This is a genomic window from Streptomyces sp. GQ60 (assembly GCF_059758875.1).
In genome coordinates, this window is sequence record NZ_JCAXEG010000014.1 from 1 (window position 1) to 185,481 (window position 185,481).

Sequence of the window (185,481 nt, forward strand, 5' to 3'; positions counted from 1 at the left end):
CCGTGCCGCGGCTGAGCCGCAGGGGTGGGCGGGCTCCGTCGGGGTTCGGTGGTGGCGGTGGCGTGCGTGCGGCACGGAGTATTGCGGAAGCGTGACCGCCGCCACAAGGGCAAGAGGGTTCTCGGTCGGGTCTGACCCCTCCTGAGCCCTGATTTAGATGGTTACACGTGATCAAACTCGACTTCGTGTGCGGGTCACGATCCGTACTGAGGCTCGCTCTAACCCTTGGCGAGAGCGGCGATCGAGTGCTACACAGTGTCCAAGCACTGCAAGTGACACGTGTAACAACATCGTGTGAACCGCACAGCGTCACGCAGCACCCCGCCGTGCCGCACCGCACCGCACCGAATCCCCGACGCACCGCAACGCGCCCCACCGCACCCCCACCACGCCGCACCGCAGGCACCGCACGCACCGCACCGCACGAGCAGTCGCACCGCGTCAGCCGCCTCGCGCTCGGCGCGGCGTTCCCCCGGCGACGCCCTCGTGCGCGACAGCACCCTCGGCGTCTCCGTCCTCCCCGCGCACCGCACCGGCGGTCCCCCCGCGCCACCTCCCCGCTCCGTCCCCCGAGGAGTCGTCATGGCTACGAACGAGATCATCGACCCGCCCGCCGTCCCGGCGGACCCCGAACCCTCCCGCGGACGCGGGCTCCTGCTCCTCCTGCTGGTCGCGAACTCCGCGATGATGGCCGTCTACATGGGCGTCGGCTCCGTCCTCCTGCCCACCCAGATCGCCGCGATCGCCGGCGACGACAAGGTGGCCGTCCTGGGTCTGATCGGCGGTATCAGCGCGATCTTCGCCACCGCCTTCAACCCGATCGCAGGCGCGCTCTCCGACCGCAGCGGCCGCCGCAACCCCTGGGTCCTCGGCGGGGCGCTCGGCTCGCTCGCGGGGCTCGCCGTCCTCGGCAGCGTCAGTACGGCCCTGCTCGTCGGGATCGGCTGGTGCCTGGTCCAGGCGACCATGAACGTCTACCAGGCCGCCGTCACCGCGATCGTGCCCGACCGCGTGCCCGCCGCCCGGCGCGGCACCGCGTCCGCGCTGGTGGGACTGGGCCTGCCCATCGGCGGCACGGTCGGCGTACTGATCGCCTCCCAGACCTCGGAGCACCTGCGCACCGGCTACCTCGTCTTCGGCGGGGTCATCGCCGGAGCCGCGCTGCTGCTCACCACCTTCTGCCGGGACGTACCGCGCTCCGAGCCCGCCGCGGACGCGCCCGCCGCCCCCAAGGGGGCGCAGATCAAGGCCTTCCTTTCGGCCCTCGCCAACCACGACTTCCGATGGGCCTTCATCGGGCGCGCCCTGATGGTCCTCGGGTACTTCTCGGTGGTCGGCTACCAGCTCTACATCCTCGGCGACCACATCACGCTCCCCGAGGGGATGACGCCGCCCGCCGCGATGGCGGTGCTCACCCCCGTGTCGATGGTCGCCATGGCCGTCTCCACGGTGGTCGGAGGGCTGCTGTCCGACCGCTGGAACCGCCGCAAAGTGTTCGTCGGCGTCTCGGCGGCCCTCGCCGGGCTGGTCATGGTGGTCCCGGTCGTCAGTCCGACGTGGACGGGCATGCTCGTCTTCAGCGCGCTCAACGGCCTGGCCTTCGGATGCTTCATGGCCGTCGACACCGCGCTCGTCACCCTGGTGCTGCCCCGGGCCGAGGACGCCGCCCGCGACATGGGCGTACTGAACATCGCGAACGCCGGGCCGCAGATCATCGCCCCGTTCGTCGCCTCCGCCGTGGTCACCACCCTGGGCGGGTACACGCCGCTGTTCCTGGTCGGTGGCGCCCTCTCGCTGATCGGCGCACTGGCGATCCTCCCCATCCGCAGCGTGCGCTGATCCCCGCCAGGCCCCGTGGCGCCGAAAAGCCTCCGGCCCCCGGCCTCCGGCCTCGAGGTCCCGGGGTCCCGGGGTCCCGGGGTCCCGGGGTCCCCGCAGCCTCCGGGCCGCCCCTCGAGGGCGGCGGCCCGGACCGCACTCCGGCGGGCTCGCGCCGAGGGTCGCGAGTCCGCCGGGCACCACCCTGCCGACCCTCACCCCGTCCCTGTTTCCCCTCCCTCTCCCAAGGAGCGTTCTTCCGTGCAACGCAAGCGAGTTCTGCCGTTGGCCGCCCTGCTGCTCTGCGCGCCGGCCCTCGCCGGTACGGTGCCCGCCGCAGCGGCCGCACCGCAGGCCGGGCCGGTGCCCGCACCGGTGCCCACGGGCCCGCTGCGGATCCTGCTCACCAACGACGACGGCTACAACGCGCCCGGCATCCGCCTGGCCTTCGCGCGGCTGACCGCCGCCGGGCACGACGTCACCATCGTGGCCCCGCTGACCAACCAGAGCGGCGCCGGCACGAAGACGTCCAACTCCCCCTCCCTCGCGGTCCGCCACCCGGAGCCGAAGGTGTGGGCGGTCGACGGAACCCCCGGTGACTCGGTGAACTTCGGGCTCTCCGAGGTGTTCGAAGGGCGAGCACCCGATCTCGTCGTGTCGGGCACCAACTACGGCCCGAACGTGGCCGCGCTCGCCAGCCACTCCGGCACGGTCGGCGGCGCCGTCGCCGCACTCGACGCGGGCGTACCCGCCATCGCCCTGAGCACCGGCGGCCTCGTCGCTCCCGACCCCGTGACCACGGTCAATGCGATGGGTCCGACGCTCGACTTCGCCGTCAAGCTGATCGACCGGCTGCGCTCGCGGGCCCGCTCGGGCCCCCTGCTGCCCGAGGGCGTCGGCCTCAACGTGAACCACCCCGTCGTCGGCGCCGACGGCAAGGGCACCCCGGCCGGGGTGGCCACCACCTTCCAGGACGCGCAAGCGCTCCTGAAGGCCGACTTCACCGACGCCGGCGACGGCACCTGGAAGGTCGGCGTGACGGTGGACCTGAAGACGCCGGCCCGGGGCAGTGACGTCGAGGCCGTGAGCGCCGGGAAGATCGCCGTCAGTCCGATGAACGCGGACTGGAACACCGGACCGGCCGACTTCGCCGTCACCGCCGCCCTGCTCACCGGACTCCGCCCGTAGGTAGGGCGCACTCGCAGGCGAGGCCTCGGCCTCAGGCCGGTCCTCGCCCTCCGGCTGGTCCTCGCCCTCCGGCTGGTACTCGACCCTAGGCCGGGCCCGGCCCTCGGGCCAGGACCCGCCGACCACACCCGCAGGCCTTCCGGAGGCGGGGCGGGCGTCCCCCGCCCCGTCCCGCCCCGGACGGCCCGACCCCAGGAGTACGGATGCAGCGGCTCTCGCGCCGGATCACCCGGCTTTCCACGGCAAGACCCTTACTCGGCACGGCGCTGGCCCTCACCGCGCTGATCGCCACCGCACTCCCCGCGGCCGCCTCTCCCGACGGCCTCCCCGGCGGAGTCACAGGCGGCCCACCGGCCGGGTCGCCCCGCCCGGTGGTGTCCGTCGAACAGGGCGCGCTGCGCGGCCGCGCCCACGGCGGGGCGCAGGAGTTCCTCGGTGTGCCCTACGCCGCCGCGCCGGTCGGGGAGAACCGGCTGCGCGCCCCGCAGGCGCCCCGGCACTGGAACGGAGCGCGCGAAGCCGCCGAACAGGCCCCCGCCTGCCTGCAGTTCTCGCCGTTCGGGCTGCGCGATCCCTCGGCCGTCAGCGAGGACTGCCTGTACCTGGACGTGTACCGGCCCGGCCGGACCCGCGCGGGGGCCCGGCTGCCGGTGATCCTCTGGATGCACGGGGGCGCGTACAGCCAGGGCACCGGCACCCAGTTCGGCGGCCGCACGATGGCGGAACTCACCGGCTCCGTCGTGATCAGCATCAACTACCGCCTCGGCCAGCTGGGTTACCTGGGCCTCCCCGAACTGGGCCGGGAGAACGCGCTGCGCTCCGGCTCCTTCGGCCTGATGGACCAGATCCAGGCGCTGCGCTGGACGAGGGAGAACATCGCGGCCTTCGGCGGGGACCCGGGCAACGTCACGGTCTCCGGCCAGTCCGCGGGCAGCGGTTCGGTGTGCGGGCTGCTCGCCGCCCCGCCGGCGGCCGGACTGTTCCACCGGGCCGTGCTGCAGAGCGGGCCGTGCACGCTGCTGCGCACCCCCGACGGCGCGCGCGCCGAGTCCGAGGCGCGTGCCTTCGCCGCGAGCGCGGGCTGCCCCGATCCGGCCGGAGTCGTCGCGTGCCTGCGCGCCGCTTCCGGACGGTCGCTGGTGGACGCGGCCCGTACGCGTGCCACTTCGGGTCCCGCGTCGGGCGACGGGCTGCTCCCGCGGGACCCGGCCGCCGCGATCTCGGCCGGGTCATGGAACAAGGTCCCGGTCCTGATCGGGAGCACCCGCTCCGAGGCACGCCTCTTCGTCGCGCTGACCCAGCCCGGCCTGACGGCCGGGCAGTACGCGGAGCAGGTCCTCGCGAGCTACGGGGCGGCCGGACCGGAGGTCCTCGCCCGCTATCCGGTCGCCGCGCACGGATCCCCGTACCTGGCGCTGTCGACGGTCATGACCGATGCGACGTTCGCCTGTGAAACCGCCTGGACGGCGCAACTGTTCGCACGCCAGGTGCCCACCTTCGCCTACGAGTTCGACGACCCCGAGTCGCCGACCCTGGCGGGCGCGCAGGTTCCGGGCCTGGACCAGTCGAACGCGCACAGCGCCGAACTCGCCTACCTGCACGACTTCACCATGGGCGAGCGGCCCCTGACCTCCGTCCAAGTCGCCCTGGCGACGCGGATGAAGCGCTACTGGGGTGCCTTCGCCCGCCACGGGGTTCCCGCGGTCGCGGGCCAGAGCCCCTGGCCGGTGGCCGGACCGGGCGGCACGGTGCTGACCCTGGCGCCCGCGGGGGACCGACTCGACCGGGCGTTCGCAGCCGAGCACCAATGCGGCTTCTGGCGCGGCCGGCCCTCCCGGCCGCTCTGACGGGAGACGAGACCCGGTGGTCCGTACGGGGGATGATCCGCGCTCGCCTCAACGCGCGAGCGCGGGGCTCATCCTCTGGTGGTCACCGAACCGACGGCGGCCCGGGGGGTGCCGCCACGCCGCCGGATGCCCCGAGGGCCACGGTCCCCAGGGGCATCCGGCGGTTCCCCGCGTCCACGGCGCGGGCCGTACCGACCGCCGACCCGCCGCGGCGGCTCCCGAGTCCGTGGGCTGGGCCCTCGGTACGGCCGTGTCCTGTGCCCGGGCGCTGATCAGCCCGTCGGGGCTCGGCTGCGGTGTAAACGACGGACTGGCCGGGGAACTGGCCCGGTTCGCGGGGAGCGTGACGATCGGCGCGGCCGCCTCCGACCACCCAACCTGGACGCGCCGCTCGCCGAACCGCTCGCTGACGGGCATCCCCGGGGACGGCCGGGCCCGGCGGGTCCGCCGGGCCCGGCCGGTGCTAGCGGGAGCCCGCCGAGGCGTGAACCGGCGGGCCGGAAGCCCCGGCCGCCGACGACATGGCGTGCACGGCGTCGAGCTGGGTCTCCATGTCGTCGAGCGCGCTGCGCACCGCCGCGATGCGCAGCAGGAGCTCGTCGGCGGCGTCCGGCGGCGACTGCTTCGCCAGGAGCAGGGACCGCTTCTCCTCCTTCTCGGCCTCGTCCTCCATCTCCCGCGCCTCCTCGAGTGCGTTGAGGACCACGCCGATCAAGACGTTGACCAGCACGAAGGAGCCGAAGAGCACGTAGGAGGCGTAGTAGAGGAGGCTCAGTGGGGAGATGGCCAGCCCCGCGTGGACGGCGTCCCCCAGCCCTTCGAGCGTCATCAGCAGGAACAGGGTCAGCGCGGCCCGGCCGATGGACCCGTAGTGCTGCGGGTCGTGGTCGGCGAAGCAGATCCAGCCGATCATCGCGTACACGTAGACGATCAGCGCGCCCACGAACAGGAAGCTGACGGTACCGGGCAGGCTGCGGCCCACCGCGACCAGCAGGACCCGCAGCTGGGGCATGAACCGGGCGGTCCGCAGGACCCGCGCCAGCCGCAGCAGCCGCAGGAGCGTGGTGTTCTCCCGGAGGAACGGGATGAAGGCCGAGGAGACGACCACCAAGTCGAAGATGTTCCAAGGGTCCTGGAAGAAAGCTTTCGGCCGGTCGGCGTGCGCGCCGAGGCGGATCAGCATCTCCAGGGTGAAGGCGATCACGCAGAAGCGCTCGGTCGCCGCAAGGAGACCGCTGTACTCGGCGGAGAAGCCGCTGTAGGTCTCGGCCCCCAGAAGCGCGGCGTTGAAGAGGATCACCGCGAAAACGGTGAGCGAGAACGCGGGCGCCTCGCACACGTCACGGCAAGGCGCGGCAAGCCTTCCACGCCAGGTGTCCACCGCGGTCGGGTCGGTCATCGTGCTCCCTCGTACGGGCCACCGGCCGCCACCGGCCCCGCACGCGCCGGCTGTGCCGCGACGGAAGACGAGGCAGCCGAGGCGATGTTCATGTTCCGGGTCGTGTAACGCCGTACGGGCGAATTCGAGACGCCCTGGAGCGCTACATCGCCCGATCGGGGCCCCGGCCCGCCCCGCGTGGGCCGAGGAGCGGCGGGCAGGATGGCCGCATGACGAGTCGTGACGGCGGGACCGGACGGGCATGGGCAGCGTTGGGCGGTCCCGAAGGGCTGGCGGGGCAGGTGGGCTACCGGGGCCCGAGTGGTCTGGGGGACGGGCCGCTGCCCGTGAGGGAGCTCGCGCGGGCCACGGTGGGCGTGTGCGCGCTGGCCGCCGCGGAGCTGGCCGCCGTACGGGCCGGGGGCGGGGCGGACGACGTGTCTCCACTGCTGGTCGACGAAGGGGCCGTGGCCACGGCGTTCGTCAGCGAGCGCCACCTGCTGGTGGACGGCCGGGCGCCCGTGTCGTTCGCGCCGCTGTCCGGCTTCTGGCGGGCCGACGACGGGTGGGTGCGTACGCACGCCAACTATCCGCACCACGAAGCCGCGTTGGTGAGCGTCCTGGGGGCCGGGACCCGGGAGGGCGTGGCCGGGGCGATCGCCCGGCGGCGGGCGGTGGACGTCCAGGAGGAGGTCTACGCGGCCGGCGGGCTGGCGGTGGCCGTGCTGACGGAGGGCTACGGCGCGCCGCACCCCCTGGTGGAACGGACGGAGTCGGGCGTGGGCGGGCGGCCCCTCGGCAGGGTCGCGGCGGGCACCGCGCTGCCGATGGCGGGGGTACGGGTGCTCGACCTGACCCGGGTCATCGCGGGGCCGGTGGCCACCAGGACGCTCGGACTGCTCGGTGCGGACGTCCTGCGGATCGACTCCCCGGCCCTCCCCGAGGCGGACGACGCCTACGCGGACACCGGCTTCGGGAAGCGCTCCGCCCTCCTCGACCTGGGAGCGCCGGAGGGCAGGGCGGTGTTCGACGGCCTGCTGGCCGGAGCGGACGTGGTGGTGACGGGATACCGGCCGGGAGCACTGGAGCGGTACGGGCTGGGCGCGCAGGAACTGCTCGCGCGGCGCCCGGGTCTGGTCGTGGCCGAGCTGTGCGCGTGGGGGTGGCGCGGCCCCTGGGCGCGGCGCAGGGGGTTCGACTCGCTCGTGCAGGCGGGGTACGGGATCGCCGCCGCCTGCGGTGACGAGGACGGCCCCGGGGTGCTGCCGGCGCAGGCACTGGACCACGGGACGGGGTACCTGGCGGCCGCCGGGGTGCTACGGGCGCTCGCGGAGGGCGGTGGCCGAACCCTGCGGTTCTCCCTGGCGGGGACGGCGTCGTGGCTGGTCCGCGAAGTCCCGCGGGCCGGCGCCGCCGTACCGGGATACAGCCCGGAACCGTGGCTGCGGGAGACGGGCTCGGGGTACGGCCCCCTGCGGTACGCGGCCTCGCCGCTCGGCGGCCGCGATGGGGAGCGGGGCCCCTCCCGCTGGGGGACGGACCGGCCCGCCTGGCTCTGAGCCGTCGGCCGGGGCCCCGCGGGGAGGTGCCGACCGCCTCCGGGGTCTGGAGGCGGTCGGCACCGGGCGGAACGGGTGAGGAGACTTGTCAGGGTCAGGGTCAGGGTCAGGATCAGGGTCAGGATCAGGTGCTCACGCGCTCTGGAACCGGACTAGAAGTACTAGAAGTAGACGTTCCAGGTGACGCCGACCGAGGAGGACTTGCCCGCCGCGTCGGTCACGGTCAGGGTGCTGCCACCGAAGCCCCAGGTGGTGGGGGAGCCGGTGATGACGCCCGTGGCGGCGTTCATGCTCAGGCCGGCCGGCAGGCCCGTGGCCTTGAAGGCGTACGGCGTGGTGCCGCCGGTGGCCTGGAGGGCGAGTGTGACGGGCTTGCCGATGTAGACGGTCTGGTTGCCCGGGTTCGTCAGGACCGGGCTGGTGCCCGTGACGGTGCTGACCGTCCAGGAGAACGTCGCGGAGGCGGCCTTGCCCGCGTTGTCCGTGGCGGTGACGGTCACGGTGGAGGTACCGGCCGTGGTGGCGGTGCCCGTGATCGTGCCGGTCGCGGAGCCGATGCCCAGGCCGGCGGGCAGACCCGTCGCGGACCAGGCGTAGGGCGCGGTGCCACCGGTGGCCTTGACCGTCAGGCTGGCCGCGGCGCCGACGGCGGAGCTCTGGCTGCCGGGGTTGGTCACGGACGGCGCCGTACCCGCGGTCGTGATCGTCCACGAGAAGGAGGCGGAGCCGGTCTTGCCGGCGTTGTCGGTGGCGGTGACGGTCACGTGGGAGGTTCCGGCCGTGGTGGGGGTGCCCGTGATGGTTCCGGTCGAGGAGGCGATGGCCAGCCCGGCGGGCAAGCCCGTCGCGGACCAGGCGTAGGGGGCCGTGCCGCCCTCGGCGCTGTTGCGCAGCTCGGGTATCCGGGCGCCGACGACGCCGTTCTGGGCCGAGACCGCGGCCACGGTGACGTTGCCAGGCTGCGGCGTGGTGACGGCCAGGGTCACCTTGAACTTGGCCAGGGCCTCGACCACGGGCTGGAAGATGGTGAACTTCTCGCCGCTGCCCGAGGTACAGGTGGCACTGCCGCCGCCGGAGTGCAGGCCGACACCCTTGCCGCCGGTCGCGGTGACGTACGCGCCGCCCGAATCTCCGCCCGCGGAACAGGCGTTGGAGTACGACAGGCCGTCGATGACCACGCTGCCGTAGTCCACGCTCTGGTTGACCTTGGTGACCTCGCCGCACCGCATGCCCGTGGTCTGCCCGGAGCGGCAGACCGCGGTGCCGACCACGGCGTCGGCCGAGCCGGTGACGGCGACGGGGGTGTGGGTCGCGTCGCCCGCGACGTAGGGGGAGAGGTTCCACCCCGACTGGTCCACGTCGACGACGCCCATGTCGCCTTCCCGGGCGTTGACGCTGCCCTGCCCGTCCTTGTTGGACGTGCCCACGCGGGTCCCGTCCTTGCCGTAGGCGGGCTGGTTGACGTCGTTGGTGCAGTGGCCGGCCGTCAGGAAGGTCTTGGCGCCCCCGGTGACCCGGGTGGCGGCGAAGCCGATGGAGCACGGGCTCTCGCTGCCGGGCACCCACTTCTCGCCGCCGGTCACGTCGGCCTGCTGCCGCGGGCTGTCGGAGGTTTCCGTGACGTGGACGATGCCGCCCAGGGCGGTGAGGCGGGTCACGAAGGCGTCCGTGGACGCGTTGCGCGCAGTCCGGTCCACAGTGACGTCGATCCGGTTGTTCCGGACGTCGGGGCCCCACGACACCACACCCGCGATCCCGGACCCGATGTCGCGCGTCACGGTCCGGGCGGCGGCGGCCAGTTCGGCCCGGCTGTACCGGGCCTGCTGGGCGACGGCGCCCGCGTCCCGTACCAGTGCCGCGTCCGCCGCGTCGGAGACGGCCGCGTTCAGCCGTCCCGTGGAGGAGTCGAACCACAGGCCGGCCACCCGGTCGCCGACCCGGCCCCGGACGAGGGTGGCCGCCTCGTAGGCCGCCGCTTCGTCGGCGATGCGGTCGCGGACCTGTGCGGCGGAGAGGTGGAGATCGCGCTGCATGGCGTCGAGGACCTGCGGGGACGCGGACGGTCCGGGCCGCGCGGCCTCGGTGGCCCGTGCGGGCAGGACGCCCAGGCCGCCGAGCGCGACGACGGCCGTGACGGAAGCGGCCGTAAGGGAGGCCCACTTGGACCTTTCTGACAGATTTCGCACGGAAATCCCTTCATGGGGGGCGGACCGGAGGGGTAGGCCGGTACGGATGCGCGTCCCGTGGGGGAGCGCGGGACGCTTCACGTCCCCGGAGCCCGGATTTCGTGGAGCCGCTTCTGCGGACTCCGGGTGGCCAACAGAGTTATCCCGGGCCGGTGCCGGGAGCATCGGAGGAATCCCTTGCTGCCCACCACGGGGGCCAGCGGCTCAACCCGCCGCGCTCCGGCCCGCGTTGCCCTCACGCGCCGACCGGGCGGGCCTCCCGTGACGACCGGAAGGGCCTCACGCGCGCGGCGCGGGCCGCAGCCCGCGCCGGGCGCGCGTACTGCGTGCCGGGCCCGTCGCGCCGGGCCCGGCACGCAGTACGGCGAGCCGTCCAGACCACGCCCCCGCTCCTCCCGTGGAGGGCAGCGGTGCTCCGGGTCTGCGCCCGCACCCGGAGTGTGGACGGCCCGCCAGGGGGCCCGTCGTCTTCCCGTCCGCCCGCGGGCGACGACGGGAAGGCGACGACAGGCCCCGGCACCACCATCGCCGGGAGCGGCACCCCTTGGCATCAGGGGAAACCCTTGATCCCCCGGCCCGGCGGCCCCCGGCGTTGTCACGGGAACCGCCGCCGCCTACGGTGCCACCTCGTGACGCCAGACAGTGACGTGGAGAACTCCGCCCACCCCGCTCACCCCGCCAACCCCGCGTCGGCCGCAGGGGTCCGGCGCGCGGTCCCCGGGGCGGCCGCGCGCGCGGCCGGAGTGCTGGAGCGCGAGGGGCGGGTGGCGCTCGCCGGCCCCTGGGGCGCGGGCAAGACCACCGTCCTGGAGGACGTGCTGCGCGCTCCACACGCCGGCCCGGGCGCAGGCTCCGGCGCCGCGCGAACGGTGCTGCGCGTCACGACGGTCGAAGAGGACCGCGACCACGTCTTCGGCGCGCTCGCCCAGATGCTGTCCCACTGCGGAGCGGCCCAGCTCGCGGCGCTCTCCGGCAGGCAGAACGAGGTGGTCGACCGGATCCTGCACCGGGGCGCGGACGAACCGCTCGCGGCCTCCGAGCAGTTGCCCGCCCGCCTCGCGGTGACCGCGCTGCTGGCGTCGGGCCGCTGGATCCTGGCCGTCGACGGGGCCCAATGGCTCGACCCGGCCAGCGCCGACGTCCTCGGCTACGCCCTGCGCACCCTCGCCGCACCCGGTCTCACCGCGATCGTCACCGAACGCGTCCACGGCCGGGCACAGGCCGCCGCCCGGCTGCTCGGCGGGCACCCCGCCCAGATCGACGTGGACCCGCTCGACGCCGAGGAGACGGCCGCCCTGCTCGACGCGCACGGCCTGCCCACCCGCTGGGCGGGCCCCCTGCAGAGCCACTGCGGCGGCCACCCCCTGCTGACCTCCGTGTCCTGTACGGCGCTCGCGCGGCCGCCCGCCTCACAGCGGCACCGGCCCGCCATGGCCGAGCAGTCGGTCGACGCGGCCGGGGCCTGGCTGCGCGCCACGCTCGGCGAACCGGCCCGGCGCACCCTGATGCTCGCCGCCCTCACGAGCCGGCCCTCGCTGCCGCTCCTCCTGAGGGCCGGCTGCTCCGACGCGGAGGAACACCTGGCCCAGGCACAGGCCGCCGGGGTGCTGAGCGTGGACCCGGCGAGCGCCGTCCACTTCACCGCGGCGGCCCTGGCCCGGGCCGCCGCCCGCTCCGGGGCCAGGCCCCTTCGCGCGGCCGCCCACCTGACGCTCGCCCGGGCCGTCGGCGACCCCGTTCACGAGGTACGCCACCGGGCCCTGGCCGCGGACCTGCCCGACCAGGGACTGGCCGAGGACACCGAGACCGCCGCGGCCACCGCCCGCGAGGCGGGCGAACGGGCCCTGGCCGCCGAGCTGTTCCTCCTCGCTGCGGAGATCACCCCGCCGGCCCGGTCCGCCGTGCGCGTCCGCAGGCTCTCGTACGCGGCCCAGGAGGCGGCCTGCGCCGGCTCCGTCGACACCGCCCGGCAGGCGGCCGACGCCCTGACCGCCAGCAGGGCCGAGCCCACCGACCAGGTCACCGCGCTGCTCGCCGTCGTCGACGCCCACGGCCAGGCCGTCTCCGACCTGGAACCGCTGCTGGCACGCTGCCGGGAACTGGCGGCCGGCCACCCCGGCCTCCTCGCCGCCGTCGAGCTCCGCGCGGCCATCGCCGCCAACGTCGCGCACTCGGCCCCGGAGCGGGCCCTGCGTGCGGCCGGCCGGGCCGCCGAACTCGCCGCCGCCGGCGGCCACCGCCCCCTGCAGGCGGCAGCCCTGACCATGCGCGCCCGGATGGAACGGGTCCTGGGCACCGCCGACGCGCCGGGCACCCTCGCCGAAGCACTCGCCCTGGGGGTCCCGGCCCAGCACTCCGGCATCCGCAACAGCGCCCAGTACCTCGCCGCCCGGCACGCCGTCTTCGACGACCGGCTGGCCGAAGCGCGCGATCGGCTCCTGGAGCTGCTCGCGCTCGCCGAGCACGAGGGCGACTCCGAGGACCTGGTCGACATCTGGCGCAGCCTCGCCGAGGTCGACACCCGCCTCGGCGCCTGCGCCCCGGCGCTCGCCTGGGCCGATCAGGCCGTACGGCTGTCCACCACGGCGGGGCTGTCCATGGGACCCGCCTGGTACACCGCCGCGCTGACGCAGAGCGCCGCCGGATCCTTCGCGGCCGCCCTGCGCACCGCCTCCTGCGGGGCCCGCGCCTCGCAGGAGGAGGGCGACGGACTGTACGTGTCCCGGAGCCTCTGGGTCATGGGCGCGGTCCAGCTCCACACCGGGGACGTGGCCGACGCCGTGGCCTCGCTCACGGCCGTCGCCGAGGCCGAGCGGCACGTCCCGTCGGCCGACCCGGGCATGTTCCGCTGGCAGCCGGACGCCGTGGAGGCCTTCACCTGCGCGGGCCGGCTCGACCTGGCCCGCGCACTGCTGGAGCGCGCACGGCCCGCGCCGGGCCTGGCCGGCGCGGCCTCGGGACCGGGGGCGGCGCTGGACCGCGCACACGGGATCCTGCTGGCCCGCGGCGGCGCCGTGGAGGAGGCGAGCGGCCTGCTCCACCGCACGGCGGCCGCCTTCGAACGGCTGGGGCTGCCGCTGGAGCAGGCCCGTACGCTCCTCGCCCTGGGCAGGGTCGAACGGGCCCGCAGGCGCCAGGCCGCCGCCCGCGCGGCATGGGAGGCGGCCCGGGCCGTCTTCGACGACACCGGCGCCCGACCCTGGCAGGAGCTCACCCGGGAGCTGCTCGACCGGGCGGGCGGCTCGGCTCCGGCAGCGGGCCCGGCGCCGGGCGCGAGCAGGCTGACCGAGTCCGAGTCGCGCCTGGCGGACCTCATCTGCCAGGGGGCCACCAACCAGCAGGCGGCCCAGCACATGTTCATCTCGGTCAAGACCGTCGAGGGCATGCTGAGCCGCGTCTACCGCAAGCTCGGCGTCCGCTCGCGCACCCAGCTCGCGGCGGCCCGCGCCGCCGCGGCCCCGGGCATGGACGGCCGAACGCCCCCCGGGTGACCTGGGGTCACCCGGGGGGCGTTCGGCACGTCCGGTCCTGCGGGGCCCTGAGGCTCAGGCCGCCGGCGCCGGGTAGGTCGGGTACTCGACCCCGGAGACGTACTGGACGACCCGGACGACCTGGCAGGAGTAGCCGAACTCGTTGTCGTACCAGAGGTAGAGGATCGCGTTGTCCCCGTCGACCTTGGTGGCGCCCGCGTCGACGATCGAGGCGTGACGCGAGCCGATGAAGTCGCTGGAGACGGCGTCGGGCGCCGTGGTGAAGTCGATCTGGCGCTTCAGCGGCGAGGTCAGCGACACGTCGCGGAGGTAGTCGAGCACCTCGTCGCGGGTGGTCTCGCGGCCGAGGCGCAGGCTGAGGATCGCGATCGAGACGTCCGGGACGGGGACGCGGATCGAGCTGCCGCTGATCGGGGCCTTGAGGTCGGGCAGCGCCTTGGCGACGGCCGAGGCCGCGCCGGTCTCCGTCATGACCATGTTGAGCGGCGCGGAGCGGCCGCGACGGTCGGCGCTGTGGTAGTTGTCCAGCAGGTTCTGGTCGTTGGTGAACGAGTGGACGGTCTCCACGTGGCCGCGCAGGACGCCGTACTCGTCCGCCATCGCCTTCAGCGGCGGGACGATCGCGTTGGTGGTGCAGGAGGCGCAGGACAGGATCTGCTCGTCGGGCTTGATCGTGTCGTGGTTGACCCCGTGCACGATGTTGGGGACGTCGCCCTTGCCCGGAGCCGTCAGGACGACCTTGTCGATACCGGGGCGCAGGTGCTTGGACAGCCCCTCGCGGTCGCGCCACTTGCCGGTGTTGTCGATCAGGATGGCGTCCTTGATGCCGTACGCCGTGTAATCGACCTCGGACGGGTCGTTGGCGTAGATCACCTTGATCTCGTTGCCGTTGGCGATGATGGTGCTGGTCGCCTCGTCCACGGTGATCGTGCCCTGGAACTGGCCGTGGATCGAGTCGCGGCGCAGCAGCGAGGCGCGCTTGACGAGGTCCGCCTCACCGCCGCCGCGGACGACGATGGCGCGCAGGCGCAGGCCGTTGCCGGAACCGGTCTTCTCGATGAGCAGGCGGGCGACGAGGCGGCCGATGCGGCCGAAGCCGTAGAGGACCACGTCGCGGCCCTCGCGGCGCTCGATCTTGTCGGCACCCGTGGCGCCGGCGACGGCGCCGGCGGTGAACTCCTCCACCGACAGACCGCGATCGTCCGCCGCGTACGACGCGGCGAGCATGCCGAGGTCGATCTGCGAGGGACCGAGGTCGAGGGTGGTGAGCGCCTGGAGGAACGGCAGGGTCTCGGTGACCGAGAGCTCCTCACCGTCGATCTGGCGGGCGAACCGGTGGGTCTTGAGAATGCTCACCACGGACTTGTTCACCAAGGAGCGGCTGTGCAGCAGGATCGTGACGTCCCGCTCCCGGTGCAGCTTTCCGATGATCGGAATCATCGACTCCGCGATCTTCTCGCGGTTCTTCCAATTGGTGAACGAGTCGTCATTGACAGTCACAGAATTATCTTTCGAGCTAGGCGGCGCTCATATGCTAACCCGCGCGCGGACCGCTCTTTCAGGCACCCCCTGAGCCGACGGTCAGCCCTCGGCGCGCTGGGTCACGGGAGCGGTGCTCTCGTCGCCCAGGAACTCGTACCAGCGGCGCTGGAGGCACAGGTAGCGGGTGTCCGCCTCGGCGAGCGCGAGGAAGGAATCGACCGTGTCGGCCAGCCGCTCGCGCAGGCCCGGATCGGTCAGCTCGCCGTCCTCGCCGAAGGCCGAGTGCGCCATGGCGAGACTGAACATGTCGGGGTACACCCGGGCCCCGAGGTGTTCGAGCGGGACCCGCAGCGCCCAGAGCCCGCGGTTCCCGCCGATCATCGACGGGGAGGCGGACACCAGCAGGGTCTGCTTGTCCTTGAAGGGCTGCGGCCGGAACCGGGACACCCAGTCCACCGCGTTCTTCACGACGCCGGGCACGGACGCGTTGTACTCGGGCGAGGCGATCACCAGGGCCTGCGCCGCCAGCAGCCGCTCGCGCAGGGCGGCCGACCCCGGGGGCTGGCCGTCGGCCTGCTCGGCGTCGCCGTCGTACGTGGGCATCACGAAGTCCCCGATCCGGGCGAGGTCCGCGACGGCGCCCGAGCGCTCGACCTGACCGGCGACGAGCGCGGCCAGCCGGACGTTCACGGAGCCCTCGCGGGAGGACCCCGCGAGGACGAGGACCCGTAGCGCGTCGGGTCCGGTGGTGACGCTCAGGGGAGCCGGGGCGGCCGGGTCCGTCGGGAACTTCGGGCTCTGGGACTGGTTCGCATCGGTCACGTGCGGGACCGTACGGGACCCGCCGGGGGTCCCCGCGGCGCGGCGCACGGGCTGTCACCCGGACGGGGTCAGTTGGCGCCCCAGCCGCCGTCCAGGGGGAGCGAGGAGCCCGTCACGTAGCCGGTGTGCGGACCGCACAGCCACAGGGCGGCCGCCGCGACCTCCTCGGGCTCGATGAGCCGCTTGATCGGCGACCGGGTCAGCAGGACCTCGGAGACGACGTCCCGGGCGTCGATGCCGTGGGCCGCGGCCTGGTCCAGGATCTGCCCCTCGACCAGGGGGGTGCGGACGTAGCCGGGGCTGATGCAGTTGCTGGTCACGCCGTACGGGGCCCCCTCGATGGCGGTGACCTTGCTCAGCCCCTCCAGCGCGTGCTTGGCCGCCACGTAGGCCGATTTGTACGCGCTGGCGCGCAGCCCGTGCACGCTGGAGATGTTGACCACCCGGCCCCAGCGGGCCGCGTACATGTGCGGCAGCACGTGGCGCAGCAGCAGGAAGGGCGCTGTGACCATCACCTGCTGGATCAGGGCGAAGCGCTCGGGCGGGAACTCGGTGATCGGGGCGACGTGCTGGAGCCCGGCGCTGTTGACCAGGATGTCGACGGCGGCGGGCAGCCCCCCGATCGCGCCGGGGTCGGCCAGGTCGACGACGTGGGCGTGGCCGCCGACGAGGCCGGCGACGGCCTCGGCCGCCGCCGCGTCGATATCGGCCACGTGCACGACGGCCCCGGCCTCGGCCAGGGCCACCGCGCACGCCCGGCCGATGCCGCTGCCGCCGCCCGTCACCAGGGCGACACGCCCCCGCGGACCCGAGGGGGAAGGAAGTTCGCTCGTCATGTCCGGAAGCGTAGGGAGGGCCGCGGGCGGCGCCCACGGTGCCGCACCCCATACCCGGACCCGCCCGTATGGAGGCGGGCGCCATGCGGTCACCCATGCGGTCACCATGCGGGCGCCATGCGGCCGACGGCGTACGCGGCCGGGGGCGCCGCGTCCTCAGGCGTCGAGCGGGCAACTGGTCAGAAGGGCCGCCGGGGTGGCCGACGGGTCCCGGGGGACGGTGCGGCCGAGCGGCGGCCGCACTCCCCGGCCGATCCAGTCCTCCAGGGCGGTGAAGGCGGCGCGATGGCAGGGGGTGAGGGGGCGCAGCCGGTCGGGGAAGGCGTCGACGAGCGAGTCCACGTGGGTGCCGCCCTCGATGCGGTAGTAGCGCAGCAAGCCGCCGCGGCCGGCCCGGCGGACCATCTCGGCGTAGACGTCGGAGTCCCGGGAGATGGGGAGCAGGACGTCGAGGGTGCCGTGCAGGGTGATCAGCGGTTTGCCGATCCGGCCGGTGAGCGCGATCCGCTCGACGGCGCGGCGGACCTCCGCGGGCCGGTCGGCGTACGCGTAGTCGGCGTCACAGGCCGGGGTGCCGGGCGCGCAGAAGGGGGTTCCGGCCTCGGCCGGACCGTCGAAGCCCGGGTCGAACTCCTCGCGGTAGATCCGCTGGGTGAGGTCCCAGTAGTAGGTGTGGTGGAAGGGCCACAAGAACTCCGAGCCGGCCGGGAAGCCGGCGGCGAGCATCGCCTCGTGCGCCTGCCCGGCCCGCGGGCCGCCGGCCGCGTACACGGGGTAGGCGGCCAGTGCCGGGGGCAGGAAGGTGAGGAGACCGGGGCCGTCGGCCCGCCACAGGGTGCCCTCCCAGTCCACCCCGCCGTCGTACAGCTCCGGATGGTTCTCCAGCTGCCAGCGCACCAGGTAGCCGCCGTTGGACATGCCGGTGGCGAGGGTGCGGTCCGGTGCCCGGTGGTAGCGCTGCGCGACGACCGCGCGGGCGGCCCGGGTCAGCTCGGTGACCCGGGTGTTCCACTCGGCGACGGCGTCGCCCGGCGCCCGCCCGTCGCGGTGGAAGGCGGCCCCCGTGTTGCCCTTGTCGGTGGCGGCGAAGGCGTAGCCGCGCGAGAGCACCCAGTCTCCGATGGCCCGGTCGTTGGCGTACTGCTCGCGCACGCCGGGGGAGCCGGCGACGACGAGTCCGCCGTTCCAGCGGTCGGGCAGCCGGATGACGAACTGCGCGTCGTGGTTCCAGCCGTGGTTCGTGTTGGGGACGGCGGCCGGGGCGGCGGTGTCGGGGAAGTAGCCGTCGATCTGGATGCCCGGCACACCCGTCGGGACGGCCAGGTCCCTGGGGGTGAGACCGGCCCAGTCGGCCGGATCGGTGTGCCCGGAGGCCACGGTGCCGGCCGTCGTCAACTCTTCGAGGCAGTCGGCCTTTTGGTGCTCGGCTCCCGGTACGTGAAGGCGTGCGCGGCGGGCGCAGTGCGCGTCGGTCCCGGCGGCGGCCGGGGGAGCGGGGAGCGCCGGCAGGACCGAGGCCAGCAGGGCGACGGCCGCGGCGGCGGTCAGAGTGACGGAACGGATGGACGGTGGCATGGGGAGGCTCCAGGGGGCGCGTCGGGACGGGCAGGGCGGGACAGGGGGGCAGGGGGGCAGGGGGGGGGCAGGGGGGTCAGGGGCAGCCGGCGTCGGCGATGACGAAGTAGCCGGCGGGTGCCTCTTTGAGGGTGTGGGTGACGTAGAGGTTGTAGAGGCCGAGGTTCTGCCCCGAGCCCTTGGCGTACGCGTAGCTCCCGTCGGTCGTGGCCCGGCCCGCCCGTACCTGCTGGTAGTTGCTCGCCTTCCAGCAGGAGGCGGGCGCGCCGGTCGTGCTCGCCGTGAGCGGTGCGGAGCGGGCCCCGGCCGCCCCCGCCGCGTCGCGGGCCGTCACGGTCCAGGTGTGACCCGTACCGGGGGCGAGGCCGCCGTCCGTGTGCGGGGGGCCGGCCGGGGTGGCGATCAGGATCCCGTCCCGGTGGACGGCGTAGTCGGCGGCGCCCTGCACCGGGTCCCAGGTGAGGGTGACGCTGGTGTCCCCGACGGCGGAGGCGGCCAGGCCGGAGGGCGCGGGCAGGGTGCCGGGGGCGGGGCCGGTCGTGCCGTCCAGACCGAAGAACTCCGAGATCCAGTGGGCGGAGCAGATGGAGGCGAGGAAGTACGCAGCCCCCGTGTGCCCGCACTGCCCGGAACCCGGGCCCGGATCGACCGGGGTGCCGTGCCCGATGCCGGGGACCCGGTCCACCTCGACGGCCACCGTGCCGTCGGCGGTCCGGTACTCCTCCTGGCGGGTCGCGTTCGGACCGATGACGGAGGTGCGGTCAGGGGTCTGCGGGAGACCGTGCAACGCCGTCCACTGGTCGCGCAGTTCATCGGCATTGCGGGGCACGACGGTGGTGTCCGCGTCCCCCTGCCAGATCGCGACCCGGGGCCAGGGGCCGGGCCACGCCGGATACGCGTCACGGACCAACTGGGCCCAGGCGGCGGGGGATTTGTCCACCCCGGGGTTCATGCACGTGTAGGGGCTGCTCCCCTTGGCGCAGTCGTAGGGCAGGCCGGCGATCACCGCCCCGGCCGCGAACACGTCCGGGTAGGCCGCGAGCATCACGGACGTCATGGCGCCGCCGGCCGACAGGCCCGTGACGAAGGTGCGGGCGGGGTCGGCGGAGTAGGCGGAGGCGGCGTGAGCGGCCATCTGCCGGACGGACGCGGCCTCGCCCTGGCCGCGCCGGTTGTCCGCGGACTGGAACCAGTTGAAGCACTTGTTGAGGTTGTTCGCGGAGGTCGTCTCCGCGAAGACCACCAGGAACCCGTCGCGGTCGGCGAGTTCGGGCAGCCCGGAGTTGTCCGCGTAGGTCTGGGCGTTCTGCGTGCAGCCGTGCAGGGCGATCACCACGGCCGGGTCTGCCGGGAGGGAGGCCGGCCGGTACACGTACATGGCGAGCTGTCCCGGATTGGCCCCGAACTCCGTGACCCGCTGGAGCGTGACGGCCGCGCGAGCGGGGGAGACGGGCCCGGCCACCACCCCGCCCACGGCCAGCAGCACCAGCGCGAGCAGCCGCGCGAGGGCCCGGCGCTTTTGCCCGTACGTCTGCCCGTACGTCTGCCGGTACGACCGGCCGGGCGGACGTCGTCGGCCGGTGGTCCGGGTCTCGGATGATCTGCTGCGCAAGGGCATGGCGGCTCCCTGAGGGGGGCGGGCAGGGCGCGGGCCCGTCGTCCGGGCCCGCGGTGCCCGCCACCGTAAGAGCGGCTCCGCCCGCTGCGGCATGGCGCGGAGCGCCATATTCGGGCCACCGCTTGACCGCTCCGCGAGGGTTGCGGGGGCTCGCGCCCGCTGCTACCGGGTCGCCGCGGTCGCCGTCCCGGGCGGCCACGCCGCAGTAGCGGGGCACGCCGTAGCCGCCGTCACCGCCACCGCCAGCTCCGCGTCCGTCGCCGTGCGCACCTCGTCGAGCGAGACCCCGGGAGCCAGTTCGCGGAGCAGGAATCCCTCGGGGGCGATGTCGAGGACCGCGAGGTCGGTGATCACCCGGTGGACCACGCCCCGCCCGGTCAGCGGCAGCTCGCACCGCTCCACGAGCTTCGGCGTGCCGTCCTTGGCGGTGTGCTCCATGAGCACGATCACCCTGGCCGCGCCGTGCACCAGGTCCATCGCGCCGCCCATCCCCTTGACCATCTTCCCGGGGATCATCCAGTTGGCCAGGTCGCCCGAGGCCGACACCTGCATGGCCCCCAGCACGGCCGTGTCCACGTGCCCGCCGCGGATCATGCCGAAGGACAGCGCGGAATCGAAGAACGAAGCCCCCGGCCGGACCGTGACCGTCTCCTTGCCCGCGTTGATCAGGTCCGGGTCCACGTCCTCGGCCACCGGGTACGGGCCCACGCCCAGGATGCCGTTCTCCGACTGGAGCACCACCTCGACCCCCGGTGGCAGGTGGCCGGGGATGAGGGTCGGCAACCCGATCCCCAGGTTCACGTACGTACCGTCCGCCAGCTCGCGGGCGGCGCGGGCCGCCATCTGCTCACGCGTCAGAGCCATGTCACACGCCGCCTTGCTCGTCGAGGAGGAGGCCCGTCCGGACCGTGCGGCGTTCGACGCGCCGCTCCGCCGCCGGATCGCCGGGATGTACGGGGACCACCCGCTGCACGAAGATGCCCGGCAGGTGGACGCTGTCCGGATCCAGCGCTCCCGGTTCCACCAGCTCCTCCACCTCGGCGATGGTGATGCGCCCCGCCATGGCGGCGAGGGGGTTGAAATTGCGGGCCGAGGAATGGAAGACGAGATTGCCGTGCCGGTCCCCGGCCGCGGCCCGGACCAGGGCGAAATCGGTGGTGATGGCCTCCTCCAGGAGGTACTCCCGGCCGCCCCAGCTGCGCAGCTCCTTGGGCGGCGAGGCCACGGCGACGCCCCCGTCGGGGCGGTAGCGCCAGGGCAGGCCGCCCGCAGCGACCTGCGTACCGGCACCGGCCGGGGTGTAGAACGCCGGGATGCCCGCGCCACCGGCCCGCATCCGCTCGGCGAGGGTGCCCTGCGGGACCAGCTCCACCTCCAGTTCGCCGCTCAGGTACTGCCGGGCGAACTCCTTGTTCTCGCCCACGTACGAGCTGGTCATCCGGGCGATCCTGCCCTCGCGCAGCAGCAGGCCCAGACCCCAGTCGTCCACCCCGCAGTTGTTCGACACCACCTCCAGGCCGCGCACCTCCGGGCGCTCCAGCAGCGCGCCGATCAGCACGCCCGGCACCCCGCACAAGCCGAAGCCGCCCACCGCGAGCGAGGCCCCGGCGGGGATGTCCGCCACCGCCCCGGCCGCGCTCGCGACCTCCTTGTCCAGCCCCATCGCACACCCTCCTCCGCCCGGCCCGGGCCGCCGTCCACCCCGAACGGGCGGCGCGCGGCCGGGCCGGCCCGACCGACCCTAGGAACCGCCGGCCCGCCCTGGCCATGGCGGCCGGGCACACACCGGACCGCCCCTCTGTGGTGCCCCCGGCCGGGCGCCGGGCTTGGTCAGGCGCTCGCGGTCAGGGCCCCGGCCAGGGCTGCCGCGTAGGGGTGGGGACGGCGCCGTCGTGGCGACAGCACCCCGACGTGCCGTGCGGGGGAAGGGGGTTCTACCGGTACGACGGTCACGCGGTCGGCATCCCCGTCGCGACCCCCGACCCCCGGCGGCAGCGCGACCCGGGGGATCAGCGCGACGCCGACGCCCGCCTCGACGAGGGAGCGCGCGAAGAAGTAGTCCGTGGTGGAAGCCGCCACCCGGAGGCCGAAGCCGGCCCGGTCCGCGTACCGGCGCACGTACGCCTCGGTCTTGAGGCAGCCCAGCACCCAGCGGTCGGAGGCGAGTTCGCGGAGAGCGACCGATGCGCGCCCCGCGAGCCGGTGCCCCGGCGGCAGGACCAGCGCCAGCGGATCCTCCATCAGCGGCAGCCAGTCGAGCGCCGCCCCGGGGGGCAGCGGCAGCGGCCCGTCGAAGTGGTAGGTCAGCGCCAGATCGGCGGCGCCCGAACGGACCATGGGTACCGCCTCCTCCGGCTCGGCCTCCAGGACCGTCAGCTCCACCTCCGGATGCGCGGCGACGAACGCGGCGAGCGCGCCCGGCAGCAGCCTCCGGCCGCCGCTCACGAAGGTGGCGACCGTCAGCCGAGGCCGCTCGGCGGTGACCCGGCCGATTTCGTGGCGCACCCGGTCGAGCTCGGCCGACACCGCCTCCGCCGCCTCCACCAGCAGGCGGCCCGGCTCGGTGAGGGTGATCCCGCGGGTACTGCGCACGGCGACGGGGTGACCGACGGCGCGCTCCAGCGCCGCGATGTGCTGGGAGACGGCGGACGGCGTCAGACGCAGCGCCCCGGCGGCCTTGTTGAAGCTGCCGTGCTCGGCCACGGCGCGCAGGATGCGCAGCCGCTGCACATCGATCATCAGTTTCCCTTACGACGCGATCAGCATTCCGGTAGTTCCGCTGGGGACGGTACAGCGGCAGAGTCCCGGACATGAAGAAGATCCTTGTCATCGGCGGCAGCCGCTACTTCGGAAAGCACCTGGTCGCCCTGGAGCGGGACGCCGGGAACGAGGTGACCGTCCTGAACCGGGGCTCCGCGGCCCCGCCCCGGGGCGTCGGCCACCTGACCGCCGACCGGGAGGACGAAACGGGACTGCGGGCGGCACTGGGGGAGCGCACCTTCGACGTGGTCTTCGACCAGGTCTGCTACACGCCGCGGCAGGCGGAGATCGCCCGCCGCGTCTTCGCCGGCCGCACCGGGCGGTACGTGATGACCTCGACGATGGAGGTCCACGACCCCGCGCCGCCCACGCCCGAGGCGCGCGCCTACGCCGAGGGCAAGCGGCGGGCCGAGGCGGTGCTGGGGGCGGAGCCCGCCTTCGGCCACGTGGCGGTCCGCACCGCGCACGTACTCGGCGGCGGCCGGGCGGAGTTCACCGGCCGCCTCGCGCACTACGTGGAGCGGATCGGCGCCGGGATCCCGGTGGCCGTGCACGAAGCCCCGTACCCCACCTCCTTCATCCACCACCACGAGATCGCCCGCTTCCTGCACTGGGCCGGGCAGCGGGAATTCACCGGGCCGGTGAACGCCTCCTCGCACGGGGAGCTCGACGTGCTCGGGCTGTCCCGGGCCGTCGCCGAGCGGGTCGGGCGGGCGCCGCGCCTGCGCACCGTCGCGGCCGGCTCCGAGGCCTCGCCGTTCTCCTTCGACCGGGCCTACGCGATGGACAACGGCCCGGCCGCCGCGCTCGGCTTCCGCTTCGGGAGGCTCACGGACTGGCTCCCGGAGGCCATCGGGGAGAGTGCCGCCGCACTCCGGGCGTAGGGACACCGGCCGTCCTGCGGCCCTTCGAGGCTGTCCCGCGACGACCGCATGCACGTGAGATGTCTCTCATGCCGGCGCCGAAGGCCCTGCCGGTGCCGGGGCGGCGAAAAGGTTGGTGCGCGGCGCCGAGAGGACCGGGTAACGTCTTTGTCATGTTCTTCCAGACGCCGATTTACGAGTGAGAGCGTGACGGGCCCCCGCTGACGTCCTTCGACGTCGCCGCCCGTCCCCCACCGACGCATCCGTAGATCACTCCACATCATTACCGGGAGAACCCGTGACCGTGAGCAAGAACATCAACAACCCCGTGGGCCAGGGCGGCGGCCAGCGCAAGCGGCAGTCCCGCGCCGAGCGGCAGAACAACGGCCCCCACCGCAACCTCGACCGCCAGGGCGCGGCCGACCAGAAGGCGGAGCTGTTGCGCAAGATGCGCGAGAAGGCGGCCGCGGCCGAGGGCGCCGGGCAGACGGGCGACGACACCGCACAGAACTGACGCACCGCCGCCGCAAGGCGGCACCGCACGGGGCAGGGCCCGGACCGCGACGCGCGGTCCGGGCCCTGCTGCCGTCCCGGGCACCACCAGGGCCGTCCCGTGCGCAGCCCCGGCGATACCGCGGCTAACGGTCACCGGCTCGGCGCTCCAGCGGAGTTGCTACCGCCGAGTTGTTCACACTGAAGGTGACGCTCCCCGCCCGGTATCGGTCGTCGGACCACTCGATGGGGCGGCCCGTCCGGGTCGCGGAGACGTGCCGCTGGCGCAGCAGCGGGCTGCCGCGGCGGATTTCCAGCAGCCGGGCGTCCTCGCTGCCGGCGGGAAGCGCGTCGATGAGGTGCTCGCCGTAATGGGCGACGATGCCGGAGCCGTCGGCCAGCCCGTCCATCACCGAGCGGCAGTCTTCGGGCATCGCCTCCACCGCCGCCGCGACCCAGTCGGCGTAGGCCGTCCGTTCGACCATCGTCGGCTCACCGTCGAGCAGCCGGAGCCGCAGCACGGCGAGGATCTCCGTGCCGTCCGGCAGGGCCAGCCGGTCCGCCTCCTCGGCGGTGGCCGGGCGGCGGGTGCGCGACAGGAACCGGCTCGCGGCCTGGTGGCCGACCCCCTCGGCCCACTGGGCGAAGCTGTTCAGCTCGCCGAAGCTGTGCTTGCGCTCGTGGCGCAGGACGATCCTGCGGGCCCCCTGCCGGGAGCCGATCAGCCCTTCGGCGGCGAGCATCGCCACGGCCTGGCGGACGGTGCCGCGGGAGGCCGACCAGCGCGCCGCCAGATCGCTCTCCGAGGGCAGTTGGGCGCCCACCGGGTACTGGCCGGAGAGGATCGACCGGCGCAGCGCCTCGGCGATCTCCAGATACCGCACCGTAGCCATGCTGTCCTGTTCCCCCTTGCGTTGATGTGTGTACCGGTCCTGAAGATCATCTTGAGGGCTGTCCGGCACGGTTGTGCCCGGCCGGTCTCCGGTCTTCGTCGAGACGTGCTCCACGGGACAGCCGCCGTTCACCGCCCGTACAGCGACCCAGGGCGAACTGGAGCCAACTTGTTCAGACAAGTGAACACCCTCCACGCGTTCTTCATGCGTTTTCGTCTCCGGGAGAGACCGTGCTCAGATCCTCCGCCCGTCGCGGTGCGGCCGTTCTGCTCAGTGCCGCCGTGCTCACCACGCTCAGCGCGTGCGGCGCCGCACCCGACCAGTCCGCCGGCTCCGCCGGTGGCGACGGCAAGAACAAGATCCAGCCCGGCGCCGCCACCTCGGTCGCCGATTTCGGCGGCCTGGAGGGCCTCGTCGCGGCCGCCGAGAAGGAGGGCGAGCTCAACGTCATCGCGCTGCCCGCCGACTGGGCGAACTACGGCGAGATCCAGAAGGCGTTCCAGGCGAAGTACCCCAAGGTCAAGATCAACGCCGAGAACCCGGACGCCTCCAGCGCCGACGAGATCGCCGCCGTGAAGTCCCGCAAGGGCCAGACCCGCGCCCCCGACGTCCTGGACCTCGGCATCGCCTTCGCCCGCAGCGGCGCCGCCGAGAACCTCTTCGCCCCGTACAAGGTCACCGCCTGGGACCAGATCCCCGCCGCCCAGAAGGACGCGGACGCCCGCTGGTACAACGACTACGGCGGCTACGTCTCGATCGGCTGCGACGCGGCCCGCATCCCGAACTGCCCGAAGTCCTTCGCCGACCTGGCCAAGCCCGAGTACAAGGGCAAGGTCGCCCTCAACGGCAACCCGACCAAGTCCGGCTCCGCCTTCGGCGGCGTCTACGCGGCGGCCCTCGCGAACAAGGGCTCCTTCGCGGACATCCAGCCCGGCATCGACTTCTTCGGCCAGCTGAAGAAGAGCGGCAACTTCATCCCCGTCGAATCCACCCCGGCCACCGTCGAGAAGGGCGAGACCCCCATCTCGATCGACTGGGACTACCTGAACGCCGGCTACGCCGAGCAGTTCAAGGGCAAGGGCGTCGACTGGAAGGTGGCCATCCCCACCGACGGCGTCTACGCCCAGTTCTACTCGCAGGCCATCAACAAGGACGCCCCGCACCCGGCGGCCTCCCGCCTGTGGATGGAGTTCCTGTACAGCACCGAGGGCCAGAACCTGTGGCTGAAGGGCTACGCCCGCCCCGTGCTGCTGCCCGCCATGACCCAGGCCGGCACCGTCGACAAGGAAGCCGTCACCAAGCTCCCGCAGGTCCAGGGCACCCCGACCTTCCCGGCTTCCACCGAGCTGGACAAGGCCAAGGCCACCCTCTCCGAGAAGTGGGACAAGGCCCTCAGCTGATGTCCGCCTCCACCACCACCTCCCACGCGAAGGGGACCGCCGGCGGCCTTGCCACCCGCCGCCGGCGGCGCGGCCCGCGCACCTGGCTCGCCGCCCTCCCGCTCCTCGCCTTCACCGGGCTGTGCTTCGGCGTCCCGCTGGGCGCCATCGCCTTCGGCGCGGTCACCCGTACGGACCCGGTGAGCGGGGCCACCGAAGCGACCGGCGAGCACCTGGCCCGCTCGCTCCAGGGGCCCTACCTCGGCTCGCTCGTCGGCAGCGTCCAGCTCTCCGCCCTCACCGCACTCGTGGCCGGGGTGCTCGGCGTCCTCATCGCACAGGCCGTCGTCACCTCTCCCTCCCGCGCCCTGCGCGGAGCGACGCTGACCGCCTCGGGCGTCCTCGCCAACTTCGGCGGGGTCCCGCTCGCCTTCGCGTTCATCGCCACCGTCGGGATCTCCGGGGTCGTCACCCAGCTCGCCGACCTGACCGGCCTCGGCTGGAACCTGTACTCCTTCACCGGCCTCACCGTGGTCTACCTCTACTTCCTGACCCCGCTCATGGTGCTGGTGACCGTCCCCGCGCTGGACGGACTGCGCCCGCAGTGGCGCGAGGCCGCCCAGAACAACGGGGCGAGCGCCTGGCAATTCTGGCGCCACGTCGGCCTGCCCGTCCTCGCACCCTCCCTGCTCGGCGGGTTCGTGCTGCTCTTCGGCACGGCCTTCGCCGCGCACGCCACGGCCGCCGCGCTCGTCGGCGGCTCCGTCCCGCTGGTCACGCTGAAGATCGCGGACGCCCTGTCCGGGAACGTGCTGACCGGCCAGGAGAACGTGGCCCTGGCCCTCGGCCTCGACATGATCGTGATCGCCGGCCTGGTCATGGCGGTCTACCTGCCCCTCCAGCGACGGAGCGCCCGATGGCTGCGATGACCCCGACGCCCGCCCCGAACGACGGGGCCGCCCCGGCGGCTTCGAGCGAGACGGCGGCCACGACGGCCACGACGGCTGTGAACGCCACCGCCGCTGCGGCTCCCGGGACGGCCGGTCCGGCCGCCGCCGGCCCGGCCGGGCAGCTGGACCGGCGGGAACCCCCGGCCCGTGCGCCGCGCCGGTTCCGCCCCCGCTCCCGGCCCCGGGTGTGGCGCGGAGCCGTGCTCGCGCTCGCGGGTGCGTACTTCGTCCTCCCGCTCCTCGCCTCCTTCGTGTTCACCGTGCACGTCCCCGGCCAGGGCGTCAGCTTCGAGGCGTACACCCAGCTGCTCTCCGCCGAAGGGTTCACCGAGAGCCTGCTGCTCTCGCTGGGCCTCGCCGCCGCGACCATCGCCGCGTCGCTGCTCCTCGCCGTGCCCGCGCTGGTCGCCGTACGCATCGGCTCCCCGCGCCTGCGCCCGGTCGTGGAGGTGATGTGCATGATGCCGCTGGTCGTACCGCCGATCGCGCTGGTCACCGGGATCACCACGGTGCTGCGCTGGGGTCCCGAACACCTCTCCAGGACCCCGCTCTACCAGACCTTCCTCGCGGTCCAGAACCCGGACTTCCCCCTCGTCCTGGTCCTCGCGTACACCGTGCTCGCCCTGCCCTTCGTCTACCGCTCCCTGGACGCGGGACTGCGCGCCGTCGACGTCCCGACACTGGTCGAAGCCGCACGGAGCTGTGGCGCGAGCTGGCCGTACGTGGTCCTGCGCGTGATCCTGCCGAACCTGAGGGCCGCCCTCGCCGGAGCCGGCTTCCTCACGCTGGCCCTGGTCCTCGGAGAGTTCACGATCGCCTCGCTGCTCGGCTTCCAGCCCTTCGCCGTGTGGATCGTGTCGATCTCGGGAGCGCACGCCCGCATGTCGGTGGCCGTCTCCGTCCTCAGCCTCCTCATCACCTGGTTGTTGCTGCTCCTCCTCTCCCGGGCCGGTACCACCCCCGCTACCGTGTCTCCCGGCCCCTCGCGAAACGCCCGCACCTCCCGCACCTCCCGCACCTCCGGCAAGGAGTCCTGACCCGCATGTCCCTCACCCTTCCCGAGGCCAGGAAGCCCGCGGAAAGCGAAGCGTCCCCCGGCGGAGCCCGAGTCGAATTCCGTGGCCTGCGCCGTGCGTTCGGCTCCACCATCGCCCTCGACGGACTCGACCTCACCATCGAGCCCGGCGAACTCGTCGCCCTGCTCGGCCCGTCGGGCTGCGGAAAGACGACCGCGCTGCGCGTAGTCGCCGGCTTCGAACACCCCGACTCCGGCGAAGTGCTCCTCGACGGACAGGACATCACGCGGATCCCGGCCAACCGCCGTGACGCCGGCATGGTGTTCCAGTCGTACAGCCTCTTCCCGAACCTCAACGCCCGCGACAACGTCTCCTTCGGCCTGCGCGTCCGCAAGGTCGGCGCGGCCGCGCGCCGCGAGCGCGCCGCCGAACTCCTCGACCTGGTCGGCCTGCCCGACCACGGGGACCGCTACCCGCACCAGATGTCCGGCGGCCAGCAGCAGCGCGTCGCGCTCGCCCGCGCCCTCGCCCTGCGCCCCCGGGTCCTGCTCCTCGACGAGCCGCTCTCCGCGCTCGACGCGAAGGTACGGGTCAGCCTGCGCGAGGAGATCCGCCGGCTCCAGCTCTCCTTGGGCATCACCACCGTGTTCGTCACGCACGACCAGGAGGAGGCCCTGTCCATGGCCGACCGGGTCGCCGTCCTCAACGCGGGCCGCCTGGAGCAGTGCGCCGCCCCCGCCGAGCTGTACGAACGGCCCGCGACCCCCTTCGTCGCCGAGTTCGTCGGCACCATGAACCGCCTCCCCGGACGCCTGGCCGGCTCCGGCACGGTCGAGGTGGCGGGCTCCCGGCTGCCCGTGGACGGTCCGGTGCCTTCGACCTCCGATGTCGAGGTCCTCGTACGCCCCGAGAACATCACGGTGACGGCGGCCGCGGAGGGCGCCGAGGGTGCGGCCACCGTCGTATCGGCCTCGTTCTTCGGCTCGGTGACCCGGCTGCACCTGGATCTGCCCGACGGCACCCGGATCAAGGCCGACCTGCCCTCGCGCGAGGCCGGAGCCCTCGCACCGGGCGCGCGGGCGGCCGTGGGCCTGGCCGAACGCCCCGTACTCGTCGTCGCCACCGCGACCGCGACCGCATCGGCATCAACCTCAGGGGACGCCTCATGACCGGACTCGCCGCCGTTCTCTTCGACATGGACGGAACCCTCGTCGACACCGAGGTCCTGTGGTGGCAGACCACCGTGGAGATCGCCGCGGACCTGGGGTACGCGCTGACCGACGCCGACGCCCCCGAGGTGGTCGGCCGGGCGGTGGAGGACACCGCCGCACACCTCGTACGGGTCGCCCGCGCGGGGGATGCGGACGAGGTGGCGCGGGCCCTGACCGACAGCTTCTTCGGCCGGGTCGAGGAAGGCGCGCCGATGCGGCCCGGCGCGCAGCGGCTGCTGACCGCCCTGGAAGCGGAAGGCCTGCCGTTCGCCCTGGTCAGCGCCTCGCCCCGGGTGGTGGTGGACTCGGTGGTGGGCGGCTCGCTGGCCCATGTGCCCTTCGCCTTCACCCTGTCCGCCGACGACACGTCCCTGACGAAGCCGCACCCGGACCCCTACCGGGCCGCAGCCGCGCGGCTCGGCGCGGAGCCGTGGCAGTGCGTGGCGGTCGAGGACTCCCCGGACGGCGCCGCCTCGGCGGAGGCGGCCGGCTGCGCAGTCCTGGTGGTCCCGTCCCTGCTGGAGGTCCCGGCGTCGCCGGTACGCACCTTCGCGCCCTCCCTCTCCGAGGTCACCCCGGCCACCCTGCGGGCCTGCCTGGTCGCTCCGCTGGGGGTGTGAAGCCTAGGCCGTCAGGTCGAGCAGGTTCAGGATTCCGTCCGCGTAGGCGGCCGATTCGGAACCCGGGTACCGGGACGCCGTGGCGCGCAGCCCCGGCAGGCCGGAGCGGATGTGCGCGGCACACTGGCCGTAGAGGCCGGCCTCGTGCGAGGAGCCGTCGTCCTCGGCGCCCAGGAGGCGCAGCAGTGCCCACAGCAGGGCCTCGCGCGTCGACTGCCGGGGCGGGCCGGCGGACCAGACCGCCATCAGGACCCCGCACACGGCCGGTGCGGGCGGCCGCAGCACCCCGGTGTGGAAGGCGTGGCCCTCCAAGGCGCGGAACGCGGCCGGGTGCCCCTCGGCCGCGTCCCACAGGGTGTCCGGGAGGTGACCGAGGTGACCGGCCGGACGGCCACAGCCGCATTCGATGGCGTTCCAGTCGTGCCGGGCGATCTCCCCGGCCACCGCGTCGGGCACCAGCGGGCTGGTGCGGGGCTGCTTTTCCGTCGTTCTCACGGGAGAAGTATGGGATCAAGCCGGTGGCCCGTCCAGAGCGGCCCGCCCGAAGCGGAACGCGTGGTCAGCCGCCGTGCCCCTGGCAGCCGCAGCCCTTCGCCGCGGCGCGCGGCAGCCCCTCCGTGAACTCGCTCTGCGAGAACACCGCCAGGACCGTCGCCGGCTCGGTGCCGTGGTTGGCCAGGGTGATCTCCTTGCCGGCCGGCAGCATCGCGAACGCACCCGCGGCCACCGTCTTGGCCCCGCACCCGCACGAGGCCTCCACCGTCCCGGCGACTCCCGTGAGCAGCAGTTCGGACGCCCCGTGCGCGTGGGCCGGGATCGTTCCCCCGGCCGGCACCTGGATCCGGACGGCCGCGAGCGCGCGGAAGGGGCCGCCCTCGGGGTCGAGGCGGAGCACCGGCCCGCCGGTGGTCGCGTCGGGGGCGGTGTCGATGGTCATGCCGAACATGGTGGGTTCCTCTGCGCGTTGGTGTGCGGCTCCCGCCGCGAGGGCCGGGCCACGGCCACCGGTCCTTCCGGTCACGGTTCGAATTTAGGCGATGGACATCGTCTCAATACCGGGCGAAACGTCCCGACCTCCCGGGCCCTTCGCCCCGCCCCCGCCCTGCCCCGCCCCGCCCGCCCCGCCCGGCCTGCCCCGCCGACCGCCCGGCCGGCCCCGCCCCCGGCCATGACAGGCTGGCCCCGTGAACGAGGCACCGCGCGACCCGGCCCCCAGGACCCCGCTCTACCTGAAGGTCGCCGGGGACCTGCGGACCGCCATCACCGCGGGCGAGTACGGCTCCGGCGCGCGACTGCCCGCCGAGGACGAGCTCGCCCGCCGCTACGCAGTCTCCAGGGGTACGGTGCGCCAAGCCCTCGCCGCCCTGCGCACCGACGGGCTGATCACCTCGCGGCGCGGCACCCGCCGGGTCGTCCTCGGCGGCGGCGCGGGGGAGGCCGGGGGAGTCGCGGAGCTCCGCAGCTTCACCCGGTGGGCCCGCTCGCTCGGTCAGGAGCCCGGGGGGCGGACCGTGGCAGTGGACCGGGGCGAGGCCGACGCCGAGGAGGCGGAGCAGCTGCGGATCGACGCGGGCGCCGCCGTGTACCGCGTGCTGAGGCTGCGCACCCTGTCCCGGGCCCCCGTGATGGTGGAGCGCACGACGTACCCCGAGCCGGTCGGCGTCCTGGTCGCGGACATGCCGCCGGACACGGTCTCGTACTCCGAGCAACTCGCCCGGCACGGAGTCCTCTTCGCCGACGCCCACCACACCATCGACATCGCGGCGGCCGACGCCGACGACGCGCGGCTGCTGGGCTGCCGGGAGGGCGAGGCCCTGCTGCGCGAACGGCGCCGCTCCACCGACCCGGCGGGGACCCCGGTGGAGTGGTCGCAGGACCGCTACCTGCCGGGCACGGTGGCCTTCACCGTGCACACCACCGCCGTCAGCGCGCTGGGCCGCCTGCTCGGCCCCTGATCAGGCGTTCTCGATCAGCAGGGCCTCCAGCAGGGGCCGGAAGTGGCCGAAGTCCGGGGTGGCCTGCCCGGGGTCCTTGGCCTGCTCGTCCCAGCGCCGCACGGCCACCGCGTCGGCCGCCCCCGGCAGCGCCTCGAACGCCCGCGCCTCCTCAACGGTCATCGGGCCGCCCTGGACGCGCAGGGTGTGGACGGAGGCCTCCGAGAGCAGGTCGAAGTAGCCCGGCTCGGCCGTGCACAGGTAGCGCTTGGCGGCCACGTGCAGCCGGACCGGCTCGGTCACCTCCGGCCCGAACCACCGGGCCAGCCAGTCGGCCCCGGTGTGGCTGTGCCGGTTGTCCCGCCCGCCCTCCATCAGGTCGCGGCCGGTCACGGTTCCGTGGAAGTGCCCGATGTCGTGCAGCAGCGCGGCCGCCACCAGGTGGGCGGGGGCACCGGCGGCCTCGGCGAGGGCTCCCGCCTGGAGCATGTGCCCGGCCTGGGTGACGGCTTCGCCGAAGTACTCGGCGCTGCCCTCGCCCTCGAAGAGGCGGGTCAGCGCGTCGACGGCGCCGGCCGGGCCGGTGGTGTCGTGGGGGCTCACGCGGAGGCCCCTTCGCGGCGCAGGACGGCAAGGGTGGAGAGCAGCCCGTCGAGATCGGCGTACGTCCCCTGGAGGTGGCGTCCCCCCGATTCGGTGAAGGCGGTACGGGCGTGCAGCAGGCGGGTGTTGTCGAAGACCACGCAGTCGCCGGGCGCGAGCCGGAAGTCGAGCCGGAGCTCCGGCCGCTCCAGCAGCTCGCCGAAGAGCCGGTAGGCCGCGTAGAACTCCTCCAGCACGGTCGCCGGCCGGTGCAGCGTGGAGATGGATCGGTTGTTGAAGCGGACCTCGCGGATCCGCCCCAGCGGGTCCACGTCGATCAGCGGCCGGTGGGCCCGCAGTTCGCAGTGCGCGTCGGCGAAGGCGAACTCCACCGGCACGCGGGTCAGCACCTCGAAGGCCTCCGGTTCCCGCGCGCGCAGCAGCGCGGCCGCGTGGAAGCCGTCGACCAGCCCCGAGTCGCCGCCCCGGGCCTCGTTGCGCAGGCAGTGCAGCAGTTGGAGGGTCGGTACGGGATCCCGGTAGGGGTTGTCGGTGTGCGGGGTGATCAGCGCGCCGGTGAAGGCCAGGTTGTTCGGGGCGGCCTCCACGCGGACCTCGAAGAGCTCCCCGTAGTTCGTCTCGCGGACGAAGCCGAAGGTGCGGGCCACGTCCAGCACCATCCGGTCCCGGCACGGAACCTCCCGCAGGAGCGCGAAGCCGAGCCGGACCACGCTGTCGAGGACCTGCTCGCGGACCTCGCGGGAGCTGATGTACGCGTCCCAGCCGGCCTGCGGGATCCGCCCGTCGAGGTCCCCAGCCGCCCACAGCTCCTTGTCCGCCTCGGTCCGCCCGTCCCCGGCCGCGCGGTACGCCGAACCGTCCGGGCCGTGGGCTTCGAGCCACCAGGCCGGGTACACGGAGCGGTGGCCGTCCGGCTGCCACACCACCTCCCAGCCGGGCCCGCCGTCGGCGGCGGGCACTTCGCGCACGGAGCCGACGGCCAGGCCGGCGGGCAGCTCGGTGATCTGGAACAGCTTCTGCCCGGTGCGCGGGTCACGGCACTCGGCGCACGGGCAGTTGTCGCGCAGCCAGGGCGCGGGCGGGCGGGTGATCGCCGGTACGGGCATCGTGGCTCCTGCCATGTCGGAAAGTTGTATATACAACTCCGGGGGCTCGCAGCGTGCCAGGGGCAGGTGACCGGCAGGTGGCGCACAGGTGGCCGGAACCGGATCGCGGCGCGGGCCGTCTGAGACCGGGGCGAACGCCCCGGTTGGGCGGGCCCGACGGGCCCGCCGGCGAACGGGCCCGCGGGCGGTCGAGCGAGGGGTGTGGGGGAGACGGTGCGGACGGCACGGGTGGTGTGGACGCCGGCGGCGCGGACGGCGAGCGTGGTGTGGACGCCGCTGGCGCGGACGGCGCGGTGGATCAGGGGAAGGGCCGGACTCCTGCTGTTCGCGCTGCTCGCGACCCAGTTGGGGTCCCTCGTCAGCCCGGCCCACGCCTGCGGATGCGGGGCCATGGTCCCCGACGGCGGCTCCCGGATCGGAGTCTCGCGGGAGGCCTCCGTGGTCCGCTGGGACGGCAGGACCGAGCAGGTGGCGATGCGGTTCACGGTCCGGGGCGATGCCAAGCGGGCCGCCTGGATCATGCCGGTGCCGGGCCGGGCCACGGTGCGGCTCGGTGACGCGGGCCTGTTCTCGCAGCTGGCCGACCTGACCCGGCCCGAGCGCCGCACCCGCGGCTACTTCTGGCCCCGTCAGGGGGACTGGCCCTTCGCCTCCGGCCGGGGGGACGCGGCCGGAGCGGCGCCCCCCGGCAGCGGCGAGGCGCGGGTCGGCGTCATCGGCCGGGAGCGGCTCGGGGATTTCTACGTTGCCCGCCTGACGGCGACCGACCCCGAGGCGCTGGGCGACTGGCTCGACGCCAACGGTTTCGTGCTCCCCGACCGCCTCTCCGCCGAGCTGGAGCCGTACGTGGACCAGCGCTGGGAGTACGTCGCCGTACGGCTCGCCCCCCGGGAGCAGGGCGCCACCCTGCGCGGCACCCTGGACCCGCTCCTGATCAGCTTCGAGAGCGACCGGCTCGTCTACCCGATGAGGCTGTCGCGACTGGCCTCGACCGCTCAGTCCCTGGGCCTGTACGTCCTGGCGGAGCACCGCATGGAACCCGTCTCCGCGATCGGCGGCGACGCCCCCGAGGTGACCTTCGCGGGGCGGATCACCCCGACGGGTCCGGTCGCCGAATTCGCGGGCGCGGAGCCGTTGTTCCTGACGGCGATCGACCAGGGCTTCCCGGACCCGTCCCGGATCGACGGAGACCACGAACTGCGCGCCGCCGCCGGGGACGCCCCGTACCGACGGGTCGAGTACTCCGACGCACTGCTCACGGTCGGCGGCGTCCCGGTCTGGCTCCTCACGCTCGGGGGCCTGCTGGTGGCTGCCCCGGCGGCCGCCCTGACCGCGCTGCGGCTGCGCCGCGGCCGGAGGGCCGTGCCGGAGGGGCCGCACGTGTAACCGTGCGGCCCCTCCCCTGCCGTCAGTGGGCGGGGGATTCCGCTCCGGGTGACCGTCGGTGGGTGGGGGTGTGCTGCGCGTCCCGCCCGGCCTCCCGGGCCAGGGCCGGAGCGCAGAGCCACCAGGCGACCAGACCGGCACCCGCACCGGCCATCGCCCCGGCGGCGGTGTCGCTGAGCCAGTGCGCGTGCAGCCAGGTGCGGCTCCACATCATCGCCAGCGTGAACACCGCGCCGCCGATCCACCACGCCCGCCGCCGGGCGGCCGGGACGAGGAGTACGCCGACGATGACGACCAGGAGCGCCGCGCCGGCCGCGTGGCCGGAGGGGAAGGAGCCGTGGTCGACCCGGACCAGCGGATTCTCCGGGCGCGGCCGGTCCACCACGTTCTTGAGGCCCTGGATGACGAGCATGTTTCCGGCCATGTAGACGGCGAAGAGGAACCCGGCCGACACCCAGCGCCGCCGGACGCTCAGGAAGGCCAGCAGCGCGAGCGGGACGACGGCGCCCACCGGCCCCCCGAACCAGTTCAGCAGCGTGGCGACCACGGAGGGGATCCCCTCGTGCGGTCCGCCCATCCAGGACAGCCAGCGGTCGTCGAGCCCTTGGAAGGGTGGCTGTGCGACGTCCCCGCGCACGACGAGCGCGAGCCCGGCGGCGGCTCCGAGCAGTGCGATTCCCAACGTGAGAGTGCCGGTGCGACGGCTGCCGCGGTCCGGTGCGGACGCGGGTGCGCCGGCTTCGAGGGGTGGGTCGACGGGGATCGTGGACATGGCTGTGCTGCCTCTCGCGGCGGGGGAAAGGAGGGGTGACGAGGGGGACGGAGAGTGCGGGTGAAGGGGCGATGGGAGCAGGGTGTGTGGCTGATTGCGGTGTGGCCACATCTCGTGCTTACACGTGTAATCAAGGAATGTAGCCATGCCTTTCCCGCACCACAAGCCCCGCGTGTCCGGCAGTCCGGTAGTCCAGCAGCCCGGTCGCCGGGGTCAGTTCCCCGCGTCGGCCCCCGGCCGGATGATCGTGATTCCGGATCCCGGCGCCGTGCCCATCGCCGCGAGCGCGGCCGGCGCCCCGTCGAGCGGGATCGTGGAGGTGACCAGCAGATCGGGCCGCAGCGCCCCGGAGCGGACCATTTCCATCATCGGCGGGTACGCGTGCGCCGCCATCCCGTGGCTGCCGAGGATCTCCAGCTCCCACCCGATGACCCGCTCCATCGGCAGTGCCACGGCCCCCCGCGCCGCGGGCAGCAGCCCGACCTGTACGTGCCGTCCGCGCCGGCGCAGCCCGGCCACCGACGCCGCCGCCGTGGCCGCGGAGCCCAGTGCGTCGAGCGACAGGTGCGCACCGCCGCGGGTCAACTCCCGTACGGCTTCGGCCGCGTCGACCCGCCGCGGATCCACACAGTGCGCGGCCCCGAAGGTCCGGGCCAGCTCCAGCGCCGCCGGCGCGGTGTCCACGGCCACCACCCGGGCTCCCGCCGCCACCGCGATCATCACGGCCGACAGCCCCACGCCGCCACAGCCGTGCACGGAGACCCATTCGCCCGGCGCCGCCCGGCCCTGCGCGACGACGGCCCGGAAGGCCGTCGCGAACCGGCAGCCCAGCCCGGCCGCGGTGTCGTACGAGAGCTCCTCGGGCACGGCCACCAGATTGACGTCGGCGTGCTCCAGCGCCACGTACTCGGCGAAGGACCCCCAGTGGGTGAATCCCGGCTGTGTCTGACGGGCGCACACCTGGTGCTGCCCCTCGGCGCATTCGGCGCAGCTTCCGCAGGCGCAGACGAACGGCACCGTCACCCGGTCCCCGGTGCGCCAGTTGGCGACTCCCCGGCCCACCGCCTCGACCACACCGGCCAGTTCGTGGCCGGGGACGTGCGGCAGCGTGATGTCCGGATCGTGCCCCATCCATCCGTGCCAGTCGCTGCGGCACAGACCCGTCGCCTCGACCCGTACGACCACCCCACCGGCGGCCGGCACCGGATCGGCCACGTCCCGCACCTCGCCGGGCTCCCCGTACCGCTCGAACACCACCGCGCGCACGCCGACCGCCTCCACTCGCCTGCTTCGTCCGATAGCCCGCCCGTCTCCCGGGCGCCCTTCGTACACTGGCGGGATGGTAAGCCGCATCAGTGAGCTGGTCATCGACTGCGCCGACCCCGAGCGCCTCGCCGCGTTCTGGAGCGAGGCCCTCGGCTACGTGGAACTCTCCCGGGAAGGCGACGGAAGCATCGAGATCGGCCCGCCCGGCGCCGGCTTCGGAGGTCCGCAGCCCACCCTCGTCCTCAGTCCGAGCAGCGACCCGCGGGCCGGCAAGCTCCGCCTGCACATCGACGTCAACCCCGTCGACCGCGACCAGGACGCCGAGCTGGAGCGCCTGCTCGCCCTCGGCGCCCGTCCGGCCGACGTCGGCCAGACCGGCGCCGAGAGCTGGCACACCCTGGCCGACCCGGAAGGCAACGAGTTCTGCCTCCTGCGCAGGCGCCTGAATCCCCTCTGACCTAGGCCGTCTCTTCATGTCGAGGGCGACGGCAGTGGTGCAGGACTTGTCCTTGGCCGGGGAGGCGGCGCCGTCCCCGTCGTGGACGAGTACCAGGACCGAGCGTGCGGTGTCGGCCGTGGCGTGGCAGAGGTGACCGACGAGCGTCCGGGCGGCACGTACTCCCAGCTCCGCTCGCCGGTCGCGGCGTCGAAGCCGGTCACCGCGTCGAAGGGCCGGGGACCGGCGTGTCGCCGGAGAGCCAGGCCCCCGATCCCCTGGAGTTCGGCCTTGCGGTCCGCCGGGGTGTCCCAGACGACACTCGCGGTCTCGTTCTCCGACCCCAAGAGGCCGCATCCGGTGGTGAGCCAGCAGAGGGCAACCAGGGCTGCCCCCGTAGGGAGCCGTCGGCCCGACCAGAACGCGCACCCGCTGCCGGCCGAGGATGCGCACAGCCGTGGGCCGTACCGCCTGATCTGGGCGGTCTTGTCGTACCGGGCGCCACTGCTTCAGGCGGTCGGAGCAGCGTTCCGTGGGCGCGGACGATCGTGGAATCCACGGACACCAGCCACACGATCCCGTTGAGGACCCTGGGTCGTCCAGCCGCTTCCGCCCCCGCAACGACGCGGGCAACAGCGGCCGGACCAACTACCACTCGGCATCCGACAGTTCACGGCGACGTGTCACGACACCGTGATCTACCGGCGCTGAGCACGTGAGGACACTGTCTAGGACGGCTTGACGGAGGACCAGGCGGTGACGGTCACCTTGTCGTCGCAGAAGGCGAACACGCCGTCGTCCAGGGCGATCTGGTGCTTCCCGGCGCCGAGTACGCCGATGACCACCGTCGGGTAGCCGGCCGGGGTCGCGCCGGACTCGCAGTATCCGTCCGCCTCGCCCTGGACCTGGACGAACGTGAGCTTCGTCCAGGCCCGGGCGCCCGGGGCCAGGATCACGTTGGCGGCGTCGGGGCCGGTGTGCGTGGTGGGCAGCGGCTTGTTCTTCTCCGGCGAGCCGCTGCCCGCCGCCGCGACCGTCGGGTAGCCGTACACCTTGCACGGGGAGGTGGAGGTGTTGGTGACGGAGACAACGGCGGCTCCGGTTCCCGTGCCCGGTGGGCGGAGGTCGGCCTGGCGCGCCTCGGAGACCTCGATGTCGGCGATCGTGCAGGGCTTCTTCGTCACGCCGCCGGTGCCGCCGGAGGAGGAGCCGGCCGAGGGCGACGCGCCGCCCGTGGATCCTCCGCTCCCGCCGCCGCTGGTCGTTCCGCCCTTGTCGCCGCCGGTGGGTGTGGGCCCGGCCGACCGCGAGGCCGCGGCCGGCGCCGACGGGTCGACGGCCGCGCCGCCGTCGCCGGTCGGCGTGCAGCCCGTCATCAGAGCCGCGGCCGCCAGGGCCGTCGCCAGAGCCGCCGCGCTCCGGCCGATGCCTGCTGTGTACTGCATTGGGTGCTCCCCGAGGTTCACGACCGGTCCCGCACCGGCACTCGCGTGCAGGTACACGGTCTCCCGACCCGAGTAGGTTCCCGCCGCACGCGCCTGTGGCGGTTCCGTGACGCGCCCATGACCAGAGGCCGTCACACCGGCGCCGTACACCGGTCACCTCCCCGTCCAGACGTCCGGCACCGCACGACGCGGCCCCGACCCGCAAGATCCGGAAGGGACGGTCTAGCCCTTGGCCCGGCGCAGGGTCAGTTCTGCCAGGGCTTCGGGGGCGCCCGGCTGGTCGCGGACGCCCGGGAAGGCGTTGACGTCCACGATCAGGGGCGAGCCGTCGGCCGTGGCGATGATGTCCACGCCGTAGACGTCCAGGGAGTAGACCTCGCCGGCCCGGCGGGTCAGGTCGGCCCATCCCTCCGGGAGCCGGGGCAGCGGCACGGTCGGGCCGCGGCCTTCCGGGGAGAGTTCCGAACGGCGCAGGGCTCCGAAGACCCGGTCTCCGATCGCCCAGAGCTTGTGGTCCCAGCCGCTGTTCGGGGCGAAGTCCTGTACCACCACCGGCTCGTCCGGCCAGTCGTGTGCCAACTCCGCGAGGTGCGCGGTGTCGTCGACCCGGGCCACGAGGTCCGCGCGGCGGCTGTGACGGCTCTTGACGACGAGCGGGGAGCCCAGCGAGACCCCGGCCGCCCACGGCGCGAGCGCGCCCACGGTACGGGTTCCCGCGAACGGCAGCCGGGCCCGGACCGCCAGCTCCGCCATCAGGGTGCGGTCCTGGCAGAGCGTGGTGGCCGCGGCGGAGTTCACCACGGGCGCCCCGAGCCGCTCCAGGCCACGGGCCAGTTCCAGGCCGCGCGGGGTGTGCGCCTTGAGGAGGTACACGTCGGCCGGCGCCCCGGCGGCCGCGTCCGGCGAGCCGGGATCCAGCAGCTCCACCCGGTGTCCGGCCGCCCGCAGGAGTCCCGCCGCTGCCGAGAGCAGCGGATGCCCGGGGTTGTCCGTGATCAGGCCGACCCTCATACGGGCTCTCCCGCGGGCGCGGCCGGGGCGACGGCCACGGCCGTGGCCGCCGTGGCCTGGAGCGGGATCGACAGCGCGGGCCCGGGCGGGCGGGGGAGGGCGGACGCGGCTCCCGCTCCGGTGCCCGGTCCCGAACGGGCGCCCCGCGCGAGGCCCAGTACCGCGCGGGCCACCCGGGCGGCCGCGTCGGGGACCTGGCGGAAGCTGGGGAAGTCGTTCACGTCCACGACCACCGGCCCGTCGGGCCCCAGCAGCACGTCCACGCCGTACAGGTCGAGCCCGTACACCTCCCCGACCCGCGCGCCGATCTCCGCGATCTCGGCGGACAGCGGGACGAGGCGCTCCGGGACGGAGGTGTCCGGATGCAGGGGGGAGCTGCGCTCGGTGGCGAAGAGCTCCCCACCGACCGCGTACACCTTGAGGTCGGTGCCCGAGTTCGGTACGTACGGCTGGGCGACGAGCATTCCCTCGCCGGCCAGTTCGGGCAGCATCGCGGCCAGCCGTTCCGGCGAGGGGACCAGGTGTACGGCCCGTCCGGAGCTGCCGTCGGCGGGTTTGACGACCAGCGGGTAGTCCGACGCCGGGATCTGCTCCAGCAGTTCCGGCCGGGCCGCCGCGTACGTCGGCGGCAGCGGCAGCCCCCGGCCGCGCCCGATGGCCGCGGCCAGCGCCTTGTCCCGTACGCCCCGGATGGAGCGGGCGTCGTTGACGGTGGTCGCCCCGGCCGCGGCGGCGGCTTCGAGCAGGGTCAGCCCCGGCCCGCCGGACACCGTCTTGAGGACCCAGGCGTCATGGGCGCCGGCGTCCACCGCCTCGCTCATCCGCAGCAGCGAGCCACCGGGCCGCATGACCTCCACCCGGTGGCCCCAGGCCTTCAGCTGCCGGACCACCTCGTTCGGCATGCCGTCGTGGCGGTAGTGCTCCTCCACCAGGAAGCAGAGCCTCATGGACCTTCCCCATATTCCCCGGACGTCCGCCGATCCCGTCCGGCGAGTTGTGACGTCACAGGATGTCATGGCCCGCAATGTGATGATCGGTCCGCCTCCGTGGGGCGCCCCCGGGCCCGTGGCGTGACGGGTGTTCCGCCGTTCCGCGGCCCTCCGCCGCGATCCGGGGCGGGGGGTGGCGAGGGGTCCGCGACTTCCCTTCGCTCAAATAAGCCGCCAAAGGGCCCTTACCGGCCGAGGTTAAGTGGAAAACTTGTCAGAGACTGCCCAAAACGATCAACAACTCTCCTATAGTGATGCCTCGTTGCCAGGAACCTTCTCCTCCATTTACGCCCGGTATGAGGCTTTCATTGATGACGGCGTCGCCCTCCCCCCTTCGCCCCTCCGCGCTGGCCCTGCTGATCACCGCAGTCGCCGGCGGCGCGCTCACCACGGCGGCGGTGGCCGCGGCCCCGTCGTCCATCGCCACCGCCCTCGGCTGGTTCGCCGGCGCGGGCGTCCTGCTGCTCGCGGTCGCGGCCTTCACCGTGACCTGGTGCGCGCGCACCTCCCGGATCCAGCGCGCCCGGATCACCGGGCTCACCGCCGAACTGGCCGCCCGTGACGGGCACATCGCCCGGCTGATCGCCGACGCGACCCGTGACGCCGCCGCGCGCACCGCCGAACGCTCCCGCCTCGCCGGCGAACACGCCGCCGTGCTGGAACAGCTGACGGGCGACCACGCCGCCGTGCTGGAACACCTGGCGGGCGTGCACGCCGCCGAACTCGACGGACTGGCCGCCGCCCAGAACGCCTCGCGCGAGCGGCTCGGCGGAGAGCTGCGCCGAGCCGAGTCGGGCCGGGCCGCCGCCATGGCCGCGGCAGCGAACGCCGCCGGCCGGATGCAGGCCCTGGCCACGGGGATGCTCGCCGACCTGCGCGACATGGAGGACCGGCACGCCGACGAGGACGTCCTCGGCGACCTGCTCCACCTCGACCACCGCACCGCCCAGGCCGGCCGCCTCGCCGACTCCATCGCCGTGCTGACCGGGGCCCGTTCGGGTCGCCGCTGGGCGAAGCCGATCGTCATGGAGTCGATCCTGCGCGGCGCGATGGGCCGCATCGGCGGATACCAGCGCGTCAGGCTGCACTCCACCAGCGACGCCGCCGTCGCCGGGCACGCGGCCGAGGGCGTCATGCACGCACTCGCCGAACTCCTCGACAACGCGGCCAACTTCTCCCCGCCGACCGCCGAGGTCCACGTCTACGTGGAGGAGGTGCCGTCCGGGATCGTCATCACCGTCGAGGACAGCGGCCTCGTCATGAGCGAGGTCCAACTGCGCCGCGCCGAACAGGCCGTGACCGCCGCCTCCCTGGACCTGGCCGGACTGTCCGGGACCCGGCTCGGCCTCGCCGTCGTCGGCCGGCTCGCCCGCAAGCACGGACTGACCGTCTCCTTCCGGCCCTCCGCCCGCGGCGGTACGGGCGCGCTGATGATGCTCCCGCAGGAGCTCATCAGCCGCACGCCCGCCGAAGCCCCGGCCGCGCCGCTCGCCATCCCTGCGCAGCCGTCCGCCCGGGTCGCGCCGCAGGCTCCCCCGGCGCCCGCGGCTCCCGCCCCGTCCGAGCCCGAGCCCGAGGCCGTGCACGACACCGCCGCCGGCCGGGACGACGCCGTCCGCGCGCAGGACCGTACGACGAAGGACCGCGAGACCGGAGCAACCGTCGAAGCGGGCCCCGGTTCCGGCTCCGACCGCGGCTCCAACACCGGTTCCGCCTCCGACACCGGCTCCGAGTCCGAATCCACCGGCGGGCACCCGCACTTCGGCGACAGCGGCCTGCCTCAGCGCCGCCGTGGCCGGACCCTGGCGGCGGCTCACCCCGAGGGCACGGACGGCGCGGGCACCGAGACCCGTACGGGTTCCGCCACGGCCTCCGCGCCCGGTGGGGCCTCCCGGTCGGCCGCGCGGTTCGGCAGCTTCCGCCAGGCCGTCCGCGGCGCCGCGGCCCCGGGCGAAGCAGCCTCCGGCGGCTCCGGCGGCCCCGGCGACGAGCAGCAGCCCGCGCACACCCCAGACCCGGAAGGCAACACGCGATCATGACCGGCTTCACCACCGACGAGACGCTCAACTGGCTCCTGGAAGGCCTCCTGGAGCGCACACCGGGCGCCCGCCACGCCCTGGTGCTCTCCCGCGACGGCCTCAAACTGTGCCGCACGCCCGAGCTCTCCGTCGACCAGGCCGACCAGCTCGCCGCGATCGCCGCCGGCATCCAGAGCCTGTCCCACGGGGCGTCCGTCGAGTTCGGCGACGGAACCGGCGGAGTCCGCTCGGCCATGGCCGAGTTCTACGGCGGGATCCTGTTCATCGTCGAGGCCGGCGAGGGGGCGCACCTCGCGCTCGTCGCCAACGAGGAGGCCGACGCCGGGCTCGTCGGCCACAACATGTCCGAACTGGTCGAGCAGCTCGGCGAACACCTCATCGCCAGGCCCCGGGGATGAGCCGGACCCGGCCGGGCCGGGACGATTCGCCGGACCGGCTCTACACCCTCACCGGTGGCCGCAGCCGCTCCGGCTCGGACGTCTTCGACCTGGTCACCCTGGTCGTCGCCGAAAGCGATCCGGTGCCCGGCATGCAGTCCGAGCACGCGGCGATCCTGCGGATGTGCCAGTTCCCGACGGCCGTGGTGGAGATCGCGGCCGATCTCGGACTGCCGGTGTCGATCGTACGGATCTTGCTGGCCGACCTGCTCGCCACCGGACGGATCCGCGCCCGGCACCCGCGTACGGCGAACTCCGCGTACAGCTTTACCGACCCCGACATCCTGGAGCAGGTGCTCGTTGGACTCCGCAATCTCTGACGCGACGATCCCCGAAGCCGCGTCTCCGGCGAGCACGGCGCGCGACGCCGCCGAACCGCTACGGCCCCGCCAGGCACTGCGCAGCACCGCCGACAACGGACTGAAGATCGTCATCGTGGGCGGTTTCGGCGTCGGCAAGACCACGATGGTCCGCTCGGTCAGCGAGATCCGCCCGCTGAACACCGAAGAGACCATGACCAAGGCCGGCGAGAGCGTCGACGATGTCGACGGGATCGCGGGGACCGCCGGGAAGAGCGCCACCACCGTGGCCTTCGACTTCGGGCGCATCACCCTCGACGCCCGCAACGTGCTCTACCTGTTCGGCGCCCCCGGCCAGGAGCGGTTCTGGTTCCTGTGGGACCGGCTCTTCTCCGGCACCCTCGGCGCCGTCGTCCTCGTCGACACCCGGCGCCTGGCGGACTCCTGGTACGCCATCGACCGGCTCGAACACCACGGCACGCCCTTCGTCGTGGCCTGCAACGACTTCGGCGGCCCCGAGCACACCACGGAGCAGATCCGCGCCGCCCTCGACCTGCCGGACGGCATCCCGCTGGTGTTCTGCGACGCCCGCTCCCGGGAGTCCAGCAAGCAGGTCCTGATCTCCCTCGTCCAGCACCTCCAGACGGCCGCCCTGTCGAGCACCCGGCCGAGCCTCCAGCCGAGCCCCCTGTCCCAGACCCCGGAGCCCACCCCGTGACCTGCCCCGCCGCCCCCGAGCACCAGCCCGTCTACCTCGGCGGCCCCCGGTTCCAGAGCGACCCCGTCGAGCTGTACCGCGAGATGCGCCGCGACCACGGCGCCGTCGCCCCGGTCGTCCTCGACGGAGACGTACCGGCCTGGCTGGTCCTCGGCTACCGCGAACTGCACCAGGTCACCAGCGACCCGGTGCTCTTCTCCCGGGACTCCGAGCTGTGGAACCAGTGGGACCGCATTCCCGCCGACTGGCCGCTGCTCCCGATGATCGGCCGCCGCCAGCCGTCGATCCTCTACACCGTCGGCGAACGCCACCGCGAGCGGGCCGGCGTCATCTCCGACGCCCTCGAGGCCGTCGACCCCTTCGAACTCAAGGGCCACGCCGAGCGGTACGCCGACGAGCTGATCGACGAACTGTGCGGCAAGGGCTCCTGCGACATCGTCGGCGAGTACGCCATGCTGCTGCCCCTGCGCGTCCTCGCCCGCCTCTACGGGTTCTCCGACGCACAGGGCCCCGGCCTCGTCCACGCCATGAACGACATGATCAACGGGCGGGAGGGCGCCCTGGAAGGACAGCGCCACCTCGCCGAGTCGATGTTCGCGCTGCTCTCCGCCAAACTCGCCGACCCCGGATCCGACGTGGTCTCCCGGATGCTCGCCAACCGGTCCGGCTTCACGGTGGAGGAGGTCGCACAGGACCTCATGGTCATGATGGCCGCGGGCCACCAGCCCACCGCCGACTGGATCGGCAACTCCCTGCGCCTCATGCTCACCGACGACCGCTTCGCCGCCTCCCTCGCGGGCGGCCGGCACAGCGTCGGCGAGGCCATGAACGAGGTGCTGTGGGAGGACACCCCCACCCAGAACGTGGCCGGCCGCTGGACCTCCCGCGACACCAACCTGGGCGGCCGGCGCATCGGCCGCGGCGACCTCGTCCTGCTCGGGATCGGCGCAGCCAACACCGACCCGCACGTGCGCACCGACGCCGGAGCGCTGACCGGCGGCAACAACGCCTTCTTCTCCTTCGGGCACGGCGAACACCGCTGCCCCTTCCCCGCCCAGGAGGTCGCCGAGGTCATCGCGCGCACCGGCATCGAGGTGCTCCTCGACCGGCTGCCCGACGTGGACCTCGCCGGACCCGCCGGGGACCTGGCCCGTCGCCCCTCGCCCTGGCTGCGCGGCCTCACCGCCCTTCCCGTGACCTACACCCCGACCCCCGCCCTTGGAGCCACCCGATGACGTGCCCGATCGACCACTCCGGCCCCGCGGCCATCGTCCTGGACCCCTTCGTCGCCGACCTCGACGCCGAGAGCGCCGCGCTGCGCGCCGCAGGTCCCCTGGTCCAGGTGGTCCTCCCCGGTGACGTCGCCGTCTACGCCGTCACGCACCACTCCGAGGCCCGCAAGCTGCTCACCGATCCCCGGATCGTCAAGGACATCAACGTCTGGGGCGCCTGGCAGCGCGGCGAGATCCCCGTGGACTGGCCGCTGATCGGCCTCGCCAACCCCGGCCGCTCGATGCTCACCGTGGACGGCGAGGACCACCGCCGGCTGCGCACCCTGGTCGCGCAGGCGCTGACCGTACGCCGGGTGGAGAAGCTGCGCGCCGGCATCGAGGCGCTGACCACCGGCATGCTGGACAAGCTGGCCGGGCTGCCGGCCGGCGAGACGGTGGACCTCAAGGCGCAGTTCGCGTACCCGCTGCCGATGAACGTCATCAGCGACCTGATGGGCGTCGACGCCGAGGAACACCCGCGCCTGAAGGCCCTGTTCGAGAAGTTCTTCTCCACGCAGACCCTGCCCGAGGAGGTCCCGCAGATGATGGCGGACCTCGGCGCGCTGTTCTCCCGCATCGTCGAGTCCAAGCGGGAGAACCCGGGCGACGACCTCACCAGCGCCCTCATCGAGGCCTCGGAGGACGGCGACCACCTCACCACGGAGGAGATCACCAACACCCTCCAGCTGATCGTCGCCGCCGGCCACGAGACCACCATCAGCCTGATCGTCAACGCGGTCGTCGCCCTGGAGACCCACCCCGAGCAGCGCGACCTCGTCCTCAAGGGCGAGGTCCCCTGGGAGAACGTCATCGAGGAGACCCTGCGCTGGTCCAGCCCCACCTCGCACGTCCTGATTCGCTTCGCCACCGAGGACGTGGAGGTCGGCGACCGGATCCTGCCCAAGGGCGCGGGCCTGATCGTCTCCTTCGGCGCGCTCGGCCGCGACGAGGCCCAGTTCGGCGAGACGGCGGGCGAGTTCGATGCCACCCGCACCCCGAACCGGCACATCTCCTTCGGCCACGGCCCCCACGTCTGCCCCGGCGCGGCCCTGTCCCGTCTGGAGGCCCTGGTCGCCCTCCCGGCCCTCTACGCCCGCTTCCCGGACCTCACCCTGGCCGTCCCCCCGGCCGACCTCCGCAACAAGCCGATCCTCACCCAGAACGACCTCTTCGACCTCCCGGTCCGCCTGGCCTGAACCGCAGAAGAGACTGAGCCCCTGCGGGTGGCAGGGGTTTGGTTCCACCCTCGCCTTCACAGACGTGGCGCTATCGTTTCGTCCGTGAAGGTCGTGACGCAGGTGAAGCTCGTGCCGTCTCCCGAGGTGGAGGCAGCACTGCATGCCACCCTGCGTGCTGCCAATGACGCGGCCAACTGGCTTTCTGTGCACGCCCAGAGCAAGGAAGAGGGACGTGCCCGTTCCCGGGCTGCAAGCGGCGGGTTATCAGGAGCTGAAGGCACGCGGTCTGTCGGCCCAGCCCGCGCTGCACGTGATCCGCAAGGTCGCAGATGCCTACACGTCCCGGGCGGCGAACATGAAGGCCGGGAACTACGGCCGGAAGGACTCCGAGCGGTACCGGCGCATCGCGCACACCCCGGTCAGGTTCCGGCCCACCCGGCGGCCCAGGCGTACGACGACCGGTGCCTGTCCTGGCAGTACGACGCCCGGACCGTCAGCATCCTGACCAGTGCCGGGCGTATCCGGGGCGTCCCCTTCGTTTGCTCGCAGCAGGCCCTGAAGACTCTGGACGAACACCGGCGCGGAGAATCCCGCTTGGTGCACCGAGACCGTGCCTGGTTCCTGATCGCGTACTGCGAGATCCCGGTCAAACCGCTCAATACGGAGCCGGAAGGCTTCCTCGGCGTCGATCTCGGTATCGCCAACATCGCAACGACCTCCGACGCGGGTGAGCACTTCACCGGGAAGGAACTGAACAAGTACCGCCGTCGGCAGGTCCGCATCCGCGCGGAACTCCAGGCGCGGGGCACCAAGTCTGCCAAGCGAAAGCTGAAGCAGCGGTCCCGCCGCGAACATCGCCACGCAGCCAACACCAACCACATCATCGCCAAGCGCATCGTGACCGAGGCTGAACGCACCGGGCGCGGGATCGGTCTGGAAGACCTGACCGGAATCCGTGAACGGGTACGGCTTCGCAAGCCCCAACGGGTCGCGCTGCACTCCTGGGCGTTCGCCCAGCTCGCCGCCTTCATCATCTACAAGGCCGCGCGCCGGGGTTCCCGTCGTCCAGGTCGATCCCGCCCACACGAGCCAGATGTGCTCATGGTGCGGACACACGGAGAAGGCCAACCGGCAGACACAGGAGGTTTTCGCCTGCCGGTCATGCGGCGTCGTTGCGCACGCAGACTGGAACGCGGCCCGAAACATCGCAGACCGCGCCCTTATCGTCTGGGCTGAAGTCAACCAGCCCCATGCGGCGGACCCCCCTGGGGATCCAGCTGCGAGCCCGCCTCTGCCGAGCCGGGTGGATGACAGGCAGAACACGTCGATCTCAAGATGACCCGCGGTTCTTAAACGCCGCCGGTGTGCGCAAATGGGTGGCGAGCTGGAGCCCGGGAGCTGGACATGCTCCCGGGCTCCGTCACGTTTCGCGACCTCCGCCGTGCGGCGCCGCGCCGGGCCGACTACCTGGGCACCGGTACCGAGACGAACGCCGTGCCCGACTCGTTCTCCACCAGAACCGCCCGCACGTCCGCCGGGTCCACCGCCGCCGAGCCGTCCAGCGCCGCGCCCTTGCCCTCGCCGTGCTCCGCGGTGCCCACCACCCAGCCGCCCGCCGTGGTGCGCGTACCGTCCCGGGAGACCACGACGATCCGGCAGCGCTCGCCCGGCGGGATCCCCGTCACCGCGGCGTGCACCCGTACCCACTTGGCCGCGGGCGTCACCTGTACGGTCATCCGCGCGCCCGTGCCCGCATCCGTCGCGGAAGCCACCTTGGTCCCCTCCGGCGGCGCGGACGGCTCGGCCGAGACCGTCGGCCGCGGCCTGGCCTCGGCGCCGGTGCTCCCGCCGCCCAGCTGCGTACCGGCCCAGAAGACGGCGGTCAGCGAGGCCGCCACGGCCAGCCCCGTGAACACGGTCCGGCGCCGGCGCGCCCCGTCGAGCTCCTGGCGCATCTGGCGCAGGGTGCGCTGGAGCAGCAGGTCCCCGCCCCGCGGCGGACCGTCGAGGAACGCCTCGGGGGGCACTTCGCCCAGCGCCGCCTCCATCTCGCGCAAGGCCGTCACCTCCTGACGGCACTGCACGCAGCCGTCCACGTGTTCCTCGACCCGGCGGACCTCCGCATCGTCCAGGACGCCGAGAACGTACGGGCCGAGCAGTTCCTCCTCGTGCCGCTGCCCGTTCATGCCACCACCTCCTGCAGTCCGCCGGGCCGCGGAGACGGGCCGCCCGTGCGTGAGCTTTCCCTGAAGACTTCTCTGAGCGCCTTGAGCGCGTAGTGCGAGCGCGATTTCACCGTGCCGGCCGGGATACCGAGGGCGTCCGCCGCCTCGGCGACGCTCTGCTGGCGGTAGTACAACTCCGTCAGCACGTCCCGGTGTTCCGGTGACAGCCGATCCAGGGCGCCCAGTACGGTCATGGTGTCCACCACCGCGTCGGCGTGGTCCGCCTCCACCGGCGGACGGGCCGGGGATCCGGACACCTCCGGAGGGCGGGCGGCCTTGGCCCGGTACCGGTCGGTGATGATGTTGCGGGCCACCGTGAGCAGCCAGCCGCGTACGGAACCCTTCCCGTTCACCAGGACCTCGGAGTGGCGCCAGGCCCGGATCAGGGTCTCCTGGACGATGTCCTCGGCCGCGGCCCGGTCCCCGGTCAGCCGGGTCGCGTACGCGAGCAGGGCGTGACCGTGCTCCTCGTACACGGACTTGATCAGTGCCTCGTCGGTCGAGCCCCGCCGAGTGCGGGGCCACAGTGGTCCGGCCATCTCACCCTCTCCGTCTCCCTCGCTTACCTGGTGCGGTCACAACACGCGACGCACGGGCACCGGGTTCACGTGACCTGCGTCACCCGGGAGCTCGCGGCGTACGGCGCGCGGCTCGCGGTACCGCTCAGGTCCGGCAGGTGCGGCCCTGGTTGAGGCAGTCCACGACGTCGTCCATCCGGGGGCCGGTCATCACGTTCACGAACATCCCGTGGTCCGTCTTGGGGCTGTGCCGCTGCTCGGGGAACGAGTCGAGGGAGATCGGCGCCCCCGCGGGCACGTCGTAGGCGAGGGAGATCCGCAACCGCGGCACGGGGAACGTGCCCTGCGGGCAGACCCCGTTCGCGGCCGGGAAGCGCAGGTGCGAGCGGTGCCCGGGGCTGGTGGTGTCCAGACCGTTCCAACAGCTCGGGAAGGTGAGGGTACGGGTGAGGCGCTCGCCCTGCGGACAGCGCGGGTAGCGGGTGGTGGACCGGTCGGGGGAACCCGAACAGCCCCAACGGGCCCGCACGTCCTGGTCGGAGTCCGCTGTGAAGGCCACCGCGTCGCCGGTCATCGCGTTCAGGAACCGGGGCATCGCCACCACCTTGCTCACCGGACTGCCGAGGAACTCCACCGACACCTCCGACTCGGGCAGGATCGCACCCGCGTTGCCGTGGCCCGCGGATCCCTCGTGCGGCCGGCCGGCCGGCCGGTCCGTGCGGCGCAGCACCGGCCAGAAGTACGTGGAACGGTCCCCGCCCGCGCAGCTGGTGGCGGCCGCGTCCAGGGAGGCGTCGGTGGAGGATGCGTCCGTGGACAGGTTTCCCACGTAGCCGTGCGTGTGGTGGGCGCCGGAGCGCAGCCCCGGTGAGACGACGAGGTTGTCCTCGTTGTAGTGGCCCTCCTCGTTGCGGCCGCAATCCGCCGACACCCGGCCGGCGGAGGCCTGCGGACCGGCCGCGAGGGGCTCGGCGGGCCCCGGCGGGACCTCCCGGATGTCCACGTAGTCGGCGGGCACGGGACCGGCCGCACCCGCCGCCGGGTGCGGCCCGCCCGCGCGCGCGGCCCCCAGCACGGCGGCGGTCAGCCCGGTGCCCAGGACCAGACAGATCAGGAGCGTGAGCAGTCGGCGTTCGTTCCCCATGCGGGTCACGGTTGCCGCCCAACCCCGCCTGCGTCAACCGGGCGTCCGCGGGGCGGTCACCTCCCGGCCGCGGCGCCGGAACACGTCGAAGGTGTCGCACGCGCGGGCGGCGCCGTGCCGGAGAACACGCCGCGGACGGGCGGCCCGGAGTCCGAGCCCATGCCGGCCGGGCACCCGCTCCGTGCCACACGGAACTGCGCCGGGCCGCCGAGAACTTCTTCACCGGCCAGGTCGACGCCCTGGGCGGGGACACCACCGCGCCGGTACTCCTCGCGTACCTCCAGAGCGCCTTCCGTACGGCCCTCACCGCCACCGGGGACGAAGGCTCCCTCTCCGGCCCCGGAGGTCGGCCACGCGGCGCGCACGGTGCTGCTCCTGGCCCGCGGTTACACCGACCAGTGCTCCTTCGCCGAGGCGCCGCGGACGCTGAGCCGGGCCATCGCCCTGCGCATGCTCAGCCAGGACGCCCTCGACCGGAAGCAGCCGTCCGTCGCGCTCTCCTACGTACGCCAGGCGCTGGAGATCGCGCCGAACGCCCCCGGCGCCGTACGGGCCTGCGTGGCGGCCCAGGCGGCCCAGGTGCACGCCGCCCTGGGGCACCGCGCGGAGGCCCTCGCCTGGCTGGACGCCGCCGACCGGGTGCACGGCGCTCCCGCGGGCGAGCCGGATCCCTTCCACACCTGCCGCCCGGCCGCCCTGGAGTTCAAGCGCGCGGTGGTGCGCGGCCTGCTCGGAGACCACCCCGCGGCCCACGCGGCCCTGGACGCCTCGCCGGCCCCCCGTCCCGCCCAGCAGGAGCGCGCGATCATGCTCGCCCATGTGGAACGGGCCAGGCTGTACCGGCTCGGCGGCCCAAACCTTCCGCCGAGCCCGGATCAGGCCAGCGGGCCGGCGTCGAGCTCGATCACCTCCGCGGGGCCCGCACGGAACGCGGGGCTCGCCGCGTCCGCCGCGATCATGTGCGGGGTGACGTCGTGCGCGGAGAGGGCCGCCCGCGAGGACCACTCCTCGATGAGGGCGAACCGGTCAGGATCGCCGCTCACCGCGTGCATGTCGTAGCGGACGCAACCCTCCTCGGCCCGCACGACGGGCGCGAGGCGCTCGTAGGCGTCGATCTGCTCCCGGCCGCGGGCCGGGAGGGTGGAGATGAGGATCAGGAGTCGAACCGTCGAGGGCATGGGCCGAAGACTAGATCGACGGGAGGCGGCGGCGGAAAGGACTTTCCACCCACCGGCCCCTGCCCGCCCGGACGTTCCGCCCGCCCCGCCCCGCCCCGCATGGCCGGTCCGGTCCTTGCCCGGTCCGCGCCGACCGCGCAGAGTGGCCCGGTATGACACCCGAAGACCTCCTGCAGGCCCTCGCCCGTACCCGCGCCTCCCTCGACGGAACCGAGGTCACCTTCTGGTGGACGGGCGACGTCCACGGCTGGGCCCCCGGGGAGCCCTACCGGCGCCTCTTCGGATTCGAAGGCTTCAACGTGGCCCGGCTGGTGGAGGACGAGGCGCCGGGGACCTACCAGCTCCTCACCCGCGAGGCCGCGTTCTACCTGGACCCGCTGACCCGCGAGATCCTGGAGACATGGGAGGACAAGCCCGTGGTCCACGTCTGGAACGACCCCGCGAACCAGAAGTGGCGTCCCTTCCCGGTCCCCATGACCGAACTGGGCGACCAGGTGTGCTTCAGCCTGGAGATCCCGCTCGCCTACCCCTCCCCGCTGCCCGTCGCGCAGTACCCGGCGAACTCGGCCGACGACACCTACCGGGCCCTGGAGCTCTTCCAGTTCTTCGCCCCCGCCTCGGTCCTCGCCACCGACGCGCCCGGCGTCCCGTCCACCATGTCCTGGACCCGGATGTCCCCCTGGCTCCCCTGGATGGAACAGGGGCCGCGCCCCGGCGGGCTAGCCTTCCACTGCCGGGGCCGCAAACTCGCCTCCTACGCGGAGGTCCCGGAGCGGACCCGCGCGTACGTCGCCGCCCGCCACCCGGAGTTCGCCCACGCCCCCGAGAAGTGGACGGAGCCGAACGAGACCAGTTGGACGTACTTCCGCGGGCTCAACCCGCCGTCGGCCCCGCCCGGCTCCTGAGCCGGGGGGTGCGCCCGGTCCAGGACGTCGCTGGGCCGCCCCGCCCGAGGACGCTCAGCCGCCGGCCGCGAAGCGGTCGATGGCACCGAGCACGTGGTCGAGGGTGGTCGGGCCGCCCGTGTGGCCCGCCTCCTCCACCACGGTCAACTCCGCGCCGGGCCAGGCGCGGGACAGTTCCCAGGCCGTGTCGAGGGGGCTGCCCATGTCGAGCCGGCCGTGGATCAGGGCGCCCGGGATCCCGGCCAGCCGGTGGGCCCCGCGCAGAAGCTCACCCTCCTCCAGCCACGCACCGTGCGAGAAGTAGTGCGAGCAGATGCGGACGAGGGCGACCCGGGCCGCCGGAGGCCGCCCGCTGTACGGCGGGGAGGCACCCTTGCTCTCGCCGGACAGCACCGCGTCCTCCCAGGCGCACCAGTCCGCCGTGGCCTTCGCCCGTACCTCTTCGTCCGGGTCGGCGGCCAGGCGCGCGTAGGCCCCGACGAGGTCGCCGTCGCGCGGAGTGCCGCCCGATCCGGCGACGAAGCGCTCCCACTGCTCGGGGAAGTACCGGCCGACGCCGCGGTACAGCCAGTCGATCTCCGAGCGCCGGGTGGTGGTGACGGCCGCGATGACGATCTCGGAGACCCGCTCGGGGTGCCGCTCGGCGTAGGCCAGGATCAGCGTGGAGCCCCACGAGCCTCCGTACAGAAGCCAGCGGCCGATGCCGAGGTGCTCGCGCAGCCGTTCCATGTCGGCGAGCAGGTGGCCGGTGGTGTTGTGCCGCATGTCGGTCGCGGGATCGCTCGCGTGCGGGGTGCTGCGGCCGCAGCCGCGCTGGTCGAACAGGACGATCCGGTAGCGGGCCGGATCGAAGAGCCGTCGGGCGTGCTCGGTGCAGCCCGATCCCGGCCCGCCGTGGACGACGAGTGCGGGCTTTCCGTCAGGATTGCCGCATACCTCCCAGTAGACGGCGTTTCTGTCACCGACGTCGAGCATCCCCTTGTCGTAGGGCTCGACCGGCGGGTAGCACTCTCGCACGTCCCCGACCTCCTCATTTCCCCGTCCCGGACGGCTTTTGCCGTCGATCCGCCGTCGATCCGCCGCCGATCCGCCGGCGTCCGTCGGCTTCCGGCCACCCTACGGCGCCCTCCCCAGGGTGCGGACAAGGGTTTTCCCCGTATCGCGTTCATCCCCGCTTTGCCTACTGTCTGCCCACCGGCGATCTTCCCCGTCCGAACAGCCCCCGCGCCAACCCCACATGGCGTGAAGCTCTGGGTCGGTCTTCGCCGGTGCCACCGTTGCCCAGCCCCGACGCTGCGGCGGGCGACGACGTGGTGTGCAGCAGCGGTGACCGGGCGGGCTTGACCAGCCTGTTCCGGTCCCGCGGCCGCCGGTCAACCTCCCACACTGCACCAACCGGCCGTCCCGGCTCGTTCTGTGGCGGCCCGCGAAAGGGAACACCGTGCACGCATCCAGTCGACGCAGGCTCATATCCGTGGTGGCGATGTCCGTCACCCTGCTCGCCGGCACCGCCACCACCTCCCTGGCGCTGTCCGCGGCGGATCCCGCCCCCGGCTCGCAGACCCTCCCGGCCGCTGGCGCCCCCGCTGCCGCCGCCCCCGTCGAGAACCTCATCGTCGGATACAAGTCTTCGGCCGCCGAGGCGGGCTCGAACACCGCCGCCGCCGCCGATGTGCAGGCCAAGGGCAAGAAGGCCGCGAAGAAGGCCACCTTCGAGCGCCGCCTCGGAACCGGAGCCGCCCTCGTCAACCTCGGTGCCCCGGCCGACGCGGCCGCCGTCATGGCACAGTTCCGCGCCGACCCCGACGTCGCCTACGTCGAGGTCGACTCCCGTGCGTACGCACTCGCCGTCACCCCCAACGACACCGAGTACGCCAAGCAGTGGGACCTCTTCGAGCCCACCGCCGGCATGAACGTTCCGGCTGCCTGGGACAAGACCACCGGTTCCGGCGTCACGGTCGCCGTGATCGACACCGGCTACGTCGCCCACTCCGACCTGGCCGCCAACGTGGTCGCGGGCTACGACTTCATCGCCAGCTCCACCGCTGCCCGTGACGGCAACGGCCGCGACAACAACCCCGCCGACCAGGGTGACTGGAGCGCGGCCGGCGAGTGCGGCACCGGCTCCAAGGCCAGTGACTCCTCCTGGCACGGCACCCACGTCGCCGGCACCATCGCCGCCGCCACGAGCAACTCCAAGGGCATCGCCGGCATCGCGTACGGCGCGAAGATCCAGCCCATCCGCGTGCTCGGCAAGTGCGGCGGTGCCACCTCGGACATCGTCGACGCCATCACCTGGGCCTCCGGCGGCACCGTCTCGGGCATCCCGGCGAACGCCACCCCCGCCAAGGTGATCAACATGTCGCTCGGCGGCTCGGGCGCCTGCACCGCCACGTACCAGAACGCGATCAACGCCGCCGTCGGCCGTGGCACGACCGTCGTCGTCGCCGCCGGCAACAGCAACTCCGACGCGGCCGGCTTCTCGCCCGCCAGCTGCAACAACGTGATCAACGTCGCCGCCAGCAACCGCACCGGCGACCGCTCCTTCTACTCGAACTACGGCGCGATCATCGACGTCGCCGCCCCGGGCGGTGAGACCCGTCGCGCCACCGACACGCCCGGCACCATCACCACGCCCGAGAACGGCATCTGGTCCACCCTGAACACCGGCGCCACCACCCCCGGCGCCGAGAACTACGAGCCCTACCAGGGCACCAGCATGGCCGCCCCGCACGTCGCGGGCCTCGCCGCCCTGCTGAAGTCGGCGAACTCCGCGCTGACCCCGGCCCAGATCGAGTCCGCGATCAAGACGAACGCCCGCCCGCTGGCCGGCACCTGCACCGGCGGCTGCGGCACCGGCCTCGCCGACGCCAGTGCGGCCGTGGCCGCCGTGACCTCGACCCCGACCACCCCGGGCTTCGAGAACACGACGGACTTCGCGATCGGTGACAACACCACCGTGGAGAGCCCGGTCACCGTCACCGGCGTCACCGGCAACGCCCCGGCCACCCTCAAGGTCGGCGTGAACATCGTCCACACCTACATCGGTGACCTGAAGGTCGACCTGGTCGCCCCCGACGGCACCGTCTACACGGTGCACAACCGGACCGGCGGCAGCGCCGACAACATCAACCAGGTCTACACCGTCAACGCCTCCTCCGAGGTCGCGAACGGCACCTGGAAGCTGCGCGTCAACGACAACGCCGGCGGCGACACCGGAAAGATCGACTCCTGGAGCCTGACCTTCTGAGTCCGGCCCCCTGAGCCCGGCCTCCCGAGCCGGATCCCTGCCGCGAGCCAACTCGGCCTGACGGGGCGATAGTACGGACCAACAACCCGTCCGACCTGCCGATACACCGCGTATCGGCAGGCCGGGCGGGTTTTCCTGTCACGTGACTGAATTCTGCGTCACAATCCGGGCCCGCCGGGCATCCGACCTCGTATTGTCGCGTCTCACAGGAAGGCCACAGGGACGGGCAAGCGGAAGGCTGGTGGCTGTGCGTGGTGGTGGCGACGGGGCACGACGACACGACCGTCGGACACGGTGAACTGATCAAGGCGGTCGACCGCGCGCTGACCACGCACGGACGCGCCCTGCTCACGGGGCCCGCCGGCTCGGGCAAGACCGAGGTGCTGCGCGCCCTCACCGAGGCCGCCGCACTGCGCCACGAGACCGTGCTCCGTCTCGCCCCCGGAGCCGCGGACCGGTGGATACCCGAAGCGGCCGCCGCCGCCCTCCTCGCCTCCGTCCCGGCCGCCGCGCTGGAATGCCTCTCCGGACCGCAGCGCACCGCCATCGCCCTCCTGCGGCGGGAAACCGACGCACCCCGCGTCGGCCGCGACCACGTCGCCCTGCGCCTCGCCGTCGTCGAGGTGCTGCGCACCCTCGCCGCCCGCGGTCCCGTCCTGCTCGCGCTCGACAACGCCCAGTGGCTCGACGCGGAGAGCACCGACCTGCTCCGCTTCGCCCTGCGCCTGACCCCGCCGCAGGTACGGGTCCTCGCCGCCGAATGCGTCCAGGGCGGAACCCCGCTCTCCGAACCCCTCTGCGGACCGGACACCCCCCAGATACGGGTGCCGCCGCTCGGCACCGACGAGATCGCCGAGCTGCTGGTGCGCCGGGGCATCCCGGCCCGCCTCGCCGGCCGGATCCACCAGGCCAGCGGAGGCAACCCGCGCCTCGCCCTCGCCCTCGGCCATTCCCTCGCCGAAGCCGCCGGGTCCCGCGAGGGCGGCGCCCACCACGCCGATCCGCTGCCCGTCTCCGGCCAGGCCCGCGAGGTGGCCCGTCGGCTCCTCGGAGTCGTGCCCGCCCAGGCCCGGCGCACCCTGCTCTACGCCGCCCTCGCCGCGCGCCCCACCACCGCGCTGCTGCGCCGGGCCGGCCGCCTGGACGCGGAGGCCGAGCTCGCCGTGGCCGAGCGGGCCGCGCTGGTCACCGTAGAAGAGGACGGCACGATCCGGTTCATGGCCGGCGCCCTGCCGACCGCGCTGGCCGCCGACGCGGGCTGGCCCGAGCGCGCCGCCGGACACGCCGCGCTGGCCGCCGCCGTCGACGATCCCGTCCAGGCCGTACGCCACCGGGCGCTGGCCGTGGACGCCCCCGACCAGGCGCTCGCCGCCGAGGTCACCGAGGCCGCCGCGTCCTGCAGGCGCCGTGGCCAGCGGGCGCTGGCCGCCGAACTGGGCCTGCTCGCGGCCGACCGGACCCCCTGCCACCTGCCCGGCGAGGAGCTCGCCCGGCTGGTCGCCGCCGCCGAGGACGCGGGCTGGGCCGGCCGCGCCGACCTCGCCCGCCGCGCCACCCGCGCCGTACTCGCCCGGGACGCCTCGCCCGGCGACCGGGTGCGGGCCCGCCTCGCCGTCATCGACGCCGCCGGCCAGGCCCTCGGGGCACTCGACGAGACCTTCGCCTACGCCACGGCCGACGCCGAGGGCGACCCCGCCCTCCAGGCCGCCGTCCGGCTGCGGACCGCCTGGAAGCACAACCTCAGCGACGGCGACCCCGTCCGCTCCCGCGACGCCGCCGCGCAGGCCGGCGTCCTGGCCCGCAGCGGCGGCGACCAGGTCGCCGAAGCCATGGCGCTGACCGTACGGGCCCGCATGGGCCGCATCCTCGGGGACCCGGACGCCGAGGAGATCCTCGCCGAGGCCCTGGCCCTGCCCGCCCCCGACGTACCCCTCGGCATGCGCAACGCCCCGCAGTACCTCGCCGTCCGGCACGCCCTCTTCGACGACCGGAACGCCGACGCCCGGCGCCAGCTGCTCGTACTGCTGCCCGCCGTACGGCGCACGGGCTCCGCCGAGGACGTCTTCGAGGTGCTGCGCAGCCTCACCGAGGTGGAACTGCGCCGGGGCAGGTGCGCGGCTGCCACCGCGCACGCGCGCGACGCCCTGGAACTGACCGTCGAGGCGGGGCTCTCGCCCGGCCCCGCCTGGTACCTGACCGCGCTGGCCGAGGCCATGGGCGGAGGCTTCTCACGCGCCGCCGGATACGCCCGCCGCGGCATCCAGGCCTCCGAAGAGGAGCACGACCAGGTCTTCCTCTCCCGCGGCCTGTACGTGCTCGGCCTGGTCGAGCTGGCCACGGGCGAGGCCGCGAAGGCAGTGGTCACCCTGCGCCGCGTAGCCGAGCTGGAAGCCGCCCAGCAGGTGGTCGACCCCTCGATCCTTCGCTGGCACGGAGAACTGGCCGAAGCCCTGGTCGCCGCCGACGCGCCCGACGAGGCCGCCGAGCTGCAGGCCAGGGTCCGTACGACGGCCCTCGCGCTCGGCCGCACCAGCGTGATCGCGGCCCTCGACCGGGCCCGCGGGCTGTGCCTGTCCGCGCACGGCGACGCCGAGGCGGCCGTCGCCCTGCTGGAGGACACCGCCGAGTGCTTCGCACGTCTCGAACTGCCGGTGGAGCGGGCCCGTACGCTGCTCGCCCTGGCCCGGGTGGAACGCCGACGCCGCCGGCGCGCACCCGCCCGGGCGGCGCTGGCGGCGGCGGCCGAGGCCTTCGCCCGGGCCGGCGCGACCCCGTGGGTGGAGCTCGCGCGGGAGCCGTCGCCGTCCCCGTCCGGGAGCGAGGGCGGCGGCGGGGCCCGGCCCCTGGCCGCGCTCACGGAGGCGGAGGCCCGCCTCGCGGTGCTGGTGGCCCAGGGCGCCAGCAACCAGGAGGCGGCGGCGAAGCTCTTCGTCAGCGTGAAGACCGTGGAGGCCCGGCTGACGCGGATCTACCAGAAGCTCGACGTCCGGTCCCGGGCTCAGCTGGCCACCACGCTGCGGCTGAGCTGACCGAGGACGTGCGGGCCCGGCTCAGCAGCTCAGGTTGTTCCCCGGGGTCACGCCCAGGAGCTGGGTGAAGCTCTGGTACTTGTTGATCCGGCTCTGCACCTGCGCCGGGTTTCCGCCGTTGCACTCCAGGGCGCCGTTGATGGAGCGGATGGTCTCGCCGAAGCCGGCGCCGTTCACCATGGCGGCGTGGGCGGTCATCGTGCCGGGGCCGTTCTGCGTGTTCCAGTACCAGAGCGCCGTCTTCATCGCGACGGCCGGGTCCTGCTCCACCAGGTAGGGGTTGGCCAGGAGGTTGATGCCCAGGGCGTCGCCGGCCGCCTTGTAGTTGAAGTTCCAGCTCAACTGGATCGGTCCGCGCCCGTAGTAGGCGGCCTGCCCGGCGGGACAGCCGTAGGGCCGGCTGGAGTCGCAGTAGTGGGGGTAGTTGGCGGTGTTCTGCTCGACGATGTGCACCAGCCCGCCCGTCTCGTGCGAGACGTTGGCCAGGAAGGCCGCCGCTTCGCGCCGCTTGACGGTGTCGTCACCGGTGGTGGCGAAGCCGGGGTAGGCCGAGAGGGCCGCGACCAGGCCGTTGTAGGTGTAGAAGGGGTTCCGGTTCGGGAACATCTGGTTGAACTGGGCCTCGCTGACCACGAATCCGGAGGGGTTGGGGGTGGTCGGATCCGGGGTGGGGGTCGTTCCGCCTCCGCAGACGCCCTGGTCCGACCAGACGCCCCACTGGCCGGTGGTGCCGGGGGTCTCGCCCTGGGTCCACCACTTGGCCTGCCAGTTGTGGCCGCCGTACGAGGCGTTCGTGCCGCCGGTGTAGACGGCAGAGCTCGCCCACGCGCCGGCGCAGGCGGGCGCCGCGGCGGCGGGGGAGGAGGGGAGGGCGATCGCGAGGCCGAGGGTGACGGCCGCGGCGGCGGCCAGGGAGAGGGCGCGGCGGCGCAGGGTGGTGCGTATCACGGAAGTGCTCCTTCAGTGGGGGGAGTTGCCGTGGGGGGCAACGGACAACGGACGACTGAGCCCACTGAAGCGAGGATGGTCTGGACCTGTCAAGGTCTAGACCAAAACGAAGCGCCGGTGCGGCGCCCCGAAGGGCAGTGCACCGGCGCTTCGTTCTTGGGGTCAGCTACCGGCGGAGAGGTTGCCGGAGAGGACCGGGATGTTGTCCAGGATGTGCGAGGCGGTCTCGTCGCCCTTGGCCTGGGTGGAGTTCTCGGCGCACTGCTGGTTCTGCGGGTTGGACGCGATCGGGATGTCCTGGACGCCGACGTTGACCAGGGCCAGGACCGACTGGACGTTGACCTTGGCGGGCAGGCCGACACAGAGCTTGTTCAGGGAGCCCTGGATGGCGGACATCTGCGGGCTCATGGCGCCGGCGGTCTCCTGGTTGCCGTAGAGCTGCGAGGAGTTGTTGCCGTTGACCGTGTTGACACCGTTGTCGTTGCCGATCGCCATCGCCGGGGAGGCTACGGCGGCACCGGCACCCAGAACGGCGGCGGTGGCGGCTGCGGTGGCCATGAACTTCTTGAGCATGTGGGGGATCCTTCTTCTGTCGCACTGTCGCATGAGATAGCTGCCCTCGGCGGGACGAGCTGCTCAACTGCCGTGGACACGTGGGGTTATCACCCATCACCCGAGTGGCCCAACCTTGCACTCCACCGGTGCGGTCCGGCGTCGGCCGATTGACCCAACGCCCACCGGCGGGCGGATCCCGGTGCCCGAGTGCGCGCGTGCGCGTGCGCCCCGGGTTCGCGCCCCGTGCGGGCGCCTCAAGGAGCCCGGGGCGCCGGAGGGCGCCGACCTCGACCGGGATCCGGACCGTGTGCGGGTCCCGGATCCCGTCGAGGTCGGCTGGGGCGGTGTCGCGGCAACGCGACGCCGCCGGGGTCAGCCGGTCTTGCGGCGGACCTTCTTGTTCTTGCCCCCGGGGTTGCCGCCGGCGCCCTGGATCTTCGCCCGGCTCTGGTGCGCCTGCTGCGACTGGGCATTGGCGGCGTTCCGCTCCAGGGCCTCCTTGAACTTCCGCTTGGCCTCCTCGGCCGGCGATTCGTTCTGCGGGGTGTCTGATTCTTCTGCCATGCGTCCTCCTGGAATGTTCTGAAGCCGTTGCAGTCTGTCAGGTGGTGTTTCCCCTGGCCAACGCGTTCGGGCCATGCGGCTTCGGAGTGGTCTCAGGCGTCCTTCTCCAGGGTGGGGCGCAGTCGCTCCAGCAGGGTGTGGAGCGTCGCCCGCTCGGTGTCGTCCAGTGTGTCGAGGGCGCCGTGCGTGGCCTGCATCTCCTCGCGCACCCGTTGGATCACCGCGCGTCCCGCGTCCGTGGCCACGACGTTCTTCACCCGCCGGTCCGCGGGGTCGGGCTCGCGGCGCACCAGCTCGCGGGCCTCCAGCCGGTCCACGATGCCGGTCACGTTCGAGGCGTCGCACACCAGCAGGGTGGCGAGGCCGCGCATCGGGAGCGGGCCGTTGAGCTGGGCGAGGACCTTCGCCTGGGTGGAGGTGAGGCCGTGGTGCGCGGCGGCCGCCGCGAAATCGCGCCACTGGGCGGTGCCGATCGCGGCGAGCAGCTCCAGCAGCTCCAGCTTGGTCGGGACGGCGTGGGGGGTGGTGGCGCTCATGCTCGGAGCGTACTCAAGGTGTTTCACATTATCAACCTTTTACTTGACCACCTTAACTATTGAGGTCTACCGTCTGCTGGAGTCGAAGTACTTGATGACGTCAAACATCTGCGATCTGAAGCACTGAAAAGGTCCTCCCTGCCATGAGCCCCACCCCCTCCGCCACCACCCGGGCCGGCGGCCGGAACGAGACGGTCGTCGTCTTCGCCCTGAGCCTGGCCGCCATGGTCGTGTCGATGATGCAGACGCTGCCGGTCCCGATCCTGGGGCTGATCCGCAGCGACCTCGGCACCACCACCGCCAACGTCAGCTGGGTGACCACCGCCACCCTGCTGTCCGCCGCCGTCTTCACCCCGCTGCTGGGCCGCTTCGGCGACCAGCACGGCAAGAAGCCGACGCTCGTGGCCGTACTCGGGGTCATGGTCGCCGGATCCGTCATCGCCGCACTGGCGTCCTCGCTCCCGCTGCTGCTCCTCGGCCGGGTCCTGCAGGGCGCCGCGACCGCGATCTTCCCGCTCGCCCTCTCCGTGCTCCGCGAAGAGGTCCGCCCGCAGAAGCTCCCCGGAGCGATGGCCCTGGTCAGCGGCACCCTCGCCTTCGGCAGCGGCCTCGCGCTCGTCGCCACCGGCCTGCTGACCTCCGGCAGCGACGCCGACTACCGCAACGCCTTCTGGATGGCCACCGGCTTCGCCGTGCTCGCGCTGCTCGCCGTCGTCTTCCTGGTTCCGGCGACCCGGCACAAGACCGGCGGCCGTACGGACTTCCTCGGCGCCCTCACCCTGGGCATCGCCCTGCTGCTGCTCCTGCTGCCGATCTCCCAGGGTCACGAGTGGGGCTGGGCCTCCGGCCGCACGCTGGGCAGCTTCGCCGGCGCCGTCGTCATGACCGCCGTCTGGGTGCTCACCGAGCTCAAGGTCCGCGAGCCCCTCGTCGACATGCGGATGTTCGTCCACCGCCCGGTCCTGATGGCCAACCTGGCCGGCATCCTCGTCGGCTTCGGCATGTTCGCGAACTTCCTGGGCGTCTCCTACCTCGTCCAGATGCCCAAGGCCCTGACCGGCTACGGCTTCGACGCCTCCATCCTGCGCGCCTCCGTGGAGTTCCTGCTGCCCGGCGCGATCGTCTCGCTCCTCGCGTCGCCCGTCGGCGGGCAGCTCGTCCGCCACCGCGGGCCGCGCGCGGCCCTGACGGTGGCCGCGGCCCTCGGCGCCGCCGGCTTCGGCTGGCTGGCCCTGGACCACGGCCACAGCGCCTCGGTGATCGGCGCCGGCCTCATCGTCGGGGCGGCCGTCAGCTTCGGCTACGCGGCCATGCCGGCGGTGATCATGGCGAGCGTTCCGCACCACCAGAGCGGCATCGCCAACGGCATCAACTCGATCTCCCGCTCCACGGGCAGCGCGATCGGCAGCGCCATCGTGACCACCATCCTGGCCTCGAAGACCATCGAACACCTCCCGGCGGGAGTTCCGGCACTGCCGGCCGAATCCGGCTTCACCCTCACCTTCGCCATCGGCGCCGTGGCCTTCGGCCTGGTCGCGCTGATCAGCGGAATCGGCCTGCGCGGGGCCCACGGTCCGCGGACGGACGCCTCCGTGCCGGCTGCCGCGGGCGCCGCCGCCTTCCCGGACGCCCCGGCATCCGCCGCGAACGTGCCCGCCCGCCCGGCCGCGAAGGCCGACGCCTGACCCGCCCGTCCGCCCACCGACCCGACCCCGAGCCGCCCCCGGCCCACCGCACACCCGCGGCGGCCCGGGGGCGCTCGCGCGTGGTGTCAGCGGCCGGCTGGATAGGCTCGACCGGACCGGAGGCGCGCGTCACCGGCGCCGGAAGGGTGACATGACCAGCGAAGAAGCGATCCGGATCCTGCGGGCGGCCGAGCGACCGGCAGCCCGGTGGAAGAACGGCGGGGGAGTGACCCGCGAGATCGCCGCCGGACCCGAGGGCTCGGGGATGGACGATTTCGGCTGGCGGGTCAGCCTCGCGGAGGTCACCGCCGACGGGGCCTTCTCCGTGTTCCCCGGCGTCGACCGCACGCTCACCCTCGCGGAGGGCGCCGGCATGGACCTCGCGATCGGCGGCGTACGACGCCTGGTGGACCGGCGGTACGCGCCCCAGCGGTTCCCCGGTGACGAACCGACCGACTGCCGTCTGCTCGCCGGACCGGTGGTGAACTTCAACGTGATGTACCGCCGGGGCGTGGTGCGAGCCGACACCGCCGTCGTACGGGGCGACCTCGCGCTCGCGGTCCGCCCCGGCGAGAGCCTGCTGGTCGTCGCCCTGGAGGGGACGGCCGAGGTCGACGGATCCGCCGAACTGGGCCCGTACGACGCAGTCCTGATGACCGGAGCGTGCGAGGTCCTGCTACGGAGCTCCGGGCGCGTGGCGGTGGTCCGCCTCGGCCCGGCCCCGGCCCGGACGGAGCCCGGCCGAACCCAGTCGGCGTAGGAGGCCGTCCGCGGACTCGGACGCGGCGGGCCCGGCGCCGTCGAGTGCCCGCCCCGGCCGCGGTGACCGCCGAGGGCGGACGTGCGGCGAACTCCTGTCCGTGCGCGAAGCGTTGACAAAGTCGTCATCTGCTAGAAACCTGTGGCGCCATGGCCGCATAACTGCGATCAGATCACTCAAAAAATAAATAACGGCACGCAAGTTTGCGGCAGGCGCGGCTGCGCCGGGCCGGGTCCCCTCATGGAACAGAGGACAGCATGAGATGGAAGCAAGGCGGCCGGCTGATGGTGGCCGGCACGGTGGTCGCGGGGCTGATGTCGGTCGGACTCCTGCCCGTCACCCTCGCCGCCGCGGCGGGCGGACCCAACCTCGCCCTGGGCAAGGCGGTCACCGCGAGCGGTTCCCTCGGCGGGTACGGGGCCCCGGGAGTCAACGACGGCAACCAGGGCTCGTACTGGGAGGGCCCCTCGGGCGCCTTCCCGCAATGGGTTCAGGTGGACCTCGGCAGCAGCGTCGCCGTCGACCAGGTGGTGCTGAAGCTGCCCGCCCCGTGGGAGACGCGCACCGAGACGCTGACCGTGCAGGGCAGCACCGACGGGAACACCTTCACCACCCTGTCCGCCTCGGCGGGACGGGTGTTCAACCCCGCCCAGTCCAACGCGGTGACCATCGGGTTCAGCGCCGCGACGGTCCGCTACGTGCGGGTGGGCGTCACCGCGAACACGGGCTGGCAGGCCGCGCAGATATCCGAGCTGGAGGTGTACTCGGCCGACGGCAGCACAGACCCCGGTGATCCCGGCGACCCGGGCACACCGCCCCCCGTCGGCGTGAACCTCGCCAAGGGCAAGCCCATCGAGGCCTCCTCCACCACCCAGTCGTTCGTCGCGGCCAACGCCAACGACGACAGCGTCACCAGCTACTGGGAGGCGGGCGGCCAGCAGTCCACGCTGACCGTGAAGCTCGGCTCCAACGCCGACGTCACCGGCGTGGTCCTCAAGCTCAACCCCGACCCCGCCTGGGGCAACCGCACCCAGAGCTTCGAGGTCCTGGGCCGGGAGCAGTCGGCGAGCGGGTTCACCATCCTGAAGGCCCGCGCCGACTATGCGTTCAGCCCGGCCGGCAACCAGAACACCGTGACCGTTCCCGTCACCGGCCGCCTCGCCGAGGTCCAGCTGAAGTTTTCCGGCAACACCGGGGCCGGCGGCGGGCAGGCAGCCGAGTTCCAGGTCATCGGCGCCGCCGCCCCGAACCCCGACCTGACGGTCACGGACCTCGCCTGGTCCCCGGCCAACCCCTCCGAGAGCGACGCCGTCACGGTCAACGCGACCGTCCGCAACGCCGGTTCGGCCGCTTCCCCGGCCACCGCCGTCAACGTCAGCGTCGAAGGAGCCGTCGCGGGCAGCGCCCAGGTCGGCGCCCTCGCGGCCGGCGCCTCGGCCACCGTCCCGGTCGCCGTCGGCAAGCGGCCGATGGGCAGCTACACCGTCTCCGCCGTCGTCGACCCGGCCGGCAGCGTCCCCGAGCAGGACGACACCAACAACAGCCGTACGGCCGCCGCGAAGCTCGTCGTCGGCCAGGCGCCGGGCCCCGACCTGGAAGCCCTCTCCATCACCACCAACCCGGCCAACCCGGCCGTGGGAGCACCGGTCTCCTTCACCGTGGCCGTCCGCAACCGGGGCACCACCGCGGTGGCCGCGGGCAGCATCACCAGGCTGGTGGCCGGCTCCACCACCCTGAACGGCCCCACCCCGGCGATCGCCGCGGGCGCGACCGTCAACGTGCCGGTCAACGGGACCTGGACGGCGGTCAGCGGCGGAGCCACCCTCACCGCCACCGCCGACGGGACCGGCCTCGTCACCGAGACCAACGAGAACAACAACAGCCACTCGCGTGCCGTGGTCGTCGGCCGCGGGGCGGCGCTCCCGTACACCGAGTACGAGGCGGAGGCCGGCAGTTACACCGGCACCCTGCTGCAGAGCGACGCCGAGCGCACCTTCGGGCACACCAACTTCGCCACCGAGTCCTCGGGCCGCGAGTCCGTGCGCCTCTCCTCGACCGGCCAGTACGTGCAGTTCACCTCCACCAACCAGGCCAACTCCATCGTCGTGCGCAACTCCGTACCCGACGCCGCGAACGGCGGCGGCGCCGACGCGACGATCAGCCTGTACGTCAACGGCGGCTTCGCCCAGAAGCTGACCCTCTCCTCCAAGCACAGCTGGCTCTACGGCAGCACCGACAGCCCCGAGGGCCTGACCAACACCCCCGGCGGCGACGCCCGCAGGCTCTTCGACGAGTCCCACGCCCTGCTCGCGCAGAGCTACCCGCCCGGCACCACCTTCCGCCTCCAGCGCGACGCGGGAGACACGGCCTCGTACTACGTCATCGACCTGATCGACCTGGAGCAGGTGGCTCCGGCGGCGCCCAAGCCCGCCGAGTGCACCTCGATCACCGACTACGGCGCGATCCCGAACGACGGCATCGACGACACGCTCGCCCTCCAGAAGGCCGTGACGGCGGACCAGAACGGGCAGATCGCCTGCGTCTGGATCCCGCAGGGCCAGTGGCGCCAGGAGCAGAAGATCCTCACCGACGACCCGCTGAACCGGGGCCAGTTCAACCAGGTGGGCATCAGCAACGTCTCCATCCGCGGCGCGGGCATGTGGCACTCCCAGCTCCACACGCTGACCCAGCCGCAGGACGCCGGCGGCATCAACCACCCGCACGAGGGCAACTTCGGCTTCGAGATCGACGACAACACGCAAATTTCCGACATCGCCATCTTCGGATCCGGACGGATCCGCGGCGGTGACGGCAACGCCGAGGGCGGAGTGGGCCTCAACGGGCGCTTCGGCAAGAACACCAGAATCACCAACGTGTGGATCGAGCACGCCAACGTCGGCGTCTGGGTCGGCCGCGACTACGACAACATCCCGGCCCTCTGGGGTCCCGGCGACGGCATCGAGTTCAGCGGCATGCGGATCCGCGACACCTACGCGGACGGCATCAACTTCGCCAACGGCACCCGCAACTCCACCGTCTTCAACTCCTCCTTCCGCACGACCGGTGACGACGCCCTGGCGGTGTGGTCCAGCAAGTACGTGAAGGACCAGTCGGTGGACATCGGCCACGACAACCACTTCCGCAACAACACCATCCAGCTCCCGTGGCGGGCCAACGGCATTGCCCTGTACGGCGGGTACGGCAACACCATCGAGAACAACCTGATCTACGACACGATGAACTACCCCGGCATCATGCTGGCGACCGACCACGACCCGCTGCCCTTCTCCGGACAGACCCTGATCGCGGGCAACGGGCTCTTCCGTACCGGCGGCGCCTTCTGGAACGAGGACCAGGAGTTCGGCGCGATCACCCTGTTCCCGTCGAACCTGCCCATCCCGGGTGTCGTCATCCGCGACACCGACATCCACGACTCCACCTACGACGGGATCCAGTTCAAGACCGGCGGCGGGGTCATGCCCGACGTCGAGATCACGAACGTGACCATCGACAAGTCCAACAACGGGTCCGGGATCCTGGCCATGGGCGGGGCGCGCGGCAACGCCACCCTGACCAACGTCACCATCACCGGCTCCGCCCAGGGCAACATCCTGATCGAACCCGGATCGCAGTTCTTGATCAACGGCCGCTAGCGGCAGGCGGTTTCACCGCTTTCCGAGCTTGACCCACCTCGCCGTACCGGGGACACCCTTCGCGTCGAGGAGGAACAGCATGTAGTAACCGGGCGGGGCATCGGCCGAGGTGGCCGGCGCCCGCAGTCCGATCGTGCGGCCGCGGACACCGGTCATGCGCAGCTCCAGATGGCGCTGACTGGTGTTCACCGCGTGGGTGACGGTGGTCGGCGCCAGCAGGACGGCCCGCCGTACGCCGCCGGCCGTCGAGCTCTCCACCGAGAACTCCGCACCGTGGGCGATCTCGCCCGCCGGGACCCGGTCGAGTACGGGCCGGGCGCCCCGGTGCAGGTAGGCGGGCTCGTAGATCTCGATCGAGCCGTCCATGCCGTCCTTGATGTCCGGGTCGTTGGCGATCTGCTGGAGCTCGTCCCCGGTGACCATGACCCGGCCGTCCGGCAGCACCAGGGCGTTGGAGTGGTAGCCCCGCGGCAGCCGTTGGGCCGGCCCGAGCCTCCACCGCCCGTCCGCACCCCGCAGCTCGGTCTGGCGGAACTTCAGGTCGGCCTTCGGATTGAACGGCCCGAACCCGTAATCCCTGGTGTCCTTCGCACCGTTGACCGTGAGGAGCGTGCCGTCCGGCAGGATCAGCGTGTCGTCCTGGGTCCGGCCGAAGGCGCGCGGCCGGTCCGTGGTCCAGACGCCGCCTGAGAGCCGGTAGGTGTTCGGGTCGAGCGGGTCCCCGCCCAGCACCAGCACGGAGTCGGGTCCGTCGAACCCCGCCGGCAGCGGCACGGCGGAGCCGTACCCCCGGAAGTCGGCGGGCCGTCTGGGCAGGTCCGTACGGGTCTCCGCGCGCGGATCGAAGAGCCACTGCTGGTCCGCGTCCCGCCCCAGCCCGTAGATCATGCCGTCGCGCAGCGAGAACAGGTGCGGGTAGTCGTTGCGGAACGGCGCGTCGGAGCGCATCCGCTGCACGGACACGTCCAGCGGGATGTCGTACGGGCGCCAGGGCACCGGCAGCCCCAGCGCGGGGAACCGCTCCACCACCGGGGTGGGCGTCCCCGTGCCGCGCTCCGACTGGCCCGACATGATGATCTGGCGGCCGTCCGCGCCGGTGACCACCGACGGGTACCAACGGCCCACCGCCATGTCGCGGTTGCGGTACCAGCCCTCGGTCCAGGGGTCGAAGACGAAGGACAGCTTCGCTCCGCTGCCGCCCTTGCCGCCCGTGTTGCCGCCGAACACCCCCAGCATGCCGTTGGGCAGGAAGGAGTGCCCGGCGCAGAAGAACGGCGCCGGGCGCGGGGCATGCGTACCGTCGGGCATCAGCACGACGGGCGGGGTGACCTGCTTGAAGGCCCGCGCGCCGGTCCCCTTCGCCGGGTCCCACACGTAGGCGCGGCCCGCGTTCGCCGGGCCGGTCCTGTCCGTGGGCCCGGTCTCCTTGGTGGGATCGGTCTCCACCCGGGAGAAGGAGAAGAGCAGCACCTTGCCGGTGGGGAGCTGGGCGACGTGCACGCCGAAGTCGGGGGAGGGGAAGTACTCGGTGAAGCGTCCCGAAACGGCCTTCTCGAAAGCGGAGTTGGCCTCGCGCTGGGAGGCGGCGAGCGAGGACAGGCTCGTCGTGCGCCGGGACTGCGGGTACCCCACGGCCCCCTTGGCCGCCCGGCGCAGCTCCGCGTGGGCGCGGGCGTGGCCGGCGCCGATCACGGCGGCCTCGGCCGGGTCGGTCCCGGCTGCCGTGCCGGTCCCGCCTGCCGTGCCGGTTCCCCCGGCTCCGCCGTCGGTGTCGTGGCCCGGCGCCCCCCGCGCGGGCGTCCCGTGCCCGGGCACCCCGGCGGCGGCCGGTGGGGCCGCGAGGGCCAGGGCGCAGACGGCCGCGGTGGCGGAGAGCAGGGCGGACCGGTGCAGGCGGCGCATGGGGCTCCTCGGCGCGGGCGGTTCCGTAGGGCGCTCAGCATAGGAAGGAGCAGGAGGAATGGGCTGATATGACATGACCGGCACCCCGTCGATGAGCCGTTCGGCCCTCCCCGAGGCCCTGACCGAACGTTTCTGCGGTGAAAGGGCCCGGCCATCGGAGTGAGACCGCGCACCCGTTCACCGATCGGCCGGGTACGGACCGCTTCCATGGCCGGGTGATCAGAACACTGCGCACCGCGCTCGGCGCCGTCCTCGTGACCGGCGGCCTCCTTGCCCTCCTGCCCGCCTCCTCCGCCGGGGCGGCGGGCGGCTCGGCGGCCCCCGCCGCCCCGGAGGACCGGGTGACCGTCGACGTCGCCACGGTCAACGGCACGGGCTGCCGCCCGGGCAGCGCCACCGTCGCCGTGGCCGAGGACAACTCGGCCTTCACCGTCACCTACAGCGAGTACCTGGCCATTGCGGGCGGGAAGAGCGACGCGACCGACGGCCGCAAGAACTGTCTGCTCTCCCTGCTCGTACGCGTCCCGCAGGGGTACACCTACGCCGTCGCCCAGGTCGACTACCGGGGATTCGGCAGCCTCCAGCAGGGCGCGATCGGCACCCAGAAGGCCAGCTACTACTTCCAGGGCATGAAGCAGACCGACTCCCGCACGCACAAGTTCCACGGCAAGCTCGACGACAACTGGCAGGCCAGCGACACCACGGGCATCGAGGCTCTGGTCTTCGCCCCCTGTGGCGAACTGCGCAACTTCAACATCAACACCGAACTGCGCGCCGAGGTCGGCACCTCGGACCCGTCGACGACCAGCTACATGGCCCTCGACTCCACCGACGGCAGCATCAACAGCGTGTACCACTTCGCGTGGAAGAAGTGCTCATGAGGGGTGGCCCCCAGTGGGCGCGTCTCCTGAAAAAGGCGCCCCGGCCCGCCGAACCGGCCGCCACGCCGAAGCGGACCTGCTGAAGCGGACCTGCTGAAGAGGCCACGCCGAACCGGCCCGGCGCGCCCCGTACGGGCGGCCGCGCAGGGCTTTCGCCCGGGAGTCTTGCGCGGCCGCCCCGCGCTGCCGCTCGTTCGGGGGGACGGTGTGAGGCACCGCCCCGGCGATCCGGTCCGCCGGAAGCGGGACCCGTGCTCCGTCAGCCGGGGGCCCGCCACTCCTACGGCCCAATCACCGCGCGCGGCCCAAAACCCGGCGTCACCCGGTCGGCGCGGCTGCGACCTGGGCTTTCGCGCAACTGCCGGGCATGCCGGGCATGTCGCGCACCGCTAGCGTCGGCAACGTCCGGAGTCCTTGGATTCCGCGAGGGGGGTCCTGCTATCCGCCTGTGCGAGAGGCCGAGCCGATGCTGAAGGACGCTCCGATAGCTCAGATAGCCCCGATAGCCAGCCTGCTCCGTGTGGAGAAGGGCGTGGCCGCCCCCGAGGAACTCGCCGCGATCGCGGTGGTCGTCGCCTGTTTCGCCCGCCGCAACTCCGCCGGAGCGGCAACGGCCCCCGCCGGGGCCGCCCGGCGCCGGCGCCCCGCGCACCACGGCTCCGGCTGCTGGGCGGGCTGCTGGGCCTGCGGCTGAAGCGACCCGCACGGATCGGTGACACCCATGAACGCCCCTGCCCCCGGCCCGCTTACGGGCCGGCGGCAGGGGGACCACTCGGCGTACGGGCCGGTCAGGCCCTGCGCAGGACCGTGGACAGCGCCTCGGACAGTGCGGCCTCGGCATCGGCCACCGGCCCCTGCGAGCGCCACGCGACGAACCCGTCCGGCCGCACCAGCACGGCGCCCGCCTCGGACATGGCGTGCACCTCGCTCCAGTCGGAGCCCTCCTCCTGCACCAGATCCGTCCCGGCAGCGCCCGCGGACCCGATCGCAGCGGATCCGATTGAATACGTGTCCAGCTTCACCGACAGCCGCTCGGCCACCCGTTCGGCCGCCGCCCGCCACGGCGAGCCCGCGCCGCAGAGCAGCACGAAGGCGCGCTCGTACAGGTCCACCGTGGAGACCCGCTCGCCGTCGGCCCGCGTCAGCCACATGTGCGGGGCCCGCGTGCCGGGGTCGCCCGTCATGCGCATCCCCTCCGGGATGACGGGCCGGTCCGGGGCACCGCCGACGAAGGCGCCGCTCGGGTACGCGTAGGCCATCGCCGTCGTCAGGACCCCGCTGCCCGGTCCGCCGCCCATGGTGGGCGGCGGCGCGTACCCGGGGTGGCTGTGCTCCGCCGAACGCGCCGAGGCGCGCTGGGCGGTCGCCACGGCCACCGGGTGCCGCTCTGCCCCGTAGGTCTCCAGCAGTTCCATGCCCGCCGACCCGTTCAGGACCGCCGCGATCTTCCAGGCCAGGTTGTGCGCGTCCTGGATGCCGGTGTTGGAGCCGAACGCGCCGGTGGGGGACATCTCGTGGGCCGCGTCGCCGGCCAGGAACACCCGACCGGAGGAGTACCGCTCGGCGATCCGTTCCGCCGCGTGCCAGGGAGCCTTGCCGCCGATCTCCACGTCCAGGTCCGGTACGCCGATCGCGGCCCGGATCTGCTCCCTGCACCGCTCCTCGGTGAAGTCCTCCAGGGTTTCGCCCTGGTCCGGGTGCCACGGCAGGTGGAAGACCCACTGGGTGTCGTTGTCCACCGGCAGCAGCGCACCGTCCGCACCCGGCTTCATCAGGTAGCAGACGATGAACCGCAGGTCGCCGAGCACCTCGACGAGCTGCCGCGAGCGGAAGGTGACGCTGACGTTGTGGAACAGCTCGCCGCTGCCCGTCTGGGGGATGCGCAACTGCTCGCGCACGGGGCTGCGCGGGCCGTCCGCGGCGATCAGGAAGTCGGCGCGCACGGTGATGTGCTCACCGGTCTCCCGGTCCTTGACCAGCGCGTTCACCCCGGTCTCGTCCTGGTCGAAGCTCATCAGCTCGGTCGAGAACCGCACGTCGGCGCCCTGGGCGCGGCTCTGCGCGGCGAGGATCGGCTCGATGTTGTTCTGGCTGCACACGCACCAGCCGGTCGGGCTGAACTTGCTGAGCGCCCCGGCCGGGTCGATGGCCTTGACCAGCCACTTGTGGTCGCCGCCCAGCAGGGACTCCGTCTGCAGGATGCCCATGTTGTTCTCCAGCGCGGACGCCGCCTGCCGGATGGCGCCCTCCGCCCCGGCCACCCGGAACAACTCCATGGTCCGGGCGTTGATACCGCGCCCGCGCGGGTGGTCGGAGGTACCGGCGTGCTTCTCCACTACCAGGTGCCTGACGCCGTGACGGCTCAGGAACAGCGAGGTGGACAGACCCACGAGGGAGCCGCCCACGACGAGAACCGGTACGCGAACATCTGCCGTGTCTTCCATCAGCTGCGAGCTCCTGAATTCTGTGTGGGGGGAGTGCACTCTTTTATGCCCCCGATCGCCGGCCAAGCCCAGGAGATACGCCGGTTGTCACCCGCTTGATCCGGAGATGTAGCGGTACGTCCCCACCCGGATGACGATGAGCGACAGCGGTTCCCCCGAAGACACGCCGGCCTGCCGTCCCCGCGACGGCCGCCGGTCCGGGCGGCCACCACGATGACGGACGAGGGTCCGTACGCGATGAACATCCCCGCCCTCCCCCAGGGCCCTCACGAAGGAGTGAGCAGATGACGACCACCCTGTCCGAACGGGTGTCACAGTCCGCCTTCGACGGATCCATGCTCCGGGTCGTCCTGCTGATGGACCTCCACGAAGGAGCCCAGCAGCGGTTCTTCGAGGCGTACGAGCAACTGCGCCACGACATCGCGTCGGAGCCCGGCCACATCAGCGACCAGCTCTGCCAGTCCTTCGAGAACCCCTCGCAGTGGCTCATCACCAGCGAGTGGGAGAGCGCCCCGCAGTACCTCGCCTGGGTCAACAGCGAGCACCACGCCGAGCAGGTGCGACCGCTCGGCGCCTGCGCCCGCGCCATGCGCCCGCTCAAGTACACCGTCCTGCGCGAGACCGGCCGCGGCTACCAGGACGCGCAGCGGCCCACGGGCGCCCGGCTGCAGGAAGCGCCCCGGCTCGGCGCCGGCATCGTGCGCCACGCCCTGACCTTCACGGTCAAGCCCGGCAGCGAGAAGAACGTCGCCGAGATCCTCTCCAGCTACGCCTCGCCGGCGGCGAACGTCGACGGCCACACCCGGCTCCTGCGGACCTCGCTGTTCATGCACGGCAACCGGGTCGTGCGTACGGTGGAGGTCCGCGGCGACCTGATGGCAGCCCTGCGGCACGTCTCCGAGCAGCCCGAGGTGCGGGCCGTCGAAGAGGCCATCAACCCCTACCTGGAGCAGGACCGCGACCTCGGCGACCCCGAGTCCGCCCGGATGTTCTTCATGCGGGCCGCGCTCCCGGCCGTCCACCACGTCGCCGCGCGCGAAGCCGGCGGCGCCGACCGCTCCGACGTGCGACGCCACGCGCTGTACTACCCGGCCAAGCCCGGCTGCGGACCCGCGCTGGCCCGGTTCCTCGCCCGGCAGGACGAGGAAGCCGCCCACCGGTCCGGCGCCCCGACCGTGAGCAGCAGCATCTTCCAGCGCGACGACATCGTCGTACGCCTCATCGACGTGCGCAGCCCGCACGGCGACGGGCTGGAAACCGCCTTCGGCGTCCGGGGGCCGCGCAAGGCGGCCGTCCTCGCCCGCCTGATGGCCGGACCCGTCAGCGGGCCCGGCGGGGCCGCCGCGTCCGCGGTCCGCCACACCATGAGCCTGATCACCGACCGCCGGGCCCCCGCCGAACACTGACCGCAGCGGCATCCCGAACCCGGCCCGCCCGGCCCCGGACCCCACGTCCCCGGACCCCCCACCCACCAGCCCCGTCCAGGCTCCCCACCGCCAGGAGGAACCCCCGCCATGACCAGACAACGCCCACCGCACATCGTGGACCTCAGCGAGACGCAGCCCAACACGAGGCGCGGCGGCGACCTGAGGGCCGTCCTCACACCGACCTCGGTGGGCTGCACCAGCGGCTTCATGGGGCTGGCCGTCATGGCGCCGGGCGAGCACATCGCCGAGCACTACCACCCGTACTCGGAGGAGTTCGTGTTCGTGGTCGCCGGTGAGCTGGAGGTCGACCTCGACGGCGAGGCCCACCCGCTCCTCACCGACCAGGGCCTCCTCGTCCCCATGAACGTGCGCCACCGGTTCCGCAACGTCGGCGGCACCGAAGCCCGCATGGTCTTCCACCTCGGACCGCTCGCCCCGGACCCGAAGCTCGGGCACGTGGACACCGAGGAGGCCGTCCACCCGGAGGGGTCCGCCTGGGAGCGGCCCCCGGACCGCGCGGGAGCGGTCTCGTGACCCGCCGACGCGTGGCCGTCACCGGGGTCGGCGTCGTCGCCCCCGGTGGGATCGGCGCCTCCGCCTTCTGGGAGCTGCTCTCCAACGGGCGTACGGCGACCCGCGGCATCACCCTGTTCGACCCGACCGGCTTCCGCTCCCGGATAGCCGCGGAGGTCGACTTCGACCCCGCCGCACACGGCCTCGGCGCCGAGGAGGCGGCCCGCGCGGACCGGTACATCCAGTTCGCGCTGGTCGCCGCAGCCGAGGCGGTGCGCGACGCCGGACTCGACCTCACCACGGACGAAGCCTGGCGCACCGGAGTCTCCCTGGGCACGGCCGTGGGCGGCACCACCCGCCTGGAGAACGACTACGTGGCCGTCAGCCAGTCGGGCGACTGGTGGGACGTGGACCACCGGCTCGCCGGGGCCCACCTGCACCGCGCCTTCACCCCAGCCACCCTGGCCTCCGCCGTCGCGGAGAAGACGGGAGCACGCGGACCGGTCCAGACCGTCTCCACCGGCTGCACCTCCGGACTCGACGCCATCGGCTACGCCTTCCACTCCATCGCCGGGGGCAAGATGGACGTCTGCATCGCCGGCGCCTCCGACTCACCCGTCTCGCCGATCACCGTGGCCTGCTTCGACGCCATCAAGGCCACTTCGCCCAACAACGACGATCCCGCCCACGCCTCCCGGCCCTTCGACGCCGACCGTGACGGCTTCGTCCTCGGCGAAGGCGGCGCCGTCCTCGTCCTGGAAGAGCTGGAACACGCCCGCGCGCGCGGCGCGACCGTCTACTGCGAGATCGGCGGCTACGCCACCTTCGGCAACGCCCACCACATGACGGGGCTGACCACCGAAGGCCTGGAGATGGCCCGCGCCATCGAAACCGCCCTCGCCCAGGCCCGGACCGACGCCCGCGAGATCGACTACGTCAACGCGCACGGCTCCGGGACCAAGCAGAACGACCGCCACGAGACCGCCGCGGTCAAGAAGGTCCTCGGAGACCACGCCTACAAGACGCCGATGACCTCCATCAAGTCCATGGTGGGGCACTCGCTCGGCGCCATCGGGGCGATCGAACTGGCCGCCTGCGTCCTGGCGATGACCCACCAGGTCGTCCCGCCCACGGCCAACTACGAGACCCCCGACCCCGAATGCGACCTGGACTACGTCCCGCGGGTCGCCCGCGAGCGCACGCTGCGCAGCGTGCTCTCCGTCGGCAGCGGTTTCGGCGGCTTCCAGTCCGCGGTCGTCATGAACCGCCCCGACGAGCGCAAGGAGGAGGTGGTCTCGTGAGCGTCCGCACGGTCATCACGGGCATCGGCGTCGTCGCACCCAACGGCATCGGAGCCGAGGCCTTCTGGAAGGCGACCCAGTCGGGCGCCTCCGTCCTGGACCGCGTCACCCGCGAGGGCTGCGAACACCTCCCGCTGCGCGTGGCGGGCGAGGTACGGGGCTTCGACGCGGCCTCGATGGTCGAGGAGCGCTACCTCGTCCAGACCGACCGCTACACCCACCACGCCCTCGCCGCGGCCGACCTCGCCCTGGAGGACGGCCGGCTGGGCCGGGCCGACTACGAGGACGACCCCTTCTCGGTCGGCGTGGTCACCGCCGCCGGATCGGGCGGCGGCGAGTTCGGCCAGCGCGAGCTGCAGCACCTCTGGGGCCAGGGCCCGCGCTACGTCGGCCCGTACCAGTCGATCGCCTGGTTCTACGCGGCCAGCACCGGACAGATCTCCATCCGCCGGGGCCTCAAGGGCCCCTGCGGGGTGGTCGCCGCCGACGAGGCGGGCGGACTCGACGCCTTCGCGCACGCCGCCCGGGCCATCGGCCAGGGCAGCAAGGCCATGCTCGTCGGAGCCACCGAGGCGCCCCTGGCCCCGTACTCCATCGTCTGCCAGCTCGGCTACGAGGCACTGAGCACACACGAGGACCCGGAGCGCGCCTACCGGCCCTTCACCGAGAAGGCCTGCGGGTTCGTACCCGCAGAGGGCGGCGCGATGTTCCTGGTGGAGGAGGAGCAGGCGGCCCTGCGCCGCGGCGCCTCCGTCCGGGCCCTGCTGGCCGGGCACGCGGCGACCTTCACCGGCCCGCACCACCCCGAACGGGCCGACGCGTCCGCCGAGGGCCTCGCCCGCGCCATCAAGGGCGCCCTGCGGGACGCGGGCTGCGCCCCCGAGGAGGTCGACGTGGTCTTCGCCGACGCGCTCGGCACCCCGGAAGCAGACCGGGCCGAGGCGGCCGCGATCCACTCCGCCCTCGGCGGGCACGGGCGCAAGGTGCCGGTCACGGCGCCCAAGACCGGGACGGGCCGGGCCTACTGCGCGGCCCCCGCCCTGGACACCGCCGCCGCGGTCCTCGCCCTGGAGCACGGCATCGTCCCGCCCACGCCGAACGTCTTCGACGTGTGCCACGACCTCGACGTGGTGACCGGCAGCGCCCGCCCGGCGGAGCTGCGCACCGCGCTGGTGCTGAGCCGGGGCCTCATGGGCTCCAACGCCGCGCTCGTCATCCGAATCCCCTCCTAGAGACAGAAGGAGCCGCTCATGTCCGAACGACTGACCGTCGAGGAGCTGGCCGCCCTGATGAAGTCCGGGGCCGGCATCACCGTGGACCCGGCCGACATGAAGAACCGCCCGGACTCCCTGTTCGACGACTACGGCCTCGATTCACTGGGCCTGCTGGGCATCGTCGGGCTGCTGGAGAACCAGCGCGGCCGGGCCCTGCCCGCCGACGCGGACCGCTGCAAGACCCCCAAGGAGTTCCTCGAACTCGTCAACACCAGCCTCATGACCGGAGCTTGAAATGGCAGGACACACCGAGAACGAGATCGTCGTCAAGGCGCCCATCGACGCCGTCTGGGAGATGACCAACGACCTCCCGAGCTGGCCCGGGCTGTTCAGCGAGTACGCCTCGCTGGAGATCCTGGAGGAGGACGGGCCCACCACCCGCTTCCGCCTGACGATGCACCCCGACGAGAACGGCACCGTGTGGAGCTGGGTCTCCGAACGCACCCCCGACCCCGTCAGCCGCACCGTGCGCGCCCGCCGGGTCGAGACCGGCCCGTTCGAGCACATGGACATCCACTGGCAGTACTTCGAAGTCCCCGGCGGCACCCGGATGGTGTGGACCCAGGACTTCGCGATGAAGCCGCAGGCGCCCGTCGACGACGCCGGGATGACCCAGCGCATCAACCACAACTCCAAGATCCAGCTGGAACTGATCCGGGACAAGATCGAACAGCGCGAACGCGAGAGCCGCACGCCCGCGGCCAGCCGCGTCTGAAACGAAAGGCAGCACACCGGATGCACCGCGCACTCATCGTGGCCCGCATGGCGCCGCAGTCCGCCCCCGACATCGCCGAGCTCTTCGCGGCCTCGGACGCGGGCGAGCTGCCGCACCTCGTCGGGGTCACCCGCCGCAGCCTCTTCCAGTTCGGCGACGTGTACATGCACTTCATCGAGTCGGACCGGCCCCCCGGCCCGGCCATCGCCGAAGTGACCGGCCACCCCGAGTTCCGGGACCTCAGCGACCGGCTCACCGCCTACGTCAGCCCGCACAACCCGGAGACCTGGCGCAGCCCGAAGGACGCCATGGCCCAGGAGTTCTACCGCTGGGAGCGCCCGGCCGGCTCCCGTACGGGCTAGCCGTACGGAGCGACCCGCGCGACCGGCAGGCCTCGGGCCCCGCACCCACCTGGTGCGGGGCCCGCCACCGTGTCACCGTCCCCCGGGAGTCGGTGCCTCAGGCAGAGCCGCGCAGCACCAGCGAGGTCGGGGTGATCACGGAACCCGGCACCCGCTGCGATGCGTGTGCCGGGTCCAGGGACCGCAGCAGCAGGCGGACCATCAGGCGTCCCATGCCCTCGATGTCCTGGCGTACGGTCGTCAGCGGCGGATCGGCGCACTGCGCCACCAGCTCGGCGTCGTCGAAGCCGACCAGCGCCACGTCGCCCGGCACGGTCCGGCCCCGCTCGCGCAGCACGCCCAGCGCGCCCGTCGCCATCAGGTCGTTGGCGGCGAACACCGCGTCGAGGTCCGGGCAGCGATCCAGCAGTTCGGCCATCGCCCGGGCGCCGCCCGCCGTCGTGAAGTCGCCCTCGGCGACCAGCGCCGGGTCCGCGTCGAGGAGCACGTCCCGGTACCCGTCGAGGCGGTCGGTCGCCGACGTCTGGTCCAGCGGCCCGGCGATGTGCGCGATCTGTCGCCGCCCCCGGGACACCAGGTACCGTACGGCCTCGCGCGCACCGCCGCGGTTGTCGGCGTCGACGTAGGAGACCGGACCGCAGGGCCCGGACCCGCCGTGCTGTTCGGTCCAGTCGGGGCGCCCGCCGTAGACGGTGGGCATGCCGATGCGGCGCGTGATCGCGGGCAGCGGGTCGTCGGTGTGCAGCGAGAACGCGAGCGCGCCGTCGACGTGGCCGCCCGCCAGATACCGCTCGATCCGGTCGTAGTCCCCGCGGTGCTCCACCAGGAGCAGGACCAACTGCGTGTCGTGCGCGGTCAGCTCCCTGCTGATGCCGCGGACCTGGCGGGAGAAGAAGGGGTCGGAGAAGATCCGGATCTCCGGCTCGGCGATGATCACGGCGACCGCCCCGGTGCGCCGGGTGACGAGCGTGCGGGCCGCGTGGTTGGGCACGTAGCCGAGGTCCAGGACGGCCGCGCGGACCTTGTCCACGAGGTGCGGGCGGACGCCGTCGCCGCCGTTGACGACCCGGGACGCGGTGGCCCTGGACACTCCGGCGCGCGCGGCCACCGCCTCCAGGGTGGGCCGGCCGGCGGGGACCTGTTCGGCCACGGGCGCTCCTCGTGCGAGTCCGGGGGCGGCAGCCGGGGACCCGCGGGCCCCGGCCCTGTCGGAGAGCAGGGTAACCCGTACCGCCGGGGACGCTGAGAGCGCTCCCTCAACGGCCCCGGCCGCACGCGGCCGTGGTGAAACGCGTCGGGGCCCGCCCGGAAACCGGACGGGCCCCGACGCCGGGCCGTGTCAGCCCTTGGGGACCACGATGACGACGGTGTTGCACACCTTGTCGGCGAAGGTCTGCTTCTTGGCGTCCCACAGCGGCCACAGGTAGCCGATGTAGCAGGCGATGCCGTCGAGGAAGTGCGCCAGCTTGCGGACGAAGGCCATGCCGAAGCCGAGGACGCTGCCGTCGGCCTCGCGGCGCACGCTGATCCCGACGATCTTCTTGCCGATCGACTGGCCGGTCGTGCCTTCCTTGTAGAGGTTGAAGATGCCCATGCCGAAGGCGTAGAGCATGCCGATCATGAAGAAGACGCCCGGCCCGGAGGCGCCCGCGTCGTCGCTCATGGCGAGGTCGATGAAGCCGAGGGCGTACATCGGTCCCACGGTGATCAGACCGTCGAGGAGGGTCCCGCCGAAGCGCAGGCCCCAGTGCGCCAGCGGCGGCATCCCGGAACCCGGCATGGGCGGCATGCCGGCCGGCGGGTACGCGCCGTACGGCTGCTGCGGGGGGACGCCGCCCACGGGCTGCTGCGGGTATCCGTACTGCGGCGGGACACCCTGCGGAGCCTGCTGCGGGTAGCCGGGCTGGCCCTGGGGGTAGCCGGGCTGACCCTGCGGGGGCTGCTGCTGGCCGTAGGGGTTGTTCGGGTCGCCGAAGCTCATGGCGAAGTCTCTCCAGGGGTGTGACGGGGACGAGCGGCCCGGCGGAGGGACGTGAAACGAGCGGGTTTGCCCCCCTGCGCAGCCGCGAACTTGCGGGGCCATGGTGTTAGTAACATCGGCCACTTGTCCAATCCGTCGTCACGTGTGCCGCCCACGTGACGGACCGGTGAACACGGCATGGAGTCCCGGACCCTGAGGACGGGTCCGGGACTCCGGGGGCCACTTCGCTGACCGCTTCTACAACGAGCGGCGCCCCTGCGGGTCACCGCTTCGCGCCTCCGCTCCTACTGGGGCATCAGGACGGTGTCCACGATGTACACGGTGGCGTTCGCGGTCGGGACGTTGCCGCAGACCACGTTGGACGTGCCGTTGACCTTGTAGGACTCGCCCGAGCCGGTGGTGGTCACCTTCCCGGTCTCCAGCGTGGCGAAGGAGCCGTTCTCGAGCTGCTTCGGCGTCAGCTTCTCGCCGACCACGTGGTACGTGAGGATCTTGGTCAGCGTCGCCTTGTCGGCGAGGACCTTGTCGAGGTCGGCCTTCGGGATCTTGGCGAAGGCGTCGTTGGTCGGCGCGAACACCGTGATGTCCTTGGCGTTGTTGAGCGTGTCGACGAGCCCGGCCTGCTTGACGGCCGCCACCAGGGTGGACAGCGCCGGGTTGTTGGACGCGGCGGTCGCGACCGGGTCCTTGGCCATGCCGTCGAAGCTGCCCGCGCCCTCCTTCGGGACACCGGCGCACGCGGCACCGAAGGGTCCGTCCACCGGCATCGGCGCCGAGGCGTCGGCGGCGGGGGAGGAGGTGTCCGCGCTCGCTTCGGCGGCCGCACCCGCGGCCGCGTCCTTGCCGGATCCGGAGTCGGAGCAGGCGGCCAGGGCGAAGGGCAGTACGGCGGCCGTGGCGACGGCGAGGGCGGTACGGCGGAAACGAAGGGTGTTCATGGTGTTCTCCAGAAAAGGGGTGGGTGAATGCGGAATTCGAGACGGAATTCGGGAGAGAAGGAGAAAGTGTGTGAACTGGTGGGAAACCGGCGCCGCTTCGGTCAGTCGACCGTGACGAAGACGCCGTGCCGTCCGCTCGCGCCGTCCGGGACGGTGCGGGTCCGCAGCTCGGTCTGCACCTCGCCCCGGCCGTCCGTGGCGCGGACGGTCAACCGGTGGCCGCCCTGCGCGGCCTTCCAGGCGAAGGACCACTGGCGCCAGGTGTCGGTGGTGGCCTGCGCCGCGAGCGAGGCCTCCTGCCACGGCCCGTCGTCGATCTGGACCTCGACCCGCTCGATGCCTCGGTGCTGGGCCCACGCCACTCCGGCCACCGCCACGGTCCCGGCCGGGATCCGGGCGAAGGGCTTGGGGGTGTCGATCCGGGCCTGCGTCTTGACCGGAGCCCGGCGCGCCCAGCCGCGCTTGACCCAGTACGGGTCGTAGGAGTCGAAGGTGGTGAGCTCGATCTCCCGGATCCACTTGCAGGCGGAGACGTAGCCGTAGAGGCCGGGTACGACCATCCGGACCGGGAAGCCGTGCTCGAAGGGGAGCGGCTCGCCGTTCATGGCGACGGCCAGCATCGCGTCCCGGCCGTCCATGACCTCCTCGACCGGGGTGCCGAGCGTCATCGCGTCCACCGAGCGAGCGATCAGCTGGTCGGCCCGTCCGCCGCGCGAGGGTGCCCGGACGCCCGCCTCCCGCAACAGGTCCGACAGGCGTACGCCGAGCCAGCGTGCGGAGCCCGCGTAGGGTCCGCCGACCTCGTTCGATACGCAGGTGAGGGTGATGTCCCTTTCGATCAGCGGGCGTTGGAGGAGGTCGGCGAAGGAGTAGGAGCGCGGGCGGGAGACGCCCTTGCCGTGGATGCGCAGCCGCCAGGCGTCGGCGTCGATCTTGGGAACCACGAGGGCGGTGTCGACACGGTAGAACTCCTTGTTCGGTGTGGTGAAGGCGCTGACCCCGGGAATCCGCAGGGCCGCCCCGGCCGGGATCGGCGCGGCGGGCGAAGCGGGAGCGGGCAGGCGGACGGCGGCACGGGAGGCGGCGGCGCCCTCGCCGCGCCGGCCGGTCAGGGCCCGTCCGAGGACGCCCGCGCCGGTGGCGGCGATGGCGGTGACACCCGCCGCGAGGAGGAAGCCCCGCCGGTTCCAGGCGGCGGGCGCGATGGTGTCGGCGGCGGGCCGGGCGGCGGGTGCTCCCACCTTTCCCACCAGCAGGTACAGCAGCAGCGTTCCGGCCGCGGCCCCCACCAGCGAGGGCAGTGCGTCCCCCGCCCCGGCCGCGTCGGGCCGGCCGAGGGCCGCAGCGGCGCCGAGGACACCGAAGGCCATGACGCCGGCCGCCGCCGTGCGGCGGTGGCGCAGGGCGAACAGCCCCAGCAGGGCCGCCAGGAGGCCGACGGTGGCGAGGATGCCGGCCTGGAGGACCAGCTTGTCGTTCTCGCCGAAGGTGCGGATGGCGAAGTCCTTGAGCGCCGCCGGCGTGCGGTCGATGGCCGCCCCGCCGATCACCGTGACCGGTCCCGCCTGCGGCCGCACCAGGGACGCGGTCAACTCGGCGGCGGCCAGTGCCGCGTACCCCGCCAACAGGCCGCTCGCCGCGGCGAGGGCGCCGCGTTCGACTGTCCTTCGGTTGATGCTCACGACCCTCATTCGGCGCGGGCCCCCTCCCGGATGGGCCGGTCATCCGATCACGTGAAGATCCGTCGGCGTGTTGACCTTTGCGCGCGGCCCGTACGAGGTGATGCCGTACGGGCCGCGCAGGCGGGCGGCGGCGCCGACGGCCGCCGCCCGCGCGGGTCCTCCGGGACCGGCGGCGCTCAGGAGCGGCGACCCGCTCCCCGCCGGGCCGGAGGACCGCCGGCTCGTGCGACCCGTCAGGCGTTGACGCAGGTGTTGCCGAACGAGGGGTTGAGCAGCCCGATCACACTGACCGAGTTGCCGCACGCGTTGACCGGGATGTGGAGGGGGATCTGGATCAGGTTGCCCGAGCCGACCCCCGGGGAGTGGGCGGCGAGGCCCTGGGCTCCGGCGTCGGCCGAGGCCGCCGCGGCCCCGCCCACGAGAAGGGCCCCCGAAGCGAGGGCGAGTGCGGCAGTCTTGAGGACACGCGACACGACAGATCTCCTTGCTGGCTGTGCGGCGGCGGACTCCGGGGCCCAGCCCCGTCACCCGCCGCGCGGCGGCCCCTGGATCGGGCCCGCAGCCCTCCTTCGGCCAGGCCCCCCGGCGCGGTTTGGTCCCGGGGTGCCGGTTCCCCCGAACGGATGCCGTTTCGCGTGTATGCCGGCCAATCCGCGCGCGGACCGGCTCCGAAGACAGGGTGAGACAGCAAGGACCCGGCGCGCACCGCGACCTCGGCGGACGGGGAGCAGGTGCGCCTGCCACGAAGGATCGTTCATGCGATGGATGGACCGGCGAGACCCCCTCGCGTCCCCGGCGTGCCCGCCAGGGCCCGGCCGTACCCGGGGGCCGCTCAGGTGAACCCCGAGAAGCTGCGCTTCCCCGGACCGGGCCCGGGCGGCGGCACCGGACCCGGACCCGGCACCGGCACCGGACCCGGTTCGGCCGCGGCGGAACTCGCGGAGGTGATGGCGCGCGTCGCGCAGGGCGACCAGGACGCCTTCTCCGCGCTGTACGACGCCGTGGCCGGAACCGTCTTCGGCATCGCGGTCAAGGTGGTGCGCGACCGTGCCCAGTCGGAGGAGGTCGCCCAGGAGGTGATGATCGACGTGTGGCGCCAGGCCGCCCGTTTCCGCCCCGATCAGGGGAGCGTCATGGCCTGGGTGGCCACGATCGCCCACCGCCGGGCGGTCGACCGGGTCCGGTCCGCCCAGGCCTCGGCCACCCGCGAGCACGACGTGGGCGTACGCGGCCAAGAACGGCCCTTCGACGAAGTGAGCGAGCAGGTGGAGACCCGGCTCGAACGCGATCAGGTCAAACGCTGCCTGCGCCGGCTGACCGAGCTCCAGCGCCAGGCCGTCACCCTCGCCTACTACCAGGGGCTGACCTACCGTGAGGTCGCCGAGACCCTCCAGACTCCTCTTCCCACGATCAAGACCCGGATGCGCGACGGACTGATCCGCCTGCGCGACTGCATGGGGGTGACCACGTGAAGCACGACGAAGAACTGCACACCCTCACCGCGGCCTACGTACTGGACGCGCTCGGCCCGGGTGAACAGGAGGCCTTCTCCCGGCACTTGGCCCACTGCGCGCCGTGCTCCGGGGACGTCGCGGAGTTCTCCGCCACGGCCGGCCGACTGGCGGCCGCCGTGGCCCTCGTGCCTCCGCCGCAGTTGAAGGCGGAGGTCCTCGCCCGCATCGAGACCGTCCGCCAGGTTCCCCCGAGGGTCGGCGTCCGCCGGGCGGCCGGATTCCTGAACCGGCTCCCGCGCAAGGCCGGGGCCTTCGTCGTCGCCGCCTCCCTCGTCGGGGCGGCGCTGTTCGGCGGCGCCGCGCTCTACGAGAGCGGGCAGGCGGACCGGTTCCGGCAGGAGGCCCGGCAGGCCGAGGCGCGCGGCCAGGAGCTGCGGGCGGTGGTCACGGCCCCGGACGCCCGTACGGTTCACGGCCGCACCAGCGGCGGAGCCGCCGCGACGGTGATCACCTCCGCGGCCCGGGACCGGGCGGTGTTCCTCGCCGACCGGCTGCCGGCTGCCGGGGAGGGGCGCACGTACCAGCTCTGGCTCGCCGACGGCGGCACGATGCGCCCGGCCGGCTTCCTGACCGGCGACGGGGCGGCCGTGCTGGACGGCGGCCTCGGTACGGCCACGGCGGTCGGCCTGACCCTGGAGCCCGCCGGGGGATCGCCGCAGCCGACGACCAGCCCCCTGGTCCTGCTCACCCTCCCCGCGTAGGCGTAGGGCGTAGGACGCACCCGGCCCCCGGTCGGCGGGTGGCCCGGAGCAAGGGCTCCGGGCACCCGCCGACCGGGGGCCGGGGGGCGCGGGGGCGGCGGCAGGGGTCACGGGCCCGCCGGCTTTACGGGGCGGCCGGGCACGCGCGCCGGCAGAGCAGCCGCCGCCGCGTTCGTGTCGAGGATCGCGGCGGCCTCCCGCGGGGGCAGCCCCGACTCGGAGACGTAGGAGACCGCCGGTCCGCGCCGAACAAGGCCGGCGCGCGCCCCTGGCCGTGCGCGACGTTGTCGTACCAGAGCCGGCGGGCCGCCACCGAGGGCGGCTCGGGCGTCTCCGGGGACCCGAAGGCCAGGTGGTCGTCGAGGCGGCGCAGCGAGGTGGGAGGCCAGGATCGGCATCCGCAGGTAGCGCAGCGGCAGCCCCGTGGACGACGCGACGACGTGACGACGTGACGAGGCGCCCGGTGTCCCGTTCCGCCGCCGCGGCGGTACGGGACACCGGGCGTGCGCCCGTATCCGCTCAGCGGGCCGCCCCGACGCCCTTCCCCGCGACCGTGTTGCTCGTGACCGTGCCGTCGGCGCCGGCCAGGGTCACGACGTGCCGGACCCCGTCGGAGCCGAGGACCACCACGCGCCAGGCGCTCCCGCCACCCTCCTGGGCGATCGCGCGCAGTGCCTCGGCCTTGCCGCCGGGCACGGCGGCCTCCGCCTTCTGCAGGGCCTGCGCCGCCGGCAGCGCGGGCAGCGGTACGGGGGCCCGGTCGGGTCCGACCGGGACGCCCCCCTCGTCGCCGTCGGGCATCCCGGGCCGCACCGAGCCGTCCGGCGGGAAGACGCCCCGCTCGCCCTTCTGACCCCGCAGGCCGGGCTTCCCGGGCTCTCCGGGCTTCCCGGGGTGCGCCGGAAGCGGAGCCGTCATCTCGCCGCCCCCCTGCCGCTCTACGTCGAACCGGTCCCACATCCGCTCCGCGCGCGTGCGGCGGACGTCGTGGTCGTGGTCCGCCGCGGCCCCCACCGCGGCCCCCGCCCCGGCGGAGGCCACCACCACGAGACCGAGCGCCACCCAGCGCCCCCGCCCCTCACGGGCGAACCGGGTGAAGCGGGCGACCCGGGCGCCGCGCCCCGCCGCCTTGCCGGCCGGGTCGCCGCCACCCTCGACGGACACAGTGGCCGGGGGGTACTCGGGCGGCTGCGGACTGGACTGAGTCATCTGGATGCTCCTCGCGTTCTCCGGGCTACGTGCCCGACTCGGCCGATCCTGCGAGCAGGATGCTGAAGCCCCGCTGAAGCGAGCTGAAGAACCCTTCAGCAAGCCGGCGGCGCGACCTGAGAACCTTGCCCCATGCGCGTACTGGTGGTCGAGGACGAGCGGCGGCTTGCCGCCGCCCTGCAACGTGGTCTGCGGGCCGAGGGCTTCACCGTGGACACGGCACACGACGGCCCGCAAGGCCTGTGGATGGCCGGCGAGCACGACTACGACGCCATCGTGCTCGACATCATGCTGCCCGGCCTCAACGGCTACCGGGTCTGCGCCCGGCTGCGCGCGGCCGGCTGCGAGTCCGGCATCCTCATGCTCACCGCCAAGGACGGCGAGTACGACGAGGCCGAGGCCCTGGACACCGGGGCCGACGACTTCCTCTCCAAGCCCTTCTCCTACGTGGTCCTCGTGGCCCGCCTCCGGGCCCTGATCCGGCGGACCGGCCGCCGCAGCCCGCAGGTCATGGAGTTCGGCGACCTCCTCGTCGACCCGGCCCGGCAGCGCTGCACGCGCGGCGGCGTCGAAGCCCGGCTGACCGCGCGCGAGTTCGCCGTCCTGGTGCACCTGGCGCGCCGGGCCGGCGAGGTCGTACCCAAGCGGGACATCCTCGAGCACGTCTGGGACGCCGCCTACGAAGGGGACCTGAACGTCGTCGAGGTCCACGTCAGCGCCCTGCGCCGGAAGATAGACGCGCCCTTCGGCCGGGCCGCGGTGGAGACCGTCCGGGGTGCCGGCTACCGGCTGGCGGCCGACGGTGGCTGAGCCCGACCGGTTCCACGAGCCCTCCGACCTCTACGCGCCCCATGAGGACGGGGACCGCCCCCGCGAGGACGGGGACCGCCCCCGCGAGGCGGCGGACCGCGCGCGCCGGCTCGCGTACCGGCTGCGCCGGGCCGCGTCCCGGCTCCGTCCGCGGTCCGTCCGCGCCCAGGCCACCCTCGGGGCGTCCGCCGTGGTGGCCCTGGCCCTCGGCGTGGCCTCCTTCGCCCTGCTCGGGGCCCTGGAGACCAACCTGACCATGAGCGCCCAGCAGGATGCCGAACGGCAGGCCGTCAAGGTGTCCGCGCTGGCGGCCACCGGCCGGCTGGACTCCGTACCGCCCCCGGGCCGCGGGGCCGACTTCTTCCAGGTCGTCGACGCGCGGGGCCGGGTGCTCGCGGCCAGCCCCAACCTCAGCGGCCGGCCCGCCCTCGTCCCCGAGCCCCCCGTCGCGCCCGGCACGGTCCGCGACACCTGGAAGGGCGGCCGGGCCCGCCAGGAACACCGCCAGCGCGTGGTCCAGGTCACCACCGTCACCGCGAACGGCCTGGTCACCGTCTACGCCGGGACCTCGCTCCGGGACGCCGACACCGCCGACGCGACCATCATGGCGGTGCTGGCCGTCGTGGTCCCGCTGCTCGTCCTGGTCGTGGCCCTGATCACCTGGCGGGTCACCGGCTGGGCCCTGCGCCCCGTCGAGGCGATCCGCGCCGAGGTCGCCGAGATCGGCGACCGGGAACTGCACCGGCGGGTGCCCGTTCCGCCCACCCGCGACGAGGTGGCCCGGCTCGCCGTCACGATGAACGCCACCCTGGACCGGCTGGAGGCGGCCGGCATCCGCCAGCGTCGCTTCATCGCGGACGCCTCGCACGAACTGCGCAGCCCGATCACGGTGCTCCGCACCCAGTTGGAGGTCGCGCAGGCCCACCCGGATCCCGAACTGTGGGGCGAACTGGTCAGCGGCGCGCTGGAGGACACCGTACGGCTCCAGGACCTCGCGGCCGACCTGCTCCTCCTGGCCCGCCTCGACACCTCCGAGCCGCCGCCGGCCACCGCCGTCGACCTCACGGAGGTGGTCCGCGAAGCGGCCCGTACCCGCAGGGGCGAACGGGTGCCGGTACGGGCGGACATCGCCCCCGGGATCGCGGTCCGCGGCAGCACGATCTGGCTGTCGCGGCTCGTCACCAACCTGCTGGACAACGCGGGCCGCCACGCCGAGCAGCGGGTCACGCTCGTCCTGCGCGTGGACGAGTCCCGGGACGAGGCCGTCCTGGAGGTGACCGACGACGGAGCGGGCATCGCGCCCGCCGACCGCGAGCGGGTCTTCGAGCGCTTCACCCGGCTCGACGACGCGCGCGCCCGCGACGAGGGCGGCACCGGTCTGGGCCTGGCCATCGCCCGTGACATCGCCCTGCGCCTCGGCGGCACGCTCGCCGTCCGGGACTCCCCGAAGGGGGCCCGCCTGGTCGCCACGCTCCCGCTCGGACCCTGACGCCAGGGCCTCTGACGCCAGGGACCCCGACGCCCGGGCCTGACTCGGCCGGCTCAGCAGACCGGCCGGCGTCCCGCGTCCCGCGCGGCCTCCTCCTCCGCCGCGACGGGCGCGGGCAGCCCCGGTACCGGACGGGCGGGTCACCAGCAGGCCTGGTATTGGTGCGCCGGGCTCCGTACGGGCACCGGCCCGGCCCGTACGGAGCCCGGCGCACCGACCCGGCTACGAAGCGGCGTAGCGGGCCAGGAAGAGGTCGACTCCCGAGGTGACGACGCGGGTCAGCTCCGCCGGGCCGGCCTCGGTGCCGGGCGTGAAGGTGTGCACCAGTTGCGGGACGCCGACGGTGGCGGCGATGAGCTGCTGTACGGCGAGGACGGGGTCCGGGACGTCGAGCTCTCCGCGCCGCCCGAGTTCGGTGAAGGCCTCGACGAGGGGCTTGTTGTACATGTCGTACGTGACCCGGTACCAGAGTCGGCCGAGCTGCGGGAAACGGCCGATCTCCCCGATCACCAGACGGCGCAGCGCCATGATGTCGGGGCGCAGCAGGAGCGCGGCCCAGTCCCCGGTGAGGGAGATCAGGGCGGCGCGCAGATCGGCGGCGTCCGCGAGGTCGGAGCCGCCGGGTTCGTGGCCGGCGTAGGTTTCGCGGAGGATGCCGCCGATGGCGGCGAGGAACAGCCGCTCCTTGGTGCCGAAGTGCTTGTAGACCGTCGCCTTGGAGACCCCGGAGCGGCTGGTGACCGCGTCCATGGAGGCGGCCGCGTACCCCTCGGCGAGGAACTCCGCGGCGGCCGCGTCGATGATCGCCCGGCGCTTGCGCCGGACGGCGTCGGGGGCGGCGGGGATGACCGGGATGCCGTACTCGTCGGTGGCGTTCGCCGTCTCGGCTTCCATGGGGGAGTCCTTCGTGCCCGCGGGGTGGCACGGGGCGGTGCGTGCCGGGGCCATTGTACGAACCGATCCGTTCGGTACGAACCGACCGGCCGCCGCGCGGGCGTCAGCTCTGTGCGGCGCCGCCCTTCTTGACGGCCTCGGTGATGTCGGCCGTGTCGGCGGCCGACGGGACCGCGATGTCCTTCACGACGCCGAAGGACAGGAAGTCCACGTTGACGGTGACGTCCCCGACGGTCTGGTTCAGCCGCGAGGGCATCCCCTTGTCGTCGACCCAGACGTCCGAGACGAGCTCGGTCGCGGTGCCCGCGCCCACCGCTCCGAACATCGCCTTGGCGTCGCCCAGTTTGTCCATCGGAACCGTGGCGCGGTAGTGGACGGAGCTCTTCCCGTTGACGTCCTCCCGGCCGACCTCGGTGACGTTGCTGGCCCACTTGAGCGACTTCAGCCCGGCCGTCGGGTCGTTGTTGCCCGCGTTCATCCCGGCGGCGCCCTGCTCGCCGAGCACGGCCGAGGCCTCGACCTTCAGCCAGGTCTTGCCGGCGAACGGACCGCTCGGCGCCGGATCGACGCCGTAGTAGTACGCCCCCTGGACGAGCCGGTACGTGATCGTGCCGTCGGCGACCAGGTCCTCCATCCGGAGGTCCTCGGCCGGCATCTCCGCCTCCATCGCGAGGCCGTTGCCCCAGGAGTAGACGCCGTTCATCTGGACCGGCTTGCCGCCCGTGTCGGGCATCGTGACGCTCATCTCGACCTCGGCCGAGCCGGCCTTGGAGGCCTCGTCGGATACCTTCGTGAGCGTCGCGACCAGCGTCTCCGCCGAGTCCGCCGCTGTCCTGCCCACGGAGGCGCCGGCCGTGCAGCCGCTCAGGCCCGCCGTCACGATCACGGCCGCCGCGATGCCCGTGGTGACTGTTCCCGCCTTCATTCCCCACCCCTTGGTCGGTTGTCGCCCCTGTCCCCCGGACGGGACCGGACCGTCACACGCTCGCACAACTCCTTTGCCGAAACGGAGGATTTCGGCCCCCACCGCCCTGTCGCCGCGTCCCCGGGAGGTCCCCGAAAACTCGCGGGCGCCGCTCCGAGCAGCCCGTATATCCTGCCCGGCATGCTGCGACTCGAACGCCTGCGGGCCGATCACGAGGATGCCCTGCTGGCCTTCGAGCGGGACAACCGGGCGTACTTCGCCCGCTCCGTACCGGACCGCGGGGACGCCTACTTCGCGGAGTTCGCGGCCCGCCACCGAGCCCTGCTCGACGAACAGGACACGGGCGCGTGCCGGTTCCACCTGGTGATCGACGACGCCGCCGGAGAGCTGATCGGGCGCGTCAACCTGGTCGACCTGGCGGACGGCGCCGCCGACCTCGGCTACCGGATCGGCGAACGGGCGGCGGGGCGCGGCGCGGCCACCGCGGCCGTCCGGGAGGTCTGCCGGCTCGCCACCGCGGAGTACGGGCTCACCGTCCTCACCGCCTCTGCCGCCCTGGACAACGCGGCATCGGCGGCGGTGCTCCGACGGACCGGATTCACGGTGGTGGGGGAGACCGTCCTGGACGGCAGCCCCGCGCTGAGCTACCGGCGGGCGCTCACCGCCGAGGACTGACCGGGCTTCGCCGCGCCCGGCCCCGTCCCGTCCCGTCCTGTCGCACCGTCCACGACAGGACGGCGCGACAGACCCGGTCCTGGCGCCTACGGGTGACGACCCGACAGCGAAGCGTCACCCCATCGGTTGCCCCGGCGCGCGCGCACGGCGTTGATCACCGAGTGTGTGGATCACCGGCAGCGAGCGCTGCCCGTCGGCCCCCGCACCGAGGAGTCCCCGGCCCCATGGCTGTCGCCGCCGTCCTCTCCGTCTTATGCGCCGCCCTCATCGCGAGGGGCGCCGCACAACTCACCTCGGCCTTCCAGAGGGTGAGTTCGGCCCGGGAGCTTGCCGTCGCGCGCACGGGCAACTACGCCGACGCCGGTGCGCTCACGGACCCCTACCTCGCCGCCGACCGGCTGCCCGCGCCCGCCAAGGCCGAGGTGCGCGGCCACGCCGAGCGGTACGCCCCCGTGGTCACCGACCGGGAGCGGCCCCGGATGCGCGAGGGCTCCACGGACGAAAGGACACAGCCGAAGGCCGTCGGGCCCAGTGGATCAAGCTCGGCACCGGAGCGCCCGCCGCGCCCGTGCGGCGCTGAACCCCGCCGTTCTCCCCGTACGTGAATCCCCTCCCCGACCCCACCGCCACTAGGAGCAAGCCGATGGCCCCCGCCCCGTCGCCGCCCCCGGGCTGCCCCCACACCGGACCCGCCCGCAGGACCGTGGTCCAGGCGGCGGCCTTCGCCGCCGTCGGCGCCACCGCAGGCCTCGCGCCCACGGCGTGGGCCGCCGGGGCCCCGGCCCGCCCGTCCGCGGAGGCCGCGCGGCGGGACACCGATCCCGGCCCCCTCCCGCTGCGCACCGACCGCACCTCCCAGGGCGACATCCTCGCCGGGTTCCGCAAGGACCACGCCTGCTTCCTCTTCCTCCACTTCCGCGACGCCGACAAGGCCCGGACCTGGCTGACCGGCCTGCTGCCCTCGATCTCCACCACCGAGGAGGTGGCCCGCTTCAACCGGGCCTTCAGCAAGGCACGCCGACGCAGCGGCGGCATCGACCCCGACTCCATGGCCACCCTGTGGACCGGGCTGAGCCTGACCCATCCGGGGCTGCTCCTGTTCGCGGGCAAGGAGCCCTTCCCCGCCGCCCCGGCCGGATCCAGCGCCGAGGCCTTCACCCAGGGCTCCGCCGCCCGCGCGCAGCAGCTCGGCGACACCGGAACCAGCGCCCCGCAGACCTGGCTGTTCGGCTCCGAGGAGCCCGGCCGCGTGGTGCACGCCGTCCTCACGCTCGCCGCCGACCAGCCCGAACGCCTCGCCACCGCCGTCGCCCGACACCGCGAGGGCGCGGGCGCCGCCGGCGCGACGGTCCTGTTCCGGCAGGACGGGGCCACCCTCCCCGGCGAACTCCGCGGGCACGAGCACTTCGGCTTCCTCGACTGCATCAGCCAGCCCGGAGTACGGGGCTTCGACGAGCCCGACCCGGCAGACCCCGCCGGCGTGCTCGGCAAGCCCGGAACCCGGCTCATCCCCGCGGGCGAGTTCGTCGTCGGCCCCGAACGGGTGGGCAAGCGCCCCACGGGCCTGCCCGCCTGGGCCACCGGCGGCGCCTTCCAGGTGGTGCGCCGCCTCGCGCAGGACGTGCCCGGCTGGTGGACCCAGGTCGCCCAGCGCCTCGCCGAACTCCAGCGCGCCGGCGCCGCGCCCGCCGACGCCGGCCGGGAATGGCTCGGAGCCCGCCTGATGGGCCGCTGGCCGGGCGGGATGCCGGTCGCCCTGTGCCCGGCGGCGGAGCAACTGCCCGTGCCGGGCGAGCACCCCGACGCCAAGCTCGACTACAGCCAGGACCCGCAGGGCTGGCGGATGCCGTTGTTCGCGCACATCCGCAAGGGGAACCCGCGCGACGGCCTCGTCCTCACCCCGGGCCGTCCCCCCGTGGCCCAGGCGGAACTCGACGCACGGCGCCTGATGCGGCGCGGCATCCCGTACGGCCCCGTCTACCAGCCCGAACTGGGCGGGGAACACGGTCCGGAGACCTCGCGCGGACTGGTCTTCGTATGCCACCAGTCGGACCTGGTGGGGCAGTTCGAGCTGGTGATGCGCAAGTGGGTGAACGACCCGGACTTCCCGGCCGGCCGCAACCCGCGCACCGGCTGCGACCCGGTACTCGGCCCCGATTCGCCCATCGCCTTCGAGACCCCCTCGGCGGACGGCACCGGCAGCCGGGCCAACACCCTCCACTTCGGGCGGTTCGTGCGCACCGAGGGCTCGGTGTACGCCTTCAGCCCCTCCCTCCCCGTCCTGCGCGCCCTGGCCGAGGGGGAACTCGACGACTCCATCGAGTTCCACACCGGTTCCGTACTGCGCCGCGGCGAAACCCTCGACGCGGGAACGGTCCGGCTGTCCCTCGACGGCACCGGCGACCTCGCCCTGCTCGACGCCGACGGCCGCCGTACGTGGCACACCGGCACCGGAGGCTCCGGCCACGACGCCGTCCTCACCCAGGACGGTGAACTGCTGGTGCGCAAGGACGACGGCCGCCCCGCCTGGTCGAGCGGAACCACCGGCCACCCCGGTGCCCGCCTGCTGCTGCGCCCCACCGGAGAACTGGTGATCCTGGCGGGGGAGCAGGTTCTGTGGAAGGCCTCCTCCTCATAGGGTGACCGCATGGCGATCACGGCACCAGTGACAGGCGACACCCGGCTGATCTACGGCTGCATGGCTCTCGGCGGGAGCTGGCAGCCCGACCCGTACGGGGCCGAGGACATCGACACGGCCGAGGCGGCGATCGAGGCCGCCCTCGACAGCGGCATCACGATGTTCGATCACGCCGACATCTACCGGCACGGAAAGGCGGAAGCCGTCTTCGGCGAGGTGCTCGCCCGCACCCCCGGCCTGCGCGAGCGCGTCACGCTGCAGACCAAGTGCGGCATCCGCGTCGCCGAAGGCGACCGCCCCGGGATCTACGACCTGCGGGGCGCGAGCATCGTCCGCCGCGTCGAGGAGAGCCTCACGCGGCTGCGCACCGACGTCATCGACGTCCTGCTCCTGCACCGGCCCGACCCGCTGGCCGACCCGGCCGACATCGCCGAGGCGCTCACCTCCCTGCACCGCCAGGGGCTGGTGCGGGAGTTCGGCGTCTCCAACATGAACGCCGCACAATGCGCCCGGCTGCAAAGCCACCTCGACGTCCCGCTCGTCGCCAACCAGCTGGAAATGAGCCTGCACCGGCGGGACTGGCTGGAGGACGGGGTCCTCGTGAACACCCCGGCCGCGGCCGCCGTGGGCTTCCCGGCCGGCACCGTCGAGTACTGCACGGCCAACGGAGTCCGCCTCCAGGCCTACGGGGCGCTGGCCCAAGGCCGCTTCACCGGGCGGGAGTCGAGCGTGGGCGAGCACGCGACCGCCGATCACCTGCGGGCCCTGGCCAAGGCCAAGGACACGACACCGGAGACGATCCTGCTGTGGTGGCTGCAACGCCACCCGGCCCGGATCGCCCCCGTCATCGGCACCGGCCGCCCCGAACGCATCCGGGCCTGCCGCGACGCGGCCCTGCGCGCCCCGGACCTCGGCCACGAGGAGTGGTACTCCCTCTGGCTCACGGCCCGGGGCGGTCCGCTTCCCTAACCTCCCGACGGCCTAGCCGGGCGAGCCGACCGCGCACACCAGGATCGGGGTGGCGCGGCGCGGGTCGAGGGCGTTGCGGACCAGGTGCCAGACGTTGAGGTCGTAGGCCTCGCCGATGTGGCCCACCGGGTCGAAGGGGCAGAAGTCCTGCACGTACTGGTTCTTGACCCCCGGCTCGCGGACGAACGCCGTCTCGGTCGGGGTCACCAGCTCGTCGTAGCGCGAGGTGATGATCGTGTACGCGATCCCCGGCTGGGCCACCGGACCGTCGTTCAGGGCCAGGATCGCGGGACCGCCGGGCACCTCGTCGGCGAGCACCGGGATGCCGATGGTGGTCACGATCTCCTCCATGGCCGCCCGGCCGATCAGCTTGTCGCCCAGGTCCAGCAGCCCGGCGGCGTTCGTCCCGTGGGTCGGGGGAGCGATGGCCACGACCGCGTTGATGTGCGGCTGGATGCCCTGCATCTTGGCGAGGTAGAGGGCCTGGAGCCCGCCCTCGGAGTGCCCGACGACGGAGACCTTGGCGGCGCCGGTCGCGCCGCGCACCTTCTCGACGTACTCCTTGATCTCCAGGTTGGAGACGGCCACCGGCTTCAGACCTCCGACGAGCGGGAAGCCGTCGTACGCGCCGTAGGTCAGGGCGAAGGTGCAGTAGCCGCGGGCGGCGAGGTCGAGCTGGAGGAAGTTGAGGTCCTCGTACCAGGTGGCGAAGGTGCCGTGGAGCAGCACCACGGGCTCGGGGTGCGCGGCGCTCGGCCGGCAGGAGAAGTCGTTGACCCCGCCTCCCGTGACGCCCTCGGTGGCGGCCTGCGCCGGGAAGGCGGCGCCGAGCATGAGGGCCAGCGGCAGGGCGGCCCTGGCGAGCAGGGTGCGGGTGCGCGACGCACGGGTACGGGTACGGCGTGCCATACGACATCTCCTGACGGGGGGTCGTGCACTGGTCGGACTGCACAGAATGCTCCGGCGCGGCGCCCGTGTCCCCTGGCGGTACGCGCAGAATGCTTCCTCCCGCGTTTGTGCGCGGTGACAATGCCGGGATGGATGACGCGGGCGGGACGGCGGATGCGGCGCCGGGAGCGACGGCGGACGGGGCAGCGGACGAGACGGTGGAGGAGGCGGGGGACGAAGCGGAGTACGGAGCGGCGGACGGGCCGGCGGGCGGGGAGTTCGCGGCCGCGCCGGGGCTCGCCGCCGCGCTGTTGCCCCGGATACCGGAGATGGCGGCCGAGACCGTCGCCCGGCTGACCGCCGACATCCCCGCCTATCGGCTGCTGCCCGGCAGCGTCCTCGGCGGAGACCTCGTCGCGAACACCGAAGCCGTGCTCAAACTGTTCTTCACCACCGTCGCGGAGGGGCGGGCGCCCACCGAGGCCGAGTTGGCAGCCCCCGTGGCCTGGGGGGCCGAGCGGGCCCGCGACGGGGTCCCTCTGGAGGCGGTGCTACGGGTCTACCCGCTCGGCGCCCGCCGGGCCTGGGAGCTCGCCGCGGCCGGCCCCGAACCCGTGCCCGACCCGTACGCCCTGGTCACCGGACTGCTGGCATTCCTCGGCGAGGTCATGCCCAAGGTCGCCGAGGCCTACCTGCGCGAACAGGCGGACCTGGACTGGGAGCAGCGCGAACACGGCCGGGACCTCGCCGGGGTCCTGCTCGCCGGCCGCCCGGCCCGGCGCGCGGCCGAACGGTACGGGCGCACCCTCGCCGAACGGTACGAGGTGGTCGTCCTGCGGCTGCCCGAGGCGCCCGGCGGCGCGACCCACCGCATCCTGCGCGCCCTGCGCTCCGAACTGGACGGCAACCCCGAGGTGCTGGCCACCTTCAAGGGCGAGGGAGGCATCCTCCTCGTCCCGCTCGCCCCGGACGCCCCGGACGGCGCGACCCGGCGGCTGCTCGCCCGGCTCGACACGGCGGCCGAACTGCGGTGCACGGCGGCGGCCGCCGTCGCCGAGGATCACGGATCGATCCCGCGGGCCCAGGCCGAGGCATCCGAAGTGCTCTCCCTGGCCGAGGACCTGGGGCGCCCCCCGGGTCTCTACCGACTGGCCGACCTCGCCGTCGAGTACCAGCTCGTGCGGCCCGGCCCCGCCCGCGACGCCCTTGCCGAGGTCCTGGCACCCCTGGACGGCCAGCCCCATCTGATGGCCACGCTGCGGGAGTTCATCGCGGCCGGCTACCGGCGTGCCGAGGCCGCCGAAGCCCTCACCGTCCACCGCAACACCCTGACCTACCGGCTGGGCCGCATCCGGCTGCTCACCGGCCACGACGCCACCGACCCCACGGGCGCCCGCCACCTCGCGGCGGCCCTCACGGCGTACGGAGCGGCCCGCCGCACCGGGACCTGAGGCGCACCGGGACCTCAGGCGCACCGGCGGGCCGGTTCCTGCAAGGACGGGCGGGCAGGGACCGGATGCTGCCGGAGCCGCCGCGCCCACCCCGTGAGGAAGCCGCCGGGCCGGCTCAGGTGAGGGGGAGGAGCCGGGACGGTCCGTGCGCCGACGCGGGCGCGGAGGCGGGCGACGCGAGCGGGGAATCGGTGGCGCCGCCCAGCGCGCTGCCGGCCAGCCAGGCGTCCCAGCTGAGGTTCCAGTCCCCGATCCCGTTGGCGAACGGGGCCATCGGCTCACCGCCGCTGTTCACCACCGACACCACGTCCCCCACCCGCACCGTGTCGAAGAACCAGGCCGCGTCGGCCGTGCTCATGCCCGTACAGCCGTGGCTGACGTTCTGCTCGCCCTGCGCGTCGACCGACCAGGGCGCGGCGTGCACGTACTCCCCGCTCCACGTCACCCGGGTCGCGTAGGAGACGGGCAGGTCGTAGAACTCGCTCGTACCGCGCTTGATGCCCACGCTGTCCCCGCGCATCCGCACCTTGCGCTCCTTGCCGAGCACGACCTTGATGCCGCTGCGCGTCAGGAAACCCGCCTTCCCGGTGGTCACGGGGATGGTCCGGACGGTCCTGCCGTTGCGGCGCACGGTCATCTCGTGCGCGGCGGCGTCGGTGACCGCCTCGATGCGGTCCCCGATGGTGAACCGGAGGGACTGCGAAGGGCCGCCGTACTCCCGCTCCCCGACCTCGACCCCGTCGAGACCGCTGACCACCCGCACCTCGGCGTGGGCGGGCCAGTAGGTACGGGGCCGGTAGTGCAGGGTCGAGTCGTCGACCCAGTGCCAGGCCCCCTCGACGGCCGGCTCCGAGGTGACCTGCAGGGCCCGTTCCAGCCGGGCCCGCGCGGCCGGGTCGGCGGCGGGCACGGGACGGCTCAGGGTGGCCGTCACGATCTGCCCCGCCCCGTAGGTGCCGGGCCGGGGCCCGAACTCGGCGGTGAGCCGGTCGTCCCGTGCCGCGGTCGCGGTCCGGAACGCCATGGTCGCGCCGACCGGGGTGCCGGTCACGTCCTGGGCGCCGACCCGGACCGTGTAGGTCTCACCGGCCCGCAACGGCTCCGTGTTGGTCCAGTGGTGACCCCGGGCGCCCAGGACGCCGCCGACGTAGCGGCCGTGACCGTCGTGGACGGTGACGTAGGTGAGGACCCCCGGTCCGGCGAGGGCGATCTCCAAGGGGCCGGCGGCGTCGGTGGGCAGGACGACGGTGTGCGCCGCCGTCCGGGACGCGCCGCGGGACGGGGCGTCGCGCACCACGGACCCGGCTCCGCTGGCGGTGGCCCGTACCAGCTGCTGCTCCAGGCCGCCGCACAGTCCGGCCCGGAAGGCTTCCATCGCGCACCGCCGTCCCCCGTCGTCCAGCACCCGGCCGACCAGCAGGTCGACGGAGGCCGCCTGCTCGTCGCCGGCGGGCCGGCCGTCACCGGGGCGCGACGCGGACTGCGGCGCGGCGGCGACGACGAAGACCACCCCGGCCACTGCCCCGGCCACGCTCCACGTCCTGCCGCGTCGCCGGCTTCCTCCACGGTGTGTCGATGACAGCATGCGCGCCACGCAGCCCTCCCAGATCGCCTTCGGCCGGATGGCAGCATCAAAACGATTTCCGGGCGGCCCGATGATCATGAACTCGGTCTATGGGGCCGAACGGGCACCGAAGAGGGCTCGTACGGAGTAGCGGAGGGCGCTTCAGGCCGTGACGTCGGCGGAGGTCGTGGCGTTGGCGGCGGTCGTGACATGGGCGAAGAAGTTGGCGAGGTTCGTGACCGTCCGCTGGATCTTCTCCTCCAGCGTGAGCGACTCGTGGAGCCGTGCGCCCGGGCCCGCGTCCTTCTTGCCCCGGACGTAGAGCGAGCAGGCGAGGTCACCGCAGATGTAGGCACCCACGCTGTTGCCCTGCTGGCCGGCCTTGCCCGCCTTCGGCGCGACCATCAGCGCGACGCCTCCGGTGTGCGTGGTCAGGCACAGCGAGCACATGCTGCGCCGCGCCTGGGCGGGGGCGGCGGAGGTGCGCAGCGCGAGGGCGACCGGGCGGCCGTCCAGTTCGGTGGCGAGGTAGGCGCGTTCGGGGGCCTTGGGGTCCCACCAGCCGAGGAAGTCCAGGTCGTCCCAGGGCCGCTCGGCCAGATCGCGGGGCACGGACAGGCGCTTGGCCTCCCCCTTGGTGCAGTTCACGAATGCGGTACGGATCTCTTGCTCGGTCAGCGGCTTCATGAGCAGCAGGCTAATTTGCCTAAAACTTTTAGGCAAACGCATAATGGCTATCGCCGGCTAGGAGGCACATGATGGTTCGAGCAGGACTGACCGCGGAGCGGCTCACCCGGGCGGGCGCGGAGCTCGCCGACGAGGTCGGCTTCGGGCAGGTGACCGTCTCGGCGCTCGCCCGGCGGTTCGACGTCAAGGTGGCGAGCCTCTACTCGCACCTGAAGAGTTCCCAGGACCTCAAGACCCGGATCGCCCTGTTCGCGTTGGAGGAACTGGCCGACCGGGTCGCCGCCGCCCTCGCCGGGCGGGCCGGCAAGGACGCCCTCGCCGCCTTCGCGGAGGCCTACCGGGACTACGCCCGCCAGCACCCCGGCCGCTACGACGCCGCGCGGCTCCGGCTCGACCCTGAGACGGCGGCCGCGAGCGCGGGCGTGCGGCACGCCCAGATGACGCGGGCGATCCTGCGCGGCTACGACCTGACCGAGCCGGACCAGACGCACGCGGTCCGTATGCTCGGCAGCGTCTTCCACGGCTACGTCAGCCTGGAGCTGGGCGGCGGCTTCAGCCACACCGCGGTGGACCCGCAGGAGTCCTGGGACTGGATCGTGGACTCGCTCGACGCGATGCTGCGCAAGCCCGCGCCCCGGTGACCCGTGCCCGGTATCCCGGTGACCCCCGACCATCACGAGGCTGAGGCGATGACCCGCGACCACGACTGGATCACCACACCCGTCACCGAAGACCTCCTCCGCGGCGCCCTCGACGTGGAGCACACCGCGCACGGCCTGCTGCCCCACCGGCTGCCCGCACGGGCCCGCCGGCAGATCCCCGACGACCAACTGGCCACGGCCGAGGCCCGTCCGTCCGGCGTGCGGCTGGTCTTCCGTACCCGGGCCACCGTCATCGAACTGGACGCCCTGCCCATCAAGAGGGCCTACCGGGGCTTCCCGGCCTCGCCCGACGGCGCGTACGACCTCGTGATCGACGGCGTGCTCACGGCCCGGGCCACCGTGCCCGGAGGCAGGCTCCGCACCCTCGACCTGGCCACCCAGGCCGTAGAACTCGAAGAAGGGCCGCCCGGCACCGCACGCTTCGGGGATCTGCCCGCGCGGGACAAGGGCGTCGAGATCTGGCTCCCGCACACCGAGATCACCGAGCTGATCGCCCTGCGCACCGACGCCCCCGTCACGCCGGCGCCGCGGAGCGGGCTCAAGGTCTGGCTGCACCACGGCAGTTCCATCAGCCACGGCTCGAACGCGGTGCGGCCCACCGGCACCTGGCCGGCCCTGGCCGCGGCGCGCGGGGTGGTGGACCTGCTCAACATGGGCTTCTCCGGCAGCGCCCTCCTCGACCCCTTCACCGCCCGCGCGATGCGCGACACCCCCGCCGACCTGATCAGCGTCAAGATCGGCATCAACATCGTCAACCTCGACGTGATGCGGCTGCGCGCCTTCGCCCCCGCGGTCCACGGCTTCCTCGACACCCTCCGCGAGGGCCATCCCGCCACGCCGCTGCTGGTCGTGTCGCCCCTCCTGTGCCCGATCCAGGAGGACACCCCCGGCCCCCTCGCCACCGACTTCAGCACCGGGACCCTGCGCTTCAAGGCCCTGGGAGACCCGGCCGAGCGGGCCGCCGGGCGCCTGACGCTCACCGTCGTCCGCGAGGCGCTCGCCGGGATCGTCGCGCGGCGGGCGGCCGAGGACCCGCACCTGCACTACCTCGACGGCCGCGACCTCTACGGAGCCGCGGACCACGCCGAGCTGCCGCTGCCGGACGACCTCCACCCCGACCCCGCGGGCCACGTGCGCATCGCCGAGAACTTCGCGCGCCACGCCTTCGCCGCCGGGGGCCCGTTCGCCCTCGCGGCCGACTGAACCGCCTGCCGCGCCCGGCGACGCGGCCCCCTCGGTGCACCGCCGGACTCGCCGCCGACGCGGCCGCGCGTCACAATGACGGCGTGCCGCCGGTCGCCCGACATCTTCACCGGCCCGTCATTTTGCATGAACATGCATCATCGCGCATACTCATCCCATGTCAAAGGTTCTCACCTCCCTGCCCACCGGCGAGCGCGTCGGTATCGCCTTCTCCGGCGGCCTCGACACCTCCGTCGCCGTCGCCTGGATGCGCGACAAGGGTGCCGTCCCCTGCACCTACACCGCCGACATCGGCCAGTACGACGAGCCCGACATCGCGTCGGTGCCCACGCGGGCCACGGCGTACGGCGCCGAGATCGCGCGCCTCGTCGACTGCCGTGCGGCGCTCGTGGAGGAGGGCCTGGCGGCTCTCGCCTGCGGTGCGTTCCACATCCGCTCCGGCGGCCGCGCCTACTTCAACACGACGCCCCTCGGCCGCGCCGTGACCGGCACGCTGCTGGTCCGCGCGATGCTTGAGGACGACGTGCAGATCTGGGGCGACGGGTCGACCTTCAAGGGCAATGACATCGAGCGGTTCTACCGCTACGGCCTGCTCGCCAACCCGCACCTGCGCATCTACAAGCCGTGGCTCGACGCGGACTTCGTCAGCGAGCTCGGTGGCCGCAAGGAGATGTCGGAGTGGCTGCTCGCGCACGAGCTGCCCTACCGCGACAGCACCGAGAAGGCCTACTCCACCGACGCCAACATCTGGGGCGCCACCCACGAGGCGAAGACCCTGGAGCACCTCGACACCGGTGTCGAGACCGTCGACCCGATCATGGGCGTCCGGTTCTGGGACCCCGCGGTCGAGATCGCCACCGAGGACGTGGCCATCGGCTTCGAGCAGGGCCGCCCGGTCACGATCAACGGCAAGGAGTTCGCCTCCGCCGTCGATCTGGTCATGGAGGCGAACGCCATCGGCGGCCGCCACGGCCTCGGCATGTCGGACCAGATCGAGAACCGGATCATCGAGGCGAAGAGCCGCGGCATCTACGAGGCTCCGGGCCTGGCCCTGCTGCACGCCGCGTACGAGCGCCTCGTCAACGCGATCCACAACGAGGACACCGTCGCCCAATACCACAACGAGGGCCGGCGCCTCGGCCGCCTCATGTACGAGGGCCGCTGGCTGGACCCGCAGGCGCTGATGATCCGCGAGTCCCTGCAGCGCTGGGTGGGTACGGCGATCACCGGCGAGGTGACGCTGCGACTGCGGCGCGGCGAGGACTACTCGATCCTCAACACCACGGGCCCGGCGTTCAGCTACCACCCGGACAAGCTCTCCATGGAGCGCACCGAGGACTCGGCGTTCGGCCCGGTGGACCGCATCGGCCAGCTCACCATGCGCAACCTCGACATCGCCGACTCCCGCGCCAAGCTGGAGCAGTACGCCGGCCTCGGCATCGTCGGTACGACCCACCCCGCCCTGATCGGCGCCGTCGAGGCTCCGGGCTCCGGCCTGATCGGTGCCATGCCCGAGGGCGGCGCCGAGGCCATCGCCTCGCGTGGCGAGGTCTCCGGCGACGACGAGCTGCTGGACCGCGCCGCGATGGAGTTCGGCACCGACTAGTCGGTGCGCGGCAGGACGTGCAGCGCCGCCCGTGGTCCCGGAGGGACCGCGGGCGGCGTTCGTGCTGTCCACCTGGTGCAGAAGTGCGAGCCGCTCGTGCGGCTCAGGCGCCGGCAGTGGCGGCCGGCTCGCGACGGGCCGGTTCCGCGGCCGATTCCCCGGTGGGGGCCGGAGCGGGAGCCGCGGACGGCTGGGTGGTGTACACGGCCTCCGCCGGGAGGTGGCGCTCCAGTCGGAGCAGGGCGAGCGCGGCACCGAGCGCGGCGACGGTCAGGAAGGCCCAGGGCAGGCGGCCGTCGAGCGCGAGCAGTCCGGTGAAGAGGGACGGGGCCAGCGCGGTGGCCAGGGAGTACGACAACTGGTAGGTGGCGAGGTAGCGGCCGCGTACGGCCTCGGGCGCGGCCGACACCGAGAGGGCGCCGCCCGAAGGGCTGTGGATCAGTTCGCCGACCGTGTAGACCACCACGATGGCCAGCAGCGCGACCAGCATCGCGGTCTGCCCGGGCCGGACCGTGCCGAGCACGATCAGTCCCACGAAGGCCACGGCGAAGAGCAGTGACCCGAGCGCCGCGGAGCGGGTGCGGCGGGCTCCGGACCGGCGTACCCGGCTCGCGATCAGGACGCCGATCCCGGCGCAGAGCGCGGTGTTGACGGTGAAGGCCGCACCGGTGAGGGAGTCGGGGCCGTGCAGCCAGGTGGTGATGTAGAGCGGGAAGAGGACGGACAGGGCCGCGTAGCCGAGCGCGGTCAGGAAGTTGGCCGCGGTCAGGCCCAGGAAGGGCCGGTCGGCGAGCACCATCCGGTAGCCGGCGGGCGGACGCTTGGCCGAGGAGGGTGCGCCGGTCGAGCCGAGTGCGCCGCCCGTGCCGAGCTCGCCGTTCGCCTGGTCCCGTACCGGCTTCACGCGGGTGACGAGCAGTCCGGCGAGCGCGAAGGCGGCCGCGTTGCCCCAGGCGGTGTAGGTGAACCCGCCCGTGCCCCACAGGGCCAGTACTCCGGAGACGGCCAGGGCGCCGGCGCCCATGCCCGCGTTCTGCAGGGCGCGGATGGAGGCCTGGAGCCGGTCGCGGGCGCCGCCCCGGGCCACTTCTCCGATGAGCGACTGCTGCACGATGGGGAAGGACCGGTCGGCGAGGGCCGTGACCAGGGCGACGGCGGCGAACGAGGGGAGCGACTCGGCGAGCGGGTACAGGGCGAAGCCGACGGCCCGGACCCCGTAGAGCACCAGGTTGACCTTCCTGGCCCCGAACCGGTCGACGGCCGAGCCGGCGAGCGGCATGACCGCGAGTCCGGCCAGGCCCGTCGCCGTCAGCACGATGCCGACGAGGGCGAAGGAGAGGCCGGTCACGTGGTGGAAGAAGACGAGCGAGAACGGGATGTACATCCCGATCCCGATCGCGCTGATTCCCACTCCGAGCAGCAGCGATTTCTCGCCCGCCACCCGTTCCTCGCGCACGCCCTCGACCACGTCGATCTCCCCCCGAATTAGATTGCCGGGAAGTAGCTTAGTGGCGAGCTGCTTTGCGTCAAGATATATTCGTGCTGTCTTGAGCGGAGGACGACTGCCCGTCGATCTCCCCGCCGCCGAGGTTCCACGCCTCGAGGTCGCGGTAGTGGATCGGCCCCGGGCCGCGTCCGATGTTGCTGCCGACCAGGTGCAGACGCTCCGTCCGCCAGCGACGACCGGTGAATCCGGTGAGCCCGGCAGCCGCCTCGACGGCCGAGGAGGGATCGTTCCGGCGGGCGCGGGCCAGCGTCAGATGGGGGCGCAGCGGCCGGTCTTCGAAGGGGATGCCGCACTCCTTGACCACGGCGCGCACCTCGGCGGCGAGCCGGTGCAGCCCTTCGAGGTCCCCGTCGATCCCGCTCCAGAGCACCCGCTCGCCGAAGTGGCCGCCCCCGCGCAGGGCGAGGCGTACGGGACGGTGCGCCGCCGCGAGCTCCGCGAGCGGGGGGCGCAGGAGGGGAACGGTCTCGACCGGCAGCTCGCCGAGGAACGCCAGGGTGATGTGCCAGTCCTCGATGCGGTTCCACCGCATGTGCGGGTACGCGGCGTAGGAGGGGACCAGCTCGCGCGCGAGTTCCTCCTTCGCGTCGTCGGGCGGGGCCAGGGCGATGAACACACGAACGGTCGCGGGTCGGGTCGGTTCGTTCACAGGAGACTTCGTACCGTGCTTCGGGAGGTCCGGTCCTTCATCGTTATCAGGTGTAGTCCGCCGTGTTGCGCACATCGCCGAACCGGGGGAAGACCCGCTCCACGGCGAAGTCGTGCTCGTCCGCGGCGAAACCGGACATGGCGTCGGCCACGAACTCCACCTCGTAGCCGTGGTCGCTCGCGGCCCGCGCCGTGGACTCGACCCCCATCGTCGTGACCAGTCCCGCGAGCACCAGCGTGTCCACCCCGGAGCCGCGCAACCGCTCGTCCAGGCCGGTGCCGTGGAAGGCCCCGACGGTCTGCTTGACGATCAGGACGTCGCCCGGCCGCACCAGTCCGTCGGCGAAGCCGCTGCCCGGCGGCTGCTCCGCGACGCCCGGCCGGTCCACTCGGACCAGCACCACCGGCCGTCCGTTCGCCCTGAAGGCCTCGGCCAGTCGGAGGCCGCGGGCCAGTACCTCCTCGCCGGAGTGAGGGGCGAGCGGCAGGTCGATGATGCGGGGCATCAGGTCGATGAGGATCAGCGCGGAGGTCACGGGAACGATCATAAGACAGGGGCGCATCGACGCCGGGGCCCCGCGCTAAGGCGTGCTCGTGAACGAGCGGCGGTAGGAGCGGGGCGGAACGCCCCTGCGCCGCACGAACTGTTCGCGCAGGACCGCCGCGCTTCCGTAGCCGACCCGGCGGGCGATCTCCTCGACGGGCAGGTCCGTGCTCTCCAGGAGTTCCTCGGCGCTGCTCAGCCGCAGGTTCCGCAGCCAGGCGTGCGGGGTGGTACCGGTCGCCGCGGTGAAGCGGCGGGCGAAGGAGCGTTTGCTCATCACGGCGCGGCGGGCCAGCTCCGTGACCGGAAGCGGCTCGTGGAGGTGGTCGCGGGCCCAGGCGAGGACCTCGGAGAGCCGCTCGTCCCGGCAGTCCTCGGGGACGGGTGCGGCGAGGTACTGGGCCTGCCCGCCGTCGCGGTGCGAGGGGAGCACCATGTCCCGGGCGACGGCATTGGCCATCGCGGCACCGTGCTCCCGCCGCAGCAGGTGCAGGCACAGATCGAAGCCGGCGGCGGCTCCCGCGCCCGTGACGATCCTGCCCTCGTCGATGTACAGGGCGTCCGGTTCGACGGCGACGTCCGGATGCCGGTCGGCCAGCAGTGCGGCGAACCGCCAGTGCGTGGTGGCCCGTAGCCCGTCGAGCAGCCCGGCTTCGGCGAGCGCGAACGTGCCGACGCAGTGGGCCGCGAGCAGCGAGCCGCCCGCGTGCGCGGACACCAGCGCGTCGAGTACCGCCGGACCGGGCGGTGTGCGGAAGCCGGCCCCCGGCAGGGCGATCACCAGATCGGCGGCGGCCAGCCGGCCGAGGCCGTGCTCGATGGCGAGCGGCACGCCGATGTCGGTGGGGACCGGGCCGGGCCGCTCGGCGCACAGGGCGAAATCGAAGCCGGGCACGCCCTGGCCGTGCGGGCCGAAGACCTCGGTGACGATCCCGACGGCGAGCATGCCGACACCGGGCGGGACGTACGCGGCAACGGTCGTGAAAGGGGGCACGGGGGCAGTCTGCCACCCGTGGCACGAATCCTGCGATCACTGGCAGGTGTGCCACTCGTACGGCTCCGGCCGACGCGGAAGGATTGCAGCCATGACGAACACGACGACAGGCATCGCGGCCACCACGGCCAACACCACGGCCAACACCACGGCCAGCACGACGGCGGACATCGCGGCGGTCGCCACGGTCGCCGCGCAGGACCTCCGCACCGACGCGCCGCTCGGCCGCAGCGCCGTCTACAAGGTCCTGACCACCGGCTACGTCGGCTCCACCGGCCCCGGGGTGGCCGCCACCGTTTCCTACGTATCCGATGCCGGCCGGCACTTCGTCTTCGACCCGGGCATGGTGGCGAGCCACGCGGACATCCTCGGCCCGCTCGCCGAACTGGGGCTGGGTCCAGAGGACATCACCGACGTGGTGCTCAGCCACCACCACCCGGACAACACCATGAACGTGGGCCTGTTCGGCGGGGCCCGGGTGCACGACCACAAGGTCGAGTACCAGGGTGACCAGTGGACGAACCGGGACGCGGAGGGCTACGAACTCACCCCTTCCCTGCGCCTGATCCGTACGCCGGGACACAGTCACGAGGACATCACCCTGCTGGCCGGAACGGACTCGGGTGTGGTGGCGTTCGCCGGCGACCTGTGGTGGCACGCGGAGGGCCCCGCCGACGACCCGGTGGCTCCGGACCGCGAGGTGCTGCGCGCCTCCCGGCTGCGGGTGCTCGCCGCGGCGGACCTGATCGTCCCCGGCCACGGTGGCCCCTTCGCCGCCGACGGCGCCGTGCCGCTCTAGGCGCTCGCTCCCGGATCGCGCCGGTGGATGCGGTTTTGCGTCAACTCTCCTCTGGTTTAGGTGAGTTGCTACCACCCTGACCTATCTTCCATGGGGCATACCGGTTCGCCCCAGGAGGTCAGATTGCAGTCCAGGCGCTTCCTCGCCCTACCCCGTGCGCCACGCCGGTCCAGGCTGCTCATAGCCTTCGGTCTCGGCGCGCTCCTGATCGGCTCCACGCCGTGGCTCGGGGTCGCGAGCCCCACGCCGATCCCCGGGCCGGTCGGCGGGCGGGCGGCGCAGCAGTCGCCGCACCACGGCATCGCGCCGGCGAGCGCCATGGAGCCGACGGCGCCCGTACTCGACCGGACCGGATGGACGGCAGCGGCGAGCGACGAGGAGACGGCCGGCGAGAACGGCCGCGCCGCCAACGTCCTCGACGGTGACACCGGCACCCTCTGGCACAGCAAGTGGTCGGCTACTCCGGCCCCCTTGCCGCACACCATCACCATCGACATGCACCGTACGGCGGTCGTCTCGGCGCTCGTCTACACCCCCCGCACCAACGGGGCCAACGGGCGCGTCGGCGAGTACGCGCTCAGCGTCAGCGCGGACGGAGCGAGCTGGCCGGCCCCGGTCGCCAGTGGCACCCTCGCGGACGACGGCAGCGCCAAAACGCTCGGGTTCGCGCCACAGGGGGCCCGGTTCGTACGGCTGACGGCACTCACCGAGGCCGGCGGCCGCGGCCCGTGGACCTCGGTCGCCGAGATCAACCTGCTCGGCGACCCCGGCACCCCGGAAGCCACCGTGGACCTGCCCCGGACGGGATGGACGGCCGCGGCGAGCGACGAGGAAACGGTCCGCGAGAACGGCCGCGCCGCCAACGTCCTCGACGGTGACACCGGCACGCTCTGGCACAGCAGGTGGTCGGGCACTCCGGCGCCCCTCCCGCACAGCATCACCATCGACATGCACCGCACGGCCGCCGTCTCGGCGCTCGTCTACCACCCCCGCGTGAACGGCCCCAACGGCCGGGCCGGCGCGTACACCGTCACCACCAGCAGCGACGGAGCCGCCTTCGGCGCGCCGGTGGCCGCGGGCACCTGGCGTGACGACGACACCGTCAAGACCGCCACCTTCACCCGTACCGCGAACGCCCGGTACGTACGGCTGACCGTGACCACGGAGGCCGGGGCCCGCGGCCCGTGGACCTCCGCCGCCGAGATCCGCCTGAGCGGGCCGGCCGGCCCCGCCGTCCACGGATCCTGGGGACGGATCACCGGCTTCCCCCTGGTGCCCGTGGCCACCGCCGTCCTGCCGGGGGACCAACTGCTGGCCTGGTCCGCGTACGCGGTGGACCGCTTCGGCGGCAGCAACGGCTACACCCAGACCGCGATCCTCGACCTGAAGACGGGCAGGGTCACCCAGCGACGCATCGACAACACCGGACACGACATGTTCTGCCCCGGCATAGCCATGCTGGCCGACGGCCGCGTGCTGGTCACAGGGGGCAGCAACGCGGAGAAGGTCAGCATCTACGATCCCGCCACCGACGGCTGGTCCGCGGCAGGCAACATGAACATCCCCCGCGGCTACCAGTCCATGACCCTGCTCTCCACCGGAGAGGCCTTCGTCCTGGGCGGTTCCTGGAGCGGAACCGCGGGCGACAAGGCCGGTGAGGCCTGGTCACCGAAGACCGGCACCTGGCGCGGGCTCCCGGGCGTCCCCGCCCTCCAGGCGTCCACGGCCGACCCGGCCGGGCCCTACCGCGCCGACAACCACATGTGGCTGCACGCCACTTCGGGCGGCAAAGTCCTGCAACTGGGCCCGAGCAAGCAGATGAACTGGATCTCGACCACCGGCACGGGCGGCATCACCCCGGCGGGCACCCGGGCCGACAGTGCCGACGCGATGACGGGCAACGCGGTCTCCTACGACATCGGCAAACTGCTCACCCTGGGCGGCTCGCCCGCCTACCAGGACACTCCCGCCACCCGCCGCGCCTACACCGTGAGCATCGCGGGCAGCCAGGTCGAAACGGTCCGCACCGGAGACATGGAGTACGCCCGGGCCTTCGCCAACAGCGTGGTCCTGCCCGACGGCAAGGTGATCGTCTTCGGCGGACAGAGCCGGCCGGTCCCGTTCAGCGACGCGACCTCGGTCATGACCCCCGAACTGTGGGACCCTTCGACCGGCGCCTTCACCCCGCTCGCCACCATGGCCGTCCCGCGCAACTACCACAGCGTGGCCAACCTGTTGCCGGACGGGCGGGTCTTCTCCGGCGGCGGGGGCCTGTGCGGCGACTGCGCCACCAACCACGCCGACGGGGCCGTCTTCACACCGCCGTACCTCCTCAATCCGGACGGATCGCCGAAACCGCGTCCCGAGATCACGGGAGACGTCCCCTCCAGGACGGCCCCCGGCACTTCCCTGACACTCTCCACCTCCACCCCGGTGGCATCCTTCGTCCTGATGCGGGCCGCGGCCGCGACCCACTCCACCGACAACGACCAGCGACGGGTCCCCGTCGCGTCCACAGCCACGGGAACGGGCACGTACACCGTGTCCGTACCCGCCGACCCGGGCGTGGTCCTGCCGGGGACCTACATGCTCTTCGCCCTCGACACCCAGGGAGTACCGAGCGCCGCCCGGTTCCTCACCGTCTCCTGACTCCGCGACGGTCGTCGCGGACATGACGTCGGCTCATGGAGCCGAGGTGGCGGTCAGGGCCGTGGTGAGCCAGTCCGTGGTGGTGGGGAGCCAGTCGGGTTGGGCGTTGCCGAGGAGGTGGTCGCCCTGGGGGACCAGTAGGTAGGTGCCCTTGGGCGCTCGTCGGGCCAGCTCGGCTCCGTTGGTGACGCCGGGGACGAGGTCCTGGCCGCCGTCCACCACCAGGAGGGGGCATCCGATGCGTGGCGCGAGTGTCGACAAGTCGACCCGGCCGGTGAACTCGCGTGCCGCTTCGGTGCCTCCGGCGCGCCGGGCGATGAGGTCCCGCAGGGCCGGTGGCAGCGCCTCCCAGTCGATCCGGTGAGGGCCGCTCACCACCGCGGCGGCCGAGACGCGGGGTTCCAGGGCGGCGGTCCGCGCGACGTAGTAGCCGCCCAGGCTGAGGCCGATGAGGCCGACGCGGTCGCGGCCGAGGGCGTCGATGACCTGGCCGATCACCCGGTCGTAGTCGGAGCGGAGTGTCGTGGTGGCCGCGAGCGATCCCTGTCCCGGGCCGTCCATGGTGAAGACGGCCGAACCCCTGCGCAGCAAGGCCGCGGTGACCCGGTGGAACTCCTCCTTGCCGGAGTCGAGCCCCGGGACGACGATCACGGTGGCCGGTGCGTCGGCGGGGCCGCGCAGCCAGCCGGTGAAGGCGGGGCCCTCGATCCGGCGGGCGGTGGGATCCAGCAGGGCCAGCGCGCGGCCCATGGCGGCGTCCGCCTCCGCGGCGGCCTGCGCGGGGTGCGTGGATGTGGACGTGGATGTGGACGTGTTCGGAGACAGGGTGGCGAAGTGGAACCACCTCGCCGCCGCCTGCTCGTACTCGCCCGCCGAGACCGGCGATCCGGCGGCCGCCGCCTGCCGTGCGCGGGCGACGTACTGCCGGGCGGTACGGATCAGCGCCTCGCTCCAGTCGCCCGGGGTGGCGGCCCCGCCCGTGACGCGCAGGTAGGCGTGCGGATCGAGCCCGGCCCCGGTGGCCCGGGTCAGCTGCGCGGCGGCGAAGGCGGTGGCCAGGTCGGCGGCGGTACCCGTAGAGCTCATCGTGCCGCTCCGGTCGTCAGGACGGCCTTGCCGCGGATCCGGCGCTCCCGCAGGTCGACGAGGGTGCGGGCCGTCTGCGCCCAGTCGTCGACCCGGCCGATCTCCGGACGCAATCGGCCGCGGTCCACGAGGCGGACCAGGGTCGCCAGATCCTCGCCGTACGGCGCGCCGGCGTAGTGGAAGTGCCGGATCGAGGCGCCTTCCGGACCGGCGAAGAAGTCGAAGAAGTCGAGCGTCACCGGCGTCCGGCTCGCCTGGCCGAACCAGATCAGCGTGCCGCCGGCGGCCAGCAGGGCCAGCGCCTGCGGCAGAGCGGCGCCGCCGGTGGACTCCAGCACCAGGTCGAACGGCCCCCGGGCCTCCGCGACGTCCCGTACGACGGCGGTCGCGCCCCGTGCGAACAGGCCCTCGCCACGCGAGGGGGTGGCGGTCACGGCGGTGACGTCCGCGCCCGAGGCGGCGGCGAGTTCGGTGACGTAGTGGCCCACCCCGCCCGCCGCACCGGTCAGCAGGACGCGCCGGCCCGCCGCGCCGCCGGCCGCCCGCAGCAGCCGCAGTGCCGTGATCCCGGCCAGCGGCAGGGCCGCGGCCCGGACGGCGTCGATGCCGTCGGGGAGCACGGCCAACGAGTGCGTGGGCACGGCCGCGTACTCCGCCCATCCGCCCTGGGGCGGATGGCCCACGACGCGGGTGCCGACCGGCGGTCCGGACCCGTCGGCCGCCGCCTGCACCACGAGCCCCGCGACGTCCTTCCCCGGAACCAGCCCGGGCCGCGGGTCTTCCAGGAGGAAGGTCTCTCCGCGGTTGGGTGCGAACGCCTCCACCCTGATCAGGGCCTCGTCCGCGGCCGGGACGGGCTGGGCGTCGTCGGCGAACTCCACCGGACGTCCCGGATCACCTGTGGGAATCAGTCTCTGCATGCGGATCATGGAAGCGGCAGCGGCCGTGAGCCGTCCAACAACCCCCGGGACCAGGCGACAACCAGCGGTTGTCGCCTAAGGTGAGCGGCGTGGATCTGGACCTCGCGCAGGTGCGTGCCTTCGTACTGACCGCCCAGGAGCTGCACTTCGGACGCGCGGCCGGGACCCTCTCGATTTCCCAGCAGGCCCTGTCGAAGCGGATCGCCCGCCTGGAGTCCGGGCTGGGCGCCGAGCTGTTCCACCGGAGCGGGCACGGCGTACGGCTCACGGAGGTTGGCCGCCGCTTCCTGGAACCGGCCCGGCGGGCCCTGGACGCCGCCGACCGGGCCGTGGCCGCCGTACGGGACGAACGGCGGCCGCTACGGGTCGACGTATGGGGCCACCTGTACGCACCGATGCGGACCCTGGCCCGGGTGGCCGCGCGGACCCCCGAACCGGCTCTGGAACTGGGGCACGGCCGCGACCTGCCCGCCGTGGCCACCGCCCTGCTCCACGGAGACGTCGACGCGGCGTTCGGCCGGGTCCACCCGCCCCTGCCCGAAGGGCTGACGCACCGCCTCGTGCGGCTGGAGCCGGTCGACGTGGTGCTCGGCGCGGGCCATCCCCTCGCGGGAGAGGTCGCGCTCCGGCCCGGTCAACTGCGGGAGAGCGTGCTCTGGACCCCCGGGGCCCTCGACCGGCTCGACTTCCTGCACCGGTTCGCCGAGCACTTCGGCGTGCGCGAGCACGCCGAGAGCCCGAACCTGGGAGCCGACCACTTCCTGGCCGGCCTGTCAGGGGACGTACGCCGCTTCGCGCTGATGCCGGCCGACGTGCCGCTCCCGCGGACCCCGGGCATCAGGTCCGTTCCGCTGGTGGACCCCACACCCCTCTACGCCTGGTCGCTCCTGTGGCGCGGAGGCGACGGGCGCGGAGACGCCGGGCGCCCCCTGCTGGACACGCTGTTGGAAGCCTTCGCGGCGGAGGCCGGGCGCTCCCGCTGGCTGGAGTACGACCCGGCCCGCGACTGGCTGCCCGACCCGGGCTCCTCCGCCACACCGTGACACCGGTGGCCTGCCGGCCGCCCGCGCCGATCGCCCGGCCCCGGACTCAGCCCAGCGGCGCGCGCTGCTTCGCCCGGGGCGTGCGGGCGCGTCGGGGGAGCAGGAGCGGGGTCGTCATGGCCAGCAGGCCGGCGGCCGCGAGGGCGGTGCGGGGGTCGGTGAAAGCTGCCAGCAGGCCCCACAGGGCGGTCAGTGCGGCGATGGACGCCTTGCTGGTGACCGACCACGCGGACAGGACACGGGCGACCCGGTCCGGCGGGGTCCGGGTGAGCCGACGGGTGGCGAAGACCGGGTTGAACACGCCCATGCAGGTGATCAGCCCGAACTCGACGGCCATGACGAGCACGAGCCCGCCGGTCCCGGAGTGGACGAAGGCCAGCCAGGGCAGCCAGCACACCCGCAGCACCCCTGCGGTGATCATGACCCGGTGCCGCCCGAACCGCTCGACGAGCCGCGGAGCCAGCCGTGAGCCGAGCAGGCCGCCGGCGCAGGGCACGGCGAAGGCGAGTCCGTACTGCCAGGGCGTGAACCCGAGCGGGCCGAGCATGAGGACGGCGAGCAGCGGTGCGGTCGCCATGATCAGGCCGTTGACCAGGATCGTGTTGGCGAACAGCGGACGCAGCTCGGGGTCGGCCAGGATGAACCGCCAGCCCTCGAACAGGTCGCCGAAGCGCGGCCGCGCCGGAGTTCCGGAGGGCGGCGCGGGGCATGGCTCCCCACCGCCGATCGCGCGGATCCCCGCCGCCGAGAGCAGGTAGCTCACCGCGTTGCCCACCACCGTCATCACCGGCCCGAACACGGCGATCGCCACCCCGCCGAGCGGGGGCCCGAGCATGGTCGCGGTCCAGGTGGTGGACTCGAAGCGGCCGTTCGCGACGAGCAGGTCCTCCGGCCGGACCAGCGCCTTCAGGCAGGCGCCGCCGGCCGCCGTGAAGGCGATGTCCGCCGCGCCGACGACGACCGAGACGACCAGGAGCTGGATGATCCCGAGCACGCCGAGCGCGAAGGCCACGGGCACGCTCATCAGCGCCGCGAACCGGATCAGGTCCATCACGATCATCACCGGCCGTTTGCGGCGGAACTCCACCCACGGCCCGAGCGGCAGCGCCACCACCGCGGCGACCGCCGGCCCCGCGGCCGCGAGCGCCGACACCTCGGCCGGCCCGGCGTGCAGCACGAAGATCGCGATCAGGGCGAACGAGTCGAAGGCGAGCCAGGTGCCGAGCGCGCTGACCGCGTACGCCGCCCAGAGCCACCTGAACTGCCGCCCCAGCGACCCCCTGGTCCGCTTGATCGGCATGATCGGCGTCAGCCCCCGCTCTTTCGCGCACACGCTTCCACGAACAAGCGGACGAATCTACTCGTACCGGCCGGAGCAATCAAAGCGACCGGCACGCCGCCGGGTCGCAGCACGTCCCCCGGCACCGCTCCGGCCCGGCACCCGCGAGGTGCGGGGCCGGGCCGGAGCGTCGTACGGTCGGTTCAGGGCGCGAGGAGATAGGCGTTCGTGATCGTCTCCCGCACGGTGTTGCCGGCCTTGTCCCTCAGGTCCACCCGGAACGACACGGCCTTGGCCGATGCCGGGTGCTTCACGGTCACCGACCGCGCGCCCTTCGGGTCCGTCGCCACCGCGAGGAGACTCCAGGTCTTGCCCCCGTCGTAGGAGACCCGGACCGCCAGCGCGGCGACCCGCCCTTCCGCGGCGGCCGCCCCGCCCAGCACCAGCGGCACCTTCAGCGCACCGCCCGCCGGCGCCGTTCCGCGCAGGCTCAGCTTCGGCGTGAGCCGCACCGTGGACAGCGGCAGCGCCACCCGCTCGTCCGTGCCCGCCGGGCGGGCCGAGGTGAACGTCCAGCTCGCCCTCACCTTCGTGCTGGTGGCGGTGTCCTCGGCGGACCGGGTCGCCTCCTTGGTCAGGCGGTACACGGCCGAGCCGGGCGGGGCCTCGGCACTGATCCAGCCGTTGGGGTCGGTCTCCGCGAGGACCCGGCCGCCGGACTCCAGCCGGGTGAAGCCCCCGGTGGAGACGGCATAGCCCTCATGACCGCTGCCGTCGTTGAACAACTGGACGTTCGCGTCCAGGTAGTCGCCGGTCCGCCACGCGCCCTGCTCGTCCCCGGCCTCCACGTCGGGGCCGACCACGCCGGTGTTGAAGTTCAGCGTGTAGCGCTTGCCCGGCTTGTACGACACCCGGTTGTGCGTGTAGGTGCTGCGCCCTTCGCCTGCGGCGTCGAGCTGCGAGGCCACCCAGGACCAGCGCACCCCCTCCGTACTGACGTACTGGGTGCTCGCCAGCGGCAGGCTCTGCACCGGCGGGTCCTGCACCCCGAGGGTGAACTCGTGGTCGTCCGTCGGAATCGCGGAGATCTGGGCCTGCGCCCCGGTGACCGAGGCGCCGAAGCCGAGCTTGACCTCGGCGACGTCGGCCCGGGTGAGCTTGCGGTCGAGCCCGTTGAACCACGTGCCCGTGCGGTTGAAGGCCAGCAGGTGGTCGACGTTCCTGCCCGCCGCCCCGGGTGTCTTCCACCGGCCGCTGTACTGCGCCCGCAGCGTGGGCGTGGCCGGGCCCAGGTGCTGGGTGAGGATCTTCGTCACCCCGTCGGTGCCCCACATGTCGGACACCATCGAGGCCTCGTCGTAGAACCCGGCGAAGGCGGTCACCAGCTTCGCGCGGGGATCCGGAGGAGTGACGGCGAACGGCTTGGCCTTGCGGGAGTCGAAGGTGACCGTGGTCTTCCCGGTGAGCTTCAGCACCGGCTGGACGAAGAAGCCCAGGGTGGCGTCCGGGCCCCAGACGACGCCCTCCAGCAGGTAGTCGCCCTTGGGCAGCCGCTGGACGACGGTGCCGCTCGGGTCGTACGGGACCTCCAGGCGACCGTGCGCGCCCTCGCCGATCCCCGTCAGCGTGGTGTAGTAGGTCACCGGGTTCGCGCCGTTGACGTCCAGGTGCTTCAGAGTGACGTCGTAGGACTCCACCTCGCGGTCGACCACGAGGCCGGTACGCACCTCCTGCCCGCCCCCGGAGGCCAGCACGGTGCCGCCGAAGGCGCCGTCCACCGTGCCCTTGCGGGTGTCGGCGGTGACGGTGGTCGTCGCGGTGCCCCCGGCGGGGACGGTCAGCTGGGCGTCCTTGACGGTGAACATCCCGGCCGGGGCCGGGCGGCCGGACTGGTCGGTGCCCGACGTGCTCAGCTTGAGCGTGACGGGCCCGGTGCCGTGGTTGCGGTAGGTGAGGGACTTGCTGACCGGCTTGTCGTCGGCGTGCGGCCAGGAGTGCGTGCCGAAGGCCAGGGAGCCGGGCTCGGAGGTGACGACGGCCTTGACGGCCCGTGCCAGGTCGGTGCGGCCCGCGCCCTGCTGGTAGGCGTTGAGCGCCGGGTTGGGCCGTGCCGATCCGGTCAGCAGGGCCTTGATCCGGGCCGGGCTCCAGTCCGGGTGCTGCTGACGGACCAGGGCCGCGGCGCCCGCGACGTGCGGGGCGGCCATGGAGGTGCCCGACATGCCGACGTAGCCGTCGGCGGGCCCCGGGTCGGGGCTCTGCGTGGTGCCGGCGGCGGTGATCTCGACGCCCGGGGCGGTGATGTCCGGCTTGGCCACCCCGTCGGCGCTCGGGCCGCGGCTGGAGAACTCCGCGAGCTGGTCCTCCTTGTCCACCGCGCCGACCGTGAGCGCCTCGGGGGCGCTCCCGGGCGTGCGCAGCGTGCTGCCCCCGGGGCCCTCGTTCCCCGCGGCCACCACGAACAGCGCCTTGCCGGAGAGCTGGGCGACCGCTTCCTCCATGGGGTCGACGCCGGGCCCGTCGGGGGAGCCCAGGCTCATGTTGACCACCGTCGCACCCTGGTCCACGGCCCACTGCATGCCGCTGATGATGCCGGAAAAGTCGCCGAAGCCGTCGTCGCCCAGGACCTTGGCGTCCAGGAGCTGGACCCCGGGCGCCACCCCCTTGTACAAGCCGCCCGCTTTGGCGCCCAACCCCGCGAGGGTGGAGGCCACGTGCGTGCCGTGCCCGTACCGGTCCGCGGAGTCGGGAGAACTGCTGAAGTTCCGCTGCGCCGTCTCGATTCCCTTGAGATCGGGGTGGGTCTCGTCGACTCCCGTGTCCAGGACCGCCACCTTGACGCCCTTGCCGGTGTAGCCCGCCTGCCACATGGCGGGCGCGCCTATCTGCGGCACGCTCTTGTCGAGGCTGACGCTCACCTTGGCGTCCAGCCACAGGTGGGCGACGGGGGGCACCGGGGCGGCGCCCGCCACGCGGGCGTTCGTTCGGCCGGTGACCGCCGACCAGAGGGCCGCGGCGTCGGCCTTCGGCGCGTTGAACGCCTCGCCGGCCACCGCGGGCAGCGGCCGGCGGTCGCGCGCGACCCCGGCGAGCGTGTCGCCGGAGGCACCGAAGGTCTTGGCCCCGGAGGCGTCCCGCCGGTAGCCGGCGATCAGCGGCAGCGAGCTGCGGTGCGCGTCGTCGTACCCGTCCTTGACCAGCTGGGCCACGTCGAACAGCCGCCGGTCCAGGACCCCGTCGGCGACCAGGCGCAGCGCGTCCTGCGGGACCACGTACGTGTGCGCGCCCTCGCGCCGCACCGAGAAGGCCGTCCCCTCACGGCCCGCGCCCCGCATGAGCTGCTCGACGCTGCCATCGCCCTTGACGACGACCCGGTCGCCCGTGATCAGGGTGACCGTCGCCGACGGCTTCGCGTCCGCCTTCGGCCTGCCCGTCGCCGTCGCCCTCGTACCGTCCGGCGTCGGCTGGGCGCCGGCCGACACGGTCCCCGCGACCAGCGTCCCGGTCACCGCCGCGGCAAGCACGGCCGTCCTGGCTCTCCTTGCGAATCCCACCCGTGTTCCCCCGTGTTCGTGTGCGTGCCGATCGTGTCGGCTACCACGCGGCGGGGGCCTGTTCGGTTCTCGGTGGACTCGGGCAAATCCCGTAGACCGTGGGGTCGTTGACCAGAACTGCCGTCACCAGGTGACGGGGAGATCCCGCAACCCGTAGACGATGGTGTCCCGTTGGAACACGGGCTGCTCCTCGGGTACGGCCGGCCGCAGGCCGGGCAGCTCCCGCAGGACGGTCTCCAGCATGATCTGGAGTTCGACGCGCGCCAGGGTGTGGCCCAGGCGCTGGTACGGGCCGTGGCCGAAGGCCGAGCGCCGGCGCGCGTCCCGGGTCACGTCCAGCTCGGCGGGCCGGGGCTTCGTTGGGGTCGGTGCGGTCCGGGGGCCGAAGAGCTCCGGCTGCCGGTTGGCGGTGGACAGCATGCAGATCGCCCCGTCCCCGGCCCGGATCGACGCCCCGCCGACCGCGACGTCCTCGGTGGCGGCGCGGCCCAGGCCGAGGTGGATGATGATCGTGAGGTAGCGCAGCAGTTCCTCCACCGCCCGCCACGGTGGGGGAGGGGAGCCGCTGTTGAACGTGTCGCGCGTGCGCCCCTCCCGGGCCGCTCCGCGGCACGCGGGACCGGGGGCGGAGCAGGGGGCGGGGCGGCCGTCAGTCGATCTGGAGCTCGCCCATCCGGCTCCAGCCGGTCGCGCCCTCGATGGTGGTGCTGACGATCTCCGGCGTCCGGGTCACCAGGGGCCGCATGGTCTCCAGGGCCGTGCGGAAGTGCCCGGAGGTGACGTGCGCCTCCGCGGCATCGTCCTGGAAGGCCTCGACCAGTACGTAGGTGTCCGGCTCTTCCAGGCTGCGGGACCACTCGAACCACAGGTTGCCCGGTTCGGCGCGGGTGGCCCGGCTGAACTCCGCGACGAGCTCGGGCCACTGATCGACGTACTCGGACTTGACGGGGAATTTCACCACAATGAAGATCATTCGATCATTGTAGGCGCGAGCCTCACCCGGCCCCCTGCGGTCGGCTAGGGAGCTGGATGATCCCCGGTCCCGGTCCCGGTCCCGGTCCCAGCCGCAGGCGCGGGGAATGCGGTGGCGGTGAGCGCAGCCGCGAGGTTCTCCTTGCGCATCCGCTGGTCGACGTACATGAGGGCGATGACCAGCTGCGGGAAGCTGAACTGGAACAGCGAGCTGATGACACCGCCGATCAGCAGGGTGCCCCCGTAGACCAGGAATCCGAAGATCAGCGCGCCGGGCTCCGGCGAAGGGTCGCCCGGTCCCGACAGGGTCGGGAAGAGCGCGAACATGCCGACGAAGCCGAACGGCATCTGGATGGCGTACCCCACGGCCGCCGCCACGATGTACCCGAGCAACGAAATGCCGAACACCCTCCACCAGCCGTCGCGGACCAGGTGCGAAGAGCGCTTCAGGGCCGCGACGGGGCCGAGTCCTTCGCACACCGCCGCGGCGGGCGCGAGGCTGAACCGGACCATGAGCCAGATCGAGAAGGGCAGGCACAGGAGGGAGCCCAGCATGAGGAGGCCGAAGGCGGCCGACGGGCCGGAGCCGTCCAGGTCCGTGGACATGAGGATCAGCGGGATGCAGATCGCGTAGAGCAGGAGCGCCGGCCCGCCCGCCATCAGCGCGGTGAGCAGCACGGTGCCGAGCACCGACGGCAGTCGCGACCAGCTGCGGCGCCACATCGAACCGAAGGTCGCCGGGCGGCCGAGGACCGCCTCCTGGATCAACGCGGGGGACAGCGCGCTGAACATCGCGGCGCCCACCGTCATCGCGACGAGCAGGACCACGCCGGCCGGCACGAAGGACAGGAAGAGGGACGCCACGTCCGAGCCTTCGGGGTCCTCTCCCGGCGCGAGGTCGAAGACGGCGGAGAACCGGTCGTGGACGACTGCGAAGGTGATGGCGAGCGCGGCGCCCACGATCAGGATTCCGATGCCCTGGACCGCGGCCATGACGCCGATCAGGGGCTTCCAGTACCGCCGGTAGGTCCCGAAGGCCCCGCTGAGCACCTCGCCCGTATCGAGCGGGCGCAGGGGTATGACGCCCGGCTGTGGCGCGGGGGGTGGCATCCAGCCGCCTCCCCAGTGCGGCGGTATGGGCTGACCCGGGTGTTGACCCCACCCAGTGTGGTGCGACATCGCTGTTCCCCCTCGAATGAAGGGATACCGTAACCCGTCGATGCAGGCCCGCCGTCAAGGCCCCCCTCTCCATGCCGCTGGTCAACGCTCCTGGTCAACGCCCTGGTCCTCAGTGGGTGTCCCCGTCGAGGGTGACCACGAGCCCGATGCTCTCGGCCGCCACGGCGATGGCGTAGTCGAAGAACGCGGCCTCGTCCCGGACGCTGTCGTGGGTGCGGCTGAAGACCTGGAACACCAGGAGTCCGATCAGGCTGCTCCACAGCACGATCCCGCGCTCGATGACGTCCGAGAACGGCGCCGGGGGCAGCCCGCCGAAGGCTTCCACGGCAGCCGGCAGCAGCAACGGCGGCCCGGGCACCGTCCGCCGGGGCGGCGTGAGTTCGTCGCCCGCCAGCGCCGCGCCCACGATGCGGGCGAGGACACCGGGCGTGCGCGAGGCGGGCAGGACGGTGTCCTGCGGAGCGTGGTAGCCCGGTACGGGCGATCCGTAGATCAGCGTGAAATCCGCGGGGTGGTCGAAGGACCACTGCCGCAGCGCACGAGCGACCGCGAGCAGCCGCGCACCGGCCGAGGCGCCGGCGCTCGTGGCGGCCTCGTCGGCCTGCTCCATGGCGGCGCCGGACGCGTCGTAGGCGTCGATGACCAGCGCGGTCAGCAGGTCGTCCCGGTGCGGGAAGAGGGCCTGCACCCCGGTGACGGTGCGGCCGCAGTCGTGCGCGATGGAGTCCAGGGACAGGCCGCCGCCGCCCAGCTTGACCAGGTGCTGGCGTGCGGTGTCTTTGATCAGGTCTGAAAGGATCACATCACCGTATGTCGAATTCGTTGCGTAATCGTCCATGTCGAAACCGTACCGGCCGTCCCCAACTCCCGTGCGTGCGGCCTCCGTAGGGGATCGGCCCTAGGCCGTCTCTTTCGGATCTTGCCTGGCCCGCGCCGCCCGGCACCGCACCTCGCCGCACTGCCGGGGCACCCGAGTACGTCCAGTACGCGGGAGCCCCGCCAGCGCGGCGAGGCACGGCACCGAACGACGCGGGCCTGACGGCAAGATCCGAAAGAGACGACCTAGGCCGCCGACCGGTCGTGGCAGCCCGCGCGGGCCGATGTCGCCGTACGCCGCTCCTCCCCGGGTGCGTGAAGATCGGGCGAGAGCGCGAACGCCTCCGCCACGACACGCAGGCGGGCGCGACCGCAGACGGAGGGCTCCATGACATCCAAGGAGACGGACACGGACACGGATACGGACACGGACACGGACCGGCCGGGCCGGGTCGAGGCCCACGGCATCGACCACGTTCCCGAGCGGGAGCGGCACGGCCGCGCCGGCGAGCTCTTCCCCGTCTGGGCTGCGGCGAACGTGAACTACCTGAGCATGGTGGTCGGCGGCGCGCTCATCCTCATGGGTCTGAGCCTGGACCAGGCCGTCGCGGTCATCGTGGTGGGCAGCCTGTTCTGGGCGCCGATCGGCCTGCTCGCCGTGTCGGGACCCGCCTCGGGCACGCCGAGCGAGGTGATCGCGCGGGCGATGTACGGCATCCGCGGCAACCGGGTGAACATCGCCGTCAACGGCTGGCTGCTCTGCGTCTGCTACATCGCCCTCAACCTGGCCGCCGCCGCGGTCGCAGCCTTCGTCCTCGTCGAGAAGGCGGGCATCGACACGAACAGCGGTGTCAAGGTCGCCGTCGTGATGGTCATCGCCGCCCTCACCCTGGCCATCGGCGTCTACGGGCACGCCACCATGGTGAAGCTCTACCCCCCGATCGCGATCGCCCTCACGGTCACGTTCGCCGTCGTCGCCGGCTACGTGTGCGTCCGCGCCGACCTCGGCCACCGGCCCGCCGAACCACTGACCGGCGGCGCCCTGTGGGCCACGCTCGCGGCCGGCGTCACGCTCATCGCCTCGGGCCCGCTCTCGTACACCAACAGCGCGGACTTCTCCCGCTACCTGCCGCGCGCGACCTCCCTGAGGGCGGTCGCGGGCTGGACCGCGCTCGGCGGCTTCCTGCCCGGCGTCCTCCTCGCCTCGCTGGGCGCCCTCGCCGCGACCGTCGTGGACATGGCCGACCCGCAGGCCGGGCTGGAGAGCATCCTGCCCGCCTGGTTCTCGCCCGTGTTCCTGGTGGCGATCGTGCTCGGCACGATCGCCAACAACGCCATGACCGCCTACAGCTCCGGCCTCGCCCTCCAGGCCGTCGGCGTCCGCGTCCGCCGCTCCGCCGGAGTCCTCGTCGACGGAGCGCTCGGCGTCGCCGTGACCCTGTACACGCTCCTCGTCTCCAACTTCCTCGACACCGTCGGCAACCTCCTCCAGCTGACCGTCGTCGTGCTGGGCCCCAGCACGGCCGTCTACGCGACCGACATCCTGCTGCGCGGCTGCCGCTACGACGGCCGCGCGCTCACCGACGAGAGCCGCGGCAGCCCCTTCTGGTACACCGCCGGCGTCAACTGGGCCGGCGCGCTGGCCCTGACGGCGGGCACCGCGGCGGCCGCCCTCTGCGTGGACACCTTGTACACCGGCCCGGTCGCCCGGGTCCTGGACGGACTGGACCTCTCCCTCCCCGCGGGCATCGTGGTGGCGGCGTCCGTCTACGCGCTCCTGATGTGGCGCTCCCTGCGAGGCCGGTCCGCCGCACCACCGGCCTGACTGATCAGTCGCCGACAAACCACAGGTAGCTGCCCGGGGTCTGTGAGCAGGACCGCAGCAGCCTCTCGAGGTCAAGGACGGCCGCTGTCTGTGATGGCCCCGAACACTGTTCCAACAGGTCAGGCACCTCCCGCAGGGCAGCTTGCGCCTGCTGCTCGTTGAACAACGTGTCGCCGTAAGGGTCCACACGCGCGAGGTTGCCTTCACGGGTCTCGTCCATGCCGAGCAACACGTCGGCCAGCTTGTCGCCATGCTCGTACGATCCACGGAGCAATGTCCCCCTGGACCGATCCCAGTCCAGGACGGGCCGGTCGGCGTGCAGCTCCATCTCGACGCCCACGGCGCTTCCCTTCGAACGGCTGCACCGAGCAGCCACGTCACGGGCGGTCAGTCAAGCAGAGGCAGCCGACGACCGTAGATCATCTGTCTGACGCCCCCCAGTCCTTTCAGCCCACTCCGGGCGCTTCGAGGCGGGCGACGAGTTCCTCGACGAACGCCTCCAGGTGGGGCGGGCGCGGGCCGGTCCGCGTCGCGCAGAACCAGGTCCGGGTCAGCGGCTTCGCGCCGATGCGGACCAGGGCGAGACCGTGCGAGGCGACGTACGGGGCGGCGACCCAGTTCGGCAGTACCGTCACGCCCTGCCCGCCCGCCACCATCTCGACCACCAGGTCGGTCACCACCGGCATGGTGGTGATGCGGGCGGGCCGGGCGCCGGGCGGGATCGGCAGTGGCATCGACGGGATGCGCTTCTGGTCGTAGAAGTCGTAGAGCACCAGGTCCGCGCCGTCGAAGTCGCGGGCGGTCAGGTGCGCGCGGGAGGCCCAGGGGTGACCGGCGGGCACCACCGCCATCATCTCGTCGTCGAACAGCCTGGTCAGGGACACCCGGTCCATCTGCAGGTCCGGCTTGGTCACCAGCGCCACGTCGACCAGGTCGGCCAGCAGCGCCGGGATCGGCGCGTCGTCGGCGACCGTCTCGATCCGTACGTCGATGTCCGGCTCCCGCTCGCGGAAAGCGCGCAGGACCGGTGGCAGCCACGGGAAGGTGGTGCTGCACTGTGCGGTGAACCGGACGCGCCGATCGTGCCCGTCCCGGAGTTCGCGCAAGTCGCGGGAGGCCGACGCGAGTTCGCCGAGTACGTGGTGGGCGGCGACCAGCAGTCGGCGGCCCGCGGCATTGGGGATCAGGCGACGGCCCTTGCGGTCGAAGAGGGGCATGCCGAGCCGGGCCTCCAAGCGGGTGAGCCGCTGGCTGAGGGCGGGCTGGCTGACGTAGAGCCGCGCGGCGGCCGCGGTCAGGGAGCCGGCCTCCGCGGTGGCGTCGAGGAGTTCCAGGTCACGCAGATCCACATCCATAACCCTGGATTATCACACGCTCCAATTTCCGTCGTGGTGTTATGAGTTGCGGGCCCATAGCTTTCTGGTGTCAGCCGGTGGGACTCCCCGGCCGCCCTCCCCGAAAGGCACGAGCCAACATGACCGTCACCCGTACCGACACGACCACCACCACGGCCACCCCCGCGGCCACGAGCACGGCCATCGTCACCGGATCCTCCAGCGGCATGGGTCTGGACATCGCCCGCGCCTTCCTGGCGGCCGGAGCGAACGTCGTCCTCAACGGACGCGACCCCGGCCGCCTCGCCAAGGCCGCCGCCGCCCTCGGGCATCCCGAGCGCACGGCCTGCGTCGCGGGCAGCACTGCCGCGCCGGAGACGGGCGAAGCGCTCGTCCGTACGGCGCTGGAGCGCTTCGGCCGGATCGACGTCCTGGTCAACAACGCGGGCACCTTCGAGCCGAAGCCCTTCACCGAGGTGACGGAGGAGGAGCTCGACGGCTACCTGACGGGGAACCTCAAGGGCACCTACCTCACCACGCAGGCGGTCGTACGGGCCCTGCGCGCCCAGGGCGAGGGCGGCAGCATCGTCAACATCGGCACCGTGCTGGTGGACCACGCGCTGGCAGGATTCCCCGCCACCGCGCCGGTGGTCAGCAAGGCTGGTGTGCACGCGCTGACGACGAGCCTCGCGGCCGAGCTCGCCGCCGACGGGATCAGCGTCAACCTGGTCGCGCCGGGCATCATCCGCACGCCCCTGCACGCGGGCGCCGACGTGGACTCCTACGGCGGTCTCGCCCTGCAGGACCGGGTCGGCGAGGTCGCCGAGATCTCCGACGCCGTGCTCTACCTCGCGGGCGCCGGGTTCGTGACCGGACACGCCCTGCGCGTGGACGGCGGCCACGTCACCGGCCGTCGCATCTGACGCCCGGTCAGGCCCTGCGCAGGTCCGCCGCGCACAGGTCCGGCCCGATGAAGGGCAGCAGCCGCACCGTGGTTCCGCCGCCGTCCAGCAGTCCGTCCAGGACGCCCTGATGGACGGCGCACACGACCTCGGGCCGGGCCCGGGCCAGCTCCCGGTACGGGCACTCGTGCAGCAGTACCCGCCGGGTGTCGGGGTCGGGCCCCGGCGCGTCCCGGGGAGCGAAGCCCATCCGGGCGGCCGCGGCGAACACCTGCTCCGCCGCCGGTCCGCTCCCGGCCAGCCGGCGCCCCCAGCCGAGGCCGGCTTCGCGGGAGGCGCCCGGGCCGCCCCCGACGGCCTCGGCCAGGGCCTGGGCGAGCTCCCGGAAGGGGGTGTCCGACGGTTCCTCCTGGGGATCGGGCCGGGCGGCCGCGTACCGCAGCCGGGGGCGGCCCCGCCCCGGCCCGGCCGAGGCGGTGGCCGTGACCAGGCCCGCCTCGGTCAGAGCGGCCAAGTGGTGGCGGACGGTGGCGACCGCGAGCCCCGTGGCGGCGGCCATGTCGTCCACGCCCAGCAGGCCCTCCGCCTCCCGCAGCAGGGTCATCAGCCGTCGGCGGGACGGTACGGCCAAGGCCTGGTGGACGCGCTGGGCATCCACAGCGCGGGTCATTTCGGTCATGACCCAAATATAATCGGCGCCCATTGACTAAAAGGGAGCGAAGGCCAGCCCGGGTACGGATTTCGCGGACTGTTATCGTCCGATCATGCCCGAGCTGATCACGCCCACCCCCCGTCTGTACGCCTCCTGGCTCGCCGCGCAGGAGGATTGGGGGCCCGACGCCCACATGGACGGAGCGGGACTCGGCTCCGACGACGACGTGGACACGCCGGAGGGCTTCGCCGCCTGGACGGAGCGGCTGCGGCGGTACGGGGACCGCTCGGTGCCGCTCGAACACGGACGCGTCCACGCCACGTACTGGTGGATCGCCGAGGGGGACGAGTACCTGGGCGCCATCGACCTGAGGCACTACCTGAACGGATTCCTGCTCGATGCGGGAGGCCACATCGGCTACAGCGTGCGCCCCTCGGCCCGCCGCCGCGGCCTGGCCACCTGGGCGCTGGGCGAGGTCAAGCACGAGGCCCGACTGCTGGGGATGGACCGGGTGCTGTTGACCTGCGACCCCGGCAACCAGCCCTCGATCCGGACGATCGAAAGCAACGGCGGCGTCCTGGAAGACGTCCGCGAGACCCTGATCGGCCCCAAGCGGCGCTACTGGATCGACCTCTAGCCACTACCGCCTGCCCCGCTGCCGGCCCGCTACCGCGCGGCCGGACGGTGCGGGAACACCGGCGCGCCGGGCGCGGGGCCCAGGGTGGTGGTGCCGGGAGCCGACCGGTGGCCCAGTCCCGTGCGGTAGGCGTCCAGCGCCGCCTCGGTGCGCCCGGCCCGGCGCAGCAGATCGCCCAGGAGCCGGCAGAGGTCCGCGAGGTCGCCCGTCGCTCCGCTGCGCTCCAGCAGGGCCAGGGCCTGCACGTAGTGCTCCTCGGCGGATTCGTGCTCCCCACGCTCCTCGGCCATGAGGCCGAGGAGCCGGTGCGCACCGCCCGCGTGGACGGCGCCGTGGCTGTCTCCGAGTGCCAGCAGCGCCGAGAGGAGCCCGGCCGCCTCCTCGTACCGGCCGAGCCGGCGCAGTACGTCCGCCAGTTCGACCTCCACCTGGGCGGTGTACAGGGCCGCCCGCCCGGCCGAGAGCATGTCCCGGGCCGTGCGCAGTTCCCGCTCGGCGGAGGCGAGGTCCCCGTTCTGGGCCTGTACGTAGCCGCGCATCCAGTGGCAGTGCGCCAGATCGGTCCGCAGCTGTAGCTGCCCGTAGATCGCCTGGGCCTTGGCCAGGGAGGCGTCGGCGTCGGCCACGCGCCCCTCCGTCAGGAACGTCCGCGCGACCTGCCGGTGCATGCCCGCCACCAGCGCCGGGTCGGTGACCCGTGGGGCCAGCGCCAGGGCGAGTTCGGCGGCGTGCGCGGCCCGGGCGTGAGCGCCCATGTCGATGTACGGCCCGATGACCGCGGCGTAGAGCAGGAGCAGCGCCTCCGGGTCGCCCAGTCCGCTCGCACCCAGCTCGTCGATGGTCGATTCGAGCAGGTAGCAGGCGTAGCGCAGTTCCCCGGCGAGCAGGTGCGCCACGGCGCGGCCGCGGATCGGTCGGGCGCGGCGGGGGAGCGGCTCGTCGGCCAGCAGCCGCTCCGCGGACTCGAAGTACCCGATGGCCTCGGTGAGTTCGCCCGTCTCCAGGGCGCAATCGCCGAGTCCGAGCAGCGCCCCGACCCGTTCGTCGGTGAGCCCGAGGTGCTCCGCTTCCGCGAGCAGGCGCCGGTAGTGGAGGGCGGCCTCGCCCGCCGCGCCGGAGGCCAGGAGCTGCTGGGCGTCGGTGAGGGCGAGGCGCAACTCGGTGGCCAGCCCGGCTGGGCGTCCGGTGGCCAGTTCTTCGAAGGAGGTGCCGAGGCGTCCGGCGAGGAAGCGGAGCGCGGCCTCCGAGGGGCGCACCTTGCCCGACTCCAGCGTGGAGATATAGGCCGGGGTGTACGCGGGCTCCGCCAACTTGCGCTGTGTCAGGCCGAGTTCGGTGCGCATGCGCTGAACCCTGCGGCCGATTTCGGCCGGTTCGTCCATGGAATCCCCCTGGTTGCTCGAACTCCCCAGTATTCAGGGGGAGCAGGGCATTGCGCACCCGTCGTGCGCCGCCTAATTTAAGCAACCGATTCAGTGCGCTTATGCATCGGTTTAACTCCCTTCACCGCAGGAGGACTTCATGCACCACGTCAGACGCCCGGCTGCCCGGGCGGGCCTGCGGGCTGCCGTCGCGGCGGCCTGCGCGACCGCCGCGCTGCTCGCCGCCGGCCCCGTCCGCGCGGCCGACGTCCCGGTCGTGCCCCGCCTGGTGGTGGAGATCCCGGGGCCGGAGCAGGGAGGTGATGCCGGATCGGGCCACGCCCGCGTTCCCGCGCACACCGGCCGGTCGGGCGGGACGGGCGCCCGGCTCTCCGAGGCGGAGCGGGCGGCGGACGGAGAGGTCGTCAAGCTCGTCGACAACGGCCCCACCGGGGACCGGCTGGACGTGGTCTTCATCGGCGACGGGTACACGGCGGCCGAGCTGGCGAAGTTCCACACCGACGCCCAGGCGAAATGGTCCGAGGTGACGGCCGTGGAGCCGTACGCCACCTACCGGAACCTCTTCAACGTCTGGACGGTCGACGCCGTCTCCCAGGAGTCCGGCGTCTCCGGCGACCCCGACCGGACTGCCGTCCGCGACACGGCCCTCGGCGCGTACTTCTGGTGCGAGGAGATCGAGCGGCTCCTGTGCATAGACCAGCAGAAGGTGGACGCCTACGTGGCCAGGGCGCCCGAGGCCGACCTGGTCATCGTCCTGGCCAACAGCGCCAAGTACGGCGGCGCCGGCTACAACGAGCCCAGCCCCACCCTCGGCTACGAGGGCATCTCCACCGCCTCGGCGGACAACGCCAAGTCCGGCCAGGTCGCCATCCACGAGACCGGCCACTCGCTCGGCAAGCTCGCCGACGAGTACTTCTACCCCGGAATCCCGGACTACGAGAAGTACACCGGGCCCGAGCCCGCCGACTCCAACACCTCCAAGCTGTCCGCCGACCGGATGGCCCGGCAGCGGGCCAAGTGGCACCGCTGGCTGGGCGAGCCCTCCCCGGACGGCGGCACCGTCGGCGCGTACGAGGGCGGCGGCTACTTCGTCACCGGGATCCACCGCCCCACCGACAACTCGCTGATGCGGGTCCTGGGCAAGCCCTTCAACCTCCCCGGCGTCGAGGCGATGATCGCCGGTTTCTACCAGCATGCGAGGGCCGTCACACCGCTCACTCCGACGGACCGCACCCTGCGGACACCGCAGACCGTGAAGGCGGCCGTGCCCCGGCTCACCGGCGGCGACGGCCGCCAGCTCCTGGTCCGGTGGTACCTCGACGGCCGCGAGGTGAAGCGGCTGGCGGGCCGGACCGACGTCACCGTCGCGGAACTGCGGCTCCCCGACCTCCGCACCCACACCCTGTCGGTCACCGCCGAGGACCGGACCCCCTCGGTCCGCGACCCGGAGATCGCCCGCACCCTGCGCTCCACTGTCGACTGGTACGTCCGCCGCTAGGCCGTTGGATCCGCGCGAGGGCGGCGCGGGAGCCATCGCTCCCGCGCCGCCCTCCGTCACCCCTGGACCGCACCCCCTACGCCGGCTCGCCCACCGGGTCGGCGGCCGGGACCTCGGCCCGCTCAACGCTCTGCGGCAGCCGGCGCAGCGCAAGGGCCGTCGCCGCCGCCGTGTACGCGCACAGCACCGCGACCCCCGCCCACCACGGCATCGGGAAGTATCCGGCGGAGGGCGCGTAGTGGGCGGTGACCTGCGGATACTCCACCAGGGTCTGCTGCACGGCGAAACCGGCGGCCGGAGTCACCCGGAGCAGCCACTGCGCGAGCCCGTCGCTCAGCAGCGGGACGGTGGCCACGGCGTACGGGACCACGACGGCGAAGACGGCGGCCAGGCCCGCGAGCCGGCGGCGCGGCAGCACCGAGCCCAGGGCGAGGGCGAGCACGGCGGTGAGGGCGAGCGCCGCGGAGACGCCGATGACCACGCGGGCTCCGGTGAGCACGGACAGCCCTACGACGGGAACCCCGTTCGACTCCAGGACCGCCGCGCCGACCGGCACCACGATGCCCACGGCGAGCAGCCCCGTCACGAACGTCACCGCCGCCACGACGACGGCCCTCGCCCCGAACACCGCACGGGTGAGCGGAGCGCCGTCCCCCGGCCGGCGGCGGCCGGACCCGCCACCCGCGAACCGTACGGCCACCACCAGCACGATGAGCAGGGCGAGGCTCAGACCGGTCAGCATCCCCTCGACGGGGCGGCCGCCCGTAGTGGCCATGGGCCCGATGTCACCGACGCCGGTGACGGTGATCGTGCCTCCTCCCTCCACCGCGCCGGACGCCTTGTGGTGCTTCTCCCAGTCGGTGCTGTTCATCTCGCCGATCGTCTCGGCACGCCAGCTCCCGCCCGCGGCGGCCCCCTCGAGGCCGATGTGGTCGAAGGAACCGGCGGCCTGGGTGAAGCGCACCTGTTGCGTGGCGCCGCCGAGGCCCGCGAGAAGGACCTGACCGTCGAGAACGGGCAGATGCCGAAGGCGTGGACGCGGGGCAGCCCGGCGCTGCTGTCCCGGCTGGTGCAGAACGTCATCGACAACGCGATCGTGCACAACCAGGAGGGCGGCTGGATCCGGATCGCGACCGGGGGCGGCGGTACGGGGGACGCCTCCACGGTGGACGGCGCCTTCGCGGTGAACGACGAGTCCTGGGTCCGCCTCGTCGTCGAGACCGGCGGAAGCGTCCTCGGCCAGGACCAAGTGGACCGGCTGACCCAGCCGTTCGAGCGGCTCGGCGCCGACCGGACCGGGTCGCAGGAGAGCTCCGGACTGGGGCTGTCGATCGTCGCCGCGATCGTCTCGGCCCACGGCGGCAACCTCGACCTCCGCGTCCGGCCGGAGGGCGGACTGAAGGTGACGGCCGCGATGCCGGCGGCAGACGCCTCGGACGCCTCGGACGGTCCGCACGGGGGGACGCCGTGAGGATCCTGGTCGTCGAGGACGCGCGCTCGCTCGCGGAGGTCGTCGCCGAAGGGCTGCGCGACCAGGGGATGGCCGTCGACCTCGCGTACGACGGGCTGGCCGCCGCCGCCAAGCTCGACGTCAACGCGTACGACGTGGTGGTCCTCGACCGCGACCTGCCCGGCATCCACGGCGACACGCTCTGCCGGATGATCACGGAGCGGGACGACCGCGCGATGGTGCTGATGCTGACAGCGGCCGGATCGCCCGGCGACCGGGTCAGCGGCCTCACCCTGGGCGCCGACGACTACCTCGCCAAACCCTTCCACTTCCCGGAACTGATCCTGCGCATCCGCTCCCTGGCCCGCCGCAGGCCCGCGGCCCGGCCCCGCACGCTGCGCGCCGCCGGAATCGAACTCGACCCGGTCCACCGCACCGCGCTGCGGGACGGCGCCCGACTGGAGCTCTCCGTCAAGGAGTTCGCCGTCCTGGAAGCGTTGCTGCGGGGCAGCCCGGGCTTCCTGAGCGCCGAGAACCTGCTCGAACAGGTGTGGGACGAGAACGCCGATCCGTTCACCAACACGGTCGCGGTCACCGTGGGCCGCCTGCGCCGCAAACTGGGCGCCCCGCAGGTCATCACTACGACCCCCGGCGTGGGCTACCGCATCGCCGCGCCCGCGCCCGCGCCCGGGCCCTAGAGAGGGCTCAGCTCTCCGAGCCCCAGGGTGCGCAGGGTGTGGTTGGCCATCCGCAGGTGGCCGACCGCGTTGGGGTGGGCGGCGTCGTCGAGCCAGGAGATCGGGTCCAGCGTTCCGTGGTGCTCCAGCCAGTGGGCCTCGTGGTCGACGAGCAGCGCGCCGGTGTCCTCGGCGATCTCCCGTACGGCCCGGCAGTACGCGGGGAGCGCCGCGCGCCGCTCCCGGCCCGCGAGGCCGACCAGCGCCGGCGTGTGCAGGACCACCTGCGTCCGCGGGTCCACTCCGGCGATGATCCGGCGCATCGCCTCGTGGAACCGGGGCAGCCCCTCCTCGCCGGCGAGGCAGTCGTTGGTGCCGAGGGACACGGACAGCACATCGGGATCGAACCGGCCGATGAGGTGGTCGTGGACCGCGAGGACGTCGGCCGCGCCCCATCCGGAGACTCCGGTGTTGACCACGACGTCGGTGGGCCGGCCCAGCTGCCACCGGATCCGCTCGTGCACGTGCTCGACCCACCCCCGGGCCCCGTGCGTGTGCAGCACGGCCTGGGTGATGCTGTCCCCGGTCGCCACCCAGGTCATGGGGCTCTCCGCCAGCCGGATCATCGGTGTGTCCCTTCCCCGTCCGGTCACCGCGCGCCTCTGACGGGCGCGGTGTCCCGTGTGCGGGCCATACTGCCCGCCCAAGATCATCCGCACCATGCCCGGCCGCTCCGGGGGAGTCCGGGCCGGCCGAGGCGGAGGCCGCCGACGGGGGCGAGCGGACCGGGACGGATAATGGGCGGCACGTACCGAGCGGAGAGTTGACGAAGCGATGGCGCTGAACGAAGGCCGGCGGGTGAGGCTGGCGGCGGACACCCGGCTGACCGACTGGGTCGCGATGACGGAGGACCCGTCGGACCCGTCGGGGTCCGTAGCCGGTTCGCTGTCCCTGGCGGCGGGTACCGAGGGCACCGTGGTGCGGGTGGTCGAGCACGACCTGCAGACCCCGGAGTCCCGCGAGTACGAGAGGCTCAAGTCGCTCCTCGACGCCTTCGGCGCGGACATGCCGGCGGAGAGCAAGAAGCAGCTGGAAGAGAAGGTCACCGGCCTGGAGCCCGCCTGGACCGCCTACCGGGCGGAGCCGCTCCGGGTGACCGTCCGGGTGCGCTTCGACAACGGGTTCATCCTCGACGACGCGCGCGAAGACATCTTCGGCCCCGCCTGACGACAGGCCCTAAGGGGCCAGGGCCGCGTCCACCGCCGCCTCGGCGTGCAGGCGGGCGGTGGGGAAGAGCGGTACGGGACTGTCCTCGGGGCCGATGAGGAGCTCGATCTCCGTGCACCCCAGGACGACCCCCTCGGCGCCCTGTGCGACGAGGTCCCCGATGACCCGGCGGTACGCCGCACGCGACTGCTCGCGGACGACGCCGAGGCAGAGCTCCTCGTAGATCACCCGGTGTACGAGCGCCCGGCCCTCGGGATCCGGGACGAGGACGCCGATCCCGCCGGCGGCCAGCCGGCCCCGGTAGAAGTCCTGTTCCATCGTGAAGGCGGTGCCCAGCAGGCCCACCCGGCGCAGTCCGGCGCCGCGGACGGCGGCCGCCGTGGTGTCCGCGAGGTGCAGCAGCGGGACGGAGACGGCCGCCTCGACCGGCCCGGCCACCTTGTGCATGGTGTTGGTACAGAGCAGCAGGAGCTCCGCGCCCGCCGCTTCCAGCGCCCGGGCGGCATCGGCCAGTACGTCGCCGGCCTCCTCCCAGCGGCCCCGGACCTGCAACCGCTCGATCTCCGCGAAGTCCACGGAGTAGAGCACGCAGCGGGCGGAGTGGAGCCCGCCGAGGCGCTCGCGGGTCCGCTCGTTGAGGATCCGGTAGTACTCCGCCGTCGACTCCCAGCTCATGCCGCCGATCAGCCCGATCGTTTTCATGGCCCCACCATAAGGCAAACGCTGGAATGCCAACTCATCCATAAGTTGTCCTTTGCTCCCCTGTGGGCGGGACCTCCAGCGCGTCGAGGACCCGGTGCAAGGGCCGGCGCAGAGCCACGGCGACGGGCCGGGAGTCCGCGCGGGCGTAGGCGGCCAGCCCGTCGCGGGCCGCGGTCACGGCGCCCCGGGGATCGTCTCCCGACAAGGCCCGCTCGACGGCCCGCGCGGTGAGCGAGGCCAGTTCCGGGACCCGGAGCCGAGCCCGGGCGAGGTCGGGAGCGAGGTCCGCCCGGCCGGTGAACGCGGCCACCTCCCCGGCAAGGGTCGCCACGTGGACGGCGAGCCCGTCGGCGGTGGCGACGCGCTCCGCCCGGAGCCGTACGGTGCCGCGCTGACGGCGGCGCAAGGGGTTGAACCGCAGGGCCCGTTCCGCTTCCCGGGCGCGTGCCGCGCCCGCGTGCACCGCTTCGACGTCCGCCCGCACCCGGGTGAGGTTGTCGCGGGCGGCGGCCGGGCCGCCGCCCAGCACCGACGCGGTGCCGGTGAGGGAACGGCTCAGGCGCGCCCCGCAGTCGTCGGAGACGACCGCCAGGACACGCTGGGGGTCTGGCGGCCACAGCAGCGGAGCCAGGAGGATGGTGACCGCCGCGCCGGCCGCGGTCTCCCACACCCGGTCCAGTGCGTAGGAATCGGGGGAGGCGTTGGCGAAGACCAGCAGCGAGGAGGCCGCGACCTGGATGTTCAGCCCGCCCCCGGCCCGCAGGACCATGCCGACGCCCAGACCCAGGGCCACCACCAGGGCCAGGGCGAGGGCGGAGGGCCGCCACGCGTTCAGGACGGCGATCCCGATCAGCACGCCCGCCACGACCCCCAGGGTCCGTTGCAGCGAGGTGCCCAGGGCCGTCATCGGATCACCGCGCAAGGCCACCAGGGGGACGATGGCGGCGAACACCGGCGGCTGGTCGGCGCCCAGCCACAGCGCGGCCTGCCAGGCCACGGCCACCGTGACCACGATGCGGGCGGCGGCCGGGCCTTCGGTGCGCAGGAGTTCCCGGGCCCGCCCGGCTGGTCGTGCCGGGGAGCCGGCGAGATCGGTCATCCGTTCCCTTCGGCGGGCCCCCCGGCACGGCTCAGCCGCGGTGGATCCGGTCGATGCCGTACCAGTTCGACACGCAGGTGGAGACCCAGTCGCGCTCGTAGGTCCGGGTGAAGAAGGGCTCGGCGAGATTGCCGATCCACAGGGGCTGGTAGCCCACGTCCGTGGCGCCCCGCTCGGCCTCGGCCCGGATGCGCGCGTCCTGCGCGTCCCAGGCCACCGAGCGGGTGACCGTGGCGGTCGTGAGCCGCTGGAGCTCCGGGACGAGTACGGCCAAGGAGGCCAGTGTCAGGCAGCCCGCCGCCACGGCGCCGGCCAGGAGCGCCGGGCCGGCATTCCGGTGCTCCCGGAGCCGGCGCCCGCCCCACGCGCCCAGCAGGGCGCCGTAGCCGCAGAGCCCCAGCACCATCGGCACCAGGTAGCTCGTCCACGTGCGGGCGTACGTCCACCCGGTCGGGCCGTAGCCGCTGCGCAGGCCCACCACCACCGCGAACGAGCCCAGGACGACCACGGGAACCGGGAGCAGCAGGAGGGCGATCAGCGTTCCGCGCGGTACCGTCCGCCGCGGCTCCTCGCCGCTTACGGGCCCGCACCGGCGGCTCCTGCCCAGGACCAGCGCCAGCCCCAGCAGCACGCCGACGGCCGCGGCTCCGAGGTAGGCCGGACGGCCGGTCACGGAGTCCCACATGCGCAGCCAGTCCCCGGCGGTGGCGCGGAGCTCGCCCGCGGACAGCAGGGAGTCCTTGGCCGGCTGCTGCGCCCGGCGCCACCGGGCGCCGGGGGAGGTGTAGAGCACGATCAGGCCGGAGAGCAGGCCCGAGCACCAGACGAGGCACCAGGTGAACGGACGCCAGTTGGGCGCCACTCCGAGCCGGGGCACGCAGAGGAGTCCGACCAGCGCCGCGAGGAGACCGCTGACGAGCGCGAACGGCTCGCTCAGGGTGCCGATGGCGAAGGCGATGAGGAACGCGCCGACCAGGCTCGCGACCCGGACGGCGGTACGGGGGTGGGAGGCGGTCTTCAGGGCCAGCAGGAGCGCCCACACCCCGATGACGCTCGGCACGGTGTGCGAGATCGTGGCGGGGGCCCACAGCAGGGCCTGGTAGCTGCGGGGGCCCGCGAAGTAGACCAGTGCCTGGATCACCAGGGCGCACGCGGTCAGGACCAGCACCCGGGGCGTGCCGCCGAGGAACCGGACGAACTCGCGGCCCAGCAGCACCAGTCCCACGGTGAAAGCGACGGCTATGACCGCGGGCAGGATCTTGGTCCCGGTCAGTCCGTCGCCGTAGACGATCCCGCTCAGGAAGGCGTTGGTGATCCTGCCGTTCTGCGTCATGTAGAAGTCGGAGGTGATGCCGAAGACTCCCATGTCGCGGGACTTCCACGCGGCACACCAGTCGTCGGACGTGGGGCGCACGTAGAGGCCGAGGAAGCATCCGACGGCGACCAGCGCCCCGGCCGCCGCGACGAGCACCGCCGCGGTCGCCGGGAGGACTCCGCGCAGGAGGGGACGGCGCCGGCCGCCGGTGTCCCTCTCCTTCTCGCTCTCGCCCTGGCCCTCAACTGTGCTCATGTACCTGTCCTTCGCAGCGGAATCCGGCCGGGAGAGGCGGCCGACGTACCCGCCGCCCGCGGTGACGGTGGGGCCCGCGGAAATCCATGATGTGCACGGCCCGCGGCCCCCGGCATCCTGGGTGCGCCAGGTCGGGTACGGAGCCACGAGGCCCCTCCGCACTCCCGGGTCACCCGCGCGGCGGGCCTTCCGTGGCAGCCTACGCGGGGCTCTCCCAGGATGGGGAAGCAGGGTCCGCGCGCACGCGGGCCCGCGGAGGGAGCGGCGATGCGCGGTGTCCGGCCCGGCCGTTGGGCAGTCGTCACGGCGGCCTTGGCGAGCGTCGCCGTACCCGTGGGCACGTCGGGCGGCCATCCCACCGCCCGGCACCCGGGGCACCACGCGGGGCACCCCACCCGGGACGCTTCCGGGCACCTGACCCCGGACGACGCCGCGCACCGGACCCCGCACGACGCCGGGCGCTCCCGGGACCGGGAAGCCGAGCCGCAGGAACGCGGACCGGCGCCGTTCGCCCTGCCCGCGAGCGACCGGGGACGGGGCGACGCCGTGCCCGGACACGCACGCCTGGCGGCGCTCGCGGCCCCCACTGCCGGCCTCCTGTCCAACACGACCGCCGCCGAAGGCGTTCCGCCGTCCCTCGCCGCGGACGCGCGCTACGTCCGCGGGAGCCACGTCCTGCGGCTGGCCTCCGGCCGGTGGATGTACCTTCCCGACGCCATGACGGCCTCGGCCGTGGTCGCCCCCGGCCATCCGCCCGCCCGGCGGCAGATCGAACGCAGCCGCGCCTGGCTGGCCTCCGGCCGGGTCCCCGGCACCTCGGCCGAGCAGCGCGCGGCGGCCGAGCGGGCCCTGCTGGCCATGCGCGCCCTGCTCCTGCCCAACGGCGCCGTGGCGGCGGGCTGGAGCCACGGCTGGAAGTACTCCTGGCCGCGCGACTCCAGCTTCGCCTCCGCGGCCTTCGCACACACGGGCCACGACGCCGAGGCCCACCGGATCCTGCGCTACAGCGCCGCGACGCAGCGCGCGGACGGCACGTGGGAGGCGCGTACGAAGCTCGACGGCTCCGGGCCGCCCGACGGCAGGAGCCCGCAGCTCGACGCCAACGGCTGGGTCCCCTGGGCCACCTGGCAGTGGTACCAGACGGCCCCCCGTGCCACCCGCCGGGCCCGGCTGGCCACCCTCTACCCGATGATCCGCAAGGCGGCCGACCACGCGGCGCGGTCCCTGCGGGCGGACGGGCTGCCCCCGGCGTCCCCCGACTACTGGGAGCTGGCGACGGCCACCGCGAACATCGGCACCGCCGCACCGCTGCTCGCCGGGCTCAACGCCTCCGCGGACCTGGCCCGGGAGGCGAACCGGCCGCAGGACGCGGCCCGCTGGGCCCGCGCCGCGGGGAGGCTGTCCGCCGGGATCTCCGCGCGCTTCCTCCCCCTGGGGTACCAGCGCACCGTGGACGGACGCCACGGGCACGACAGCGCGGTGGCCTTCATGGCGCCCCCCTTCAACGCGGCCCCCGCCGGTCTGGCCCGGGCGCTGGACACCACGTACCGGGAACTGCTCCTGCCCAACGGCGGGCTGACCCCCGGGAACGATCCCGGGGCGCGGTGGGGCGCGTACGCCTGGACGCCCAGTACGGCCTTCTTCGCGCTCGCATGGGCCGGCACGGGTCAGCCCGAGAAGGCCGGACGGGTCCTGGACTGGGTCCTCTCGAAGCGGAACGCGCTCGGCGAACTGCCGGAGAAGGTGGACGGGGCGGGCCGGCCCTGCTCGGTCGCCCCCCTCGCGTGGACGGGCTCCCTCACCGTCCTGGCCCTCGTGGCACTCGACGGCACGGCGCTCCCGACCCCGCCCCTGCGCCCGTAGCGGGCCGGCGTCCGTACACCCCGCGGGGGTTCACACGGGCCGCGTTCCCTCACCCGGCGGCGGTACGGCGCGGACGCGCTCCAGCGCGGCCAGGAGCCGGCGGTGGGCGAGCCGTTCGGCCGCCAGCGCCCGTCCGAGGGGGAGGTGGTACGGATCGCGGAGCGCACGCGCCCGGACCGCGGCGGCGCGGCGCAGCTCCCTCGTACGGTCCACCTCGTTCCGGGCGTGCACGGACGCGGTGTCGAGGAGGCGGTGGTCGAGGGCCTCGGCGAAGGCCCGGTCCGCCAAGGCTTCGAGCCGGTCGAGGTCCTCGGCGCAGCGCTCGGGGGCCGCCCCGGCACACCCTTCGTCCAGAGCCCGGGAGAGCGATCCCAGGGTCGCCCCGAGATCCGGGTAACCCCAAGCCGGCGCCGTGTCGTTGCTGCATCCCGTGGCGAGGAACACCAGCACGGCGACGGAGGTCAGGGCGCGCACCGTGCCCGGCCCCTTGCGCGCGCGCACGCCGGGACCAGCGGCAGCGGGAGCCCTCCGCACGGGGGAGCACGAGGTCATGGAGCCCCGATCGCAGGTCGACTGGAGTGGGGGACGGGGTCGGGCCCCGGCCTCGGCCGGAACCCGGCGCGATCCGCCGCCATCGTCGCCCGCACCGCTCAGCGCTGCCACCCGGAGCTCGCGCGCCCGTCCGGTGCGGCCGCCGGCGGCGGGACCGCCCGGTACCAGGGGGAGGAGGGCGGCCGGCTGCCGAGCGGCCCGGATCCGGCCGGGGGAGCCGTCGTGACGTGCAGACCGCCGTCCAGGCCGAGCACGGCGCCGACGGCCGTGCCGTCCAGCGCGGTCAGGGCCGCCGGTGCGCCCGTGTAGTGCATCTGGGACTCGTACCAGGACGGTCCGCCGTCGTTGCCGCCGTCCGTGCCGCCGTCCGTGTCCGGGATGCCGGCGCCTATGCCCATGCCCACGCCGACCGTGCCCGTGCCCGCGCGGCCCGCGAGCAGGCCCCCCGCGACGCCGACGGAGCCGTAGCCGCCCGCGCCGCCCGCCTCGGTGACCGGGGAGAACACCGGTACGCTCCCGCCCGCGGTGGCCAGGCTCGTGGCGGCGGTGCCCGTGCCGGGGCGGCGGAAGTACAGGGAGACGCCGTCGCCCTTCGCGCTCGCCGAGAGCGGCCCGGTGGTCGCCGGCAGCCCGGTCGGGACGGGGTCGCCGAACGGGGCGTCCGGGGTCCGCTGGATCCAGGCCAGCACGCTCTGGGCCGTGGCCGCGTACACGTGGCGCCGGCCGGCCGCGTCCGTCGCGGTGACCGGGTCGCCCTGCAGGCCGGATCCGCCCAGGGACTCCCACGCCCCGAAGGCGCCGTCGGGGGTCTGCTGCGCACGGGCGCGCAGGGTGCGCCGGGAATCGCGTACGTAGACGGTCATCCGGCCGGTACGGTCCAGGGCCACGGCCGGTGTGCTGATCGCCGAGGTGCCGGACACGTCGTGGGTGTCAGGGGTGCCCAGGGACAGCCAGGGGCCGAAGGCGCCGTCGGGCGCGGTCTGGACGGAGTACACGAGCTCGCGTCCGTACTCCTGGGGCGTGGCGCCCAGCGTGGTCCGGGTGCCGAAGACCCCGACCCTGCCGTCGGGGAGCCGGACCGCCGTCGCTCCCGTGTCCATTCCGGTCCCGGCGAGGAACCGGGGCCCCTGCCAAGGCGCCTTCGGCCCGCTGCGCGACCAGTAGGCCATCCGGCCGTCCAGCACGGTGAAGGCCCACAGCCGGCCGGATGCGCCCTCGGTCATCCAGGACGTGACATCGCCCCGGCCGTAGCGGATGGTCTGGTTCCACCCGGCGCCGGCGGGACGGGTCGCCGTCTTGCGGTCGCCGCAGCCGGCGGGGCTGCCGCACCAGTTCTCGTGGTCGGTCCAGGCGTAGGTCTTGAGGTAGCCGAGCTTCTCCTCGGCGGTCTGCGGGTCGAGCGCCGGGGGCAGGGAGCTGTTGGGATAGCTCACGTAGTTCTGGACCGAGAAGTGGGGCCGGTCCGCGGACTTCGCGTACCGCTCGGTCGCGGCCTGCACGAACCGGGCGCCGTACACGTGGTCCTGGTGGTCGAGGAAGGCGCCGCCGTCGTGTGACCGGCCGGGCGTCGGGTCCTGCGTCCGTATCGTGGTCGGCCGGTACAGGGCGAAGACCCCTGCTATGGCCTCCACCACCTGGTCCTTGTCGTACGAGAATTCGGGCGTGACCGGCGTTCCGGAGCTCAGCTGGGAACCCAGGGCGGGGACCCGACCGTCCCACAGTCCGCGCAGGCTGTCCGGATTGTCCCCGGATATGCTGCGGGCCTCCCGCAGCTGCATCCACACCAGGCTGACCTCGGGCCGTGCGACGAGGACGTCCATTTCGGCGCTGCCGCCGCCCACGGTGGGTATGGAGCGGCGCTGCCAGGCGCTGGTCCGGTCGCCGGTGGCCATCTGCGCGTAGGCGGCCCGGATGCCGTTCTGTCGGGCCTCCGCGTAGGCGGCGTGGTCGGCGGGGCCCTCGGGGTCCTGCAGGTGCGGGCTGTGGGCCTCGTTGCGGCCGTCGGACTCGCCGGAGGTGAGGAAGACCGTGGCGACCTTGATGCCCGTCGATATGGAGCGGCTCAGGTCGGGGTTCATGAAGAAGAGGTCGTCGTCGGGATGCGCGACGACCTGGAGGACCGTGCCCTCGGTCACGCTCGGGCGGAGCGCCGTCCCGGGGACCGCCGACTCCGGCGTGGTCCCGTCCCCGTAGGCCCAGGTCGTCACTCCGGCGGCGGCGCCGACGGTGAGCGCGGCGAGCACGGCCGCGAGGCGGGTGCGGCTGGCCAGGGACATCTGCAACGCCTCGGGGATCGGTCGGGTGCGGAACGGGGCTGCGGGGGCGGGTCGGTGCCCCGATGGCCCCACCGCTTTCCGGAGACGACCGGGCTCGATTATGCCTCGCGCGCGTGCGCCTGACACACCATCAGGTCTCCTATCTGCTGATATGAAGGAGCTTGCCTCTATAGTCGGACTAGAGGCCTTTTGTCCGGATAGGTCAGAGGTGGCGTCCCCTCACGCACCCCGGTGGTCCGGGCGGTCCCGCCGAGGCCGCACTCCCGACATATCGGACCGCTCGCCCAGTCCAGGCCCTGGTGGGCGGGATGGGAGCCCCGGCTCTCGCATCTGACGCGGAGTCGGTGGCCGGGCCGCACGGACCCGGGTGGCCGTGCGCGAGGGGTCTCGCCGGTGTGAGCGGATCCACACGGGAGGGCATCACGCCCGAGGCGCGTCGGCAGGCGCCCGCGGCGCCGGCATCCGCCGAGATCCCATCGAGCGGATCGGGCTGCGCCATGATCAACATGTAGCGCGCAGGGGGGCTTGCGGCAAGGCCCGGGGCATGGCGAAGAATCGCCGACCGAAGCCGGAATCCATGGCCCTCCTCTACCGGAATGAGAGTTGCCGCATGCGTGTGGTGTTGTCGACGTACGGCTCGCGCGGGGCCGTGGAGCCGATGGCGGGGCTGGCGGTGCGGTTGCGGGAGCTCGGCTCCGAGGTGCGGATGTGCGCACCGCCCGACGAGGAGTTCGCGGAGCGGCTGGCCGGGCTCGGCGTGGAGCTGGTGCCGGCCGGCAGCCCGGTCCGCCCGCTGGTGACCTCGGTGACACCGGGATCGGCGGAGGGCCTGGCACAGCGGGCGGCTGATCTGATGGCCGCGCAGTTCGACATCGTCGCGGCGGCGGCCGAGGGGGCGGACGCGCTCCTGGCGACCGGCCCCCTGCCGGTCGCCGCCGGCGCACGGTCGGTGGCCGAGAAGCTGGGCCTGCGCTACGTGCACGCGAGCCACCAGCCGGTCAGCCTGCCGTCGCCCCACCGGCGGCCGCCCGCGCGGCGGGGCCGGCCACTGCCCCCGGACGCCACCGACAACCAGGCGCTGTGGGACCTGGACGCCCGCATCGCGCACACCATGTTCGGCGAGCCGCTCAACACCCTGCGGGCGGCCGCCGGCCTGCCGCCGGTGGACTCCGTCCGCGACTACGCCTTCACCACCAGCCCGTGGCTGGCCACCGACCCGCTCCTCTCCCCGTGGGAGCCGACCGGTCTCGACGTGGTGCAGACCGGAGCGTGGTGCGCACCGGACGAACGCCCGCTCCCCGCCGAGCTGGTGGAGTTCCTGGACGACGGCGCACCGCCGGTCTACGTGGGCTTCGGCAGCACGCCCGGACGAGCCCCCGAAGAGGTCGCGCGGGCGGCCGTCGCGGCGATCCGGACACTCGGCCGCCGTGTGGTCGTCTCCCGGGGCTGGGCTCAACTGGCTCTGGCCGATGGCATGGACGACTGCCTCCTCGTCGACGAGGTCAACCATCAGGCGCTCTTCCGCCGGGTGGCCGCCGTCGTGCACCACGGCAGCGCGGGCACCACGCTGACCGCCGCCCTGGCCGGCGTGCCCCAGGTGGTGGCCGCCCAGGGGGCGGACCAGCCCTACTGGGCGGACCGGGTCACCGGCCTGGGCATCGGCGCGGCCCACGACGACCAGGCCCCGGCCGCAGTGTCCCTGTCGGCCGCGCTGCGGACGGCGCTGGCCCCCGAGACCCGCGCCCGGGCGGCCGCCGTGGCCGCCTCGGTCCGCACCGACGGGACGACGGTGGCCGCGCGGCTGCTGCTCGAAGGGGCCGGGCGGACCGCTTGACCTCAAGCCCGGTCGAGGTCCTTGCGTCGGCTCCGTTGATCACCACCTGACGGCAGAAGGCGAGGGGCGGAACCCGTGGACCTTGATACCGGAGCCCTTGATATCGGAGCCACCACCGATCGGGCAGTCGTACTGGGCCCGGGAGGCCCGGGAGGCCCGGGAGGCCCGGTCGGCACGGCCTGGATGGCGGGCCTGGCCGCCGGACTGCGCCGTACCGGAATCGATCTGGGCGGAGCGGACCTCATCGTCGGCACGTCGGCCGGTGCGATCGTCGGCGCACTGCTGGCCACCGGCCAGAATCCCGAACGGCTCTCCGCCCTCGGAGCGGGGACGGCTCCCGCCGCACCCGGAGCGGAGGCGGCCGCCGCCCGCCTGGGCTCCGTGTTCGCGGTGCTCGGGGAACCCGGGCTGGAACCGGGGGAGGCCCGGCGCCGAGTGGGCCGGATGGCCCTGGACCACGCCGACTCGGAATCCGGTCCCGCCGCCGAGCGGGCACTGCTCGCGGGGCGGGCCGCGCTGATCGGGGCCGGCGCCTGGCCGGACCGGCGGTTGCTGATCACCGCGGTCGAGGCGGCCACCGGCGAGCCCGTGGTGTGGGACCGTACGAGCGGTGTGCCGCTGGTACGGGCGGTGGCCGCGAGCAGCGCCTTCCCCGGAGCGGCGCCGCCGGTCGCCATCGACGGGCGGCGGTACATGGACGGCGCCCTGCGCGCGGGGGCGAACGCGGACCTCGCGGCCGGTGCCCGCACGCTGGTCGTCGTGGAGCCCCTGGCGCACCTCTTCCCCCGCGAGCCGCTCGAACGGCAACTGGCGTCCGTCGGGGCGCGGACCGTCGGGGCGCGGACCGTCGTGACCCTCGGGCCCGGCGCGGAGGCCGTACGGGCCTTCGGACCGGACCTGCAGGACCTGGCGAACTGGGGGCCGGCGTACCAGGCGGGCCTCACCCGGGCGAGCGCCGCCGCCGAACGGCTCCGCTCCGTGTGGAACACGGGATCCGCCGTCGTCTGACCCGCCGTCCTCCCGCCGCCGACTGCGCGCCCGCCCGACCGCCGGCCGACGCGTCGTCACGCACCCGGCGTACCGGGCGGGCCCGCGTCATCCGGTCGGCCCAGCCGGGCCGCGGGCCGAACCCGCAGGCCGGGGGCGTACGTTCCGCATCGCGTCCGTCCCGCCGTCTATCCCGACCCTCCCCGCGGATGGGAACCTGAGCCTGCCGCTCAGCCGAGCGCGGGCACCCACACCCTCCCCCGACGCCCTCGTGCGCGCCCCTGCCGTCGACCCGCCATCAAGGGAGTTCACCGCATGCAGACCCGTTCAGCCGACGATGCGCGCAAGCGAGTGGTGTGGGGGACGGCCCTCGCCCTGATAGCCGTCACGGCGCTGCTCGGAGCCGGGCCCGGCGCCGCCGAGGCCACCGCCATGCCCGCCCCGCCCGTCCCGGTCCTGTCCTGGGGCCCCTGCGCCGACGGTCAGCAGGACGGCTTCGAGTGCGCGACCGCGCAGGTGCCGCTGGACTACCGCCTGCCCAACGGGGCCACGATCCCGCTGGCCGTCACCCGGAAGCCCGCGGCCGACCCGGCCCGCCGCACCGGCGTCCTGGTGCTGCACCCCGGCGGACCCGGCAACTCCGGCGTGAACTTCGCCCGCAACAGCTACGCCGCACTCCCCGCCGCCCTTCGCGACGGCTTCGACGTCGTCGGGTACGACATGCGGGGCGTGGCGCGCAGCGGGCAGGTGGAGTGCTGGAACGACACCGAGTACTCGGCCGCCGTCGACGCCGCGCGCGGCGTACCCGGACCGGGAGCCCTGCGGACCGCCGTCCGGCAGGGCCATGACTTCGCCACCGCCTGCCGGGAACGCGCCGGCGGCCTCATACCGTTCATCGGCACCGGGTCGAACGCCAAGGACCTCGACCTGCTGCGCCAGGCCCTCGGCGAAGAGACGCTCACCTTCTACGGCCGCTCTTTCGGCAGCTACGTCGGCACCGTGTACGCCGCCCAGTTCCCCCGGCGCGTGCGCGCCATGGTCCTGGACGGGGCCTACGATCCGCGCAGCTACGCCGACGTGCCGTACGCCTACGACGCCGCGCAGTTCACCGCCCTGGACGCGGCGGTCGGCCGGTTCCTCGACTGGTGCGCGCGGAACGCCACCGCCTGCGGATTCGGCGCGGGCAAGCCCCGGGAGGCCTTCGAACAGCTCAAGCGGGACCTCGACGCCGACCCGGTCGTCACCCCGAGCGGCCGCCCGGCCACCGGCTACACCCTCGCCTACCGGCTGATGTTCAACATCAACTCGGGCAAGGAGATCTGGCCCTACCTGGGAGAGGCCCTGGCCGCGGCCCAGGCGCGCCAGACCTCCTTCCTGCTGTCGCCCCCCTCGCCCGGGTCCTTCGACTTCCTCAACGTCAACCTGGCCGTCGAGTGCGCCGACCGCGTCTACCCCACCAGCCGGCTCCTCCTGGGTGCCCTGGTCGGCGCACAGGCCGCCTCGGCGCCCCTGCTCGGGCCGCCCATCGGCTTGGGACCGCCCACCTACGACCACAACCACGCGCCGACCTGCGCGCAGTGGCAGGCGGAACGCCCCAGCCGCTACGAGGGCTCCTACCGGGCGGCCGGGTCCGCCCCGATCCTGGTCCTCGGTACGACCGGGGACCCGGACACCCCCTACCGGGACGCCGTCGCCCTGGCCGGGACGCTGGACGCCGGCCGGCTGCTGACCTTCGACGCCGAGGGTCACACCGCCTACAACCGGAGCGCGTGCGTCAGCGCGCTCGTCAACGACTACCTGGCCACCCTGGCCCTGCCGGCCCAGGGCACCGTCTGCGCCGACGAGACTCCCCCGGAGGCCCTCGGCCGGCGCACCACCGGGCCCGTGGAAGCCGACGAGACGAACGACGTGATCCCCACCCTGCGCTGACGGGGGCCCGCCTCCCCGTCAGGGCGTCGGGGCCGCGACCGCCCCGCCCCGCACCTCGCGACGGGGTGCGGGCGCCGGTGCGGTGACCAGGACCGCGGCCGCGGCGGCGCCCAGGAGCATGATGCCGGCCGCCCACCAGAGCGCGACCCCGAAGCCGTGCACCACGCCCTGGGCCTCGATCAGCCGCCGCGCCGGGGACGCGGGGACGCCGCGGGCGGAATCGGCCGCTCCCGCGAGGTGCGAGGTGACGTAGGCCGTCGCGGCCGTGCTCGCGATGGTGTTGAGGAGCGCCGTTCCGATCGCCCCGCCCACCTGCTGGGCCGTGTTGACCGTGGCCGAGGTGACCCCCGAGTCCCTCGGCGCCACGCCCTGGGTGGCCGTCGACATCACGGGCATGAAGACCAGGCCCATGCCGAACCCGAGGACCAGCATGGCGGGGAGCACGTGGGTCGCGTACGAGGAGTCGACCCTCAGCCGCGTGAGGAGGAGCAGGGCCACGGTGGCCAGGAGCAGCCCGGGGACGATCAGGGAGCGGGGAGCGAGCCGGTCGAGGAAGCGGGCGGAGACCTGCGTCGCACCGGTGATGATCGCCAGGGTCATCGGGAGGAAGGCCAGCCCGGTCCGGACGGGGGAGTAGCCGAGGACGAGCTGGAAGTAGTAGGTCATGAACAGGAACAGGGCGAACAGGCCGATGGTGGCCAGCGCCATGGTGACGAGGCAGCCGGCCCGCGTCCGGTCCCCGATGACGTGCGGCGGGAGCATGGGGTCGCTCGCCCGCGTCTGCCACCAGGCGAAGGCGGCCAGCAGGGCGGTCCCGCCGACGAGGAGGCCGATGACGAGGCCGTCGGACCAGCCGCGCGGTTCGGCTTCGCTCAACCCGTAGACGACGGCCACGAGTCCGCCGCACCCGAGCACCGCTCCCGGGACGTCGAGCTTCGCTCCCGTACGTCCCGGGTCGGGCAGGACGGCGAAGGCGCCGATGATCGCGATCGCGGCGATGGCCACGCTGACGTACAGGCACCAGCGCCAGTTCAGGTACTCGGTGAGCAGGCCTCCGGCGATCAGGCCGACGGCGCCGCCGCCGCTCGCGATCGCCGCGAAGACGCCGAAGGCCTTGGCGCGTTCCCCGGGGGCGTCGAAGGTGGTGGCCAGCAGCGACAGGGCACACGGCGCGAGGAGCGCCGCGAAGACGCCCTGCAGCGCCCGGGCCGCGAAGAGCGTCCCCGGTCCACCCGCCGCGCCGCCCAGGGCGGAGGCGAGGGCGAAGCCGGCCAGGCCGATGACGAACGCCTGCCTGCGGCCGATGAGGTCCGCGATGCGCCCGCCCAGCAGGAGCAGCCCGCCGAACGCCAGCGAGTACGCGGTGATCACCCACTGCCGGTTGCCGTCCGACATCCCCAGATCGCGCTGGGCGGAGGGGAGGGCGATGTTCACGATCGTGGCGTCGAGGACGACCATGAGCTGCGCCAGCCCGATCACGGCGAGCGCCCACCAGCGCCGGGGATCGGCGGGGTTGGCCGGTACGCCGCCGACTGGCATGGGTGCGGCGTCGGACATCGGGCCGGGTGGGGTTCCGCTGGCGGACGTCATGGAGTCAGCCAAACACGGATCGTGACGTTCAGCCCGCCTGGAGATCCGGCGGCGGCATCTCGCGTCCCCAGCCGGAACGACCGGACGGGTGAGCGGGCCGCACGGTCCGGCCGGGCCCGGTGGAGCGGCACGGCCGACTCGTCCGCGCGGCCGGCGCGAAACCCCGGGCCGTACCCGCTGCGGCCGGCACGGCTGCCGCCGCCCGCTGCCGGTGTACATGGCGGCGGCGCAGGGCCGCGTACAGGGCGGCCGTGGCCACGCTGACGGCGCACCAGGCGCCGAGGATCACGAGGATCGTGCTGAGGGCGGCCACGGGGACTCCTCGGGTGTGAACGGCACCGCCTCGGCGAGCCGGGCGAGGCGGTGCTCACCGTGACCGTCCAGTACCCGGAGGCGGCGGACTTCACGCCCGCCGCATCCGGCGCGGGCGCCGGCGCCGCTACGGCGCGATCGGCAGCTGCCGCTTGTGCTCGGTCAGGCGGTAGCGGCGGACGATCGTGTCGAAGGCGCGCTCCCCGACCGGCTTGCCCTCCAGGAAGTCGTCGATCTCGTCGTACGTGACCCCCAGCGCGTCCTCGTCGGCCTTGCCCGGGTCGAGGGTCTCCAGGTCCGCCGTGGGCGTCTTCCAGACCAGCTCGGCCGGTGCTCCCAGAGCGTCGGCGCAGGCCCGCACCCGGCGCTTGGTCAGTCCCGTCAGCGGCACCACGTCGGCGGCGCCGTCGCCGAACTTCGTGAAGAAGCCGGAGACCGCCTCGGCGGCGTGGTCGGTGCCGACGACCAGGCCGTCGTGCGCGCCGGCCACCGCGTACTGGGCGATCATGCGCTGGCGGGCCTTGATGTTGCCCTGCACGAAGTCCTGGTGGTGGTCGTCCCGGAAGACGGTCCCGCCGGCCAGGGAGGCGGCCAGCGCCGCGTCGCTCGCGGGCTTCACGTCCACGGTCAGCACCCGGTCGGCGTTGATGAAACCGAGGGCGAGCTGGGCGTCCTTCTCGTCCGCCTGGACCCCGTAGGGCAGCCGCATCGCGTAGAACGCCGCCTCGTGCCCGGCCGCGCGGACCCGCTCCACGGCGAGCTGGCAGAGCCGGCCGGCCGTCGTGGAGTCCACTCCGCCGCTGATCCCGAGCACCAGCGAGCGCAGGCCGGTGGACGTGAGCCGCTCGGCCAGGAACGCCACCCGGCGCTCGATCTCCCGCTGGGCGTCGAAGCTCTCGGCCACCAGGAGTTCCCGGGCGATCTCCTGCTGCAGGGCGGTGGACGCCGGCTGGCTCACGGCTGCTCCTCATGATGGTTCGTCGGTTCGGAAACGATGCGCTGTCCCGCCGACCCTAACCGAGGGCGCGGGTGAGCCGCGTCTCACCCGCGTGGCGGCGCTTGTCTATGCAACGAGTTGCATAGAAGGATCGGGGCATGGCACTTGAGCACGCGATCCTCGTCTCCCTGCTGGAGCAGCCGGGATCCGGATATGAGCTGGCGCGCCGGTTCGACCGGTCCATCGGCTACTTCTGGACCGCGACCCACCAGCAGATCTACCGCGTGCTGAAGGCGATGGAGGGCGACGGCCGGCTCGACGTCCTCGAAGTACCGCAGCGGACCCGGCCGGACAAGAAGGAGTACTCCGTCACGGCGGCCGGCCGCGCCGCCCTCTCGGCCTGGCTCCACGAGCCGATCCAGGCCGACACCGTCCGCCACGAGCTCGCCGTGAAGATCCGCGGTGCGGCCTTCGACGATCCGGCCGCCCTGATCCGCGAAGTCGAGCGCCACCACCGGACGCACGCCGACCGGCTCACCCACTACCTGGCGGGCGAGCTCCGCGATTTCGCCGGACCCCGGGCTCCGGGCCCCTCCGACGCCGGACGGGAACTCCAGCACGTCGTGCTCCGCGGCGGCATCGCCTACGAGCGCATGCAGCTCGCCTGGCTGGAGGACGTACTGGCCACGCTCCACCGCCTTGCGGCCCCCTGACCCGGCGCCGCCGCACCCCCACCTTCTCCGCCGTCACCCCTCATCCCTGAATGCTCGGAATCCCCTGAATCCTCGGAATCCTCCGACCGGAAGGCGAACACCCATGAGCGACCCGTTGCTGTTCAACCCGCGCACCTACGACCCCTCCCACTTCGACCCCGAGACCCGCCGGCTGCTGCGCGCGACCGTCGACTGGTTCGAGGAGCGCGGCAAGCGCCGCCTGATCGAGGACTACCGCACCCGCGCCTGGCTGGGGGACTTCCTCGCCTTCTCCGCGAAGGAGGGGCTCTTCGCGACCTTCCTGACCCCCGAGCCGGCCGCCGGCCAGGACGGGCCCGACAAGCGCTGGGACACCGCGCGCATCGCCGCCCTCAACGAGATCCTCGGGTTCTACGGCCTCGACTACTGGTACGCCTGGCAGGTCACCATCCTCGGTCTCGGGCCCGTCTGGCAGAGCGGCAACGCCGCCGCCCGCGACCGCGCCGCGCAGCTCCTCGACGAGGGCGAGGTGTTCGCGTTCGGCCTCTCCGAGAAGACCCACGGCGCGGACATCTACAACACCGACATGCTGCTGGAGCCCGCCGCCGACGGCGGCTTCCGGGCCACCGGCTCGAAGTACTACATCGGCAACGGCAACGCCGCCGGACTCGTCTCCGTCTTCGGCCGCCGCACCGACATCGAGGGCCCCGACGGCTACGTCTTCTTCGCGGCCGACAGTCGCCACCCCGCGTACGACGTGGTGAAGAACGTCGTCGACTCCTCCAAGTACGTCAGCGAGTTCCGCCTCACGGACTACCCGGTCGGCCCCGAGGACGTCCTGCACACGGGCCGCGCCGCCTTCGACGCCGCCCTCAACACGGTCAACGTCGGCAAGTTCAACCTCTGCACCGCCTCGATCGGCATCTGCGAGCACGCGATGTACGAGGCCGTCACCCACGCGCAGGGCCGCATCCTCTACGGCCGCCCCGTCACCGCCTTCCCGCACGTGCGCCGCGAGCTGGCCGACGCGTACGTCCGCCTCGTCGGGATGAAGCTGTTCAGCGATCGCGCCGTGGACTACTTCCGCTCCGCCGGCCCCGACGACCGCCGCTACCTCCTCTTCAACCCGATGACCAAGATGAAGGTGACCACGGAGGGCGAGAAGGTCATCGACCTGATGTGGGACGTCATCGCGGCCAAGGGCTTCGAGAAGGACACCTACTTCGCCCAGGCGGCCGTCGAGATCCGCGGCCTGCCCAAGCTGGAGGGCACCGTCCACGTCAACCTGGCGCTCATCCTCAAGTTCATGCGCAACCACCTGCTGGAGCCGGCGGACTACGCCCCCGTCCCGACCCGCCTCGACGCGGCCGACGACGCCTTCCTCTTCCGCCAGGGCCCGGCCCGGGGCCTCGGATCCGTACGGTTCCACGACTGGCGTCCGGCCTACGACGCGTACGCGGCCGTGCCCAACGTCGGCCGGTTCCGCGAACAGGCCGACGCCCTCTGCGCGTTCGTCGAGACCGCCGCCCCCGACGAGGGCCAGAGCCGCGACCTCGACCTCCTCCTGGCGGTCGGCCAGCTCTTCGCCCTGGTCGTGCACGGCCAGCTCGTCCTGGAGCAGGCCCGCCTGACCGGCCTGGACGAGGACGTGCTCGACGAGCTGTTCGGCGTCCTCGTACGGGACTTCTCCGCGCACGCCGTCGAACTCCACGGCAAGGACTCCGCCACCGCGGACCAGCAGGCATGGGCGCTGGGAGCGGTCCGACGCCCGGCCGTCGACGCGGAGCGCTCGGCGCGCGTGTGGGCACGGGTGGAGGGCCTCGCGGGGGCGTACGAGATGAAACCCTGACGCCTGACGCCGGACCTTCGCGGACCGGCCCGGGACCTCGGACACGGCGCCAACCATGTCCGAGGTCCCGGAGCGGCCGGTCCGGGACTTTGGACCCGTGTCTCTCCTCCCGTACCGCTCCGTCCTTTCGGCCGGTGTGCACGCGGCCCTTCGAGGTGTTGGCTGGTAGGAGTCGGAGCAGCCGGAGCACACACCCCGAGAGGCTGGAACCCCACCATGTCGACGTCCACGGAGCACAGGGCGGAGGTGATCGCGGAGAACCGCACCCGCAAGGGTCTGCTGCCGCTGTGCCTGAGCGAAGCGGCGGAGCGGTTCTCCTTAGCGGTCCTTCTACGGAATGCGCGCGGTACTGGCGCTCTTCCTGATCGACACGGCCCACGGCCTCGGCATGTCGAAGACCACGGCGGTAGCCCTCGTCGGCGCCTACCTGTCCGCCTGCTACTTCACCGCGCTGCCGGGGGGCTGGATCGCCGACCGGCTGCTCGGCGCCCGTAGGACCGCCCTGGCCGGCGGCATCGCCATCCTGGCCGGACACCTCGCGCTCGCCTTCGAGGCCGGAGCGGCCGGCGTCTACGCCGGCCTCGTCCTCATCGCGGTCGGCACCGGCCTGCAGAAGCCCAACATGACCGCCCTGGTCGGCAAGCTGTACGCGCGGGACACCGACCAGGAACGGGACGCGGCCTACAGCAAGTTCTACGCCAGCGTCAACGTCGGAGGCCTGGCCTCGACCCTCCTGGTGGGCTGGCTCGGACTGCACTTCGGCTGGAACGTCGCCTTCGGCACGGCGGCCGTGGCCATGGCCCTCAGCCTGTGCGTCTTCCAGGCCTCGGGCAGCCTCCGCGAGACCGCCGACGCACCCGGCCGCCCGCTCACCCGCACCGAGGCCCGCACGGTGGCCGTCCGGGCCCTGGGGTGCGTGGCCGGCGTCCTCGCGGCCGGCGCCGCGGCCCGGGCAACCGGCACGCTGACCCTGCCCCACACACTCACCGCGTTCGCGGTGCTGGCCGTGGTCGTGCCGGTCGGCTACCTCGTCACCCTGCTGCGCCGCCCCGACCTCGACGCGCGGGGACGGGCGGGCATCCGCGCCTACGCGCGGCTGTTCGCGGCGGCCGTCGCCTTCTTCTGCATCTTCGACCTGGCCGCGTCCAACGTGCAGCTGTTCGCAGCGGACCACGTGGACATGCAGGGCATCCCGGTCACCTGGCAGGCGGCCCTGAACCCCGTCATGACCATCGCCTTCGCCGGAGTCCTCGCGTTCGTGTGGCGCAGAGTACGCATCTCCTCCCCGGCGAAGTTCTCCACGGGACTCGTCCTCGGCGGACTGTCCTTCCTCCTGCTCGCCCTCGCCGCGGGCCGGGCCACCGGCAGCGCCCACATCTCGCTGCTCTGGCTGGTCGGCCTCTACGCCCTGCTGAGCATGGGCGAACTGTTCCTCGCCCCCACCGGACTCTCCATCAGCCACAAGCTGGCCCCGGCCGGCACCGGATCCCAGCTCGTGGGCCTCTTCTTCCTGGCCGCCGCGGCGGGCGACGCCATCGGCAGCCAGGTCGCCACCCACCTGACCGGCGCCGCCCTCTACCTCGCCCTCGGCGGCCTGGCCCTGGTGGCCGGGCTGGCGATGGCCGCCGCCACACCGAAGCTGCGCCTCCTGACCGGCGAATGAACCGGCCGGCCGTCTACGCGGCGTTACCCTGCTGTCCGATGGCTTCGAAGGAGGCGACGAGGTCGGTGGGGGAGGGGAGCGCGGAGATCTCGGACCGGAAGGCGGCGGCCCCCTTGTGGAGGGCTTCGTCGGCGAGCAGGCGGCCGAGCAGATCGGCGTCCACCTCGTCACCGGTCGAGCGGAGGGCGAAGCCCACCGCGGTCGCGGCGTCGGTGTTGATGAAGTGGTCGGCGCCCTGCGGGAGGATCAGCTGAGGGACGCCCAGGGCGGCGGCGGTGAGCATGGTGCCGGCGCCGCCGTGGTGCACGATCGCGTCCGCGGTGTCCAGGAGCTGGGCCAGTGGCACCCAGGGCAGCACCCGGACGTTGCCCGGAAGCGTGCCGAGCGGGCTCAGATCGGTGTCGCCGACCGCGAGCAGGAACTCGGCGTCGACCGAAGCGGCCTCGGAGATCACCCGGATGACGGGGTCCACGCCCGCGAACGCGGTCACCACGGTCCCGAGGGTGACGGCGATCCGGGGACGGGAGCCACGGCCCACGAGATCGCGCGGAACCGAGCCGCCACCGTTGTGCGGCACGTAACGGACGCGCAAGCCGGTGCCGTCCCCACCGAGCGAGGGCGGTACGACGTCGAGGACCGTGTGGGTGGCCGGGCCCTCGACCCCGCGGGCCCGGTACTCGTCCGCCAGCAGCCCGGCGAGCCGCCCGACCATGCCGAAGCCGGACATCACGCCGAAGTTGTGGACCACGGCCGGTATGCCGAGGGCCGCGGAGACCAGGGGAGCGGCGGCCTGGAAGGGGGCGTGGACGATGAGGTCCGGCCGCCAGGCGGTGGCGACGGCGAGGAGGTCGTCGATGGTGACCCGGCCGTGTTCGGCGAAGCCGGCCGCGGCGAGCCGCTCGGTGTCCTGCGGGCTGTTGCCGTCCGTGACGAACTGCAGGTCCGCGCCGTCCGAGGCGCGCCGGAAGGCCTCCATCAGCGTCGATCCGTCGCCGATCTCGACGGTGGGCAGGCCGGCTTGCCGGAGCTGGTCGTACGGGGCCGAAACGGCGAACAGCACCTGGTGCCCGGCGGCCTGCAGCGCCTGGGCGTTCGGCACCATCGGGAACAGATGGCCCACCGAAGCGGGGCCGGTGAAGAGGATGCGCACGCTGATGCTCCTTGGGTGGGGCCCCGAATCGCTGCTCGGACAGGGCTCCTTGACGGCTCTGGCACATGTTCGAACGAATCCACTCTCGCCTCGGTTTCCATGGAGATGATCGAGTTTCGGCCGTTTCTGACGGACATCCGACCGTGTTGAGGCGGGCGTTGAGCATGCGTCCAGACCGTCTGTCCCGCGGCCCCGCCGTCAGACCTGGGGCGGGCCCTGTACGAGGAGCCGGGCCGCCGCGTAGTCGGCGCGGTCCGCCTCGTCCGACGCGTCCAGGTAGCCGTAGGCGTCGTCGCCGACGGGGATCCGCAGGGGGGTGGGGCCCGCGGCGGAGACGATGTCCAGGACGCGCGCGGCGAAGTCCTCCGGGCGTCCGGTCTCGGGGCTGTCTGCGAGGCCCCGGGCCCCTTCGAGCATCTCGCGGTTGGTGGCGTCGTAGGCAGGGACCCGATGGGCGGCTTCGGCCATGGAGGTGCCGTAGCGCGTCGCGAACATGCCCGGTTCGAGGACGGTGACGCGGATGTTGTGGGGAGCCGCCTCCATGGCGAGGGTCCTGCTCATGCCCTCGAGTGCGTGCTTCCCGGCGGTGTACGCCGCCAGACCGGGGAAGGCCATCCGGCCGACCACGGAGGAGACGTTGAGGATGTGGCCGTGCCCCTGGGCCCGCATCAGCGGCAGGACGAGTCGCGCGAGCCGCCAGGGGCCGACGACCAGGGTCTCCAGCTGGTCGCGGAGTTCGGCGTCCGAGACTTCCTCGACCGCCCCGAACAGTCCGACGGCGGCGTTGTTGACGAGGATGTCGATGCCGCCCAGGCGCTCCGCCGCGGTGCGGACGGCCTCCTCGCAGGAAGCCTCGTCCCGCAGCTCGAGCGGGATCGGGACGATGCGGCCGGGCCAGGCGGCGGCCAGATCCTCCAGGTCGGCGGTCTTGCGGGCGGTGACGGCCAGTTCGTCCCCGGCCCGGGCCGCCGCGGTGGCCAGCGCGAGCCCGAGTCCCGAGGAGCATCCCGTGACCAGCCAGCGTCGTCCCATGGTTCCCCCGTGATGGCCGAGTCGCTCCGGATGTGGCGGCAGTTCATGTTCGTGGGGGCTCCGGGCCGGGGTCATCCCTGCTGCGGGGGCGCGCGGAGGCGCGCAGGCGCACGTCCCGGCGCGCGCACGCGCCGGGCGGGGACCGCTGCCCGGCGGGTACGCCGGCCCGGTCGCCTACGCGACCGGGCCCCCGGCTGCCGCCCCTCCCCCTGCCCGGGCGGCGCGACGGAGCCGGGAGCGGGCCGGGTCCTGGGGCGAGTACGACGCCGTGCCGGTCTGCTCCCGCGGGTTCGGGCGGACGAAGAGGGTGACGGTGACCTTCTCGGCGAAGCCGTTGCGCCGCATCATCGCGGCGGAGGCCGCGTTGCCGCTCTCCACGTCGGTGATGATCCGGGACGCTCCCGCCGCGAAGAGCGCGTCGCAGCAGTGTTCGACCAGGGAACTCGCGACCCCACGGCCCCGGGCGCGTTCCTCCAGCGCGATCCACTCCAGGTAGCCCCAGTCCTCGCGCTCGTCGTAGGACAGCGACCCGAGGACGAAACCGAGCAGCCCCTCCTCGTCGCGGGCGATCCAGCAGGCGTCCGGCTGGGCGTCCCAGTGCGCTGCCACGGACGACAGCGACCAGGAGGTGTAGGGCATCGCCTTCACGTCGAAGGCCCGGTAGCCGAGATCGAGAACGGCATCGAGGTGGGTCAGTCGCAGGGGGAGGGTCTCGACTTCACTCATGAAATCGATGATGACATAGCTGGATATGTCCCCCCGTCACCTCGCAGTGGAGGCCCCCGCCGCGGCACGGGCCGCCACCGCCGCCACGGCCGCGTCGGTGTCGGCGACGGCGAGGAGGGCGTTGATGTAGGCGCCCGCCAGCGCTCCGGCCGCGGCGGATGCCCCGACCTGGGCGTTCGGATCGGTGACGTTGCCCGCCACCCACACCCCCGGCACGTCGGTCGCGCCGGCCGCGCCGGAGGCGAAGCGGCGGCCGCCGCCGGGCAGGTCCTCCATCGGCAGGCCCAGGCCGGTCAGGCCCTCGGTACGGGCCACGAGCGTGGGCGCCACCGCGAGGACGCGGCGCTCGACGACCCGGCCGCCGGTCAGGCGCACACCGCGGATGCCGCCGTCGCGGCCCCCCACGACCTCTTCGACCGGGGAGTCGACGACCCGGATGCCGCGTGCGGTGAAGCGCGTACGGGTCTCTTCGTCCAGCTCGGTGCCGTACGTGAAGTAGACGAGGTCGTCGGTGAGCTGACGGAACAGCAGGGCGTGGTGGATCGACCCGGGTCCGGTGGCGAGGATGCCGATCGGCTCGTCGCGGACTTCCCAGCCGTGACAGTACGGGCAGTGCACCACGCTGTGACCCCAGTGCTCCGCCAGTCCCGGCAGCTCGGGCAGCACATCGCGCAGGCCGGTGGCCACCAGCAGGCGGCGCGCCGTCAGGACGCGGCCGTCGGTCAGGGTGACGGTGAAGCGCAGGTCGCCGTCGGCGGCCGGCCCGGCCGGCTCGGCGGCGGAGACCTCGCCGGAGACGATGAGGCCGCCGTAGCGGCGTACCTCCTCGCGGCCGCGCCCGTACAGTTCCGCCGGCGGGGTGCCGTCCAGGCCGAGCAGGCCGTGCACGCCGTCGGCGGGCGCGTTGCGGGGGGTGCCGCTGTCGATCACGACGACCGAACGGCGGGAACGGGCGAGCATCAGCGCGCCGTTCAGACCGGCGGCGCCGCCGCCGATCACCACGGCGTCGACGGTCCCGTCCGGCAGTGCGTCGGTCGCGTATGCGGTAGTCGTCGCGGACATGTCGTGGGATTCCTTCCTGAGTGGTGTGGGTGGTGTTCCTTCGGACCGGCCCGGTGGTCGGGGGCCCTTGCACACGACGCTAACCGCGACTTGCAGCACGGGCATACTATGTTGCTCATGACGCAAGAAGACGGCGATCTGGACGGCCTGGTACGCAAGCGCATCCGCGCGCTGCGGGTGGCTCAGGGCTGGTCCCTCGAGGAACTGGCCGTGCGGGCCCGGCTCAGCCAGTCCACGCTCAGCCGCATCGAGAACGGCCAGCGCCGCCTGGCGCTGGACAGCCTCGTCACGCTCGCCCGCGCGCTGGACACCACCTTGGACCAGCTCGTGGAGACCGCGACCGACGATGTCGTCACCAGCCCCGTCATCGACGCCGCTCGCGGGCAGATGCGCTGGCCGATGAAGGCCGAACCGGGCATGACGGTCATCCGCCAGCGCATGACGGAGCCGCCGCCGGACAACCCCTCCCGCATGCGCGCGCACCCCGGGCGCGAATGGCTCGTGGTCCTGTCCGGCACCGCGATCCTCATGCTGGGGCATCGCCGCTTCCGCATCGAGACCAACCAGTCCGCGGAGTTCCCCACGATGATGCCGCACGCGATCGGGGCCGAGGGGGGACCGTGCGAGATCCTGGGGATCTTCGACCGGGACGCCCGTCGCGGCCACCAGCGGGACAACGGGGCCGGCGACGGAGGGGGCGAAGACGGGGGCGGAGGCGCTGCTCAGGGGGCGGGTCGTTGACGCGGGCGGCGGTTCCTCCTGGCGCGTACCTGACCGTACGAGGGGTCCGGCGCGGGCGTCTTGCGCGTCCTGGGCGTCATGCGGCCGTCTTCTTGCCTAACCGGCAAGACTCGATGCGGCCAGCGCATGAGCCCCTACCGTGGAGTCATGACCCACGCACAGCACGCACCCCAGCACGGCCGAGCGCAGCACGACGGGCAAGGCCACCACGGCCATGACCACGGCCACGCCCAGCACGAGGCCGACGACCAGGCGGAGATCCTCGACCTCGACGCGGAAGTCCTCGCCGAGCACATCACCGACATCACCACGTGGCTCCCCCTGCGCGAGCCGCCTCGCCACATCGTGGACCTGGGCTGCGGCACGGGAGCCGGCACCTTCGCCCTGCTCGACCGTTTCCCCGACGCGCACGTCACCGCCGTCGACTCCTCGGCGGGGCACCTCCAGCGACTGAGGGAGAAGGCCTGCGCCCGGGGCGTCGAGGACCGCGTCCGCACCGTGCAGGCCGACCTCGACGAAACCGAGTGGCCCGACCTCGGTACGCCGGACCTGGTGTGGGCCTCGGCCTCGATGCACCACATGGCCGACCCGGACCAGGCCCTGCGCGCGGTCCTCGAGCTGCTCGCCCCCGGCGGACTGTTCGCCGTCGTGGAACTGGCGGGCTTCCCCCGCTTCCTGCCCGAGGACGCCCCCGAAGGCCGACCCGGACTGGAGGAGCGCTGCCACACCGCGAGTGAGAGCCACCACGCCGAGCACGTGCCCCATCGCGGCGCCGACTGGGGACCCAAGCTCACCGCGGCCGGATTCGCCCTCGACGGCGACCGCGTGATCGACGTGAACATCGCGGGCTCGCGCAGCGAGGCGGTCGGCGCGTACGCCCTCGGCAGCCTGCGGCGCCTTCGCCGCAGCATCGTGGACACGCTCACGCCGGAGGACCTCGCCGCACTCGACCGACTGCTCGACACCGACGGCCCGCAGAGCATCCTGCGCCGCGACGACCTCGCCGTGCGGACCGAGCGCACCGTCTGGGCCGCACGCCGCACGAACTGATCCGTGCCGGCCGCGGCCGCGCGGACCGCGCCGTGCGGCCAAACGACCCCCGCCTCGGTGTGCGAGTAGCGCCGCCGCTCGGGGCGTCCAGGTCAGCGGGCCGCTTCGACGTGCGACGCCAGATGGGCCAGCGAGGAGGCGATGCCCGCCTCGTGGTCCGCCTGGTCGATGCCCGGCGGTACGTCCGTGGCGGTGACGGTCACCTCCGTGCCCTCGCCGCAGGCGGCGAGGTGCCAGGTCATCGTCATGGTGCCCGCGTACGACGGGTCGTCGGACTCGAACACGGCCTGCTGCACCACGCGTTCCGGCGGCAGCAGGCCGGTGAACCGTACGTCGACGATGTCGGTCGCGTCCGAGGTCTTGCCGGGACTGTCGGCGGGATCGAGGTAGGTGAGGACCATGCGGAAGCCGCCGCCGGTCCGCGGGTCCCACCGCTCGATCCGCCCGCTCATGCCGTCCGGCGGGAGCCACGCTTCCAGGGACTCGCGGTCGAGGAGGGCGGCGTAGACGGCCGCCGGCGGCGCCGCGACCATCCGGGCGGCACGGTCGGTCCTGCCGGCGGACGGCGGGTTCCCCGACCCGTTCCGCTGCGCCGGCGCATCCTCGGCGTGGGCCTCCACGGTGCGGAGGTGGGCGGTCACGGCCGCCGTGGTGCGCTGTTCGTCGTGGCTCGCCAAGAGGTCCAGCAGGGCCCCGCGCAGGACCGCGAGCAGCAGGGTGCGCTCGGCGAGCCCCTCGGGCGTGTCGCGGCGGCCCGGCGGCTGGGCGGCGGCGAAGACCTCCAGCCAGTCGGCGATCGTCCGCTCCGCGAAGCCCGCCCAGGGTCCCGCACCGCCGCTCAGCGAGCGCGAGTAGCCCTCGACCCAGAGGGTGAGGACCTTGCGGTGTCCCGGGTCGGCCAGCCAGCTCCACACCAACTCGCCCGTGCGGGCGAGCCCGTGGTCCGGTCTGGCCCGGTGCACGGCTTCGAGCATCCCCGTCTCGTCCTGCCGGGCCCGCGCGAGCAGCGCCTGTACGAGGGCGTCCTTGCTGCCGAACAGGAAGAGGAGGACGCGCGGGCTGCTGCCGATCGCCTCGGCCAGGGGCCGCAGGGACATGTCCGCCAGCCCGTGGTCGAGGACGTGGGCGTAGGCCAGCTCCAGGAGCTGCTGCTTGCGGGCGGAGTCGGCGCGGCCCGCGTCGTCTCGGGCGGAGTCGCTTCGGGCGGAGGGGGTCACCCGGACATCATGCTTTACTGAAACAGTCGTTTCAGTGCACTCGGCCGTACGGCGGCCCAGTAGTCCCGTGCTCGAGTGGTTCAGGGAGAAGGTCCCCATGAATGAGGTTCGCGCGCTGATCCGGCCACTGGGGGAGCCGGGAGATCTCGGCTGGGTGGTGATGGCCCACGGCGAGCAGTACGCGAAGGAATTCGGCTGGGACGGCAGCTTCGAGGCCCTGGTCGCGCGCATCGTCGCGGACTACGCGGCGGGCCACGATCCCTCCCGCGAAGCGGCCTGGATCGCCGAGCTGGACGGCCGCCGGGTCGGCAGCGTGTTCTGCGTGTCCGACGGCGAGGGCGAGGAGGGCACCGCCAAACTGCGGATCCTCCTCGTGGACCCCGCCGCCCGCGGCCACCGGCTGGGCTCGCGCCTGGTGGCCCGGTGCGTGGACTTCGCCCGCGAGGCCGGGTACGTGCGGATCCGGCTGTGGACGAACGACACCCTGGCGGCCGCGCGCGGGATCTACCTGGCCGCCGGCTTCCGGCTCGTGGAGGAGGAGCCGCACCACAGTTTCGGCGCGGATCTGATCGGCCAGGTCTACGAGCTCGACCTGTCGGCCTGACCCTGTCGGCCTGACCGGCGGGATCCGACAGGGGCGGCCCGGGCGCTACCGCCGCTACGGGCCCGAGGCCGACGGCGACCGCCGTACAGAGGTCGTCGGGCAGCCCGCCGGGGATCTCCACAGATAAGGACGGCGTCCGAGGGTAAGCGCGAGCCGAGGCACCGCTGCGGAGCGACCGCTCCGCCGCTTTCCCGACGCGCGAGTGAGGACATCATGCTTTTCGCCGGACTCATCCTCCTACTCATCGGATTCCTGACCGGAATCTCCGTTCTGTGGACCATAGGCGTCATCCTGCTCGTGGTGGGGGCGGTGCTGTGGCTCATGGGATCCGTTGGGCACGCGGTCGGCGGCCGGCGCCATTACTGGTAGCCGGTGGCGGCGCCGCCGCAGCGCGGTCGTCTCGTGGTCCGCCCCCCAGGGGGGCGGACCACCGCCCGTTCTCCGGGCAACTCGGCTGTGTCATGGGCCAGTTGCCGGGTATCCGCGCAGCGCGCCCGTCAGGCAGACGGGCAGACGGGCAGACGGAGGACTCGAAGGAAAGGGAACCCCGATGACGACGACCGGACTGCACGGAAACAAGTCCCTCCCCAGCACACAGGCGCTCTGCCGACAGGCCGCCCGGACCGGGAAGGAACTCGGCCGGACTGTGGAGGCGCTGGTCTCCAGGGCGGGCGCCTCGGCGCGGGTCCACGAGACCGCCGGCAGGCTGCGGGAGACGGCCGCATCGCAGGTCGGCCGTCTCGTGGACGACGAGAAGCTGGGCTCCGCACGGGGCAGGGCCGTGCGGGCCGTGACCACGGCGCGGAGCCACCGGACCGCGTTGGCCACGGCCGTCGCCGTACTGGCCGCGGCTCTGCTCGCCCGGCGGAGCCGCCGGACACGACGCGGACAGGCTGTTTGAACCGAGCGTTCCGGGCCAGACGAGAAGCGATCGAGCATTCGAATCAGGTCCGGATCCGATGGGAATCCGTTGCGGATCCGGGCCGTCTCCGATGGAGGTTCTGAGGTGGGAAATGTGTCGCGTCTGCCTGGCCGTGCCGAGCACCACTGGTTGTGGCAGGAGGACGCCGCCTGCCGGGAACTGGGTTCGCGCCTCTTCTTCTACCCCACGGGCGAGCAGCGCCCGGACCGGGAGGCGCGGGACGCGGCGGCGAAGGAAGTGTGCGCACTGTGCCCCGTGCAGCGCGAATGCCTGCGGCACGCGCTGGAGGTGGGCGAGCCGTTCGGCGTCTGGGGCGGGCTCACCGAGCACGAGAGGCGCCAACTCCGAATAGCGGGAGGGGACAGGTCCGCGCTGTCTTCCACGGCGTGAGCCGCTGCGCCCCTCAAGGGAACGGCCCCCGAACACCGGGGGCCGTTCCCTTTTTCCGCGTTCCGCGTGCCGAGCTGTCAGCAGGGGCGGACCGGCTGGAGATTGTGGACGTAGCGGGCCGAGACCCAGCCCTTCGAGCCGTGCAGGCGGTACCACACCGGGTTGCCGTCCACCCAGCCTCCGCGCTTCTGGCACACGAGGCGCACCCGCGCGTGCGGATGCAGCTTCTTCACCACGTCCGAGTACACGGTCGGCTTCTCGCGGACGTTGAGCGGCGCGCGGGACTCGACCACGCCCACGGGGCCGGGCGGGACCTGCGCCTGCCCGGCGGCGGCCCAACCGGCCGTGCTCAGCGGCCCGAACAGCACTCCGGCCGCCAAGGCGTACGTCAGCAATGCCTTCTTCACCATCGGAACCACTCTCCCTGTGTCGCCTGGGCGCGGGTCGGCAGCCCGTGCGGCCGCCCGCCCGACCGACTATCCACCGCCCGGGCGGCGGATGACCGACGGCCCGGAGGGAACACGCCCTCCGTTGCTCCGGATGGCCCAGAGCCCTCCGCCGCGGCCGCCGTCCAGGCCACCCGCGGCGAAGGGCCCGAGCGCCGACACCGGGCCCGGGGGCTCAGGCGGCGAGCAGCCGGTCGACCAGTGCGCGATAGGCGCGCAGGGCCTGCCGCAGGTCCTCGGTGGCGGCCTCCTCACCGCGGTGCCACTGCTCCTCCAGCCCGTCCCGGTGTGCGGAAAGGGTGTCCGAGAACTTGAGCATGACCTCCGACACCAAGGTGTCCGCCGACCGGACGGCCTCCCGCGGATCGTCCACGAACCGGCCTTGGATCTCGCTCCATGTGGTGCGGTAGCGCTCCGCGTCGGTGGCGCCCATGAGCGGTTCCGCTCCGTTCCGAGGCCCGCGGTACGGTTCCCGGCCGTCGGTGGGAGCGAGGTCCTCCGCCGTGAGTACGGACTCGGACGCTTCCCCCCGTCCAGCCTCGTCCTGGTGGTCCTTCTCCATGTCATCGGCTCCTCTGATCGGAGAGCAGCTCCGCGAAGAGGGTGCGGTAGTGCACCATCGCCCCGCGGAGCTGCTCCGTCGTCGCCTCGCCCGCACCGCCGCGCACCTTGGTCGCGTGGGCGGCCCGGTACCGCTCCAGCGTGTGGCCGTGCTCCACGGAGAGGTCCCTCACCCGTTCCCGGTACCCCCCGGTGGGATAGCCGCGCTCACCCATCAGCCGGGTCACCAGCTCGTCGGCCTCCGCCACGGAGCGTTCGGGCCCGTCCACGAACCTCTGCTGGACCCCGGTCCACTCGTCCGCGTACTCTTGCCGGCGCTCGGGCGGCAGGTCCTTGATCGCGAGCCGGCCGTGCCGCTGCGCACGGGTCCGCAGGTCCCGCTCGGCGGCCCGCCTGTCGCCGCGTTCCTCTACGGTGCGCTCGTACTCCGGGCCGAACCGCTCGCGCAGGTGGCGTCGTCGCGCCAGTGCCCACAGCAGTGCGACGAGCGCGATGACGACGACCGCCGTCACGACGATGCCGGCCGTCAGTTGATTGGTTGACATCTCAGGCCTCCGTTCGGGGCTGTAGGTCCCAGTCGGCGCGGCTGCCCTGTCGGGCGGCGGGCAAACCGCACCGGCGCCGCCGTGGGGCCGAGGTTTGAACCCACCGGTATCGAGCAGGCGGCCATGCGAAACGAGCCCGCGAACAGAGGAGGTACGTGGCATGGCCGCGGACGCACACGGGAACCAGGACGTCGTCGCCCTGATCCTCGAGGACCACCGCACGATGGAGGACCTCTTCCGCCGGATGCGCAGCGTGGAGGACGACCGGGCGGACGCGCTCGCGAAGCTGTCCGCGCTCCTCGTCGCGCACGGCGAGGCCGAGGAGGCCGAGGTGTACGGCGCGCTGAAGCGGTTCAAGGACGTCGACAACGAGGAGGTCGACCACGGGACCGAGGAGCACGCCGAGGGCAACGAGGCCCTCTTGGCGCTGCTGGAGGTGTCCGAGGTGGGTTCCGGCGTCTGGGACGGGCGTTTGGAGGACCTGGTGAAGGCGGTCTCCCACCACTTCGACGAGGAGGAGCGCACCATCCTCAACGGAGCCCGGGAGAACGTCCCGGGCGAGCGGAGGGCCGAGCTGGGGGCGGCGTTCCTGCGTGAGCGTGAGCGGCAGCTCACCGCCGACTGCGGCAGCGTCGAGAACGTGCGCGCACTCGTACGGGGATGAGGGTGACGGCGGCGGGCCGGTGACGGGGGCCCCGGGGCCGCCCGGCCGGCCGGCCGTGCGTGCCGCGTGCCCGTGCCGCGTACCGCGAGCACGGACCGGGCCCGGACTCGTCGAGTCCGGGCCCGGTCGCGGCTGCGGTCGGATGACTGCGGTCAGATGATGCGGCCGCCGAAGCCGCCGACGGAGTAGTAGGCGCCGAGCTCCTCTCGGTAGCCGACGTCGTCGAGGTGCTTCTCGCGGTGGAACTCCGGAGCGTTCTTGATCTGCTCCTTGGTGCCGTCCACGTAGATCTTCTCCTGGTTCACGTCGACGATGATCACGGTGCTCGCAGGCAGCAGGACCTCCTTGCCGAAGATCCAGATCCCGGTGTCCACGACCAGGTAGGCGTCACCGGCCTCGTCGGAGTGCTTGTCGACCTTGCCGATGCTGCCGTCGGTTGCCTCGACCGTGTACCCGACCAGATCGCCACCGGTCAGGTGGCCGGCGGTCGACCTGTAGCTCCACACATGCTCAGTCACGCGAAAACAACTCCTTCGCCAGACAGGGGAGCGGCGAGGCGGTGCCCGCCGTCCCTCTCTTCCGATGTCGTACGCGGCGCTGTCCGCGCCCCGCCCGAACTCGCCTGCCCCGGCTTCGGTCCTTCATTCGCCGTCCGTGTGCCGACGGTACTGCCGCACCCGCCGGCCGTCGGGGGATGGGGCGCGGGGGCGTACCGGACCCTTCGCAGGGCAGAAGCGCCGCCATGACATGCAGACACGCGCCGCGGCGCGGTGAGAGCCCCGACAGCGGGACAGTGACGGCCGGCCGGCGACGACGCCGACCGGCGCACCCGGCCATCCGGGCGCTGGCCATGGGGGCGGCCTTCGTCGGGACCGTCCTGTTCAGCGTGGTCCTGGGACGGCTCACGCTGGAACCGTCCGCCGCCTCGGTGGCCCTGGTGCACAGCAACGTCCGGCCCGGCCATTCGATCAGCGCCTATCTGGACGGGGCGTCGACCGTCGAGGCGGTGCGCCAGTTGGGCGGAAACCTGCTGCTGGGCCTGCCGTTCGGGGTGCTCCTGCCCGTCCTCATGCCGGCGGCCCGAGGGTTGCTGCGGGTCGCCGGGGTGACGGTCTGTCTGATGACGCTGGTGGAGCTGATCCAGGGCGCCCTCGTCACGGGACGCGTCTTCGACATCGACGACGTGATCCTCAACACGACCGGAGCCCTGCTCGGATACCTGTTGATCGGCCGCCGACTGGGGCGGGCCGTGCATCCGGCCCGCAGGCACTGGTGGCACCGCTGGACCCGGCGAGACGTACTCGTACCCTCGCCGAGGCCGGAACCGAGGCCGGAACCGAGGCCGGAACCGAGGCCGGAACCGACGACGGCTCCGAAGCCGGCTCCGAAGGGGAAACCGAAGCCGAACTCGGAGCCGAGTCGCGCAGGTTGGCGGAAGGCCTTCCACCGCGACAGGTGACCCGCGCGGTCAGACCTCGCCGCGCCAGGCGCCGGTCTCGATCCCGCGCGACTCGATGAACAGCTTGAACCGCAGCAGGTCACCCGCGACCTGGCGCTTGACGAAGCCGAGCTTGTCGGCCGCCGCCTCGGCCAGGCCGTCGGGGGCCCAGTTCATGTGGAGGACGACCTTCGTGGTGGTCGCGTCGATCGGCTGGAAGGTGACGAGCCCGGCCTGGCGGGCCTCCCCGCCGACCGTCATCCACGCGACGCGCCGGTCCGGGAGCTGCTCGGTGATCTGCGCGTCGAACTCGCGCTGCACCCCGTTCACGTTCGTCACCCAGTGGGTGAGCGTGTCCGTGCGCTGGACGATACGTTCGACCCCCTCCATGAAGACGGGGAAGTCCTCGAACTGCGTCCACTGGTTGTAGGCCGTGCGTACCGGGACGTTGACCTCGACGTGCTCCTCGACGTGCGACATGCGCCACCCCTTCCGGGTCGTCAGCGGCCCGCACCGGTGTGCGGGCCTTCCGTCAGAACGTCTCGGGGCGCGGCTACCCGCGGCCCGGAGCCCCATGCGCGGTCCGCAGCGGCCCCGTTGGCGTGCGACCGGGACCGGCGAGGGCGGCTTCCCCGTGTCAGGTCCCCGCCGTGGGGGAAGCCGCGCGGGAGTCCGTGCCGTTTCCACCCACTGGGGAGACATGAACACAGCCCTTCGCCTCCTGACCGTTCTGGGGGGCTCGACCCTGCTCACCGCCGCGGCCGGCTGGGCCGTCGACCGACTGCTCCGCCGCGCCGCCGCGCGCCACCCCGAAACACCCTTGTGGAACCTGCTGCGCCGCTGCCGCCACGCCCTGCGGATCGTCCTGCTCGCCGCGCTGTTCAAGGGCGCCTACCCGCAGACGGGATGGCCGCCGCTGCGGGACAACTCCGCGGCCGCGGGCCGGATCCTCTCCCTCGCGTTGATCGGCGCCGGCGCCTGGCTGATCGTGGTCGTGGCCTCCGCCGCCGTCGAGTCGGGGTACGCCCGTTACGCCACCGCCGCCCGCGACCCGGCCCGGGTACGCCGGGTCCGTACCCAGGTGACCCTGATCACGAGGGTCGTGACGGTCGTCGTGGCCGCGATGGCGGTCGCCGCGATGCTCCTCACCTTCCCGAGCTTCCGCGCGCTCGGCACCTCCGTGCTCGCCTCTGCCGGGATCATCGGAATCGTGGCCGGCGTGGCGGCCCAGTCCACCCTGGGAAACCTCTTCGCGGGCTTCCAGATCGCCTTCGGCGACCTGGTGCGCATCGGAGACACGGTCGTGGTCGCCGGCGAGTGGGGGGTGGTCGAGGACGTCACCCTCACCTTCCTCGCCGTACGCACCTGGGACGAACGCCGCATCACCATGCCCGTCTCGTACTTCACGACCCGGCCCTTCGAGAACTGGTCGCGCGGCGGCGTCCAGATGACCGGCACGGTCTTCCTCCACTGCGACCACAGCGCGCCCGTGGACCTCCTGCGGGACAAGGTCCACGAGATCCTGCGCGACCGCCCGGAGTGGGACGGCCGCGGCTGGGACCTCGCCGTCACGGAGACGACGCCCTCCACCATCGTGGTGCGGACCATCGTCACGGCCAAGGACGCCGACGACCTCTGGACGCTGCGCTGCGCCGTACGCGAGCGGCTGATCGCCTGGCTGGCGGAGAAGCACCCCGACGCCCTGCCCCGCGTCCTGCTGGACCGGGCTCCGGGACCGCAGGACACGCTGGACGGGCCCGGCCGCTGACGGGATACCCCGCAGGGCCGGGCCCGTACGGTACGCGGCTCCCGGCGACGCGCGCGTTCCTACCGGTGCCGGGCGAGGGTGTGTACGAGGACGATCAGCGCGAACGCGATGACGAGCAGGTGCACCCAGGAGGGCCCGATCGCCGGGGCCAGGGCCAGGGAGGTGAGCTGATGAGAGGTCATGAAACGCTCCTGCCCCCGGCGGCCGGAAAGACGCCCTCCCTCGAGGACGGCCGGCGGGCAGGTCCGAAGCCGCGGACCGATGGGCCGGATCCACCGGGCGGACCCGGCGGTCCCCGGCCCGGTCAGCGGGCCGCGGGCCTGCCGGACACCAGACGGGCGGCCTCGATCTCGGCCCAGACGGCCTTGCCGTGTTCGTGGACGTGCGCGCCCCAGCGGTCGGACAGCCGCTCCACGATGTGCAGCCCGTGGCCGCCCGGCATGCCGCGCCGCGGGGCCGGGTGCAGCAGGGGCAGGGCCGTCGTGCCGTCGCACACCTCGATGCGCAGCGTTTCCCCGGCCGTGAGGACGAGCTCCCGGCAGCCGTCCGCGTGCAGGGAGGCGTTGGTCAGCAGCTCGGACACGAGGAGCAGGGCGTCCTCGGCGGTCTCGGTTCCGTCCCAGCCCCAGTCGCGCAGGGCCCGGCGCGTGAAGTCGCGGCCCTTGGCCACCGCGCCGCGGACGCCCGTCAGGGCGAGGCGGCGCCGCTGCCCGCCACCGGGCAGGCCGGCGCTCACTGGATCTCCCGTTTCCGGTCCGATGGTCTCCACCGTGCTCTCGCACCCCCGTGCCGATACCGCTCTGTTCGCTGCTTCCGGGACCGCCCGGCCAGGTTGTGGCCGGTGTCCCGGACTGTCCGTATGCCCCCGAGCGGCCCGAGGACACCCGAGCCCGACCCCGAGTGTAGGTGACCTCCGGCGTCAGGGCGCTGTCATGTGGAGCCGCAGCGTGAAGCCGTCGTCCACGGCCCGGACCTCGACCAGATCGCAGAGCTGATGGATCATCCACAGGCCTCGGCCGCCGTTGGGCGAGGCCAGGGAGGGACGACGGCGCCCCGCGAGGGGGTCGGCCAGGCGGCCCGCGTCGTGGATCTCGGCGACGACTCCCGCACCTGCGCCGACGGTGGCCCACAAGCGGAGGGTGCCCTTCCCGCCTCCGTGGGACAGGGAGTTGGCCGCGGCCTCGCTGACGGCCAGGACCAGGTCCCCGCGCCGCGCCGGGGTCAGACCGGTCCCGCGGGCCCAGTTCTCGGCGAACCGGCGCACCTCGGCCAGCCCTCCGTGGGAATACGCGAACAGGAGCGCCCCACCCTCGGGTTCGGGCAGCGGCCGGTCGCAGTCCGCCGAGACCCTCACGGCGCCGGTGTACGCCGGGCTCGCCGACTCCCGTCCCCCCTCGATCAGCGTGGGGTGCGTGCGCCGGGCGTCGGCCAGCACGTCGGGCGCCAGTGCCCGTACGTCGTACGGGCACAGCACGGTGGCGGGCCGGCCGGCGAAGGCCGTGTTGATGAGGGCCTCGTGCCGGGTGGCCTCCAGGACCTCGGCGGGGGAGCGGCCGGGCCAGATCGGCTCTCCGACGATCCGGGCCGCCCGGCTCACGTGCAGGTCGGCGAAATCCTGCAAGCCGGCCAGGATGCGGCCGGGGTTGCGGCCCAGCTCCGTCATGTCCGTCCAGGTGACGCCCGCGGCGCTTGCGCCGAGGCTCTCGCGCAGGGCGTCCAGGCGCGGACCCGGTACGGCGACGAGGACCGGTTCACCGGCCGACAGGGCGGCGCTCACGAACCCGCCCACGCCGGCCACGTACGCGTCGAGGTCCCGGTAGAAGAGGGCGGGATGGACGAAGGCCCCGGGCCCGGCGGGCTCAGGAACAGTGATCATGCTGCGACCTCCAGCGCGGCGCATTCGTCCGGGAACATCTCCACGACCTTGCGGAGCGAATACGGCGGGTCGTGGAGCAACAGGCGTCGACCCTGCCCGCTGAGGGCGGCCGATGCCCGTACGAGGGCGGCGACCGCGGACGTGTCGACGAACACCACGGCGGACAGGTCGAGGTGGACGACGGGGCCGGGAATCGCGGTCACGGCGCCGAGCGCGGCGGACAGGCACTGCCGGGTGTCGAGGTCGCAGCTACCGCTCAGGCGCGCGCCCGGACGGTCCTGCCACGGCCGGACGGTCAGCGGGGCCGAAGCGCCCGCTGCCGCCCCCGCGCCGGATGGGGAGTTCATGGTCCTTTCTTACACCGCGAGCATGCCGGTGCGCAGCCGTGCCAGGGTCCGGGACAGGATGCGGGAGACCTGCATCTGGGAGACGCCGAGCACGGCCCCGATCTCCGCCTGGGTCTTCTCCTCGCCGAAGCGCATCCGCAGGATGAGCCGGTCGCGTTCGTCCAGTTGCTCCAGCAGGGGTGCGAGGGTGTGGAACTCCTCGAAGAGCTCCATGCCGGGATCGACGGCGCCGTGGCGCTCCGTCATCGGCCGGGCGCTGCGGCCCGCCGCGGACGGGGCGTCCCCGTCTGTCGCGGCGGCGTCGAGGGAGCTGCTCGTGTAGCCGTTCGCCGCGACCAGCCCCTCGATGACCTCGTCCTCGGACAGCTCCAGGTGCTGGGCGATCTCCTTGACCTTCGGCGCCCTGCCCAGGACGTCGCTCAGGGCGTCCTGGGCCTTGGCGAGTTCCGTACGCAGTTCCTGCAGGCGGCGCGGTACGTGCACGGCCCAGGTGGTGTCGCGGAAGTAGCGCTTGATCTCACCGGTGATGTACGGGAGGGCGAGGGTGGAGAACTCGACCTCGCGCTCCGTGTCGTAGCGGTCGATGGCCTTGATCAGGCCGATGGTTCCCACCTGGATGACGTCGTCCATGTCGAGACCGCCGCCGAGCACACGGGCCCGGAAGCGCCGCGCGGCGAACTGGACGAGGGACAGGTTCATCTCGATGAGGGTGTTGCGCGTGTACTGGTACTCGCGCGTCCCCTCCTCCAGGGTGCGCAGCCTCGCGAAGAAGAGGCGCGAGAGCTCCCGGGCGTCACCGGGCGCCATCTCCCGCGCGTTTTCCACCCGGAACAGGTCCGTGTCCTGCGTGGGCGCTCCCCCGGACTCCCGGTCACACGAGGGTACTTGAGCGTCTGCTGCATGAATGGGGCCTACAACGGTGGCCGAGCGGTGCATGGTGGCCGCTCCCTCCCGATCGACTGACGGCTGCCGGGGGCGCTTCTGCCCCGCCTGGCGAGGTCTACACACATCGATTGCATTGTTTCTTCCGCGAGGTGTGCGGCGCGGCGGTGCCGAAGACCGTTTGCGGTAGTGCCGGCAGTGCAGTGGGCTCTGGCGGTCGACGGCGAAATGGGCGTTGTCTTCGGGGTGTTGTACCTGCCGGACGGCGCAATGGACTCGGTCCGACCGCGTGGTGTGGGTACCGCTGCGGGACGGCCGGGCGTACGGCGTGGAGTTCCGGGAAGCGCACGGCAGGGGCGGGCAGGAGAACGGGGGGTAGCCGACGCGGGCGCCGGAGCGGCGAGCAGGCATACTCCCTTGGAAGGACGTACGACCGACGATCCGGGGAGGCGGACATGACCGGAGCAGGGGACGGATACGGGCAGGGCGTGGTCGGGGACGGCTACCCGGCAGGCGCCGGCTGGGTGGTGGTGGCCCGGGGCGAGCTCGACCAGGACACGCTGGTTCCTTTGGAGGAGGCCCTCACGGAAGCTGCCGGCAGGCATCCGCTGGTGGTTCTGGACGCCGGTTCCATCACCTTCGGAGACTCCTCCTTCCTGAACCTGCTGCTGCGGCTGCACCGCCTCACGACCCTGCGGATCGCCGCTCCCGGCGAGCAGTTGCGCCGGCTCTTCGCCGTGACCGGGGCCGATACGGTGCTGTCCCTGCACGCGAGCGTCGAAGCCGCCGCCGAGGCGTGAACCAGTGCGTGCTTTTCGGCCGTTGCCCGGTCAGCCGGCGTCCCGGCCCCCGGCGGGCGGGTGGTGCGGAGACGGCTCCTGCGTGCGCGGCTGCCGCGCAGAGGACTCCCGCGCATCCGGCTGCCGCGCATCCGGCTCCCGTTCGTGCGGGTTCGGTCCGCCGCCGGGCCGGAAGCACGCGGTGATCGCCTTGCCGCCGTGGCAGGCGTGGACGTCCAGCGAATCGGCCAGCGCGGTGACGATCCCCAGCCCCCGGCCCGACGTGGCACCCGCGTCGGCAGCGGGATCCCGGCCACGTGGCAGCCGCGGATCGGCGTCCGCGACGCTCACGTGCAGGCAGCAGCCGTCCCAGGTCAGCACCAGGTGAGCGGTGCCGGCCGCGTGCAGGTGCGCGTTGGTGACGAGTTCGGAGACGCAGATCAGCACGGAGTACCCGGTTTCGGCCACCGAACCGCTCCACGCCAGCGACGCCAGGTGGCCCGCCGTCCACTCCCGCGCCGCCCGGACGCCCTGCGCGACGGGAAACGAACGGGCCCAGCCCACAGCCTTGACCGCCACGCCTTCACCCCTTTTCCTCCGTTGTGTGCGAGTGTCACCGGTTCGTCTACCCGGAACCCGGCGGAGCACCCGGAGGCGTCCCGGGGCTTCCAAAACGCCGTGCGCCGGGGTGTGTTCGGGACGGGCGTGGCGGTCCTTCTCGCGGACCTCTCCTTCCGGCAGGCGGATGCGCTGTCCCCGGTGTGATCAACCGTGCCTTATGGTCCCTTCGGCGGCGCTAGCCTGCACCGGACCGGTGGTGCGGCGAAGACGGACCCCCCGCGGAGCCGGGCGCATCGGTGCGCCCCGAAACCGGGGTCCTTCTTGCCCCGTTCGTCGGAGTGTCGGTTTCGAGTGTGAGGTTGGGGCGGATGGCCGAGCGGGCGGGCACGGGTTCGGCGGGCGGGGTGTCCCCGCTCCCGGGCGAGGGCGGGATCGGCGAGGCGGAGCTGCGCAGGCTGCTGGCCGGGCTGACCGCCGTACGCGACGGGGACTTCCGTACCCGGCTGCCCGATGCGGCGGACGGGCTCCTCGGGGAGATCGCCACCGTCTTCAACGGGATGGTCAACCAGTTGTCCCTGTTCACCTCCGAGGTGACGAGGGTGGCCCGCGAGGTGGGCACCGAGGGGACGCTCGGCGGCCAGGCCGACGTACCCGGCGTCGGCGGTGCCTGGCTGGACCTCACGGATTCGGTCAACTTCATGGCCGGAAACCTGACCGCCCAGGTGCGCTCCATCGCCCAGGTCGCCACCGCCGTGGCCAAGGGCGACCTCTCGCAGAAGATCACCGTCACCGCCCGGGGGGAGATCCTGGAGCTGAAGGAGACCATCAACACGATGGTCGACCAGCTCTCCGGATTCGCCGGCGAGGTGACCCGGGTGGCCCGCGAGGTCGGAACCGAGGGCCGGCTCGGCGGCCAGGCGGACGTCCAGGGCGTATCCGGTACGTGGAAGGACCTGACGGAATCGGTCAACGTCATGGCCGACAATCTCACCGCCCAGGTGCGCTCCATCGCCGAGGTCACCACCGCCGTGGCCCAGGGCGACCTGACCCAGAAGATCCGGGTGGACGCGCGCGGGGAGATCCTGGAGCTCAAGGAGACCATCAACACGATGGTCGACCAGCTCTCCGCGTTCGCCGACGAGGTCACCCGGGTGGCCCGCGAGGTCGGCACCGAGGGCAACCTGGGCGGCCAGGCCACGGTCCGGGGCGTCTCCGGCACCTGGAAGGATCTGACCGACAACGTCAACGTCATGGCCTACAACCTGACCGGTCAGGTGCGCTCCATCACCCAGGTGGCCACCGCCGTCGCCCGCGGCGACCTCTCGCAGAAGATCATGGTGGAGGCGAAGGGCGAGGTCGCCGCACTGGCCGGGGTCATCAACACGATGGTCGACACCCTGTCCGCGTTCGCCGACGAGGTGACCCGGGTGGCCCGCGAGGTGGGCACGGAGGGCCGGCTCGGCGGCCAGGCACAGGTGCCCAACGTGGCGGGAACCTGGAAGGACCTCACCGACAACGTCAACTCCATGGCCAACAACCTCACCGGCCAGGTCCGCAACATCGCCCTCGTCACGACGGCCGTCGCCAACGGCGATCTGTCCAAGAAGATCGACGTGGACGCGCGCGGGGAGATCCTGGAGCTGAAGACCACCATCAACACGATGGTCGACCAGCTCTCGGCCTTCGCCGCCGAAGTGACCCGGGTCGCCCGCGAAGTGGGCAGCGAGGGGCGCCTCGGCGGCCAGGCGGAGGTCGAGGGCGTCTCCGGGACCTGGAAGCGCCTGACGGAGAACGTCAACGAGCTCGCCGGCAACCTGACCCGCCAGGTCCGGGCCATCGCCGAGGTGGCCAGCGCGGTCGCCGAGGGCGACCTGACCCGCTCGATCACGGTCGACGCCTCCGGCGAGGTGGCCGAACTCAAGGACAACATCAACTCCATGGTCGGCTCGCTCCGCGAGAGCACCCGGGCCAACCAGGAGCAGGACTGGCTGAAATCGAACCTGGCCCGCATCTCCGGCCTGATGCAGGGCCACCGGGACCTCGCCGCCGTCGCCGAACTCGTCATGGACGAACTGACGCCGCTCGTCGCCGCCCAGTACGGAGCCTTCTACCTGGCCGAGGACCGCCCCGGCGGCACCGTGCTCACCCTCGTCGGTTCCTACGGGCGTTCCGCCGCCGCGACCGAGGGCGCCGTCTTCGCCCTCGGAGAGTCCCTCGTCGGACAGGCGGCCCGCAGCCGCCGGATCATCGCCACCGACCAGGTCCCCGGCGGCTACGTGATCTCCTCCGGGCTGGGCCACACCACTCCGGGCAGCCTGATCATCCTGCCGATCGTGGTCGACGACCAGATCCTCGGCGTCATCGAACTCGCCTCCTTCACCGCCTTCAACCCCGTGCACCGCGACTTCCTCGCCCAGTTGATGGAGGCGATCGGCGCCAACGTCAACACGATCGTCGCCAACGCCCGCACCGACGAACTCCTCGGCGAGTCCCAGCGGCTGACCGGCGAGCTCCAGGCCCGCTCGGAGGAACTCCAGGTCCAGCAGGAGGAACTCCAGCGCTCCAACGCGGAGCTGGAGGAGAAGGCGGCCCTCCTCGCCAGCCAGAACAGCGACATCGAGGCGAAGAACCTCGAGATCGAGCAGGCCCGGCAGGAGCTGGAGACCCGCGCGCAACAGCTGTCGCTCGCCTCCACCTACAAGTCCGAGTTCCTGGCCAACATGAGCCACGAGCTGCGCACCCCGCTCAACAGCCTCCTGATCCTCGCCCAGTTGCTCGCCCAGAACCCCGCCCGCAACCTCACCCCCAAGCAGGTCGAGTACGCCGGCATCATCCACTCGGCCGGCTCGGACCTCCTCCAGCTGATCAACGACATCCTCGACCTGTCCAAGGTCGAGGCCGGGAAGATGGACATCAACCCCGAGCGGGTCCACCTGCCCCAGCTCCTGGAGTACGTCGATGCCACATTCCGGCCGATGACCACGCAGAAGAGCCTCGACTTCACCGTCACCACGGCCCCCGACGCCCCCGACGACCTGCTCACCGACGACTCGCGGCTGCGCCAGATCCTGCGCAACCTCCTCTCGAACGCCGTGAAGTTCACCGAGCGCGGACGCGTCGAACTCCGCATCGAGCCGGCCGGGGCCCCCGAGATCCCCACCGGGCTCGTCCGGCGCGGCCCGATACTGGCCTTCCGGGTGCGCGACACGGGCATCGGCATCCCCGAACAGCAGCTGGAGTCGGTCTTCGGCGCCTTCCAGCAGGCCGACGGCACCACGAGCCGCAAGTACGGAGGCACCGGCCTCGGGCTCTCCATCAGCCGCGAGATCGCCCAGCTCCTCGGCGGGGCCGTCACCGCGGAGAGCACCCCCGGCCAGGGCAGCACCTTCACCCTCTACCTGCCGGTCAGCCGCGCGGACTACGAGGACGCCCCCTACCCCGAGACCCCCCTGGCGCTCCCGCCCGGGGCCTCGTACCGATCGGTGGGGCAGGGCCGTCCCGGCAAGCCCGTACTCCCGGACCAGCGGGGGCCCCGGCGCCTGCTGGTGATCGAGGAGCGGACCAACGGCCTGCTCTCCCTCGTCGCCGAGAGCGCCGACCGGGACTTCGCCCCCGGCCACCGGTCGGCGGGGGAGCGGGGCGGCATCCACGTGGTCAACGCCACGAGCTCCCGCGAGGCCGCCGCAGCCCTGGCGGCGCACTCCTTCCACTGCGTCGTCCTGGAACTGGACCTGCCCGACGGCGAAGCGCTCCGCTTCCTCGACGCCCTCGACGGAGATCCGGCCCTCGCCTCGCTGCCCGTCCTCGCCCACAACAACCCCCGCGTGCGGACCGGCCAGGAGGCGGCCCTGCGGACGCGATCAGCGTCACGCCGGGTGGAACTGCTCTCCAGCCTGGACGAGCTGCGCGAGCGCATCGCGCTCCACCTGTCCGCCGAACAGCCCGGGGACGTCCTGCCCCTGGTGCACGGCGACGCGCCCAGCCGGCACGCCGAGCACGTGCTCGAAGGCGACCTGGCCGGACGTACCGTCCTCGTCGTCGACGACGACGCACGCAACCTCTTCGCCCTGAGCGGGGTCCTGGAGCTGCACGGCATGCGGGTGCTCCGCGCCGAGGACGGCCGCAAGGGCATCGACGCCCTCGTCCGCAACACCGGCGTCGACATCGTCCTGATGGACGTGATGATGCCCGAACTGGACGGCTACGCCGCCACCGCGGAGATCCGGCGGATGCCGCAGTACGTGGAACTGCCCATCATCGCGGTCACGGCCAAGGCGATGCCCGGGGACCGGGAGAAGAGCCTCGCCGCGGGCGCCAGCGACTACGTGACCAAGCCGGTGGACGCCGACGACCTCATCGCCCGCATCCGGCGCTGGCTCACCCGGTGACCGAGTACACGCGCCGGTACGAAGACGCCCGCCGGCCGGGATCACCCGACGGCGACCGGCCTACGGGCGGCATCGTCCCGCAGCAGGCTCCGACGCCCCTGGGGCGCCTCGTCGCCACCGTGGAACGGCTGCGCCGCGAGGTCCTGGAGGCCCAAGTGGCCGCCGACGGGCGGGCCCTGGTCGAGCTGGCCAAGGGCATCCTGATCGGGCAGCTGAACTGCACGCCGGCCGCGGCGGCCCGCCAGCTCGACGTGCTGAGCCGCGAGAGCGGAATGTCCCCCCTCGAACTCGCCGCCGACATCGTCAACCAGGCCTCCCGCGACCACGTCAGCGAGATCGCCGCGGACTTCGTCGAACGTACGGGGACGGCGGGCTCCGACCCGGCCGAGCGGCAGTCCGCGGTGTCGGTGCGGCTGCGCACCGCCGAGAGCGGGGTGCTCGCCGTCGCCGCCGACACCCAGGCGGTCGCCGAGTCCCTCCTGACGAACGCCCTGGGCCCGCTCGGAGCGGTGGCCGTGGCCGTGTGGTCCGCAGTGCCCGACGGTTCGCTGGCCCTCGCGGGCCACGCCGGTTTCCCGCCCAGGGAAGCCGCCCGCTGGCGCCACGTGCCGCCGGGCGTCTCCACCGTCGCCCGCCTCGCGCTGGGGGAACGCCGGCTGGTCACCCTCACGGACCTCGACCGGGAAGGGCTCCCCTCCATCGGCCGCGCCGAATGGCCCGGCGGCGGGCGGATGGCGGTGCCCACGGGGACCGGCGGACGGATCCAGGGCGTCCTGGAGATCTGCTGGCCGCGGCCCCTGGAGCCGCAGTCGCCCCAGATCGAGCGGCAGGTCGAGGCCCTCGCCGAACTGTGCGCCCGCACCATGGACGCTTCGCCCCCGCGCGACCCCGCGGCCGCCGACGCGGTCCTCCCCGACGTCGCCGAGCTCATCGACCTCGCCGAGGGACTCCAGGACCCCGCCGTGGTCCTCACCCCGGTCCTCGACGCCGAGGGCCGGCTCGCCGACTTCCGGATCCGGCACACCGGCAGCCGCTTCGTCGACCCGGTGGGACGGCCGCGCGGCGACGTCAACGGCGCGCTGCTGCTGGAGGCCTATCCCCTGGCCGCCGGCGAGAGCGGGCTCTTCGACATCATCGAGCGCGTGCACGCGACGGGCGAGCCCTTCCGTGCCGAACGCATGAGCCTGACCGCGCTCGTCGACCAGATCCCGGTCACCTCGCTGGCGAACATCAGCGTCAGCCGCCACGGCTCCGCCGTCCTGCTGATCTGGCGCATCCAGGACGAGACGGCCCGCCTGGCCAACCTCCTCCAGCACGCCCAGCGCCTGGGCAGGATCGGAGGCTTCGAGGAGAACCTCGTCACCGGGGAGACCACCTGGAACGCCCAGCTCTACGACCTCCACGGGCTCCCGCCCACCGCGTCCCCGGTCCGGCTGCGCGAACTCCCCGGCTACGCGCACCCCGACGACTCCGCGGCCCTCGGGCGCTTCCTGCGCGCCGTCCTGCGCCACCGCCGCCCCGCCTCCGTCAACCTGCGCCTGCGCAGACCCGACGGAATCACCCGCCACATCCGGGTCGTCGCCGAGCCCGTCCTCGACGCGGACCAGCGGCTGCACGCCGTGCGGGGCGCCTACCAGGACATCTCCGCCCAGCACTGGACCGAGGTGGCCCTGGCCGCGACCCGGGACCAACTCGCCCACACCGAGGCCGAGTCCGCCGAGCGCAGCCGCCTGGCCCTCCAGCTGCAGCACGCCATCATGCCCCCCACCCCACCGGCCATCGAGGCGCCCGGCCTGCGGGTCGCCGTCCGCTACCGGCCCGCGGAGATCGAGGCGCTCGTCGGCGGAGACTGGTACGACACCGTGGTGCTGCCCTCCGGGCTGGTCATGCTGTCGGTGGGCGACGTCGCCGGGCACGGCATCGAGGCGGCCACCGGCATGGTCGTCCTGCGCAACGCCCTGCGCGGCCTCGCCGTCACCGGCGCGGGCCCCGCCCAGCTGCTGTCCTGGCTCAACACGGTCACCCACCACCTGGCCAAGCACGTGACGGCCACCGCCGTCTGCGGCCTCTTCGACCCGCGCACCAGGGTGATGCGCTGGGCCCGCGCCGGGCACCTGCCCCCCGTACTCGTCCGGCGCGGGGAGGCGGAGGCCTTCCCGCTCATCGAGGGGCTGCTCCTCGGTGCCCTGCCCGAAGTCACCTACGTCGAGCGGGAGGTGCGGCTCGAACCGGACGACACCCTGCTGATGTACACGGACGGGCTGGTGGAGCGCCGGGACTCCTCGGTGCAGGAGTCGCTCGGCCACCTGGTGCACGTGGCGGCCGCCGCGGCCGGGGATCTCGACGGCCAACTGGACCGCATCCTGGCCGAGAGCCGCTCCGACACGGACGACGACACGTGCGTGATCGGCATCCGGGTCGGCTGACGGCCCGGCCGGCCGGCTACCGGGCGGCGATCCGAACGGAGTCGACGACCACCTGCTGCTTGGGCGCTCCGTCGCCCCCGCCGTCCGCGGTCCCCTTCCGCGCGATCTCGTCCAGCACGTGCGCGTTCCGGGTGATCTTGCCGAACGGGGTGTAGTGCGGGGGCAGCCGGGTGTCCTCGTACACGAGGAAGAACTGGCTGCCGTTGGTTCCCGGCCCCGCGTTCGCCATGGCGACCGTACCGGCCGGGTAGACGGCGCCCGCCAGGTTCTCGTCCCCGAACCGGTAGCCGGGTCCGCCGGAGCCGGTGCCGGTCGGGTCCCCGCATTGCAGGACGAAGATGCCGGCGGTGGTGAGCCGGTGGCACGTGGTCCCGTCGAAGTACCCCCGGCCGGCCAGGTAGGCGAAGGAGTGCGCGGTGCACGGCGCCTTCGCCGTATCGGCTTCGAAGACCACGACGCCGTGGCTGGTGCGGAGCGTGGCCGCGTACGGCCGGAGACGGCTGACGTCCCCGGACGGAGTACCCACGTTCCTGGCGGCCTTCCCGTCCGGCGTGTACACACAGGCGGAGGCGGCAGCCGAAGCCGACCCCGTGGGCCCGCTGACCAGCCCGGCGGCGAGTGCGGCGCCGGCGGCCACGCGGAGAACGTTCGAGAGCATGGGACATCCAATCCAAGAGCAGGGACCGGATCTTGATACAGGTGTCCCGCTCCGCGCCGGGGAGAAACGCCGTGCGTGTCCTTCGATCAGCGGACCGGGCGGCAGCCGTCAGCGGGCGTGGCCCGCCGCCCGCGGGGGAGGATACGGCCCGTCATGCCCGCACGGGGGCCCGCCGTCGAGCGCGGCCGCGTCCGGACGAGGCCGCGCTCGCACGGGAACTCGACCACGCCCAGCCCCTGCTCGACCGCTACTTCCACCCGTACGCGGGCGCGATGACGCGGGCGGTGGAGGACCGGCTGGCGGCTGCCGGACGGGCCGTGATCATCGACGTGCACTCGTACCCGACGGGGCCCTCCCGTACGAACTCCACGGCGACGGCCGCCGCCCGCCGGTCTGCCTGGGCACGGACCCCTTCCACACCCCTGGCGCCCTCCTCTCCGCCGCCGAGAGGGCGTTCGCGCGCTTCGGCGGCACCGGGCGCGGCAGCCCCTTCGCCGGCACGTACGTGCCGTTGACGTACTACGGGGAGGACGACCGGGTCGGCGCGCTGATGGTCGAGATCCGCCGCGACACGTACCTGTCGGAGCCCGGCGGCCCGGCCGCGCCGCGCTGGCGGCGACCTTGACGCACCTCGTGGACGGCCTGCTCCCCACGGGCACCGGAGGCGGCCGTGCCGACCGGGCGGGCCGGGCGGTGGATCGCCGGGCCCGGGTGCGTGTCGGTCCTGGTCCGGTCGCTTGGCGTCCGGCACGGTGGGCGCGGCCGGTGGCCGTCCGCCATGACGGCCACCGAAGCGCGCGAAGGATTGCACATGACGGAGCACGGCAACGCCCGGACCAGCCGCCGCACGCTCCTGCTGGCCGCCGGATCGGCCGGAGCCGCCGCACTGGCGGCGGCCTGCTCAGGTCCGGACGCCACCCGGGGCGCGGCAGGCAGGCCCCAGGCCCCCGTGTCCGCGGCCGCGACGGCATCGTCCGCCCCGGCGTGCGTGCTGACCACGGAGTCGGGCGAGGGTCCGTACTACCTCGACCTGGACCGGGTCCGGTCCGACATCACGGAGGGCCGGGCCGGCGTGCCGTTCCGACTGGACCTGACGGTGGTCCGGGCATCGGCCGGCTGCCGACCGGTCTCCGGCGCCGCGGTCGACGTCTGGCACGCGGACCCCTCCGGTACGTACTCGACGGGTGAGGACACCTACCTGCGCGGCACCCAGCTCACGGACGCCGCCGGGCGCTGCACCTTCCGCACCATCGTGCCGGGCTGGTACCGGGGCCTGGCGCCGCACATCCACTTCAAGCTGCGTCCCGACCAGCACACCGAGACGTCGTCGCAGTTCTTCTTCCCGGAGGAACTCCTCGCGCGCGTCTACACGCTCCAGCCCTACGCCCGCCGCCCGGCACCGGCCCACCCCAACACCCGCGACAGCCGCTACCGGGAGTCGGGCCCCGCGATGACCCTGACCCCGGCGCCGGACACGGCCGGCTACCGGGCGGCGTACACCGTGGGCATCAGCTGACATCCGGCGGACGCTGCCCGGCATCGAAGCGGCGTAGGCCGGGCCCACGCCCTGGCACCGGCAGGCCCCGGGCGGGGGCACGGCAAGACGGGCGCCACCCGAAGGGGGACACAGTGTGCCTACTCCATTGCGCTGAGTGATGATCCAGGTGTACGGGAACACCTGGCGGGCAGATATCCGGCATGCTCACGCACCTGATCGAACGGCTGCGGCACCTGCCCCGCCCGCGCCGGACTCCCGTCTTCACTGCCGACTTCGCCTCGACCTCCCAATGGATCGCCGGCCGCTCGTGGGCATATCCCGACGGCGGCCCGGTCAACCCGGGCGACAACAAGCTGGACCACCTCACCGACGACCCCGCCTACAGCCGCGGCGGGGTCTTCCGGGCTACTCCGCGCCCCGACGGCAACTGGGACAGCGGGCTGCTCACCACGGAGGGCAGCGACGAGGGCTTCCAGGTGCGCACCGGTGACGTGCTGGAGGCCCGGGTCAAGCTGCCGGTGCAACTCGGGGCCTGGCCCGCCATCTGGACCTGGCGCGACGGAGGCCAGGAGATCGACGTCTTCGAGTACCACCCTGACAACCCGGACCTCCTCGAACTCTCCAACCACGTCCGGGAGGCGCACCGCTACCACCGCGACCCGGCCGTCCGGCCCGGAGGGTGGATCGACCTGAAGGTCGAGTTCGGGAGGGGCTCGGTCGTCTGGTGGGTCAACGGCGACCGGGTCTTCAGCGACGGCAGGGGAGTCGGCCGAGGCTGGTCCGCCTACCTCATCGTCAACCTCTCGGTCTGCGCGGGCAGGTACCACCCGGCGCCGGAGCCCGGCGTGACGGAGCTGTCCTACGAGGTTGCGCAGGTGCGGGTGTTCCGGACGCGTCACGGGTTGCTCTGAGGCGACAACGCGGCGGCGGCCGGATTCGAGGGGAAGCCGGTGGCCGGGACTCGCCCTGGACGCCGAATCCGGGGTGCGTTAGCTTCCGGCGCCATGAGACTTCTGGGAGTTGGCATGTGCGCGGTGGCTCTGTTGTCGGGGGTGGTGGCCGCCCCGGCGCAAGCCGCGGACGCGTCACGGGACCTTCGCGGTGCGCGCTGGGCGATGAAGGAGACCGGCAAGGACGCCCGCTTCCGCGGACTGGCTGCGGTGAGCCGGTCCACGGCCTGGGTCGCCGGATCGAAGGGGACCGTGCTGCGGACCTCGGACGGCGGGCGCAGCTGGCGCGACGTCTCGCCGCCGGGGGCCGTCGCGGAGGGGCTGGAGCTGCGGGACATCGAGGCCTTCGACGGGCAGCGTGCCGTGGCCCTGTCCATCGGCGAGGGGGAGGCCTCCAGGGTGCTGCGCACCGAGGACGGAGGCGCCACATGGACGGAGACCTTCCGAAACCCCGACCCGCGGGCCTTCTACGACTGCCTGACCTTCTTCGACTCCCGGCGCGGGCTCGCGATGAGCGACCCGGTGGACGGCAAGTTCCGCATCCTGTCCACGGACGACGGCGGTCGGAGCTGGCGGGTGCTGCCGAACACCGGGATGCCGGATGCGCTGCCGGGGGAGGCGGGCTTCGCGGCAAGCGGCCAGTGCCTGGTGTCCGCGGGGCCGCGCGACGTCTGGCTGGCCACCGGCGGGGGCCCGGTCGCGCGGGTGCTGCACTCCGCGGACCGCGGCCTGACCTGGCGGGCCGCCGACTCCGCGCTCCCGGCGGGCGACCCGGCGCGCGGGGTCTTCGCCCTCGCCTTCCGGGACCGTACGAGGGGCTTGGCGGTCGGCGGTGACTACCGCACCGGGCAGGCGTCCCCGCAGGCCGCGGCGGTGTCCTCGGACGCGGGCCGCACCTGGCGCCCCGCGTCGACCCCGCCGCCGGCCTACCGTTCGGGCGCGGCCTGGTTCCCGTACGGCGCCGGTACGGCCCTTGCGGTGGGCCCGACGGGCACGGACGTGACCGGGGACGGCGGCCGGACCTGGCGGGCGCTGGACCCGGGGTCGTTCGACACGGTCGCCTGCGCGCCGGACGCCGGCTGCTGGGCGTCGGGAGAGAAGGGGCGGGTCGGGCGGCTGGAGGGCGTGCGCGGGGGCTGACCGGCCCGACCCTGCCGCCGTGCGCGGGGGCCGGGCCCCTTGCGCCGGTGGTCGTTCCGGCGGTCCGCCCCGTGATCGAAATCGAGGTGCGCGCGGTCTCCGGGGGCTGGCAAGCTGCGCCGGTGAACCGTGAACAGATCTCCAGGATCGCCCATGCCGACCACCCGATAAAATCACCGCTCGACGACGAGTCGGTACGCAGACTCCTGGAGCGGGCCCTCCCGCGCGGCGACGAGCGGGTGCTCGATCTCGGTTGCGGCAGCGGGGAATGGCTCCTGCGCGCTCTGGCCGGCCGCCTGGCACTGCGGGCCGAGGGCGTCGACGTCTCCGAAGACGCCCTGGCGCAGGCCGACCAGGCGGCGGGCCGCCTCGGTGTCCGGGAGCGCTTGGCCCTGCACCGGCAGGAGGCCGCGGACTTCGTCTCCCCGCAGCCGTTCGACCTGGTGCTCAGCGTCGGCGCCACGCATGCCTTCGGTGGTCTGCTGCCCACCCTCGCCGCCGCGCGCAAGCACCTGTCTCCCGGCGGCCGGGTCCTGATCGGCGAGGGATTCTGGGACCGCCCGCCGTCCCCGGAGGCCGTCGAGATGTTCGGCGACCTGGCCGACCTGGCGACCACCGTGGACCGTGTCGTCGCCGACGGGTGGACTCCCGTACACGGGCACGTCAGCACCCGCCGCGAGCTGGACGATTACGAATGGGCCTGCTGGGGGTCGCTGGCGTCGTGGGCCCTGGACCACCCCGACGATCCGGACAGCGCGCACGTGCTGGCGACGGCCACCACCCGCCGCACCGAATGGCTCCGCACCTACCGGGACAGCTGGGGTTTCGTTTCCCTGGTCCTGTGCCGGACGCCGAGCTGAAGGACGTGGTTCGACGGCGTCACGCGTAGGCGACCGTGACCTCCTGGAAACCCAGGGAGCGGAGCAGGCCCTCCAGCATCGTCGTGGTGTTCTTCTCCGTGCGCTCGACGAGGCCGCTGTCGCGGGCCGCTTCCGTGATGTGCTGAACGGCCAGGCGCTGTACGGCCTGTTCGCCGGCCGGATTGTCGGTGAACAGGTCGCCCAGCCGGTCCAGCAGTCCCCGCTGCTTGGACACGGCGTACGAGCGGTCCAGATCGAGCGCCGCCGTGCCGAGGACGGCGTGGGGCAGACGGAGCGAGACCTTGGTGCGCTCCTCGTTCACGGTGACGGCCTGCGCGCCGAGCCCGCCCAGATCCACGTAGCCGCTCACGGAACCCGCTCCGACGTAGAGGGTCCGGGTCCCCCGGACGGAGTCCGGCAGGAAGGCCGCGTCCTTCTCCAGGTCCACCACGACCTGGAAGTTGCCGACGGCGCCCTCGTAACGGTTCATGTCCTGGATGGATTTGAGCAGGACCGGCCCCGAGCGGTCCACGGTCTCCTCCCCGAACAGGCCGCCGAAGGAGGGCAGAAGACTGAAACGGCCGGCCAGCACCAGGGCCACCGCCAGCACGGCCAGCCCGCCCAAGGCCCGCCCCCACCACGGCGCCCGCCGCAGCTCTCTCCGCGGAGCGGGTTCACGCTCCGCGTCGTGCTCCGAGTTGTCCATGCCCCGCTGATGCCCCGCCCCGCGCGCTCCCACTCCGCGAAGTGCGCGGGGGTCGCGGACGCGGGCCCGCTCGGCCGGAGAGCCGCCGCCCGGGCTACCAGGCGCCGCCCGATGCGCCCTGGTTGTGGGCGGAGCGGCCGGGGGCGAAGGACATGCGGTTCCAGGTGTGGCGGCGGCCCCGGATGGCCACCGAGTAGGCGTACATGACCTCGGGGTCGCACATGCCGGGGAGGTAGGAGTCGCCGAAGTGGTGGGCGTCGAAGCCGGCTTCCTTGGCGTTCAGGGCGAGTTGCGGCACGACGTTCGCGTGGGAGCCCTCCTGGCTGGTGCCGATGGCGCCCATGACGATCGCACCCGCGTCCTGGACCGCCGCGACGGCCGTCGCGGCCAGCTCGCGGGTCATGCCGGGCAGGGTGCCGGGCAGCGGCGCGACCACGCCGTCAGCGCCGGCGTCGACGAGGGCGGTCAGCCGCGCGGGGGTGACGCGTTCGGGGCAGCCCGCGTGGTGCATCTTGCCCGACCACAGGGCCGCGTCGTCGCCGAGCCCCTTGCGCAGTTCCTCCGTGACCCGAGCCATGCCGTCGTAGGTGCCGCCCGTCCCGGGGTTGGCGGTGATGCACAGCAGGGCGGCGCCCATGTCGACGAGGCGCCGGGCATGCCCGGAAGTGGCGCGGCGGATCTCCGGGACGTCGCCGGGCTCCAGGTTCACGCCGACGGGGCGACCGATCAGGCGGGCGAGATCGGTGAAGGACGTGAAGGTACCGAGACCGGGCATGACGAGCCGCTCCCCGTCCCAGGCCCGCTCGATGAGGTTGAGGATGACGATGTCGGCGCCGAAGGCGGCCACCAGCTCGGCGTTGTGCACGCCGCGCCCGTCGGGGTGCGGGGAGAGCGCGGCGCGCTCGGCGAAGACCTCGGCCACCATGGTGCGGCCCTCGGCGGCGGCCACCGCCCGGGTCAGCTCCCGGCCGCGCAGGGCGGAGAGGGCGTCGCGGTCGAGGTCGAGGATGCGCGGAGTGGTCATGGCTACGACCCTAGCCACCGGCCGCCCCGGCTCCCGGCCGCCGTTGGTCCCCCGACGTGGGCCCTTGGCCCTGCCCGTTCCCCACTGCCGTACGCGGCCTCCCGGCCCCGACGGGCTGGACCGCCGACCCCGAGCACGCGGACGCGCCGCCCAGTGGACCCTCCAGGTTCCGATCACAGGGCGGCCGTGGCCAGGAGCGCGGCAGTCCGGGCGATGAGGGGGTTGTTCGGCGACGGTCCAGGCCGCCGGCAGACCGGCCCGCAGCCGGTCGCCGCCCGTGGCGTTGCCCAGCAGCCGGCCGGTGAGCCGCCGCCGGTCCGCCGGCCGCGTGCGGTTCCGAGGACGAGGCGCTCGTAGGCCCGCCCCATGGCGCACGGGGTGGTGTCGGTGCCCCGCCAGGGCCCGGCGCTGTTCAGTTTCCGCACGCACGGCATGCCCCGTCGCGGAGCGGACGCGGAAAGCGGTGTCCCACGTGCCCGTGGCCTTCGATCCAGGGTCGGATCGGCGCCTGA

At 73.3% G+C, this 185,481-nt stretch carries 169 protein-coding genes and 2 pseudogenes; 84 read left to right on the forward strand and 87 right to left on the reverse strand.

The features are described 5' to 3' along the window. The first annotated feature begins 582 nt into the window (after window positions 1–582). The 3 genes from AC6CKD_RS28235 (at window position 583) to AC6CKD_RS28245 (ending at window position 4,853) form a co-directional block, all read left to right on the forward strand. Complete coding sequence (locus AC6CKD_RS28235) at window positions 583–1,839, forward strand: MFS transporter (RefSeq protein ID WP_498331033.1); 1,257 nt, start codon at window positions 583–585, stop codon at window positions 1,837–1,839. Window positions 1,840–2,079: 240 nt separating this feature from the next. Further along, window positions 2,080–3,006, forward strand: coding sequence for a 5'/3'-nucleotidase SurE (surE, locus tag AC6CKD_RS28240; protein ID WP_498331035.1), 927 nt, complete (start codon window positions 2,080–2,082; stop codon window positions 3,004–3,006). A 203-nt stretch (window positions 3,007–3,209) separates the two neighbouring features. Beyond that, the gene (locus tag AC6CKD_RS28245) at window positions 3,210–4,853 is read left to right on the forward strand and encodes a carboxylesterase/lipase family protein (RefSeq protein WP_498331037.1); all 1,644 of its coding nucleotides are present in this window, start codon (window positions 3,210–3,212) and stop codon (window positions 4,851–4,853) included. Window positions 4,854–5,316: 463 nt separating this feature from the next. On the opposite strand, the gene AC6CKD_RS28250 is transcribed toward AC6CKD_RS28245, so the two are convergent. Continuing rightward, window positions 5,317–6,252 (reverse strand): ion transporter, encoded by a 936-nt coding sequence (locus AC6CKD_RS28250; protein WP_498331039.1) that lies wholly within the window; start codon window positions 6,250–6,252, stop codon window positions 5,317–5,319. A gap of 209 nt (window positions 6,253–6,461) precedes the next feature. On the opposite strand from AC6CKD_RS28250, the gene AC6CKD_RS28255 reads away from it, so the two are divergent. Continuing rightward, window positions 6,462–7,790, forward strand: a complete 1,329-nt coding sequence (locus AC6CKD_RS28255) for a CoA transferase (protein WP_498331041.1) — start codon at window positions 6,462–6,464, stop codon at window positions 7,788–7,790. Window positions 7,791–7,951: 161 nt separating this feature from the next. Here AC6CKD_RS28255 and AC6CKD_RS28260 read toward each other — a convergent pair whose 3' ends face one another. Further along, entirely contained in the window at window positions 7,952–9,976 is a 2,025-nt protein-coding gene (locus AC6CKD_RS28260; RefSeq protein ID WP_498331043.1) for a putative Ig domain-containing protein, read from the reverse strand. Window positions 9,977–10,605: 629 nt separating this feature from the next. Here AC6CKD_RS28260 and AC6CKD_RS28265 point away from each other — a divergent pair. Next, window positions 10,606–13,467: a helix-turn-helix transcriptional regulator gene (locus AC6CKD_RS28265; protein WP_498331045.1), complete on the forward strand. Its 2,862-nt coding sequence runs from the start codon at window positions 10,606–10,608 to the stop codon at window positions 13,465–13,467. A 54-nt stretch (window positions 13,468–13,521) separates the two neighbouring features. Here the strand turns inward: AC6CKD_RS28265 and AC6CKD_RS28270 are convergent, their stop codons facing one another. The 8 genes from AC6CKD_RS28270 to AC6CKD_RS28305 all read right to left on the reverse strand — a co-directional run bounded on the left by AC6CKD_RS28270 (window position 13,522) and on the right by AC6CKD_RS28305 (window position 22,539). Further along, complete coding sequence (locus AC6CKD_RS28270) at window positions 13,522–14,967, reverse strand: glyceraldehyde-3-phosphate dehydrogenase (protein ID WP_498331047.1); 1,446 nt, start codon at window positions 14,965–14,967, stop codon at window positions 13,522–13,524. Window positions 14,968–15,048: 81 nt separating this feature from the next. Further along, window positions 15,049–15,708 carry an NADPH-dependent FMN reductase gene (locus AC6CKD_RS28275; protein ID WP_498331297.1) on the reverse strand — a complete coding sequence of 220 codons (660 nt, stop codon included), beginning with the start codon at window positions 15,706–15,708 and terminating at the stop codon, window positions 15,049–15,051. A 131-nt stretch (window positions 15,709–15,839) separates the two neighbouring features. After that, on the reverse strand, window positions 15,840–16,607 hold the full coding sequence (locus AC6CKD_RS28280; RefSeq protein WP_498331048.1) for a 3-hydroxybutyrate dehydrogenase: 768 nt from the start codon (window positions 16,605–16,607) through the stop codon (window positions 15,840–15,842). Between the two features lie 156 nt (window positions 16,608–16,763). Beyond that, window positions 16,764–18,182 carry a 3-hydroxybutyrate oligomer hydrolase family protein gene (locus AC6CKD_RS28285; RefSeq protein WP_498331049.1) on the reverse strand — a complete coding sequence of 473 codons (1,419 nt, stop codon included), beginning with the start codon at window positions 18,180–18,182 and terminating at the stop codon, window positions 16,764–16,766. Between the two features lie 76 nt (window positions 18,183–18,258). Then, window positions 18,259–19,560, reverse strand: a complete 1,302-nt coding sequence (locus AC6CKD_RS28290) for an extracellular catalytic domain type 1 short-chain-length polyhydroxyalkanoate depolymerase (RefSeq protein WP_498331299.1) — start codon at window positions 19,558–19,560, stop codon at window positions 18,259–18,261. Window positions 19,561–19,962: 402 nt separating this feature from the next. Then, a complete protein-coding gene (locus tag AC6CKD_RS28295; protein ID WP_498331051.1) occupies window positions 19,963–20,664 on the reverse strand; it encodes a CoA transferase subunit B in 702 nt (233 codons plus the stop codon). Window position 20,665: 1 nt separating this feature from the next. Then, a complete protein-coding gene (locus tag AC6CKD_RS28300; RefSeq protein ID WP_498331053.1) occupies window positions 20,666–21,463 on the reverse strand; it encodes a CoA transferase subunit A in 798 nt (265 codons plus the stop codon). 167 nt (window positions 21,464–21,630) lie between these two features. Next, window positions 21,631–22,539 (reverse strand): LysR family transcriptional regulator, encoded by a 909-nt coding sequence (locus AC6CKD_RS28305; protein WP_498331055.1) that lies wholly within the window; start codon window positions 22,537–22,539, stop codon window positions 21,631–21,633. A gap of 71 nt (window positions 22,540–22,610) precedes the next feature. Here AC6CKD_RS28305 and AC6CKD_RS28310 point away from each other — a divergent pair, with 71 nt between their 5' ends. Further along, entirely contained in the window at window positions 22,611–23,444 is an 834-nt protein-coding gene (locus tag AC6CKD_RS28310) for a Rossmann-fold NAD(P)-binding domain-containing protein (protein ID WP_498331057.1), read from the forward strand. Window positions 23,445–23,721: 277 nt separating this feature from the next. Then, a complete protein-coding gene (locus tag AC6CKD_RS28315) occupies window positions 23,722–23,937 on the forward strand; it encodes a DUF6243 family protein (RefSeq protein WP_498331058.1) in 216 nt (71 codons plus the stop codon). 124 nt (window positions 23,938–24,061) lie between these two features. Here AC6CKD_RS28315 and AC6CKD_RS28320 read toward each other — a convergent pair whose 3' ends face one another. Then, on the reverse strand, window positions 24,062–24,808 hold the full coding sequence (locus AC6CKD_RS28320) for a GntR family transcriptional regulator (RefSeq protein WP_498331059.1): 747 nt from the start codon (window positions 24,806–24,808) through the stop codon (window positions 24,062–24,064). 230 nt (window positions 24,809–25,038) lie between these two features. Here AC6CKD_RS28320 and AC6CKD_RS28325 point away from each other — a divergent pair, with 230 nt between their 5' ends. The 5 genes from AC6CKD_RS28325 (at window position 25,039) to AC6CKD_RS28345 (ending at window position 29,984) form a co-directional block, all read left to right on the forward strand. Beyond that, on the forward strand, window positions 25,039–26,208 hold the full coding sequence (locus AC6CKD_RS28325) for an ABC transporter substrate-binding protein (RefSeq protein ID WP_498331060.1): 1,170 nt from the start codon (window positions 25,039–25,041) through the stop codon (window positions 26,206–26,208). Continuing rightward, window positions 26,208–27,116, forward strand: coding sequence for an ABC transporter permease (locus tag AC6CKD_RS28330; RefSeq protein ID WP_498331061.1), 909 nt, complete (start codon window positions 26,208–26,210; stop codon window positions 27,114–27,116). Before AC6CKD_RS28325 ends, AC6CKD_RS28330 begins: the two co-directional genes overlap by 1 nt. A 143-nt stretch (window positions 27,117–27,259) precedes the next feature. Then, complete coding sequence (locus AC6CKD_RS28335) at window positions 27,260–28,174, forward strand: ABC transporter permease (protein ID WP_498331301.1); 915 nt, start codon at window positions 27,260–27,262, stop codon at window positions 28,172–28,174. A gap of 5 nt (window positions 28,175–28,179) precedes the next feature. Then, on the forward strand, window positions 28,180–29,322 hold the full coding sequence (locus AC6CKD_RS28340) for an ABC transporter ATP-binding protein (RefSeq protein WP_498331062.1): 1,143 nt from the start codon (window positions 28,180–28,182) through the stop codon (window positions 29,320–29,322). Next, window positions 29,319–29,984 carry an HAD family hydrolase gene (locus AC6CKD_RS28345; RefSeq protein ID WP_498331064.1) on the forward strand — a complete coding sequence of 222 codons (666 nt, stop codon included), beginning with the start codon at window positions 29,319–29,321 and terminating at the stop codon, window positions 29,982–29,984. The genes AC6CKD_RS28340 and AC6CKD_RS28345 overlap by 4 nt, the downstream gene beginning before the upstream one ends. 3 nt (window positions 29,985–29,987) lie before the next feature. Here the strand turns inward: AC6CKD_RS28345 and AC6CKD_RS28350 are convergent, their stop codons facing one another. Beyond that, a complete protein-coding gene (locus tag AC6CKD_RS28350; protein ID WP_498331066.1) occupies window positions 29,988–30,479 on the reverse strand; it encodes a hypothetical protein in 492 nt (163 codons plus the stop codon). A gap of 64 nt (window positions 30,480–30,543) precedes the next feature. Further along, window positions 30,544–30,921 (reverse strand): cupin domain-containing protein, encoded by a 378-nt coding sequence (locus AC6CKD_RS28355; RefSeq protein ID WP_498331068.1) that lies wholly within the window; start codon window positions 30,919–30,921, stop codon window positions 30,544–30,546. A 247-nt stretch (window positions 30,922–31,168) separates the two neighbouring features. Here AC6CKD_RS28355 and AC6CKD_RS28360 point away from each other — a divergent pair, with 247 nt between their 5' ends. Beyond that, window positions 31,169–31,939 (forward strand): GntR family transcriptional regulator, encoded by a 771-nt coding sequence (locus tag AC6CKD_RS28360; RefSeq protein ID WP_498331069.1) that lies wholly within the window; start codon window positions 31,169–31,171, stop codon window positions 31,937–31,939. On the opposite strand, the gene AC6CKD_RS28365 is transcribed toward AC6CKD_RS28360, so the two are convergent. Together AC6CKD_RS28365 and tmpA are read right to left on the reverse strand one after the other, a co-directional pair. Then, complete coding sequence (locus AC6CKD_RS28365; RefSeq protein ID WP_498331071.1) at window positions 31,940–32,521, reverse strand: phosphonate degradation HD-domain oxygenase; 582 nt, start codon at window positions 32,519–32,521, stop codon at window positions 31,940–31,942. It lies immediately after the preceding gene. Then, window positions 32,518–33,642 (reverse strand): 2-trimethylaminoethylphosphonate dioxygenase, encoded by a 1,125-nt coding sequence (gene tmpA, locus AC6CKD_RS28370; RefSeq protein ID WP_498331073.1) that lies wholly within the window; start codon window positions 33,640–33,642, stop codon window positions 32,518–32,520. The genes AC6CKD_RS28365 and tmpA overlap by 4 nt, the downstream gene beginning before the upstream one ends. Window positions 33,643–33,924: 282 nt before the next feature. On the opposite strand from tmpA, the gene AC6CKD_RS28375 reads away from it, so the two are divergent. After that, the gene (locus tag AC6CKD_RS28375; RefSeq protein WP_498331302.1) at window positions 33,925–35,013 is read left to right on the forward strand and encodes a DUF2330 domain-containing protein; all 1,089 of its coding nucleotides are present in this window, start codon (window positions 33,925–33,927) and stop codon (window positions 35,011–35,013) included. Window positions 35,014–35,035: 22 nt separating this feature from the next. Here AC6CKD_RS28375 and AC6CKD_RS28380 read toward each other — a convergent pair whose 3' ends face one another. Next, a complete protein-coding gene (locus AC6CKD_RS28380; protein ID WP_498331075.1) occupies window positions 35,036–35,785 on the reverse strand; it encodes a phosphatase PAP2 family protein in 750 nt (249 codons plus the stop codon). A 213-nt stretch (window positions 35,786–35,998) separates the two neighbouring features. Further along, complete coding sequence (locus AC6CKD_RS28385; RefSeq protein WP_498331077.1) at window positions 35,999–37,051, reverse strand: zinc-dependent alcohol dehydrogenase family protein; 1,053 nt, start codon at window positions 37,049–37,051, stop codon at window positions 35,999–36,001. Window positions 37,052–37,124: 73 nt separating this feature from the next. Here AC6CKD_RS28385 and AC6CKD_RS28390 point away from each other — a divergent pair, with 73 nt between their 5' ends. Further along, the gene (locus tag AC6CKD_RS28390; RefSeq protein WP_498331079.1) at window positions 37,125–37,508 is read left to right on the forward strand and encodes a VOC family protein; all 384 of its coding nucleotides are present in this window, start codon (window positions 37,125–37,127) and stop codon (window positions 37,506–37,508) included. Between the two features lie 707 nt (window positions 37,509–38,215). Here the strand turns inward: AC6CKD_RS28390 and AC6CKD_RS28395 are convergent. The 3 genes from AC6CKD_RS28395 to AC6CKD_RS28405 form a co-directional block, all read right to left on the reverse strand. Further along, on the reverse strand, window positions 38,216–38,932 hold the full coding sequence (locus AC6CKD_RS28395; protein ID WP_498331081.1) for a DUF4232 domain-containing protein: 717 nt from the start codon (window positions 38,930–38,932) through the stop codon (window positions 38,216–38,218). A gap of 222 nt (window positions 38,933–39,154) precedes the next feature. Beyond that, window positions 39,155–39,943 carry an ATP-grasp domain-containing protein gene (locus AC6CKD_RS28400; protein ID WP_498331083.1) on the reverse strand — a complete coding sequence of 263 codons (789 nt, stop codon included), beginning with the start codon at window positions 39,941–39,943 and terminating at the stop codon, window positions 39,155–39,157. After that, entirely contained in the window at window positions 39,940–40,890 is a 951-nt protein-coding gene (locus AC6CKD_RS28405) for an ATP-grasp domain-containing protein (RefSeq protein WP_498331085.1), read from the reverse strand. The genes AC6CKD_RS28400 and AC6CKD_RS28405 overlap by 4 nt, the downstream gene beginning before the upstream one ends. 353 nt (window positions 40,891–41,243) lie before the next feature. Between AC6CKD_RS28405 and AC6CKD_RS28410 the strand changes: the two genes are divergently transcribed. The 8 genes and pseudogenes from AC6CKD_RS28410 to AC6CKD_RS28445 all read left to right on the forward strand — a co-directional run bounded on the left by AC6CKD_RS28410 (window position 41,244) and on the right by AC6CKD_RS28445 (window position 48,213). Further along, complete coding sequence (locus tag AC6CKD_RS28410; protein ID WP_498331087.1) at window positions 41,244–42,971, forward strand: sensor histidine kinase; 1,728 nt, start codon at window positions 41,244–41,246, stop codon at window positions 42,969–42,971. Then, a complete protein-coding gene (locus AC6CKD_RS28415) occupies window positions 42,968–43,369 on the forward strand; it encodes a roadblock/LC7 domain-containing protein (RefSeq protein ID WP_478685762.1) in 402 nt (133 codons plus the stop codon). The genes AC6CKD_RS28410 and AC6CKD_RS28415 overlap by 4 nt, the downstream gene beginning before the upstream one ends. Next, on the forward strand, window positions 43,366–43,728 hold the full coding sequence (locus tag AC6CKD_RS28420; RefSeq protein ID WP_498331089.1) for a DUF742 domain-containing protein: 363 nt from the start codon (window positions 43,366–43,368) through the stop codon (window positions 43,726–43,728). The genes AC6CKD_RS28415 and AC6CKD_RS28420 overlap by 4 nt, the downstream gene beginning before the upstream one ends. Then, window positions 43,709–44,425, forward strand: coding sequence for a GTP-binding protein (locus tag AC6CKD_RS28425; protein WP_498331091.1), 717 nt, complete (start codon window positions 43,709–43,711; stop codon window positions 44,423–44,425). Before AC6CKD_RS28420 ends, AC6CKD_RS28425 begins: the two co-directional genes overlap by 20 nt. Next, entirely contained in the window at window positions 44,422–45,660 is a 1,239-nt protein-coding gene (locus AC6CKD_RS28430) for a cytochrome P450 (protein WP_498331093.1), read from the forward strand. Before AC6CKD_RS28425 ends, AC6CKD_RS28430 begins: the two co-directional genes overlap by 4 nt. Further along, a complete protein-coding gene (locus AC6CKD_RS28435) occupies window positions 45,657–46,892 on the forward strand; it encodes a cytochrome P450 family protein (protein WP_498331094.1) in 1,236 nt (411 codons plus the stop codon). Before AC6CKD_RS28430 ends, AC6CKD_RS28435 begins: the two co-directional genes overlap by 4 nt. A gap of 579 nt (window positions 46,893–47,471) precedes the next feature. Continuing rightward, window positions 47,472–47,873, forward strand: a pseudogene (locus AC6CKD_RS28440) (transposase); the annotation flags it as partial. Between the two features lie 94 nt (window positions 47,874–47,967). Further along, window positions 47,968–48,213 carry a zinc ribbon domain-containing protein gene (locus AC6CKD_RS28445; protein WP_498331096.1) on the forward strand — a complete coding sequence of 82 codons (246 nt, stop codon included), beginning with the start codon at window positions 47,968–47,970 and terminating at the stop codon, window positions 48,211–48,213. Between the two features lie 124 nt (window positions 48,214–48,337). Here the strand turns inward: AC6CKD_RS28445 and AC6CKD_RS28450 are convergent, their stop codons facing one another. From AC6CKD_RS28450 to AC6CKD_RS28465, 4 genes are all read right to left on the reverse strand, one after another. After that, a complete protein-coding gene (locus AC6CKD_RS28450) occupies window positions 48,338–49,060 on the reverse strand; it encodes a zf-HC2 domain-containing protein (RefSeq protein WP_498331098.1) in 723 nt (240 codons plus the stop codon). Beyond that, complete coding sequence (locus tag AC6CKD_RS28455) at window positions 49,057–49,638, reverse strand: sigma-70 family RNA polymerase sigma factor (protein WP_498331100.1); 582 nt, start codon at window positions 49,636–49,638, stop codon at window positions 49,057–49,059. Before AC6CKD_RS28455 ends, AC6CKD_RS28450 begins: the two co-directional genes overlap by 4 nt. 124 nt (window positions 49,639–49,762) lie before the next feature. Next, complete coding sequence (locus AC6CKD_RS28460; RefSeq protein WP_498331102.1) at window positions 49,763–50,761, reverse strand: DUF1996 domain-containing protein; 999 nt, start codon at window positions 50,759–50,761, stop codon at window positions 49,763–49,765. Between the two features lie 875 nt (window positions 50,762–51,636). Continuing rightward, window positions 51,637–51,939: a putative quinol monooxygenase gene (locus AC6CKD_RS28465; RefSeq protein ID WP_498331104.1), complete on the reverse strand. Its 303-nt coding sequence runs from the start codon at window positions 51,937–51,939 to the stop codon at window positions 51,637–51,639. 152 nt (window positions 51,940–52,091) lie between these two features. Between AC6CKD_RS28465 and AC6CKD_RS28470 the strand changes: the two genes are divergently transcribed. Further along, entirely contained in the window at window positions 52,092–52,844 is a 753-nt protein-coding gene (locus AC6CKD_RS28470; protein WP_498331105.1) for a DUF1838 family protein, read from the forward strand. A gap of 54 nt (window positions 52,845–52,898) precedes the next feature. On the opposite strand, the gene pip is transcribed toward AC6CKD_RS28470, so the two are convergent. Beyond that, window positions 52,899–53,861, reverse strand: a complete 963-nt coding sequence (gene pip, locus AC6CKD_RS28475; protein ID WP_498331106.1) for a prolyl aminopeptidase — start codon at window positions 53,859–53,861, stop codon at window positions 52,899–52,901. Window positions 53,862–54,327: 466 nt separating this feature from the next. On the opposite strand from pip, the gene AC6CKD_RS28480 reads away from it, so the two are divergent. Next, a complete protein-coding gene (locus AC6CKD_RS28480; protein ID WP_498331304.1) occupies window positions 54,328–56,094 on the forward strand; it encodes a S8 family serine peptidase in 1,767 nt (588 codons plus the stop codon). A gap of 251 nt (window positions 56,095–56,345) precedes the next feature. Continuing rightward, a complete protein-coding gene (locus tag AC6CKD_RS28485) occupies window positions 56,346–59,123 on the forward strand; it encodes a helix-turn-helix transcriptional regulator (RefSeq protein WP_498331107.1) in 2,778 nt (925 codons plus the stop codon). Window positions 59,124–59,144: 21 nt separating this feature from the next. On the opposite strand, the gene AC6CKD_RS28490 is transcribed toward AC6CKD_RS28485, so the two are convergent. The 4 genes from AC6CKD_RS28490 to AC6CKD_RS28505 all read right to left on the reverse strand — a co-directional run bounded on the left by AC6CKD_RS28490 (window position 59,145) and on the right by AC6CKD_RS28505 (window position 61,726). Then, a complete protein-coding gene (locus tag AC6CKD_RS28490; protein ID WP_498331305.1) occupies window positions 59,145–60,056 on the reverse strand; it encodes a glycoside hydrolase family 19 protein in 912 nt (303 codons plus the stop codon). A 177-nt stretch (window positions 60,057–60,233) separates the two neighbouring features. Further along, window positions 60,234–60,644: a rodlin gene (locus tag AC6CKD_RS28495; RefSeq protein ID WP_498331108.1), complete on the reverse strand. Its 411-nt coding sequence runs from the start codon at window positions 60,642–60,644 to the stop codon at window positions 60,234–60,236. Between the two features lie 354 nt (window positions 60,645–60,998). Beyond that, window positions 60,999–61,190 carry a DUF5302 domain-containing protein gene (locus AC6CKD_RS28500; RefSeq protein WP_214948637.1) on the reverse strand — a complete coding sequence of 64 codons (192 nt, stop codon included), beginning with the start codon at window positions 61,188–61,190 and terminating at the stop codon, window positions 60,999–61,001. Window positions 61,191–61,282: 92 nt separating this feature from the next. Then, window positions 61,283–61,726 (reverse strand): MarR family winged helix-turn-helix transcriptional regulator, encoded by a 444-nt coding sequence (locus tag AC6CKD_RS28505; RefSeq protein WP_498331110.1) that lies wholly within the window; start codon window positions 61,724–61,726, stop codon window positions 61,283–61,285. A 143-nt stretch (window positions 61,727–61,869) separates the two neighbouring features. On the opposite strand from AC6CKD_RS28505, the gene AC6CKD_RS28510 reads away from it, so the two are divergent. The 3 genes from AC6CKD_RS28510 (at window position 61,870) to AC6CKD_RS28520 (ending at window position 67,824) form a co-directional block, all read left to right on the forward strand. After that, complete coding sequence (locus AC6CKD_RS28510) at window positions 61,870–63,411, forward strand: MFS transporter (RefSeq protein WP_498331112.1); 1,542 nt, start codon at window positions 61,870–61,872, stop codon at window positions 63,409–63,411. A 151-nt stretch (window positions 63,412–63,562) separates the two neighbouring features. Beyond that, window positions 63,563–64,171, forward strand: a complete 609-nt coding sequence (locus tag AC6CKD_RS28515; protein WP_498331114.1) for a HutD/Ves family protein — start codon at window positions 63,563–63,565, stop codon at window positions 64,169–64,171. A 257-nt stretch (window positions 64,172–64,428) separates the two neighbouring features. After that, window positions 64,429–67,824, forward strand: coding sequence for a CARDB domain-containing protein (locus AC6CKD_RS28520; protein WP_498331116.1), 3,396 nt, complete (start codon window positions 64,429–64,431; stop codon window positions 67,822–67,824). 12 nt (window positions 67,825–67,836) lie between these two features. On the opposite strand, the gene AC6CKD_RS28525 is transcribed toward AC6CKD_RS28520, so the two are convergent. Beyond that, on the reverse strand, window positions 67,837–69,726 hold the full coding sequence (locus AC6CKD_RS28525) for a galactose oxidase early set domain-containing protein (RefSeq protein WP_498331118.1): 1,890 nt from the start codon (window positions 69,724–69,726) through the stop codon (window positions 67,837–67,839). Window positions 69,727–69,941: 215 nt separating this feature from the next. Here AC6CKD_RS28525 and AC6CKD_RS28530 point away from each other — a divergent pair, with 215 nt between their 5' ends. After that, the gene (locus AC6CKD_RS28530) at window positions 69,942–70,607 is read left to right on the forward strand and encodes a DUF4360 domain-containing protein (RefSeq protein WP_498331119.1); all 666 of its coding nucleotides are present in this window, start codon (window positions 69,942–69,944) and stop codon (window positions 70,605–70,607) included. Between the two features lie 448 nt (window positions 70,608–71,055). Continuing rightward, window positions 71,056–71,301 carry an acyl-CoA carboxylase epsilon subunit gene (locus AC6CKD_RS28535; protein ID WP_498331121.1) on the forward strand — a complete coding sequence of 82 codons (246 nt, stop codon included), beginning with the start codon at window positions 71,056–71,058 and terminating at the stop codon, window positions 71,299–71,301. A 94-nt stretch (window positions 71,302–71,395) separates the two neighbouring features. Here AC6CKD_RS28535 and AC6CKD_RS28540 read toward each other — a convergent pair whose 3' ends face one another. After that, entirely contained in the window at window positions 71,396–73,051 is a 1,656-nt protein-coding gene (locus AC6CKD_RS28540; RefSeq protein ID WP_498331122.1) for an FAD-dependent oxidoreductase, read from the reverse strand. 284 nt (window positions 73,052–73,335) lie between these two features. Here AC6CKD_RS28540 and AC6CKD_RS28545 point away from each other — a divergent pair, with 284 nt between their 5' ends. From AC6CKD_RS28545 to AC6CKD_RS28575, 7 genes are all read left to right on the forward strand, one after another. After that, window positions 73,336–74,457, forward strand: coding sequence for a SchA/CurD-like domain-containing protein (locus AC6CKD_RS28545; RefSeq protein WP_498331124.1), 1,122 nt, complete (start codon window positions 73,336–73,338; stop codon window positions 74,455–74,457). Between the two features lie 108 nt (window positions 74,458–74,565). Next, the gene (locus tag AC6CKD_RS28550; protein ID WP_498331126.1) at window positions 74,566–75,012 is read left to right on the forward strand and encodes a cupin domain-containing protein; all 447 of its coding nucleotides are present in this window, start codon (window positions 74,566–74,568) and stop codon (window positions 75,010–75,012) included. Next, on the forward strand, window positions 75,009–76,292 hold the full coding sequence (locus AC6CKD_RS28555) for a beta-ketoacyl-[acyl-carrier-protein] synthase family protein (protein WP_498331128.1): 1,284 nt from the start codon (window positions 75,009–75,011) through the stop codon (window positions 76,290–76,292). The genes AC6CKD_RS28550 and AC6CKD_RS28555 overlap by 4 nt, the downstream gene beginning before the upstream one ends. Then, window positions 76,289–77,524 carry a beta-ketoacyl synthase N-terminal-like domain-containing protein gene (locus AC6CKD_RS28560; protein ID WP_498331129.1) on the forward strand — a complete coding sequence of 412 codons (1,236 nt, stop codon included), beginning with the start codon at window positions 76,289–76,291 and terminating at the stop codon, window positions 77,522–77,524. Before AC6CKD_RS28555 ends, AC6CKD_RS28560 begins: the two co-directional genes overlap by 4 nt. 18 nt (window positions 77,525–77,542) lie before the next feature. Continuing rightward, entirely contained in the window at window positions 77,543–77,800 is a 258-nt protein-coding gene (locus AC6CKD_RS28565) for a phosphopantetheine-binding protein (RefSeq protein ID WP_498331131.1), read from the forward strand. A gap of 1 nt (window position 77,801) precedes the next feature. Further along, a complete protein-coding gene (locus AC6CKD_RS28570; protein ID WP_498331133.1) occupies window positions 77,802–78,281 on the forward strand; it encodes an SRPBCC family protein in 480 nt (159 codons plus the stop codon). 20 nt (window positions 78,282–78,301) lie between these two features. Beyond that, window positions 78,302–78,643, forward strand: coding sequence for a TcmI family type II polyketide cyclase (locus tag AC6CKD_RS28575; protein ID WP_422518019.1), 342 nt, complete (start codon window positions 78,302–78,304; stop codon window positions 78,641–78,643). Window positions 78,644–78,740: 97 nt separating this feature from the next. On the opposite strand, the gene AC6CKD_RS28580 is transcribed toward AC6CKD_RS28575, so the two are convergent. From AC6CKD_RS28580 to AC6CKD_RS28600, 5 genes are all read right to left on the reverse strand, one after another. Further along, window positions 78,741–79,793 (reverse strand): LacI family DNA-binding transcriptional regulator, encoded by a 1,053-nt coding sequence (locus AC6CKD_RS28580; protein ID WP_498331135.1) that lies wholly within the window; start codon window positions 79,791–79,793, stop codon window positions 78,741–78,743. 189 nt (window positions 79,794–79,982) lie between these two features. After that, complete coding sequence (locus tag AC6CKD_RS28585; protein WP_498331137.1) at window positions 79,983–80,624, reverse strand: RDD family protein; 642 nt, start codon at window positions 80,622–80,624, stop codon at window positions 79,983–79,985. A gap of 284 nt (window positions 80,625–80,908) precedes the next feature. Beyond that, a complete protein-coding gene (locus tag AC6CKD_RS28590; protein WP_498331139.1) occupies window positions 80,909–81,562 on the reverse strand; it encodes a fasciclin domain-containing protein in 654 nt (217 codons plus the stop codon). A 101-nt stretch (window positions 81,563–81,663) separates the two neighbouring features. Next, window positions 81,664–83,253, reverse strand: coding sequence for a molybdopterin-dependent oxidoreductase (locus AC6CKD_RS28595; protein ID WP_498331141.1), 1,590 nt, complete (start codon window positions 83,251–83,253; stop codon window positions 81,664–81,666). 224 nt (window positions 83,254–83,477) lie between these two features. Continuing rightward, window positions 83,478–83,717, reverse strand: a complete 240-nt coding sequence (locus AC6CKD_RS28600; RefSeq protein WP_498331142.1) for a chaplin — start codon at window positions 83,715–83,717, stop codon at window positions 83,478–83,480. A gap of 378 nt (window positions 83,718–84,095) precedes the next feature. Between AC6CKD_RS28600 and sigK the strand changes: the two genes are divergently transcribed. Further along, the gene (gene sigK / locus AC6CKD_RS28605; RefSeq protein ID WP_498331306.1) at window positions 84,096–84,716 is read left to right on the forward strand and encodes an ECF RNA polymerase sigma factor SigK; all 621 of its coding nucleotides are present in this window, start codon (window positions 84,096–84,098) and stop codon (window positions 84,714–84,716) included. Then, complete coding sequence (locus AC6CKD_RS28610; protein WP_498331144.1) at window positions 84,713–85,459, forward strand: anti-sigma factor; 747 nt, start codon at window positions 84,713–84,715, stop codon at window positions 85,457–85,459. The genes sigK and AC6CKD_RS28610 overlap by 4 nt, the downstream gene beginning before the upstream one ends. Before the next feature lie 519 nt (window positions 85,460–85,978). Here the strand turns inward: AC6CKD_RS28610 and AC6CKD_RS28615 are convergent. After that, entirely contained in the window at window positions 85,979–86,668 is a 690-nt protein-coding gene (locus tag AC6CKD_RS28615; RefSeq protein ID WP_498331145.1) for a PepSY domain-containing protein, read from the reverse strand. A 132-nt stretch (window positions 86,669–86,800) separates the two neighbouring features. Here AC6CKD_RS28615 and AC6CKD_RS28620 point away from each other — a divergent pair, with 132 nt between their 5' ends. Together AC6CKD_RS28620 and AC6CKD_RS28625 are read left to right on the forward strand one after the other, a co-directional pair. Then, window positions 86,801–87,478: a response regulator transcription factor gene (locus AC6CKD_RS28620; protein WP_243333090.1), complete on the forward strand. Its 678-nt coding sequence runs from the start codon at window positions 86,801–86,803 to the stop codon at window positions 87,476–87,478. Continuing rightward, a complete protein-coding gene (locus tag AC6CKD_RS28625; protein ID WP_498331148.1) occupies window positions 87,471–88,967 on the forward strand; it encodes a sensor histidine kinase in 1,497 nt (498 codons plus the stop codon). Before AC6CKD_RS28620 ends, AC6CKD_RS28625 begins: the two co-directional genes overlap by 8 nt. 222 nt (window positions 88,968–89,189) lie before the next feature. Here the strand turns inward: AC6CKD_RS28625 and AC6CKD_RS28630 are convergent, their stop codons facing one another. Both AC6CKD_RS28630 and AC6CKD_RS28635 read right to left on the reverse strand, forming a co-directional pair. Then, complete coding sequence (locus AC6CKD_RS28630; RefSeq protein WP_498331149.1) at window positions 89,190–89,861, reverse strand: TetR/AcrR family transcriptional regulator; 672 nt, start codon at window positions 89,859–89,861, stop codon at window positions 89,190–89,192. Window positions 89,862–89,964: 103 nt separating this feature from the next. Further along, a complete protein-coding gene (locus tag AC6CKD_RS28635; protein WP_498331151.1) occupies window positions 89,965–90,786 on the reverse strand; it encodes an SCO4651 family lipoprotein in 822 nt (273 codons plus the stop codon). A 180-nt stretch (window positions 90,787–90,966) separates the two neighbouring features. Between AC6CKD_RS28635 and AC6CKD_RS28640 the strand changes: the two genes are divergently transcribed. The 4 genes from AC6CKD_RS28640 (at window position 90,967) to AC6CKD_RS28655 (ending at window position 95,068) form a co-directional block, all read left to right on the forward strand. Further along, complete coding sequence (locus AC6CKD_RS28640; RefSeq protein WP_498331153.1) at window positions 90,967–91,461, forward strand: GNAT family N-acetyltransferase; 495 nt, start codon at window positions 90,967–90,969, stop codon at window positions 91,459–91,461. Between the two features lie 224 nt (window positions 91,462–91,685). After that, window positions 91,686–92,066 carry a hypothetical protein gene (locus AC6CKD_RS28645; protein ID WP_498331154.1) on the forward strand — a complete coding sequence of 127 codons (381 nt, stop codon included), beginning with the start codon at window positions 91,686–91,688 and terminating at the stop codon, window positions 92,064–92,066. Window positions 92,067–92,104: 38 nt separating this feature from the next. Beyond that, window positions 92,105–94,099 (forward strand): Dyp-type peroxidase, encoded by a 1,995-nt coding sequence (locus tag AC6CKD_RS28650; RefSeq protein WP_498331156.1) that lies wholly within the window; start codon window positions 92,105–92,107, stop codon window positions 94,097–94,099. A 9-nt stretch (window positions 94,100–94,108) separates the two neighbouring features. After that, the gene (locus tag AC6CKD_RS28655; protein ID WP_498331157.1) at window positions 94,109–95,068 is read left to right on the forward strand and encodes an aldo/keto reductase; all 960 of its coding nucleotides are present in this window, start codon (window positions 94,109–94,111) and stop codon (window positions 95,066–95,068) included. 12 nt (window positions 95,069–95,080) lie between these two features. Here AC6CKD_RS28655 and AC6CKD_RS28660 read toward each other — a convergent pair whose 3' ends face one another. After that, the gene (locus AC6CKD_RS28660) at window positions 95,081–95,977 is read right to left on the reverse strand and encodes an esterase/lipase family protein (RefSeq protein ID WP_498331159.1); all 897 of its coding nucleotides are present in this window, start codon (window positions 95,975–95,977) and stop codon (window positions 95,081–95,083) included. 128 nt (window positions 95,978–96,105) lie between these two features. Here AC6CKD_RS28660 and AC6CKD_RS28665 point away from each other — a divergent pair, with 128 nt between their 5' ends. Further along, a complete protein-coding gene (locus AC6CKD_RS28665; protein ID WP_498331161.1) occupies window positions 96,106–97,407 on the forward strand; it encodes a PucR family transcriptional regulator in 1,302 nt (433 codons plus the stop codon). 115 nt (window positions 97,408–97,522) lie between these two features. Here AC6CKD_RS28665 and AC6CKD_RS28670 read toward each other — a convergent pair whose 3' ends face one another. Further along, window positions 97,523–98,938, reverse strand: a complete 1,416-nt coding sequence (locus tag AC6CKD_RS28670; protein WP_498331163.1) for a L,D-transpeptidase — start codon at window positions 98,936–98,938, stop codon at window positions 97,523–97,525. 195 nt (window positions 98,939–99,133) lie between these two features. Then, entirely contained in the window at window positions 99,134–99,658 is a 525-nt protein-coding gene (locus AC6CKD_RS28675; protein WP_498331165.1) for an FBP domain-containing protein, read from the reverse strand. A gap of 71 nt (window positions 99,659–99,729) precedes the next feature. Between AC6CKD_RS28675 and AC6CKD_RS28680 the strand changes: the two genes are divergently transcribed. The 3 genes from AC6CKD_RS28680 to argG all read left to right on the forward strand — a co-directional run bounded on the left by AC6CKD_RS28680 (window position 99,730) and on the right by argG (window position 103,129). Then, window positions 99,730–100,299, forward strand: a complete 570-nt coding sequence (locus tag AC6CKD_RS28680; RefSeq protein WP_498331307.1) for a TetR/AcrR family transcriptional regulator — start codon at window positions 99,730–99,732, stop codon at window positions 100,297–100,299. Between the two features lie 48 nt (window positions 100,300–100,347). After that, on the forward strand, window positions 100,348–101,523 hold the full coding sequence (locus AC6CKD_RS28685; RefSeq protein ID WP_498331167.1) for a GDSL-type esterase/lipase family protein: 1,176 nt from the start codon (window positions 100,348–100,350) through the stop codon (window positions 101,521–101,523). 157 nt (window positions 101,524–101,680) lie between these two features. Then, a complete protein-coding gene (gene argG, locus AC6CKD_RS28690; protein ID WP_498331169.1) occupies window positions 101,681–103,129 on the forward strand; it encodes an argininosuccinate synthase in 1,449 nt (482 codons plus the stop codon). A gap of 103 nt (window positions 103,130–103,232) precedes the next feature. On the opposite strand, the gene AC6CKD_RS28695 is transcribed toward argG, so the two are convergent. The 4 genes from AC6CKD_RS28695 to AC6CKD_RS28710 are packed head-to-tail and all read right to left on the reverse strand — an operon-like array spanning window position 103,233 to window position 106,774. Further along, the gene (locus AC6CKD_RS28695; protein WP_498331171.1) at window positions 103,233–104,597 is read right to left on the reverse strand and encodes an MFS transporter; all 1,365 of its coding nucleotides are present in this window, start codon (window positions 104,595–104,597) and stop codon (window positions 103,233–103,235) included. A gap of 58 nt (window positions 104,598–104,655) precedes the next feature. Continuing rightward, window positions 104,656–105,285, reverse strand: coding sequence for an RNA 2',3'-cyclic phosphodiesterase (thpR, locus tag AC6CKD_RS28700; protein WP_498331173.1), 630 nt, complete (start codon window positions 105,283–105,285; stop codon window positions 104,656–104,658). Window positions 105,286–105,331: 46 nt separating this feature from the next. Beyond that, window positions 105,332–105,820: an isochorismatase family protein gene (locus AC6CKD_RS28705; RefSeq protein ID WP_498331175.1), complete on the reverse strand. Its 489-nt coding sequence runs from the start codon at window positions 105,818–105,820 to the stop codon at window positions 105,332–105,334. A gap of 45 nt (window positions 105,821–105,865) precedes the next feature. Continuing rightward, window positions 105,866–106,774: a GlxA family transcriptional regulator gene (locus AC6CKD_RS28710; protein ID WP_498331309.1), complete on the reverse strand. Its 909-nt coding sequence runs from the start codon at window positions 106,772–106,774 to the stop codon at window positions 105,866–105,868. A 139-nt stretch (window positions 106,775–106,913) separates the two neighbouring features. Between AC6CKD_RS28710 and AC6CKD_RS28715 the strand changes: the two genes are divergently transcribed. Together AC6CKD_RS28715 and AC6CKD_RS28720 are read left to right on the forward strand one after the other, a co-directional pair. Next, on the forward strand, window positions 106,914–107,621 hold the full coding sequence (locus AC6CKD_RS28715) for an MBL fold metallo-hydrolase (protein ID WP_498331176.1): 708 nt from the start codon (window positions 106,914–106,916) through the stop codon (window positions 107,619–107,621). A gap of 123 nt (window positions 107,622–107,744) precedes the next feature. Continuing rightward, on the forward strand, window positions 107,745–110,270 hold the full coding sequence (locus tag AC6CKD_RS28720) for a galactose oxidase family protein (RefSeq protein ID WP_498331178.1): 2,526 nt from the start codon (window positions 107,745–107,747) through the stop codon (window positions 110,268–110,270). A 33-nt stretch (window positions 110,271–110,303) separates the two neighbouring features. Here AC6CKD_RS28720 and AC6CKD_RS28725 read toward each other — a convergent pair whose 3' ends face one another. Then, window positions 110,304–111,356, reverse strand: coding sequence for an alpha/beta hydrolase family protein (locus AC6CKD_RS28725; protein ID WP_498331180.1), 1,053 nt, complete (start codon window positions 111,354–111,356; stop codon window positions 110,304–110,306). Further along, window positions 111,353–112,276, reverse strand: a complete 924-nt coding sequence (locus tag AC6CKD_RS28730) for a zinc-binding dehydrogenase (protein WP_498331182.1) — start codon at window positions 112,274–112,276, stop codon at window positions 111,353–111,355. The genes AC6CKD_RS28725 and AC6CKD_RS28730 overlap by 4 nt, the downstream gene beginning before the upstream one ends. 89 nt (window positions 112,277–112,365) lie before the next feature. On the opposite strand from AC6CKD_RS28730, the gene AC6CKD_RS28735 reads away from it, so the two are divergent. After that, on the forward strand, window positions 112,366–113,319 hold the full coding sequence (locus tag AC6CKD_RS28735) for a LysR family transcriptional regulator (protein ID WP_498331184.1): 954 nt from the start codon (window positions 112,366–112,368) through the stop codon (window positions 113,317–113,319). A 46-nt stretch (window positions 113,320–113,365) separates the two neighbouring features. Here the strand turns inward: AC6CKD_RS28735 and AC6CKD_RS28740 are convergent, their stop codons facing one another. The 6 genes from AC6CKD_RS28740 to AC6CKD_RS28765 form a co-directional block, all read right to left on the reverse strand. Next, complete coding sequence (locus AC6CKD_RS28740; RefSeq protein WP_498331311.1) at window positions 113,366–114,619, reverse strand: MFS transporter; 1,254 nt, start codon at window positions 114,617–114,619, stop codon at window positions 113,366–113,368. Window positions 114,620–114,801: 182 nt separating this feature from the next. Next, entirely contained in the window at window positions 114,802–118,122 is a 3,321-nt protein-coding gene (locus AC6CKD_RS28745; protein WP_498331185.1) for a S8 family serine peptidase, read from the reverse strand. A gap of 153 nt (window positions 118,123–118,275) precedes the next feature. Then, window positions 118,276–118,689, reverse strand: coding sequence for a cytochrome P450 (locus tag AC6CKD_RS28750; protein ID WP_498331187.1), 414 nt, complete (start codon window positions 118,687–118,689; stop codon window positions 118,276–118,278). A 112-nt stretch (window positions 118,690–118,801) separates the two neighbouring features. Next, on the reverse strand, window positions 118,802–119,125 hold the full coding sequence (locus AC6CKD_RS28755) for a putative quinol monooxygenase (protein WP_498331189.1): 324 nt from the start codon (window positions 119,123–119,125) through the stop codon (window positions 118,802–118,804). A 44-nt stretch (window positions 119,126–119,169) separates the two neighbouring features. Beyond that, window positions 119,170–120,234: a DUF7847 domain-containing protein gene (locus AC6CKD_RS28760; RefSeq protein ID WP_498331190.1), complete on the reverse strand. Its 1,065-nt coding sequence runs from the start codon at window positions 120,232–120,234 to the stop codon at window positions 119,170–119,172. A 178-nt stretch (window positions 120,235–120,412) separates the two neighbouring features. Next, entirely contained in the window at window positions 120,413–121,141 is a 729-nt protein-coding gene (locus tag AC6CKD_RS28765; RefSeq protein WP_498331191.1) for a TetR-like C-terminal domain-containing protein, read from the reverse strand. Window positions 121,142–121,507: 366 nt separating this feature from the next. Between AC6CKD_RS28765 and AC6CKD_RS28770 the strand changes: the two genes are divergently transcribed. Next, the gene (locus tag AC6CKD_RS28770; RefSeq protein ID WP_498331193.1) at window positions 121,508–122,944 is read left to right on the forward strand and encodes a purine-cytosine permease family protein; all 1,437 of its coding nucleotides are present in this window, start codon (window positions 121,508–121,510) and stop codon (window positions 122,942–122,944) included. A 4-nt stretch (window positions 122,945–122,948) separates the two neighbouring features. Here the strand turns inward: AC6CKD_RS28770 and AC6CKD_RS28775 are convergent, their stop codons facing one another. Further along, window positions 122,949–123,284 (reverse strand): hypothetical protein, encoded by a 336-nt coding sequence (locus tag AC6CKD_RS28775; RefSeq protein WP_498331194.1) that lies wholly within the window; start codon window positions 123,282–123,284, stop codon window positions 122,949–122,951. Between the two features lie 106 nt (window positions 123,285–123,390). Continuing rightward, entirely contained in the window at window positions 123,391–124,299 is a 909-nt protein-coding gene (locus AC6CKD_RS28780; RefSeq protein ID WP_498331196.1) for a LysR family transcriptional regulator, read from the reverse strand. Between the two features lie 119 nt (window positions 124,300–124,418). Here AC6CKD_RS28780 and AC6CKD_RS28785 point away from each other — a divergent pair, with 119 nt between their 5' ends. Beyond that, on the forward strand, window positions 124,419–125,201 hold the full coding sequence (locus AC6CKD_RS28785) for an SDR family NAD(P)-dependent oxidoreductase (RefSeq protein ID WP_498331198.1): 783 nt from the start codon (window positions 124,419–124,421) through the stop codon (window positions 125,199–125,201). A gap of 7 nt (window positions 125,202–125,208) precedes the next feature. Here AC6CKD_RS28785 and AC6CKD_RS28790 read toward each other — a convergent pair whose 3' ends face one another. Next, a complete protein-coding gene (locus AC6CKD_RS28790; protein ID WP_498331200.1) occupies window positions 125,209–125,859 on the reverse strand; it encodes a helix-turn-helix transcriptional regulator in 651 nt (216 codons plus the stop codon). An 85-nt stretch (window positions 125,860–125,944) separates the two neighbouring features. Here AC6CKD_RS28790 and AC6CKD_RS28795 point away from each other — a divergent pair, with 85 nt between their 5' ends. Beyond that, on the forward strand, window positions 125,945–126,469 hold the full coding sequence (locus AC6CKD_RS28795; protein ID WP_498331202.1) for a GNAT family N-acetyltransferase: 525 nt from the start codon (window positions 125,945–125,947) through the stop codon (window positions 126,467–126,469). A 29-nt stretch (window positions 126,470–126,498) separates the two neighbouring features. On the opposite strand, the gene AC6CKD_RS28800 is transcribed toward AC6CKD_RS28795, so the two are convergent. Beyond that, on the reverse strand, window positions 126,499–127,851 hold the full coding sequence (locus AC6CKD_RS28800; RefSeq protein ID WP_498331203.1) for a tetratricopeptide repeat protein: 1,353 nt from the start codon (window positions 127,849–127,851) through the stop codon (window positions 126,499–126,501). A gap of 139 nt (window positions 127,852–127,990) precedes the next feature. Between AC6CKD_RS28800 and AC6CKD_RS28805 the strand changes: the two genes are divergently transcribed. Beyond that, on the forward strand, window positions 127,991–129,349 hold the full coding sequence (locus AC6CKD_RS28805; RefSeq protein ID WP_498331205.1) for a M64 family metallopeptidase: 1,359 nt from the start codon (window positions 127,991–127,993) through the stop codon (window positions 129,347–129,349). Between the two features lie 76 nt (window positions 129,350–129,425). On the opposite strand, the gene AC6CKD_RS28810 is transcribed toward AC6CKD_RS28805, so the two are convergent. Beyond that, complete coding sequence (locus tag AC6CKD_RS28810; protein WP_498331206.1) at window positions 129,426–130,313, reverse strand: hypothetical protein; 888 nt, start codon at window positions 130,311–130,313, stop codon at window positions 129,426–129,428. 3 nt (window positions 130,314–130,316) lie between these two features. Here AC6CKD_RS28810 and AC6CKD_RS28815 point away from each other — a divergent pair, with 3 nt between their 5' ends. Next, on the forward strand, window positions 130,317–130,820 hold the full coding sequence (locus tag AC6CKD_RS28815) for a sensor histidine kinase (RefSeq protein ID WP_498331207.1): 504 nt from the start codon (window positions 130,317–130,319) through the stop codon (window positions 130,818–130,820). Continuing rightward, window positions 130,817–131,497: a response regulator transcription factor gene (locus tag AC6CKD_RS28820; RefSeq protein ID WP_498331209.1), complete on the forward strand. Its 681-nt coding sequence runs from the start codon at window positions 130,817–130,819 to the stop codon at window positions 131,495–131,497. The genes AC6CKD_RS28815 and AC6CKD_RS28820 overlap by 4 nt, the downstream gene beginning before the upstream one ends. Here AC6CKD_RS28820 and AC6CKD_RS28825 read toward each other — a convergent pair. Further along, window positions 131,494–132,102: an SGNH/GDSL hydrolase family protein gene (locus AC6CKD_RS28825; protein ID WP_498331211.1), complete on the reverse strand. Its 609-nt coding sequence runs from the start codon at window positions 132,100–132,102 to the stop codon at window positions 131,494–131,496. The two genes, AC6CKD_RS28820 and AC6CKD_RS28825, sit on opposite strands and share 4 nt — an antisense overlap. A gap of 208 nt (window positions 132,103–132,310) precedes the next feature. On the opposite strand from AC6CKD_RS28825, the gene AC6CKD_RS28830 reads away from it, so the two are divergent. Further along, a complete protein-coding gene (locus AC6CKD_RS28830; protein WP_498331213.1) occupies window positions 132,311–132,703 on the forward strand; it encodes a hypothetical protein in 393 nt (130 codons plus the stop codon). A 9-nt stretch (window positions 132,704–132,712) separates the two neighbouring features. On the opposite strand, the gene AC6CKD_RS28835 is transcribed toward AC6CKD_RS28830, so the two are convergent. From AC6CKD_RS28835 to AC6CKD_RS28845, 3 genes are read right to left on the reverse strand one after another with little or no spacing between them, the layout of a single operon-like run. Beyond that, on the reverse strand, window positions 132,713–133,405 hold the full coding sequence (locus AC6CKD_RS28835; RefSeq protein ID WP_498331215.1) for an aspartate/glutamate racemase family protein: 693 nt from the start codon (window positions 133,403–133,405) through the stop codon (window positions 132,713–132,715). Window positions 133,406–133,439: 34 nt separating this feature from the next. Beyond that, window positions 133,440–134,504: an FUSC family protein gene (locus tag AC6CKD_RS28840; RefSeq protein ID WP_498331217.1), complete on the reverse strand. Its 1,065-nt coding sequence runs from the start codon at window positions 134,502–134,504 to the stop codon at window positions 133,440–133,442. Between the two features lie 31 nt (window positions 134,505–134,535). Continuing rightward, window positions 134,536–136,074 carry a DUF6056 family protein gene (locus AC6CKD_RS28845; protein ID WP_498331219.1) on the reverse strand — a complete coding sequence of 513 codons (1,539 nt, stop codon included), beginning with the start codon at window positions 136,072–136,074 and terminating at the stop codon, window positions 134,536–134,538. A gap of 267 nt (window positions 136,075–136,341) precedes the next feature. On the opposite strand from AC6CKD_RS28845, the gene AC6CKD_RS28850 reads away from it, so the two are divergent. Continuing rightward, window positions 136,342–137,937 (forward strand): glycoside hydrolase family 15 protein, encoded by a 1,596-nt coding sequence (locus tag AC6CKD_RS28850; protein WP_498331220.1) that lies wholly within the window; start codon window positions 136,342–136,344, stop codon window positions 137,935–137,937. Between the two features lie 30 nt (window positions 137,938–137,967). On the opposite strand, the gene AC6CKD_RS28855 is transcribed toward AC6CKD_RS28850, so the two are convergent. After that, entirely contained in the window at window positions 137,968–138,438 is a 471-nt protein-coding gene (locus AC6CKD_RS28855; RefSeq protein ID WP_498331222.1) for a hypothetical protein, read from the reverse strand. 149 nt (window positions 138,439–138,587) lie between these two features. Next, complete coding sequence (locus AC6CKD_RS28860; RefSeq protein ID WP_498331224.1) at window positions 138,588–140,765, reverse strand: PIG-L family deacetylase; 2,178 nt, start codon at window positions 140,763–140,765, stop codon at window positions 138,588–138,590. 610 nt (window positions 140,766–141,375) lie between these two features. Between AC6CKD_RS28860 and AC6CKD_RS28865 the strand changes: the two genes are divergently transcribed. The 3 genes from AC6CKD_RS28865 (at window position 141,376) to AC6CKD_RS28875 (ending at window position 145,515) form a co-directional block, all read left to right on the forward strand. Next, complete coding sequence (locus AC6CKD_RS28865; RefSeq protein WP_498331226.1) at window positions 141,376–142,599, forward strand: glycosyltransferase; 1,224 nt, start codon at window positions 141,376–141,378, stop codon at window positions 142,597–142,599. A 75-nt stretch (window positions 142,600–142,674) separates the two neighbouring features. Then, window positions 142,675–143,607, forward strand: coding sequence for a patatin-like phospholipase family protein (locus AC6CKD_RS28870; RefSeq protein WP_498331228.1), 933 nt, complete (start codon window positions 142,675–142,677; stop codon window positions 143,605–143,607). A gap of 294 nt (window positions 143,608–143,901) precedes the next feature. Further along, complete coding sequence (locus AC6CKD_RS28875; RefSeq protein ID WP_498331230.1) at window positions 143,902–145,515, forward strand: alpha/beta hydrolase; 1,614 nt, start codon at window positions 143,902–143,904, stop codon at window positions 145,513–145,515. A gap of 18 nt (window positions 145,516–145,533) precedes the next feature. Here the strand turns inward: AC6CKD_RS28875 and AC6CKD_RS28880 are convergent, their stop codons facing one another. The 3 genes from AC6CKD_RS28880 to nadE form a co-directional block, all read right to left on the reverse strand. Next, entirely contained in the window at window positions 145,534–147,072 is a 1,539-nt protein-coding gene (locus AC6CKD_RS28880; protein ID WP_498331313.1) for an MFS transporter, read from the reverse strand. A 61-nt stretch (window positions 147,073–147,133) separates the two neighbouring features. Further along, the gene (locus tag AC6CKD_RS28885; protein ID WP_498331232.1) at window positions 147,134–147,418 is read right to left on the reverse strand and encodes a hypothetical protein; all 285 of its coding nucleotides are present in this window, start codon (window positions 147,416–147,418) and stop codon (window positions 147,134–147,136) included. Between the two features lie 126 nt (window positions 147,419–147,544). Next, window positions 147,545–148,375, reverse strand: coding sequence for an NAD(+) synthase (nadE, locus tag AC6CKD_RS28890; protein ID WP_498331233.1), 831 nt, complete (start codon window positions 148,373–148,375; stop codon window positions 147,545–147,547). Window positions 148,376–148,512: 137 nt separating this feature from the next. Between nadE and AC6CKD_RS28895 the strand changes: the two genes are divergently transcribed. From AC6CKD_RS28895 to AC6CKD_RS28905, 3 genes are all read left to right on the forward strand, one after another. Next, on the forward strand, window positions 148,513–149,067 hold the full coding sequence (locus AC6CKD_RS28895) for a PadR family transcriptional regulator (protein ID WP_498331234.1): 555 nt from the start codon (window positions 148,513–148,515) through the stop codon (window positions 149,065–149,067). Window positions 149,068–149,170: 103 nt separating this feature from the next. Beyond that, complete coding sequence (locus AC6CKD_RS28900) at window positions 149,171–150,895, forward strand: acyl-CoA dehydrogenase family protein (RefSeq protein ID WP_498331236.1); 1,725 nt, start codon at window positions 149,171–149,173, stop codon at window positions 150,893–150,895. A gap of 337 nt (window positions 150,896–151,232) precedes the next feature. Further along, a complete protein-coding gene (locus AC6CKD_RS28905) occupies window positions 151,233–152,558 on the forward strand; it encodes a peptide MFS transporter (RefSeq protein ID WP_498331238.1) in 1,326 nt (441 codons plus the stop codon). 13 nt (window positions 152,559–152,571) lie between these two features. Here AC6CKD_RS28905 and AC6CKD_RS28910 read toward each other — a convergent pair whose 3' ends face one another. From AC6CKD_RS28910 to AC6CKD_RS28925, 4 genes are all read right to left on the reverse strand, one after another. Further along, window positions 152,572–153,708 (reverse strand): glycosyltransferase, encoded by a 1,137-nt coding sequence (locus AC6CKD_RS28910; protein WP_498331240.1) that lies wholly within the window; start codon window positions 153,706–153,708, stop codon window positions 152,572–152,574. A 198-nt stretch (window positions 153,709–153,906) separates the two neighbouring features. Then, window positions 153,907–154,740 carry an SDR family oxidoreductase gene (locus AC6CKD_RS28915; RefSeq protein ID WP_498331241.1) on the reverse strand — a complete coding sequence of 278 codons (834 nt, stop codon included), beginning with the start codon at window positions 154,738–154,740 and terminating at the stop codon, window positions 153,907–153,909. A 174-nt stretch (window positions 154,741–154,914) separates the two neighbouring features. Beyond that, a complete protein-coding gene (locus tag AC6CKD_RS28920; RefSeq protein ID WP_498331243.1) occupies window positions 154,915–155,466 on the reverse strand; it encodes a GNAT family N-acetyltransferase in 552 nt (183 codons plus the stop codon). A gap of 36 nt (window positions 155,467–155,502) precedes the next feature. Next, window positions 155,503–156,528 carry an NAD(P)/FAD-dependent oxidoreductase gene (locus tag AC6CKD_RS28925; protein WP_498331245.1) on the reverse strand — a complete coding sequence of 342 codons (1,026 nt, stop codon included), beginning with the start codon at window positions 156,526–156,528 and terminating at the stop codon, window positions 155,503–155,505. 117 nt (window positions 156,529–156,645) lie between these two features. On the opposite strand from AC6CKD_RS28925, the gene AC6CKD_RS28930 reads away from it, so the two are divergent. Both AC6CKD_RS28930 and AC6CKD_RS28935 read left to right on the forward strand, forming a co-directional pair. After that, complete coding sequence (locus AC6CKD_RS28930) at window positions 156,646–157,269, forward strand: helix-turn-helix domain-containing protein (RefSeq protein ID WP_498331246.1); 624 nt, start codon at window positions 156,646–156,648, stop codon at window positions 157,267–157,269. 147 nt (window positions 157,270–157,416) lie between these two features. Beyond that, a complete protein-coding gene (locus AC6CKD_RS28935; RefSeq protein ID WP_498331247.1) occupies window positions 157,417–158,319 on the forward strand; it encodes a class I SAM-dependent methyltransferase in 903 nt (300 codons plus the stop codon). Between the two features lie 92 nt (window positions 158,320–158,411). On the opposite strand, the gene AC6CKD_RS28940 is transcribed toward AC6CKD_RS28935, so the two are convergent. Then, window positions 158,412–159,536: an SRPBCC domain-containing protein gene (locus tag AC6CKD_RS28940; protein ID WP_498331248.1), complete on the reverse strand. Its 1,125-nt coding sequence runs from the start codon at window positions 159,534–159,536 to the stop codon at window positions 158,412–158,414. A gap of 97 nt (window positions 159,537–159,633) precedes the next feature. Between AC6CKD_RS28940 and AC6CKD_RS28945 the strand changes: the two genes are divergently transcribed. The 4 genes from AC6CKD_RS28945 to AC6CKD_RS28960 all read left to right on the forward strand — a co-directional run bounded on the left by AC6CKD_RS28945 (window position 159,634) and on the right by AC6CKD_RS28960 (window position 161,452). Further along, complete coding sequence (locus tag AC6CKD_RS28945) at window positions 159,634–160,140, forward strand: GNAT family N-acetyltransferase (RefSeq protein WP_498331249.1); 507 nt, start codon at window positions 159,634–159,636, stop codon at window positions 160,138–160,140. A 213-nt stretch (window positions 160,141–160,353) separates the two neighbouring features. After that, window positions 160,354–160,509 carry a DUF6131 family protein gene (locus AC6CKD_RS28950; protein WP_385381719.1) on the forward strand — a complete coding sequence of 52 codons (156 nt, stop codon included), beginning with the start codon at window positions 160,354–160,356 and terminating at the stop codon, window positions 160,507–160,509. A gap of 181 nt (window positions 160,510–160,690) precedes the next feature. Continuing rightward, a complete protein-coding gene (locus tag AC6CKD_RS28955) occupies window positions 160,691–161,041 on the forward strand; it encodes a hypothetical protein (protein ID WP_498331251.1) in 351 nt (116 codons plus the stop codon). A gap of 114 nt (window positions 161,042–161,155) precedes the next feature. Continuing rightward, entirely contained in the window at window positions 161,156–161,452 is a 297-nt protein-coding gene (locus AC6CKD_RS28960; RefSeq protein WP_498331253.1) for a WhiB family transcriptional regulator, read from the forward strand. A gap of 77 nt (window positions 161,453–161,529) precedes the next feature. On the opposite strand, the gene AC6CKD_RS28965 is transcribed toward AC6CKD_RS28960, so the two are convergent. From AC6CKD_RS28965 to AC6CKD_RS28975, 3 genes are all read right to left on the reverse strand, one after another. Beyond that, the gene (locus tag AC6CKD_RS28965) at window positions 161,530–161,862 is read right to left on the reverse strand and encodes an SH3 domain-containing protein (protein ID WP_498331255.1); all 333 of its coding nucleotides are present in this window, start codon (window positions 161,860–161,862) and stop codon (window positions 161,530–161,532) included. 211 nt (window positions 161,863–162,073) lie between these two features. Continuing rightward, entirely contained in the window at window positions 162,074–162,460 is a 387-nt protein-coding gene (locus tag AC6CKD_RS28970) for a hypothetical protein (RefSeq protein ID WP_498331256.1), read from the reverse strand. A gap of 1 nt (window position 162,461) precedes the next feature. After that, on the reverse strand, window positions 162,462–163,004 hold the full coding sequence (locus tag AC6CKD_RS28975) for a hypothetical protein (RefSeq protein WP_498331258.1): 543 nt from the start codon (window positions 163,002–163,004) through the stop codon (window positions 162,462–162,464). A 160-nt stretch (window positions 163,005–163,164) separates the two neighbouring features. Between AC6CKD_RS28975 and AC6CKD_RS28980 the strand changes: the two genes are divergently transcribed. Next, entirely contained in the window at window positions 163,165–163,668 is a 504-nt protein-coding gene (locus AC6CKD_RS28980) for a hemerythrin domain-containing protein (RefSeq protein WP_498331260.1), read from the forward strand. 152 nt (window positions 163,669–163,820) lie between these two features. On the opposite strand, the gene AC6CKD_RS28985 is transcribed toward AC6CKD_RS28980, so the two are convergent. Continuing rightward, entirely contained in the window at window positions 163,821–164,186 is a 366-nt protein-coding gene (locus AC6CKD_RS28985) for a PRC-barrel domain-containing protein (RefSeq protein ID WP_498331262.1), read from the reverse strand. A gap of 224 nt (window positions 164,187–164,410) precedes the next feature. Between AC6CKD_RS28985 and AC6CKD_RS28990 the strand changes: the two genes are divergently transcribed. Further along, on the forward strand, window positions 164,411–165,127 hold the full coding sequence (locus AC6CKD_RS28990) for a VanZ family protein (RefSeq protein WP_498331264.1): 717 nt from the start codon (window positions 164,411–164,413) through the stop codon (window positions 165,125–165,127). Window positions 165,128–165,136: 9 nt separating this feature from the next. Here AC6CKD_RS28990 and AC6CKD_RS28995 read toward each other — a convergent pair whose 3' ends face one another. Further along, window positions 165,137–165,586 carry an SRPBCC family protein gene (locus tag AC6CKD_RS28995; protein ID WP_498331265.1) on the reverse strand — a complete coding sequence of 150 codons (450 nt, stop codon included), beginning with the start codon at window positions 165,584–165,586 and terminating at the stop codon, window positions 165,137–165,139. 220 nt (window positions 165,587–165,806) lie between these two features. On the opposite strand from AC6CKD_RS28995, the gene AC6CKD_RS29000 reads away from it, so the two are divergent. Beyond that, window positions 165,807–166,874, forward strand: coding sequence for a mechanosensitive ion channel family protein (locus AC6CKD_RS29000; protein ID WP_498331267.1), 1,068 nt, complete (start codon window positions 165,807–165,809; stop codon window positions 166,872–166,874). 59 nt (window positions 166,875–166,933) lie between these two features. Here the strand turns inward: AC6CKD_RS29000 and AC6CKD_RS29005 are convergent, their stop codons facing one another. The 5 genes from AC6CKD_RS29005 to AC6CKD_RS29025 all read right to left on the reverse strand — a co-directional run bounded on the left by AC6CKD_RS29005 (window position 166,934) and on the right by AC6CKD_RS29025 (window position 170,033). Continuing rightward, window positions 166,934–167,056 carry a hypothetical protein gene (locus AC6CKD_RS29005; RefSeq protein WP_498331268.1) on the reverse strand — a complete coding sequence of 41 codons (123 nt, stop codon included), beginning with the start codon at window positions 167,054–167,056 and terminating at the stop codon, window positions 166,934–166,936. A 122-nt stretch (window positions 167,057–167,178) separates the two neighbouring features. Continuing rightward, the gene (locus AC6CKD_RS29010; protein ID WP_498331270.1) at window positions 167,179–167,610 is read right to left on the reverse strand and encodes an ATP-binding protein; all 432 of its coding nucleotides are present in this window, start codon (window positions 167,608–167,610) and stop codon (window positions 167,179–167,181) included. Window positions 167,611–167,793: 183 nt separating this feature from the next. Next, window positions 167,794–168,750 (reverse strand): anti-sigma factor RsbA family regulatory protein, encoded by a 957-nt coding sequence (locus AC6CKD_RS29015; RefSeq protein WP_498331272.1) that lies wholly within the window; start codon window positions 168,748–168,750, stop codon window positions 167,794–167,796. After that, window positions 168,747–169,097, reverse strand: coding sequence for an STAS domain-containing protein (locus AC6CKD_RS29020; protein ID WP_498331274.1), 351 nt, complete (start codon window positions 169,095–169,097; stop codon window positions 168,747–168,749). The genes AC6CKD_RS29015 and AC6CKD_RS29020 overlap by 4 nt, the downstream gene beginning before the upstream one ends. 9 nt (window positions 169,098–169,106) lie before the next feature. Next, window positions 169,107–170,033 (reverse strand): SigB/SigF/SigG family RNA polymerase sigma factor, encoded by a 927-nt coding sequence (locus AC6CKD_RS29025; RefSeq protein ID WP_498331276.1) that lies wholly within the window; start codon window positions 170,031–170,033, stop codon window positions 169,107–169,109. A 401-nt stretch (window positions 170,034–170,434) separates the two neighbouring features. On the opposite strand from AC6CKD_RS29025, the gene AC6CKD_RS29030 reads away from it, so the two are divergent. After that, a complete protein-coding gene (locus AC6CKD_RS29030; RefSeq protein ID WP_498331278.1) occupies window positions 170,435–170,779 on the forward strand; it encodes an STAS domain-containing protein in 345 nt (114 codons plus the stop codon). Window positions 170,780–170,809: 30 nt separating this feature from the next. Here AC6CKD_RS29030 and AC6CKD_RS29035 read toward each other — a convergent pair whose 3' ends face one another. Further along, on the reverse strand, window positions 170,810–171,337 hold the full coding sequence (locus AC6CKD_RS29035) for an ATP-binding protein (protein WP_498331279.1): 528 nt from the start codon (window positions 171,335–171,337) through the stop codon (window positions 170,810–170,812). Window positions 171,338–171,687: 350 nt separating this feature from the next. Here AC6CKD_RS29035 and AC6CKD_RS29040 point away from each other — a divergent pair, with 350 nt between their 5' ends. Further along, complete coding sequence (locus AC6CKD_RS29040) at window positions 171,688–175,707, forward strand: HAMP domain-containing protein (protein ID WP_498331281.1); 4,020 nt, start codon at window positions 171,688–171,690, stop codon at window positions 175,705–175,707. Beyond that, a complete protein-coding gene (locus tag AC6CKD_RS29045; RefSeq protein WP_498331283.1) occupies window positions 175,704–178,133 on the forward strand; it encodes a SpoIIE family protein phosphatase in 2,430 nt (809 codons plus the stop codon). The genes AC6CKD_RS29040 and AC6CKD_RS29045 overlap by 4 nt, the downstream gene beginning before the upstream one ends. Before the next feature lie 16 nt (window positions 178,134–178,149). Here AC6CKD_RS29045 and AC6CKD_RS29050 read toward each other — a convergent pair whose 3' ends face one another. Further along, complete coding sequence (locus AC6CKD_RS29050) at window positions 178,150–178,791, reverse strand: peptidylprolyl isomerase (RefSeq protein ID WP_498331285.1); 642 nt, start codon at window positions 178,789–178,791, stop codon at window positions 178,150–178,152. 71 nt (window positions 178,792–178,862) lie between these two features. Between AC6CKD_RS29050 and AC6CKD_RS29055 the strand changes: the two are divergent. The 5 genes and pseudogenes from AC6CKD_RS29055 to AC6CKD_RS29075 all read left to right on the forward strand — a co-directional run bounded on the left by AC6CKD_RS29055 (window position 178,863) and on the right by AC6CKD_RS29075 (window position 183,239). Further along, window positions 178,863–179,416: pseudogene (locus AC6CKD_RS29055) on the forward strand (N-formylglutamate amidohydrolase). Window positions 179,417–179,602: 186 nt separating this feature from the next. Continuing rightward, window positions 179,603–180,307, forward strand: coding sequence for a dioxygenase family protein (locus AC6CKD_RS29060; protein ID WP_498331287.1), 705 nt, complete (start codon window positions 179,603–179,605; stop codon window positions 180,305–180,307). A gap of 182 nt (window positions 180,308–180,489) precedes the next feature. After that, complete coding sequence (locus AC6CKD_RS29065; RefSeq protein ID WP_498331289.1) at window positions 180,490–181,200, forward strand: glycoside hydrolase family 16 protein; 711 nt, start codon at window positions 180,490–180,492, stop codon at window positions 181,198–181,200. 114 nt (window positions 181,201–181,314) lie between these two features. Then, window positions 181,315–182,379, forward strand: a complete 1,065-nt coding sequence (locus tag AC6CKD_RS29070; protein ID WP_498331290.1) for a WD40/YVTN/BNR-like repeat-containing protein — start codon at window positions 181,315–181,317, stop codon at window positions 182,377–182,379. 122 nt (window positions 182,380–182,501) lie between these two features. Continuing rightward, complete coding sequence (locus AC6CKD_RS29075) at window positions 182,502–183,239, forward strand: SAM-dependent methyltransferase (RefSeq protein WP_498331292.1); 738 nt, start codon at window positions 182,502–182,504, stop codon at window positions 183,237–183,239. A gap of 19 nt (window positions 183,240–183,258) precedes the next feature. On the opposite strand, the gene AC6CKD_RS29080 is transcribed toward AC6CKD_RS29075, so the two are convergent. After that, window positions 183,259–183,945 (reverse strand): DUF4230 domain-containing protein, encoded by a 687-nt coding sequence (locus AC6CKD_RS29080; protein ID WP_498331294.1) that lies wholly within the window; start codon window positions 183,943–183,945, stop codon window positions 183,259–183,261. Window positions 183,946–184,039: 94 nt separating this feature from the next. Next, window positions 184,040–184,969: a DUF7916 family protein gene (locus AC6CKD_RS29085; RefSeq protein WP_498331295.1), complete on the reverse strand. Its 930-nt coding sequence runs from the start codon at window positions 184,967–184,969 to the stop codon at window positions 184,040–184,042. Window positions 184,970–185,481: the final 512 nt, after the last annotated feature.

Coding starts and splice junctions, on each gene's coding strand:
- AC6CKD_RS28840 (WP_498331217.1), bottom strand. CDS start 134,504: ATGACCGATCTCGCCGGCTCCCCGGCACGACCAGCCGGGCGGGCCCGG.
- AC6CKD_RS28590 (WP_498331139.1), bottom strand. CDS start 81,562: ATGAACACCCTTCGTTTCCGCCGTACCGCCCTCGCCGTCGCCACGGCC.
- AC6CKD_RS28415 (WP_478685762.1), top strand. CDS start 42,968: ATGACCGGCTTCACCACCGACGAGACGCTCAACTGGCTCCTGGAAGGC.
- AC6CKD_RS28300 (WP_498331053.1), bottom strand. CDS start 21,463: ATGGGGCTGGACAAGGAGGTCGCGAGCGCGGCCGGGGCGGTGGCGGAC.
- AC6CKD_RS28470 (WP_498331105.1), top strand. CDS start 52,092: ATGACACCCGAAGACCTCCTGCAGGCCCTCGCCCGTACCCGCGCCTCC.
- AC6CKD_RS28955 (WP_498331251.1), top strand. CDS start 160,691: ATGACGACGACCGGACTGCACGGAAACAAGTCCCTCCCCAGCACACAG.
- AC6CKD_RS28660 (WP_498331159.1), bottom strand. CDS start 95,977: ATGGCACGCCGTACCCGTACCCGTGCGTCGCGCACCCGCACCCTGCTC.
- AC6CKD_RS28245 (WP_498331037.1), top strand. CDS start 3,210: ATGCAGCGGCTCTCGCGCCGGATCACCCGGCTTTCCACGGCAAGACCC.
- AC6CKD_RS29065 (WP_498331289.1), top strand. CDS start 180,490: ATGCTCACGCACCTGATCGAACGGCTGCGGCACCTGCCCCGCCCGCGC.
- AC6CKD_RS28295 (WP_498331051.1), bottom strand. CDS start 20,664: ATGGCTCTGACGCGTGAGCAGATGGCGGCCCGCGCCGCCCGCGAGCTG.
- AC6CKD_RS28550 (WP_498331126.1), top strand. CDS start 74,566: ATGACCAGACAACGCCCACCGCACATCGTGGACCTCAGCGAGACGCAG.
- AC6CKD_RS28620 (WP_243333090.1), top strand. CDS start 86,801: ATGCGCGTACTGGTGGTCGAGGACGAGCGGCGGCTTGCCGCCGCCCTG.
- AC6CKD_RS28565 (WP_498331131.1), top strand. CDS start 77,543: ATGTCCGAACGACTGACCGTCGAGGAGCTGGCCGCCCTGATGAAGTCC.
- AC6CKD_RS28645 (WP_498331154.1), top strand. CDS start 91,686: ATGGCTGTCGCCGCCGTCCTCTCCGTCTTATGCGCCGCCCTCATCGCG.
- AC6CKD_RS28545 (WP_498331124.1), top strand. CDS start 73,336: ATGACGACCACCCTGTCCGAACGGGTGTCACAGTCCGCCTTCGACGGA.
- AC6CKD_RS28330 (WP_498331061.1), top strand. CDS start 26,208: ATGTCCGCCTCCACCACCACCTCCCACGCGAAGGGGACCGCCGGCGGC.
- AC6CKD_RS28420 (WP_498331089.1), top strand. CDS start 43,366: ATGAGCCGGACCCGGCCGGGCCGGGACGATTCGCCGGACCGGCTCTAC.
- AC6CKD_RS28320 (WP_498331059.1), bottom strand. CDS start 24,808: ATGGCTACGGTGCGGTATCTGGAGATCGCCGAGGCGCTGCGCCGGTCG.
- AC6CKD_RS28760 (WP_498331190.1), bottom strand. CDS start 120,234: ATGCCACCCCCCGCGCCACAGCCGGGCGTCATACCCCTGCGCCCGCTC.
- AC6CKD_RS28740 (WP_498331311.1), bottom strand. CDS start 114,619: ATGCCGATCAAGCGGACCAGGGGGTCGCTGGGGCGGCAGTTCAGGTGG.
- AC6CKD_RS28725 (WP_498331180.1), bottom strand. CDS start 111,356: ATGAGCTCTACGGGTACCGCCGCCGACCTGGCCACCGCCTTCGCCGCC.
- AC6CKD_RS28480 (WP_498331304.1), top strand. CDS start 54,328: ATGTCCGTCACCCTGCTCGCCGGCACCGCCACCACCTCCCTGGCGCTG.
- AC6CKD_RS28790 (WP_498331200.1), bottom strand. CDS start 125,859: ATGACCGAAATGACCCGCGCTGTGGATGCCCAGCGCGTCCACCAGGCC.
- AC6CKD_RS28785 (WP_498331198.1), top strand. CDS start 124,419: ATGACCGTCACCCGTACCGACACGACCACCACCACGGCCACCCCCGCG.
- AC6CKD_RS28905 (WP_498331238.1), top strand. CDS start 151,233: ATGCGCGCGGTACTGGCGCTCTTCCTGATCGACACGGCCCACGGCCTC.
- AC6CKD_RS28510 (WP_498331112.1), top strand. CDS start 61,870: ATGAGCCCCACCCCCTCCGCCACCACCCGGGCCGGCGGCCGGAACGAG.
- AC6CKD_RS28895 (WP_498331234.1), top strand. CDS start 148,513: ATGGCACTTGAGCACGCGATCCTCGTCTCCCTGCTGGAGCAGCCGGGA.
- AC6CKD_RS28465 (WP_498331104.1), bottom strand. CDS start 51,939: ATGCCCTCGACGGTTCGACTCCTGATCCTCATCTCCACCCTCCCGGCC.
- AC6CKD_RS28970 (WP_498331256.1), bottom strand. CDS start 162,460: ATGGAGAAGGACCACCAGGACGAGGCTGGACGGGGGGAAGCGTCCGAG.
- AC6CKD_RS29015 (WP_498331272.1), bottom strand. CDS start 168,750: ATGATCACTGTTCCTGAGCCCGCCGGGCCCGGGGCCTTCGTCCATCCC.
- AC6CKD_RS28900 (WP_498331236.1), top strand. CDS start 149,171: ATGAGCGACCCGTTGCTGTTCAACCCGCGCACCTACGACCCCTCCCAC.
- AC6CKD_RS28875 (WP_498331230.1), top strand. CDS start 143,902: ATGCAGACCCGTTCAGCCGACGATGCGCGCAAGCGAGTGGTGTGGGGG.
- AC6CKD_RS28950 (WP_385381719.1), top strand. CDS start 160,354: ATGCTTTTCGCCGGACTCATCCTCCTACTCATCGGATTCCTGACCGGA.
- AC6CKD_RS28340 (WP_498331062.1), top strand. CDS start 28,180: ATGTCCCTCACCCTTCCCGAGGCCAGGAAGCCCGCGGAAAGCGAAGCG.
- AC6CKD_RS28880 (WP_498331313.1), bottom strand. CDS start 147,072: ATGTCCGACGCCGCACCCATGCCAGTCGGCGGCGTACCGGCCAACCCC.
- AC6CKD_RS28765 (WP_498331191.1), bottom strand. CDS start 121,141: ATGGACGATTACGCAACGAATTCGACATACGGTGATGTGATCCTTTCA.
- AC6CKD_RS28585 (WP_498331137.1), bottom strand. CDS start 80,624: ATGAGCTTCGGCGACCCGAACAACCCCTACGGCCAGCAGCAGCCCCCG.
- AC6CKD_RS28410 (WP_498331087.1), top strand. CDS start 41,244: ATGACGGCGTCGCCCTCCCCCCTTCGCCCCTCCGCGCTGGCCCTGCTG.
- AC6CKD_RS29050 (WP_498331285.1), bottom strand. CDS start 178,791: ATGCTCTCGAACGTTCTCCGCGTGGCCGCCGGCGCCGCACTCGCCGCC.
- AC6CKD_RS28570 (WP_498331133.1), top strand. CDS start 77,802: ATGGCAGGACACACCGAGAACGAGATCGTCGTCAAGGCGCCCATCGAC.
- AC6CKD_RS29005 (WP_498331268.1), bottom strand. CDS start 167,056: ATGACCTCTCATCAGCTCACCTCCCTGGCCCTGGCCCCGGCGATCGGG.
- AC6CKD_RS28460 (WP_498331102.1), bottom strand. CDS start 50,761: ATGGGGAACGAACGCCGACTGCTCACGCTCCTGATCTGTCTGGTCCTG.
- AC6CKD_RS28380 (WP_498331075.1), bottom strand. CDS start 35,785: ATGTCCACGATCCCCGTCGACCCACCCCTCGAAGCCGGCGCACCCGCG.
- AC6CKD_RS28945 (WP_498331249.1), top strand. CDS start 159,634: ATGAATGAGGTTCGCGCGCTGATCCGGCCACTGGGGGAGCCGGGAGAT.
- AC6CKD_RS28795 (WP_498331202.1), top strand. CDS start 125,945: ATGCCCGAGCTGATCACGCCCACCCCCCGTCTGTACGCCTCCTGGCTC.
- AC6CKD_RS28405 (WP_498331085.1), bottom strand. CDS start 40,890: ATGAGGCTCTGCTTCCTGGTGGAGGAGCACTACCGCCACGACGGCATG.
- AC6CKD_RS28455 (WP_498331100.1), bottom strand. CDS start 49,638: ATGGCCGGACCACTGTGGCCCCGCACTCGGCGGGGCTCGACCGACGAG.
- AC6CKD_RS28730 (WP_498331182.1), bottom strand. CDS start 112,276: ATGCAGAGACTGATTCCCACAGGTGATCCGGGACGTCCGGTGGAGTTC.
- AC6CKD_RS28845 (WP_498331219.1), bottom strand. CDS start 136,074: ATGAGCACAGTTGAGGGCCAGGGCGAGAGCGAGAAGGAGAGGGACACC.
- AC6CKD_RS29085 (WP_498331295.1), bottom strand. CDS start 184,969: ATGACCACTCCGCGCATCCTCGACCTCGACCGCGACGCCCTCTCCGCC.
- AC6CKD_RS28290 (WP_498331299.1), bottom strand. CDS start 19,560: ATGTACGTGTACCGGCCGGCCTCCCTCCCGGCAGACCCGGCCGTGGTG.
- AC6CKD_RS28640 (WP_498331153.1), top strand. CDS start 90,967: ATGCTGCGACTCGAACGCCTGCGGGCCGATCACGAGGATGCCCTGCTG.
- AC6CKD_RS28830 (WP_498331213.1), top strand. CDS start 132,311: ATGGCGCTGAACGAAGGCCGGCGGGTGAGGCTGGCGGCGGACACCCGG.
- AC6CKD_RS28615 (WP_498331145.1), bottom strand. CDS start 86,668: ATGACTCAGTCCAGTCCGCAGCCGCCCGAGTACCCCCCGGCCACTGTG.
- AC6CKD_RS28305 (WP_498331055.1), bottom strand. CDS start 22,539: ATGATCGATGTGCAGCGGCTGCGCATCCTGCGCGCCGTGGCCGAGCAC.
- AC6CKD_RS28540 (WP_498331122.1), bottom strand. CDS start 73,051: ATGGAAGACACGGCAGATGTTCGCGTACCGGTTCTCGTCGTGGGCGGC.
- AC6CKD_RS28860 (WP_498331224.1), bottom strand. CDS start 140,765: ATGTCCCTGGCCAGCCGCACCCGCCTCGCGGCCGTGCTCGCCGCGCTC.
- AC6CKD_RS29080 (WP_498331294.1), bottom strand. CDS start 183,945: ATGGACAACTCGGAGCACGACGCGGAGCGTGAACCCGCTCCGCGGAGA.
- AC6CKD_RS28780 (WP_498331196.1), bottom strand. CDS start 124,299: ATGGATGTGGATCTGCGTGACCTGGAACTCCTCGACGCCACCGCGGAG.
- AC6CKD_RS28525 (WP_498331118.1), bottom strand. CDS start 69,726: ATGCGCCGCCTGCACCGGTCCGCCCTGCTCTCCGCCACCGCGGCCGTC.
- AC6CKD_RS29070 (WP_498331290.1), top strand. CDS start 181,315: ATGTGCGCGGTGGCTCTGTTGTCGGGGGTGGTGGCCGCCCCGGCGCAA.
- AC6CKD_RS28680 (WP_498331307.1), top strand. CDS start 99,730: ATGGTTCGAGCAGGACTGACCGCGGAGCGGCTCACCCGGGCGGGCGCG.
- AC6CKD_RS28865 (WP_498331226.1), top strand. CDS start 141,376: ATGCGTGTGGTGTTGTCGACGTACGGCTCGCGCGGGGCCGTGGAGCCG.
- AC6CKD_RS29030 (WP_498331278.1), top strand. CDS start 170,435: ATGACCGGAGCAGGGGACGGATACGGGCAGGGCGTGGTCGGGGACGGC.
- AC6CKD_RS28635 (WP_498331151.1), bottom strand. CDS start 90,786: ATGAAGGCGGGAACAGTCACCACGGGCATCGCGGCGGCCGTGATCGTG.
- AC6CKD_RS29000 (WP_498331267.1), top strand. CDS start 165,807: ATGAACACAGCCCTTCGCCTCCTGACCGTTCTGGGGGGCTCGACCCTG.
- AC6CKD_RS28920 (WP_498331243.1), bottom strand. CDS start 155,466: ATGAGTGAAGTCGAGACCCTCCCCCTGCGACTGACCCACCTCGATGCC.
- AC6CKD_RS28390 (WP_498331079.1), top strand. CDS start 37,125: ATGGTAAGCCGCATCAGTGAGCTGGTCATCGACTGCGCCGACCCCGAG.
- AC6CKD_RS28345 (WP_498331064.1), top strand. CDS start 29,319: ATGACCGGACTCGCCGCCGTTCTCTTCGACATGGACGGAACCCTCGTC.
- AC6CKD_RS28285 (WP_498331049.1), bottom strand. CDS start 18,182: ATGCCACCGTCCATCCGTTCCGTCACTCTGACCGCCGCCGCGGCCGTC.
- AC6CKD_RS28850 (WP_498331220.1), top strand. CDS start 136,342: ATGCGCGGTGTCCGGCCCGGCCGTTGGGCAGTCGTCACGGCGGCCTTG.
- tmpA (WP_498331073.1), bottom strand. CDS start 33,642: ATGGCAGGAGCCACGATGCCCGTACCGGCGATCACCCGCCCGCCCGCG.
- AC6CKD_RS28755 (WP_498331189.1), bottom strand. CDS start 119,125: ATGATCTTCATTGTGGTGAAATTCCCCGTCAAGTCCGAGTACGTCGAT.
- AC6CKD_RS28650 (WP_498331156.1), top strand. CDS start 92,105: ATGGCCCCCGCCCCGTCGCCGCCCCCGGGCTGCCCCCACACCGGACCC.
- AC6CKD_RS28445 (WP_498331096.1), top strand. CDS start 47,968: ATGTGCTCATGGTGCGGACACACGGAGAAGGCCAACCGGCAGACACAG.
- AC6CKD_RS28505 (WP_498331110.1), bottom strand. CDS start 61,726: ATGAGCGCCACCACCCCCCACGCCGTCCCGACCAAGCTGGAGCTGCTG.
- AC6CKD_RS28980 (WP_498331260.1), top strand. CDS start 163,165: ATGGCCGCGGACGCACACGGGAACCAGGACGTCGTCGCCCTGATCCTC.
- AC6CKD_RS28835 (WP_498331215.1), bottom strand. CDS start 133,405: ATGAAAACGATCGGGCTGATCGGCGGCATGAGCTGGGAGTCGACGGCG.
- AC6CKD_RS28250 (WP_498331039.1), bottom strand. CDS start 6,252: ATGACCGACCCGACCGCGGTGGACACCTGGCGTGGAAGGCTTGCCGCG.
- AC6CKD_RS28435 (WP_498331094.1), top strand. CDS start 45,657: ATGACGTGCCCGATCGACCACTCCGGCCCCGCGGCCATCGTCCTGGAC.
- AC6CKD_RS28630 (WP_498331149.1), bottom strand. CDS start 89,861: ATGGAAGCCGAGACGGCGAACGCCACCGACGAGTACGGCATCCCGGTC.
- AC6CKD_RS28280 (WP_498331048.1), bottom strand. CDS start 16,607: ATGACGAGCGAACTTCCTTCCCCCTCGGGTCCGCGGGGGCGTGTCGCC.
- AC6CKD_RS29020 (WP_498331274.1), bottom strand. CDS start 169,097: ATGAACTCCCCATCCGGCGCGGGGGCGGCAGCGGGCGCTTCGGCCCCG.
- AC6CKD_RS28935 (WP_498331247.1), top strand. CDS start 157,417: ATGACCCACGCACAGCACGCACCCCAGCACGGCCGAGCGCAGCACGAC.
- AC6CKD_RS28520 (WP_498331116.1), top strand. CDS start 64,429: ATGAGATGGAAGCAAGGCGGCCGGCTGATGGTGGCCGGCACGGTGGTC.
- AC6CKD_RS28975 (WP_498331258.1), bottom strand. CDS start 163,004: ATGTCAACCAATCAACTGACGGCCGGCATCGTCGTGACGGCGGTCGTC.
- AC6CKD_RS28400 (WP_498331083.1), bottom strand. CDS start 39,943: ATGAGGGTCGGCCTGATCACGGACAACCCCGGGCATCCGCTGCTCTCG.
- AC6CKD_RS28990 (WP_498331264.1), top strand. CDS start 164,411: ATGACATGCAGACACGCGCCGCGGCGCGGTGAGAGCCCCGACAGCGGG.
- AC6CKD_RS28995 (WP_498331265.1), bottom strand. CDS start 165,586: ATGTCGCACGTCGAGGAGCACGTCGAGGTCAACGTCCCGGTACGCACG.
- AC6CKD_RS29025 (WP_498331276.1), bottom strand. CDS start 170,033: ATGCACCGCTCGGCCACCGTTGTAGGCCCCATTCATGCAGCAGACGCT.
- AC6CKD_RS29040 (WP_498331281.1), top strand. CDS start 171,688: ATGGCCGAGCGGGCGGGCACGGGTTCGGCGGGCGGGGTGTCCCCGCTC.
- AC6CKD_RS28235 (WP_498331033.1), top strand. CDS start 583: ATGGCTACGAACGAGATCATCGACCCGCCCGCCGTCCCGGCGGACCCC.
- AC6CKD_RS28595 (WP_498331141.1), bottom strand. CDS start 83,253: ATGAGGGTCGTGAGCATCAACCGAAGGACAGTCGAACGCGGCGCCCTC.
- AC6CKD_RS28255 (WP_498331041.1), top strand. CDS start 6,462: ATGACGAGTCGTGACGGCGGGACCGGACGGGCATGGGCAGCGTTGGGC.
- AC6CKD_RS28825 (WP_498331211.1), bottom strand. CDS start 132,102: ATGATCCGGCTGGCGGAGAGCCCCATGACCTGGGTGGCGACCGGGGAC.
- AC6CKD_RS28495 (WP_498331108.1), bottom strand. CDS start 60,644: ATGCTCAAGAAGTTCATGGCCACCGCAGCCGCCACCGCCGCCGTTCTG.
- AC6CKD_RS28355 (WP_498331068.1), bottom strand. CDS start 30,921: ATGACCATCGACACCGCCCCCGACGCGACCACCGGCGGGCCGGTGCTC.
- AC6CKD_RS28395 (WP_498331081.1), bottom strand. CDS start 38,932: ATGCAGTACACAGCAGGCATCGGCCGGAGCGCGGCGGCTCTGGCGACG.
- AC6CKD_RS28805 (WP_498331205.1), top strand. CDS start 127,991: ATGCACCACGTCAGACGCCCGGCTGCCCGGGCGGGCCTGCGGGCTGCC.
- AC6CKD_RS28575 (WP_422518019.1), top strand. CDS start 78,302: ATGCACCGCGCACTCATCGTGGCCCGCATGGCGCCGCAGTCCGCCCCC.
- AC6CKD_RS28675 (WP_498331165.1), bottom strand. CDS start 99,658: ATGAAGCCGCTGACCGAGCAAGAGATCCGTACCGCATTCGTGAACTGC.
- AC6CKD_RS28710 (WP_498331309.1), bottom strand. CDS start 106,774: ATGCTCGCCGTCGGGATCGTCACCGAGGTCTTCGGCCCGCACGGCCAG.
- AC6CKD_RS28915 (WP_498331241.1), bottom strand. CDS start 154,740: ATGGGACGACGCTGGCTGGTCACGGGATGCTCCTCGGGACTCGGGCTC.
- argG (WP_498331169.1), top strand. CDS start 101,681: ATGTCAAAGGTTCTCACCTCCCTGCCCACCGGCGAGCGCGTCGGTATC.
- AC6CKD_RS28310 (WP_498331057.1), top strand. CDS start 22,611: ATGAAGAAGATCCTTGTCATCGGCGGCAGCCGCTACTTCGGAAAGCAC.
- AC6CKD_RS28665 (WP_498331161.1), top strand. CDS start 96,106: ATGGATGACGCGGGCGGGACGGCGGATGCGGCGCCGGGAGCGACGGCG.
- AC6CKD_RS28715 (WP_498331176.1), top strand. CDS start 106,914: ATGACGAACACGACGACAGGCATCGCGGCCACCACGGCCAACACCACG.
- AC6CKD_RS28515 (WP_498331114.1), top strand. CDS start 63,563: ATGACCAGCGAAGAAGCGATCCGGATCCTGCGGGCGGCCGAGCGACCG.
- AC6CKD_RS28500 (WP_214948637.1), bottom strand. CDS start 61,190: ATGGCAGAAGAATCAGACACCCCGCAGAACGAATCGCCGGCCGAGGAG.
- AC6CKD_RS28770 (WP_498331193.1), top strand. CDS start 121,508: ATGACATCCAAGGAGACGGACACGGACACGGATACGGACACGGACACG.
- AC6CKD_RS29060 (WP_498331287.1), top strand. CDS start 179,603: ATGACGGAGCACGGCAACGCCCGGACCAGCCGCCGCACGCTCCTGCTG.
- AC6CKD_RS28925 (WP_498331245.1), bottom strand. CDS start 156,528: ATGTCCGCGACGACTACCGCATACGCGACCGACGCACTGCCGGACGGG.
- AC6CKD_RS28685 (WP_498331167.1), top strand. CDS start 100,348: ATGACCCGCGACCACGACTGGATCACCACACCCGTCACCGAAGACCTC.
- AC6CKD_RS28965 (WP_498331255.1), bottom strand. CDS start 161,862: ATGGTGAAGAAGGCATTGCTGACGTACGCCTTGGCGGCCGGAGTGCTG.
- AC6CKD_RS28800 (WP_498331203.1), bottom strand. CDS start 127,851: ATGGACGAACCGGCCGAAATCGGCCGCAGGGTTCAGCGCATGCGCACC.
- AC6CKD_RS28930 (WP_498331246.1), top strand. CDS start 156,646: ATGACGCAAGAAGACGGCGATCTGGACGGCCTGGTACGCAAGCGCATC.
- AC6CKD_RS28655 (WP_498331157.1), top strand. CDS start 94,109: ATGGCGATCACGGCACCAGTGACAGGCGACACCCGGCTGATCTACGGC.
- AC6CKD_RS28450 (WP_498331098.1), bottom strand. CDS start 49,060: ATGAACGGGCAGCGGCACGAGGAGGAACTGCTCGGCCCGTACGTTCTC.